The organism is Limnospira fusiformis SAG 85.79, assembly GCF_012516315.1.
GTDB classification, from domain to species: Bacteria; Cyanobacteriota; Cyanobacteriia; order Cyanobacteriales; family Microcoleaceae; genus Limnospira; species Limnospira fusiformis.
On record NZ_CP051185.1, the window covers coordinates 5,589,543 to 5,820,228 of the forward strand.

The 230,686-nt window shown below is 44.5% G+C and carries 224 protein-coding genes, 2 tRNA genes and 12 pseudogenes (1 of these 238 running past the window's edge); 137 read left to right on the forward strand and 101 right to left on the reverse strand.

Going from position 1 to position 230,686, the window contains the following annotated elements:
• Window positions 1-881: the 5' end (the start) of a DNA polymerase I gene (polA, locus tag HFV01_RS25970; RefSeq protein ID WP_046321847.1), read on the reverse strand. 2,002 nt of this gene lie to the left of the window's left edge; only the first 881 of its 2,883 coding nucleotides appear in the window; it begins with the start codon at window positions 879-881; the stop codon falls past the left edge of the window.
• Between the two features lie 146 nt (window positions 882-1,027).
• Between polA and HFV01_RS25975 the strand changes: the two genes are divergently transcribed.
• On the forward strand, window positions 1,028-1,804 hold the full coding sequence (locus HFV01_RS25975; protein ID WP_006622140.1) for a DUF1350 family protein: 777 nt from the start codon (window positions 1,028-1,030) through the stop codon (window positions 1,802-1,804).
• Here the strand turns inward: HFV01_RS25975 and HFV01_RS25980 are convergent.
• Window positions 1,782-2,330, reverse strand: coding sequence for an ATP-binding protein (locus HFV01_RS25980; protein ID WP_006622141.1), 549 nt, complete (start codon window positions 2,328-2,330; stop codon window positions 1,782-1,784). The two genes, HFV01_RS25975 and HFV01_RS25980, sit on opposite strands and share 23 nt — an antisense overlap.
• An 83-nt stretch (window positions 2,331-2,413) precedes the next feature.
• Between HFV01_RS25980 and HFV01_RS25985 the strand changes: the two genes are divergently transcribed.
• The gene (locus HFV01_RS25985; RefSeq protein WP_008051781.1) at window positions 2,414-3,550 is read left to right on the forward strand and encodes a PP2C family protein-serine/threonine phosphatase; all 1,137 of its coding nucleotides are present in this window, start codon (window positions 2,414-2,416) and stop codon (window positions 3,548-3,550) included.
• A 177-nt stretch (window positions 3,551-3,727) separates the two neighbouring features.
• Here HFV01_RS25985 and HFV01_RS25990 read toward each other — a convergent pair whose 3' ends face one another.
• From HFV01_RS25990 to HFV01_RS26015, 6 genes and pseudogenes are all read right to left on the reverse strand, one after another.
• Window positions 3,728-4,078 (reverse strand): STAS domain-containing protein, encoded by a 351-nt coding sequence (locus tag HFV01_RS25990; protein ID WP_006668629.1) that lies wholly within the window; start codon window positions 4,076-4,078, stop codon window positions 3,728-3,730.
• Window positions 4,079-4,213: 135 nt separating this feature from the next.
• Complete coding sequence (locus HFV01_RS25995; RefSeq protein WP_260378496.1) at window positions 4,214-5,281, reverse strand: RNA-guided endonuclease InsQ/TnpB family protein; 1,068 nt, start codon at window positions 5,279-5,281, stop codon at window positions 4,214-4,216.
• A gap of 37 nt (window positions 5,282-5,318) precedes the next feature.
• Window positions 5,319-5,894 (reverse strand): annotated as a pseudogene (locus HFV01_RS32255) (IS607 family transposase); the annotation flags it as partial.
• Between the two features lie 119 nt (window positions 5,895-6,013).
• Window positions 6,014-6,634 (reverse strand): nucleotide exchange factor GrpE, encoded by a 621-nt coding sequence (gene grpE / locus HFV01_RS26005; protein ID WP_006622145.1) that lies wholly within the window; start codon window positions 6,632-6,634, stop codon window positions 6,014-6,016.
• A gap of 844 nt (window positions 6,635-7,478) precedes the next feature.
• A complete protein-coding gene (gene dps / locus HFV01_RS26010) occupies window positions 7,479-8,009 on the reverse strand; it encodes a DNA starvation/stationary phase protection protein Dps (protein WP_006622146.1) in 531 nt (176 codons plus the stop codon).
• Window positions 8,010-8,028: 19 nt separating this feature from the next.
• Window positions 8,029-8,421, reverse strand: a pseudogene (locus tag HFV01_RS26015) (zinc ribbon domain-containing protein); the annotation flags it as partial.
• A gap of 546 nt (window positions 8,422-8,967) precedes the next feature.
• On the opposite strand from HFV01_RS26015, the pseudogene HFV01_RS26020 reads away from it, so the two are divergent.
• The 8 genes and pseudogenes from HFV01_RS26020 to HFV01_RS26055 all read left to right on the forward strand — a co-directional run.
• Window positions 8,968-9,341: pseudogene (locus HFV01_RS26020) on the forward strand (zinc ribbon domain-containing protein); the annotation flags it as partial.
• A gap of 359 nt (window positions 9,342-9,700) precedes the next feature.
• Window positions 9,701-10,828: a 30S ribosomal protein S1 gene (locus tag HFV01_RS26025; RefSeq protein ID WP_008055852.1), complete on the forward strand. Its 1,128-nt coding sequence runs from the start codon at window positions 9,701-9,703 to the stop codon at window positions 10,826-10,828.
• A 105-nt stretch (window positions 10,829-10,933) separates the two neighbouring features.
• The gene (locus HFV01_RS26030; protein ID WP_006622149.1) at window positions 10,934-11,707 is read left to right on the forward strand and encodes an HAD family hydrolase; all 774 of its coding nucleotides are present in this window, start codon (window positions 10,934-10,936) and stop codon (window positions 11,705-11,707) included.
• Window positions 11,708-11,835: 128 nt separating this feature from the next.
• Window positions 11,836-13,092 (forward strand): methionine adenosyltransferase, encoded by a 1,257-nt coding sequence (gene metK, locus HFV01_RS26035; RefSeq protein ID WP_006668625.1) that lies wholly within the window; start codon window positions 11,836-11,838, stop codon window positions 13,090-13,092.
• A gap of 169 nt (window positions 13,093-13,261) precedes the next feature.
• The gene (locus HFV01_RS26040) at window positions 13,262-14,092 is read left to right on the forward strand and encodes a thiazole synthase (protein WP_006622151.1); all 831 of its coding nucleotides are present in this window, start codon (window positions 13,262-13,264) and stop codon (window positions 14,090-14,092) included.
• 412 nt (window positions 14,093-14,504) lie between these two features.
• Window positions 14,505-14,675 carry a photosystem II assembly protein Psb34 gene (gene psb34 / locus HFV01_RS26045; protein ID WP_006622152.1) on the forward strand — a complete coding sequence of 57 codons (171 nt, stop codon included), beginning with the start codon at window positions 14,505-14,507 and terminating at the stop codon, window positions 14,673-14,675.
• Between the two features lie 86 nt (window positions 14,676-14,761).
• Window positions 14,762-16,789, forward strand: a complete 2,028-nt coding sequence (locus HFV01_RS26050; RefSeq protein ID WP_231296448.1) for a tetratricopeptide repeat protein — start codon at window positions 14,762-14,764, stop codon at window positions 16,787-16,789.
• A gap of 84 nt (window positions 16,790-16,873) precedes the next feature.
• Window positions 16,874-17,584: a response regulator transcription factor gene (locus tag HFV01_RS26055; RefSeq protein ID WP_006668624.1), complete on the forward strand. Its 711-nt coding sequence runs from the start codon at window positions 16,874-16,876 to the stop codon at window positions 17,582-17,584.
• Between the two features lie 251 nt (window positions 17,585-17,835).
• Here HFV01_RS26055 and hemG read toward each other — a convergent pair whose 3' ends face one another.
• The 3 genes from hemG to HFV01_RS31870 form a co-directional block, all read right to left on the reverse strand.
• Complete coding sequence (hemG, locus tag HFV01_RS26060; RefSeq protein ID WP_006622155.1) at window positions 17,836-19,290, reverse strand: protoporphyrinogen oxidase; 1,455 nt, start codon at window positions 19,288-19,290, stop codon at window positions 17,836-17,838.
• Window positions 19,291-19,458: 168 nt separating this feature from the next.
• Entirely contained in the window at window positions 19,459-19,683 is a 225-nt protein-coding gene (locus tag HFV01_RS26065) for a DUF2811 domain-containing protein (RefSeq protein ID WP_006622156.1), read from the reverse strand.
• Window positions 19,684-20,149: 466 nt separating this feature from the next.
• Complete coding sequence (locus HFV01_RS31870; protein ID WP_108615257.1) at window positions 20,150-20,290, reverse strand: DNA cytosine methyltransferase; 141 nt, start codon at window positions 20,288-20,290, stop codon at window positions 20,150-20,152.
• Between the two features lie 231 nt (window positions 20,291-20,521).
• Here HFV01_RS31870 and HFV01_RS26075 point away from each other — a divergent pair, with 231 nt between their 5' ends.
• Window positions 20,522-22,972: an endonuclease MutS2 gene (locus tag HFV01_RS26075; protein WP_006622159.1), complete on the forward strand. Its 2,451-nt coding sequence runs from the start codon at window positions 20,522-20,524 to the stop codon at window positions 22,970-22,972.
• A 24-nt stretch (window positions 22,973-22,996) separates the two neighbouring features.
• On the opposite strand, the gene HFV01_RS26080 is transcribed toward HFV01_RS26075, so the two are convergent.
• Window positions 22,997-23,650, reverse strand: a complete 654-nt coding sequence (locus tag HFV01_RS26080; RefSeq protein ID WP_193520520.1) for a hypothetical protein — start codon at window positions 23,648-23,650, stop codon at window positions 22,997-22,999.
• Window positions 23,651-23,850: 200 nt separating this feature from the next.
• Here HFV01_RS26080 and HFV01_RS26085 point away from each other — a divergent pair, with 200 nt between their 5' ends.
• Both HFV01_RS26085 and HFV01_RS26090 read left to right on the forward strand, forming a co-directional pair.
• Window positions 23,851-24,411: a DUF3038 domain-containing protein gene (locus HFV01_RS26085; protein ID WP_006622160.1), complete on the forward strand. Its 561-nt coding sequence runs from the start codon at window positions 23,851-23,853 to the stop codon at window positions 24,409-24,411.
• A gap of 13 nt (window positions 24,412-24,424) precedes the next feature.
• Complete coding sequence (locus tag HFV01_RS26090; protein ID WP_008051771.1) at window positions 24,425-25,840, forward strand: DUF4335 domain-containing protein; 1,416 nt, start codon at window positions 24,425-24,427, stop codon at window positions 25,838-25,840.
• Here the strand turns inward: HFV01_RS26090 and HFV01_RS26095 are convergent.
• Entirely contained in the window at window positions 25,837-26,244 is a 408-nt protein-coding gene (locus tag HFV01_RS26095; RefSeq protein WP_006668621.1) for a thiol-disulfide oxidoreductase DCC family protein, read from the reverse strand. The genes HFV01_RS26090 and HFV01_RS26095 overlap by 4 nt on opposite strands.
• A 66-nt stretch (window positions 26,245-26,310) precedes the next feature.
• Window positions 26,311-27,156 (reverse strand): arginyl-tRNA synthetase, encoded by an 846-nt coding sequence (locus HFV01_RS26100; RefSeq protein WP_046321835.1) that lies wholly within the window; start codon window positions 27,154-27,156, stop codon window positions 26,311-26,313.
• Between the two features lie 21 nt (window positions 27,157-27,177).
• On the opposite strand from HFV01_RS26100, the gene HFV01_RS26105 reads away from it, so the two are divergent.
• Entirely contained in the window at window positions 27,178-27,933 is a 756-nt protein-coding gene (locus HFV01_RS26105; RefSeq protein WP_193520521.1) for a DsbA family protein, read from the forward strand.
• A 78-nt stretch (window positions 27,934-28,011) separates the two neighbouring features.
• On the opposite strand, the gene HFV01_RS26110 is transcribed toward HFV01_RS26105, so the two are convergent.
• Complete coding sequence (locus tag HFV01_RS26110; protein ID WP_193520522.1) at window positions 28,012-29,382, reverse strand: helix-turn-helix domain-containing protein; 1,371 nt, start codon at window positions 29,380-29,382, stop codon at window positions 28,012-28,014.
• Window positions 29,383-29,910: 528 nt separating this feature from the next.
• Here HFV01_RS26110 and HFV01_RS26115 point away from each other — a divergent pair.
• The 5 genes from HFV01_RS26115 (at window position 29,911) to HFV01_RS26135 (ending at window position 35,566) form a co-directional block, all read left to right on the forward strand.
• The gene (locus tag HFV01_RS26115; RefSeq protein ID WP_193520523.1) at window positions 29,911-31,185 is read left to right on the forward strand and encodes a radical SAM/SPASM domain-containing protein; all 1,275 of its coding nucleotides are present in this window, start codon (window positions 29,911-29,913) and stop codon (window positions 31,183-31,185) included.
• Window positions 31,186-31,538: 353 nt separating this feature from the next.
• Window positions 31,539-32,852, forward strand: a complete 1,314-nt coding sequence (gene aspS, locus HFV01_RS26120; protein ID WP_193520524.1) for an aspartate--tRNA(Asn) ligase — start codon at window positions 31,539-31,541, stop codon at window positions 32,850-32,852.
• A 423-nt stretch (window positions 32,853-33,275) separates the two neighbouring features.
• A complete protein-coding gene (locus tag HFV01_RS26125; protein ID WP_006622170.1) occupies window positions 33,276-33,914 on the forward strand; it encodes a lysophospholipid acyltransferase family protein in 639 nt (212 codons plus the stop codon).
• A 160-nt stretch (window positions 33,915-34,074) separates the two neighbouring features.
• Window positions 34,075-35,202: an RNA-guided endonuclease InsQ/TnpB family protein gene (locus HFV01_RS26130; protein ID WP_193520525.1), complete on the forward strand. Its 1,128-nt coding sequence runs from the start codon at window positions 34,075-34,077 to the stop codon at window positions 35,200-35,202.
• Between the two features lie 76 nt (window positions 35,203-35,278).
• Window positions 35,279-35,566, forward strand: coding sequence for a DUF2288 domain-containing protein (locus HFV01_RS26135; RefSeq protein WP_006622172.1), 288 nt, complete (start codon window positions 35,279-35,281; stop codon window positions 35,564-35,566).
• Between the two features lie 63 nt (window positions 35,567-35,629).
• Here HFV01_RS26135 and HFV01_RS26140 read toward each other — a convergent pair whose 3' ends face one another.
• A complete protein-coding gene (locus HFV01_RS26140) occupies window positions 35,630-36,016 on the reverse strand; it encodes a hypothetical protein (protein WP_006622173.1) in 387 nt (128 codons plus the stop codon).
• 35 nt (window positions 36,017-36,051) lie between these two features.
• Here HFV01_RS26140 and HFV01_RS26145 point away from each other — a divergent pair, with 35 nt between their 5' ends.
• Complete coding sequence (locus HFV01_RS26145) at window positions 36,052-36,276, forward strand: hypothetical protein (protein WP_193520526.1); 225 nt, start codon at window positions 36,052-36,054, stop codon at window positions 36,274-36,276.
• A 35-nt stretch (window positions 36,277-36,311) separates the two neighbouring features.
• On the opposite strand, the gene HFV01_RS26150 is transcribed toward HFV01_RS26145, so the two are convergent.
• The 14 genes from HFV01_RS26150 to HFV01_RS26215 form a co-directional block, all read right to left on the reverse strand.
• Window positions 36,312-39,041 (reverse strand): eCIS core domain-containing protein, encoded by a 2,730-nt coding sequence (locus HFV01_RS26150; protein ID WP_318285976.1) that lies wholly within the window; start codon window positions 39,039-39,041, stop codon window positions 36,312-36,314.
• A 324-nt stretch (window positions 39,042-39,365) separates the two neighbouring features.
• Window positions 39,366-40,208, reverse strand: a complete 843-nt coding sequence (locus tag HFV01_RS26155) for an AAR2 splicing factor family protein (protein WP_006668616.1) — start codon at window positions 40,206-40,208, stop codon at window positions 39,366-39,368.
• A gap of 17 nt (window positions 40,209-40,225) precedes the next feature.
• Window positions 40,226-42,892, reverse strand: coding sequence for an eCIS core domain-containing protein (locus tag HFV01_RS26160; RefSeq protein WP_193520527.1), 2,667 nt, complete (start codon window positions 42,890-42,892; stop codon window positions 40,226-40,228).
• Window positions 42,893-42,997: 105 nt separating this feature from the next.
• Window positions 42,998-43,462: a YbjN domain-containing protein gene (locus HFV01_RS26165; RefSeq protein WP_006622177.1), complete on the reverse strand. Its 465-nt coding sequence runs from the start codon at window positions 43,460-43,462 to the stop codon at window positions 42,998-43,000.
• A 19-nt stretch (window positions 43,463-43,481) separates the two neighbouring features.
• Entirely contained in the window at window positions 43,482-46,148 is a 2,667-nt protein-coding gene (locus tag HFV01_RS26170; protein ID WP_193520528.1) for an eCIS core domain-containing protein, read from the reverse strand.
• Between the two features lie 198 nt (window positions 46,149-46,346).
• Window positions 46,347-46,505, reverse strand: a complete 159-nt coding sequence (locus HFV01_RS26175) for a DUF6760 family protein (RefSeq protein ID WP_006622179.1) — start codon at window positions 46,503-46,505, stop codon at window positions 46,347-46,349.
• The gene (locus tag HFV01_RS26180; protein ID WP_318285978.1) at window positions 46,487-46,831 is read right to left on the reverse strand and encodes a hypothetical protein; all 345 of its coding nucleotides are present in this window, start codon (window positions 46,829-46,831) and stop codon (window positions 46,487-46,489) included. The genes HFV01_RS26175 and HFV01_RS26180 overlap by 19 nt, the downstream gene beginning before the upstream one ends.
• A gap of 112 nt (window positions 46,832-46,943) precedes the next feature.
• Window positions 46,944-47,246, reverse strand: coding sequence for a hypothetical protein (locus HFV01_RS26185; RefSeq protein WP_006622181.1), 303 nt, complete (start codon window positions 47,244-47,246; stop codon window positions 46,944-46,946).
• Between the two features lie 14 nt (window positions 47,247-47,260).
• A complete protein-coding gene (locus HFV01_RS26190) occupies window positions 47,261-47,776 on the reverse strand; it encodes a phage tail protein (protein WP_318285980.1) in 516 nt (171 codons plus the stop codon).
• Window positions 47,777-47,778: 2 nt separating this feature from the next.
• Complete coding sequence (locus tag HFV01_RS26195) at window positions 47,779-48,003, reverse strand: phage tail protein (RefSeq protein WP_006668614.1); 225 nt, start codon at window positions 48,001-48,003, stop codon at window positions 47,779-47,781.
• Entirely contained in the window at window positions 48,000-48,503 is a 504-nt protein-coding gene (locus HFV01_RS26200) for a phage tail protein (protein ID WP_006668613.1), read from the reverse strand. The genes HFV01_RS26195 and HFV01_RS26200 overlap by 4 nt, the downstream gene beginning before the upstream one ends.
• Window positions 48,504-48,627: 124 nt before the next feature.
• Window positions 48,628-48,831: a hypothetical protein gene (locus HFV01_RS26205; RefSeq protein ID WP_150105308.1), complete on the reverse strand. Its 204-nt coding sequence runs from the start codon at window positions 48,829-48,831 to the stop codon at window positions 48,628-48,630.
• 165 nt (window positions 48,832-48,996) lie between these two features.
• Complete coding sequence (locus HFV01_RS26210) at window positions 48,997-49,554, reverse strand: phage tail protein (RefSeq protein ID WP_006622185.1); 558 nt, start codon at window positions 49,552-49,554, stop codon at window positions 48,997-48,999.
• A 92-nt stretch (window positions 49,555-49,646) separates the two neighbouring features.
• Window positions 49,647-51,374 carry a phage tail sheath family protein gene (locus HFV01_RS26215; RefSeq protein ID WP_108615125.1) on the reverse strand — a complete coding sequence of 576 codons (1,728 nt, stop codon included), beginning with the start codon at window positions 51,372-51,374 and terminating at the stop codon, window positions 49,647-49,649.
• Window positions 51,375-51,903: 529 nt separating this feature from the next.
• Between HFV01_RS26215 and HFV01_RS26220 the strand changes: the two genes are divergently transcribed.
• The 16 genes from HFV01_RS26220 (at window position 51,904) to HFV01_RS26300 (ending at window position 75,419) form a co-directional block, all read left to right on the forward strand.
• Window positions 51,904-53,235: a Pvc16 family protein gene (locus HFV01_RS26220; protein ID WP_193520529.1), complete on the forward strand. Its 1,332-nt coding sequence runs from the start codon at window positions 51,904-51,906 to the stop codon at window positions 53,233-53,235.
• Window positions 53,236-53,259: 24 nt separating this feature from the next.
• A complete protein-coding gene (locus HFV01_RS26225) occupies window positions 53,260-55,194 on the forward strand; it encodes an ATP-binding protein (protein WP_006622189.1) in 1,935 nt (644 codons plus the stop codon).
• A gap of 43 nt (window positions 55,195-55,237) precedes the next feature.
• Complete coding sequence (locus HFV01_RS26230) at window positions 55,238-56,296, forward strand: type III secretion system chaperone family protein (protein WP_006622190.1); 1,059 nt, start codon at window positions 55,238-55,240, stop codon at window positions 56,294-56,296.
• A gap of 63 nt (window positions 56,297-56,359) precedes the next feature.
• Complete coding sequence (locus HFV01_RS26235) at window positions 56,360-58,804, forward strand: substrate-binding domain-containing protein (RefSeq protein ID WP_006622191.1); 2,445 nt, start codon at window positions 56,360-56,362, stop codon at window positions 58,802-58,804.
• 10 nt (window positions 58,805-58,814) lie between these two features.
• The gene (locus tag HFV01_RS26240) at window positions 58,815-59,039 is read left to right on the forward strand and encodes a hypothetical protein (protein ID WP_006622192.1); all 225 of its coding nucleotides are present in this window, start codon (window positions 58,815-58,817) and stop codon (window positions 59,037-59,039) included.
• Between the two features lie 79 nt (window positions 59,040-59,118).
• Window positions 59,119-59,604 carry a phage tail protein gene (locus HFV01_RS26245; RefSeq protein ID WP_006622193.1) on the forward strand — a complete coding sequence of 162 codons (486 nt, stop codon included), beginning with the start codon at window positions 59,119-59,121 and terminating at the stop codon, window positions 59,602-59,604.
• 1,286 nt (window positions 59,605-60,890) lie between these two features.
• Window positions 60,891-66,551 carry a hypothetical protein gene (locus HFV01_RS26255; protein WP_438861254.1) on the forward strand — a complete coding sequence of 1,887 codons (5,661 nt, stop codon included), beginning with the start codon at window positions 60,891-60,893 and terminating at the stop codon, window positions 66,549-66,551.
• Entirely contained in the window at window positions 66,542-67,735 is a 1,194-nt protein-coding gene (locus HFV01_RS26260; RefSeq protein WP_193520530.1) for a hypothetical protein, read from the forward strand. The genes HFV01_RS26255 and HFV01_RS26260 overlap by 10 nt, the downstream gene beginning before the upstream one ends.
• Entirely contained in the window at window positions 67,719-68,081 is a 363-nt protein-coding gene (locus tag HFV01_RS26265) for a hypothetical protein (protein WP_193520531.1), read from the forward strand. The genes HFV01_RS26260 and HFV01_RS26265 overlap by 17 nt, the downstream gene beginning before the upstream one ends.
• A gap of 3 nt (window positions 68,082-68,084) precedes the next feature.
• Window positions 68,085-68,330, forward strand: coding sequence for a hypothetical protein (locus tag HFV01_RS26270; RefSeq protein WP_193520532.1), 246 nt, complete (start codon window positions 68,085-68,087; stop codon window positions 68,328-68,330).
• A 75-nt stretch (window positions 68,331-68,405) separates the two neighbouring features.
• Window positions 68,406-68,921, forward strand: coding sequence for a hypothetical protein (locus HFV01_RS26275; RefSeq protein ID WP_193520533.1), 516 nt, complete (start codon window positions 68,406-68,408; stop codon window positions 68,919-68,921).
• On the forward strand, window positions 68,866-69,231 hold the full coding sequence (locus tag HFV01_RS26280; RefSeq protein WP_193520534.1) for a hypothetical protein: 366 nt from the start codon (window positions 68,866-68,868) through the stop codon (window positions 69,229-69,231). The genes HFV01_RS26275 and HFV01_RS26280 overlap by 56 nt, the downstream gene beginning before the upstream one ends.
• Window positions 69,161-71,299 carry a hypothetical protein gene (locus HFV01_RS31380; protein ID WP_318285986.1) on the forward strand — a complete coding sequence of 713 codons (2,139 nt, stop codon included), beginning with the start codon at window positions 69,161-69,163 and terminating at the stop codon, window positions 71,297-71,299. The genes HFV01_RS26280 and HFV01_RS31380 overlap by 71 nt, the downstream gene beginning before the upstream one ends.
• Window positions 71,300-71,458: 159 nt before the next feature.
• Complete coding sequence (locus HFV01_RS26290; protein ID WP_187758282.1) at window positions 71,459-72,301, forward strand: CIS tube protein; 843 nt, start codon at window positions 71,459-71,461, stop codon at window positions 72,299-72,301.
• 19 nt (window positions 72,302-72,320) lie between these two features.
• Window positions 72,321-74,366, forward strand: coding sequence for a VgrG-related protein (locus HFV01_RS26295; protein ID WP_006668602.1), 2,046 nt, complete (start codon window positions 72,321-72,323; stop codon window positions 74,364-74,366).
• A 273-nt stretch (window positions 74,367-74,639) separates the two neighbouring features.
• Window positions 74,640-75,419 (forward strand): TrmH family RNA methyltransferase, encoded by a 780-nt coding sequence (locus HFV01_RS26300; RefSeq protein WP_008051736.1) that lies wholly within the window; start codon window positions 74,640-74,642, stop codon window positions 75,417-75,419.
• A gap of 12 nt (window positions 75,420-75,431) precedes the next feature.
• Here the strand turns inward: HFV01_RS26300 and HFV01_RS26305 are convergent, their stop codons facing one another.
• Window positions 75,432-75,722, reverse strand: coding sequence for a hypothetical protein (locus tag HFV01_RS26305; protein WP_006622201.1), 291 nt, complete (start codon window positions 75,720-75,722; stop codon window positions 75,432-75,434).
• A gap of 269 nt (window positions 75,723-75,991) precedes the next feature.
• On the opposite strand from HFV01_RS26305, the gene lpxD reads away from it, so the two are divergent.
• The 7 genes and pseudogenes from lpxD (at window position 75,992) to HFV01_RS26340 (ending at window position 83,562) form a co-directional block, all read left to right on the forward strand.
• Window positions 75,992-77,041, forward strand: a complete 1,050-nt coding sequence (gene lpxD / locus HFV01_RS26310) for a UDP-3-O-(3-hydroxymyristoyl)glucosamine N-acyltransferase (protein WP_006622202.1) — start codon at window positions 75,992-75,994, stop codon at window positions 77,039-77,041.
• A gap of 573 nt (window positions 77,042-77,614) precedes the next feature.
• Window positions 77,615-78,019, forward strand: coding sequence for an AbrB family transcriptional regulator (locus HFV01_RS26315; protein ID WP_006622204.1), 405 nt, complete (start codon window positions 77,615-77,617; stop codon window positions 78,017-78,019).
• A 69-nt stretch (window positions 78,020-78,088) separates the two neighbouring features.
• Window positions 78,089-78,910, forward strand: coding sequence for a radical SAM protein (locus HFV01_RS26320; RefSeq protein ID WP_006622205.1), 822 nt, complete (start codon window positions 78,089-78,091; stop codon window positions 78,908-78,910).
• A gap of 291 nt (window positions 78,911-79,201) precedes the next feature.
• Window positions 79,202-79,576 (forward strand): annotated as a pseudogene (locus HFV01_RS26325) (zinc ribbon domain-containing protein); the annotation flags it as partial.
• Window positions 79,577-79,851: 275 nt separating this feature from the next.
• On the forward strand, window positions 79,852-80,523 hold the full coding sequence (locus HFV01_RS26330; RefSeq protein ID WP_035759958.1) for a DUF3318 domain-containing protein: 672 nt from the start codon (window positions 79,852-79,854) through the stop codon (window positions 80,521-80,523).
• A gap of 527 nt (window positions 80,524-81,050) precedes the next feature.
• A complete protein-coding gene (locus HFV01_RS26335) occupies window positions 81,051-83,081 on the forward strand; it encodes a DUF3769 domain-containing protein (protein ID WP_231296451.1) in 2,031 nt (676 codons plus the stop codon).
• Window positions 83,074-83,562 carry a hypothetical protein gene (locus HFV01_RS26340; protein ID WP_006668598.1) on the forward strand — a complete coding sequence of 163 codons (489 nt, stop codon included), beginning with the start codon at window positions 83,074-83,076 and terminating at the stop codon, window positions 83,560-83,562. Before HFV01_RS26335 ends, HFV01_RS26340 begins: the two co-directional genes overlap by 8 nt.
• Window positions 83,563-83,812: 250 nt before the next feature.
• Here the strand turns inward: HFV01_RS26340 and HFV01_RS26345 are convergent, their stop codons facing one another.
• Window positions 83,813-84,331 (reverse strand): phycobiliprotein lyase, encoded by a 519-nt coding sequence (locus tag HFV01_RS26345; protein ID WP_006622212.1) that lies wholly within the window; start codon window positions 84,329-84,331, stop codon window positions 83,813-83,815.
• Between the two features lie 129 nt (window positions 84,332-84,460).
• Between HFV01_RS26345 and petP the strand changes: the two genes are divergently transcribed.
• The gene (petP, locus tag HFV01_RS26350; RefSeq protein ID WP_006622213.1) at window positions 84,461-84,664 is read left to right on the forward strand and encodes a cytochrome b6f subunit PetP; all 204 of its coding nucleotides are present in this window, start codon (window positions 84,461-84,463) and stop codon (window positions 84,662-84,664) included.
• Between the two features lie 161 nt (window positions 84,665-84,825).
• Window positions 84,826-85,917, forward strand: coding sequence for a Get3/ArsA fold putative tail anchor-mediating ATPase NosAFP (locus HFV01_RS26355; protein WP_006622214.1), 1,092 nt, complete (start codon window positions 84,826-84,828; stop codon window positions 85,915-85,917).
• Between the two features lie 128 nt (window positions 85,918-86,045).
• On the opposite strand, the gene HFV01_RS26360 is transcribed toward HFV01_RS26355, so the two are convergent.
• From HFV01_RS26360 to stpA, 7 genes and pseudogenes are all read right to left on the reverse strand, one after another.
• Window positions 86,046-87,161, reverse strand: a complete 1,116-nt coding sequence (locus HFV01_RS26360) for an RNA-guided endonuclease InsQ/TnpB family protein (RefSeq protein WP_318286306.1) — start codon at window positions 87,159-87,161, stop codon at window positions 86,046-86,048.
• Window positions 87,118-87,723: pseudogene (locus tag HFV01_RS26365) on the reverse strand (IS607 family transposase). Before HFV01_RS26365 ends, HFV01_RS26360 begins: the two are co-directional and overlap by 44 nt.
• A 155-nt stretch (window positions 87,724-87,878) precedes the next feature.
• Window positions 87,879-88,442, reverse strand: a complete 564-nt coding sequence (mreD, locus tag HFV01_RS26370) for a rod shape-determining protein MreD (protein WP_006622216.1) — start codon at window positions 88,440-88,442, stop codon at window positions 87,879-87,881.
• A 69-nt stretch (window positions 88,443-88,511) separates the two neighbouring features.
• The gene (gene mreC / locus HFV01_RS26375) at window positions 88,512-89,306 is read right to left on the reverse strand and encodes a rod shape-determining protein MreC (protein WP_008051723.1); all 795 of its coding nucleotides are present in this window, start codon (window positions 89,304-89,306) and stop codon (window positions 88,512-88,514) included.
• 60 nt (window positions 89,307-89,366) lie between these two features.
• Window positions 89,367-90,495: pseudogene (locus HFV01_RS26380) on the reverse strand (RNA-guided endonuclease InsQ/TnpB family protein).
• 196 nt (window positions 90,496-90,691) lie between these two features.
• Window positions 90,692-91,702 (reverse strand): rod shape-determining protein, encoded by a 1,011-nt coding sequence (locus HFV01_RS26385; protein WP_006622219.1) that lies wholly within the window; start codon window positions 91,700-91,702, stop codon window positions 90,692-90,694.
• A 790-nt stretch (window positions 91,703-92,492) separates the two neighbouring features.
• On the reverse strand, window positions 92,493-93,776 hold the full coding sequence (gene stpA / locus HFV01_RS26390) for a glucosylglycerol 3-phosphatase (RefSeq protein WP_006670180.1): 1,284 nt from the start codon (window positions 93,774-93,776) through the stop codon (window positions 92,493-92,495).
• Window positions 93,777-93,959: 183 nt separating this feature from the next.
• Here stpA and HFV01_RS26395 point away from each other — a divergent pair, with 183 nt between their 5' ends.
• From HFV01_RS26395 to HFV01_RS26410, 4 genes are all read left to right on the forward strand, one after another.
• Window positions 93,960-96,299 (forward strand): tetratricopeptide repeat protein, encoded by a 2,340-nt coding sequence (locus HFV01_RS26395; protein ID WP_006622222.1) that lies wholly within the window; start codon window positions 93,960-93,962, stop codon window positions 96,297-96,299.
• Window positions 96,300-96,567: 268 nt separating this feature from the next.
• The gene (locus HFV01_RS26400; protein WP_006622223.1) at window positions 96,568-98,790 is read left to right on the forward strand and encodes a pentapeptide repeat-containing protein; all 2,223 of its coding nucleotides are present in this window, start codon (window positions 96,568-96,570) and stop codon (window positions 98,788-98,790) included.
• A 35-nt stretch (window positions 98,791-98,825) separates the two neighbouring features.
• Window positions 98,826-99,209: a DNA sulfur modification protein DndE gene (gene dndE / locus HFV01_RS26405; RefSeq protein WP_006622224.1), complete on the forward strand. Its 384-nt coding sequence runs from the start codon at window positions 98,826-98,828 to the stop codon at window positions 99,207-99,209.
• Between the two features lie 158 nt (window positions 99,210-99,367).
• On the forward strand, window positions 99,368-99,778 hold the full coding sequence (locus HFV01_RS26410) for a late competence development ComFB family protein (RefSeq protein ID WP_231296453.1): 411 nt from the start codon (window positions 99,368-99,370) through the stop codon (window positions 99,776-99,778).
• On the opposite strand, the gene HFV01_RS26415 is transcribed toward HFV01_RS26410, so the two are convergent.
• The 3 genes from HFV01_RS26415 to HFV01_RS26425 all read right to left on the reverse strand — a co-directional run bounded on the left by HFV01_RS26415 (window position 99,775) and on the right by HFV01_RS26425 (window position 106,218).
• Window positions 99,775-100,923, reverse strand: coding sequence for a helix-turn-helix domain-containing protein (locus tag HFV01_RS26415; RefSeq protein ID WP_006622226.1), 1,149 nt, complete (start codon window positions 100,921-100,923; stop codon window positions 99,775-99,777). The genes HFV01_RS26410 and HFV01_RS26415 overlap by 4 nt on opposite strands.
• 175 nt (window positions 100,924-101,098) lie before the next feature.
• Entirely contained in the window at window positions 101,099-104,212 is a 3,114-nt protein-coding gene (locus tag HFV01_RS26420; protein ID WP_006670179.1) for a CHAT domain-containing protein, read from the reverse strand.
• A gap of 227 nt (window positions 104,213-104,439) precedes the next feature.
• The gene (locus tag HFV01_RS26425) at window positions 104,440-106,218 is read right to left on the reverse strand and encodes an ABC transporter ATP-binding protein (RefSeq protein ID WP_006670178.1); all 1,779 of its coding nucleotides are present in this window, start codon (window positions 106,216-106,218) and stop codon (window positions 104,440-104,442) included.
• A 121-nt stretch (window positions 106,219-106,339) separates the two neighbouring features.
• Here HFV01_RS26425 and HFV01_RS26430 point away from each other — a divergent pair, with 121 nt between their 5' ends.
• From HFV01_RS26430 to HFV01_RS26445, 4 genes are read left to right on the forward strand one after another with little or no spacing between them, the layout of a single operon-like run.
• Window positions 106,340-106,972, forward strand: a complete 633-nt coding sequence (locus HFV01_RS26430) for a hypothetical protein (protein WP_006622230.1) — start codon at window positions 106,340-106,342, stop codon at window positions 106,970-106,972.
• A 26-nt stretch (window positions 106,973-106,998) separates the two neighbouring features.
• Entirely contained in the window at window positions 106,999-108,240 is a 1,242-nt protein-coding gene (locus HFV01_RS26435; protein ID WP_193520537.1) for a diaminopimelate decarboxylase family protein, read from the forward strand.
• 46 nt (window positions 108,241-108,286) lie between these two features.
• On the forward strand, window positions 108,287-109,564 hold the full coding sequence (locus HFV01_RS26440) for a hypothetical protein (RefSeq protein ID WP_006622232.1): 1,278 nt from the start codon (window positions 108,287-108,289) through the stop codon (window positions 109,562-109,564).
• Window positions 109,565-109,579: 15 nt separating this feature from the next.
• Complete coding sequence (locus tag HFV01_RS26445; RefSeq protein WP_008051707.1) at window positions 109,580-110,860, forward strand: glycoside hydrolase family 10-like protein; 1,281 nt, start codon at window positions 109,580-109,582, stop codon at window positions 110,858-110,860.
• Between the two features lie 3 nt (window positions 110,861-110,863).
• On the opposite strand, the gene HFV01_RS26450 is transcribed toward HFV01_RS26445, so the two are convergent.
• Window positions 110,864-112,216, reverse strand: a complete 1,353-nt coding sequence (locus HFV01_RS26450; protein WP_006622235.1) for a hypothetical protein — start codon at window positions 112,214-112,216, stop codon at window positions 110,864-110,866.
• Window positions 112,217-112,425: 209 nt separating this feature from the next.
• Here HFV01_RS26450 and HFV01_RS26455 point away from each other — a divergent pair, with 209 nt between their 5' ends.
• Window positions 112,426-113,295 (forward strand): NAD(P)-dependent oxidoreductase, encoded by an 870-nt coding sequence (locus HFV01_RS26455; RefSeq protein ID WP_081587658.1) that lies wholly within the window; start codon window positions 112,426-112,428, stop codon window positions 113,293-113,295.
• A 60-nt stretch (window positions 113,296-113,355) separates the two neighbouring features.
• On the opposite strand, the gene HFV01_RS26460 is transcribed toward HFV01_RS26455, so the two are convergent.
• Window positions 113,356-113,907: an SWIM zinc finger family protein gene (locus HFV01_RS26460; RefSeq protein ID WP_006622237.1), complete on the reverse strand. Its 552-nt coding sequence runs from the start codon at window positions 113,905-113,907 to the stop codon at window positions 113,356-113,358.
• A 545-nt stretch (window positions 113,908-114,452) separates the two neighbouring features.
• On the opposite strand from HFV01_RS26460, the gene HFV01_RS26465 reads away from it, so the two are divergent.
• The 5 genes from HFV01_RS26465 to HFV01_RS26485 all read left to right on the forward strand — a co-directional run bounded on the left by HFV01_RS26465 (window position 114,453) and on the right by HFV01_RS26485 (window position 119,927).
• Window positions 114,453-114,614, forward strand: coding sequence for a hypothetical protein (locus HFV01_RS26465; RefSeq protein ID WP_193520538.1), 162 nt, complete (start codon window positions 114,453-114,455; stop codon window positions 114,612-114,614).
• Between the two features lie 461 nt (window positions 114,615-115,075).
• Window positions 115,076-116,485, forward strand: coding sequence for a 3-isopropylmalate dehydratase large subunit (leuC, locus tag HFV01_RS26470; protein WP_006622238.1), 1,410 nt, complete (start codon window positions 115,076-115,078; stop codon window positions 116,483-116,485).
• 95 nt (window positions 116,486-116,580) lie between these two features.
• On the forward strand, window positions 116,581-117,186 hold the full coding sequence (gene leuD / locus HFV01_RS26475; protein WP_006622239.1) for a 3-isopropylmalate dehydratase small subunit: 606 nt from the start codon (window positions 116,581-116,583) through the stop codon (window positions 117,184-117,186).
• A 123-nt stretch (window positions 117,187-117,309) separates the two neighbouring features.
• Window positions 117,310-117,972 (forward strand): phosphoribosylglycinamide formyltransferase, encoded by a 663-nt coding sequence (gene purN, locus HFV01_RS26480; RefSeq protein WP_006622240.1) that lies wholly within the window; start codon window positions 117,310-117,312, stop codon window positions 117,970-117,972.
• Window positions 117,973-118,223: 251 nt separating this feature from the next.
• Window positions 118,224-119,927 carry an asparagine synthetase B family protein gene (locus HFV01_RS26485; RefSeq protein WP_006670174.1) on the forward strand — a complete coding sequence of 568 codons (1,704 nt, stop codon included), beginning with the start codon at window positions 118,224-118,226 and terminating at the stop codon, window positions 119,925-119,927.
• Here HFV01_RS26485 and dndD read toward each other — a convergent pair.
• The 3 genes from dndD to HFV01_RS26500 form a co-directional block, all read right to left on the reverse strand.
• Window positions 119,924-121,909: a DNA sulfur modification protein DndD gene (gene dndD, locus HFV01_RS26490; RefSeq protein WP_006670173.1), complete on the reverse strand. Its 1,986-nt coding sequence runs from the start codon at window positions 121,907-121,909 to the stop codon at window positions 119,924-119,926. The genes HFV01_RS26485 and dndD overlap by 4 nt on opposite strands.
• A gap of 192 nt (window positions 121,910-122,101) precedes the next feature.
• The gene (dndC, locus tag HFV01_RS26495; RefSeq protein WP_193521312.1) at window positions 122,102-123,688 is read right to left on the reverse strand and encodes a DNA phosphorothioation system sulfurtransferase DndC; all 1,587 of its coding nucleotides are present in this window, start codon (window positions 123,686-123,688) and stop codon (window positions 122,102-122,104) included.
• Between the two features lie 22 nt (window positions 123,689-123,710).
• A complete protein-coding gene (locus tag HFV01_RS26500; RefSeq protein WP_187758802.1) occupies window positions 123,711-124,607 on the reverse strand; it encodes an HNH endonuclease in 897 nt (298 codons plus the stop codon).
• Window positions 124,608-124,770: 163 nt separating this feature from the next.
• Here HFV01_RS26500 and HFV01_RS26505 point away from each other — a divergent pair, with 163 nt between their 5' ends.
• From HFV01_RS26505 to HFV01_RS26515, 3 genes are read left to right on the forward strand one after another with little or no spacing between them, the layout of a single operon-like run.
• Window positions 124,771-126,351, forward strand: a complete 1,581-nt coding sequence (locus HFV01_RS26505; protein ID WP_193520539.1) for a DGQHR domain-containing protein — start codon at window positions 124,771-124,773, stop codon at window positions 126,349-126,351.
• 38 nt (window positions 126,352-126,389) lie between these two features.
• On the forward strand, window positions 126,390-127,571 hold the full coding sequence (locus HFV01_RS26510) for a DNA sulfur modification protein DndB (RefSeq protein WP_193520540.1): 1,182 nt from the start codon (window positions 126,390-126,392) through the stop codon (window positions 127,569-127,571).
• A 25-nt stretch (window positions 127,572-127,596) separates the two neighbouring features.
• The gene (locus HFV01_RS26515; RefSeq protein WP_083806317.1) at window positions 127,597-128,295 is read left to right on the forward strand and encodes an HAD hydrolase-like protein; all 699 of its coding nucleotides are present in this window, start codon (window positions 127,597-127,599) and stop codon (window positions 128,293-128,295) included.
• Here the strand turns inward: HFV01_RS26515 and HFV01_RS26520 are convergent.
• A complete protein-coding gene (locus tag HFV01_RS26520; RefSeq protein WP_006622248.1) occupies window positions 128,292-129,113 on the reverse strand; it encodes an SWIM zinc finger family protein in 822 nt (273 codons plus the stop codon). The genes HFV01_RS26515 and HFV01_RS26520 overlap by 4 nt on opposite strands.
• Before the next feature lie 379 nt (window positions 129,114-129,492).
• Here HFV01_RS26520 and HFV01_RS26525 point away from each other — a divergent pair, with 379 nt between their 5' ends.
• Both HFV01_RS26525 and HFV01_RS26530 read left to right on the forward strand, forming a co-directional pair.
• Window positions 129,493-129,657, forward strand: coding sequence for a hypothetical protein (locus tag HFV01_RS26525; RefSeq protein ID WP_006622250.1), 165 nt, complete (start codon window positions 129,493-129,495; stop codon window positions 129,655-129,657).
• Between the two features lie 128 nt (window positions 129,658-129,785).
• Window positions 129,786-130,712, forward strand: a complete 927-nt coding sequence (locus HFV01_RS26530) for an SGNH/GDSL hydrolase family protein (protein ID WP_006622251.1) — start codon at window positions 129,786-129,788, stop codon at window positions 130,710-130,712.
• 274 nt (window positions 130,713-130,986) lie between these two features.
• On the opposite strand, the gene HFV01_RS26535 is transcribed toward HFV01_RS26530, so the two are convergent.
• Together HFV01_RS26535 and HFV01_RS26540 are read right to left on the reverse strand one after the other, a co-directional pair.
• Window positions 130,987-131,184, reverse strand: coding sequence for a type II toxin-antitoxin system HicA family toxin (locus HFV01_RS26535; protein WP_231296454.1), 198 nt, complete (start codon window positions 131,182-131,184; stop codon window positions 130,987-130,989).
• An 11-nt stretch (window positions 131,185-131,195) separates the two neighbouring features.
• Window positions 131,196-131,387 carry a type II toxin-antitoxin system HicB family antitoxin gene (locus tag HFV01_RS26540; protein WP_228116437.1) on the reverse strand — a complete coding sequence of 64 codons (192 nt, stop codon included), beginning with the start codon at window positions 131,385-131,387 and terminating at the stop codon, window positions 131,196-131,198.
• Between the two features lie 622 nt (window positions 131,388-132,009).
• Between HFV01_RS26540 and HFV01_RS26545 the strand changes: the two genes are divergently transcribed.
• From HFV01_RS26545 to HFV01_RS26595, 12 genes are all read left to right on the forward strand, one after another.
• Window positions 132,010-132,264: a type II toxin-antitoxin system HicB family antitoxin gene (locus HFV01_RS26545; protein WP_006622254.1), complete on the forward strand. Its 255-nt coding sequence runs from the start codon at window positions 132,010-132,012 to the stop codon at window positions 132,262-132,264.
• 34 nt (window positions 132,265-132,298) lie between these two features.
• On the forward strand, window positions 132,299-132,448 hold the full coding sequence (locus tag HFV01_RS31385; RefSeq protein ID WP_315640117.1) for a hypothetical protein: 150 nt from the start codon (window positions 132,299-132,301) through the stop codon (window positions 132,446-132,448).
• Window positions 132,449-132,472: 24 nt separating this feature from the next.
• Complete coding sequence (locus tag HFV01_RS31390; RefSeq protein WP_315640118.1) at window positions 132,473-132,781, forward strand: PIN domain-containing protein; 309 nt, start codon at window positions 132,473-132,475, stop codon at window positions 132,779-132,781.
• Window positions 132,768-132,962, forward strand: a complete 195-nt coding sequence (locus HFV01_RS26555) for a hypothetical protein (protein ID WP_006622257.1) — start codon at window positions 132,768-132,770, stop codon at window positions 132,960-132,962. The genes HFV01_RS31390 and HFV01_RS26555 overlap by 14 nt, the downstream gene beginning before the upstream one ends.
• 510 nt (window positions 132,963-133,472) lie before the next feature.
• Window positions 133,473-134,117: a hypothetical protein gene (locus HFV01_RS26560; protein ID WP_228116436.1), complete on the forward strand. Its 645-nt coding sequence runs from the start codon at window positions 133,473-133,475 to the stop codon at window positions 134,115-134,117.
• Between the two features lie 115 nt (window positions 134,118-134,232).
• Window positions 134,233-134,481 (forward strand): hypothetical protein, encoded by a 249-nt coding sequence (locus HFV01_RS26565; protein ID WP_155839106.1) that lies wholly within the window; start codon window positions 134,233-134,235, stop codon window positions 134,479-134,481.
• A gap of 30 nt (window positions 134,482-134,511) precedes the next feature.
• A complete protein-coding gene (locus tag HFV01_RS26570; protein WP_193520541.1) occupies window positions 134,512-134,652 on the forward strand; it encodes a hypothetical protein in 141 nt (46 codons plus the stop codon).
• Between the two features lie 143 nt (window positions 134,653-134,795).
• Window positions 134,796-135,125: a hypothetical protein gene (locus HFV01_RS26575; protein ID WP_006622262.1), complete on the forward strand. Its 330-nt coding sequence runs from the start codon at window positions 134,796-134,798 to the stop codon at window positions 135,123-135,125.
• Window positions 135,118-135,651 carry a PIN domain-containing protein gene (locus HFV01_RS26580; protein ID WP_006670163.1) on the forward strand — a complete coding sequence of 178 codons (534 nt, stop codon included), beginning with the start codon at window positions 135,118-135,120 and terminating at the stop codon, window positions 135,649-135,651. The genes HFV01_RS26575 and HFV01_RS26580 overlap by 8 nt, the downstream gene beginning before the upstream one ends.
• Window positions 135,652-135,835: 184 nt before the next feature.
• Window positions 135,836-136,294, forward strand: coding sequence for a Rossmann-fold NAD(P)-binding domain-containing protein (locus tag HFV01_RS26585; RefSeq protein WP_318285994.1), 459 nt, complete (start codon window positions 135,836-135,838; stop codon window positions 136,292-136,294).
• A 54-nt stretch (window positions 136,295-136,348) separates the two neighbouring features.
• The gene (locus HFV01_RS26590) at window positions 136,349-136,918 is read left to right on the forward strand and encodes a Uma2 family endonuclease (RefSeq protein ID WP_006670161.1); all 570 of its coding nucleotides are present in this window, start codon (window positions 136,349-136,351) and stop codon (window positions 136,916-136,918) included.
• Between the two features lie 107 nt (window positions 136,919-137,025).
• The gene (locus HFV01_RS26595; RefSeq protein WP_157234402.1) at window positions 137,026-137,166 is read left to right on the forward strand and encodes a hypothetical protein; all 141 of its coding nucleotides are present in this window, start codon (window positions 137,026-137,028) and stop codon (window positions 137,164-137,166) included.
• Here HFV01_RS26595 and HFV01_RS31395 read toward each other — a convergent pair.
• The 6 genes from HFV01_RS31395 to HFV01_RS26615 all read right to left on the reverse strand — a co-directional run bounded on the left by HFV01_RS31395 (window position 137,141) and on the right by HFV01_RS26615 (window position 139,250).
• The gene (locus HFV01_RS31395) at window positions 137,141-137,269 is read right to left on the reverse strand and encodes a hypothetical protein (protein ID WP_318285995.1); all 129 of its coding nucleotides are present in this window, start codon (window positions 137,267-137,269) and stop codon (window positions 137,141-137,143) included. The genes HFV01_RS26595 and HFV01_RS31395 overlap by 26 nt on opposite strands.
• Window positions 137,270-137,474: 205 nt before the next feature.
• Window positions 137,475-137,765: a PIN domain-containing protein gene (locus HFV01_RS26600; protein WP_006622270.1), complete on the reverse strand. Its 291-nt coding sequence runs from the start codon at window positions 137,763-137,765 to the stop codon at window positions 137,475-137,477.
• Window positions 137,752-137,877: a hypothetical protein gene (locus tag HFV01_RS31400; protein WP_260378521.1), complete on the reverse strand. Its 126-nt coding sequence runs from the start codon at window positions 137,875-137,877 to the stop codon at window positions 137,752-137,754. The genes HFV01_RS26600 and HFV01_RS31400 overlap by 14 nt, the downstream gene beginning before the upstream one ends.
• A gap of 6 nt (window positions 137,878-137,883) precedes the next feature.
• A complete protein-coding gene (locus HFV01_RS26605) occupies window positions 137,884-138,159 on the reverse strand; it encodes a hypothetical protein (protein WP_006670159.1) in 276 nt (91 codons plus the stop codon).
• 301 nt (window positions 138,160-138,460) lie between these two features.
• Complete coding sequence (locus HFV01_RS26610) at window positions 138,461-138,622, reverse strand: hypothetical protein (RefSeq protein WP_155839100.1); 162 nt, start codon at window positions 138,620-138,622, stop codon at window positions 138,461-138,463.
• Window positions 138,591-139,250: a hypothetical protein gene (locus tag HFV01_RS26615; RefSeq protein ID WP_193520543.1), complete on the reverse strand. Its 660-nt coding sequence runs from the start codon at window positions 139,248-139,250 to the stop codon at window positions 138,591-138,593. The genes HFV01_RS26610 and HFV01_RS26615 overlap by 32 nt, the downstream gene beginning before the upstream one ends.
• Between HFV01_RS26615 and HFV01_RS26620 the strand changes: the two genes are divergently transcribed.
• Both HFV01_RS26620 and HFV01_RS26625 read left to right on the forward strand, forming a co-directional pair.
• Window positions 139,249-139,551 carry a hypothetical protein gene (locus HFV01_RS26620; RefSeq protein ID WP_035758892.1) on the forward strand — a complete coding sequence of 101 codons (303 nt, stop codon included), beginning with the start codon at window positions 139,249-139,251 and terminating at the stop codon, window positions 139,549-139,551. The two genes, HFV01_RS26615 and HFV01_RS26620, sit on opposite strands and share 2 nt — an antisense overlap.
• 45 nt (window positions 139,552-139,596) lie before the next feature.
• The gene (locus HFV01_RS26625) at window positions 139,597-140,043 is read left to right on the forward strand and encodes a DUF29 domain-containing protein (protein WP_108615132.1); all 447 of its coding nucleotides are present in this window, start codon (window positions 139,597-139,599) and stop codon (window positions 140,041-140,043) included.
• A gap of 1 nt (window position 140,044) precedes the next feature.
• On the opposite strand, the gene HFV01_RS26630 is transcribed toward HFV01_RS26625, so the two are convergent.
• Together HFV01_RS26630 and HFV01_RS26635 are read right to left on the reverse strand one after the other, a co-directional pair.
• The gene (locus HFV01_RS26630) at window positions 140,045-140,215 is read right to left on the reverse strand and encodes a hypothetical protein (protein WP_006622275.1); all 171 of its coding nucleotides are present in this window, start codon (window positions 140,213-140,215) and stop codon (window positions 140,045-140,047) included.
• Window positions 140,216-140,232: 17 nt separating this feature from the next.
• Window positions 140,233-140,436 (reverse strand): hypothetical protein, encoded by a 204-nt coding sequence (locus tag HFV01_RS26635; RefSeq protein ID WP_152344072.1) that lies wholly within the window; start codon window positions 140,434-140,436, stop codon window positions 140,233-140,235.
• 245 nt (window positions 140,437-140,681) lie between these two features.
• On the opposite strand from HFV01_RS26635, the gene HFV01_RS26640 reads away from it, so the two are divergent.
• From HFV01_RS26640 to HFV01_RS26660, 6 genes are all read left to right on the forward strand, one after another.
• Window positions 140,682-141,329 (forward strand): Uma2 family endonuclease, encoded by a 648-nt coding sequence (locus tag HFV01_RS26640; RefSeq protein WP_046321596.1) that lies wholly within the window; start codon window positions 140,682-140,684, stop codon window positions 141,327-141,329.
• A gap of 129 nt (window positions 141,330-141,458) precedes the next feature.
• On the forward strand, window positions 141,459-141,695 hold the full coding sequence (locus HFV01_RS26645) for a type II toxin-antitoxin system HicB family antitoxin (RefSeq protein ID WP_006622279.1): 237 nt from the start codon (window positions 141,459-141,461) through the stop codon (window positions 141,693-141,695).
• Between the two features lie 8 nt (window positions 141,696-141,703).
• Window positions 141,704-141,886 carry a type II toxin-antitoxin system HicA family toxin gene (locus HFV01_RS26650; RefSeq protein WP_006622280.1) on the forward strand — a complete coding sequence of 61 codons (183 nt, stop codon included), beginning with the start codon at window positions 141,704-141,706 and terminating at the stop codon, window positions 141,884-141,886.
• Between the two features lie 81 nt (window positions 141,887-141,967).
• Window positions 141,968-142,141, forward strand: coding sequence for a hypothetical protein (locus tag HFV01_RS26655; protein WP_193520544.1), 174 nt, complete (start codon window positions 141,968-141,970; stop codon window positions 142,139-142,141).
• Window positions 142,142-142,402: 261 nt separating this feature from the next.
• Complete coding sequence (locus tag HFV01_RS31405; RefSeq protein WP_318285996.1) at window positions 142,403-142,531, forward strand: hypothetical protein; 129 nt, start codon at window positions 142,403-142,405, stop codon at window positions 142,529-142,531.
• Window position 142,532: 1 nt separating this feature from the next.
• Window positions 142,533-142,640 carry a tetratricopeptide repeat protein gene (locus HFV01_RS26660; protein WP_233497939.1) on the forward strand — a complete coding sequence of 36 codons (108 nt, stop codon included), beginning with the start codon at window positions 142,533-142,535 and terminating at the stop codon, window positions 142,638-142,640.
• On the opposite strand, the gene HFV01_RS26665 is transcribed toward HFV01_RS26660, so the two are convergent.
• The 3 genes from HFV01_RS26665 to HFV01_RS26675 form a co-directional block, all read right to left on the reverse strand.
• Window positions 142,635-145,250 carry a DUF268 domain-containing protein gene (locus HFV01_RS26665; RefSeq protein WP_318285997.1) on the reverse strand — a complete coding sequence of 872 codons (2,616 nt, stop codon included), beginning with the start codon at window positions 145,248-145,250 and terminating at the stop codon, window positions 142,635-142,637. The two genes, HFV01_RS26660 and HFV01_RS26665, sit on opposite strands and share 6 nt — an antisense overlap.
• Before the next feature lie 110 nt (window positions 145,251-145,360).
• Complete coding sequence (locus tag HFV01_RS31410) at window positions 145,361-146,866, reverse strand: discoidin domain-containing protein (protein ID WP_318285998.1); 1,506 nt, start codon at window positions 146,864-146,866, stop codon at window positions 145,361-145,363.
• 100 nt (window positions 146,867-146,966) lie between these two features.
• Entirely contained in the window at window positions 146,967-149,153 is a 2,187-nt protein-coding gene (locus tag HFV01_RS26675) for a tetratricopeptide repeat protein (protein WP_193520545.1), read from the reverse strand.
• Window positions 149,154-149,232: 79 nt separating this feature from the next.
• On the opposite strand from HFV01_RS26675, the gene HFV01_RS26680 reads away from it, so the two are divergent.
• Complete coding sequence (locus tag HFV01_RS26680) at window positions 149,233-149,400, forward strand: hypothetical protein (RefSeq protein ID WP_193521347.1); 168 nt, start codon at window positions 149,233-149,235, stop codon at window positions 149,398-149,400.
• 543 nt (window positions 149,401-149,943) lie between these two features.
• Here the strand turns inward: HFV01_RS26680 and HFV01_RS26685 are convergent.
• From HFV01_RS26685 to HFV01_RS26695, 3 genes are all read right to left on the reverse strand, one after another.
• Window positions 149,944-150,156, reverse strand: coding sequence for a type II toxin-antitoxin system HicB family antitoxin (locus tag HFV01_RS26685; RefSeq protein WP_006622285.1), 213 nt, complete (start codon window positions 150,154-150,156; stop codon window positions 149,944-149,946).
• A gap of 113 nt (window positions 150,157-150,269) precedes the next feature.
• Complete coding sequence (locus HFV01_RS31415) at window positions 150,270-150,632, reverse strand: hypothetical protein (RefSeq protein ID WP_318285999.1); 363 nt, start codon at window positions 150,630-150,632, stop codon at window positions 150,270-150,272.
• A 3-nt stretch (window positions 150,633-150,635) separates the two neighbouring features.
• Window positions 150,636-150,911 carry a hypothetical protein gene (locus HFV01_RS26695; protein WP_006622291.1) on the reverse strand — a complete coding sequence of 92 codons (276 nt, stop codon included), beginning with the start codon at window positions 150,909-150,911 and terminating at the stop codon, window positions 150,636-150,638.
• Window positions 150,912-150,967: 56 nt separating this feature from the next.
• Between HFV01_RS26695 and HFV01_RS26700 the strand changes: the two genes are divergently transcribed.
• From HFV01_RS26700 to HFV01_RS26715, 4 genes are all read left to right on the forward strand, one after another.
• Window positions 150,968-151,108 carry a hypothetical protein gene (locus HFV01_RS26700; RefSeq protein WP_193520546.1) on the forward strand — a complete coding sequence of 47 codons (141 nt, stop codon included), beginning with the start codon at window positions 150,968-150,970 and terminating at the stop codon, window positions 151,106-151,108.
• A gap of 824 nt (window positions 151,109-151,932) precedes the next feature.
• Window positions 151,933-152,205 carry a hypothetical protein gene (locus HFV01_RS26705; protein ID WP_006622294.1) on the forward strand — a complete coding sequence of 91 codons (273 nt, stop codon included), beginning with the start codon at window positions 151,933-151,935 and terminating at the stop codon, window positions 152,203-152,205.
• Between the two features lie 77 nt (window positions 152,206-152,282).
• Entirely contained in the window at window positions 152,283-152,630 is a 348-nt protein-coding gene (locus HFV01_RS26710) for a hypothetical protein (protein ID WP_006670237.1), read from the forward strand.
• The gene (locus HFV01_RS26715; protein ID WP_006622296.1) at window positions 152,618-152,908 is read left to right on the forward strand and encodes a type II toxin-antitoxin system RelE/ParE family toxin; all 291 of its coding nucleotides are present in this window, start codon (window positions 152,618-152,620) and stop codon (window positions 152,906-152,908) included. Before HFV01_RS26710 ends, HFV01_RS26715 begins: the two co-directional genes overlap by 13 nt.
• Window positions 152,909-152,978: 70 nt before the next feature.
• On the opposite strand, the pseudogene HFV01_RS26720 reads toward HFV01_RS26715, so the two are convergent.
• The 4 genes and pseudogenes from HFV01_RS26720 to argS form a co-directional block, all read right to left on the reverse strand.
• A pseudogene (locus HFV01_RS26720) lies at window positions 152,979-153,290 on the reverse strand (hypothetical protein); the annotation flags it as partial.
• Between the two features lie 171 nt (window positions 153,291-153,461).
• On the reverse strand, window positions 153,462-154,274 hold the full coding sequence (locus tag HFV01_RS26725) for a hypothetical protein (protein WP_006670239.1): 813 nt from the start codon (window positions 154,272-154,274) through the stop codon (window positions 153,462-153,464).
• A 170-nt stretch (window positions 154,275-154,444) separates the two neighbouring features.
• The gene (locus tag HFV01_RS26730; protein WP_193520548.1) at window positions 154,445-155,170 is read right to left on the reverse strand and encodes a hypothetical protein; all 726 of its coding nucleotides are present in this window, start codon (window positions 155,168-155,170) and stop codon (window positions 154,445-154,447) included.
• Window positions 155,171-155,340: 170 nt separating this feature from the next.
• A complete protein-coding gene (argS, locus tag HFV01_RS26735; protein WP_193520549.1) occupies window positions 155,341-156,033 on the reverse strand; it encodes an arginine--tRNA ligase domain-containing protein in 693 nt (230 codons plus the stop codon).
• A gap of 170 nt (window positions 156,034-156,203) precedes the next feature.
• Here argS and HFV01_RS31425 point away from each other — a divergent pair, with 170 nt between their 5' ends.
• From HFV01_RS31425 to HFV01_RS26755, 4 genes are all read left to right on the forward strand, one after another.
• Window positions 156,204-156,326 carry a hypothetical protein gene (locus tag HFV01_RS31425; protein WP_318286001.1) on the forward strand — a complete coding sequence of 41 codons (123 nt, stop codon included), beginning with the start codon at window positions 156,204-156,206 and terminating at the stop codon, window positions 156,324-156,326.
• A 145-nt stretch (window positions 156,327-156,471) separates the two neighbouring features.
• Window positions 156,472-156,651 (forward strand): hypothetical protein, encoded by a 180-nt coding sequence (locus tag HFV01_RS26745; RefSeq protein ID WP_008051632.1) that lies wholly within the window; start codon window positions 156,472-156,474, stop codon window positions 156,649-156,651.
• Between the two features lie 16 nt (window positions 156,652-156,667).
• On the forward strand, window positions 156,668-157,021 hold the full coding sequence (locus HFV01_RS26750; protein WP_008051630.1) for a hypothetical protein: 354 nt from the start codon (window positions 156,668-156,670) through the stop codon (window positions 157,019-157,021).
• Between the two features lie 51 nt (window positions 157,022-157,072).
• Entirely contained in the window at window positions 157,073-157,219 is a 147-nt protein-coding gene (locus tag HFV01_RS26755) for a hypothetical protein (RefSeq protein WP_157234404.1), read from the forward strand.
• A 195-nt stretch (window positions 157,220-157,414) separates the two neighbouring features.
• On the opposite strand, the gene HFV01_RS26760 is transcribed toward HFV01_RS26755, so the two are convergent.
• Window positions 157,415-157,768 (reverse strand): XisI protein, encoded by a 354-nt coding sequence (locus HFV01_RS26760; RefSeq protein ID WP_006670241.1) that lies wholly within the window; start codon window positions 157,766-157,768, stop codon window positions 157,415-157,417.
• Window positions 157,756-158,172: pseudogene (locus HFV01_RS26765) on the reverse strand (element excision factor XisH family protein). The gene HFV01_RS26760 and the pseudogene HFV01_RS26765 overlap by 13 nt, the downstream one beginning before the upstream one ends.
• Window positions 158,173-158,356: 184 nt before the next feature.
• Between HFV01_RS26765 and HFV01_RS26770 the strand changes: the two are divergent.
• The 6 genes from HFV01_RS26770 (at window position 158,357) to HFV01_RS26795 (ending at window position 160,645) form a co-directional block, all read left to right on the forward strand.
• On the forward strand, window positions 158,357-158,635 hold the full coding sequence (locus tag HFV01_RS26770) for a UPF0175 family protein (protein WP_193520550.1): 279 nt from the start codon (window positions 158,357-158,359) through the stop codon (window positions 158,633-158,635).
• Window positions 158,632-159,102, forward strand: coding sequence for a PIN domain-containing protein (locus HFV01_RS26775; protein WP_193520551.1), 471 nt, complete (start codon window positions 158,632-158,634; stop codon window positions 159,100-159,102). Before HFV01_RS26770 ends, HFV01_RS26775 begins: the two co-directional genes overlap by 4 nt.
• Before the next feature lie 168 nt (window positions 159,103-159,270).
• Window positions 159,271-159,519: a hypothetical protein gene (locus tag HFV01_RS26780; protein ID WP_193520552.1), complete on the forward strand. Its 249-nt coding sequence runs from the start codon at window positions 159,271-159,273 to the stop codon at window positions 159,517-159,519.
• A gap of 30 nt (window positions 159,520-159,549) precedes the next feature.
• Entirely contained in the window at window positions 159,550-159,690 is a 141-nt protein-coding gene (locus HFV01_RS26785) for a hypothetical protein (RefSeq protein ID WP_193520553.1), read from the forward strand.
• Window positions 159,691-160,059: 369 nt separating this feature from the next.
• A complete protein-coding gene (locus tag HFV01_RS26790; RefSeq protein ID WP_193520554.1) occupies window positions 160,060-160,350 on the forward strand; it encodes a hypothetical protein in 291 nt (96 codons plus the stop codon).
• A gap of 154 nt (window positions 160,351-160,504) precedes the next feature.
• Window positions 160,505-160,645, forward strand: coding sequence for a hypothetical protein (locus HFV01_RS26795; RefSeq protein WP_192808272.1), 141 nt, complete (start codon window positions 160,505-160,507; stop codon window positions 160,643-160,645).
• On the opposite strand, the gene HFV01_RS26800 is transcribed toward HFV01_RS26795, so the two are convergent.
• Window positions 160,620-160,763 carry a hypothetical protein gene (locus HFV01_RS26800; protein WP_193520555.1) on the reverse strand — a complete coding sequence of 48 codons (144 nt, stop codon included), beginning with the start codon at window positions 160,761-160,763 and terminating at the stop codon, window positions 160,620-160,622. The genes HFV01_RS26795 and HFV01_RS26800 overlap by 26 nt on opposite strands.
• A gap of 329 nt (window positions 160,764-161,092) precedes the next feature.
• On the opposite strand from HFV01_RS26800, the gene rfbF reads away from it, so the two are divergent.
• On the forward strand, window positions 161,093-161,869 hold the full coding sequence (gene rfbF / locus HFV01_RS26805) for a glucose-1-phosphate cytidylyltransferase (protein WP_193520556.1): 777 nt from the start codon (window positions 161,093-161,095) through the stop codon (window positions 161,867-161,869).
• Window positions 161,870-161,881: 12 nt separating this feature from the next.
• Window positions 161,882-162,865: a GDP-mannose 4,6-dehydratase gene (locus HFV01_RS26810; protein ID WP_193521313.1), complete on the forward strand. Its 984-nt coding sequence runs from the start codon at window positions 161,882-161,884 to the stop codon at window positions 162,863-162,865.
• A gap of 8 nt (window positions 162,866-162,873) precedes the next feature.
• Here HFV01_RS26810 and HFV01_RS31430 read toward each other — a convergent pair whose 3' ends face one another.
• A complete protein-coding gene (locus tag HFV01_RS31430) occupies window positions 162,874-163,056 on the reverse strand; it encodes a group II intron maturase-specific domain-containing protein (RefSeq protein ID WP_318286003.1) in 183 nt (60 codons plus the stop codon).
• 30 nt (window positions 163,057-163,086) lie between these two features.
• Here HFV01_RS31430 and HFV01_RS26820 point away from each other — a divergent pair.
• The 4 genes and pseudogenes from HFV01_RS26820 to HFV01_RS31875 form a co-directional block, all read left to right on the forward strand.
• A pseudogene (locus HFV01_RS26820) lies at window positions 163,087-163,353 on the forward strand (hypothetical protein); the annotation flags it as partial.
• 127 nt (window positions 163,354-163,480) lie between these two features.
• Window positions 163,481-164,395 carry an NAD-dependent epimerase/dehydratase family protein gene (locus tag HFV01_RS26825; protein WP_193520557.1) on the forward strand — a complete coding sequence of 305 codons (915 nt, stop codon included), beginning with the start codon at window positions 163,481-163,483 and terminating at the stop codon, window positions 164,393-164,395.
• A 34-nt stretch (window positions 164,396-164,429) separates the two neighbouring features.
• Window positions 164,430-165,383: an NAD-dependent epimerase/dehydratase family protein gene (locus HFV01_RS26830; protein WP_193520558.1), complete on the forward strand. Its 954-nt coding sequence runs from the start codon at window positions 164,430-164,432 to the stop codon at window positions 165,381-165,383.
• 56 nt (window positions 165,384-165,439) lie between these two features.
• Window positions 165,440-165,595: pseudogene (locus HFV01_RS31875) on the forward strand (hypothetical protein); the annotation flags it as partial.
• On the opposite strand, the gene HFV01_RS31435 reads toward HFV01_RS31875, so the two are convergent.
• Entirely contained in the window at window positions 165,552-165,695 is a 144-nt protein-coding gene (locus tag HFV01_RS31435) for a hypothetical protein (protein WP_318286005.1), read from the reverse strand. The pseudogene HFV01_RS31875 and the gene HFV01_RS31435 overlap by 44 nt on opposite strands.
• A 32-nt stretch (window positions 165,696-165,727) precedes the next feature.
• Between HFV01_RS31435 and HFV01_RS26835 the strand changes: the two genes are divergently transcribed.
• The 7 genes and pseudogenes from HFV01_RS26835 (at window position 165,728) to HFV01_RS26865 (ending at window position 171,630) form a co-directional block, all read left to right on the forward strand.
• On the forward strand, window positions 165,728-166,675 hold the full coding sequence (locus HFV01_RS26835; protein ID WP_318286006.1) for a class I SAM-dependent methyltransferase: 948 nt from the start codon (window positions 165,728-165,730) through the stop codon (window positions 166,673-166,675).
• A gap of 17 nt (window positions 166,676-166,692) precedes the next feature.
• The gene (locus HFV01_RS26840) at window positions 166,693-167,259 is read left to right on the forward strand and encodes a dTDP-4-dehydrorhamnose 3,5-epimerase family protein (RefSeq protein WP_193520560.1); all 567 of its coding nucleotides are present in this window, start codon (window positions 166,693-166,695) and stop codon (window positions 167,257-167,259) included.
• A gap of 24 nt (window positions 167,260-167,283) precedes the next feature.
• Window positions 167,284-168,417: a DegT/DnrJ/EryC1/StrS family aminotransferase gene (locus HFV01_RS26845; protein WP_318286007.1), complete on the forward strand. Its 1,134-nt coding sequence runs from the start codon at window positions 167,284-167,286 to the stop codon at window positions 168,415-168,417.
• Between the two features lie 45 nt (window positions 168,418-168,462).
• Window positions 168,463-168,918, forward strand: coding sequence for a dTDP-4-dehydrorhamnose 3,5-epimerase (gene rfbC, locus HFV01_RS26850; protein ID WP_193520561.1), 456 nt, complete (start codon window positions 168,463-168,465; stop codon window positions 168,916-168,918).
• A gap of 45 nt (window positions 168,919-168,963) precedes the next feature.
• On the forward strand, window positions 168,964-169,731 hold the full coding sequence (locus tag HFV01_RS26855) for a formyltransferase family protein (RefSeq protein ID WP_193520562.1): 768 nt from the start codon (window positions 168,964-168,966) through the stop codon (window positions 169,729-169,731).
• A gap of 85 nt (window positions 169,732-169,816) precedes the next feature.
• Window positions 169,817-170,503, forward strand: a pseudogene (locus HFV01_RS26860) (cephalosporin hydroxylase family protein).
• Window positions 170,488-171,630 (forward strand): DegT/DnrJ/EryC1/StrS family aminotransferase, encoded by a 1,143-nt coding sequence (locus HFV01_RS26865; protein WP_193520563.1) that lies wholly within the window; start codon window positions 170,488-170,490, stop codon window positions 171,628-171,630. Before HFV01_RS26860 ends, HFV01_RS26865 begins: the two are co-directional and overlap by 16 nt.
• A 32-nt stretch (window positions 171,631-171,662) precedes the next feature.
• On the opposite strand, the gene HFV01_RS31440 is transcribed toward HFV01_RS26865, so the two are convergent.
• Complete coding sequence (locus tag HFV01_RS31440; RefSeq protein WP_369076546.1) at window positions 171,663-173,894, reverse strand: tetratricopeptide repeat protein; 2,232 nt, start codon at window positions 173,892-173,894, stop codon at window positions 171,663-171,665.
• Between the two features lie 155 nt (window positions 173,895-174,049).
• Here HFV01_RS31440 and HFV01_RS26875 point away from each other — a divergent pair, with 155 nt between their 5' ends.
• From HFV01_RS26875 to HFV01_RS26890, 4 genes are all read left to right on the forward strand, one after another.
• Complete coding sequence (locus HFV01_RS26875; RefSeq protein ID WP_318286009.1) at window positions 174,050-175,561, forward strand: tetratricopeptide repeat protein; 1,512 nt, start codon at window positions 174,050-174,052, stop codon at window positions 175,559-175,561.
• 27 nt (window positions 175,562-175,588) lie between these two features.
• Window positions 175,589-176,710, forward strand: a complete 1,122-nt coding sequence (wecB, locus tag HFV01_RS26880) for a non-hydrolyzing UDP-N-acetylglucosamine 2-epimerase (RefSeq protein WP_193520564.1) — start codon at window positions 175,589-175,591, stop codon at window positions 176,708-176,710.
• Window positions 176,711-176,721: 11 nt separating this feature from the next.
• Window positions 176,722-180,177, forward strand: a complete 3,456-nt coding sequence (locus tag HFV01_RS26885) for a glycosyltransferase family protein (protein ID WP_193520565.1) — start codon at window positions 176,722-176,724, stop codon at window positions 180,175-180,177.
• Between the two features lie 152 nt (window positions 180,178-180,329).
• A complete protein-coding gene (locus HFV01_RS26890; RefSeq protein ID WP_193520566.1) occupies window positions 180,330-181,139 on the forward strand; it encodes a glycosyltransferase in 810 nt (269 codons plus the stop codon).
• A 152-nt stretch (window positions 181,140-181,291) separates the two neighbouring features.
• Here HFV01_RS26890 and HFV01_RS31445 read toward each other — a convergent pair.
• The 6 genes and pseudogenes from HFV01_RS31445 to HFV01_RS26915 form a co-directional block, all read right to left on the reverse strand.
• A pseudogene (locus HFV01_RS31445) lies at window positions 181,292-181,426 on the reverse strand (sugar phosphate nucleotidyltransferase); the annotation flags it as partial.
• A 144-nt stretch (window positions 181,427-181,570) separates the two neighbouring features.
• Entirely contained in the window at window positions 181,571-181,981 is a 411-nt protein-coding gene (locus HFV01_RS26895; protein WP_193520567.1) for a UDP binding domain-containing protein, read from the reverse strand.
• Between the two features lie 66 nt (window positions 181,982-182,047).
• Window positions 182,048-183,322: a hypothetical protein gene (locus tag HFV01_RS26900; RefSeq protein WP_193520568.1), complete on the reverse strand. Its 1,275-nt coding sequence runs from the start codon at window positions 183,320-183,322 to the stop codon at window positions 182,048-182,050.
• A 58-nt stretch (window positions 183,323-183,380) separates the two neighbouring features.
• Window positions 183,381-185,012 carry a carbamoyltransferase family protein gene (locus HFV01_RS26905; RefSeq protein WP_193520569.1) on the reverse strand — a complete coding sequence of 544 codons (1,632 nt, stop codon included), beginning with the start codon at window positions 185,010-185,012 and terminating at the stop codon, window positions 183,381-183,383.
• Window positions 185,013-185,059: 47 nt separating this feature from the next.
• Window positions 185,060-186,307: a UDP-N-acetyl-D-mannosamine dehydrogenase gene (wecC, locus tag HFV01_RS26910; RefSeq protein WP_193520570.1), complete on the reverse strand. Its 1,248-nt coding sequence runs from the start codon at window positions 186,305-186,307 to the stop codon at window positions 185,060-185,062.
• Window positions 186,308-186,316: 9 nt separating this feature from the next.
• Complete coding sequence (locus HFV01_RS26915) at window positions 186,317-192,931, reverse strand: glycosyltransferase (RefSeq protein WP_193520571.1); 6,615 nt, start codon at window positions 192,929-192,931, stop codon at window positions 186,317-186,319.
• A 50-nt stretch (window positions 192,932-192,981) separates the two neighbouring features.
• Between HFV01_RS26915 and HFV01_RS26920 the strand changes: the two genes are divergently transcribed.
• From HFV01_RS26920 to HFV01_RS26970, 12 genes are all read left to right on the forward strand, one after another.
• Window positions 192,982-193,227, forward strand: a complete 246-nt coding sequence (locus HFV01_RS26920) for a hypothetical protein (protein ID WP_108615137.1) — start codon at window positions 192,982-192,984, stop codon at window positions 193,225-193,227.
• Between the two features lie 270 nt (window positions 193,228-193,497).
• Window positions 193,498-193,749, forward strand: coding sequence for a hypothetical protein (locus tag HFV01_RS26925; protein ID WP_318286010.1), 252 nt, complete (start codon window positions 193,498-193,500; stop codon window positions 193,747-193,749).
• Window positions 193,750-194,176: 427 nt separating this feature from the next.
• Window positions 194,177-194,434 carry a hypothetical protein gene (locus tag HFV01_RS26930; RefSeq protein ID WP_318286011.1) on the forward strand — a complete coding sequence of 86 codons (258 nt, stop codon included), beginning with the start codon at window positions 194,177-194,179 and terminating at the stop codon, window positions 194,432-194,434.
• A gap of 397 nt (window positions 194,435-194,831) precedes the next feature.
• Window positions 194,832-194,999 carry a hypothetical protein gene (locus tag HFV01_RS26935; RefSeq protein WP_193521348.1) on the forward strand — a complete coding sequence of 56 codons (168 nt, stop codon included), beginning with the start codon at window positions 194,832-194,834 and terminating at the stop codon, window positions 194,997-194,999.
• A 160-nt stretch (window positions 195,000-195,159) separates the two neighbouring features.
• Window positions 195,160-195,657 carry a hypothetical protein gene (locus HFV01_RS26940; RefSeq protein WP_046321520.1) on the forward strand — a complete coding sequence of 166 codons (498 nt, stop codon included), beginning with the start codon at window positions 195,160-195,162 and terminating at the stop codon, window positions 195,655-195,657.
• Window positions 195,617-196,198, forward strand: coding sequence for a hypothetical protein (locus HFV01_RS26945; RefSeq protein ID WP_315642545.1), 582 nt, complete (start codon window positions 195,617-195,619; stop codon window positions 196,196-196,198). The genes HFV01_RS26940 and HFV01_RS26945 overlap by 41 nt, the downstream gene beginning before the upstream one ends.
• 331 nt (window positions 196,199-196,529) lie before the next feature.
• Window positions 196,530-196,874: a hypothetical protein gene (locus tag HFV01_RS26950; RefSeq protein WP_193520572.1), complete on the forward strand. Its 345-nt coding sequence runs from the start codon at window positions 196,530-196,532 to the stop codon at window positions 196,872-196,874.
• 38 nt (window positions 196,875-196,912) lie between these two features.
• Window positions 196,913-197,104 (forward strand): hypothetical protein, encoded by a 192-nt coding sequence (locus tag HFV01_RS31450; protein WP_318286012.1) that lies wholly within the window; start codon window positions 196,913-196,915, stop codon window positions 197,102-197,104.
• Window positions 197,101-197,409, forward strand: a complete 309-nt coding sequence (locus HFV01_RS31455) for a hypothetical protein (RefSeq protein ID WP_318286013.1) — start codon at window positions 197,101-197,103, stop codon at window positions 197,407-197,409. Before HFV01_RS31450 ends, HFV01_RS31455 begins: the two co-directional genes overlap by 4 nt.
• On the forward strand, window positions 197,369-197,950 hold the full coding sequence (locus HFV01_RS26960) for a hypothetical protein (RefSeq protein ID WP_315642545.1): 582 nt from the start codon (window positions 197,369-197,371) through the stop codon (window positions 197,948-197,950). The genes HFV01_RS31455 and HFV01_RS26960 overlap by 41 nt, the downstream gene beginning before the upstream one ends.
• Before the next feature lie 331 nt (window positions 197,951-198,281).
• Window positions 198,282-198,623 (forward strand): hypothetical protein, encoded by a 342-nt coding sequence (locus HFV01_RS26965; protein WP_193520573.1) that lies wholly within the window; start codon window positions 198,282-198,284, stop codon window positions 198,621-198,623.
• Window positions 198,578-198,961 (forward strand): hypothetical protein, encoded by a 384-nt coding sequence (locus HFV01_RS26970; RefSeq protein WP_193520574.1) that lies wholly within the window; start codon window positions 198,578-198,580, stop codon window positions 198,959-198,961. Before HFV01_RS26965 ends, HFV01_RS26970 begins: the two co-directional genes overlap by 46 nt.
• Before the next feature lie 23 nt (window positions 198,962-198,984).
• Here the strand turns inward: HFV01_RS26970 and HFV01_RS26975 are convergent, their stop codons facing one another.
• The 16 genes from HFV01_RS26975 to HFV01_RS27050 form a co-directional block, all read right to left on the reverse strand.
• Window positions 198,985-199,818, reverse strand: coding sequence for a DUF2887 domain-containing protein (locus tag HFV01_RS26975; protein WP_193520575.1), 834 nt, complete (start codon window positions 199,816-199,818; stop codon window positions 198,985-198,987).
• A 131-nt stretch (window positions 199,819-199,949) separates the two neighbouring features.
• On the reverse strand, window positions 199,950-200,879 hold the full coding sequence (locus HFV01_RS26980; protein WP_193520576.1) for a DUF2887 domain-containing protein: 930 nt from the start codon (window positions 200,877-200,879) through the stop codon (window positions 199,950-199,952).
• A gap of 131 nt (window positions 200,880-201,010) precedes the next feature.
• Window positions 201,011-201,868, reverse strand: coding sequence for a DUF2887 domain-containing protein (locus HFV01_RS26985; RefSeq protein WP_193520577.1), 858 nt, complete (start codon window positions 201,866-201,868; stop codon window positions 201,011-201,013).
• 100 nt (window positions 201,869-201,968) lie between these two features.
• Window positions 201,969-202,370 carry a hypothetical protein gene (locus HFV01_RS26990; RefSeq protein WP_193520578.1) on the reverse strand — a complete coding sequence of 134 codons (402 nt, stop codon included), beginning with the start codon at window positions 202,368-202,370 and terminating at the stop codon, window positions 201,969-201,971.
• 18 nt (window positions 202,371-202,388) lie between these two features.
• A complete protein-coding gene (locus HFV01_RS26995; RefSeq protein ID WP_193520579.1) occupies window positions 202,389-203,282 on the reverse strand; it encodes a DUF2887 domain-containing protein in 894 nt (297 codons plus the stop codon).
• 25 nt (window positions 203,283-203,307) lie between these two features.
• Window positions 203,308-203,595: a hypothetical protein gene (locus tag HFV01_RS27000; protein ID WP_187758846.1), complete on the reverse strand. Its 288-nt coding sequence runs from the start codon at window positions 203,593-203,595 to the stop codon at window positions 203,308-203,310.
• The gene (locus HFV01_RS27005) at window positions 203,585-204,418 is read right to left on the reverse strand and encodes a DUF2887 domain-containing protein (protein ID WP_193520580.1); all 834 of its coding nucleotides are present in this window, start codon (window positions 204,416-204,418) and stop codon (window positions 203,585-203,587) included. The genes HFV01_RS27000 and HFV01_RS27005 overlap by 11 nt, the downstream gene beginning before the upstream one ends.
• A 131-nt stretch (window positions 204,419-204,549) precedes the next feature.
• The gene (locus HFV01_RS27010) at window positions 204,550-205,467 is read right to left on the reverse strand and encodes a DUF2887 domain-containing protein (RefSeq protein WP_193520581.1); all 918 of its coding nucleotides are present in this window, start codon (window positions 205,465-205,467) and stop codon (window positions 204,550-204,552) included.
• 131 nt (window positions 205,468-205,598) lie between these two features.
• Window positions 205,599-206,540 (reverse strand): DUF2887 domain-containing protein, encoded by a 942-nt coding sequence (locus tag HFV01_RS27015; protein ID WP_193520582.1) that lies wholly within the window; start codon window positions 206,538-206,540, stop codon window positions 205,599-205,601.
• A gap of 131 nt (window positions 206,541-206,671) precedes the next feature.
• Complete coding sequence (locus HFV01_RS27020) at window positions 206,672-207,565, reverse strand: DUF2887 domain-containing protein (protein WP_193520583.1); 894 nt, start codon at window positions 207,563-207,565, stop codon at window positions 206,672-206,674.
• Between the two features lie 131 nt (window positions 207,566-207,696).
• Window positions 207,697-208,638, reverse strand: a complete 942-nt coding sequence (locus tag HFV01_RS27025) for a DUF2887 domain-containing protein (protein WP_193520584.1) — start codon at window positions 208,636-208,638, stop codon at window positions 207,697-207,699.
• Window positions 208,639-208,663: 25 nt separating this feature from the next.
• A complete protein-coding gene (locus tag HFV01_RS27030; RefSeq protein WP_187758846.1) occupies window positions 208,664-208,951 on the reverse strand; it encodes a hypothetical protein in 288 nt (95 codons plus the stop codon).
• A complete protein-coding gene (locus tag HFV01_RS27035) occupies window positions 208,941-209,786 on the reverse strand; it encodes a DUF2887 domain-containing protein (RefSeq protein WP_193520585.1) in 846 nt (281 codons plus the stop codon). The genes HFV01_RS27030 and HFV01_RS27035 overlap by 11 nt, the downstream gene beginning before the upstream one ends.
• 131 nt (window positions 209,787-209,917) lie before the next feature.
• Complete coding sequence (locus tag HFV01_RS27040) at window positions 209,918-210,775, reverse strand: DUF2887 domain-containing protein (protein WP_193521318.1); 858 nt, start codon at window positions 210,773-210,775, stop codon at window positions 209,918-209,920.
• A gap of 131 nt (window positions 210,776-210,906) precedes the next feature.
• A complete protein-coding gene (locus HFV01_RS27045) occupies window positions 210,907-211,788 on the reverse strand; it encodes a DUF2887 domain-containing protein (RefSeq protein WP_193521319.1) in 882 nt (293 codons plus the stop codon).
• A gap of 131 nt (window positions 211,789-211,919) precedes the next feature.
• Entirely contained in the window at window positions 211,920-212,801 is an 882-nt protein-coding gene (locus HFV01_RS27050; protein ID WP_035759979.1) for a DUF2887 domain-containing protein, read from the reverse strand.
• Window positions 212,802-212,907: 106 nt separating this feature from the next.
• Between HFV01_RS27050 and HFV01_RS27055 the strand changes: the two genes are divergently transcribed.
• Window positions 212,908-214,761, forward strand: coding sequence for a putative capsular polysaccharide synthesis family protein (locus tag HFV01_RS27055; RefSeq protein ID WP_006622337.1), 1,854 nt, complete (start codon window positions 212,908-212,910; stop codon window positions 214,759-214,761).
• Here HFV01_RS27055 and HFV01_RS27060 read toward each other — a convergent pair.
• Both HFV01_RS27060 and HFV01_RS27065 read right to left on the reverse strand, forming a co-directional pair.
• The gene (locus HFV01_RS27060; protein ID WP_071533543.1) at window positions 214,749-215,003 is read right to left on the reverse strand and encodes a DUF268 domain-containing protein; all 255 of its coding nucleotides are present in this window, start codon (window positions 215,001-215,003) and stop codon (window positions 214,749-214,751) included. The genes HFV01_RS27055 and HFV01_RS27060 overlap by 13 nt on opposite strands.
• A 113-nt stretch (window positions 215,004-215,116) precedes the next feature.
• Window positions 215,117-217,270, reverse strand: a complete 2,154-nt coding sequence (locus HFV01_RS27065) for a glycosyltransferase 61 family protein (protein WP_318286308.1) — start codon at window positions 217,268-217,270, stop codon at window positions 215,117-215,119.
• Between the two features lie 183 nt (window positions 217,271-217,453).
• On the opposite strand from HFV01_RS27065, the gene HFV01_RS27070 reads away from it, so the two are divergent.
• A complete protein-coding gene (locus tag HFV01_RS27070; RefSeq protein WP_193520587.1) occupies window positions 217,454-217,768 on the forward strand; it encodes a hypothetical protein in 315 nt (104 codons plus the stop codon).
• Here HFV01_RS27070 and HFV01_RS31460 read toward each other — a convergent pair.
• Window positions 217,761-222,419, reverse strand: coding sequence for a LamG-like jellyroll fold domain-containing protein (locus HFV01_RS31460; protein ID WP_318286015.1), 4,659 nt, complete (start codon window positions 222,417-222,419; stop codon window positions 217,761-217,763). The genes HFV01_RS27070 and HFV01_RS31460 overlap by 8 nt on opposite strands.
• A 187-nt stretch (window positions 222,420-222,606) precedes the next feature.
• Between HFV01_RS31460 and HFV01_RS27090 the strand changes: the two genes are divergently transcribed.
• The 7 genes from HFV01_RS27090 (at window position 222,607) to hpsN (ending at window position 228,469) form a co-directional block, all read left to right on the forward strand.
• Window positions 222,607-223,350, forward strand: coding sequence for an SDR family NAD(P)-dependent oxidoreductase (locus tag HFV01_RS27090; protein WP_006622345.1), 744 nt, complete (start codon window positions 222,607-222,609; stop codon window positions 223,348-223,350).
• Window positions 223,351-223,471: 121 nt separating this feature from the next.
• On the forward strand, window positions 223,472-224,611 hold the full coding sequence (locus HFV01_RS27095) for a hemolysin family protein (protein ID WP_008056506.1): 1,140 nt from the start codon (window positions 223,472-223,474) through the stop codon (window positions 224,609-224,611).
• Between the two features lie 163 nt (window positions 224,612-224,774).
• Window positions 224,775-224,856, forward strand: a tRNA-Tyr gene (locus tag HFV01_RS27100).
• A gap of 3 nt (window positions 224,857-224,859) precedes the next feature.
• A tRNA-Thr gene (locus tag HFV01_RS27105) sits at window positions 224,860-224,931 on the forward strand.
• A gap of 130 nt (window positions 224,932-225,061) precedes the next feature.
• The gene (locus HFV01_RS27110) at window positions 225,062-226,195 is read left to right on the forward strand and encodes a glycosyltransferase family 4 protein (protein ID WP_006670492.1); all 1,134 of its coding nucleotides are present in this window, start codon (window positions 225,062-225,064) and stop codon (window positions 226,193-226,195) included.
• Window positions 226,196-226,234: 39 nt separating this feature from the next.
• Window positions 226,235-227,419, forward strand: coding sequence for a glycosyltransferase (locus HFV01_RS27115; protein WP_193520588.1), 1,185 nt, complete (start codon window positions 226,235-226,237; stop codon window positions 227,417-227,419).
• A 57-nt stretch (window positions 227,420-227,476) separates the two neighbouring features.
• Window positions 227,477-228,469: a hormogonium polysaccharide biosynthesis glycosyltransferase HpsN gene (gene hpsN, locus HFV01_RS27120; protein ID WP_006670493.1), complete on the forward strand. Its 993-nt coding sequence runs from the start codon at window positions 227,477-227,479 to the stop codon at window positions 228,467-228,469.
• 6 nt (window positions 228,470-228,475) lie between these two features.
• Here the strand turns inward: hpsN and trmB are convergent, their stop codons facing one another.
• The gene (gene trmB / locus HFV01_RS27125; RefSeq protein ID WP_006622352.1) at window positions 228,476-229,108 is read right to left on the reverse strand and encodes a tRNA (guanosine(46)-N7)-methyltransferase TrmB; all 633 of its coding nucleotides are present in this window, start codon (window positions 229,106-229,108) and stop codon (window positions 228,476-228,478) included.
• A gap of 25 nt (window positions 229,109-229,133) precedes the next feature.
• A complete protein-coding gene (gene csaB, locus HFV01_RS27130; protein WP_006622353.1) occupies window positions 229,134-230,177 on the reverse strand; it encodes a polysaccharide pyruvyl transferase CsaB in 1,044 nt (347 codons plus the stop codon).
• Between the last annotated feature and the right edge of the window lie 509 nt (window positions 230,178-230,686).

Below are 230,686 nucleotides of genomic sequence, written 5' to 3' on the forward strand. Positions count from 1 at the left end.
TTATCAATAAATACTTGAAACTCTAACTGCTGTAGTAAAGGGATAATTTCCTGGCTATCAAACCCCTGTAGTTGGCAATCTTCCCAGTTAATATCTAGGGGGACATCACAGATAATCGTCGCCATGTTTTGAGAATGATAAGCCAATTCTTGACCCTGTTTAAGTTTATTGGCGATCGCCCCTTTGATTTGATTGACTGATTCATAAATACTATCTAAGGAACCATATTCCGCCAATAATTTAACCGCCGTTTTTTCCCCAATCCCTCGGACCCCCGGAATACAATCAGACTGATCGCCACACAGTGCTTTATAATCAACCACCTGTTCTGGTTTAATACTTAATTTTTCATAAACCTGGGGGGCGGCAAATTCCTGGGGACTGCTACCCTTCCCATGGCTTAAATGTAAAACCGTAATCTGTTTTTGCTCATCAATTAGTTGAAATAAGTCTTGATCACCAGATAAAATTTTGACCTGATATCCGGCGGCGCTTCCCCGATTTGCCAAAGTTCCCAAAACATCATCAGCCTCGTAGCCAGCCACCGAAAAAATCGGTATACGGAAGGCTTCTAATAATTGTTGGAGGTTATTGATATCCTGAATAAAATCTGCCGGGGTTTCGGCGCGATCCGCCTTATAGTTAGCATCAGCTTCATGGCGAAAAGTGGGTTCAGCCCGGTCAAAAGCGATCGCCACTAATTCCGGTTTATAGATGTCGATAACTTCCAGTAGAGATTGAAGAAAGCCAAAACAGACACTGGTAGGAATTCCTGTAGAAGTTCGCAGTCCCCCGCTGCGACTTTTCCCGAAAGCATAGTAAGCGCGAAAAGCCAAGGAATGGCCGTCAATGAGGATTAAAACCGGAGAGTTAGAAGACACGGGCAAGCCTTTGTGTAACAATATTTTGGTAGATATTTATAATACCAGGGGCGGGTTAATCAAAAAAAACACGGGTCAATCCGAAATCGCCATTAACCAGACCCCCAGATTTGATTATAATTGACAGCGGTAGGAAAAGGTAACTCATGGACTGGCTGGAATTTTCCGATAATTGGGTGTTAATTCCCCCAAAACCCAAAGCGATCGTACATTTTCTCGGTGGGGCGTTTGTAGCATCAGCCCCCCATATCACCTATCGTTGGTTATTAGAACAACTAGGGTTGCAGGGATATGCCATCATCGCTACACCATTTATTAATACCCTTGATCATGGAAATATGGCGCGTGAGGTATTATGGACCTTTGAGGACGGCTTAGAAGACCTATTTGCAGCCCAGAAACTGCGGCGGCGGGGGTTGCCAATTTATGGCATTGGTCATAGTATGGGGTGCAAGCTGCATCTACTGATCGGGTCCTTGTTTGAAGTCGAAAGGGCGGGAAATATTTTGATCTCTTTTAATAACTATACCGCCCGACAGTCAATTCCTTTGGTAGAACAGTTATCATCCGTGATTGATGTGGAATTTACCCCGACCCCACAGCAGACCAATTCCCTAGTTGGCGATCGCTATCAAGTCCGGCGTAACCTGTTGATCCAATTCAGTAAAGATAACATCGACCAAAGTAGCGGACTCTATCAAATTCTCAACCACAGATTTCCTGGACTGGTGACACTTCAGCAGTTGCGAGGCGATCATCAGACCCCCCTAGCCCAGGATATCAGTTGGCCACGAGGAGAATCATTTAGCCCCCTAGACGCGATCGGACAATGGTTTAAACACGAAGTCTATAAAGACCTATACCAACTTAGACGGGAAGTCCTACAATGGCTTAACCCTCTCAGTCCGGTGAAAAATATTTGATGATCACTAAAGAGTTTCTGTGAGGATCACACCGCCGATAACTAAACTTGTCCGCAATATCTCGCATTAGCATCAACCCCCGCCCTCCCGGTGAACCTTGATGGGTTTTCGATGACATCTCTAGCAGTTTTTTATCTAAATCAAACGGTTGACCGTGATCAAAAATGCAGATTTCAATACTATTGTTAAACAGACTGACCTCGATCTCAATAGGAACATCTACAGCCAGTCCCTTGTGCGCGTGTCGCACAGCATTGGTAAATCCTTCTGCTAATGCCAGTTGACAGCGCAGCCAGACTGACTTAGGAATTGATGGTGGCTGTAATTTGCCAAACCATGTTAAAACATCTGCCAACATATCCAAACTGGTTTCCGTTTGCAGGCAGAATGTAGAAGGGATAGGTTGGGAACCTTCAGATTTAATCACTTTTCGATAGGTGCGATCGTCGAGCCATCTTGTAATTAGACTATACTCTATCTTGAATGTTCTGTATAGGATTAGTTCATTGTCATCTAATATAGCCATCCCCGGTGAGATGCTCTGGGTGATCCTAATGGTTAATGATAACTTTGCTTGACCGTCCCTCTAATTGTTTAAACTCAGCGCCCATGTTTAAAATTTTAGTGATTGATGATGATACCATAATTCGAGAACTGCTCAAAAGAACACTCAAAAAGCAGGGTTATGATGTGGTGGTAGCTAGTAATGGCGAGGAAGGCATAGAAAAGGCTAAAGAATTGCGTCCGGCTTTGATGATTTGTGATTGGATTATGCCTCGGCTGACCGGAATTGAAGTATGCCGACAAGTTAAGGCTATGCCGGAATTATCAACTACTCAGTTTTTTTTACTTACTTCTCTGACCGCTGTTGATGATCGCGTTAAGGGTTTAGATGCCGGGGCTGATGATTTTCTGTCTAAACCTATTGAGATGAATGAGTTATATGCTAGGGTGAGAGCCGGTCTGCGACTTCATCAACTTAGCCAAGATTTACAAACTCAAAAACAGTTATTGGAAACTGAGTTATCCGAAGCCGCCGAATATGTGCGATCGCTACTTCCTGAACCCCTGGAAGAACCTGTGCGTATTGAGGCAAAATTTATCCCCTCTCGGCAATTGGGGGGAGACTGTTTTGATTATTGTTGGCTCGATGCCGACCATTTATCTATCTATTTATTAGATACTTCTGGTCATGGACTTAGGGCGGCATTGCCCTCGGTTTCCGTGTTGAATTTATTGCGATCCCGTGCTATCCCTAATATTAACTATTATCAGCCTAGTGACGTATTGCGATCGCTTAATACTACCTTCCAAATGACCTATCAAAATGATAAATATTTCACCATTTGGTATGGCGTTTATAACCGCATTTCCCGACAATTAACTTACTCTAGCGCTGGGCATCCTCCCGCCATTCTACTATCTGGAAAAAACCCCAATAATCTACAATTTCAACAATTAAAAACCCCCGGAATGCCTGTAGGTATGTTCCTAGAAGCTGCCTATATTGACGCTTCTTGTCACGTCGAAAAAAACAGCAACCTTTATATTTTTAGTGATGGAGTCTATGAAATTCATCAACCCGGTGGTAATATTTGGGGAATGGATGCCTTTATTAAACTTTTAATGAGAAACAATAACTTTCAATCCGGGAGTTTAAATAACATCTTAGAAGCCGTCAAAACCATCAATTTTGACCATCCCTTTGAGGATGATTTCTCCCTTATAAAAGTTAGTTTACCCTAAAAAATATGTGATTATTTGGCATGAAAAAATATCATATTTTGATGGTTATAAATTTTGATAAAAACCGTTGAGCCTGCATAATATCAACATCAATTACACAGACCCAAATATCTATCCCAAAACCAGTTTTTTATTTCCCAAAACCCCGATTAAAAATTCAGAGGATGATTGGCATAACTAGCCGAGGTAACTTTGTTTTTTCTCAAACTCCTGTCGATTTTCAAAAATTGGTTGAAACACTCGATCCATACTGGTTAGTTCAAACAGAATTCTAATCTGTTCATTAATCGAACAAATTACCAATTTACTATCTGCCGCTCGAACCGTTTTCAGAGCCAGTACCAGAGCCCCCAGACCAGAGCTATCCATAAATGTGACATCCTGAAAATCAATCAAGATGGTTTTAGCTCCCTTTTCAACTAACCTAGAAATATCCTGACGGAATTGGCTAGCTTTAGTACCGTCTAAAATACCTTGGGGCTGTAGGATTTGAACATCAGAACTCATATTCTTTTGAGATTGAAGCATAGAAATGACTCGCCATATTCCGCTAGTATAGCCTGTGAATGCGTCCTCAAGCCAAACTCTCCTACCCAAACAACAATTATAGAGGCTTACAGCCCAATTAAGGCTCTCAGAGACAGAATTTCACATCTGATACATTTACGCGACATTTATCCGGCTATTGCCTGACAATGCGACGATAGCACTATTACCCGTTAAGGTAACAGAGGCGGTATCCCGCAAAGCTTTTAGAAAGATTCCAAAAGCACCGTTCCAGTCCCTGGGTAGAGTGAACCCACACTCCAGACATCGGAACACTTTTGAGCCACCTAGCTGGGAATGGACATGACCACAGTGAGTACAGGTTTTGCTGGTGTATTCTTCCGTCACATCTACAACTGTGGTTCCAGTTATCTCGGCTTGATGTCTCAGGGTTAGTTTGAATCGATAATGCGCCCATGTCAGCATGGCGCGGGCAGTCTTGGATTTGATTTTCCGCTTGGCTTTGGCAACCATGTTGGAAGTCTCGAAGGTCGGCAGAAAAATTAGGCTGTAGTTGTGAGTCAAGTAGTGAGCAATTTGTTTGTGGGCTTCATCAACTAGATTGCGGATTTTGGTTCTCATTCGTTGAGCCGCTTGCCTCATCCGTCGCCTCCTTGAACGACAGGGTTCCTTGGCGATTCGGCTCATCAAATCATCCAAATGTTGACATAACCGAGTGATGCGTCCTATATCTCCGGAGCCCAATTCCAGAAACCGAGAGCCATCAAACCCGGTCATAAAAGTTCGCACACCCGGGTCTAATGCAATTACGCCATTCGCTTCAGTTGGGGTAACGGCAACTGGTTCAGGGAAAATCGCCAACCATCGACCTTTGGTAAACACCAACTGAGTCCCTTGCCCGCAAGTTTTAGGGATGGGTTCGGAAACCATGAAAGTTAATCCTTTCGTTAGTCTTGGATACCAACTCCCTGAAGAGAAATTAGTATTATTGAACTTAATCGCTTGAGAACTATCCCGACAGCTCCTAAACCTTGCGCCAGGACTGGCTGAAAAGGCGAGATAGGCATCAAAGATAGCATTCTGCCGAATATGGCCGGGTGTTTCTTTGACCCATGCAGGCAAGTCGCTCTGCATCACTTCGTTGCGTAATTTCAGTTTGCTTAGTCGTTTACCACTCCTAGATAATGCAATTGCTTGGTTGTAGCAATACCGACAAGCGGCCAACCATTTGCGCCAGACTTGATTTAGCTCGGGGCTGGGGTAAATCCGGATCTTCTTTGACCTGAGTTTTGTATTTACTCCGTCCGTATAATCGGGAACTGAAGCAGTGGAGGATGGCGAGGATGTCCTCAACCATTTGTCGTTCTGGACTGAGACTTGTCTGGTTGAGAACCATGAGTGAGCACCTGTTTTGCTCACAGAGCCATCGAAACAAGTCAAATCCAAACCTTGCCAGTCGGTCTTTATGGGCAATGACAACCATGCGGACATCTCCTGACAAATGATGTCCCAGTAAGGCCAGCATTTTCTTTCCCTTGAAGTTGAGCCCGCCTCCGATTTCTGAGACGACTTCTGCTTCGGGGTAGAGGTTGGACAGTGCGGCCACCTGTCGGTTGAGGTCGGACTGCTGGGCGCAGCTACTAACTCTGGCATAGATAACGACTTTGCGTTTGTCACTGCCTGATTTGGCAGCAGTATATCACTCAACGTTGTATCGTCGTTGCCCAGCGGGGGTTCTGATGGTCTCGATTGAGCCATTTTCGTTCCATCTGCGGAGTGTTCTTTCATGGACTCCAAGGATTTGGGCGGCTTCCTTGGGTTTGACATATCTGGCAATAGGTTTATCCTCAACTCTTCTCGCTTCTTATACCATATTGCCCTAAAATATTAACCTAATTTGAGATTAAATCATGCTCCTAAATCAGACACAAAGGGTAGTCCATCATGTGGGTTTCCCTAACCTCCCTGAATCCTCAAATTATCATCGGTTGGGACTTTTACCTGGGCGCGCCAGAGAAGACGATCGCCCTTTCGGTAGCCAGCAGAAGTGACAGTCACCCTATCTCCCGGCTGTGCAGTTCCCTGGACTAACTGGTGTAGATGCGGATTGTAGGGAACCTCAGAGGCGATCGGTGCAATTATCTCCACTCCCCATTGTTGCACAAGTCGCTCCACTGGTTTCACCAAAGGCAATATATTTTTGGCAGGAATTTGGGGATTTTCCTCAACTTTTTCGGTAACTTTGGGCCAATTCAACAACCAAGATTCCAAAATATCTAAACTAGCTTGTTCAAATTCCCGACCTACAGACTCCCGCAATTGTTCCATCTCAGCTTGTAGCCGTTCATATTCCTGACGGAAAGCCGAATTAAACCCCGAATAGGCGAAGCTACTCTCCTCCGGGGCGAAAATGCTCAACAGTTCCATCAGAGAAATTCCCAGCCCCTCCGCAATTTTCATTAAAACATCCACCCGGGTCTGCATGACCAAACCCTGACATAGCCGAAAGAACTGTCTCTCCTCGACCCCTGAATATCGGCTTAACTCTCGTATACTGGAAAACCCCGCCCGCCGCATAAGTTTTTGTAACTGCGGGGTATAGTCAGATGATGATGGCGACCCGTTCATGGCTAGACAACCTTGCTGTTGACACTCCTCGTCCTGAAGTCCGAGGATTCTTGGGCCCAATCCTGCCTCCACTAACCTAAGTTAGTTTTGGTCTTACAGTTTCATGTCGTATCCGACTACACCTTTTACAGCAAGCACTCGCTATGGACTACTCCCCAAGCGTAAATTCGGGTATGCCCTACCCTATTTTAAGTTCTATTTTCACCCACAGAAGCCATATTCTTTGTTAGAGAGCAGTGAGGTATTGGGGCAACCTAATGGAAGGTTGGTGACACTAGCCTTTTGACAACGGTCAGTTCGCGTGCCACGACTACACATCTGATTTTCCGCTTCTTTGAGTTTTAGCACAAAGTCGCCCTGAAGTGCAAGGTTTTAAACCCATTTCTCTGATAAATGTAGCCTAGCCCAGATGGTGGTTATCAGCAAGTCTATAACCTGGTAATGACCGGAAAACTCAGGAAAATTTATACAACCGGATGAGTGGGACTTAACGGTTGCCCCAGTGTGTCAACCACAAAAACGTAATTTGGGTAATTTGGTATTTAAGCTATCTCCCAGATGGGGTAATGTTTGCCTCGGTCATGTTAAAGGGGCTTTTTACGTCTAGCTCACTGGAGCTTACAAATCCACTCATCTCGTTCCTTAAAGATAGACGACAGAGCAACAGGCTGGCGCTCACCTGTAGGTGTCATCACCCCCTTAACGTAGGTCTAATCCTGGACCTGCATCGATCATCTCCTTTGAGGAGTAATTTCGGGATCGAGCCGGAAATTATCGGATTTTATGCAAGAGTCTAGTGGCTGGCTAATGGCTGATTAGCATTACCCTGTAGGTGGGCTTCTAAGAACCACAGGCGCATATCAGCAGTGCGGGAAATTTCTGTATATAGGTCTGCTGTGTCTGCATCACCCAGATTATCAGTTTTGTCGATCGCCTCTCGCAGGGACTTAGCATACACACCAAAGCGATCGGCCAAAGCCACAATATGATCTGTGCCATTATCAATATTTAGTGGATATTCTGGTAAAATCGATTCAGACGCTGCCCGACGAGCCGTTCCCATCGCATAACCTCCCAGGGCGGTAACTCGTTCAGCAATCATATCCACATATCCCTCTAATTCCCCTGCTAGTTCATCAAACAACAGATGTAGGGAGTAGAAGTTCAGCCCTTTAACATTCCAATGAGCCTGCTTAACCTGGGTTTTCAGGTCGAGAGTAGTTGCTAAACTTTGATTGAGGATTGTGATAATTTGAGACCGGGTGTCTTCCGGTAAATCTATACGGCTTGAGTACAGTCTAGTTTTGGTAGTGGTGCTAGTCATAAATTAATTACTGATACATTTACGCGACATTTATCCGGCTATTGCCTGACAATGCGATGATAGCACTATTACCCGTTAAGGTAACAGAGGCGGTATCCCGCAAAGCTTTTAGAAAGATTCCAAAAGCACCGTTCCAGTCCCGTGGTAGAGTGAACCCGCACTCCGGACATCGGAACACTTTTGAGCCACCTAGCTGGGAATGCACATGACCACAGTGAGTACAGGTTTTGCTGGTGTATTCTTCGGTCACATCTACAACTGTTCAGTTATTTCCGCGCTTATGTCTCAGGGTTAGTTTGAATCGATAATGCGCCCATGTCAGCATGGCTCGGGCAGTCTTAGACCTGATTAGACGCTTCACCTGACTGGCCATATTGGCAGTCTCGAAGGTGGGCAAAAAAATCCGGCTGTGTTATGGGATGGTCAGGGATGCGACCCAATCAACCAAGGGGTTGAAGTCCTCACCGGGTAGTTATTTCGCCCATTTCAGCTCTATTTCATACCCGAAGGTCTCGCACCCATACTTGGTATTGTAGCGCATCGCCCTAATTGGTTCAACTAATCTGCGATTAAATTAAGCTCTCCCACCGTTTGATGGAGGTGGGTACTTCTACCAGTCTCAGCCCCTTGACAATCTCGGTACTGAAAATGCTAGGATAAAAATTTGCTAAACTTTTGCTAAAGTATGGCATAATGGATAGGCTCTGAGTTAAACTAAAAATATTTTTAACGAATCCGAGCCAGCGGTCCGGCTCTGTTGCCCTTTGGTAAGAGCATGATTTAATCTCAAATTAGGTTAACATTTTACGGCAATACGGTATAATACCAAGTATGGTGCGAGACCTTCGGGTATGAAATCGAGCTGAAATGGGCGTGGGGACTACCCGGTGAGGACTTCAACCCCTTGGTTGATTAGGTCGCATCCCTGACCATCCCATAACACAGCCGGATTTTTTAGCCCACCTTCGAGACTTCCAATATGGTTGCCAAGGTGAAGCGTCTAATCAGGTCTAAGACTGCCCGAACCATGCTGACATGGGCGCATTATCGATTCAAACTAACCCTGAGACATCAAGGGGAAATAACTGAACAGTTGTAGATGTGACCGAAGAATACACCAGCAAAACCTGTACTCACTGTGGTCATGTCCATTCCCAGCTAGGTGGCTCAAAAGTGTTCCGATGTCCTGAGTGCGGGTTCACTCTACCCAGGGACTGGAACGGTGCTTTTGGAATCTTTCTAAAAGCTTTGCGGGATACCGCCTCTGTTACCTTAACGGGTAATAGTGCTATCGTCGCATTGTCCGGGAACAACCGGAAAAATGTCGCGTAAATGTATCAGTCAGGATCAAAGCTAGGTCAGAGTCCTGGTCTTAACTTAAAGACTAAGGCATAGACCAGCGGGCAATATGGATACATACTTAGAGATGGCAGCTACTAGGCATGGAGCCAAGGGTATTGATACCATTGTGTGACAACTGCTGAAAATTGCCCGTAATTAAATTCGGGTGAGTAGTCAACCAGGTTATAACCAGAGGCCACCGATTGAGGTAAAATGCACCTAACTGGGGTCCCAATTAACAAATTTGGGTCACTAGAATAGAGCAGATCCACCCCCCCGGAAACCCAAAACCGCTGCCCTCTGTCCAATGTAAACACAATTAAGGGGAGAAATTCTAGGAAACGACTCGCATGATCAATCAGACACTAACAAGTAGAGATGTGGGCTTTACCCACGAAGATTTTGCCGCCCTGTTGGATAAGTATGATTATCACTTCAGCCCCGGAGATGTGGTGCCGGGCACAGTTTTCAGTTTAGAACCCCGGGGCGCTCTGATTGATATTGGTGCTAAGACAGCAGCATACATTCCGCTACAGGAAATGTCGATCAACCGGGTGGAGAGCCCGGAAGAAGTATTGCAGTCCAATGAAACCAGGGAATTTTTTATTCTCACGGATGAAAACGAGGATGGACAACTTACATTGTCAATCCGTCGCATAGAATACATGAGGGCTTGGGAGCGAGTTCGCCAACTGCAAGCAGAAGATGCTACAGTTCGTTCTCAGGTTTTTGCCACTAACCGAGGTGGGGCTTTAGTCCGCATTGAGGGATTGCGTGGTTTTATTCCTGGTTCCCATATCAGCACCCGGAAACCTAAAGAAGAATTGGTAGCGGAAGAACTACCACTGAAATTTTTAGAAGTTGATGAAGACCGCAACCGTTTGGTTCTCAGCCACCGTCGCGCCTTAGTTGAGCGTAAGATGAACCGCCTAGAAGTAGGTGAAGTGGTCATCGGTACGGTGCGAGGAATTAAACCTTACGGTGCATTCATTGATATCGGTGGTGTCAGCGGTTTGCTGCACATCTCAGAAATATCTCATGATCATATTGATACCCCCCACAGCGTCTTCAATGTTAATGATGAAGTGAAAGTCATGATTATTGATCTTGATGCTGATCGGGGTCGGATTTCACTGTCTACTAAGCAGTTAGAACCGGAACCGGGGGCGATGGTGAAAAATCCTGAGATGGTTTATGAGAAAGCTGAGGAAATGGCTGCTAAGTTCCGGGAAAAAATGCAGGCTGAACAGCAAGGTATCCCGGTAGTTGAAACGGCAGCAGAGACAGCAGAGACAGCGGAGGTAGCAGAATCTACGGCTGATATCCCACCGGCTACTGATGTGGAAACGGAAGCGCAATTGGCTGATCAGACTGAGGAGCAACCGATTTCAGAATCAGAGGCGATCACAGAACCGGTAGCCGAAACAGAGGCTGTAGAAGATTCAGAAGAAGAGATTCCCATAGCAACGGAATCCTAATTGCTGAACAATCAGGGAAAAAAGAGGGATAACCCTCTTTTTTTTTCGTATTTGGTAGGGTATAGATTTAAAACGGAAGGTGCTAGAAAATATGAGGTCTGAACCTTGCCCAGTATTCGAGTTAATAACATTACATTCGATCGCATAGAAGCTATCATTTTCGATAAAGATGGCACTCTCGAAGACTCCCAGGAATTCTTGCGAAAATTGGGACAGGTGCGATCGCGTTTAGTTGATGCCCAAATTCCCGGCATTGGCGAACCCCTACTGATGGCTTTTGGTATAGAAAACGATACCCTAGACCCTACAGGTTTAATGGCAACAGGAACACGCCAAGAAAATGAAATTGCCACCGCCGCCTATATCGCGGAAACCGGACGGGGATGGATAGAGTCGAAAAACATTGCTCAGAAAGCCTTTATAGAAGCCGACAACAGCTTTAAAAACCATCCGCCATCACCCCTATTCGTAGGCGGCTTAGATGTGCTGAAATCGCTATATGACGGGGGTATTAAACTAGGGATTTTGTCGGCAGCTACGACGGAACAGGTGCAAGCATTTGTCACCCGCCATAAGTTAGATCCATATATACAACTACAGAAGGGGGCTAGTGAAAATTTAGCGAAACCTAACCCAGCCCTATTTGTTCAGAGTTGCCAGGAACTAGGGGTAGAACCAGGGAAAACCTTAATGGTGGGAGACTCTGCTGGGGATATGCAAATGGCGAAACAAGCCGGAGCGGCTGGGGCGATCGGTATTTGCTGGCAACCATCAAGCCATGATTTACAAATGGCTGATGTGGTAATCTCGGCACTTGATGCGATCGCAATTATTACCGGGGGAGCCTCCAATCAGCCTCTATCTCCATCAAATTCGTGATAACCAACCCATTAGAACCCCATTGAGTCCTCAAACTTTCATGATCCGTTGTAGGGAGCAGCAGTTTGGTATATTGGACGGGATAGTGCGTACTGGGAACAAATCAATCATCCAACAGGAGAAAAGCCTTGTCTAATCGTCAATATCTGTTTACCTCTGAATCAGTCACAGAGGGTCATCCTGATAAAATCTGCGACCAAATTTCTGATGCCATTTTAGATGCTCTCTTGGCTCAAGATCCTAAAAGTCGGGTCGCTGCCGAAGTAGTTGTCAACACAGGCTTAGTTCTAATTACCGGGGAGATTACCACTAAAGCCCAAGTTAATTATATCGAACTAGCCCGTAAAAAAATTGCCGAAATTGGCTATATACACGCCGAAAATGGCTTTTCAGCAGATAGCTGTTCAGTATTAGTTGCCCTTGATGAACAGTCCCCAGATATTGCCCAAGGTGTTGACCAAGCCCAGGAAAATCGGGAAAAACTGAGTGAAGCTGCCCTAGACTCTATCGGTGCTGGTGATCAGGGATTGATGTTCGGTTTTGCTTGCAATGAAACCCCGGAACTGATGCCTATGCCCATCAGTTTAGCTCACCGGATGTCTAGGCAGTTGACCGCTGTTCGCAAAGATGGGACTTTGCCTTACTTGCGACCTGATGGCAAAACTCAAGTTACTATTGCTTACGAAAACGATCGCCCGGTCAGAATAGACACCATTTTGATCTCAACCCAACATACAGCAACTATTGGCGATATTACTGACCCCCAAGCCGTCCAAGATCGCATCAAAGAAGATTTGTTGGCTAAGGTGATCACTCCAGCTTTGGAAGGCATTGATATTAAACCTGACGAAAATACTCGCTTTTTAGTTAACCCTACTGGTAAATTCGTCGTCGGTGGACCTCAAGGGGATTCGGGTTTAACCGGTCGTAAGATTATTATTGATACCTATGGCGGTTATTCCAGACATGGCGGCGGCGCTTTTTCTGGGAAAGACCCCACCAAAGTAGACCGCAGTGCTGCTTATGCTTGCCGCTATATTGCTAAAAATATTGTGGCTGCTGGTTTAGCCGATAAGTGCGAAGTTCAAGTAAGTTATGCGATCGGGGTAGCTCGTCCTGTTAGTCTATTTATTGAGACTTTTGGCACCGGTAAGGTAGATGAGCAACAACTGCTGAAAGTGGTGCAAGAAAACTTTGAGTTGCGTCCGGCGGGTATGATTCAAGAGTTTAACCTGCGGGATTTACCAGCCCTACGGGGAGGCCGTTTCTTCCAAGATGTGGCAGCCTATGGTCACATGGGACGCACGGATCTCGATCTACCTTGGGAAAAAACTGATAAAGTAGAATTACTCAAGCGGGAATTACTGCAAACGGCAACGGTCTGATACCTGGGTTTTGATAGCCTTCTGTAACTAGCACTTCCCGCCTGTAGTGATTATCGGTGCGGCGGGAAGCCGGATAATGATGGCCCAGGTATTTGATGTCCCGCCAGGGTAGGGATAAGATCTGTCTTGTCTGTACTATCCCCTTTGTGTCAAGTTCAAGGATGATGCTATGCAAACTGTTGAAAAACCAGTATCACAACCTGTTGATTCTCCGCTAACGATCGCTGGTAGGTCATTTACATCGCGTTTGATGACCGGAACTGGTAAATATCGCAGTTTAGAACAAATGCAGGAAAGTATTGTTTCTAGTGGCTGTGAAATAGTGACCGTCGCGGTTAGACGGGTGCAAACTCAGGCTCCTGGACATGAGGGGCTGGCGGAGGCGATCGACTGGTCAAAAATTTGGATGTTACCTAATACTGCTGGCTGTCAAACGGCGGAAGATGCTGTGCGGGTGGCGCGTCTGGGTCGGGAAATGGCTAAGTTATTGGGTCAGGAAGACAATAATTTTGTCAAGTTAGAGGTGATTCCTGATTCTAAATATTTACTACCTGACCCCATAGGAACTCTGAAGGCGGCGGAACAATTGGTAAAAGAAGGGTTTGCGGTTTTGCCTTATATTAATGCTGATCCTCTGTTAGCCAAACATTTGGAAGAGGCGGGTTGTGCGACGGTCATGCCTTTGGGATCTCCTATCGGGTCTGGTCAAGGGATTAGAAATGCAGCCAATATTCAGATTATTATTGATAATGCTAAGGTTCCGGTGGTGGTAGATGCCGGAATTGGTACTCCCAGTGAGGCGGCTATGGCTATGGAAATGGGGGCTGATGCTTTGCTGATTAATTCGGCGATCGCTTTGGCGAGTAAACCATCTATGATGGCGGATGCTATGGGAATGGCGGCGAAAGCCGGACGTATGGCTTATTTGGCGGGACGTATTCCGGTTAAGGATTATGCGATCGCTTCTTCCCCTCTCACCGGTACAATCACATCTGTCTAATTTCTGTAGGCAAAAGTCTCACTGGCCAATCTTTTTCTGCCATAGTCCGCACCCATGTGCTACAATGATCCTGTCAGTGCGAGACGTTCAGGCACGAAATAAGGCTGCAATGCCCGAAATAACCCCCTGGTGGGGACTCCAGCCCATTGGTTGATTGGGTCGCATCCCTGACCATCCCATAACACAGCCTAATTTTTGGGCTCATCTTTGAGACTTCCAACATGGTTGCCAAGGTGAAGCGAAAAATTAGGTCTAAGGCTACCAAGGTAAACAGTGCTTTGGGATCATCTTTCTAAAAGCTTTGCGGGATACCGCCTCCATTACCTTAACAGGTAATGGTGCTATCGTTGCATTATCCGGAACCGGAAAAATGTCGCGTAAATGTATCATATGATATTAGGACTATATACGAATGCCTTATACAACCGAAGAAGATGGACTCATCAATAACTTTGCTGTAGAACCAAAAGTTTATACAGCCGAACCTCCCAATAAAACTCAGAAGCGTAACTACATAATTTGGGGAGTGCTTGCTGTGGTTTTGGTGGGTGGTGTGTTAGCTATTGCGGTAGCTGCATCTTAAAATCAGTCCAGAAATTCCTGTAGTGATGGTGCTGGCTTGAATGAAATAGTATCAAGTCAGTATCAATGTTATCTGTTCTGCATGGAATGACCGCAACTAATACAACCTTCTCTAGTAGTTACGCCACAAATAAGCAGCTTTATACTCAGTTGAAGCGCGCTTTAAGATTAGGTTTGGGACAACAGGTTTTTATTGCAGTATGTGATCACCTGAGTCTGTTGCATCAAATGGCGAGTAGTTTGGAAACGGAACTAGGTTCTGAGGATATTCTGAGTACAGTTGGCGCGCGGTCTGGTAATGAACATATCACAACCCCAAACCAGGTTAGTTCTAAGTTGGTGACGCTGCATTTGGAATTGACTGACCCAAACCCTATTGCTCAAATGTGCCGCTGGAAAAGTCAAAATGCTGACTCTCCCCTAGCTTTCCAGATTTTAGGGGTTGAACAGTTGACTAGACAACCTGCTGCAATTCAATGGTCATTTTTGAACTATTTGCGGGAAGCTGAATCTAAGTTAATTGAATTTGAGTTAAGTGTGCTGCTGTGGATATCATCACCTTGGCTGTGTTGTATTCAACAGTCAGCCCCGGAATTTTGGCGCTTGCATAGGGGTATATTTAAATTTGTGGGCGACCCTACTCCGGTATATGCTCCACCTTTATCAGGGCAAAATTCGCCGGGGATACATAAATCCTCAAGGGTGATCTCGTCTGTAGATGAACCACTAGGTCAAACCATCGAGCCACATTTGCTAATAGATGGTTCACCATCGACGGTGGTATATTCACAGGAATATCTACAGACCTGTTTAAAACGGGCTTATATGTATCGCGATCGCATATCTAAGGGTCCCCCCACGGTGCCACTACTTCAAGATGCCATAGAAGCCTATAACCAGGTGTTGGAGCAATTAAATGAGTGGGAAATGCTGTTAGAGTCAAATAGTGCTTTACGGAAAGATTTAGATCCGGTTAATATCTATAACGATCTTGGTACTTTCCACTGGATGCTGTTTCAGCAGACCCGAAAATCTATCAATCAGGGTAGCCAGGCGTTGGTTAATCTGGAGATCAGTATCATCTGTTATCAAACGGGGTTAATGAAAGTTGACCCCACATCGAGAGGCTATATTTATGTTAGACTGCTGAAGAACCTGGGTGCAGCTTATACAGATTTAGGGACAATTAGAGAGCCATTAGAGAATTTACAACAGTCGATTACTGTTTATGAAGAGGCTATCAACTATCTTAAATCTGTTAGGGACCAGGGCGGTCTAGGTGGGGGCAGGTTCTGTAATCAGCCTCTATCTCCAGCAGATTCTTTAGAACCCGCCCGCATAGCGCTAGATTATCGGGCAATCCAAAATAATTTAGGAACGGCTTACTGGACACGCGCCCAACATATTGAACCAGTTGTTAATTTAAAGGCGGCGATCGCAGCTTATCGGGAGGCGTTGCGGGGCTATTCCGAGAATAAGGAGCCTCAGCACTATGCTATGATTCAGGCTAACCTGGGAACAGCTTACTGGAATCTGGCACAGCATCAGCCTTCAAAAAGGTGGCTGCAAAAGGCGATTTATAGCTACCGAGAAGCATTAAAATATCGCACATCCAAAGCCGCCCCCCTTGCCTGTGCAACTACTCAAAACAACCTGGGGACAGCCTGTTGGCATTTAGCAATGTATCAGGAAGAACCAGCAGACCGCAGTAAATTATTGAATGAGGCGATCGCAGCTTATGAAAAAACCTTAGCCCTAGCCCAACAACTCAGTCCCACGCAGTTGACATTCGATACCTTGGCAACTCACAATAACTTAGGACTTGCTCATTATCGTTTGGCAACAGATAAAGCACTCTGTCTGAGTGGAGAACAAAGGGTTTCTCACCTAGAGAAAGCACTGGACCATCACCTGATGGCAGGTTGTGAAGAACAACCATGTTCTCAGGAAGGAAGTGCCAACGCCCTAGAGTCAGAACGTCATCGTTTGGCGTTCAATCATCTAGTCCGAACCTTACGCGCTTTGTACCAGGAATCTGGTTGGCAAGGTCAAAACCAAGCCCTATCTAAGATTCCCGGTCATCTCCTCCCGGAAATATGGCGTTGCTTATCTTGAAACCAATAAAAAAATCAAGACTCCCCCTATATTGGCAAGGCTAGGCTTGTATTTTTGCCCCATGCTCACGATCTTCTTGTGGTTATGGCCTCTCAAAAGATTCTTGTCGTTGATGACGACCCGGCAATCCGCAATTTAATTTCTCGGTATCTGACTCAACAAAACTATGAGGTTGAGTCGGCAAAAGATGGTGAGACGGCGCTGCAATTGTTTGACGAATTTAATCCCGATCTGGTGATTCTCGACGTTAACCTACCTGATACCACTGGTTTTGCCCTGTGCCAAGAAATGCAGGACCGGACGCGAGTATTTGTTTTGCTTCTCACCAGTTTGACTGGAGAGGCTGATAAGATTAAGGGTTTCGAGCTGGGGGCTGATGACTATATTACTAAGCCCTTTGGTTTGGCGGAACTAGGCGCTCGTGTGCGCGCCATTTTGAAGCGACAGCGTTCTGTAGAGGATACGGAAATGCGGAGCTTGACCTATGGGGATCTGGTGATAGATCCGGTCCGCCGTGAGGTCTATATTAGCGATCGCCAAATCTCCCTCAGCGCCCTAGAGTTTGATCTACTGTACTGTTTAGCCAAAAAGCCTGGTAGGGCTTGGCGACGTTCAGAACTGCTACAGGAGGTCTGGGATTATGAATATGAGGGTGAACAGCGGGTGGTTGATGTTCATATTGGTCAAATTCGTAAAAAGATTGAGCCGGACACAGATAAACCTGTGTTGATTAAAACCATTCGCGGGGTGGGATATATGTTCGATCGCCGTGGTCATGAGGAACCCAGGGACTAAACTTACACATTTTAAGGGTTGGGGGTTGACAGGCGACTGGGAATAATGGTAATATTTTGACATCTTAATTAAAATTAAGACTTTGACTATATAAATAATTTTGCACATATTCCCATTATCTAAAATTGTACCAGAAGCGCCACCAAAAAGCAAGGAACCTCCCCCAGAAAAAATTTTTCGCAACAATTCTTAACATTTCGTTACAAAAGTTAACATAAACTAGAGGGAGGGCCAAGACTCCCTACTGGTGATTAGTTGGCTGTTTGGCAGTCATGAAGGTGGGACTGAATTTTAGATGCCCATTGCTGGCCGCGCCTCACACAGTCTCCGACGGAAACCCCATCAATATAGTTACTACACAGATAAAGTCCGGGAAGCGATCGCAATCCAGCATCGATGCAATTTAGGCGGTTCTGATGACCGAGAGTATATTGTGGGATAGCGCGCCGCCAAAGATGAACAGCTAAGACCTTGGGGGGGACATCTTCAGCCAGCAGAATTTGGCGTAGGTCTTGATGAACGGCGGCGACAATTTGATCATCATCCATTTCGCCAATTTCCGGGTCTGTTGCACCCCCAATATAATTGCTGAGGACTTGCCAAGATTCTGGGGCGCGACCGGGAAATAAACTTGAGGTCCAAATAGTGCCAAGGGTACGGATTCCTTGATGGCGGGGAATTAAATTACCAAAGCCTTTGAGTTGTTGTTTTAAGGCTGATTTGGGATAGGCGAGGACTACACAAGCGACGGGGGGATAGGGAATTTGGCTTAATGCGGTAGCGATGGGAGAGTGTAGGGGTTGCAACAGGCGAGCGCTAACATGGGCGGGGGTCATTAAGGCAAGGGTTCGGGCTTCTACTTGCTGAGGACCGTCTGGGGTGGAAAATTCAGCAATATAGGTTTGATGATCGGTGGGATAAAAACGGTCGATAGTCCAATTTAACTTAACTCGATCGCCTAATTTGCTGGCTAAGGTTTCTGGTAGAGTTTGCAGACCATAACGGAAGGACCCTAATTCACCGGGGCGAGTTTTGGGAATGTTGGGGTCGGGGGTAGAGACGGGGGCTTTTTTATTCAGACGCGATCGCACAAATCCAGGTAGTAGCCCCCCCCCAGCCTCCTCAGCGGCTACTATGCGACTAAAAGCGGAACGGACTGCTAACTGTTGAGGGTCGCCAGCATAAACCCCTGAAACGAAGGGCTGGACGAGACGTTCTAGGACTTCTGAACCTAAATGGCGATCGAAAAACTGGGTGATAGTTTCTTCTCCTCCCTGTTGAGAGAGGTGAGCGCCTACTGGGGGTGGCACAAATCCTATGGCTCCTAATGCGGCGCGGAGTTTACCTCTGGCGCTGATGAGTTCGGAGGAGAGTAGGGCGGGGGGGTTCATGGGTACTGGATGTAACATTAGGTTCCAGTACACATAACGGGGTAGTTTGCGATCGGCAAAAATCAATTCTTCTTTGAGCCCTAAATCTACGGCTAGTCCGAGTAATTCAGGGGTGGGGGCAAAACTGTTAGGGCCTTCTTCCCATAAAAAATCATCAGCCCGTCCGGTTGTAATATTTCCCCCGACTCGGTTCTGGCTTTCTGTAACCAAAACCTTTAGAGGTTCGCGCACACTTTTTTCACGGTTAAGACTATAGGCTAAACTCAGCCCACTAATACCAGCACCAACAATAAGGCTATCAACTAGGTTTGTCATTGTGGAAATTACAAAGCAGATTAGAGTGATTGTACTGTTGATTGCTGTCGAGTCTCAAGTCTCAAGTGGAGTCTCAGGTTGGGAAGGTGTCCCGCATCAGAAGATTTATCGTATCTATGGAAATTATCAGCATGCGGGGCACCCTACTCTGTTATTCTCACGCTTCACCTATGTATTGGACTGAAACAGAGTTTCTAGGTATACTCTGGCGGCTACTCTACAGCTATCGAGGGCTTCTGGTGTGTTGTTTTTGCCATTTTGTAACAAAAACAGGGACAGGGCGGCGGAAAACACGCGATCGTGATCCCAGTCGGGGTGAGTTTCCAGGTAGCCCTGAAGGGACTCGTGCAGTGTTTCGGGAATTTCGGTCAGAATACTAACACTTGTGTTCATATAAACCTCACAGGAGTTGAGATGGAGCCATTTTTTAGGCGGCTAGGCCAAACGACTGAGCCAATTCTGCTTGAAGGGAAAAGGGTATCTTATTTATTGTGTGCTATGGGGGGGGAGGGTTGTCAATGTTGCTAAATGTTACAACCTCGGTCTGGGTGATGGGGACTTGACGACATAATCAGGGTTTCAAGCCATTTTTTTTACATAACTTTACAACAATCTGGGTAGTTAAGGCTGTCGATACTAGGCTTGCCAAAATCCCCAATTAAACGCCAGACTATCATTCTGGGAGTGGTTGGCTGTGGAAAAATCTGATAAATCTGTGGAAAAACTCGCCTTACCCTGTGGAAAGTTTGTGGAATCTCTGGGGAAAATTTGGTGAAAAGATAAGAATGTTGAAGGGACAAAATTGGGGCGATCTGTGGACAATGGATAATGAAAGTCAAAATATTGCCAAGAGGGATTCTCAAATACTAAAAGGCTGACAGGGAAAACCAGGGGTGATTAGATTAACTTTGGGAAGGCTAGTGAAATAAACTTGAGGGATATCTGCTTCTGGGTAGTCCCCAAAATTCTGAAAGTATGCTTGGCGACAATACTGATTAATTTAGAACGCATAAATACATTTTAATCCAGTTGGTTATAGCCCGATTATAAATCCTCCAATACCATGGAAGATATCGGCATAAGTCAAACCTTTGACAACTCCCCAGCCTAAAGCGATAAGTTGAAAACATTTGACTTACCAAAATTTCCCAAATTCAAGGCGATCGCTGGTAAAAATCAAAAAATATGATACCATGAAGAATAAACATTTGTATTATCAAAACTTGAGGCTTTGATTCAAGCAGAAACGCTGGAACTACTGGAATGGCATCGGCTGTGTAAACATCTGGCAACCTTTACAGCCACTAAGTTGGGTGCTTTCGCGGCCCGTCAGTTGGCTATTCCAGAGACGAAAGAAGAAACCGATCGCCTGTTAGCACAAACGAAAGAGGCTTATCAACTGGAACTGAAGCTGGTTCAGGGTTTGTCTCTTGATGGTATTCAGGATATTGGGGCTTCTCTGGAAAGGGCCGATCGCCAAGGTATTTTATTTGGTGAGGAGTTATTAGCGATCGCCACTACGTTAGCGGGGGCGAGACAACTGCGCCGGGTAATTGATGACCAGGAAGATGTACCGGTATTAACTAGCTTAGTGGAAGAACTACGCACCTATCCGGAACTAGAACAGGAAATTCATCGGTGTATTGATGAACGGGGAGAGGTAACCGATCGCGCCAGTGTGAAAATGGGGGAAATTCGCGCCCGGCTGCAATCAACCCGCGATCGCATTTATCAAGTTCTACAAGGCATCCTGCAACGGAAAGCCCAAGCAGTGCAACAACAAATCATCACCCAACGAGAGGGTAGGTTTGTGATTCCAGTGAAAGCTCCCCAAAAAGATGCGATTCCGGGTATCGTCCATGATGCTTCGACTACAGGGGCGACAGTCTATGTGGAACCTCACTCTATTGTAGTACTAAACAACCAACTGCGACAAATTCAGCGGGCTGAACAAACGGAAGCGGAAGCGATCCGCCGTAGTCTCACGGAACAGGTGGCGGCGGTAGTACCGGATCTGGAAAAACTTTTAGCGATCGTGACAACTATCGATCTAGCCCTGGCTAAAGCCCGTTATAGCTACTGGCTACAAGCGAACCCACCTAGGTTTATTGACCCTGGGGATACGTCAGAAACTATCAATCTGCGACAACTGCGCCATCCCCTCCTAATATGGCAACAAGAGTATGAACAGGGACCGGAGGTGGTTCCGATTGATATCACGATTAACCCTCAGATCCGGGTGGTAGCAATTACCGGACCGAATACAGGGGGTAAAACTGTGACGCTAAAAACTATTGGTTTGGCGGCGATCATGGCTAAGGTGGGGCTATTTATTCCGGCGCGGGAACCTGTGGAAATGCCTTGGTTTGGACAGGTGTTAGCAGACATTGGGGATGAACAGTCTATTGAGCAGAGTTTGTCTACGTTCTCTGGTCATATTCGCCGCATTACTCGCATTCTACAGGCTATTGGGGAACCGATGAGGGTAACGGAGGCGGGGGAGTCCGATCGCATCTGTCCATCTCTAGTATTGTTAGATGAAATAGGGGCGGGGACTGACCCGACGGAGGGGACGGCTTTGGCGATCGCCCTATTGCAAAAGTTCGCGGACCTCACCCGTCTTACGGTGGCGACTACCCACTTTGGCGACCTGAAAGCGTTAAAATACAAAGACACTCGGTTTGAAAATGCTTCGGTGGAGTTTGATGATGCTTCCCTGCAACCTACCTATCGCCTATTGTGGGGGATTCCTGGGCGTTCTAATGCTCTGAAAATTGCGGAACGGTTGGGGTTAGATCATGATATAGTGAAACTGGCGGGGTCCTATGTTGGTGGCGGTGATGAGGATGTTAACCAGGTGATCGAGGGGTTGGAAGCACAGCGACGACAGCAGGAAACTAAGGCGATCGCTGCTAGTCAACTACTCCAAGAGACTGAACGCCTACACGGAGAATTGGCGGAAAGGGCTATATCTCTTCAGGAAAGAGAAAGGCAGCTTAAACAAGCCCAGGAACAGGAAATTAAGGAAACTTTACTACAGGCTAAGGCGGAAATAGCTAAGGTGATCCGTCGCCTACAACAGGGGAAAGCTACGGCGGCTGACGCACAAAAGGCTACGGCTAGGTTAGATGCGATCGCTGAAAATTATCTACCATCTCGGCAGGCTACACCAGTGCGATCGCCTAATTTTATGCCGAAAGTAGGCGATCGGATTCGTATTCCTCGCATTGGTCAAACAGCAGAGATACTCAGCGGACCTGATGATAATAATCAACTAACAGTCCGGTTTGGGATTATGAAAATGACTGTAGGATTAGGGGAAATTGAGTCCTTAGATGGTCAAAAGGTAGAACTTCCTAAAACTTCCCCAACTCCCAAGGCTGACAAGACTCCTAAACCCATTACGAATAAACCGGAACCCTCCCAACTTCCGAGGGTTCGCACGGATAAAAATACGCTAGATTTGAGGGGGAAAAGGGTATCAGAAGCGGAAACAGAAATCGATCGCACTTTGGGGCAAATTCTCGACTTTGGGGCGCTGTGGATTATTCACGGTAAGGGAACCGGACAACTGCGGCGAGGGGTTCACGAGTTACTCAAAGAACATCCCCAAGTTGAAAGGTTTGAACTGGCATCAAATCCAGATGGTGGGGCGGGGGTGACTATTGCTTATTTGAAGTAATAATTAATAATTAATAATTAATAATTAATAATTAATAATTAATAATTGTCGGGAAACCACCCTTTCGGCTGAGAAACCCGGTTTCTTTGAGAAACCGGGTTTCTTTGAGATATGTGGGAGAAACCCGGCTATAATTAATAATTGTCGGGAAACCACCCTTTCGGCTGAGAAACCCGGTTTCTTTGAGATATGTGGGAGAAACCCGGCTATAATTAATAATTGTCGGGAAACCACCCTTTCGGCTGAGAAACCGGGTTTCTTTGAGATATGTGGGAGAAACCCGGCTATAATTAATAATTGTCGGGAAACCACCCTTTCGGCTGAGAAACCGGGTTTCTTTGAGATATGTGGGAGAAACCCGGCTATAATTAATAATTGTCGGGAAACCACCCTTTCGGCTGAGAAACCCGGTTTCTTTGAGAAACCCGGTTTCTTTGAGATATGTGGGAGAAACCCGGCTATAATTAATAATTGTCGGGAAACCACCCTTTCGGCTGAGAAACCCGGTTTCTTTGAGAAACCGGGTTTCTTTGAGATATGTGGGAGAAACCCGGCTATAATTAATAATTGTCGGGAAACCACCCTTTCGGCTGAGAAACCCGGTTTCTTTGAGAAACCCGGTTTCTTTGAGATATGTGGGAGAAACCTGGCTATAATTAATAGTTGTCGGGAAACCACCCTTTCGGCTGAGAAACCCGGTTTCTTTGAGAAACCGGGTTTCTTGAAATATGTGGGAGAAACCTGGCTATAATTAATAGTTGTAGGGGCTGGTTATGCTGTCAATTATCAATTCTCGACGAGGATATTCATAAACCCGCCCCACCATTTACCCGCCCTACCCCACCTGAAACGGGGAATTTTAACTATATATTAACTCTATGTCCGATCGCATTCCTTCCCATTGGCATTCACCTAAAACGCCGGAATTAACAGCCACACAACTAGACCGTATGGCTGTGGAATTGCGTCTAGTTATATTAGCTTTAGAGTCTTTGGCTGAAGTGACACCAGAGACTTTAAGAAAGGCGGCACAAACCCTGAGTTTAGATGTGGAATATATCCAAAAATGGCAATCCCAAAAATTGACGGTAGAAGGGGGGCGATCGCTAGTTTTAGTTATCTCCTATCTAGCTAGACAAAATCAAGCCCTGCTGCGTCGCGCCATTGCTTTGATTGAACAATTAGAAGCACAAAATCAGGATATCCGAGAGATTTCTTTGATGCGGGACTACCTGGATAAATTCATCCAAGGCTATGATCAGCAGTTTCCGGTTAACCGACCCATTCCGGAAGAAGATATCATCCCCTTCGCGAAAAAACTGCTAATTGATTTACTATTTTATAGCAGTCCTGATGGTTTCGGGAGGTTTTGGTCAACCCTGCTAATGCGATCGCAAGCTAGACAACGCGGTTATAATATTAATAGAAGCCAGCCCTAAAATCCCGGAGATTATGTTAGTAACCCGACAATATACCCCCCCTACCTGTACACTAGAGGTTAGCGCCAATACTTCTTTTTTCAGTCGCTGGAAACATGAGAGTTGGGATAACTTTCGGTTCAAACTTTCCTTTGATGACCCCCGTCTTTCTGAATATAAATATATCGCAATAGAAGGCGATCGCCATAACTTAACCAACCTCTATGAAAGCATCAACAGGTATATTAACGACTTTCTGACCGCTTCCCCCTTGTCGGAAATTGACCCCATTTCCGAAGAGTCTCCCGACGCGGAAAATTCCTTAACCACCTGTTCAGACTTCCAGATAAAGCCTGATGGTTTATTGTACCATGATTTATTTTTGGGAAACTTAGCGCCTAGTCCTTCGGAATCATTCGTTCATTTAAGCGCGTTACAGTTATTTGATGTCGCCGCCGCCTTGCGGAATTGCATCACCGAAATAGAACCTTTTTTGACCTCAGAAAGCCAGCCGAAACGCACCTCTCCCGCGTGGCTACGAACTCTGATGATTATTATTACTACCACGGGACTATTTAGCGGAATTATCAATTTAAGCAATTATTATCGTCGCGATCGCCATTTAATTTCTACCCCAGAAACTCCCCAAATTTCCACTTCTACAACCCCCCCCGAACCGCCACCACTCCCAGAGTTTCCCATGGATGAACCCCCAGCGCCGCCTCAAATAGAAATACAAGTAGCGCCAGACCTTCCCCTAGTTGATACAGTACCTTTAACTGTTCCCCCACCCCTATTTGATCAACCTCCCCCTTCCCCTGAATTAATCCCTAATATAGCACCGGAAACAGATGGGATAATTATCATTCCCACAGAACCCGTTAATAGAACCCCTGTTAATGGGACGGTTAACCGCACAGAAACTCCTCCCCCTCCCACACCTTTAGCGCCGCCTCCCACTCCCCTATTTGATATAGGAACAGTACCAGAAAATATTAGCCTTCCCCCCCTGCAAAATGCTAGAGTTCCCGAAACGGATACCCCGGAAAATTATGCAGTTCAGGATATCCCAGAAGACAGCGAAAATGCCGAACCAATTGCACAGCTAACTAAACGAGAACCTCGGATAGTCTCTATTCGTTCCCTGAATAATACGGTATTTGATGAAATTCCCCAGGTGGCGGAAGTACGGAGTTATTTTGTAAAAAATTGGCATCCTCACAAGAATTTAAACAGAATATTGCAGTATCGTTTACAACTCAATTCCCAGGGCGCGATTGACAGTATTACTCCCTTGGGGTCAGCCTCGGTTAACTGGTTACCACAGATTAAATTCCCATCAGCAAATCAGCCGTTTGTCTCACCTATGGAAGATGGGAAGACGGCGAAAATTAGGGTGGTTTTAGACCCCAGCGGTCGGGTTCAGACTTTCTTGGAATCTCATGATTAGCATTGGTTATTCCCGAAACAACTGGGATAATTAGATTCATAGGTTTGGTCGCGTTTTCCAAACAATTGATAGCGGTTATCCCGCACCTGTTCATAAATGCGATCGCCTGCCCATTTCAGCCCTGGCATTGCTCGATAAGCCTTGACAAATAGCTCCCCACCTGGTAAAATGTTACCGATTTCTTCGGCGGCATCACTACCTTGCCATCGTCGTTGTGGCTGGTTTACGTCAATCAAAATCATTCCCATTAAACAGTCTTCGGGAGTAATATTTAACTGTGCTAATTTTGCCTCATCCTGCATAGGAATATAGCTAAAACGTTCACCGCGATCGAGATTTTCCAACAGTTGCACCAAGTTACTGCACAGGTTACAGTTCCCATCGTAAATTACATGATATAGCATCAATTTATCACAGTGGAGGACAGTTAACAACTATAGCATATTTCCTGAGAGATGACCAGGGAATCTTTATAACTCCATAGGTGCAATGATACCCAACTTTTCTTGAAGTGCAAATCGCAAAATAGACTGTGTGACGATAATTAATCCTAGTCTAGCTTGGGATAATTGGGGGTGATGAAGTTTGACCTCTCCCCAAATCGGACATTGGCGCAGAAAGCGATCGCATTGTTCAGTTATTTTCATCGCCACCTTTTTATCATCAATCTTCCGAGGTGGATAATGCCAGAAATCGACCCCATCAATTAACTCGCCAATCAGCATTTTTTCGGCATCATGAACTAACCGCAAATTCCCGGAATCATCTAACCAAGGCAAATCCCTAGGGGTGGCTAACCTCCACAGAAAAGGGGTAAAAATTGGTTCTGTTTCCACCAGAGAAATTAAGCGATCGCGATGAGCCATTCGCAATAAGGAACAGCAACGAGCATGGATATATTGAACCGGAAATAAACCGGAATCCAAACTCTGATTATCGGGAGAATTGGCAGTTATGGGCAAACCATGGAGCCGGATATTTTCCAACCACTTGACCACGCCAAAATCAGTAATATCAAATTGAATCATTCCCGATGGTAGCACGGTGGTAATTATACCATCATCCACCATTTTATCAGCTTGATTAGCGACAATTAAAGTAGCAATTTCGGCGGGAGATTGAGAATTGATAGCCGCCAATTTCATAGCGATCGCCGATATATAACGAATCCGGCTACCATTAGGAACACGAGTCACAGGAATATCAACCGAACCGATAAAATCAGGATCTAGCCCCCTTAATCCAGAGCCGAGGGACTTGATTAAACTTTGCTTAATTACCATATTTTCCATAAAACTTGCTATAATAGACACCATTAAAACAGCACAACTTGACTCATGATCAACTCTTTTCAACGCCGATTACCTACCCTGATGGTGACTATGTTATGCACCCTAGGAATTTTAGTAAACGGCTGTTCATCCACCCCATCTTCAGATTTTGAACAACAGGTTTTACAAGTAATTCGCAATAATCCCGAAGTGATATTAGAGTCGGTACAAGCCTATCAGGAACAGCAACAAAACCAACTCAGCCAGGCGCGATCATCTTTTTTACAACAAATGAGAAGCCAACCACGGGCGATTATTGGTGATTCTCCCACGTTGGGCGCAGCGGATGCTGAAATTGTTTTGGTAGAGTTTTCCGATTTTCAGTGTCCCTTCTGTCGTCGCGTCCAGGGAACGATTAGAGAGTTTATGAACAGACACCAAGACCAAGTTACTCTAGTGTTTAAGCATCTCCCCCTCAGTCAAATTCACTCGGAAGCGTTACCGGCGGCGAAAGCGTCCTGGGCGGCGCAACAACAAGGTAAATTCTGGGAATATCAAAACGCCCTTTTTGAAGGTCAGGATGACTTAGGAGAGGCGCTATATGAAGCGATCGCCATTTCCCTAGGTTTAGATTTAGAACAATTTAACCGCGATCGCAACAGTGATGGAGCGATCGCAGCCATTGAACAGGATCTGCAATTAGCGAGGGTTCTAGGGATTTCTGGGACCCCGTTTTTTATCATGAATGGGGAAACCCTATCTGGGGCTGTAGACCTGTCAACGCTGGAAGAAACCCTCGCAGAGGTCATCGCTCGCGAATAACTCCCAGGCTAGAGACCTCTTTCAAATAGCGATCGGGCTATAGAAAAATCATCCCCCTTTTTGGGGGCGCTTAACCACCTATTTTGAGCCACAATATCTCACATATTGCCTCACCACTTTAGACACATTAAACAACATAGTTTTTTCGTCTGTTATTTGAATTAAATGCCGTCTATTTAAAGATTGCAAACCGTTAATTAAATCGGTTAATGATAGTGATAAACTTTGTTTTAAATCATTTCGTGAACGGGGTTGATCAGTTTGACTCAACTGCATTAAAATCTGTTGCTCTATCACCGATAAACGTTGCAACATAACGGCTAAGTTCCGGTTTATTTCTACTGTTAGTATTATCTCTGGTTCCGCCAAAAAATCGGAGACTTTCCCCGCAAATATATCCTTGATTAGTTGGGCGATATCTTTTAAATAACCGGGATGTCCTTCATAAAGATGGATTAACTTTGACCAAGACTCCTTATCTTTTAAGCCGCGATCGCTCAAAAAATTAATACTCTTTAATCCTTGGAGTTGTAAAAATTTGGCGATCGCAAAATCATCATTATACCCCAACATATCTGGGGACGATTCCTGACTCAGCAAAATGAAATGACTTTGATGGCTGGTTTCGGCGATGCGTCTAAATAGATCTTGATACCCTTGATGTTCAGTTTTGTATTGTCCAGAAAATACACCCAGATTAAATATTTCTTGAACGTCGTCCAGAATGATTAAGCACTTTTTAGCACGTAAGATTGAGGAATTGAGCAACTGACATAAAGGCGTTTCATTTTCACTTAAATTGGGGTTGACATAACCCATTTTAGTTAATATACTGGTGATATTATGGTCTAAAGCAGGTTGAATTTTCAGACTTTTCCAGATGACCGCATCAAACTTATCTATATTCAGATCAATAAATCGTTTAACTAGGCTGGTTTTACCGATACCGGGTAATCCTAAAACTGAGATGAGGGGGATGTTTTCATTTAACACCCAATTAGACAGGGTTTTGAGTTCCTCAGTGCGATCGCAAAACTTGACAATTTTAGGCGCTAAGTGTAAATCGTGATAATTCGTTTCAATATCGCCGTTTAGCTGACTCGAACCCGATAAATTAACATCATCTAAGGTATGAGGATTACACCAAGTAATATTACTGTTAAATAAACCTACTACATTAAACTGACGTGAAGTGACTACCCTTTCAATTGTCCAGCAGAAATTATATTTATTAATATCTTCTTCTAATTCTTGAGATAAAATTTTAAATAACTGACGGCTGACATCGCCCACATGATTTTGATGATAGCCGCATTCCTCAGCAATTTCGCTATAGGTTTGACCCGACCAGAGACCTTTAATCACCACTTTTTCAAAATCATTAAGGTGCTTTCCCCTTTGCTTCTCCACCAAGCGATCGACAGCCTTTAAGAGTTCTGTAATAGTCATAGTTAATCGTCATCTACTTGAGATATGGTAAAAGTTTCCGAGATTATAGCCTAACTCTCCACCAGATCATGTTTTTTCTGGTTTTGCTTAACATTTTGTTACAAAACTCCCCATGAAATCTTGTTTTTTCTGGTTGCAGAGTTTAAGTTCTAAGTTTTAGAATAGGAGTCAAACCCAGTAGAGTTATAGAGGTAATACTAATGGATGAAGCTATTATTTTGATCATCGATGTAGCGATTCCCGAAGAGATCGCATGTCGAGGGAAACACGAGGATGCCAAAATTCTCGATAATCTGACATGTGATGACTAACAGATGAGATAAGCGAGAACGTTTACCAGTTCTCGCTCCTGCTGTTTTATGGTTTGTGACAATATAGAAAAGACCGCTCATGTATTAACACTAAAAAAATAAGGAGCAGGGAATAGGGGAGCTAATGAGCAATTGTAAATTATCCATTTTACTAAAACCCTTACCAGCGGTTTGTTAACGCACCAGCGCTCCGCGCTATAAATCAAGGATTTGCGACATGAACAATGACACAACACTGACTGATGATACAAGACTTTTAGCTGGCTTTCCCGCGGTATATACTCATGGTTATTGGGCAATCTTTCTGCCACACCGCTTGCAGATCATACGTGTGGATGGCGAGCATCTCAACGATGAGCTGATCAGGGACTTCATAATAACACACGGTCTATCACTTCCCAATTGTGCGCATAGATGCGGAAGTGTAGGGGTCAATCTAACACTCGTCACGACGCGAGCCTGCAATCTACGTTGCAAATACTGTTTTCTCGGTGAATCTAAGACTGAAACTATGTCGCACACGCTGGGTCTAGCAGCAGTAGAATATGCGATAGAGCAGGCTATAGACCGTGGTCAGAACGTCAATGTTAGTTACTTTGGTGGTGAGCCAACTTTGAACTGGTCTCTAATCGAGACTACAGCAGAGCTGCTGGCTTCGTCCCGTGTACAATCGAACCTTCATGTGACTACCAACGGCATTATTAGTCAAGATATGTGCAGTTTCTTTCGGGATTTGAACTTCAGCGTAACCGTTTCCAACGATGGGATACCGGAGTACAACGACAAGGTGCGGGTATTTGCAAATGGAGCCGGCACGTCAGGTCAAGTCCAGCAAACCCTTGCCAACTTGGTCAGACTTGGAGTTAGTTTCAAAGTTAGAATGACTGTAACAGCAGGTAATGTCGAAACTTTGCCAAATGCCGTTGCCTACTATGCAGACTTGGGAGTAAGATTCCTTCACATTGAACCCATGAACTCATCGCAGATGCAAAATGACCGTACCCTTGCTCAACCTAAAGTCGCGGACTTCATTCGTTACCTGACTCATGCGTTTGATGTGGCGAGAGAAAAAGGAGTTGAAATAATCAACTCTGCTTTCATAAGGCTTGTTGAGCCAAGAGAGTGCTATTGTGATGCGGCAAGTGGAAATCGTCTGATTATCCTTCCAGATGGGACTATTTCCCGCTGCTTTGAAGTGCAGAGTTCTTGCCATCCCGAGTGGGACTTATATGCAGTAGGACGGTTTGACACGAGGGCTAAAAGACCTCTGATGTTTTCTGATGCGATGAGTCTGCCTGTTCGTCCTCATGAATGCGAGTTTTGCTTCTCTCGGTACATCTGTGCTGGTGGTTGTCCTGTGAGAAATTCATACAATCAGGCAAATTACTTCTGCCAGATCAGACGAGCGCTATTGCGCGATGTGATAATCAGGATGGATGCTGACGGCAATTCTGTCAGATCGGAGGTTAACAATTCCATACACCGGGGGTAGACAAGCTGCGATAGTAATGCGTAGTGTTTGGCGACAAATCCTAGGCAATAAGATACCTGAAATACATATACGAGCTTCTTTGTCAATGTCAATTGATACTTAGTAATTGATAAAATCATGACTTACGCACCTACTGTACTTGTAGAGGTAGGAACCAGGGCGCTACCCCTACAGATAGTTTTTAGTGATTTAATCTGCGTAAGTCCTAAAAATATCAGACGCTTGTAAAGAAGGCAGACAATTTGATATCGAACTGAACGAGTCATACAACGAAGAATTTAGCAGTTACAGCACTGCAATAAAGCATGAGTTGGATATGATGAAAAATTATTAATCTGATTGAGTGAAACAAAATGCCTTTTAAGATCAATCTACTCTCTCAAAGCCTGCACAATAATGTTGGTAAGATTGTTATAGTACACGGATGGGTTCATTCGTATAGAAAGATGGGTGGCATTGCTTTCTTAGTTGTTAGAGATGGCTTTGGCACGATTCAAGCTGTGGTTGACTCCACTCCAACTTTAGAGATATGTGAGAGCCTGACACGGGAATCGGTGGTGACGGTGACCGGTCTTCTGGTAGCACAAAAAAATGTTGCTCAAGGTGCAGAGATTCAAGCACAATCGATAGAATGTATCGTTGCTGCCGAACCGCCACCTATTGAAATCGATAGAGAAAAGACTTTTAGGAAAATTGATTTAGATATTCTTCTCAAGAATCGAGCTATGAGTCTTCGCAACTTAAATGTAAGGGCAATATTTAAGATTCAGACAGCAATTTGTAAATTGTTTAGGGATTTTTTGGATTCTCAAGGTTTTACGGAAATCCACTCTCCAAAAATTGTAAAAATGGGGGCGGAAGGAGGTTCTGAGGTCTTTAAAATAAAGTATTTTGATGATTTAGCTTATCTTACACAAAGTCCCCAACTTTACAAGCAAATCATGATTGGTGTTTTTGAGAAAGTTTATGAGGTTGGGCACGTCTATAGAGCTGAAGAACACAATACTTCTCGTCATCTTAATGAATACGTTAGCCTTGATGCCGAGTTTGGATTTATTGAATCTGAACAAGATATTATTGTATTACATCAAGAATTACTGAAATACATTTTTGATGGTCTTCAGGAGAGATGTAAGTTTGAATTGGAGCTATTGAGGGTAGAACTACCCCGGTTTACCGAGTTACCCCAAATCAAATTATATGATGCAATTTCTATTGTCAATAATGAATTTAATTACGTTTGCACAAAGCCCGGAGATCTTGATCCTGAAGCTGAACGTCTTATTTGCAAATATGCCAAAAAAAGATATGGGGTAGAACTTGTATACATAACAAGATATCCGGTCAATAAACGACCTTTTTATACAATGCCTGTTAGTCTGGAAGATAGTCAATTGACTAGAAGTTTTGATGTCCTGTTTAGAGGACTAGAAATCACCACTGGAGGGCAGAGAATTCATGACTATCAGCAGATCAAGAATAACATTACAAAATTTGGCTACAGTGAGGATGATTTTCAGGGATATCTAGACTGTTTCAGATTTGGGATGCCTCCTCACGGTGGATTTGGCATGGGACTAGAAAGACTAACAAAGCAAATTTGCCAGTTAGATAATATTCGTTCAGCTACACTATTTCCTCGAGATAGAAATAGAATAGTACCGTAATTTTTACTTCCCAATTACTGAGATAGCATTATTAATCCTTACAGGATGGGGCTTTCAGTAGTTCTTGCAGCGTGCCGTCAGGCTGATCCCATTTCACTCATCATTTCGATAGACAAAAAAGGCGATCGCGCCCTCTGAACACAAACAAACTGCGATCGCCCTTTCTTCTCAAAATCAAGTCGCCACGCCATTATATTTTTTGCCAAGCTGAGAGAGAATTGGCCTCACCATCTCTTCCAAAGACAGCGCCTGTCGCGCATCATAAACACACTTTTCCGATACCGAACAACAATTGTGCCTCTGTCCCATCCAGTTGGTTTTAGGTAGCAGTCCCGTAATGGCTCGCGAATAACTTTTAACCCCACTGCTGCCAAAACCTGATAGGCTAGATCACAGTTTCCACCCTTACCAACTCAAGTTTCCGTGGTCAAAAACCGTGAACCACTCGAAAGTTTAGTCCTCTACCACCTGTTTAAGTGGTCTGTGGTTAGCCCCATGCTCCATGTCTATTTTCGTGGTCGCATTTATAATGCTGAACGGATGCCCCAAACCGGACCCATTGTGGTAGTTAGTAATCATGCTAGTGATTTTGACCCCCCAATGCTGTCCAACTGCGTCAAGCGACCCGTAGCATTTATGGCTAAAGAGGAACTCTTTAAGGTTCCCGTCCTGAAACAGGCGATTTCCCTATATGGCGCTTATCCAGTTAAACGGGGTGCTGGCGATCGCAATGCGATCCGAGCCGCTCTCAATTCCCTAGAACAAGGTTGGGCCACTGGTGTATTTTTGCAGGGAACTCGCACCCCCGACGGTCGCATCACAGACCCGAAATTGGGCGCGTCATTAATTGCAGCCAAAGCACAGGTTCCCCTAATTCCTGTGTGTCTGTGGGGAACTCATGCTATTTTTAACAAAGGCTCTGCTATACCCAGACCAGTTCCCGTCACCGTCAGAATTGGTGAACCTATGGACCCCCCCAAGTCCAGTAAGCGGGAGGAACTAGAGGCGATCGCTCATAATTGCGCCGAAATCATTAATGCTATGCACGATTTAGGGCGGTGAGCCAGAATTTAATCCAAGATTTGCTTTACATCTTAGGACAATAAGGTACAATACCCCCAAAGATTCGCAACTCAATAATGAGTATACGGTCAAACCCCAGACCATGCCAAATTTCCCTGACGACATACTCATCAAGTCGGATTCATGGTAAAATCCAATCATGCCTTACAAAGCTTTCCGGACAAAACTAAAACTCAATGACCGTCAAGCTACCTTGATGGCCAAACACGCGGGGTATGCTCGATTTGTGTTCAATTGGGGATTACACTTATGGATGTCAGCTTATGAAGAGGGACTCAAGCCTAACGTCAACTCCATCAAAAAGGTTTTTACGAATTATGTGAAACCTCAATATCCTTGGATGTCCGAATTGTCTTCTAGAGTTTATCAATATGCCTTCATTAATTTAGGGGATGCCTTTAAGCGCTTCTTCAAAGGAATAAGCAGTTATCCTAAATTTAAGAAGAAAGGCCACCATGATAGCTTTACCCTTGACAATGGCGGCAAACCATTCAAGTTGTCAGGAACTTGCCATAAGCTGCCTTTTGTGGGCTGGGTTTCTACATTTGAGGGTCTACCCGAAAGTTGGGTTAAGAAAGTCACCCTAACGCGCCAAGCAGGGGACTGGTATATGAGCTTTTTCGTAGAAATCACGCCAGAAATTACACCGAAATATCGAGAGAGAATCGGGGTAGACCTAGGAATTAACAATTGGGCGACTTGCTCCGATGGGACCCAATTCTCTAATCCCAAGGCTTATAAAGCAGCGACCAAAAAAATAGCCAGATTACAACGCCATTTAAGTCGCAAAGTCAAAGGCTCGAAAAATTGGGTCAAATGTCTCTTAAAAGTTCAAAAGCTACATCAAAGAGTAGCAAACATTCGGCGGGACACCATTCATAAAATAACTACTTTCTTGGCTAAGAACCACAGCCAAGTCGTCATTGAAGATTTGAATGTGTCAGGTATGCTGAAAAATCATGGTTTGGCGGGTTCTATCGCTGATGCTTCATTTTATGAGTTCCGTCGTCAACTCGGTTACAAGGCAGAACGTTATGGTTCAAAGTTGATTATTGCCGATAGATTTTATCCATCCAGTCAACTGTGTTCTAATTGCGGTTATCGTCAAAAAATGCCCCTAGTCCGTCGGACTTTTGAATGTCAGAACTGTGGCCTGAAGATTGATAGAGATTTGAACGCCAGTAGAAATTTAGAAAAATCGCCTGGTTCAGACGATTACACTTGTGGACGGGGTGCTGCCGACAGTCCCGGACGAAGCCAGAAATAAACATCAATATCCGGCTATGTCCGGTTTTGTTTAAGTTTTATAGAGCAGTTTTGGCAGTACAACAATTAATCAAATCATGGAAGAATTAAAAGCACAATTAGCCTCTAACATTGATCAAGCCGAGTGGGAATGGTTAATTCCCCATGTACAAAGGGATGCAGTCGTCGTAGTCGATCGCCAATTAGATTTATTAGATGTCGGTGTCGCTATTAGCGAGGATCATGTGACTGACGTTCAGCGCTGGATCAGTGAACAACAGATTTATAAACCCTCTCCCCAGCAAATCTCCGATTGGAATGGCGATCAGACTAAACGATTTAATGCCCTAATTATCCAACCTTTTGTTTTGGTACAGGAAGCCTAAAATCATTTATACCCTCGCCATCCCACGACTACCTTAAATTTATGGGTTTTCGGGAACACTGCTCTAATTCTCCCTTATCGCGGATGATCTTTTTCTGATATCAAACAAAGCCTCGCGAACTTCTGGCTTGGACTCGTCAACAAGTTGTCCAGGTTCTACACCTCTTGCGATCGCTGTTTCAAACATACCAACAATATCAGCTTGAGACTCAAATCCTGATAGATCGACTCTCATCCCACCAATTTCACTCCCTATTCTCGCCGCTTTACCCGTCCCAGTTGGGGAAAATTCTGCACTCGTACCGGAGGCATTATGTAGCTTTCCAAAAACATCTCGTTTACCCATCTCAGAGGTTTCACCTCCAATCAAAACGGCTCCTTTTAACCTAGCGGTAAAACAATATTCACCCTGCCTCCGTGAGACAGAGACACCGCCGCTTGCTTCGTCCACTTGCTTCAATCCCTTGCATACATCGGTTTTTCTTTTTGCCCTTCTCCTGGGGCATTTTTATCACCGGAAAATCCGCGAAAACCACGCGATCGCAAATCGGATCTGCCAAAGGTCAATCCCGCAAACCGGCGGGCGCGAAGAAATCCCAGAAACCCAACGCCTCCCAACTGCCGGAACTCGACATCACCACGAAAGTGCGGCCGATCAGTTCCAACAGTATCGACGTGATGGTTCGAGCCAATCCGGACTCGGACAATTAATCAGGGGAGGACATATCGAATTGAGATGAAACGTTTTAGCCCCAATGCAATCGAGTTGCCCGAATATAACGAGGAGGGTCACTATTTTTAATTCGATACCATATTTCCCCATTCTTCTCTGACTTGTGCTCTGTTTGATTATCACTAATTTCGACTACAGCACCAGGCATATATTCTTCTTTCTTATTATTATTGTCATCTCTGGCATGAGCTTTATGCTTGACTATATATTTTTTCATCTCTTGGGGTTTGTCAATTGACTCTCCAAATAATGATTTTCGGCCTTCTTCATTTAATTTTTTTCCCAACAATTCTTTAGATGTAATGATACCTTTCTGCACATTTTCTTCCGCTGTCTTAAGCTGTTTTAACCAATCGGGATCTTTAACTCTTAGATTCTTCCCATCCGTAGTCAGTGTCGTATAGTCAACGACCCGACCGCCAAATTCCGCACCGATCCTTCCGGCTTTACTGGTCCCGGTAGGAGACACCTCAGCCGGAGCGCTCCTCTGATCGTGATACATACCAAACACATCTGTATGAGCCATTCTGGAGGTTTCAGCACCAACTAGTACGCTGCCAGGTTTTTCCCTGCTTGGAGGTCTGTAGTAGATGTACATATGACCGTGTCGGCCATCTGGTAGTATGACATCACCCGCCATATCTTCATTGCCCAGTCCACCCAACGGTATATCCATTCCATAATGTTTGATGGTACTCGTGGCTCCGACTGCACCCTTGAAATCAAAAGTGTTACTCTTGAGTTCCTTCAATGAATTTTGAGTAACCTCTACGTCGTGACTAGAAACAATTCGAGTATCGACCTTTGCTTTGTAATAGTCACTGGATTGATCCGCACCCCTGTGATCATGTGATTTCGGTTTATGTTCTTGGACTTGGGCTGATGAACCACCCAGCAGCCAATAAATAAACTCATGCTCTTTGTCGTTGCCTTGAAGAGGGGGCAAATTGATCATGACGCGACCGCCGTGGGAGAGTGCCACTGCAACGTTCTCTTGCCATTCCTCAAACTTGGGTGTGTGTTGGTCATCACGGTACATTAATCCATGCTGAAGAACAATAAAAACTCGTTTCAGAATGGCAATGGCTGAATCCGTTTGTTCCTGATATTTTTTGGCGATCTCTTGATTTGACTCTGGTATAGTTGTTAAATCATTATTGAGAGCCTTTTCCCACATTTCAGTATCTTTATCATAGATCTCTTTCTTCAAGCCTTCATATTTTTCCTTTTTCTTCTTGGTATCTGCACTAGTGATATCCTCTGCGGCAGCTTCTTCGTACTCTTTTTTAAGTTTCTTCATATTGTGCGCTTCATAACGCAAATATCCGGGGGTTTGACGAAATTCTGCATTATTCTCTCCTAACTCTTTCTGATATGTCGCAATTTGCATACGGTGAATTGGACTCAATACTGCATTTCCACGAACATCAGGCACAATTTTCCTACTCAGTGAGACAAAGTCATGTTCTTCATATCTTTCCCAATCTCCGATCACTCGTTTTTCTTTTGCCACCTTTTCTAACTCTTCCTGGGTAAGAAAACCATTTTGAGATAAGTAGGTTTTTCCTTTGGGAATTTGACTCAACTCTTTGATCGCTTTAACGATCTCATCTGTCAGAAAACCTCTGCCTAAGTCGATTTGCTCGGCAAGATTCATTTTCTTCGATTCTGTTTCACCTTTTTTGTTTTTATAGTCTCGCTTTTCAATTTTTGTCAATTCGTTTATTTGTTTGATATTATCTTTTTGTGATTCTAAAGCCTTATCATTGCTATTGACTCGTTTCTTGTCAGAGATATAAGTTCCATACAACTGCAATCGAGTTGCCCGAATATAACGAGGAGGTTGACTATCTTTAATTCGATACCATCTATTGTTGCCAGCCGGATCGATCTTGTGCTGAGTTTCATCATCACTAATTTCGACCAAATCCCCAGGATTATATTTTTCTCTACTCTTATCATTTTCATCTCTGGCATTATCTGTACCTTTTACTGTATATGTTTTCCTCTGTAGCGTGAGTAAGCCCCCAGTAGCGACGGTTGAATTGTCGTCTTTTTTCGACTGAATTTGACTCCCACCCTGCTGCACCACATGGGTCAACTCGTGGGCGATGAGCTTTTGTCCGCCCCGACTCTCCGGCTGATACTCTCCCTGTTTAAAAAAGATGTCTTTGCCCGTCGTAAATGCCTTGGCTTGGATTGATTGATTCAGTTGATTGGCTGGGGAATTATGATGAATCCGCACCCCGCTCAAATCTGCCCCCATTGCCCGCCCCATTTGGGACTGCAAGTTTTCATCCAACGGCTGTCCGCCGCCCTTTTCTCGCCGAAGGGACGACTCGAAATCGGCAGACACTTCTCCCCCGGCTTCGGCGGTCTGAGGCTTCATCTGTACATCATCATTATCATCATCAAATTCCTCTTCCTCCGACTCTCGCTGTAGGGTATTTGATAACTCTTCTTTTTTCTGCAACTGAGAAATCGTCGGCGGAGTCGATAATTGGGGTTTTTGTTGCAGTGTTTCTTCTTCCTGTTTCTGAACCTCTGTCGTCGCGGGGGGAGATTGGATGCGATCGACAACTACATCCGCCACCCTGTCCGCTTCCTGTTCGTATTTATCCCCGACCGCACCCACAGTCAATTTAGCTTGAATCGGCTGCTGTGGTGTCGAATTTTTCGGGTTATCTCTTTGGGCTAAAGTCTGAAATCTCCCGTGCAGGGGCGATTTTGATTCTGCCTGCATCTGCACGTCTTCTTCTTCCCTGCGCTGGATGGGCTGGGTTGGCATACTATTACCATTGCTAAAAAGGGGAATGCTGCCCAAATCGAACCCGGACGCTTCCCCCTGAAATTCGCGTTCCGGCGGGGGGGCTTGTTTGTCCGGGGGGGCAAAGTTGGCATCCTGAAACGGCCGGGACTGAAATTGTGCCTACACAGGGGCTGCTGGGCTTTCGTTTTGGCGTTTTTTCCGGCGTTGTATTTTCATTTATCGGGACTCCTTATTTGAATTTCATTGAGTTTTTAAATTCTATGTAAACCTGATATATAGGAATACAATATATCGTATTTATTCTGAATAAAAAATAGTTTTTGAAAGATGGCGATTTATTAGAGCCTCTTTTCGTTTTGTGATATAATTCAATAAAATTCTTGCTTTCTTTTTTAAATTGATATTTGCGCTGTCATTCATATCTTCAATGAAATCATCTAAATGAGTACAAACAATGCTATCTTGGGTGAACGCTTCTGAGGGCAGTTGCTCCAACTGTGGTAAGAGAGCATCTACAAATTGACCGAACAGGTCTGGATCAGATGCGATCGCAAACTCCCCCGCATTATACATTCCATTCAGTAACGAAGACCATCTTTGTTGAGCCACAAGATTAACCTCCCCTTTTAAAGACATCAACCAACACAAAAAAGCAAATTGCAATTCTTCCAAGAAATTTGCTATATTTCCATGATGAGTTTCCCGGAAATTTTGTTCAAACCGAGATGGATGATTGGGGGCGAATTCACTCGAAAAATCTGATACAGCGTTTTTATGTAATATGGGTGAATCGGTGGTAATATATTGAGTAAGAGAGTGCCAACCTGGCCACTGATTGGCTGGGTAGGGAACTAATGCCATATCCAGTGCATTTTGATGGGCGAGCTGAGAATATTGAGCCGTCTGTTCCGGGGTATCATCAACCAACTGTTGTTGGTCCAGATCAAATCTTTTCACCAATACCGTTTCAGGTGAAAGATAGCACCAAAAATTTCTCCATTCTCCCCGGTCTAAAATTGCCCCATAATGGAAACCTGGGGGAACTTCTCGAAAGCCTCGGAAACCGCCTTGGATTTGATGCACCAGGAGGTCAAGTTGAACGGACTGCTTGGGAATGTCGCGCAAGATAATATAACTCATCGCTCATTTGGGTGGAATTACATTGGATTTTTGTTTTGGTTATTTTCTCGTTGCTTCTTACGAAAATCGATCTCGACTTGTTTGCCAACTTTAATCACCGTTTCCCGGAGTTGGGCAACCGTTTTAAAACGAGTTTGAACGTATTCAGGAAATTGACTATCATGGAGTTTAACCGTATTTTGTAAATCTGATAATTCTTTCTTCTCTTTCTCATCTAATCCTTTGTCACTCGATTTATCCCTCAATTCTTCTACTTTGGTTTTGTCCGATTTAAGCTTGGCAGCTTCCGCTCCAATCTCCGCCAATTTTTGATAACCAACAGGCTGATTTTTATCCATGATTGGGATCGCAGATTTTGCCATGCGATCGATATATTTTCCGGCTTTCATGGCAGCCTTTATTATCTGATTATCTTGGTAATTACTCAAAACTTTCAATGTATCTCCCACTTGCTCTCGGAAAGAATGAAGATGCTCCTCTTCAGACATAATTAAAGTAGACTCTCCTTTGCCAATTTGTTGTCCGATGACCGAAAAATGAACAGCCCCTTGGGTGAAATAAGCTTCATTTGAATAAATAATAGCTTCAGAGAGGGCGTTTTTTATCTTTATCCCAACTGCTTTTATCGCCGACTCCTTGACATTTTCCGATGATTTTAATTCTTGCAACTCTTGCCGTAATTGACTTACTTTTTGTAATTTTTCTTCATAAATTAAATTGGCAGCCATCATTTTTTTCGACTCTTCTGACTGGTGTTTTGAAAGGTGATTTTTCCCTTGATCCAACATCGCCCGCATTTTTTTATAAACTTCATATCCGCTCTTTTCAATCTCCATAATTTTATCTTGTAAATTATTTGTGTAGTCTTGATAATATTTCTCTGCATCTTGAATTTGAGCTTCAATTTGCAATTGACGAGCGATCGCGTCAGAGGAATCATTTCCTTGAGGGTTTTGTAACATTTCTTGCTTATAGTTATTCCACTCACTCTCGCTCATATAAATTCGCATTTTCAACATTGACCAAACATCTTGGTTTAAAGAAAATGCCTCAAAACCCAACGATTCTCGTGCCTGGGATGAATTTAATTCTTGAATTTCTTGAACGGGCGTTATGGTATTTTGCTCTTGATTCTTATCAAAGGGTTTACCTTTGGGGCTGGGAGTCATAAAATCTTGAGCATAAACATTTACATCATAAACCGTTCCGGGATCTAATGCCCAATTTAACTTCGTTTTGAAATATTTATTAAATAAACTCACTGCTTGAATTGAACCCGCTCCTTTCAGGTTATAATCAATATCAGAAGTTAAAGATGTGCTGCCTGCTGAACCCCAATCCAAAACTCGTTGAGGCTCCAGCTTTTGAAATTGATTTTGTTTCCGTAATTCTTTTTGAATATCTTCTAAAAGTTGATTTGTTTCTTCTTTGCGTAATTTTATAAAAATCTTCATCAGCTTTTTGAAATTATCTAACTTAGCTTTTGCTTCTTTTTTTTCTTTTCCTTGTTTGACCCATTTACTTGTATCCAACAGGTACTCTTGTGCCAGAAACCAGTTAGAATGAAAAGCAGTCTCAAGAATTTTTCTCGCCCCTGGTAAATCCACATTGCCCAAATTATCGGCTTTAGCCCACACAGATTCAAGGCTGTAAAGCAAAGGTAAATCCCTGGCCTTACGAATTGCGTTGGCGTGTTCAATTTGCTTTGGACTCAACTCGCGTTGAATCATCGGATGAATGAAATCGGCTTGAACAGCGCGATTATTTGATGCCCCACCCTGCTGCACCACATGGGTCAACTCGTGGGCGATGAGCTTTTGTCCGTCCCGACTTTCCGGCTGATACTCTCCCTGTTTAAAAAAGATGTCTTTGCCCGTCGTAAATGCCTTGGCTTGGATTGATTGATTCAGTTGATTGGCTGGGGAATTATGATGAATCCGCACCCCGCTCAAATCTGCCCCCATTGCCCGCCCCATTTGGGACTGCAAGTTTTCATCCAACGGCTGTCCGCCGCCCTTTTCTCGCCGAAGGGACGACTCGAAATCGGCAGACACTTCTCCCCCGGCTTCGGCGGTCTGAGGCTTCATCTGTACATCATCATTATCATCATCAAATTCCTCTTCCTCCGACTCTCGCTGTAGGGTATTTGATAACTCTTCTTTTTTCTGCAACTGAGAAATCGTCGGCGGAGTCGATAACTGGGGTTTTTGTTGCAGTGTTTCTTCTTCCTGTTTCTGAACCTCTGTCGTCGCGGGGGGAGATTGGATGCGATCGACAACTACATCCGCCACCCTGTCCGCTTCCTGTTCGTATTTATCCCCCACCGCACCCACAGTCAGTTTAGCTTGAATCGGCTGCTGCGGTGTCCAATTTTTCGGGTTATCCCTTTGGGCTAAAGCCTGAAATCTCCCGTGCAGGGGCGATTTTGATTCTGCCTGCATCTGCACGTCTTCTTCTTCGCTGCGCTGGATGGGCTGGGTTGGCGTACTATTACCATTGCTAAAAAGGGGAATGCTGCCCAAATCGAACCCGGACGCTTCCCCCTGAAATTCGCGTTCCGGCGGGGGGGCTTGTTTGTCCGGGGGGGCAAAGTTGGCATCCTGAAACGGCCGGGACTGAAATTGTGCCTGCACAGGGGCTGCTGGGCTTTCGTTTTGGCGTTTTTTCCGGCGTTGTATTTTCATCAGGATCCCCCCCTAATTTGGCATCGATCACACTCCCACGACAATTCTACCACCAAATAGGTGGATTAACCGGGGTGCGATCGCTCCTCAAAACTAAAATTTCCCTTAAACTTCCGACGGTAATCTTTCTCCCTTCGCCACTGCCTGAATTGTGTCAGCAAAGGACTCCACCAAATAAAACACCAGCCACATAGATTGTATAATCGCGATTTCCGCACTGGGTTTTTCTTCTTGAGGTATCACTAAAACATAGCGAAAATAGAGCAATTCCTGCTGTTCTTGAATCCCAAAACTACCAATAGGCATAGTAGTATTTAGCCTCAAAATAAATGCTCTGAGTTCAGACATCGCCTCCGCTACCACCCCTCCTGGTAGACCTACATAAAATTGCAGCAAATGCACATTCTCCACCTCTTCCTCTACCGGAATAAATAGCAACTCCGCCAGAAGTTGTTTCTCTTCACTCAGCAAAACCAAGAGCCTATCCATTGGATGTTCTGGTGTCGCTGGTTCCCAAGAAGTCGTGAAATTCTCACCATCTATAATCGACTGAATACTCTGTAAATTCATGTAACTTCCTCAAATTTAACTAGCGTTTTTTCAGAGCTTTTTTGACTAACTCCAGTTTCTCTTCCCCGCTCATTCCCTCCATTTGTTTTTCAGGTAAATTCACTAACTTCAGCATGATACCTGGTTCAGCATCATTCATTTTGATTAAGGTTTTAGCCGTGGTTTCGTAACGCTGGTCTTTAGCATCCGTACTCTTGGTTTTATCCGCTTTCATTTTCTTCTTAAACCAAGCCTTAAATTTGGAGAAACCTCCTTTACTTTTAGCTTGCTCATATTGTTGATCTTCCCGTTCTTGTCGGGCTAAAAATACATTATTGATTTGTTCTTCACTCAGCCCCGCCGTCTCCATATCAGCTTGCCATTGCTTATCTTTTCGATCCGCCTTATCTCGGCGATTCTGTTTAATTTTGTTGAATGCAAAGCGTCCCAACTTCGCGATACCACCGATCGCCGCCAGACCCGCACCAACTACCGCCCCGGCTCCAGTTAAATCCAAAGCCCCTGCCGTCACCGCCAGCGCACCTTCAGCCATCCCTAAGCCGCCGCGTTTTTGCTTTTTGGTCTGAATTTCCTTGAGATGTTCCAGAGCAGCATTACGCTCCGACTCACTCACACTACTAAACTGTTTATTTCCCTGTTGTAAGCCTTTAATTAAACCCTTACGCTCCGTAGCTTTAAACGCCTTGAAACCGCCACTGGCAAGATCCATCGCCCCCGTAGCAATTCCCAAACCCCCTGATGCAGCCGCCAAATTAGCTAAGGGTGCGATCGCTCCTTGGGAACCCAACTTGAGGGCATCAGCACCAATTTTGCCTCCCTCAGCCCCAAATTGGGCAATCAATTTACCAACCCCCAAGGTCGTTGTCACCCCGGCTTGACCCAAATTAGCAGCACTTTTAACCCCCCTTCCCAGCGAACGTAAATAGGCACCGCTACCTTTACCCCCCGATTTAGTATCGCCGTAGATACCTTTCTTCCTCTCGTTTAGCCAACTCTTAAAGTCTTTAACTCCCCCTACCGCCTGAGCCGCAAAACCCAAACCACCAGAAACCGCACCAATCCCATCGCCAACAAACTTCCAACTATCACTGGTATTAAGATCCTTGGAAATCCAACTTGGATCTAAGTTAGCAGCACCACCATCTTTCTGAGTCAGATAACCACCCCCAAATTTAGCCACATTTGATGCTAAACCCGCGAGACTTGATCCTCCTTGTAATACTGCTTTACTGCGATCATAATTGTCCTCAGCCTGTCTTAAATCATTCAAAGCTTGGAAGCCCCCCAATATATTGCCAACACCACCCGCTACAGCCCCCGCCATATCACTGCGTCCGCTCAGTACATTTTGATCAGCATCCGACATATTGGCACCAGCTTTTTCAAAATATTTCTGAAAAATCCCAGTTTCCGTATCCCCCGAATTTCCCAAACCTTTAGTAGCTATTTCCCCAGTAATGCTTGTTAACCCCTCAATCACACTGGCTGTATTACCCGTCACATCTGCAGTATCGCTATTCACCCAATTATCCAGTTTATCTACAGGTTTGTTCCCGGTATTATTATCATTAATCGCATTACTTCTCGGTCTTTCTCCTCCCCATCTGTCCATATTTTTTGAGGTAGCAGGCAACTTGAGATTAGCCGAGAAATCCTTAAACTCTTGGGTCATTTTATCTCTGCCTTTCGCCTTTTGTTCAGACAAAAGAATCTGGAGATGCTTTCGTTCTTCTTTACTACTGTTAAAACGCTGAACAGAACCACTATTATTGACACCACCTTGCTGCACCACATGGGTCAACTCGTGGGCGATGAGCTTTTGTCCGCCCCGACTCTCCGGCTGATACTCTCCCTGTTTAAAAAAGATGTCTTTGCCCGTCGTAAAAGCCTTGGCTTGGATGGACTGATTCAGTTGATTGGCTGGGGAATTCTGATGAATCCGCACCCCGCCAAAATCTGCCCCCATTGCCCGCCCCATTTGGGACTGCAAGTTTTCATCCAACGGCTGTCCGCCGCCCTTTTCTCGCCGAAGGGACGACTCGAAATCGGCAGACACTTCTCCCCCGGCTTCGGCGGTCTGAGGCTTCATCTGTACATCATCATTATCATCATCAAATTCCTCTTCCTCCGACTCTCGCTGTAGGGTATTTGATAACTCTTCTTTTTTCTGCAACTGAGAAATCGTCGGCGGAGTCGATAACTGGGGTTTTTGTTGCAGTGTTTCTTCTTCCTGTTTCTGAACCTCTGTCGTCGCGGGGGGAGATTGGATGCGATCGACAACTACATCCGCCACCCTGTCCGCTTCCTGTTCGTATTTATCCCCCACCGCACCCACAGTCAGTTTAGCTTGAATCGGCTGCTGCGGTGTCCAATTTTTCGGGTTATCCCTTTGGGCTAAAGCCTGAAATCTCCCGTGCAGGGGCGATTTTGATTCTGCCTGCATCTGCACGTCTTCTTCTTCGCTGCGCTGGATGGGCTGGGTTGGCGTACTATTACCATTGCTAAAAAGGGGAATGCTGCCCAAATTGAACCCCGACCCTTCCCCCTGAAATTCGCGTTCCGGCGGGGCGGCTTGTTTGTCCGGGGGGGCAAAGTTGGCATCCTGAAACGGCCGGGACTGAAACTGTGCCTGCACGGCGGCTGCTGGACTTTCGTTTTGGCGTTTTTTACGGCGTTGTATTTTCATCAGGATAGCCTCCTAACCATAGTAATGAGCGAATCGCGTATTTGCACGGGGGAATCGTCGGTGCGTTCCCACCGTCACTCACCGAGTTGAATGATAAGGCATGAGTGCGTGCGTGCGATCGCACCCTACACAACCCTCAATTGATAACGGTCGGAACGAAAAGTTATAACCTCACCTTAATTTTAAATCAAAACGGAATTATTCTCCCAATTCTCCCCGAACCAAATCGGCAATTTCCCCGATCCAGTGTTGTCGTTCTCCATGTTCGAGATTCAGAATATCAGCCCGAGACCAGTGGAAATAAAAAGCAATAAAGGCTACCTCCCGATACAAATCCTCTAGGGGGTAGCCCGCCACTCCCCCGTCCGAGAAATCCTTGCTTCTGGTGGATTGATCTGATTATATACCGCCTGTAAATAGTCGAGATCTGGTAAAAACAATCCCTCCAATACATCTGGCGTGACTGGAGAAATCTCCCCCAAGCGGACAATTGCCCGGGACAGCATGACTAAAATCCCGTAGGCGGGATTGTCCAAAACCCGCAGATCCCTTTCCCGGAACAGTTCATCCCACCCTGTCAGCGATCGCATGATTCCCTCTCGATGCCAAGTTCCCTCCTCGTCAAACAATCCGACGGGGAGGGTAAAGGGAAATTGTCTCAAAGGTAAGTTTTCGGGTGACATTAGATGGGGGAGTAGGGAGTAGGGAGTTTGAGAAACCCTGTTTCTAAGAGGGTCTGGAATTCCCATCCGACATCAGATAGAAACCCGGTTTCTTAGGTTCGACTTTTGATTTTCAATCCGACTCGGACTTGACCAAGCCGTTAATTTCGCGGTAGAAGTCCTGGAGATAGGCTAAGTCTACGGCAAACATATTTTCAATGACCGCCGGCGACACTTCCTCCAAACTACCCAGTTCAGTAATCACCCTGGCCAGGATAATCACAGTTGCATAGGCGGGATTCATCTGTACGCGAGGATCGCGGAGGGGGACAATCTCATCGATCGCCCGCGACAGCCGCATCACCCCCCGCTGGTGCAAGTTGCCATCGGGATCTAAATAGCCTTTGGGTAAGGTAAACTCAAACTCCGTTTGCATGGTTTAATCGCCACCTACAAGACTCGTTCAAACCCTTCACAAGCAATTTCCAACTCCTCAAGCGCCAAATCGCTTCCCGATGCCATATTATCGGTGATGCTATAACTAACCGGCCAGCCTCCGCTAAAAGCAAACCGCGCCCCTTCGGAACTATCCTGACGGTAAATGGTCAAAAAACCATTTTTAAACTTAGATGACCAACCGCCATCATGGACGTTGGCGATCCAATCCCACAGTGTAGTTGAAGCCGTTAGTCCCCGACGCAGAGAAAAATTATCAACATTTTCGTTACCCGGAAGTTTAGTGCAAATCACCTGACCTCGAGTCGCCTTTCCCCACCTTTTCGGGAATACCTCATGGTGGGTAATGACGGTCTGGGAATATTTGAACCCTCGGCACTCCATAAAGTAGCCATCCACATCATCCCGGCCGCCGTCTAAATGCAAAGCCACATAAAAACGGCAGGCGGTCAGAACTTCATAGAGATCACGTTTTTGGTTGATTAAATCACCAATCATAGCTGATACCACAACTAAATAGTTGTTCCTAAAGTTGGGACTTTCTGCAACCCCGAATGGCTGATTTCAATGGTTTCCTTAAACAGATCTGTTGCATCTGAACTAGCTTGGGTGGTCGTATACTTGGCGGGGAGACAGTCCCTCAAATTCCAACGAGCCCCCTCGGAGCCATCCTGTTTGTAAAGTACCAAGGAAGCATCACTCACCTTGGCGATCGCGTCAGTTTTACCACCAATCATCGCCGGGGGATGACAATAGTTGTTCCTAAAGTTGGGACTTTCTGCAACCCCGAATGGCTGATTTCAATGGTTTCCTTAAACAGATCTGTTGCATCTGAACTAGCTTGGGTGGTCGTATACTTGGCGGGGAGACAGTCCCTCAAATTCCAACGAGCCCCCTCGGAGCCATCCTGTTTGTAAAGTACCAAGGAAGCATCACTCACCTTGGCGATCGCGTCAGTTTTACCACCAATCATCGCCGGGGGATGACAGTCGAGATACCATTTTACCAGGGCATCATTTTCAGCGGTAGTCACAAACTCCAGAGTCATATTTTCAAAGGTTACGGATGCGGGCGTAATTTGAGTTTCACTTTTCACGTTTTTTCCCGAACCGATCGACTGCCCCTCTGCGGCTGGGTCAATACTAATAGAAATCCCACTCACTTTGGAAATTAGCAAACGAGTATTATTGCCAAATTCAAAGTAAAACCGCGCAGAAGTCAAATATTCATAGGCCATAATTTAAATCTCTCCTAACCTAACCGATAAGCGCCCTGAAGGCTTTGTAGGGGCGGGTGCTAGTAGGGGCGGGTGCTAGATCCGCCACGGGAAAACCAGCCAACTACCTGCACCCGCCCTTCTTTCAGGGGACGGGAAAACCAGCCAATTCTGCACCCGCCCTTCTTTGAGGGGACGGGAAAACCAGCCAATTCTGCACCCGCCCTTCTTTGAGGGGACGGGAAAACCAGCCAATTCTGCACCCGCCCTTCTTTGAGGGGACGGGAAAACCAGCCAATTCTGCACCCGCCCTTCTTTCAGGGGACGGGAAAACTAGCCAATTCTGCACCCGCCCTTCTTTGAGGGGACGGGAAAACCAGCCAATTCTGCACCCGCCCTTCTTTCAGGGGACGGGAAAACCAGCCAATTCTGCACCCGCCCTTCTTTCAGGGGACGGGAAAACCAGCCAATTCTGCACCCGCGCCCGATACTGATGCACCCACCTACCCATAAATTAAACCGCAGCCCCACTCCTCATACTGGCAACTTGACCGCCCAGAGCCACCTCTTTGGTAATCATTTCAGCAACGATTTCGTAGGTTTCAACCGCCAAATCTCCCGAGGTCGAGTCCATATCAGCAATGGAATATTTTTTCGGCCAAGCACGTTCCAGGTTCCAGCGTAAAACCTCTTCTCCGTCAGGAGAATACAGCACCACAGAACCACTAGCCCGGTACTGAGACCATTTCCCTTCTCCTCCCTCTTCGGGTGGTAGACAGGCTTTGAACCAAGCAAATAGCTGGCGACTGGCATCGTTGGGGTCGTCGCTGATGTAGGTTTCGATCGTCATTGATGGGTTGCTTTCATAACCGGCGATCGTACTTTGGCGAACCCGGCGACCTTTGCGACCAGAACCCAAGGCTTTATCACCTCCGGCTACTTTTCCCTCGTAGGTCAGGGCTGCCATACTTTTGATATAAGCATTTTGGACAATATTCCCGACAGTATCATTGCGAAAATCAATTTGATACCGGGTGGCGGTAGTGGTAAAAACCGGAGCAGCACTACTCATGATTCGATTCCCTTGTTTAAGTGTAAATATCAAAAAAATCTCGACTGCCTCCAATGGGTTGGTTTTGGAGGCAGAGATTTAAGAGAGTTGGCTTATTCGCCGTCACCCTCAGCGGTCCACTGACTGATGCGGAACACCACAAATTCAGCCGGACGCACTGGACAAACACCCACTTCCACAAACAGGCGACCGGCCATCATGCTTTGGGGGCTATTTAGTTCAGCATCGCACTTGACATAAAAAGCCTCGCTGGGACTGCCACCCGTCAGCGCTCCCGATCGCCATAATTCAGTCAGGAAGCTGCTAATAGTGCGTTTGACCCGCTGCCATAGGTCTTCGTCGTTGGGTTCAAACACCACCCACTGGGTACCGTTTTCGATGGACTTCTCGATGTAGCTCATCAGACGGCGAACGTTGATATAGCGCCATTCGGTTTTGTCGGGTTCGACCAAGGTACGAGCGCCCCAGATCCTGATACCCCGGTTATCAAAGGGCCGGATACAGTTGATGCCAATAGGGTTCAGCAGTTCCTGTTCTCGGAAGTTGCACGGGTGAGTCAGACCGATCACACCTCTTGGTACTTCGTTAGCAGGTGCTTTGTAAACCCCCCGGGTTTCGTCCACCCGCGCCCATACTCCTGCCATGTGGCCGCTGGGGGGAATAGCTATGGGCCGTCCGGCGTTGCGGGGGTTCGGAACTAAAATCCACGGGTAGTACAGGGCGGCAAATTGCGATCGCCGGTTAAATTCTTGGCTTAACCAACGGCTGATATCCTGCGGTTTCACCCGATCAGGCGGCGGGTCAAGGATGATCATCCGGTTGGGGGCGTTGGGGATGTCTCCGTCTGCGGCTCCCTCGCACATACTCACCATCAAGTCCATTAGTCCGTGGAGTTGATCTTGATCAATCAATCCCTGTTCGTAGACTTTCATTAAGTCGGGACAACAGACGATAGTTATTTCGTCAATTTCAAATAGGCCGCGAATCCCGGTGCGATCCTCCCTCACGCCTTCCACATGGCGCGCTAAGTTGTCGGTTTCTGCTATAATTGCCGGAGGGCTGACTTCATAAATGCCGTTAGACGGGCGGCGAGCCAGGGGACTACCACTGATAGCTAAATCTGTGGCTAGAATGTACTGGGATTCTTCGAGGGCGCTAACCACATAATCGGCTACTGCTGTTTCGATGTCTGGATTCATACTCAGGTGCGGGAACCGTTCGAGTTCCTCACTTCCCTGGCGGATCACTATGGTGAAAAATTCCCCTGTATTAGCAGTAACGATCGCTTCTGATGCTTCCGTTTCTTCGCTGGGGGGTTTCGGATACCCTTCGGTAATTTGCACCCGGATAGAGCGATCGCTCACAGCCAGGAACCCGTTTTGCGAACTGTCGGCTAGGGAACTTTCCGAAGCACCATCTTGGGAACTCTCACGGATCGAAAATCTTAACGAAGGACGATTAGCGCGGTTGACAATTTCGGTTCCCGTTTCCGTCACTTCCGGCTTAGGAGAACCGGGGAGTCCTGTTCCCATGCTAGTAATCCAGCACCGACCGCCGCCGTTGAGAAACCAACCGTAAACTGAAAAGGGAAGATAGGCTCCGAAGTCGGTGAAACCGTCCGAGTTGGTTCGACCGAAGTATTCCAGATACTGCTTCCAACTGGTGACTAACATCGGCTTAAAAGGTTCAGCCCCACCTCGGATATCTTCCGTGAAACCGACAAATCCGGCTACAGCGGTGGGAACACCCTGAAGAGGTCGAGAGCCGCGATCGACCTCCTCAATGTAAACGCCAGGTGCAAAATAGTCAAGCCTAGCCATAAAAATCTTTCTCCCTGAGAGTGGGCAGTTTGGACACTCCCCAGCCTAAATGCGTGGGGACTCTGGGGCTGAATCCTGCCTCCACTAACGCTCGTTAGTTTTGGTCTTACAGTTTCATGTCTAGAGGGACGAGGTTTTAAACCCATTTTTTCTGATCAACCGGATGGATAAATTTTGAAAATCAGCATAGCGTGGATAATCCACAACCTGCTCATGCTGGGTCTTTTACCTATTTATCATTTCTAGGATGTGCTTTATCCATCCAAGCTTACGCAATAATTTGGAGTTGTTCAAAATACTACACCGAAATCTCGACCAAATATACTTATTTTGATAACGTTTTTTTGAGTTAATTATACTTATGTGAATATATATGAAGTAATTGTTAATATATATAATCTGCCGTTCATAATGATCGCTATAGACTCAAAGTGGTATTAAATAGTGGAGGAGCATCAGAGATGAACATCAAAGTTCCCCAGAAACCCCTCCTCACCATTGCCACCCCTTATAACTGGCCCAGTCAGCCATGAGTAATCATCTAGCCGTCGCCACCGCCACCGCGACCTTACAGCGCATCCTACAGCGAGCCGTTCAAAGAGACGTAGACGGAGCGCGAGTCACCACGGTGCGCCCAGACGGTTCTAGCGGGTCAATTCCCGAAACAGGTGTGAACCTATACCTGTATCATATCAAACGCAACCCGGCCCTCACCAACCAAGACACCCCCAACTTCCAACGGCGCGGGGACATGACCCGTCGTAGACAAGCGGCGATCGACCTATTCTATGTGGTATCCTTCTACGGCAACGATGGCGATCTCGAACCCCAGCGCCTACTGGGTAGCGTCGTCCAAACCCTGGAAGACCAGTTAGTATTGAGTGCGGACACCATCCGCGCCACGATCGCCGACCCCACCTTTACCTACCTCGCGGACTCCGACCTAGCGGAACAAGTGGAACAAATCCGCTCGGAATTTATCTCTGTCTCGACGGACGAACTCTCCAAAATCTGGTCTGTGTTCTTCCAAACCCCCTACGCCCTGTCCCTGGTGTACAAAGTGACTGTCATCATCATCGAAAGCGACATGGCGGGACGTTCCGCCCTACCTGTGCGCGATCGCATTTTAGGCAGTACAGTCTTTCCCAAACAACCCATCATCACCCAAGTGGTGGCGGTGGGAGGTAAAAATCAACCCATTTTCAGTAACAGCATCCTCTCGATTCGTGGCCAGCATCTCTCTGGTGTCTTAACCCAAATCCGCATCGGTCAACTAGAAATCACCCCCCAAGTCATCAACAACGGAGAACTACGGCTCCCCTTGAGCCTAATTGAAACAGACCAACTACGGGCTGGGGTTCAAAGCCTACAGGTAATTCACCTACAAGCCCCACCCGTACCCCCCCGTAACGGGTCCCGATCTAGCAGAAGGGGGAGTACAGCCACCACTAACGGTAGCACTCCTGCTCGTGTTCCCCAAGTGGAATCTAACGTCGCCCCCTTCGTCTTGCGGCCTACTATTGATGCAGTGACAGTCCTAGACTTAGATGGATTTGACGAGGAGCCACGGTCGGGAACCCTCAGCATTAGCCTTAACTTGGCGATCGCTCCAGGTCAGCGAATTGTGGTGATGATGAACGAATGCAACCCCAATAGCAATAATCCCATCGGCTACCTATTCACCGCCCCACCCATTACTCGCGCCACGGCTACCGTCTCCATCCCCATTCGGGAAGTCAAACCGGGAGAATACCTGGTGCGAGTCCAAATTGATGGGGCAGAAAGTATCCTGAGTGTAGACGACAACCCCGACAGTCCAACTTTTGAGCAATACATTCAACCCAAAGTAGCGATAAATTAAACAGCACGCGACTCTCCATTCCCCATGACTGACTCAAACTGGCATTCACTACCGAATCAACAAACTCTCATACTCGCCTTAACCCGGATTAAGGATGCCCTCCGGGCGGCATCCAATGGGCAAACCAGATCCGAAACAACCGAGCCATTCATCGTCCCCCCTGTCCTAGAGCAACTGTGCGAGACCTTTGGGCTGTCTAGCTTTGAACAAGATTTGCTGCTGTTGTGCGCGGGAATGGAACTCGATGGGGAATTTCCCCTACTCTGCGCGGAAGCCCACGGCGACCCCCAAAAGCCTTATCCTACCTTTAGCCTCGCCCTTAATATCCTCGATCGCCCCCATTGGAGCGCCCTAACACCCAATGCTCCCCTACGTCGCTGGCGTTTACTCGAAGTGGGAGGCGGTGCGGTTTTGACCCTCAGTCCCATTCGCATTGACGAACGTATCCTCCACTATCTCATCGGTATACAGCATCTCGATGAACGCTTATTCGGCATTGTGGAATCCCTTGGGGAAGCCTCCCTGTTAGTCCCCTCCCATCAACAACTCGCCCTAAAAATTGCCCAAACCTGGTCGAGCTTTAGCGAACAGTCTCAGTTACCGGTTGTCCAGCTTTCCGGGGAAGATATGGCGACTCGACAAGCTATCGCACAGGTCGCCTGTCAACAGTTAGACCTGGAACTCTATCATAGTGATGGCGATCGCATCCCCTCGACCACCGCAGAATTTAACCTTATGTTAAAACTATGGGAGCGCGAGTCCGTTTTAGGAGGCTATGCGCTCCTCCTCGACTGTGAACAGGTGGAAATGAGTCGCCACGGAGACGGTATCTGGCAACTGATTGAGCGCATCGGTAGCCCCCTGATCATTACCGTCCGCGATCGCCTTCCTCAACGAACCCGACCCCTCCTCAACTTCGAGGTTACCCGCCCCAGCGCTGCGGAACAGTACCAGTATTGGGAAGAACACCTGGGAGATGTTACACACCTTAACGGCCACCTACAACGAGTTACCGCCCAATTTAACCTCCCCTCCCCCGCCATTCTCTCCGTTTGTACAACCACCGCCAGCCAGGGAATTTCCCCCCACGATACCGAAACCTTTATTGACCATCTTTGGGATACTTGTCGCGTCCTTGCTCGCCCCCGCATGGAAGATATGGCCCAGCGCATCGAAGTTAAAGCGACTTGGGCGGATTTGGTTCTCCCAGAAGCTCAAATGCAAGTTCTGGAAACCATGGCGGCTCACCTCCGCCAACGTTCCCAAGTTTATGAAAATTGGGGTTTCAGTCAAAAAAGCGATCGGGGTTTAGGTATCAGCGCCCTATTCGCTGGACCCAGTGGGACGGGGAAAACCACGGCGGCGGAAGTTTTAGCCCAAGCCTTGCGACTCGATTTATACAAAATTGACCTCAGTTCCGTGATTAGCAAATATATCGGCGAAACCGAGAAAAACCTTCGCCGGGTCTTTGATGCTGCCGAAAGTGGGGGCGCAATTTTGCTATTCGATGAGGCTGATGCGCTATTTGGTAAGCGCAGCGAGGTCAAAGACTCCCACGATCGCCATGCTAACATCGAGGTTAGTTATCTTCTGCAACGCATGGAGGCCTACCGAGGTTTAGCTATTCTTACCACCAACATGAAGGGGGCGCTCGACCCCGCTTTTCTCCGTCGCATCCGTTTTGTGGTCCAGTTCCCCTTTCCCGATGCTAAACAACGCGCCGAAATCTGGCGGCGTATCTTCCCCTCGGAAACTCCCACTGATGGGCTCACGGTTGAGAAATTGGCGCGCTTGAGTGTTTCTGGGGGTAATATCCGCAATATCGCCCTTAATGCGGCTTTTCTGGCTGCTGATGCCGGGGAACCGGTAATGATGAAACATCTACTCGCTGCCGCCCAAAGTGAATATATGAAATTGGAAAAACCTTTGATGGATAGTGAAGTTAAAGGCTGGGTTTAATAATTAATAATTAATAATTAATAATTAATAATTAATAATTAACATGAAAAAAGAGATTTCCTTGAAGCAAATATTGACCTTTGTTTTGCCCTCAAAATTAACCATTGAAATGCTTGCTTTAAATGGTATTTTTAGAGAGAATGATGGTAAGGATATTGATTTTTGTCTCACCCTAGAAGTATCCTTTGATACCTATCAATTGATTGAACAGGAACAATTGTTTAACTTGAAACCAGAGGTTTGTAGTCCCTTAATCGATCGCCAATTTGACCCTTGCACCAATTTAACGTTAGAATTGATGCTGAAACCGGGTTTGCTGCCTCAACTCACCCAGGACGGAACCACGACGGCTACTCTCATCAACCACCTACAACAACTACCCGGACCAGAACCCCTACCTCACCAATTTACGGAAAACTGGTTTTGTTTGGGAGTGCGACAAGAACAATTAGACAAAACGATCGCCTATCGTACCCTTTGGGATTGGGCAAATCCTGACCAACTCCGTCAACTGGTTGCTACGGGAAAAGACGCTTTTCAGCAGTTAGGGACGCAAATTCAAACGGCTTTGTTACACGGAACCCAAGCCATCGAAGAAATTAGCCGGGAATTGGGCGCGCCGCCAACTGGAGACTCGGAATCCCCAATTTCTGCCCCCATTTCCCAAATCATGGCTGCCTTTTTTAACCAAGATGATTGGGACTACGTTAGCTTAGAGGAGGGGGCTACCCTAGAAATGGCATTTATTGGCGACAATGGCCGTTGGAGTTGTTCCGCACAGGCGAGAGACGAAGAACAACAATTCCTGTTTTACTCGATTTGTCCCCTGACAATTCCTGCGGAAAAGCGATCGGCTATTGCTGAATTATTAACAAAAGCTAATTCTGGTTTGATTCTGGGCAACTTCGAGTTAGACTATTCTGATGGGGAGGTTTGTTATAAAACCAGTATCGATGTAGAAGGCGATCGCCTCACCCCGACTTTAATAGAATCCCTCGTTTATACCAACGTGACCATGATGGATCAATACCTCCCAGGTATTATTGCTGTACTCAATGGGACATCCCCCGATGATGCGATCGCCCAAGTTGAGGCTGAATAAATATCCTATTTTCTCACCCCCTAATTGACTACCTAACACCTGCTTCTTGGGAGCCTTTATGTAATGGTAAGACCCCCTCAACGCCCAATTCCGAAAACCCGAACCGCAAAAGCCATCAGAGAAAGCACCATTGCTACCGCCCAACACCGCGTCCGACGGGTAGGTTATAATGCCTTCGCTCCAGTCTATCGATTTCTCCCCCTGTGGGTAGTTCGGCTTTTACCCTTCATTCGCGAAGATGTCCGAGATCTCCTCCGACGGCGGAAACGAGGCGAAGAAATTCCCCAAGACACAGACGACATCGAAACCCTCGATACCCCTCCACAACTTGCGGAAGTCAGCCCCGGTGTCCTCAACCCCTATCCTAAATATCGCTGTACCCACGGCAACCCCCTATTCTGCCCCCTGGCTAACTCATCCCCCACGGCGGCAGAACCACAGGCTTTAACCTGTCTACAATGCGGATTTCCCGCGATACTCCCCACCAAATCGGAAATTATCGGCAACCAAGGCCGATATCGCATCGTCAATTTCATCGGCAGTCGGGGTCTGGGTCGCCTTTATCAAGCAGTGCAAACCAACAACAATAAAACAGTCATTATTAAAGAATATCTGCTCCCCCAACGCCACTTTAACCCCCAGGAAGAACAGCAGACCAAAACAGTATTTGAAAATGTGGCAGGATTAGTCCCCGCTGATGGTCGGGTGCAGGACTTTCGGCTGCTGGTCCCCTCAGAAGCGATCGCCGACCGCCACCAACCCCGCTGCTACACGGTCACCCACACCCTCTCCAACAGCTATCCCAGCGTGCGAAGCTACCTCCGCCAATTTGGTGCCATGACTCCCCACCAAGTGCGGCACTTCCTTGATCAGGTTTTGCAAAGCCTCGAACCCCTCCACACCCAGAAATACCGCCTCCCCTCGGGTCAAATTCACTCACTTGTAGCCCACGGGAACCTCAGCCTGGACACGATTCTGATTTTACCCATCGAACAGCATCAGTTTCACCGCCCCCAATTTCTCGTCTACATAGCCGATTTGACCCTGACAGAAAAGCCATTTCAGCCCGGGTTAACCACGGTTAGCCAGGCTGATCCTAGCCTCGATTTAAGGGCTTTAGGTGCGATCGCCTTTGACCTTTTAAAAGGAAATTGGCAACATAATTTAACCTCCCCCGTTGATACCCGAGGGCAAACCTTCCGTTACCAATTCCCCGAAGATTGGCCAGAAACCTATCCCCCCCTGCAACAGTTTATATTGCGACTCCTGGGATTCAATATACCCTTTGAAAACGCCAAAGCCGCCCGGGAAGCACTCCCCCAAATACCGGAAATTGACCACAATTATCAAGCGATCGCATTAGAAAAAGAAGACACAAAACGCCCTTTTCCCCGGTTATGGATTCTGCTGCTGCTTCTACTGGCTTTTTTAGGAGTAATTGGTATCTGGCGGTTATTATATCGCCCATCTATAGTCCTAGCTGACCACCGTTTTTTACCCTGTTGCATCAAAGATATTGCTGCTATTCCCAAAGGAAGATTTAGCTACACCGCTAATGAAAATGGGGTTTGGAATTATGCAATCCGACAGCGCAACTTAGTAGAAAAAGGTAAAACATTAGAGGAGGAATTACAACAGCGCATTCCCCAGATGAAATTGGTTTATAAACCCCAACCGACAACGGAAAAAACACTGGCTAAAGTTCGCAACCAAGAGGTAGATTTTGCCATTACCAGCTTAATCCAAGACTTAGACAGAGATTTAAATGCTATTCCCTTTGCGTATGATGGTTTAGCCGTGTTTGTCGCCTTTAGTTACCAGCGCCGCCAGAATTCCTTACCTCACAATTTAAACGGACAAATATCAATTAAGCAATTGCGACAACTATACACCGGAGAAATTAACAACTGGAAACAGTTAGGAGGGCCAGATTTACCGGTGCAACTGTACATCCCCACCGATGCAGAAGCGATCCGCATTTTTGAAGAACGAGTCCTACAAACCGAGCGAGCGATCGACCAATTTCGGCGACTGTGGCAAAGCTCTCCCTCAGACAATTTTATCACAACTGAAACCAATGTCAATAGAATTCGCCAAATCCCCACTTTTCAAGCCATGAGAAGAGTTCTTCAGGATTTTGAAGAACGGGAAATTGGCAGCCTATCTTTTGGCCCCCTCAGTCAAGTTTTTCAGCAGTGTTCGGTCTACCCTCTGGCGATCGCAGAAGGGTTGAGACCAGCGGTACAACCCCTAAGTCAACATAACAATCAACCTATTACACCCGCGACCGATTTGTGCAATGATAAAGGTAGTTACCATCCATCTGTTGAGAAATTTCAAACCGGACAATATCCTTTAGCCTATTCTCTGGCTGTTGTTTATTCCTTTGATAACAGCTTATCCCCAGTCGGGCAGAAATTCGCCGAAATTATGAAAACCGAAGAAGCACAAAATCTGCTGATCAAAACCGGATTAGTTCCTTTACAAAATCTCAACCCAAATCCTTAATCACTGAATCATGAAACCTAACCATCAACCCCCAATACCACACCCGCCACCCGGACAACCTAGCCACCCCATTGGCTTAGTCGCACCCACGAAAATACAGTGCGATAATCCCGGAGATTTGATGTATAAAATCGCCCAAAAAGTTCGCGCTGACCCGATGCTCAAAAAACAAGTTGAACAACGAGTTTACGAAATGTTAATTTCTGACCTCAATTTAATCCGTGAGCGACATTAATTTTCGGTTTCAATTTTGTTGTGAATAAATATCCAGGCAAATCATGCTGATCATACATCCTAGGAATACCTTATAATCCATGTATAATTATATCACAACCAATCGCTTTTATGTAGAAATGGAAAGTACCATTTCCGCATCATTTTCCGAATGTTCTGGCTTCGGAGTAACCTTACAAAAAGAAGCATATTTAGAAGGTGGAGTCAATGACCAACAGCGAGTATTTATTGGTCATGCAGAGTTTGACGACATCACCTTAAAGCGGGGAATGACGAATAGCACAATTTTCTGGGATTGGATGCTAACTACCATCAGTAATCCCATATATAATCGTCGGAATATCAATATTTTGATGTTCAATCAAGCGGGGGAAATTATGCAAGCATGGACTTTGATTGGTGCTATTCCTATTTCCTGGAAAGCACCAGGATTTCAAGCTGAAGGAAGTTCAGTAGCGATCGAAGAATTAACCCTAGCTTATGAAGGGTTAAAAGTGACCATAACACCTCGAGGCGCAGGAGGTGCAGCCATTAATAGAAGGCGGGATAATGATGGATACTTTTAAAACCACAATTATCAAATATTATAGTAAGTCATAAATTTACTTAATTTGTATGTCTAAAAACCCAGATAACGTGACATCAACTAATACAAATTCACCATCATATTTAGGCGTAAAAAATCCTTTAATGTCTCCTACGCCATTAGGTCAAAAATTTTTACAGCCTCTGGGTGCGCGTTCCATATCAGTTTTAGATTTATCTTTATTCGCGGGTGAAGGAGTACAATTACAAAGTTTTGATGAGTGGGATAGTCCTTTTTTATTAGAGTCAAAGCCTAACTTTAGTAATCAAAACATCATCCAAGAAAAGCCACTTAACTCTGTCGATTTTACCCCAAATGCAGAGACAACATCGATTCCGCAATCCACAGAAACATCTGCTATTTTTACATCAGAAACACCTGAAATTAGCCGGGAATTAGATTCACCATCTGAGGAATTAGACAATCTTAATCAAGACCAAACAAAAGTTAATTATCAAAAATCAACACCATCAAAGTCAACCATATTTAGAAGCATATTAGGAGATAATATATCTCCAAAATCTAACAAATTTTATCCTCCCAAACACCCCAAAATAACAGAAGAATCGAAATCCCCTAATCCTGAGTCCATACAAAGACAATACAAATCTTCAACTTCTGAACCTATTTCCGACATATCCCTAATTCAGAGACTCCCAGAAACTTCGGATTCGGTGGGTGTAAATAATGCGATCGCTTCTCATGACTCCACAATTCAGAGACTCCCAGAAACTTCGGATTCGGTGGATGTAAATAATGCGATCGCTTCTGGTAATTCCCCTTCCATTCAACGGAAATCGGACACCTCGGATTCGGTGGAAGATATAAGTAATGCGATCGCTTCTCATGACTCCACAATTCAGAGACTCCCAGAAACTTCGGATTCGGTGGATGTAAATAATGCGATCGCTTCTCATGACTCCCCTTCCATTCAACGACTCTCGGAAACCTCGGATTCGGTGGAAGATATAAGTAATGCGATCGCTTCTCATGACTCCACAATTCAGAGACTCCCAGAAACTTCCGATTCATCTCCAATTCAGAGACTCCCAGAAACTTCCGATTCGGTGGATGTCAATGCGATCGCTTTTCATGACTCCTCAATTCAGAGACTCCCAGAAACTTCCGATTCATCTCCAATTCAAAGACTCCCAGAAACTTCCGATTCGGTGGATGTTAATAATGCGATCGCTTCTCATGACTCCACAATTCAGAGACTCCCAGAAACTTCGGATTCGGTGGATGTAAATAATGCGATCGCTTTTCATGACTCCTCAATTCAGAGACTCCCAGAAACTTCCGATTCATCTCCAATTCAAAGACTCCCAGAAACTTCCGATTCGGTGGATGTCAATGCGATCGCTTCTCATGACTCCCCAATTCAGAGACTCCCAGAAACTTCCGATTCATCTCCAATTCAGAGACTCCCAGAAACTTCCGATTCGGTGGATGTCAAATGCGATCGCTTCTCATGACTCCCCTTCCATTCAACGACTCTCGGAAACCTCGGATTCGGTGGAAGATATAAGTAATGCGATCGCTTCTCATGACTCCACAATTCAGAGACTCCCAGAAACTTCCGATTCATCTCCAATTCAGAGACTCCCAGAAACTTCCGATTCGGTGGATGTAAATGCGATCGCTTCTCATGACTCCCCAATTCAGAGACTCCCAGAAACTTCCGATTCATCTCCAATTCAGAGACTCCCAGAAACTTCCGATTCGGTGGATGTAAATGCGATCGCTTCTCATGACTCCCCAATTCAGAGACTCCCAGAAACTTTGGATTCATCTCCAATTCAGAGACTCTCGGAAACCTCGGATTCAGTAGAAGATATAAGTAATGCGATTGCTTCTCATGACTCCCCAATTCAAAGACTCTCGGAAACCTCGGATTCGGGAGATGTCAATAATGCGATCGCTTCTCATGACTCCCCTTCCATTCAACGACTCTCGGAAACCTCGGATTCGGGAGATGTCAATAATGCGATCGCTTCTCATGACTCCACAATTCAGAGACTCCCAGAAACTTCGGATTCGGTGGATGTAAATAATGCGATCGCTTCTCATGACTCCCCAATTCAGAGACTCCCAGAAACTTCGGATTCGGTGGATGTAAATAATGCGATCGCTTCTGGTGATTCCACAATTCAGAGACTCTCGGAAACCTCCGATTCATCTCCAATTCAGAGACTCCCAGAAACTTCGGATTCGGTGGATGTAAATAATGCGATCGCTTCTCATGACTCCCCAATTCAGAGACTCCCAAAAACTTCGGATTCGGTGGGTGTAAATAATGCGATCGCTTCTCATGACTCCACAATTCAGAGACTCTCGGAAACTTATGATTCATCTCCAATTCAGAGACTCTCGGAAACCTCGGATTCGGTGGAAGATATAAGTAATGCGATCGCTTCTCATGACTCCCCTTCCATTCAACGACTCTCGGAAACCTCGGATTCGGGAGATGTCAATAATGCGATCGCTTCTGATGACTCCCCAATTCAGAGACTCCCAGAAACTTCGGATTCGGTGGGTGTAAATAATGCGATCGCTTCTCATGACTCTCCTTCCATTCAACGAGTCTCGGAAACCTCGGATTCGGTGGAAGATATAAGTAATGCGATCGCTTCTCATGACTCCCCAATTCAGAGACTCCCAGAAACCTCGGATTCGGGAGATGTCAATAATGCGATCGCTTCTCATGACTCCACAATTCAGAGACTCTCGGAAACTTCGGATTCATCTCCAATTCAGAGACTCTCGGAAACCTCGGATTCGGTGGAAGATATAAGTAATGCGATCGCTTCTCATGACTCTCCTTCCATTCAACGAGTCTCGGAAACCTCGGATTCGGTGGAAGATATAAGTAATGCGATCGCTTCTGATGATTCCTCAATTCAGAGACTTCCAGAAACTTCGGATTCGGTGGGTGTAAATAATGCGATCGCTTCTCATGACTCCACAATTCAGAGACTCCCAGAAACCTCGGATTCGGGAGATGTCAATAATGCGATCGCTTCTCATGACTCCACAATTCAGAGACTCTCGGAAACTTCGGATTCATCTCCAATTCAGAGACTCTCGGAAACCTCGGATTCGGTGGAAGATATAAGTAATGCGATCGCTTCTGATGATTCCTCAATTCAGAGACTTCCAGAAACTTCGGATTCGGTGGGTGTAAATAATGCGATCGCTTCTCATGACTCCACAATTCAGAGACTCCCAGAAACTTCCGATTCATCTCCAATTCAGAGACTCCCAGAAACTTCCGATTCGGTGGATGTAAATGCGATCGCTTCTCATGACTCCTCAATTCAGAGACTCCCAAAAACTTCCGATTCATCTCCAATTCAAAGACTCCCAGAAACTTCCGATTCGGTGGATGTAAATGCGATCGCTTCTCATGACTCCCCAATTCAGAGACTCCCAGAAACTTCCGATTCATCTCCAATTCAGAGACTCCCAGAAACTTCCGATTCGGTGGATGTAAATGCGATCGCTTCTCATGACTCCCCAATTCAGAGACTCCCAGAAACTTTGGATTCATCTCCAATTCAGAGACTCTCGGAAACCTCGGATTCAGTAGAAGATATAAGTAATGCGATTGCTTCTCATGACTCCCCAATTCAAAGACTCTCGGAAACCTCGGATTCGGGAGATGTCAATAATGCGATCGCTTCTCATGACTCCCCTTCCATTCAACGACTCTCGGAAACCTCGGATTCGGGAGATGTCAATAATGCGATCGCTTCTCATGACTCCTCAATTCAGAGACTCCCAAAAACTTCCGATTCATCTCCAATTCAAAGACTCCCAGAAACTTCCGATTCGGTGGATGTAAATGCGATCGCTTCTCATGACTCCCCAATTCAGAGACTCCCAGAAACTTCGGATTCGGTGGATGTAAATAATGCGATCGCTTCTCATGACTCCTCAATTCAGAGACTCCCAAAAACTTCCGATTCATCTCCAATTCAGAGACTCCCAGAAACTTCGGATTCGGTGGATGTAAATAATGCGATCGCTTCTCATGACTCCCCAATTCAGAGACTCCCAAAAACTTCGGATTCGGTGGGTGTAAATAATGCGATCGCTTCTCATGACTCCACAATTCAGAGACTCTCGGAAACTTATGATTCATCTCCAATTCAGAGACTCTCGGAAACCTCGGATTCGGTGGAAGATATAAGTAATGCGATCGCTTCTCATGACTCCCCTTCCATTCAACGACTCTCGGAAACCTCGGATTCGGGAGATGTCAATAATGCGATCGCTTCTCATGACTCTCCTTCCATTCAACGAGTCTCGGAAACCTCGGATTCGGTGGAAGATATAAGTAATGCGATCGCTTCTCATGACTCCCCAATTCAGAGACTCCCAGAAACTTCCGATTCATCTCCAATTCAGAGACTCCCAGAAACTTCCGATTCGGTGGATGTAAATGCGATCGCTTCTGATGACTCCCCAATTCAGAGACTCCCAGAAACTTCGGATTCGGTGGGTGTAAATAATGCGATCGCTTCTCATGACTCTCCTTCCATTCAACGAGTCTCGGAAACCTCGGATTCGGTGGAAGATATAAGTAATGCGATCACTTCTGATGACTCCCCAATTCAGAGACTCCCAGAAACTTCGGATTCGGTGGGTGTAAATAATGCGATCGCTTCTCATAACTCTCCTTCCATTCAACGAAAATCGGACACCTCAGATTCGGGAGATGTCAATAATGCGATCACTTCTCATGACTCCACAATTCAGAGACTCTCGGAAACTTATGATTCATCTCCAATTCAGAGACTCTCGGAAACCTCGGATTCGGTGGAAGATATAAGTAATGCGATCGCTTCTCATGACTCCCCTTCCATTCAACGACTCTCGGAAACCTCGGATTCGGGAGATGTCAATAATGCGATCGCTTCTGATGATTCCTCAATTCAGAGACTTCCAGAAACTTCGGATTCGGTGGGTGTAAATAATGCGATCGCTTCTCATGACTCCACAATTCAGAGACTCCCAGAAACCTCGGATTCGGGAGATGTCAATAATGCGATCGCTTCTCATGACTCTCCTTCCATTCAACGAGTCTCGGAAACCTCGGATTCGGTGGAAGATATAAGTAATGCGATCGCTTCTCATGACTCCCCAATTCAGAGACTCCCAGAAACCTCGGATTCGGGAGATGTCAATAATGCGATCGCTTCTGATGACTCCCCAATTCAGAGACTCTCGGAAACTTCGGATTCATCTCCAATTCAGAGACTCTCGGAAACCTCGGATTCGGTGGAAGATATAAGTAATGCGATCGCTTCTGATGATTCCTCAATTCAGAGACTTCCAGAAACTTCGGATTCGGTGGGTGTAAATAATGCGATCGCTTCTCATGACTCTCCTTCCATTCAACGAGTCTCGGAAACCTCGGATTCGGTGGAAGATATAAGTAATGCGATCGCTTCTCATGACTCCCCAATTCAGAGACTCCCAGAAACTTCCGATTCATCTCCAATTCAGAGACTCCCAGAAACTTCCGATTCGGTGGATGTAAATGCGATCGCTTCTGATGACTCCCCAATTCAGAGACTCCCAGAAACTTCGGATTCGGTGGAAGATATAAGTAATGCGATCGCTTCTGATGACTCCCCAATTCAGAGACTCCCAGAAACTTCGGATTCGGTGGATGTAAATAATGCGATCGCTTCTCATGACTCTCCTTCCATTCAACGAGTCTCGGAAACCTCGGATTCGGTGGAAGATATAAGTAATGCGATCGCTTCTCATGACTCCCCAATTCAGAGACTCCCAGAAACCTCGGATTCGGGAGATGTCAATAATGCGATCGCTTCTCATGACTCCACAATTCAGAGACTCTCGGAAACTTCGGATTCATCTCCAATTCAGAGACTCTCGGAAACCTCGGATTCGGTGGAAGATATAAGTAATGCGATCGCTTCTCATGACTCTCCTTCCATTCAACGAGTCTCGGAAACCTCGGATTCGGTGGAAGATATAAGTAATGCGATCGCTTCTCATGACTCCCCAATTCAGAGACTCCCAGAAACCTCGGATTCGGGAGATGTCAATAATGCGATCGCTTCTGATGACTCCCCAATTCAGAGACTCCCAGAAACTTCGGATTCGGTGGGTGTAAATAATGCGATCGCTTCTCATGACTCTCCTTCCATTCAACGAGTCTCGGAAACCTCGGATTCGGTGGAAGATATAAGTAATGCGATCGCTTCTCATGACTCCCCAATTCAGAGACTCCCAGAAACCTCGGATTCGGGAGATGTCAATAATGCGATCGCTTCTCATGACTCTCCTTCCATTCAACGAGTCTCGGAAACCTCGGATTCGGTGGAAGATATAAGTAATGCGATCACTTCTGATGACTCCCCAATTCAGAGACTCCCAGAAACTTCGGATTCGGTGGGTGTAAATAATGCGATCGCTTCTGATGATTCCTCAATTCAGAGACTTCCAGAAACTTCGGATTCGGTGGGTGTAAATAATGCGATCGCTTCTCATGACTCCACAATTCAGAGACTCCCAGAAACCTCGGATTCGGGAGATGTCAATAATGCGATCGCTTCTGATGACTCCCCAATTCAGAGACTCTCGGAAACTTATGATTCATCTCCAATTCAGAGACTCCCAGAAACTTCCGATTCGGTGGATGTAAATGTGATCGCTTCTGATGACTCCCCAATTCAGAGACTCCCAGAAACTTCGGATTCGGTGGATGTAAATAATGCGATCGCTTCTCATGACTCTCCTTCCATTCAACGAGTCTCGGAAACCTCGGATTCGGTGGAAGATATAAGTAATGCGATCGCTTCTCATGACTCCCCAATTCAGAGACTCCCAGAAACTTCCGAATTTCATCTCCAATTCAGAGACTCCCAGAAACTTCCGATTCGGTGGATGTAAATGCGATCACTTTTCATGACTCCTCAATTCAGAGACTCCCAGAAACTTCCGATTCATCTCCAATTCAAAGACTCCCAGAAACTTCCGATTCGGTGGATGTAAATGCGATCACTTCTCATGACTCCCCTTCCATTCAACGACTCTCGGAAACCTCGGATTCGGGAGATGTCAATAATGCGATCGCTTCTCATGACTCCTCAATTCAGAGACTCCCAAAAACTTCGGATTCGGTGGGTGTAAATAATGCGATCGCTTCTCATGACTCTCCTTCCATTCAACGAGTCTCGGAAACCTCGGATTCGGTGGAAGATATAAGTAATGCGATCGCTTCTCATGACTCCCCAATTCAGAGACTCCCAGAAACTTCCGATTCATCTCCAATTCAGAGACTCCCAGAAACTTCCGATTCGGTGGAAGATATAAGTAATGCGATCGCTTCTGATGATTCCTCAATTCAGAGATTTCCAGAAACTTCGGATTCGGTGGGTGTAAATAATGCGATCGCTTCTCATGACTCCCCTTCCATTCAACGACTCTCGGAAACCTCGGATTCGGGAGATGTCAATAATGCGATCGCTTCTCATGACTCCTCAATTCAGAGACTCCCAAAAACTTCCGATTCATCTCCAATTCAAAGACTCCCAGAAACTTCCGATTCGGTGGATGTAAATGCGATCGCTTCTCATGACTCCCCAATTCAGAGACTCCCAGAAACTTCCGATTCGGTGGATGTCAATGCGATCGCTTCTCATGACTCCACAATTCAGAGACTCCCAGAAACTTCCGATTCATCTCCAATTCAGAGACTCCCAGAAACTTCCGATTCGGTGGATGTAAATGCGATCGCTTCTCATGACTCCCCAATTCAGAGACTCCCAGAAACTTCGGATTCGGTGGATGTAAATAATGCGATCGCTTTTCATGACTCCTCAATTCAGAGACTCCCAGAAACTTCCGATTCATCTCCAATTCAAAGACTCCCAGAAACTTCCGATTCGGTGGATGTTAATAATGCGATCGCCTTGTATGACTCCCCAATTCAGAGACTCCCAGAAACTCGTCACTCCAATTCAAGACTCCAGAACTTCGGATTCGGTGGATGTAAAATGCGATCGCTTCTCATGACTCCCTCCTTCCATTCAACGACTCTCGGAAACCTCGGATTCGGTGGAAGATATAAGTAATGCGATCGCTTCTCATGACTCCCCAATTCAGAGACTCCCAGAAACTTCCGATTCATCTCCAATTCAGAGACTCCCAGAAACTTCCGATTCGGTGGATGTAAATGCGATCGCTTCTCATGACTCCACAATTCAGAGACTCCCAGAAACTTTGGATTCATCCCCAATTCAGAGACTCCCAGAAACTTCCGATTCATCTCCAATTCAGAGACTCCCAGAAACTTCCGATTCGGTGGATGTAAATGCGATCGCTTCTCATGACTCCCCAATTCAGAGACTCCCAGAAACTTTGGATTCATCTCCAATTCAGAGACTCTCGGAAACCTCGGATTCAGGTAGGAAGATATAAGTAATGCGATTGCTTCTCATGACTCCCCAATTCAAAGAGCTCCCAGAAACCTCGGATTCGGGGAGATTGTCAAATAATGCGATCGCTTCTCATGACTCCCCTTCCATTCAACGACTCTCGGAAACCTCGGATTCGGGTGAGATGTCAATAATGCGATCGCTTCTCATGACTCCACAATTCAGAGACTCCCAGAAACTTCGATTCATCTCCAATTCAAAGACTCCCAGAAACTTCCGATTCGGTGGATAGTAAATGCGATCGCTTCTCATGACTCCCCAATTCAGAGACTCCCAGAAAAACTTCGGATTCGGTGAGATGTAAATAATGCGATCGCTTCTCATGACTCCCCAATTCAGAGACTCTCGGAAAACCTCGGATTCAGGTGAGATGTCAATAAATGCGATCGCTTCTCATGACTCTCCTTCCATTCAACGAGTCTCGGAAACCTCGGATTCGGTGGAAGATATAAGTGCAATGCGATCGCTTCTCATGACTCCCAATTCAGAGACTTCTCGGAAACCTCGGATTCGGTGGAAGATAGTAAGTAATGCGATCGCTTCTCATGACTCCCATTATTTCAGAGACTCCCAGAAACCTTCGGATTCGGTGGAAGATGTCAATAATGCGATCGCTTCTCATGACTCTCCTTCCATTCAACGACTCTCGGAAACCTCGGATTCGGTGGAAGATATAAGTAATGCGATCGCTTCTCATGACTCCCCAATTCAGAGACTCCCAGAAACTTCGGATTCGGTGGAAGATATAAATAATGCGATCGCTTCTCATGACTCCCCAATTCAGAGACTCTCCAGAAACTTCGGATTCGGGAGATGTCAATAATGCGATCGCTTCTCATGACTCCCCAATTCAGAGACTCTCGGAAACCTCGGATTCGGTGGAAGATATAAGTAATGCGATCGCTTCTCATGACTCCCCAATTCAGAGACTCCCAGAAACTTCGGATTCGGGAGATGTAAATGCGATCGCTTTTCATGACTCCTCAATTCAGAGACTCCCAGAAACTTCCGATTCATCTCCAATTCAAAGACTCCCAGAAACTTCCGATTCGGTGGATGTAAATGCGATCGCTTCTCATGACTCCCTCAATTCAACGAGACTCGGAAACCTCGGATTCGGTGGGTGTAAATAATGCGATCGCTTCTCATGACTCTCCTTCCATTCAACGAGTCTCGGAAACCTCGGATTCGGTGGAAGATATAAGTAATGCGATCGCTTCTCATGACTCCCCAATTCAGAGACTCCCAGAAACCTCGGATTCGGGAGATGTCAATAATGCGATCGCTTCTCATGACTCCACAATTCAGAGACTCTCGGAAACTTCGGATTCATCTCCAATTCAGAGACTCTCGGAAACCTCGGATTCGGGAGATGTCAATAATGCGATCGCTTCTGATGACTCCCCAATTCAGAGACTCCCAGAAACTTCGGATTCGGTGGGTGTAAATAATGCGATCGCTTCTCATGACTCTCCTTCCATTCAACGAGTCTCGGAAACCTCGGATTCGGTGGAAGATATAAGTAATGCGATCGCTTCTCATGACTCCCCAATTCAGAGACTCCCAGAAACTTCCGATTCATCTCCAATTCAGAGACTCCCAGAAACTTCCGATTCGGTGGATGTAAATGCGATCGCTTCTGATGACTCCCCAATTCAGAGACTCCCAGAAACTTCGGATTCGGTGGGTGTAAATAATGCGATCGCTTCTCATGACTCCCCTTCCATTCAACGACTCTCGGAAACCTCGGATTCGGTGGAAGATATAAGTAATGCGATCGCTTTTCATGACTCCTCAATTCAGAGACTCCCAGAAACTTCCGATTCATCTCCAATTCAAAGACTCCCAGAAACTTCCGATTCGGTGGATGTAAATGCGATCGCTTCTCATGACTCCTCAATTCAACGAGTCTCGGAAACTTCCGATTCATCTCCAATTCAAAGACTCCCAGAAACTTCCGATTCGGTGGATGTAAATGCGATCGCTTCTCATGACTCCTCAATTCAACGAGTCTCGGAAACCTCGGATTCGGTGGATGTAAATAATGCGATCGCTTCTCATGACTCCCCAATTCAGAGACTCCCAGAAACTTCCGATTCATCTCCAATTCAAAGACTCCCAGAAACTTCCGATTCGGTGGATGTAAATGCGATCGCTTCTCATGACTCCTCAATTCAACGAGTCTCGGAAACCTCGGATTCGGTGGATGTAAATGCGATCGCTTCTCATGACTCCCCAATTCAGAGACTCCCAGAAACCTCGGATTCGGGAGATGTCAATAATGCGATCGCTTCTCATGATTCCACAATTCAGAGACTCTCGGAAACTTCTGATTCATCTCCAATTCCGAGACTCTCGGAAACCTCGGATTCGGGAGATGTTAATAATGCGATCGCTTCTCATGATTCCACAATTCAACCACAATCGGAAACTTCCAATTCGGGAGATATAACGGATGGTATATCTGATACTAATTCATTATTTTTTCAACCTAAATCAGATATAAACCCTGGTTTATCTGATAGTAATAAAACGGTTAAAGAAATGCTTATCAATGGAGGAATCCCTGAGATTCAAAGGTTTATTAAAAACATAAATAAGCCAGGATTTATTACAAAAAATAACCAGAAAAAATATGATAAAAATAAACCTTTAAATAAACAAAAATTAATGAAAAATAACCGACATAATGTTGATTTTCAACCGCGTGGTGTAGTACCACAGTCTCCGGATAATCATCAAGAATTGATGAAAAATCAGGAAAAATTAGGATTAAACCAATCAAGACTGAAAAGTTTGGTAGTACCTAAAAATAAATATATTCCAGATAATGTTCAGGTGAGTACCAAGGGTGATATTTTGTCTTCTGATTTTTACAATAAGCCATCTTCTGTTAAAGAAATGATGCAAAAAACTATTCAAGATAGAGCAAAATTAAAGCAACAAGTATCATCACAAAGGTCTCATAAAGTTGAACCATTAAACCAGCAAGATATTTATGAATTAGATGAAAATATTAAAGCCCAATATAACAGGAATTACAATGAACAGGAAAAAGCCGAATCTAAACAACAAGAAGTCGTCACATCTGAACATCTCGAAGCACTAGCTAGAGAAATATATGGCTTTATTTGTCAGCGATTTCAAGTGGAACGAGAACGTTATGGTTCCCATAGGTCTTCTGGACGTTTTCCTTGGTAAGTAAACATATTCAAAGTTTGGTTGAAATATAAAGAAAAGTTAAATTGTTATCGTATTTATCAAAAAGTATGGTATAATCATAAATAATTGACTATAAAAAGTCCGAATTTTAATTATGTATCATCTTGATTGTTGTTAAATTTTACAAGTGGCTTAATTATGACAAAAGAGAATTCATGGCTCAGTAATTTGGCTAAGGATGTCGCGACAAGTACAGCCGATATTGCCTTGCTTCAAGGAGCAGCTAGATATGACAAAATTCGAGATCAGCAGTATTTAGCTCTAGAGACAAGGAAAGAGTCTGCCGCCAGTTCTCTTTATCAAAGATCTGGGTTAAAAAGTGGTAAATTGGTCAAAGCTGCTCTGATTCCTAGAAGTGGAGAAGGCGCTAAAATTATCAGGTTCCAGTTTAACCCTACAGACTTGCAGTTAAGTAGGTCTGTTTCGATTGAAGATATCAAGGGAGCGCGGACAAGTAGAGGTTTACCGAAGGTGAACTTTGGTTTTGTAGAACCCTACCAATTGACGTTAACTGATCTGGTGTTTGATACCTATGAAACCGGCGAAAATGTATTGAATAAAATCCAGCCTATTCTGGATACTGTAGACTTCAGTTCTTTTAAAGATCCATTTAGTAAAGAAGGCGGCTACAGTGAAAGATTGGTCAAAGCTAGTGTTACTAATACTGTAATTCAATCGGCTGTATCTAGCCTGTCTAGTAACTTGTTAGGGGTGAATGCGAATGCCATGGAGGTGGCTGAATATGGTGGGGGAGATATTGACACACAAGCCCTAGAGCTGCGACGACCCCCGGTTTACTACTTAATGTGGGGGGATAAAAATTATATGCGTTGTATGGTGGAAAGTTTAGATTATAAATTGACGATGTTTAAACCAGATGGTACACCAGTACGCGCCCGAGTGACGATTAAGCTGAAAGAAGTGGATCTGGGGGTTGCCGATCGCAGTTTTAGTGAGCGTCGTAAAATTATCAGTAAATAATTAACATATCATTGTAGCCATGGCAAGCGATCGCAGTCTGTATGTTTCCAGTCCTCTGTTGCAAATTGAAGGAGCCGACCAATCATCCCTGTCGGCTTTAATGAATGATTTGCTGCAAATTTCGGTAGAAGAGAGTTTGCACCTACCTGGGATGTTCACACTGGCTATCAATAATCCCTACGTTCCGGTAGATGACGAAAGCCAAACATGGCAACACGATCCCCTCCTACAAATTGGCAAAAAAGTCAAGATTGGTTTTCAAGGTAGCACAACGGAGTCCCCAGAATTCAACCAAGAACAAAAAGACTACATTATCGAAGGCGAAATTACCGCGATTGAAACCCACTTTACCAGCGACACCCAAGCACCGATTATAGTTCGGGGTTATGACATTTCCCATCGTCTGCACCGAGGGCGTTATAACCGTTCTTTCCAGGACTATACCGATAGTGATATAGTTGTCAAAATCGCGAGAGAAGTGGGAATTGAGCAAGGGAGAATCGATCCGAGCGGAGATAAACAAGCCTACGTTTTTCAGGAAAACCAGACCAATATGGAATTCCTGCGGGACAGAGCGGCTAGAATTGGATTTGAATTATTTGTTCAAGATGGGAAACTATTTTTCCGTCGCCCCCAGGGAGGGGATATTTTGAGACTGAAATGGCTAAAAGACTTTGAAAGTTTTCGAGTCCGAGTCACCAGTGCGGAACAGGTTGACTCAGTGGAAGTGCGAAGCTGGGATTATACTAGAAAACAGCCGATTGTCTCGGTAGCCGATCGCTCGGAAAAAATCACTCAAATCGAGGGTAATTCCCAGGAGGGGTGGTCGAGTCAGTTTCAACGGAGGTCATCAGGTGGCGCTCCCTTAACCACGGGACTTTTTGGCAGCAACTTCCCGCCGCCGAAAATGATTGTTGTAGATCAGCCTGTTTCCAGTCCCAAAGCGGCGGACTTGATGGCTCAAGCCCTCTATAACGAACTCGAGGGAGAATTTGTGCAAGCCGACTCCCATGCTCCGGGAAACCCGAATATTCGGGTAGGGAAAGTGGTGGAATTAACTGGAATGGGGCGTTATAGCGGTAGATATTACATTACCGAAACCCGCCACCTGTATCAAGAAGGGAGATACAGCACGGAATTTAGTGTGAGGGGGTTACGGGGCGGTTCAATTTTGACAACCCTTTCCCCCAAAATAGGTTTGAAACCGGGGCAAACCCATCTAGTGGGTATTGTTACTCATAACTATGACCCAGAGGGTCTTGGGCGTGTGCGAGTGAAATTTCCGACCCTGACCCCAGAAGGGGACGGGAGCGCCCACGCCAGCGCCTGGGCTAGGGTTGTGGGTCTTGGTGCTGGACGAAACCGAGGCTTTTACTGTCTCCCAGAAATTAATGATGAGGTGCTAGTGGCTTTTGAACATGGAGATATCCACCGTCCATACTGCATTGGTGGGGTATGGAACGGCAAGGATAGTCCCCCAGACCCGGTTGAGGAGACTATTTCTAATCGGGGGAAAGTGCGGCTGCGAAGTTTCACTACTCCCAGCGGCCATAAAATCCAGTTTGTGGAGGAGGATCTAAGTCGGACTAGCCAGGATGGGGTGTATATTCAAACCAGTGGCGGTCATCAAATTAGGCTTAATGATAGCGATCGCAGTATAGAGATAGTGACATCTGGCCATCAGCGCATCCGCATTGATGATCGTACCCGCAAAATTGACATTCAAACTGCTAACGTCAACGTGACCGGAGCTGTAACAGCCGCGGCTTTAATGGTCGGCGGGACGGGGGGGATGAATGTGGCCGATGCGATCGCTAATTTGGCGGCGCAGCAACAACAGCAACAACAGCAGTTTCAGGATTATGTTAGAACCCAAGAGGCGCGCGACCGCAGCCAAAACCAAACCACCGCCGCCCTCAACAACCAGCTTCAGCAACAGCAGCAGAACTTCCAGAACTTCCTCAACCAACAAAACCAGCTAGACCAACAGGAAAACATAACCACAGAGGAACTCAGACGACAAGTACAGGAGGCGCAAGCACAGGCTAGGAATATGAGGTTTTGATATAGCAATGGGCGATCGCCTATTAACCAGGGAACCGCATCGCTGGAAAGAGCTTGACAGAGTAGGCGATTTCCTGGTATTTTGTCGGCATAAACCCAATAATTGAGTATTCAAAAACATAATTTTTGTCCCCATCCGATCAGATCAAAGTGGTTTTTCAGTTTCCGAAAAGGGGAGACCATCAAGGCAGAAGAAAACATCAAACCAGCCAAAAGTTTGTCTGAGTAAATGAGACGATGCCCAAATCCAATTTGCGCCCCCACGTCAAGTTAAATGCTAACCAGCCTACAAAACCCCTTAGTTAAGCAAATTCGCCAGTTACATACAGCCAAAGCCAGACGAGAGGAGGGACTATTCATCCTAGAAGGAACCCACCTAATAGAGGCGGCTTGTGCTGTGAATTGGGAGATCATCACCCTTTGCTGTACCCCCCAATGGCAGGAACGTCACCCGGAACTGTGGGAATTGGCAGTAAAAACGGCAGATCGCACTGAACAGGTGAGCGATCGCCTGATAGTAGCCATGACCACCACAGTCAACCCTGACGGAGTAGTAGCGATCGCCCGCCGCCAAGACCAAACCCCAGTTCCCATCACCAGTTTAGGCCTAGTCCTAGAAACCGTGCAAGATCCTGGCAACCTAGGAACCATGATCCGTACAGCCACAGCCGCCGGAGTTGAGGGATTATGGTTAAGTAGTGATAGCGTTGACCCAACCCATCCCAAAGTCCTCCGCGCCTCTGCTGGTGCTTGGTTTGAGGTTCCCATAGCCGTCCATTCCGACCTGATCACCCAACTAAGCAATAGTCAGAAACAGGGTATACAAGTTGTAGCCACCCGCGCGGACGCTTCCCTAAGCTACTGGGAAATTGACTTGCGCCAACCTACAGCGATCGTCTTGGGAAATGAGGGTTCTGGCTTATCCCCAGATTTAAACAGCCTCGCTGACTATCATATTAGGGTCCCTCTGTTGGGGAATGTTGAATCTCTGAATGTGGCTATTTGTGCAGCCTTGATATTATATGAAGCGCAGCGTCAACGACTCGACACTTAACCCGCCTTCCAGTTAATCTTCCTCTGATTTTGTTTCCCGGAGAGTCTCTGAACTAGAAGGGTGTTCCTGTCGGCTTTCCAAAAACTGCTCAATGTCCGAAATAGCCTCCTCAAGTTCCGACAGACTAATAGGACTCGAAGGATAATGATCTCTCCGGCGTTCCACGGGGGAATGATCGAGAGAGAGGGCTTCCTCCGATGACTCATTTTCTTGTTGGAATGCCTCAAGTAACTCCTGTTGAAAGGATTTAACGAACTCTTCGGCAGCATGACGACGCATATCGCGCTGGTGTTTATCCGTCATGATCAACTCCTATTAGGGGTGGAGATAGGTTTTAGCAGCCTACCCCTGCCATTCCAAACTGTGCCATAGCACAGCATCCCCACACTATACCGCAAAACTGACTCATGGCGCTAGGTTATCGCTATCACATCAACAACAACCCAAAAGCTATTGGTTTCCCCTGTCGTCGGGCTTGAAGTCGGTTAGCTTTGGGGAAAACCAGCCCCGGAATGTCCCGTGACGCACACAGATTGGCTATTCTCTAAAGGTTACTATAACTTTGATGAGCGATGAAATTTAGTGATCTCCTACAGCAATTAAAAGATGGAGTAGTTAGCGACAGTCTCGAATTGAGCGATCGCACAGATCCCGTTATTCATGGTGTAGCAGCCATTGATGAGGCTCAGGCTGGTACTCTCAGTTATATCGAAGGACAAAAGTTTGCCCATTATTTGGCTACCACGAAAGCTGATGCGGTGATTTTGCCTGTTGATGAGGCTTTACAAGCTCAAGCGATCGCAAAAGGACTAGCTTGGATGTCCACAGAATCCCCACGTTTACTATTTGCGAGGGCGATCGCCTTATTTTATCAACCCTATCATCCTAGGCCGGAAATTCACCCCATAGCAACCATTGCACCTGATGTTAAACTCGGTTCCCGTGTGCATATTGGTCCCCATGTAGTGATTCGGTCTGGGGCGAAAATCGGCGATGATGTCTGTATTCATCCCAATGTGGTCATTTATCCCCAAGTTAAAATTGGCGATCGCACAATACTCCATGCTAACTGTACTATCCACGAACGTACTGAGATTGGCGCAGATTGCACTATTCATAGTGGCGCAGTCATTGGCGCTGAAGGTTTTGGCTTTGTCCCCACCCCAGACGGTTGGCTAAAAATGGAACAATCAGGAATTACGGTACTTGAAAATGGCGTGAGTGTAGGTTGTAACAGCACCATAGACCGTCCAGCCGTCGGAGAAACTCGTATCGGGAGCCAGACCAAATTAGATAATTTAGTCCATATTGGTCATGGCTGTAAGATTGGTTCTGGTTGTGCTTTCGCCGCGCAAGTCGGGTTAGCTGGTGGTGTCACTGTTGGCGATCGCGTTATTCTCGCCGGTCAGGTGGGAATTGCTAATCAAGCTAAAATTGGTAATGGTGCGATCGCTACCGCGCAAGCTGGTATTCACAGCGATGTTAAACCAGGCGCTATTGTCTCAGACTCCCCAGCCATTGACAATAAACTTTATCTGAAAAATTCCGCCATTCGTAAACGACTCCCCGAAATTTATCAAACCCTCAAACATATTCAGCGCCACCTCGGCTTGGATCAATAAAATAGGGGGTTTCATACCATAATGACTCTCCCGGCGGGAACTTCAGTATAGTTAGATCGGGCTGCTATACTGTTTTCCCTCCCCCATCTCCCTTGGATATCTGCTAATTTGTAACAGGCTTTTTTAGAACTTGGATAACTGTAACAGGCTTTTTTAGAACTTGGATAACTGTAACAGGCTTTTTTAGAACTTGGATTAGACCATAATTGCCGAATATTGTGCAACTGTCTTCAGTGCCACAATTGATGCTAAACAGCTAAGATTGAATGATTGACGTATTAAAAAAGATTTCTAGCCCAATAGATATCCCCAGATAAGGCTCACAGATACCGATAATCTAACTGTGTTTGTCAAAATGATTGTTTTAAAGATATTATGGTGTTTGATGCGGGTAAAAACTGCATCAGGCATCCTTAGTTAACTCGGAATCACCCAAAAATATCTGTCATGTTACCATTACCGGACTAAGGAAATGGTTAGCTGAACTTGAGAAGGTTTACTGATTCATAGATAATTAAGGAATGCTACAGAGTAAGTTTATTAATACTTCCGAGTTATAAAAGGTATTTCGCAATGTCACAAGCAGCAACAACCCCGTTAGTCGGAAAGGATTTGCTTCAAAAAGTCAAAGAACTTTCAGATATTCCCCGGCGAGAAACCGCCAGACTGTGCGGGTATTACACCATAAAAGATGGTGAAGTCAGGGTGAATCTCACGGATTTTTATGATGCTTTACTGGAAGCGCGGGGAATTCCCTTTAATTCAGAGACTCCCAAAGACGGTAGGGGTCGGGATGCTACCTATACGGTCAGTGTTCACAAAAATGGTCAAATTGTGATCGGCTCGACTTATACTAAGGAAATGGGATTGGGAACAGGTGATGAGTTTGAGATTAAACTAGGATATAAACACATCCATCTGATTCAGGTCCAAGAAAACGGTAAAGTAACCAGTTGGGCTGAATCAGAGGAAGAATAGTAATCAAGAGAGTTCCCACCGGATGGTTAGTGGGACTCTTGCTGATACCGGTTTCGGGGGAAATTTCTGATGATTGATTCGACAATTGCATTACACCCATCATTCACCCCGGTCTATGGTCCGGTGTCCTCCTGGCGTTATGGGCGATCGCTAGGAATTGACCCAATTGGGGTAGTTTCTAGCTGTTCATTTAACTGCGTTTACTGTCAGCTTGGGGAAATTGAACAGAAAACGAGCGATCGCATGATTTATGTACCATGCGCCGAGATTTTGACCAGCCTAGAAAATTTTGCCCCCTGGTCGGTAGATGTGATTACCCTCAGCGGTAGTGGTGAACCGACATTGGCGGCGAATTTGGGAGAAATTTTAACAGGAATTAAGACCTTGACCGCGCGCCCTACTCTAGTTCTGACTAATGGTACTACCTTAAATGACCCCCAGGTGCGATCGGATTTGGCGATCGCAGATAAAGTATCTATCAAACTAGATGGGGTATCATCAGACCAACTCAGACGGGTGAACCGACCTGTCCCCGGTATAGACTTCGACCACATTATCGCCGGACTACTGGAATTTCGCCAGCACTATCAGGGAGAAATAGGGATTCAAACCATGCTGCTTTCTCCTTGGGACGAGTCTACCAGAAGAGAGTATATTAGGTTAATAACTGCTGTTGCACCTAGGGAAATCCAATTAAACACCCCTACCCGTCCTAAACCAGTACAACGACAACTCGATGGTCGTGAAAACCATACATCAAGCGCCAATCGTCCTTATCAAGTGCGCGCGCTGCGTTGCGTAGTTCCCGAAATTCTGCACCACTTCGCCCAAGAAATTGAGCAAAAAACAGGTATTATGGTCAGAACCGCGCCAATTCCTGCCACAGTTTAAGTTGAGAATTGTCGCTAATTGGCGGGTGTTGGTGATTAGAGGCGGATTCACTGGTTCCGAACCAGATATTTCGGGAAATATTTTTCTAGGTATGGTAGTCTATGGAGCATGATTTAATCTCAAATTAGGTTAACATTTGACGGCAATACGGTATAATACCAAGTATGGTGCGAGACCTTCGGGTATGAAATCGAGCTGAAATGGGCGTGGGGACTACCCGGTGAGGACTTCAACCCCTTGGTTAATTGGGTCGCATCCCTGGCTATCCCATAACACAGCCTGATTTTTTAGCCCACCTTCGAGACTTCCAATATGGCCAGTCAGGTGAAGCGTCTAATCAGGTTTAAGACTGCCCGTGCCATGCTGACATGGGCGCATTATCGATTCAAACTAACCCTGAGACATAAGCGCGGAAATAACTGAACAGTTGTAGATGTGACCCAAGAATACACCAGCAAAACCTGTACTCACTGTGGTCATGTCCATTCCCAGCTAGGTGGCTCAAAAGTGTTCCGATGTCCGGAGTGCGGGTTCAATCTACCACGGGACTGGAACGGTGCTTTTGGAATCTTTCTAAAAGCTTTGCGGGATACCGCCTCTGTTACCTTAACGGGTAATAGTGCTATCGTCGCATTGTCCGGGAACAACCGGAAAAATGTCGCGTAAATGTATCAGTTAAGCCATAACCAAAGGTGGTTTGCCGAACTATCAAGTAGCTGACTATAGCTATATTGCAGTCAGCAGTTGAATAGGCCACCAGAATGGACTCAACAATAGCGCTTTTAACCTAAGTGTTAAAGGCTCAATGAGTGACACATCATCTGGCGTGATTACTTCACTTCAGATGGTGCCATACTCAGAAACTTCCCGCCCTTGGCAGGATTTTTCTGGGTTGAATGTATCTGTGTCAGAATAGATATAAACTGCATAGAGCGGGAACCATGACATCATACGCAACCTCGACCGCCAAATCTGAAATGAGCGAACTCCGGCGACTGAAAAGTTTGCTACCCCCTGAATTACAGAGTTGGGTAACTGTGGAGAAAACCATTGAGGTTAACCCGCTATTGATTCGCTCAGAAGAAATTGGCAAAGATCAAGTAGAGATTCAAATTGATTTAGTTCGCTGGGAACAACTAGCCCTAGACCAGCGTAACCTGTTATTTTGGCACGAAGTCGCCCGCATTCAAAATGATACTATCCCCAGAGATGGCTGGGAAATGGCAGCCCTGGCTATTGGTTTAGGGGGTGCGGTGGGAGAACTGTGGGTACAGGATGGACTGCTGTTATTGCTGGCTCTGGCTCTGTGTGGAGTTTCTGGCTATCGCTTGTATCAGAAAAATAATGGGGAGCGAACCCTTATCGAAGCGATCGAAGCTGATGAAAAGGCGATCGCGATCGCATCTCGTTTTGGTTATACACTCCCCAACGCCTACAAGAGCCTTGGTAGTGCCTTAAAGACGTTAATTGAACAAACACCCAAAAAGCGACAAAGAGCCCGTTATGAAGCACGTTTACAGGCTCTCAAGCGCAGTGCGGCTAAAGCTAAAGCCAGGGTGAAAGGTAGTAGTCCAGATTCTTCATCCTCCAGTTCCGAGAGCATTTACGGATAATGGATGATCATGTAGGGGCGGGTTCCAATGTTCAGCCTATCTGGAGGCGAGAAGATTGATAAACCCGCCCTCTGTCTCGGCTCTGTGGGTTCGACAGTGGCGACTATCTGGGGGCGAGAAGATTGATAAACCCGTCCTCTGTCTCGGCTCTGTGGGTTCCACGGCGGCGACTATCTGGGGGCGAGAAGATTGATAAACCCGCCGTTTGGGGTGACGGAAGAGATCCGGCGAGGATAAGTAGATATACTGCGTGAAGCGGACTTGATATGATGCGAATATGTTAGAACCGAGTTTGTCAGTAAACTATGCCCTATCCGGTCCCGCCTCCTGAACCACCAGCGATTATCGAAACCCTTGTTAACCCAAGCCCCAATCAACCGCCCTCATATCAGAGCTGGAATCAACCGGAGTCTGGTTCAAAAGGATATATACAGCATAATCAAACGATCTCCTACGTTCTACCATCATCCTACGTTCTACCATCAAGCCCAAGCTCGGAAATAAAGCGCGAATCATCAGCAGCCCTTTTGGGTGAGCCCATTACCCGTAACTGGTCAGATATTTACGGGAACACGGGATTGTATCTAATTCCGAACACTGGACAAAGGGAATTAGAATTTCCCCAAAATGCGATCGCCTCCTCATCGAGTTACGGGATTAATAGCAGCCAAAAATTTACACATTTCGATCCCCATCGTCCCCTATACCTAGCCCAAACAGAACCTACCCCGTCAGAGGAGATTGAGATACCAGTAATTCCCCCCACAGACTTAGTAGAAGTCACAGCCGCCGAACAGGAATTTGACCAACAGCGACAAATCATCACGGCTAGAGGGAATGTCAGAATCAGATTTAGAGAAACCCTGATCGAAGCAGACCAAGCCCAAGTCAACCTTAGCACCCGTCAAACCGCCGCCAGGGGAAATGTCGCCCTACAAAGGGGGGAACAACTGGTTCAGGGGAGCCAGATGGAATATAACTTTGTGCGTAGTACCGGAGTCATCTACGAAGCGAGAGGAGTAGTTGTCACCCAATCGACCGCCTCTGACTTTGACATAGAACAACCAACCAACCTGACCCCTGCGCCCATTTTTTCCGGGTCTCTGTCAGATACCCTGACGGAAGCGCAACCAGTGACGGAAGTTACCACCACCGGAGAGACTCAAATCCAGGTAACTGGTGCTGCTTTCCCACAAGTTGGGGGGACTGTAAATCGTTTAAGGTTTGAAGCCGAACGCATCGATATTCAACCTAACGGAGAATGGGAGGCTACTAATATCCGCATTACTAATGACCCTTTTTCGCCCCCGGAATTGGAACTTAGGGCGGATAATGCTCAATTAAGGCGGATCTCTCCCCTACAAGATGAACTGCTGACAAGTCGATCGCGTCTAGTGTTCGACCAACGTTTCTCGATACCGCTATTTCGCGATCGCACTATTATTGACCGTCGCCAAAGGGAACCGAGTCCCCTAGAATTTGGCTATGACCTGAGAGACCTCGATGGTTATTTCGTCCAGTGGAACCTAACCCCCATTGAAGTAGGACCGTTAGAATTAAAAGTGGCTCCCCAGGTGTTAGTACAGCGGGCTATTTCGGAAAGTTTATCGCCACTTGACCCTCGATTTTATGGCTTGAACACCCGCTTATCTGGTCGCATTACCCCGACTACCTCTATAGAGGGACAGTTGAAAATTAGTAACTTTGAAGACTTCCCCCTACTAGGGGAAAACGCCTATAGGGGGAGATTAAGGGTTCGCCAATCATTAGAAGATTACACGCTCACCGGGGAATATAGCTATCGGGAACGGATATTTAACGGAACTCTGGGGTCACAAACGGTACACCGTAGTTTTGGCGCGGTTCTGACAGTACCTAATATCTTGATCGGACCATCAGGAGGATATGTTAATTTTCAAACCGGCTACCAAGCCATAGAAGCGAATACCGATCGCTTTGACCTTCTGGAGGCGGAACGCGAAAACGATCGCATCAGTCGCCAACGCTTTCAAACTGTTGGTACTCTGATCTATCCAATTCCCCTGTGGAATGGTTCGGCTCTCCCTGCTACGGCTTCCGAGGGACTCAGATACACTCCCAGACCTGTCATCCCCTTTGTGCGTCTGGTGGGAATTGCTAGAGGAGTGGCTAGTCTGTATTCTGAGGATGAATCCCAATTCTATCTTAGTAGTAGTGTGGGTATTCAAGGACAGCTAGGGCATTTTTCCCGCAGCTATCTGGACTATACGGGTTTCAGTGTATTCTATACTCAAGTGGCGATCGATGGTGCATCTCCCTTTTTATTCGATCGCATGGTAGATCAAAGAATCCTCACTTTGGGATTAGTTCAGCAAATTTATGGAGGGTTAAGGGGTGGTGTAGAATCAGCCATTAATTTAGATAGCGGTTTAGCCTTAAATTATGAATTTACCTTAGAATACAGTCGGCGCACCCATGGTGTCATCCTCAGAATTAATCCTGTCCAAAGACTGGGAAGTTTCAGTCTTAGGATTAGTGATTTTAACTGGACTGGGGATTCACCCCCTTTTGATGATTAGCCGTATGAGCCTATCACCCGCAGAACAAGCCGAAGTCCTGCTTAATCATTACAGTTTTGATCTAGAGGGAAAAACCTCAAGTCAAATTATTATAAATTGGTCGGAAATATATGATGTGAATTGGCTGCATCTTGCTGTCATCGAAGCTCTCTATTTGGGGCGTTATAAATCTATTTCAGTCCAGCAAATACTAGAGCTATGGAAACGCCGCAATCAGCCAATATATCACTTTAATTCAGAGTTTGAGCGCTTAATTTGCAATAAATTACCCCATGCTTTTAAGGATTATAAAATTGTTGAAAATTCCATACAAGAAATCAAAGGGAAGGAAAATCCACCTGTAAACGAAATACCAGCTCCGGAAAAACCAGTTATTGAATCTCTCCCAGTGAGTGAGATCACCCCGACTCTGACGCTCCACTATTCAGACTTTTGTGCCAAATTGCAAGCTATTATCGAAAATAGTCAAACTGATGAATAATAGATACAGTTTGTTCGGAAGTCGCTTCAAAAATTACCCTGACCCTAAAGCCCTCTCCCCGGGGGGAGAGGCACTTAGACAAGTAAGCCATGATGACTGAAAGGGCTGTATTTCAAAGCAGAGACAAGTGGTAGCTTGTCTCTACGACGGGGAGCCATTTAGCTGGGGTAATTATCAATTATCAATTGTCAATTGTCAATTATGATGTAGGGGCTGATTACCCAGGGAATATTAAAGGGGTTATGTTTTTTTACTTTAAACCCATGCGAATTTCCGAGCAAAAAGAAGCCAAAGCCAATCCATTACTATAATGAACAATACTGGTTCGCAGGCGTAGATTAGGAATCAAATACCAGATCCTCTCCTCAGCTTTAAACTGATCAGACTCAAGCCATAAAGTCAAAACATCATCCTTACCCATGAGATAACGACCCATTAATTGAGTCTGGCGATCGCCCCCCTGCTGCAAAAGTTTTCCTTGTAGGGGACTGTCGCTGACGACTAGGGGAACCAAAACCGCCGAACCTCGTTGCTGATCAGGATTTGATTCTATAGTCCCTTCCCAAGTCAACTTTAAACCCTTAGCTACCAATGCCGTGTCAACGCCATGATGGGAGCAGATGTCTATAACAATAGCATCATCAGGGGAAAGGGCTTCCATGACCAAATTAGATTTACCCGCCTCCAGGCTACCGGAAGTCAAATTGTGTACAGTCCGCTGAGAAAACCACTTTCCCGCACTCAACTCAAAAAATTCGACAATATCCATGATTTTCGTCCATTGCAATTAACCAACAAATAGCTTAAACACTTTGGTTATTCAACACAACTGCTAAAAAGGCGGACCGGATAACTGATAAACTGTGGATTGGTTCAATACCCAAGGAGAACACTGGAAGTGGCAATCGAAATCGGTCAACGAGTCAAAGTCCGGCGCATTAGAGATCGCATACCGGGAAATATCGTTACTCAACTCAAGCAAAATCCATTTGGAACTGTCAAAGGCTTTAAAATGGTCGATGGCAGTGGTATTGGTTTTGTCGTCCAATTTGAAAATAGTCTATCGACTTGGTTTTTTGAAGATGAGCTAGAAAATGCTTAATGACAATCCATTATCCGCGATCAGCGGCTCAGGTGCGGTTCCTGGGATAGGATAAATAACTAATCCATGAGCGATCGCGTAAGGCTTAGGTAGCATATATCGCCTCTCATGGGGGGGTTTTACCTAGACTGCGCGATCGCCAACCATATAGGAAATCATTGATGGCTGTGATTCTGACATTTTTGGGTAAGGGTGGTACAGGTAGAACTACAATGGCGATCGCCACCGCTAAAGGACTCGCCGCCCAAGGTAAAAGGGTTTTACTGGCCACCTCCGACAGCGGGCCAGGACCATCCCTGCTACTGGGAACTCCTTTGACTACGACACCCACCCCTGTAGAAACTAACCTAAAAGCAGTACAATTCCAGTGCGCTGCTTTACTGGAAAGCAGTTGGGAACAACTCAAGACACTAGAGGCGCAATACCTACGCACTCCCTTTTTTAAAAACGTCTACGGTCAGGAATTGGGGGTATTACCAGGAATGGATAGCGCCCTAGCCCTCAATGCCCTGAGAGAATATGATCATAGTGGCGATTATGATGCGATCGTCTATGATGGCAATAACAGCCAGGAAACATTAAGGATGCTGGGAATGCCAGAAATTCTCAGTTGGTACATCCGAAGATTTCGGCAGGTATTTCTGGACTCGGACTTAGGAAAAGCACTATCTCCATTTGTGCAACCCATTGCTAGTACGGTGTTAAGTGTGGATATCTCTGGGGATACCTTCGCCGGACCTACTAAAGAAATGAGCAATGTTCTGGAACAGGGAAAATCCGCAGTATCAGACCCTAACCGAGTTAGTGCTTATCTGGTGACTACGGAAGATGAAGTGGCGCGGGCTACGGCTAGTTACCTATGGGGAAGCGCTCAACAGGTAGGCTTAACTGTGGGTGGTATTCTCCTCAACCAGAGCCAACAAACCAGCTATTTGGCTGACAGCTTCGCCCCCCTGACGGTTACAGCCATTCCAGAAGCTGCTTCCAACTGGGAAACTTTAATCAAAGCCCTACCGGACTTTAGCCAAGCCACCAGCGCCCCGCGTTCCATCTCTATTGATGTCGCGCGCCGTCATGTCACCCTATTTTTACCAGGATTTGATAAAAAACAGATCAAACTCACCCAATATGGTCCTGAACTGACTATTGAGGCTGGAGATCAACGCCGTAATATTTTGCTACCTCCTTCCCTGACTGGTCAACCTGTAACTGGGGCTAAATTTCAAAATGGCTATCTGATTGTTTCTCTTTGACCTCATGGTAGGGTGCGTCAGAAAAATTTCTAATAATTAATACCAGAAAAATCTGACCTGACGCACCACAAATGCGACTGCTGAATCGACCCCTACGGCGATCAGCCCAACTAACTTGTCTGATACATTTACGCGACATTTTTCCGGTTGTTCCCGGACAATGCGACGATAGCACTATTACCGGTTAAGGTAACAGAGGCGGTATCCCGCAAAGCTTTTAGAAAGATTCCAAAAGCACCGTTCCAGTCCCTGGGTAGAGTGAACCCACACTCAGGACATCGGAACACTTTTGAGCCACCTAGCTGGGAATGCACATGACCACAGTGAGTACAGGTTTTGCTGGTGTATTCTTCCGTCACATCTACAACTGTGGTTCCAGTTATCTCGGCTTGATGTCTCAGGGTTAGTTTGAATCGATAATGCGCCCATGTCAGCATGGCGCGGGCAGTCTTAGACCTGATTAGACGCTTCACCTTGACAACCATATCGGAAGTCTCGAAGGTCGGCAAAAAAATTAGGCTGTAGTTGTGAGTCAAGTAGTGAGCAATTTGTTTGTGGGCTTCATCAACTAGATTGCGGATTTTGGTTCTCATTCGTTGAGCCGCTTGCCTCATCCGTCGCCTTCTTGAACGACAGGGTTCCTTGGCGATTCGGCTCATCAAATCATCCAAATGTTGACATAGCCTAGTAATGCCTCCAATATCCCCGGAGCCCAATTCCAGAAACCGAGAGCCATCAAACCCGGTCATAAAAGTTCGGACGCCCGGGTCTAATGCAATCACGCCAGTAGCGTCAGTTGGGGTAACGGCAACTGGTTCAGGGAAAATCGCCAACCATCGACCTTTGGTAAACACCAACTGAGTCCCTTGCCCGCAAGCTTTAGGGATGGGTTCGGAAACCATGAAAATTAATCCTTTCGTTAGTCTTGGATACCAACTCCCTGAAGAGAAATTAGCATCGTTAAACTTGATGGCTTGAGAACTAGCCCGACAGCTCCTAAACCTTGCGCCAGGACTGGCGCTCAAAGCCTGATAGGCATCAAAGATGGCATTTTGCCGAATGTGGCAGGGTGTTTCTTTGACCCATTCGGGTAAGTCACTCTGCATCACTTGATTGCGTAACTTTAACTTGCTTAGTCGTTTACCACTCCGGGATAATGCAATTGCTTGGTTGTAGCAATACCGACAAGCAGCCAGCCATTTACGCCAGACTTGATTTAGCTCGGGGCTGGGGTAAATCCGGATCTTCTTTGACCTGAGTTTTGTATTTACTCCGTCCGTATAATCTGGAGCTAAAGCAGTGGAGGAGGGCGAGGATGTCCTCAACCATTTCTGGTTCTGGACTGAGACTTGTCTCGTTGAGAACCATGAGTGAGCAACTGTTTTGCTCACAGAGCCATCGAAACAAGTCAAATCCCCATATTGCCAATCAGTCTGGGTGGGCAACGACAACCATGCGGACATCTCCTGACAATTGATGTCCCAGTAAGGCCAGCATTTTCTTTCCCTTGAAGTTGAGCCCGCCTCGGATTTCTGAGACGACTTCTGCTTCGGGGTAGAGGTTGGACAGTGCGGCTACCTGTCGGTTGAGGTCTGACTGCTGGGCGCGGCTACTAACTCTGGCATAGATAACGACTTTGCGTTTGTCACTGCCTGATTTGGCAGTATATGACTCAACGTTGTATCGTCGTTGCCCAGCGGGGGTTCTGATGGTCTCGATTGAGCCATTGTCGTCCCATATGCGGAGTGTTCTTTCATGGACTCCAAGGATTTGGGCGGCTTCCTTGGGTTTGACATATCTGGCAATAGGTTTATCCTCAACTCTTCTCGCTTATTAGACCCTATTGCCCTAAAATATTAACCTAATTTGAGATTAAATCATGCTCCAAATAGCTTTTATTGCGATCGAGAGGGGTTTGGTTTGAGTTGGGCAATTAGGACTTGCTGCATTGGGGATTAGCTTTAACGGTTTCTCAGAGATGGGATTTGATGATATTTTTGGTGGAATTTCCACCAACGACTGAGGGGAAAGTAGACTACAGGAGCCAATAAACTACTGAGTATGGCTGAACTGATGGCAATTTTTTGGCGATCGCTCCAAATGTCTGCCAAATCATTTGTAATGGTTCCTAAGCCCCATTGGCTAAATTGTAAGGCTCTGATCATCTCGACAATGATCGCCATGCCAAATACAATCATAGCCACGGAGATAAAATCTTCTTGGATATTCTTGAGCACCAATTTAGAAAGTACGAAGGTGATGACAGCAGCAATGACTAATGGAACCGCATGGCTTGGCTGTGGGGCGCTGATGCTATCACTTAGGAAACCCATAACTAAACCAGCAATAATAGCTTGTGGAAGCGATCGCCTGAGACTCCAAGCTACTAACCAGATGACCGGCCAATTAGGACCAATACCAAACATATCAACACCAGGGACTTCAACCAGCATCAATAAAATACAGGCGATCGCAGAACCCACATTAATCAGAGCATTGAGTAATTGGCCAGTTGTGATATACATTTAAATCTTAAAAATTGGATTATCCAAATCATTTGTATGGGGGGGTTCACCAATCATCTGAACTCGCCCCTACTCTGGGGGTGATGGGTTATTCAAGGCTGAAGACTGTTGCTCATTTTGGTAAACCACCACCCACTCTAAGGAATCAAGGGGAGCAAAAAATGCGATCGCCGCCTCTGGTCCTGTGGCTTTATTAATATCGACAGATACCACCTTACCCACTGGCCAACCCGGTGGTAAGATTTGGCTAAATACCGAAGTTGTCACCACATCTCCCGGTTGAACATCAGGAACAGTATTAAAAAACGCCAGAACTCCCTGATTGTTATTGAGACCCTGCAAATAACCCATCTGGCGACTGCGGGCCACCGCCACACCAATACGACTGGTAGGGTCAGTCACCAGCAGAACTTTACTGGTGTTGGGGGTGACACTAATAATGCGTCCCACTAAACCACCTGGTCCCATAACTAAGGCATTTTCTTTAATACCCGCTTGACTTCCCCGCCCCAAAGTTATCTGTTGCCACCAATGGTCAGGACTACGAGCAATCACCGGAGCCACCACACCTTTAAAATTAGGTCTAGTAGAAACATAGTCCACCAGTTCTCCTAACCTTTTGTTTTGCTGTTCCAATTCTTCAACTCTAGCTTCAAGTCCTTGGATAATAGGATTAAGGGACTCAGCTTGTTGTTGTTGTTCCAATCTTTGTTCAGATTGAAGTTGAAACGGGCGAGTTATCCAATAATAGACCTCAAACAGTGCTGCACCTTGGGTTTGTCTTACCCATAATGCTGTGAAAACTGCTAAACTCAGCAGTGCTAATTGTGAACCGTATCGATTCCACCAGGTGCGTGTACCCATCTATTCCTGCTGCTGCTCTATAAAACTTAAACAAAACCGGATATAGCCGGATATTGATGTTTATTTCTTGCTTCGTCCGGGACTGTCGGCAGCACCCCGTCCACAAGTGTAATCGTCGGAAAGAAAGCGATTTTTCTAAATTTATACTGGCGTTCAAATCTCTATCAATCTTCAAGCCACAGTTTGGACATTCAAAAGTCCGACGGACTAGGGGCATTTTTTGACGATAACCGCAATTAGAACACAGTTGACTGGATGGATAAAATCTATCGGCAATAATCAACTTTGAACCATAACGTTCTGCCTTGTAACCTAGTTGCCGACGGAACTCATAAAATGAAGCATCAGCGATAGAACCCGCCAAACCATGATTTTTCAGCATACCTGACACATTCAAATCTTCAATGACTACTTGGCTGTGGTTCTTAGCCAAAAAAGTAGTGATTTTATGAATGGTGTCCCGCCGAATGTTTGCTACTCTTTGATGTAGCTTTTGAACTTTTAAGAGACATTTGGCCCAATTTTTCGAGCCTTTGACTTTGCGACTTAAATGACGTTGTAATCTGGCTAGTTTTTTGGTGGCTGCTTTATAAGCCTTGGGATTAGAGAATTGGGTCCCATCGGAGCAAGTCGCCCAATTGTTAATTCCTAGGTCTACCCCGATTCTCTCTCGATATTTCGGTGTAATTTCTGGCGTGATTTCTACAAAAAAGCTCATATACCAGTCCCCTGCTTGGCGCGTTAGGGTGACTTTCTTAACCCAACTTTCGGGTAGAGCCTCAAATGTAGAAACCCAGCCCACAAAAGGCAGCTTATGGCGAGTTCCTGACAGATTGAATGGCTTTCCAGAATTGTCAAGCGTAAAACTATCATGGTGGCCTTTCTTCTTAAATTTAGGATAACTGCTTATTCCCTTGAAGAAGCGCTTAAAGGCATCCCCTAGATTAATGAAGGCATATTGATCAACTTTAGAAGACAATTCAGACATCCAAGGATATTGAGGTTTTACATAATGAGTAAAAACCTTTTTGATGGAGTTGACGTTAGGCTTGAGTCCCTCTTCATAAGCTGACATCCATAAGTGTAATCCCCAATTGAACACAAATCGAGCATACCCCGCGTGTTTGGCCATCAAGGTGGCTTGACGGTCATTGAGTTTTAGTTTGGTTCGGAAAGCTTTGTAAGGCATGATTTGATTGTACCATGAATCCGACTTTATGAGTATGTCGTCAGGGAAATTTGGCATGGTCTGGGGTTTGACCGTATATTCATTATTGAGTTGCGAATCTTTTGGGGTATTGTACCTTATTGTCCTAAGATTTTAAGCAAATCTTGGATTAAATTCTGGCTCCGCAGCAGCCTACAAAAATCATTCAACAAAACAGCTACGGATTTTGCAGTTGCCGTGTAAATACCCGTTCAAACTGTTCCATATTCTCTAGTACCCGTCCAGTTCCCAATACTACACAGGAAAGGGGATCTGTAGCCACATGGGTGACAATACCAGTTTCGTGACTAATCAGAGCATCTAAGCCTCTCATCAAAGCTCCTCCCCCGGTTAACATAATTCCTCGATCTATAATATCGGCCGCTAGTTCTGGGGGGGTTCGCTCTAGGGTGCGTTTAATGGCTGTAATAATGTCTGATAGTGGTTCTAGCATACTCTCGCGGATTTCTGCGGCTTTAATGGTCACAGTCCTAGGTAATCCTGAGAGCAAATGAATCCCCCTAACTTCCATAATAGATTGTTCTTCGCCATCAATAGGATAAGCTGAACCTAGATTTATTTTAATCTCTTCGGCGGTTTGATCCCCGATTACTAAATTATGGACTTTTTTCATATATTGGATGATCGCCTCGTTTAGGTCATCCCCGGCGACTCTGAGGGACTCACTCAGGACGTTTCCTTCTAAGCTGAGTACAGCTACTTCTGTGGTTCCGCCACCAATATCAACAATCATATTTCCTGTGGGGTCTACCACGGGAAGACCAGCGCCAATAGCTGCAGCGATCGATTGATCCAGCAGTTTGACATCTCCGGCTCCGGCTTGGGTTGCGGCTTCAATTACGGCCCGTCGTTCTAACCCAGTCACACCACTGGGAACGCCAATTATAATCCGAGGAGCAAAAAGAGGTTTTTTTCCGTCATTAACTTCCCGGATAAATAGTCTCAGCATCTGTTCTGCTGCTTCTACATCTGCAACCACCCCATTACGCAGAGGACGCACAACACGGACGTTTTTAGGGGTGCGACCTAACATTTTTTTGGCCGATTCTCCTACTGCTAATGGTGTTTTGTCGTCTTGGTTAATGGCAACTACGGATGGTTTTTGCAGAACTATTCCCTTTCCTGATACATAAATGAGGGTGTTGGCGGTTCCTAGGTCTATGCCCATGTCCCGTGATAAGGAAAAGCGATTAAAAAAGCCCACTGGTGTTTACGTCCCCAATTTAATTAATTCTTTGTTCAAGGCTATCTTGGCTATGTTGATAGGATACAACCTGCCAGAGGCTGTAGTTTAGACTATGCACCAACAGCACTGCCTAACTCGGTTGATTGGAATACGAGAAAGCGGTTGCTAAGATGACCCCCTAGCAGTTTGCCATATTTTTTTTCTCAAACACCAAATTTTACTGGAAGTTATAACCAGTTTTCTGGTTTGAGTCAATCCTCGTGAACCGATGTGGATTGTAGTATGTTTTGGTCTCAGAGTCTAGTCTTTTGTGAAGACTTGACTACGTGCTGCTATACATATCCGTTAACTTGGTCAGCCCTAATGTAAGGGTTCGGTAGACAAGGCAAGGTTTCAGGACTATCTTATACCAAATCATCCGCTAACCAACTGCCCACTTCACAGAAAGAACTCCCCTGGTTGACTGAGGTAGCCAGTCCAGTCCTTTCCCTGGGAAGGCTACACCAACAAGAGTCTTTGAAGCATTTAGATAAGGCCTTCAGTAACTTTTTTCTGGAATAGCACGCCATCCCAGGTTCAAGTCTCAAAACGGAAAGCAATCAGCGACTTATCCTCAAGGCTTCCCAGTCAATGAATTAAGGAGTCAACTTCCCAAGTTAGGATAGGTGAAAGCCAATGAGCGTTCCCCCGGGTTGGCGATGATTATTGGGGAGAATTATAAGCTGTTTGGATGTGGAAACGGGACAGGTTAACGGTTGATGCGGCTGATCTATTAATTGGATCTACCTTGGGCGACTTTTTGGAAAAAGTCAATATATTGGAGATGTCCTTGAGGAAATGCGACATTGAGGGTGAGGGGATCTTCTGTGTCTAGGGGGTCGCCGGGTCCAGCAACTACTTCTAGTATTCCATCCTCATTGGTTCCTAATGTAAGAGGCTGGCGATTTTTTACTTCTCCCTGGGAACTATCTACATAGATAATAATATTTCCGGTATGGAATGCTTTGCCGATTTCCTGAATTAATAATAAAAAGTTGCGATCGCTACCACCACGCCGGATTTCTAATTTACCATCTACTTGTTGAAATTGGCTATTTACGGTATCACCTACGCCGACGATTAAAGGCATTTGTTGGGGGTCAAAATTAGCTTTGACTAACTCTAATAAATCAGCGATCGCCTGTGGACACTGGCGGACATGAAAATCTGCGCCGAGGGGATAACTTCCGGTGCGTTGAAAATAGTAACGATTCAACAACGCTAAGACCCCGGCTTCCTTAATTGCACCCCTAATCATAAACTGAAAATCGGTAGTACCAGAGTCTCCTAACCGCGCGGGACGTAGAATTTCTGTACCCTGTGCATCTCGGCCTAAATTGGGGGCATAGTGAACAAAAAATGAGTCTTCTAAGCCTTGCGCCCTGGCTTTTTCTAGTAAATCCATCATTAACTGATGAATGTCCTGTTGTAAGTCGGCATAGACTTGATGGTGATTATGGAGGCGATCGTAAAATGAGTTTAAGTTAGCGGTTGGTGATGCTTGATTATCCAAAACGGAAGCATCAATACATTTTTCTATATCTTCAGGGGACAAAATATCCTGATGTGTCTGACAAAATCTTTGTAGTCGGGCGCGAAGAGCACGGGGAACGATCGCCAAAAATTCCAACTCAGCATCAGTAACCCCAGGATGATATACTTGTCCTTGGCGATTTTGCCATTGCACGCCGCCCCCAGCTAAACCGGGAAGATAAAGCCCTTGTGTGGCTACTAAGTTGGGATCACCGATGGCTCGTTCAATGATACCATTTACCCCACGAGTGCCGATGTGTTCTCCATTGGTCAAAACGTAAAAATGACCATCTAAAAGGGAAGCGGCGCGCACATAATCTAAACTAATCTGGCGCTGAAGGGGATCTTTGACCAATCCCATACAAACCCCATCCAAATCCTGAATAATCAAGAGGTTTGGAGTCTGAACCAAAACCTGAGTGAGGGTCTGATGGTCAAGGGACAGAGACTGCTGGTGCAATGGGATTGGGGATAATGGTGTCATGGTGGTGCAAAAATTGACCGCGCGATCGCCACTATACCATGTGGCTGGTATTTTCCCAAGCCATCTCTGGCAGAATGAGGCAGGCTGTGGCAAAATCGCGATAGAGTAGAATGATAATTTAAGATACAAGCAGGGCAGTTCCGGCTGTTCTCGACTGACTCTGATTTTAAGGAAGGAATTGTAATGCAGCGCCAGAATCCAGCCGTTTTAGCATTAATGTCCGTAAGTAGTATTATGATCTCAGCCTTTGTGCTGTCGGTTGATGTAGCCCGTAGTCAGTCTAACCCCGTCGAGGTCAGTCCGGCGGAGGTGGAACGATTACAGAATGAACTGCGACTACAGGAGGCGGTACAGGCGGAAGCGAACCAAATTTTTAGCCGGACAATGGCTTTGTTTAATTTGCTGCTGTTGTTGTTGGCTTTGCTGTTGGCGGCGGCGATCGCTGCTTTGTGGATTTTACGGCGATCGGTAATTCATGAAGTTACTGGAATTGTGGAAACCCATCTAAACGAACTGGGGGACTTGGAAAATAAAATCACCAGCGGGAATGAACAGGTACAAACTTTGATGAAAAGTACCCAAGTGTTAGCTGGTCAATTGAATCAGCAAGCTGAGGGTTTTGAGCAAGATCTGGGAACTCGGCGAGAAGAAATGAACGCTATGCAATCGGAGTTCGTCAAGTCCAGGGAACAGGCGCTATTAAAGTTTGAAGAGCAGATTCAGGAACTACGGGAAACCCGAGAACATTTACAACGGGAATTAACTGCCCGTATGGGAGAACTGAAACAACAGGTGGATGAACGGGGAGAGTTGGCTCAACAGGATTTACAGAGGTTGGTGGATACTCTGGAAAATGAATTTTCTCAGGTTCATAATGATTTGGGAAATCGGCGAGAGGTATTGTGGGAGCAGTTGCAAGAGTCGGCTGGTCAATTTTCTACAGAATTAGCACAATTGCAAGATCAGACCAAACAGGAACAAAAGTTAATTGTTGATAATTTGAAACAGCTTGGGGAAGTATCAACGCGGGATATTTCGACGGTGCCAGATGATGTTAATGAACAAAAACAAGCGGTATTGTCTCTGTTAAAGGGTGCAGAAAGGGAGTTTTCTACTCAACTGGCACAGTGGCAACAGGAAGTGAGAAAACAACGAGATTTAGTGTTGGAAAATATCAGCCAAATGGCGGCGGAGTTTTCGCCTCAATTGTCAAATATTCGTGAGCAAGCGGAATTGGAAGCTCAGAAAAAGGTGGAAGTTGCTTTATCAGATTTGGAGAGGTTAGGGGAGACTCTGGCGACTCAAATTGCTGATGCTCAGTTGAAAATTCAAGATCGGATTCGGGATAAGTTTCAGTCTCTTAAACAATTGGAAAGTGAGTTTGTCGCTCAGGTTACGGAGGCGCAAACGGGTATCCAAGGTCAGAAACAGCGGGTTTTACAAGAGCTGGAAATGTTGCAAACTGATGTGGGAAATCAGTTGAATGGTTTAAAAACGGAAATTCGCGATCGCAAAGATGGTACTTTCCAGAAATTAGATAAGTTTGAAAGTACATTATCTGAACAGTTAGAGGTGATGCAGTCTGATGCGGAAGGAGAGAAACAGCGGATTATTAAACAGTTGGGAACGGTTTATTCGGAAGCACAGAATCAAAAGGATGAAATCTTGGCGAAATTGGTGATGCTGCAAGAGTCTGCGACTACTGAGAAACAGCGCATTTTGCAGGATTTGGCTGAGATTTCGCCGACTTTTATCGCTGAGTCTGCTTTGTCAGAAATTTTGCAGAAGTTAGCAGCAGTTAATGAGGATATGGCTAAGATTAAGGCGGCAAATCCTGAAATGTTTATGACTGCGGAAGATTATGTGCATCAGGGTAATTCCTATTTTGCTAAGGGTCAGTTTGAGGCGGCTTTAGAAATGTTTAATCAGGTGGTGACGCGGAAACCTGATGATTATCGAGCTTGGTTAAATCAGGGTATGACTTTAAGCCGTTTGAGACGGTTAGAGGAGGCGATCGCTTGCTATGATCGAGCTTTAGAATTGAAACCGGATTACCATCAGGCTTGGGTCGATCGTGGTGTCGCTCTTGGAAAGTTACAGCGCCATGAGGAAGCGTTTGAGTCTTTCGACCGAGCGGTGAAGGTGCATCAAGATGATGGGGTGGCTTGGTTAAATCGGGGTATGGCTTTGGATGTGTTAGAACGTTATGAGGAGGCGGTTAAGTCTTTTGATGTGGCGACCCACTGTGATCCGAGTTTGGCCAAAGCCTGGAATTATCGGGGTTATACTTTGCTAAAATTGGAGCAAGATGCGATCGCGATGGATAGCTTTAAACGGGCCTTAGAGGTGCAACCAGATTATGCTGATGCTTGCTATAATTTGGCTATGGCTTATGCCATAAATAGTCAGGTTGATTTGGCGACTGAACATCTGGAACAGGCTATTAACTTAAATCCCCGATATGGGAAAGAGGCTCGCACTGATCCTAATTTGGAACCGATCGCTCGTCGGCTGCGTTCTTAGGCTTCATGTTGAGGAATATCAAGTTAGTTCATGTTTTCCATACCATAGACACAGCCAGTCTAACCCCTGCCTAGCTATTTTGACAATGGTATAACTGCTAGGGAAGTGCTGGCTGTAGCCGAGGGAATCCCCAAATTTGATCAAATTTTGACAGTGACTTTACACCTGCAATTAGACTAAATAACCTTAATCACAAAGGCTAAATATTTGTGGAAGGGTTGATTTAGGTCAGTTATCGGAAATATAGGGCAATTAAAGGGGTCTATCAATGGCAAGTTTGGAGAAACCTAGTGGAAATTATGACCCCGGGGAAAAATCCTCGGCATTACATTATACTCAGTCCGACACTGAGATAGTGCAGGAGAAAATTTATCAGTATTTTATCGAGAGGGTAAAACAGGAAAAACCCGATGAAGTTTTGGCTAAATTTGAAGCACTATTTCTGAAATTTGCTGGCCCGATTGACAGGGAAATTAAACAAAGTTTTCAGTATCTGATTGCTAAAAATCAACAGCAAAAATTTCAAGAATTAATCAAGCGCACTTGTTATATTTTAATCAATAACTGGTATGTAGGGAGATATTCTGAGTGTGTACAAAAACTAATTACCAAGCTGAATGAAGTTAGAGAGCAGGAGTTTGGGGGTGATGAAGAACATATTTGTTTACATAATTGGTTAATTCAATTTTTAGATAGTTCTGATTATCAAGATATTAAGGCTGTCACCCAGGTAACGGTTAGTCAGAATTGGAGCGATCGCTATAAAACCTATTTATTAGTTTCTCAATATGCTAACCCTGAAAACTCTTGGGAACATCGAGAAGTAGCGAGAAATTTATCACAAAAACTCCGGGACACATACAAGTTTGAATTAGCTATGTATTTATCCCGTTCTGAGTCTTCCAATTATCCCCAGAATGATTTAAAAAATCCTACCCATCTTGGTTCGGAAGTTATTACTTTAATTAAAAAGGCAATTTCTACTCAAAGTGTCTCGAAAAGCAAAATCAAAGCCGACCAATTGTTACAAGAGGTAGAAGCCTTAAAATACCGAGAATTTAAACATAAGTTTTATGATTATTTGATTTTAAATTTTGACTCCAAACATCCCTTTAATGTGATTAGTTCCCGCCTAGATAAAATGCTAAATGATTTAGGCAACCAATGGAGCGATCGTCATATTAATGGCAATATGATCCAGATAGTTTGTAATCAGACACTGGAATTTTTGACAATTGGGAGTAATGGTAATCCTTCCCCTAATTTCACTTTGTCAATGAAGCACGCCACTCATTTGACATTAGCAATTATTTTAATGAAAGTAGTTTTAATTTCGGCCAACAGTCGAGAGCATCTGGATTTGTGTATTTCTCGGATTATTAATTATTATCAAAATTCCGATGAACAGCAATGTAAAATTGTCATCAATTTTTTAGAGGTTTTCAACTTAGTATCTACTTTGTTCACCGAAAATATACAGTATAATTTAGTCTCGATTAAATCTGATGATGGCACATTACCAGCCCCGACCGATCTAGAAACATCTCGGCTATTTTCTCAGTTCCAAGGACAAGACCTGCGCCAGAAAAACTTGAAAGGAGTGAACCTCAAAACCATAGATTTTAAAGGTGCAGATATGCGCGAAAAAAACCTCAAAGGAATGAGTTTAATTAAACTAGATTTGCGACTGGTAAATTTAGCCAAAGCGAACCTGAGCCATGCTATTCTCAACGGTTCTAAATTAGCTGTTGCTAATCTGAAGGGAGCTAATATGCAAGAGGCGAGTTTGGTAAAAACAGACCTAAGACGTGCGGATCTTGAAGATGTGAATCTGAGTTATGCGAGTCTAACAACTGCTCAGTTACAACGAGCGAATTTGCGATCGGCTTGTTTAATTAAGGCTAATTTAATGGCAGCCAGTTTAGAAGGCTGTGACCTACAGGGTGCCGATCTAAGTAATGGTAATTTAGAATCAGCTAAGTTAAACCAGGCTAATTTAGCTCATGCTAATCTACGGGGAGTTAATTTACGCAATGCGAACCTACGAGGCGGTAATTTAGAAGGCGCACATTTAGAAGGTGCTGATCTCAGGGGTGCAGACTTACAGGGTGCTAATTTCAAGGGTGCTAACTTACACAGAGCTAACTTTTATCAAGCTAATATTACAGAAGGTAATTTTAATGGAGCAAACCTGAGACGAGTTAATTTTAACCGCAGCGATTTACGGGATGCTGAGTTAATCAGAGTTGACCTAAGTAAAAGTCGTTTACGCAGTGCTTGCTTACAGGGTGCTAATCTAAGTCAGAGTAATTTAAAGGGTACTGATTTTACTCGTGCTGATTTAAGTAATGCTAAATTTAACGGTGCTGATTTGAGTTTTACTTTAATTCGTCATGCTAATTTAAGTGGGGCTGATTTAACCAATGCTAAACTTGAAAAGGCGAATTTATTTGGTAGCAATACTGTAGGTTGCATCAGAAATGATGTATAAATTTTAACAGAAACTGTTAGAGAGTTACTGAGATTATGGAACCACCAGTTGAGCGTTTTCGCCTATCGGAAACGGCTAAAGACCAATTGATTAAACTCAAACGAATCACTAAAATTGACCAATGGAATATTTTATGTCGCTGGGGTTTCTGTCGTTCTCTGGGGGAGTCGAGCCCTCCTTCTCCGGTGCCGATCGCTAATTATAGTAATGTGGAACTAACCTGGCGGGTGTTTGCGGGTGATATGTCTAATATTTTAACAATTGCTCTCAAGCAACGCTGTTATGAGGATGGCTTGGGAACTTCGCCGGAAACCCTCGAACAACAATTTCGGCTACATTTACACCGAGGTATTGGCTATTTGGCGGGGGATAGTGAACTGCAAACCCTGGAGGACTTAACAGATTTAGTGTTAAAATAAGAGTATTCGTGATCTGGACGTTTAGCGATCAAAGTGCTGTAATGGTTAATAATAGACTGTGAAAGTATTGGATAGGCGACTTTGCTTATGTAACCAATATTGAGCCCGGTGGAGTTATGGCTAATCCGGGTTTTTGTAGATTTTGGGGGATTGAGATTATGGAAACCATTAAATCCAGAAAATACCATAATGTTATGGAAGATCTGGTGTCTGAGGAAGTCCGACGACAGTTAGTTTCGATGTCTCCTCGGCTAACTCAATATATTAAACGGGTGGAGGTAGAAACCTATGCTTTAAACCGTTTACCACCTCTTTATGCTTGTAGTAGAGAAGGATGGCTACATCAAAAGCGGCGGGGGACTGATGACTGTTATGAGCAGGTGAAAATAGCAGTGCGTCAGGCTTTGGCTGCTGTTCAACGGGATTTGTTGAGAAGTTCGACTCCCTTGGTAGGGGATGAGGAGGAACACAAAACTGCGACGACAGCTACTCATCCCGTGACGAAGGGATCTAAAGACCCTGAGCAATATCAATATTTGCGTAAAAGTCACTCTTATTACAACCGTTAGGGGTTATTCATAAAGTTGCTTAACTCCATGCTAATTAATTCCTGTGGGATTAATTCTGGGGAGATTGTTTCTGGTGGGGCGATATCTGCTCCTAAAACAATGCCTTGCTGATGGTTTTTTAAACCTGGTACGGCGGATTTGGCTTCGGATTCAGATTTACTATCGGGTTTAGTCTCAGGTAGCTCCGGCGGTAATTCAGTTTCTGGGAGGGGTTGATCGGCTATCCAAGCAATGCCACCGAGGGAAGCTGCTAAAATGGCGGTATAACCTAAATATAGGTGAACCGAATTCAGATAAAACCTAGAGTCTAATTCAATTTTTGACCAAGAACGAACTAGGGTAGGGTCAGGACTGGGAGTGGGTAGGGCTCCGGCTAAAGCACTGCCGTTCAGTCCGAAAGCATTACCTAAACGACATATAAACCCTCTCAAATAGATATCTTCGGGTAGGCGATCGATTTGACCTTTTTCGATCGCTTGTATAACTTTAACTGGGATGAGAGTATAATGATGAACTTGCTGTAAGGTGATGCCATGCTCGGCGCGAGTTTTTTGTAATTTTTTGCCGATTTGACACAGGCAAATTTCCCGCCTTTTTTGGGATTTTTCGGCCTGTTGTGCGGGGGTGAGTTTTTTGGGTTTTTTCTTCTTGGTTGTGGGGGTCTTGGGTTTGGGGGTGGAATGTTTTTGAGGGGTTTTTAGTTGGCTATGGGAGTTGTCGTGATCCTCTGGTGAGGATAAGGGAGAATTATCTGTTGGCGGTTTGGGTTTTTCAGTAGATACTTCTACGGTTGATGGGGATGAGGGGGTTTCAGATGTGGTCTCAGGTGTTGGAGAATAGACCGGAGGCTGTGGGGGTGGAACAAGGACGGTTTGATCAGCACTGACCAACATCATTCTCTGCTGTCGGATTAACTGTTTAACAGAAAGCTGGATCGCCTCTCTACCAACTGCTTTGATGACTATTTCAGCTTTAGTGGCGACTTCCCCTAACATTTTTTGGAGGCTTTGCAGAGCAATCTGATAAACCTCGCTTTTGTGAAGTTCTGCCTCAATCTTATATAAAAGCGATCGCATATCCTCTGAGGAAATCTCGGCCGCCATCCCGGTGGCGCTGAAGTTAACTGTGGGATTAATATCGTGCATTATCGGTCTCCCCTAATCCAAGTGCTATAATTCATTTTTCTATGGGTTGATTCTCAGTCCGGATGAGGATCAAAAGAATCTTGATTGTGTCCTGTGTCGGTAAAGTCGGCTAGATAGCTGAATTAGAGGAGGGTTTCAGGGAAGGTCGGCTATATCTTATAATTAGGTATTTATATTACCCCAACCCAGCTAAGGTAAATGCAGCCCAGTAGTAGGGGTTAGCAAAAGGAAAATCTTGTAAGTTGAAGCTGGCTAAAATGGTTTTTTGGTCATTAATTTGTTTGAGGTTTTCCTGAGATGTTATCTGTTCAAAATAGCTCTCTAATTCGGGCTGGTAAGTTGCCATTAACTCGGTTTTGGTTAAACTTCTGAGTCTAATTTGAGCCTGTTTGAGGGCTTCTAGGGGGCTTAATTCTTGACGATATTGATAGTAGAATTGGCTAAAGAGGGTGGTGGGAATTTCTCCGGCTGACCATAGGGGATAAATAACTGTTGTGGCTCCCATACCCAAAAAGGCACTACTAAAGTTGATGAATTGTTGATCTATTGGGGAAGGGTTGCGGTTTGGGTCGGAAGCTGTTGTACAGGTCCGACAGCGGGAAATGAATACTTCTAGGAGTTGGGGCGATCGCATATTGAACAAGTCTTGTAGAGATATGGATTCTGTGCCTAAATTGAGTTGAGAGGATAGGGGATTGTTGGTATTAAAGGTAATGGGATTTCCGATATATAAAACTTGGGCAGATTTCAGTAACTTTTGATACTGATTCAGATTAATCTGGTCATTTAGCAACTGTTCTGAGGGGATAGAATAGCGTTGGGCTAAGGCTGCACATTCATAAGTTGCTAGTAGTGAGGTAGGTTGAGAATTGCCAATTAATCCCCATGGGGTTGAGGTGTTTAATGCTGTTATCTGAGAATGAGGCTGAGACTGGCGGGTTTCTCTAACTTGACTGGATAAATTGAGAATATGGCTACTGGGGGCGATTCTGACCCGGAAGCGATCGCCTAAAAATTCCTCGCCGCCAGCAATTGGTAAAGCCACAAAGGAACAGCGATGTAAGACTAAATTCGGAATAATTAGCAGTTCGTCAACTTCCACAAGATGTTCACTAATTAGGCGGTCAATATCCAGACGTTGAGCCAATTCTGCTAACATCCCTTTCATGCGATCGCGGCTATTTGTTGGGCTGTCTATATCCAATTTTAGCCAGTAATTAGTCAACCAAGTTTCTAAGTTTTCCCCTGATTGATCAGGACATATATGCAGGGCAATCTCTAGGGTGTTTGTCGATGACCAAGCATCATCATTACTTCCCTGTTTTACTATAAAAATATAGGCACATTTGTCGGATGTATAGAAACTCAATAAAGCCGTTCGAGAATGTATGAAATTCTGTAGGATTTCTTGACTCCACGGTTCAACTCGCAGCAGACCAGCCAGGAAGGGGTCTAGGGAGCGTATCTGATTAATCAATTGGTCAGTTTGAGTATCCAAACCATTGAGTGTAGCTGTTTCCGCCCGGAATATAGCAATACTATTCATCCTAATTCCTGCTGCTGCAAACTGTTTCATTTCATCAGACTGACGGCGAAAATGGAGAGTGTCAATTTGCTGATGAAGCCGTTGATATTTTTCGACAAGTTCGGTTAATTGTTGATCTATTCCGGCATAATTATTGGACAGCAAGCGGACTAAATGTTGAATGCGGAAACGTTCCCCATATTCAAAAGCTAACTGTTGCTGATCAGCATTAATACAGGTCTGCACCATGCGACTATATAACCCGGCGACTTCCCTAGTAACTTCCTGGCGATGAGTGGTGGGAATAATATTTGTGTAACTGGTTTCTACAGTTTCAATAGCGCGACTATAACCTGCTATAGCCAAGGACCAGTTTTGCTGCGAAAATCCGATATCCCCCAGATGTCTGGCTGCTAGTAAACAGTGCATAGGAAGGGTCAAGGGGGTGGTTTTTTCTAAACTTTGTTCAAAGGCTTGAATCGCATTATCAAAGTCTTTAATAGCTTGGTATGTCTGACCTAAATTATTAAGTGCTTTGACTTCTTGGCGCAAATCTCCGGTTTCTCTGGCGATCGCTAAGGCTTGTTGATAGTTGTCAATGGCATTCTGTCCTTCTCCTTGGCGATAATAGGTGTCGCCTAAATTGAGTAAAGCGATTATTTGTCCTTGGGTTGACTGAATTTTTTGGGTTAACTCTAGGTGCTGTTTATGGTAGGCGATCGCCTGCTCTAAATCTCCTTTAATTTGATAGGTCATCCCGATATTACTCAGACTATTCGCCACCCCAAAACTATAATTAATACTGCGGGCAATTTTGAGGGCTTGATGGTGGGTTGCGGTGGCGTTATCATACTGTTTTATGGCAGTATATGCACTCCCCAAACTAGCTAAAAAGCTGGTTTCTCCGAATTTATAACCTAGTTCCTCGGCTTTTTCAGCGGCTTGTTTGGTATGGGCGATCGCTTCTTCGTAGCGCCCTAAAGTTGAGTATAATTGACCCAAAGAACCCAGCACATTTACCTCGCCGAAACGATAGTTAATTTTTTGGGTTATTTCTAAAGCCTGCTGATAGCCAAACAAGGCTTGATCATGTTGACCAATAGCATAGCAAACATGGGCGAGACTGCTGTAGGCGTTGGCTTCTCCCTGGGGATATTGAGTTTTTCTGGCTACAGCTAAACACTGTTGATGGGCGGATATAGCTTGTTCATATTGCCCTAAAGAATGATAGATATTACCTAATTTGCCTAAACAATTAATCGCCCCACGATGGTTATTGACTTCCTGATAAAGAATTAGGGCTTCTTGCCAAGATTTAAAGGCTGCTTGGAAGTCATTATTTTGGAACTGTTGAACTCCCTGTTTGAAAAGTTCCTCAGCTTGGGATTGTTTAGCTGTAATTTGTTCAGGAGTTAGGGCTGGTAATTCGGCTTTTGGTTGTTCAGAAACTTGGGGGGATGCTGTGCTGGCGACTGCTGGTACAGGTTTAGCTACTTCCTGGGGTGGAGGCGCTGGCATTTTCTGCTGAATGAGGGTGGAGACATTGCCAAACTCTTGAATTTGAGTGGCTATTTCTGTTAATCGTTGGGCATCTTCTTCACAATTGCGATCTGCCAGAACTTGGCAAACTTCCTGTACAAATGGCACAAAATCCTCGTCAATTACAGCCATATTGGCTTGGAGGACTTGCAGAGATTTCTCTGGAGAGTAGACAAGCAAACTGTAAACAATTTCGTAGTAGGCTTGCTGAAGATTTTCATCCATTGCGATCGCGATTAATTGTTTAGGTCGGTAGGCTTTGCGCCTGGGGTACAGAGCCAGAGATTATGGGAAAAGTCCCGACAATGCCTCCCGCTCAAATTTTATCAAGATTAATAGCTATTTACCACAGACTTGATCTAATTTCCGTTAATTGTTGCTATTCTCCATGGGGATGGTTGCATAGCGCGAGAATGGCGGAGATGAGTCTAGGGGTAGTGTTCGGTAATTGTCTAACTGCTAAATTGCTGGGAATAGAAATAAGCATAACGACCACCAAGTGCTAATAATTCAGTATGAGTCCCGGATTCGGTAATTGTACCATGTTCCACTACTAAAATGCGATCGGATCGGCGGACGGTGGCTAATCGGTGGGCGATAATAAAAACCGTTCGCCCCCGCATGAGTCTTTCTAAGGCTTGTTGAATTAGGGTTTCTGATTCGGAATCTAGGGATGATGTCGCTTCATCTAAAATTAGGATTCTGGGGTTTAATAAGACTGCTCTGGCTATGGCAATTCGTTGTCTTTGTCCACCGGATAAGTTAACTCCCCGTTCCCCTACTATGGTTTGATAACCTTCGGCAAATTGGCTGATAAAATCATGGGCGTTAGCGATTTTGGCGGCGGATTTTACCTGTTCAATATCATAATCAGTTTGACCAAAGGCAATGTTTTGGGCAATATTACCAGAAAATAATGTGACTTCCTGGGGTACTATGCCAATTTGTCTACGGAGACTGGGAAGGGTGACATTTTGGATATCTATATCGTCAATCATAATTTGACCCTGTTGGCGATCGTAAAATCTAGGTAGGAGGCTGACAATTGTGCTTTTTCCGGCTCCTGACGCGCCGACTAAGGCTACCATTTGCCCGGGTTCTACTAAGAGATTAAAATCGACGAGAACGGGCTGATTAGGGGCAGAATCTTGGCGGTGATTATGGCTGTTTTGGCTCAAGGTGGGATAGGTAAAGCTGACATGACGATATTCAACTTTTCCTTTGACGTGGGGAAGGGCGATCGCATCAGGTTTTTCTATGACATTGGGCTGAATGGCGAACAGTTCAAAAATGCGATCGCAGGAGGCTTCTCCCTGTTTGAAGTCACTATAATTACTGGTGGTTAAAGAAATGGGGTCAATCAATAAAGCTACGGCTGTAACATAACTGATAAAACCTGTTCCCGTTAGCTGACCTTGGGAGATTTGCCAGCCTCCTAGGAAAAATAAAAACACTACACTCATCGCTTCCAAAAAGCCGACTACTACGAACTGTAATGCCTTAATTCTTTCCGCCAAAAATTTCGCCTGTCGGTTGTGTTCTGCTTCTAGGGAAAATCGAGAGATTTCGTAATCTTCGGCGGCGAAGGCTTGCACTAAACGGATGCCGCTAAATACCTCCGTCAATAGGGCAGAAAGGTTAGAAATACGGGATTGACTTTGGCGGGTAAAGGTTAGCAGTTTTTCCCCAAACCAGCCAATTAATAGCGCCATCAGAGGGGCAATAATTAGGGTGGCTAGGGTAAGTTTCCAGTTCAGGTAAAGCATATAGCCTAGGACGACTATTAACTGCAAAATGCAGGGGATAAATTGATGAAATAATTTGTTAATGACTTCGCCAATTTTATCTATATCTTCCGTGAGACGATAGGATAAATCTCCCGTTTTGGCGGTTTCAAAGTAACCAACATTTAGCCGATGAAGATGAGTATATACTTGTTTTCGCAGGTCTAGGGCGATGCTTAGGGCTGCTTTAGCCATCAGGGTATCCTGACCGTATTGGACAGTTCCCCGAATTAGAAATATAATGGCAGCAACCCCAGCAATTTGGGCGATCGCTTCTACATCCCCCCGACCAATATATCCGGCTATTTGACCCATTAGCCAAGCTAATAGCGGCCAAAATGCGGTAAAAACTAGGGTACAGGTTAGGGCCTTGGCGATGGTTCGCGACTGGGGACGAACATAGGGCAATAGTTGCCAGTAACTTGATGATTGTTTCAAGGATGCCACAGATATTAATACTATTTGTTTAGGATATCAGTTGTTAAGTCTCTGGAATTTGCTAATTGTCAATTGAAGTTGTAATCAGATATGAATTTTCGATTGTTTGAGCTGAATTTTACCCGACAACATGAATAATAAACTTACTCAACAACAGTTAGATCAGGTGATTGCTGAAGTTGAACGCCTATCCCAAATTCAGGAAACTGAACTCGATCGCCAACAAGTCCAAGAAATTCTGGAGGAATTAAATTTACCTACTGAAAATCTTGATCAGGCGCTGATGCAAGTTCGCCGTCGGGAAGTCTTGGCGGCGGAAACCAAGCGAAACCGAATCTTAATGGTAGGATTGGGATTAGCTGCTGTGGCTATTGTCGGCGGCGGTTCCCTATGGTTTGATCAACAACAACAGGCGATCGCCCAAGTTTATGCTAACCCAAATCAAAGTCGTTTGACTTTAGAACGATTCGACCGGGTTAGTCATTTTGACATCATAGACCGCCAGAACTCCCCCACAGTTTACTACCAAGTTAGGTTACAACAAACTCCCAAGGGTCGTCAACTAGAATTAGGATGTAATTGGATTAATCCTAATGGTCAACTTGCCCATCAAAATCGCTATCAAACTCGTACAATTGATAGTGATGTCTGGAATACCCGCTGTCGGCATCAGTTGGGTCCCACTTCACCACCAGGAAATTGGCAGGTGGAAATGTTTTTAGGCGATCGCATTTTAAGCCAATCAGAATTTACCGTTAAATAACAGCAGTTAAATAACATTAACAATTCATGAATATCACTGAAGCCAAAACCATCAATCCTAAACTGTCTCAAAAGTTGCCATTTTCTACCGACTTGGCGAAAAAATTACTAGATATATATGGCTCCCCTCTGTATGTGTATAATGCTGATATTCTCCAGGATACAATTAACCATATTGGTGGGGCGGTTAACTATCCTAAAACTCGCTTTAAATTCGCTAGTGTCACTAATGGCAATATTGCCTTACTCAAGATTTTTCAACAGGCTAACTGGGGACTCCATGCCAATACACCAGGAGACGCATTTTTAGGACTCAAGGCTGGCTTTCATCCCCAGCAAATAGTGTATAGTGGCAGTAATTTAAATCACCGGGAGTTTCAATTATTATTAAACTGGGGAATCACTACCTATAATTTAGACAGTCTCGACCAACTCCAGCTATTTGGGGAAGTTTTCCAACAACTAAAAATCGATTTTTTACCTAAGTTAGGATTTCGGCTAAATCTGCCGGAAATTAATGGCGATAGTCGCATTGGTGTTAATCCCCAGGAATTTCCAGAAGCCATCAAAATAGCCGCATCCGCTGGCTTAAAAATTACCGGACTCCATTTTTATCGCGGCACTGGCACTAATGCAACTTCCTCTTTTACTCAGGTGATTAAACCCCTGTTAGCTATCGGTCAACAGTTACCAGATTGGCAATATCTGGACTTTGGCGGTGGTTTTGGCTACCCCTATCAACACCAAAAATCAGCCTTTGATTGGCATTTTTTCGGACAACAAATCACGGCAGAACTTACTCAAATTAACCGAGAAATTAACCGAGAAATTGATTTAATTATTGAACCGGGAAGGTCGGCGATCGCCTCCTGTGGAACCCTATTAACTCAAGTAGTCTCAACTAAATGGCAACCCCCAAAACAGATAGTGGGAGTTGATACCACAGTGGCTAATTTATCCGTCCCCTCAGTCTATGGAAATTATCGAGAAATTGTATCATTTTCTGATACACCCAACCATTATATTACTGATGTTTGTGGAAATACAACCTACTCCCGCGACTACCTGGGAAAAAATCGCCAACTTCCTCAACTTAAACGGGGAGATATCCTAGCTATTTTAGACTGTGGCGCTTATGGTTACGCCATGTCATCTCACTTTCTGCACCGACCTCGACCAGCGGAGGTCCTACTACAACAGGGAAAACATCAGTTAATTCGCCAACGGGAAGATTATAATATTCTCTTAACCCAGCAGGTCGATATTTAAGCTAAAATCAATTGGCTGCAAGTTTTAATCATCAACAAATTAGATTATGAAGTGTATCAATTGCGGTATCGAAAATAACTTTAAAGAACGCACCGCCTATGGTGGCAGATGTAAAAGTTGCGGACATCAATTTGTATTTGAACCTAAAACAGGTTCTCCCTTTAGTGATCCCGGCTTTCAGAAATCTATTGAATCAGTTTCAGGTCCGGAGAATCTTTTATTCACCAAAAAACAATTAATCTACTTTTTTGAACGCAAATTAGGCAAAAAAAATAAGTTTGCTATCTATCCATACGCCATACTATTCCTGATTATATATTTTTGGGTAACTATTTTATTTTCTGTGCCACTTCTAGTTTCGTTCATAACTTTGATGATATTGTCGGCACAAATCAAGTCAGAAAATCAACCCGTATCATTGCGTAAACAACAGGCGAGATTTTTGCAATTTATCGGTTTATTTGAGATATTTGCATCAGTAATATTGCTGATGATCAATCCCAACAATATCAGATTTATAATTTTCCTACTGAGTGTAGGTCTGGGTTTATTTATGATATATGTAGGAGAGAGTCGTCGTCAAATGCTTAGTCATGCTATTGACAAATTTCCGCTCGCATCAACACAATTAGATAGTTGGTTAAATAGCTGGAGTGCAGTTAATGGTCCTATATTTAAACTCTTACCATCTCCCAAACAATCAGAGAGTAATGCTATGCTTCGTCCTGACATTACCTCCTATAGTTTCGATCGCCTTATGGTCTGTGATAATTCGGCGATCGCTCAATTTTTAATTGCCAATAACTTTCACTTCAACCATAGTTGTGCAATTGTCAGTATTACCGGATATCCTCAAAGCATTTTTTCCACCATCTTAGAAATGGCTAAACGCAATCCCGAATTAGTAGTTTATGCCGTCCATGATGCTACCACTCGGGGTGTCTCATTAACCCATCATTTGCGGAATACCCCTCAATGGTTTCAAAACACTACTATACCTATTTATGACGTAGGTTTAACACCCCAACAGGTGTTAAATAGTAAAGGTTTCTTTATCCGTCATTCTGACACATCAGAGACACAATCACCAGCCATATCCCCAGAAATTCGCACCACCCTATCACCGGAAGAAATAGCATGGTTAGAAGCCGGAAATTTTGTCGAATTAGAATCATTACCCCCAGCCAAACTCTTACAAATTCTCAGCCGACAATTTAACTTAAACTCTACCAAGTGGTCAGATGACACCACCAGTAGTGATAGCACAATTGATAGCAGAACATCTACAGATATCGCTATCTTTGCTTCTTCAAGTTTCGGTTAAATCACCACCCCTTGAATGCCTAAAATTATCAAATCTGTGAAACCCCTAAATTTGTCTAAATCTTTAATCCGGGTAATCCTGATAATTTTAATAACCTGTGGATTAACCATAGCCGCAATTCCGCCTGTCACCATACACCAAACAGCCGTTAGTGCGGAACAGGAAATTCGGGGAGTATGGATAACCAATGTTAGCAGCGGAGTCCTGTTTGTTCCCTGGGGAATTAACCGCGCACTCGACCAACTATCTGCTCTGAATTTTAACACAGTTTACCCAGTAATTTGGAACCGAGGCACGACATTTTTTCAGAGTGCTGTCAGTCGCAGAGTCACCGGAAAATCACAAGATTCTCTACTACATATCAGCCGACTAGGACGAGATATTCTGTCGGAAATTGTCATCGAAGGACATAATCGGGGTTTACGAGTAATTCCCTGGTTAGAATATGGTTTTATGGCTCCCATCAATTCTCAGTTAGTTAAGAGACATCCCGAATGGGTAACAACCACCAAAGATGGTAGGCTAATACTTCCTAGATATACCACGGAACCAGAGTCGGTTAATGCCAGATTATTTAATCTAATTCGGAGGCTGTTGCTATTAAGTCCGATTCGCAATGTTTGGCTAAATCCTTTACATCCAGGAGTGCAGAGATTTCTGGAAGATTTAATCATAGAAGTGGTGATGAAATACAATATAGATGGTATTCAACTTGATGATCATTTCGGTATTCCGGTTGAGTTTGGTTATGACCCCTATACGGTCAGCCTCTACAGACAGGAACATCAGGGAAAATCTCCCCCTGATAATCCCCAGGACCCGGAATGGCGGCGGTGGCGTTCTAACAAAATTACTGACTTTATTGAACATTTAGTTAAAACTATTAAAGCCACGAAACCTGATTGTATTGTTTCCCTATCTCCTAATCCCTACGAATTTACCTATAATGTCTATTTACAAGATTGGTTAACTTGGGTAAATCGTGGCTGGATAGATGAAGTGGTCTTACAAGTTTATCGCAATAGCTTAGAAGGATTTATCCAAGAACTTGAACACCATTCGCTGATTACGACTCAACAAAAAGTCCCCCTGATTATCGGTATTTTAAGCGGTACTCTCCATAATCCTGTGGAGATTAAGGAGATTGAAGCACAGGTGCAAGAAGTACGCGATCGCCATTTAGATGGTGTCTCCTTTTTTTACTGGGAAACACTCTGGAGTTACCTAACACCTGATGCACCAAGAAAACGTCGTCAGGCATTTGAGATCATGTTTTCGGAATCTATTTTAAACTAGAGTTTAGCTTAATTTACCATCAGATTGATTCAGACGTTTCTGCCATTCCTCATCAATTTTATCAGCGTTAGCAGCTTCTTGGTCAAGCATATCGGTTTCTGTGGTATAAGCCAAATCTTGATTGCTAATGACGGTTTCGGCGGCGAATTTACGCGCATATTTTAACTTTTGTTGAACGGTATCATCAGCTTGATTTAAGGCGATCGCATGAGACTGGCGGTATTCATTACGCACAGCCATTTTACCATTGCGCCACTGTACCCAAAAATATCTGATTAAAGGTACAATCAGAAAACCCGCACCATAGGCAAAAAGTAGGGGATAAATCATCTCCACAAATGCGACTAAGCCACCCATTTGCGCTGCCATTGCGCCATCTTCTAGTAAATGACCTAAAATCAATGCGCCGACGAAATTAACCGCACCTAAACCCGCTGCTAACATTAACTGATTAGAAGTAGCATTGCTAAACTTCCAATTATTTTCTTTGAGGTAGGTGGGGACGGGTTGGGGTCGATATTGAGTTGCAGTGGTTTGTAATTCGGGAAAATGATATACTAACTGTCCTTCGGGACTCACTTCTGGCTGTCCGTTAAACCTAGTTAAAACTGGCAGCATATAGTCCTCAAATTCCTGGGAATAGGCGTTACCCAAATTATCCAAATAAGGGGCAATTTGTTCAGCTACTACTGCACCTTGATTGTTCCGAATTACTGTGGCGATCGCCTGCCAACGCTGTGCTTCTAAATTATAGTTAGGGTTGCCATCTCCAAACAGGAAAGAAAACACGACTTCAAAGAAGTTCATTTTCTCTTTTTTCAGTTTATTGGCAATCTTCTGTTGGCGACGATAATAATTGCCATTATCCCAACTCAGAAATGAGAGGGAGTTAGGGTGAAACCAAAAGTGGGGAATAAAAATCAGGCCGCGACCACGGGAACCGCCACCGCCACCACCGCCGCCACCGCTACGGTTAGAATCGCCAAAAAATACAATCGCTGCAATGGTTATAAAAATTAGGACTATGGACACCAATAACATAATCCCAAAGGAAATGCGAATTAGATAAAATAGTATTCGCCAAACTTTTTGCCACCATTCATAAACTCTTAACCGCCAATATCGATTTCGCATGACAGCGCGAAAATTCTGGGGAAATAGGAAGGCAATATCCCCAGACTCAGATACTTGTAGATGTCCTCCGGCTTCTGATGCTAAGGCTAAAAGTTGCTGTTGGGCCAGGTTAACTTCAAGTCCAGCTTGAATGGCGACATCAGCACTACTGACGCGATATCCCAGCTTTTCGACAGCTTCAATAATAGCGGGGGAACTAGCAGAATTAAATAGGTTAGACATGATTAAATCTTGACCATTTTCCTCGTGAGTTCTATTTGCCTATTTATATGATAATTATGGGTTAGGGGTGATCATTGGCAAAATCTGCTTTCAGCACTTACCAATATTCTAGTCTATAATCCCAGAGTTTTCCCAAGGTTATTGGTTAATGTCTGATTGGAATAATTGGGCAATCATTAAGATATACAATAACTGCAAATAAGTTATTGATGCTCATGAAAGTTGGATTAATTGGAACTGGACTTATGGGAGAGGCGATCGCCCTGCGACTATTGGAGGCGGGGTTAGATGTGGTAGCCTATAACCGCACTGCGGCTAAATTACAGCCTCTTGAGGATAGGGGAGTAGCGATCGCCTCATCGGTAAAAGATGCGATCGCCCCTTGTGATTGCACTATTTTGATGTTAGCAGATGCGCCCGCCATTGAAAACATAGTACTATCCGCTGATATTCTTCCACACTGGCAGGGTCGCGCGGCCATCCAAATGGGTACTATTGGCCCACGGGAAAGCCAAGCCATCAGAGACAAAATCGTTGCTGTGGGGGGGGAGTATATGGAGGCTCCGGTTTTGGGTAGCATTCCCCAGGTCAAATCCGGTACACTTCAGATCATGGTGGGGGGGACTGGCGAACAGTTGCAACGGTGCGAAAAAGTCCTTGCACCCCTGGGGGAGGCGATGCTAATTGGGGAGGTCGGTGCGGCGGCTGCGGTGAAATTAGCCCTAAATCAACTAATTGCCTCCCTCACGGCAGCCTTTGGCTTGAGTCTCAGCTTTATTCAGCGTCAGGGTGCAGATGTTGAAATTTTTATGAAAATTCTCCGGGATAGTGCGTTATATGCGCCGACGTTTGATAAAAAGCTACAACGTATGATTGATGGGAATTATGCCGATCCCAATTTTCCGACTAAGCACTTGTTAAAGGATACTAACTTGTTTATAAATGAGGCGATCGCCTCTCAGTTAAATGTCGCCGGATTATCGGGGGTGCAAGAAATAATTGCACAGGCAATCACCAATTTAGATTTGAGCGACCTGGATTATTCGGCATTAGTAGAAAGCATCCGAAACCCCAGTTAATTATATCATAAAAAATCCCCCAATAGTCATTTTTGGAACTTCTGGGGGATATTAATTTAATTAATTAGATGGCATCTGACACAATTGGGCAGCAATTTTATGTTTACAAATGGTTTGCCGATACCGCCAATCTTCACAGGTACATCCTCCCGATTTTACTAAGGATAGGGTATGATGATCGGGGTTCCAAACTACTGCACCTTGGGGAATTAGGCGCACTTGTAGAGGTTCTAGGGCTACTCGATTATAGCGAGATAGGAACATTTTAGCCTGGTTTTTATCGACGGCAACCGTGCCTTGATTGGTCTGGATAATTAAGCTGTGGTCGGTGATGTTAATCTCCAAAATCCGGGAATGTTTTACGCCTCGAATTGACAGAAAACAAGACCAAATCCTAGCAAAATCAGCTTTAGATACGAGACGACTGCAACGACCCGCAGAAGTTTGATAAACCAGTCGCGGGGTATTGCCGGGGCCGATAGTATCAATATTTTCGAGTTTGATGGATTGAGAAATGAGAGGGGAAATTTTTGGGGTTTCTGGCTCTACCAAAGGGGAAGAATAAAACCCCAACCCGCTGTTAGCAGCGGTGGCGATCGCACTTTTACTCATTGTGGTATTATACCCTTGTGATCAAAATATTGGGGACTGAGCGCTCTATCCAGAATCAAGGGGGGAGGGCGCTCTTTTGTTATGGTCGAAGGGAAAGTCACCTTTCCCAACTCCAATTCAAAACCGTGCTTGCGAGTTTCCCAGCACACGGCTCCTGATGTGGATACCCTCTTTGTCAAAGGAACAAGGTTACGACCCCCTGCTTTATGACTTCAACTTTGGGAGCTATATGCTTGCGTTAGTCTTTAAACTCGCTTTCGCCATTAAACTCTTACTTATCGCAGTCTCTATATCCACACCGTGACTAGTGGGCATATCCCAACCATTACAGTTAGGCATTGGCTTTCAGTCACATCCCTTCCCCTTATGAGCTTGCGCTTACACTTTTCACTACTCTACGAGATGTACTCGTAGAGAGCCCAACAGGGGTTTCAACGTTCCGTATATATGGGCATTCCATCTTTAGATTTGTCTTATCCACCGGGGTACATTTTAAAAGTCTGTGTAGGTGTTGATAACAGTACCCTACTTTTCCCCTTACTCTTTTGAGCGTAGCGTGTCAACCTATTTCGCTACTTAATACTTACGGTGGTTCAAGCCAGACATTTGGTTTCCCTAATCATGGATGGTTGGCAGTGGTCGGATTGGGAATAGGTTTCCCTTACGCCTTCCGTTCCCCGCTTCAATCCCAGATTTGTGATTTCTGAAACTGGGGGTGGCTATCGCCTTTACTCTTTCCCAAATCACCCCAAGTGGGTTAAATACTCCTCCTTATAGTATACTTGGAGGATAAATAGTGTATTCTGTGATTTCTTATATGGGATTGACCTTGAGTTCCCTGCCTTGCTTAGTCTATGCTTATTCTATACTCTAAGCACTCTAAGCGTCGGGACATATATACAGTTAAGGGGTTAGACTGGTTGAAGGTCTAATTGCCCTCTAGGAGGTTATTTCAGGCATTGCAGCCTTATTTGACTCCTAAACGTCTCGCACGTTATCTCTATTATAGCAAATCGGAAAAGTGATCGGGGGCTAAAACCTAAGATAGTTGGGAAATTAGGGCATTTGAGGGGGTCGATCCGTCGCCCCGCTTTACCACAGTTCCCAAACAGGTTAAAATAGGGCAGATATATCAGCGCGTTCGATACGCCGATTAACCGATGGTTTTATGAGCAAAGGAACACTATTTGATAAAGTTTGGGACCTCCATACAGTGGGAACCCTACCATCCGGTGAGACTCAACTCTTCATTGGTCTACACCTGATCCATGAGGTGACAAGTCCCCAGGCTTTCGCGATGTTACGCGATCGCCAATTGAAAGTCCTATTTCCAGAACGCACCGTGGCTACGGTGGATCATATCGTCCCCACGGAAAATCAAGCTCGTCCCTTCGTGGATGTCCTGGCTGAGGAGATGATGCGAGCCTTAGAAAAAAGCTGTGCGGAACACAAGATCCGATTTTATAACATCGGTTCGGGTAATCAAGGCATTGTCCATGTGATCGCACCGGAACAAGGCCTAACTCAACCGGGAATGACGATCGCCTGTGGAGACTCCCACACCTCCACCCATGGCGCTTTTGGGGCGATCGCTTTTGGTATCGGTACTTCCCAAGTTCGGGATGTTCTCGCTTCCCAAACCCTAGCCTTATCAAAACTCAAAGTTCGCCGCATTGAAATTAACGGCCAACTCCCCCCAGGTGTCTACGCCAAAGATGTCACCCTCCATGTGATTCGACAATTGGGAGTTAAAGGCGGCGTGGGTTATGCTTACGAATACGCCGGAACCACCATTGAAGCCATGTCAATGGAAGAACGGATGACTGTTTGTAATATGTCTATTGAAGGTGGCGCGCGTTGTGGTTATGTTAACCCCGATCAAGTCACTTTTGACTATCTCAAAGACCGCGATTTTGCCCCCAAAGGCGAAAATTGGGATAAAGCGATCGCCTGGTGGCAACAAATTCGCAGTGATGCCGATGCCGTTTATGATGATGTGGTAACTTTTGATGCTGCTGATATTCCCCCGACGGTCACTTGGGGAATTACTCCCGGACAGGGTATTGGCGTTGATGAGGTCATCCCTAAACCGGAAAATCTCCCCCCAAGCGATCAGGCGATCGCATCAGAAGCATACCGCTATATGGAGTTTACCCCCGGAACTCCCATTGAGGGAACCAAAGTTGATGTTTGCTTTATCGGAAGTTGCACCAACGGACGCTTAACCGACCTACGGGAGGCGGCTAAATTTGCCCAAGGTCGCAAAGTCGCCCCAGGGGTGAAAGCCTTTGTAGTTCCCGGTTCCGAAAGAGTTAAACAAGCCGCTGAAGCTGAAGGACTAGATCAAATCTTCCGAGAAGCAGGTTTTGAGTGGCGAGAAGCCGGGTGTTCTATGTGTTTGGCTATGAACCCTGACAAGTTACAGGGAAACCAAATTAGTGCATCTTCTTCTAACCGCAATTTTAAAGGCCGTCAAGGTTCCTCTACCGGACGCACATTATTAATGAGTCCCGCCATGGTCGTCGCGGCGGCGGTTAACGGAAAAGTTGCCGATGTTCGTAAGTTAATCGAAGCCTAGTTAATTAGTACCCCCATTACCTGATGCAACCGGGTAGGGGGGAACTCTCCTTATTTCCTCTTGTTAACTAATCCGAATCTTCCTAGTCAAAAATCATGAGTAAAATTCACAAGGTGTCAGGACGCGGTATCCCCTTAGTTGGTGGTGATATTGACACCGATCGCATCATTCCCGCCCGGTTTTTACGCTGTGTAACCTTTGATGGTTTGGGACAACAAGTATTTGCTGATGACCGTCAACAATTAAACGGAAATCATCCCTTTGACCTCCCACAATATCAAGGTGCTAATATCTTGGTGGTTAATGAAAATTTTGGCTGTGGTTCCTCCCGAGAACACGCTCCCCAAGCTATAGCCAAATGGGGTATTCAAGCTATTGTCGGGGAAAGTTTCGCCGAAATCTTTTTTGGTAATTGCGTGGCGATCGGAGTTCCCTGTGTCACCGCTACACCAGAGGCGGTCACACAATTACAACAGTTATTACAGCAAAATCCCCAAGTTGAAATTATCATGGATCTGGGGATGCTGAAAGTTCACGGCGGCGACTTAACTATTGATGTGAACATGAATGAAGGCTCCCGACAGTCCTTTATTAATGGTAGTTGGGATAATTGCGGTCAGTTGATTGCTAATCATGACCAGATCCGCACTACTGCTGCTAAGTTGCCCTATTGGCAATGGGATAATTCGGCGATCGCATAATCTTACCCCAGTTTTGGTAGTAGGTTGGGTTGAACATTTCGCCTAACCTATTCCCCTTTCGCGTATACTTACTCAAGTGCCGGAATTATTCTAGCCACAGCAGCGATATCATTGCTTAAATCCATGATTCCCTATCAAAACCCCATTGATTCTACACCCTATCTAATTTATCCCCCCTTACCTGACCCCCTATTTATTCCCGGAAAACCCATCAAATTAGGGGTTTTGGCTTCCGGTAGTGGCAGTAATTTTGAAGTAATTGCCCAAAAAATACGCGATGGACAACTTAACGCCCAAATACAGGTTTTAGTTTACAATAACCCCAAGGCTAAGGTTAAACAACGCGCCGAAAAGTTTGATATCCCCACTATTCTGGTTAATCACCGCGACTACCCCACTAGAGAAAGTTTTGATCAGCAGGTTGTTGATACCCTCAATCAATATGATCTCGATTTGGTTGTATTTGCGGGATGGATGCGAATTGCTACCCAGGTTTTGGTAGCCGCTTTTCCTCACCAAATTATTAACCTACACCCCGCTATATTGCCCAGTTTTCCCGGTATTCGTGGCGTTGAACAAGCCTTGGAATCGGGAGTTAAAATTACAGGATGTACCGTCCATCTTGTCGAGTTGGCTGTTGATAGCGGTCCGATTTTGATGCAAGCCGCTGTCCCCGTTTTACCCCAGGATACTCCCGAAACTCTCCATCAGCGCATTCAAGTATGTGAACATCAGATTATGCTTGGGGCGATCGCTTTGATGAACCAAAAATTGCTATTAACCTGATTTTGTGAAGTTTTGTAAAGAAAAGTTAAGAAATGTTAAAAAAATCGCCTTTTTTCTGGGGGGGGTAGCTTTTGGGGCTGACTTGTGCTATACTTTTTAGATAATGGGAATATTGGCATTTTTTTAGCAAACCGTTAGAGTTCGATTATGAAGCATTACACTTAAATAATCCCACAAATTGCACCAATTTGTCAACCCCTGCGAAGGAATTTCGGCTAAAATGCAACTTGGAGCAGTACCTATCCCTGAATATGTCTTTTTTATCATCCTGGCAGCTTTTGAAACCTCGTCATCGTCAAAGATTACCAGAGCCAGAAATCCGGCCAAATTGGTGGGTAAGTTTAGGTAATGATATCACTCCATCGAATGAAATAACTTGGCAAGAGGAGACAATTGCGATTTACCAAACCCAGCCAATTATCAGCTTAAAGCAGCGATTTGTCATAGTAGGGGAGAGTAGTTTAATTAATGGGGATATTGACCAATTATTAGACGATTTAGATCACAGGGATAATATTCCCGAAGTCCTGTCGCAGTTACAAGGAATATTTGCCCTAGTGATTTGGGACAGAAGCCAAAGGCGACTGTGGTTAGCACGAGATGCTGTAGGTGGGAGAAACCTATACTATACAATTAATCAAGGTATTTTGCGGGTAGCACCTCGTCTGAGAAGCCTAGGGAAATTTCATCCCCAAAAATTAGATTATCTAGCTTTACGAGACTATCTTTCTTGCGCGTTTATTCCGGGAGAACAAACCATCTGGGAAGGGGTAAAAGAAGTACGTCCGGGGACAATACACGAATGGTCATACCCTGGGAAATCTCGGAAAATACAAGTTTATTGGCAACCGGAAGAACAAATAGGCGATCGCGATCAACCCCTAGAATATTACAGCCAAAAATTGCGATCGCTTCTTAATCAAGTAGTGGCAGAATCCCTACCTATTGGGGAACCTGTCGGCGCTTATTTATCAGGGGGATTAGACTCTAGTGCGATTACAGCTTTAGCCAGTAAATTTCATCAGCAGGAAGTCCATACTTATTCAATCCATTTTGGGGCTGAATATCCCAACGAATTAGAATTTGCCAATTTAGTAGCGGAACATTGCCAAACTCAGCATCATATTCTGGAAATCCAGCCAGAAACTGTATGGGATAATCTAGCAATTACTATGGCAAATTTAGACGATCCTATTGGTGATCCTCTGACAGTTCCTAACTATTTATTGGGACAGGTAGCCAAACAGGATGTCGGAGTTATTTTAAACGGGGAAGGAGGCGACCCTTGTTTTGGCGGTCCGAAAAATAAGCCGATGTTACTCTATGAACTGTATGGGAATATTTACAACCATTTTCCTAATCGTCTGACCACCTATTTAGAGTCTTTTAAAAAATGCTATCCCCATTTACCGGAACTTCTGAAACCGGAAATTTGGCAGCAGGTAAAAGATGCGCCGTCAGTATTTGAACCCGACTTAAATTCCGCCCAAGAATATTTAAATCGATTGATGCTAATTAATATTAAATTTAAGGGGGCAGACCATATTTTAACCAAAGTGAGTAATATGACATCGGCGGCGGGTTTAGAAGGGCGATCGCCATTATTTGATCAGCGAGTTGTTGACCTAAGTTTACAAGTTCCACCGGTGTATAAACTCTCTGCTGCTAATGAGAAAGCCGTGTTAAAAGCAGCGGTTACTGATGTATTACCAGCCTCGATTATTTATCGCCCAAAAAGTGGGATGCGGGTTCCTGTAGGTTCGTGGTTTTACCACCATTGGCAACAACGCACCCAGGCATTATTGTTCAATAAAAATGCGGCGATCGCCCCTTATATTAACCAAAAGTTTATTAAGGAACTTTTCAACCCCCAAAGTCCGGCTTATCAAAAATTTGGGATTAAACTCTGGTTATTAGTGAGTTTAGAAATTTGGCTACAAACCCAGAAAAATTAACTGTTGATAAAATAACCAGGTACAATAGTTGTGTGTCCTTGTTTGGGGTCATATTTAAGTAAATATTCACGGGCGATCGCCTCTTGTTGTCGGAGGCTTTTTAATTCGGGTTCGCCAATTTCTGTATCTGTAGATAGCAAAATTACCTGATGGCTGGCGGAGGGAAAATATCGTTCAATTAGGTTATAGCGGTGAGAGGAGTCTAGCCTTCCCAGGGGGGTATCAATAGCAATAGGAAGCTGGCGACCAGAAACCCGCGCCAGACCCCACAAAAAAGCGATCGCCAATAGTTGTTTTTCCCCGGCAGATAAGCGATGTTTGGGGACGGGTTGACCTTGGGGGTCATACAGAGACAAACTAAAATCTTGGGTAGCAATAACGACTCGATGAACTAGGTCTGATTTATGGAGAAGATAGCGGAAGCATTCAGTCACTTCTATTTCCAGCTTATTAAGTTTTCGGAGGGTCAACTTTTCCCGAAATTGTACTAAAGTTTTTTGTACCCTTTCGGAAGTTTGGATAATGTGGTTGGCATTTTTGCGATCGATAGTCACCTGGCTATATTCGGACAATTCTTTCTTAGTTTTTTCCACCATAGCCTCATAGCGATCGCGCTTAATTATAGCTTGATCATAATCCCTTTTCACCTTCGCCACATCCGCCCCCGCATCAGAAACCGCCTGTAAAAGTTCTTCGTAAACCTCCGGGGGTGCCGCCACATTTAGCTGTCTTTCCTTAGCTACAATCGTCTCCTGAATGCCTATCAGTTCATTTTTAAAAGACTTGGTTTGGCTAATTTGATTAGGGAGTTGATGTTCGAGAACACTGGTAAGCTGTCCGAGAGTAATTTCATCCATATCTAACCAAAAATCCTGTAAAGAATCATCGGAACTGGTGGAACTCTCCGACTCCAAAAAACTCCGAACCTTATCCAAACTAATATCGCCCAAATCCAGAGTTTTCAAATACTCCAATAATCGGCGATCGCGTTCCGCCACCACCTCCCGCGCAATTCTGGCTTTTTTCTCCCTAATTTCCTTTTCCCCCTGCACTTTTCCCCGCTCTAACAGAGGCTGAATTAATGCCAAAGGTAGCCAAGCAGCCGCCATTTCTCGCAAGCGATCGCGCTTTTCATTTAACCTCTCTTGTTCCTCCCGTAATTGTCTTTCAATTTGGTCTCTTTCCTGGGCTACCTTACCCCCTTCAGTCCGAAACTTATCACGAGTTTGTCTTTCTCGTTTATGGGCTTTTTGTAACTCCGTATCAAGTCGCACAACCTGCAACTTTGCCTCTTCCCAATCTGCTATTTGTTCATTTAACTTTGACTCAATTGCTTCCAAAGTAGCCAACTCAGAGACCTCAGCCAACTCCTTGCGTTTCCGACTCACCAAAATATTCAAATCCACCGATAAACGTTCCGCCAACTCCAACCCCAAAAGGGACTGAATAGCCTGGATAACCGTACTCGGAGGACTGTCTAATTCCGCCAATTCCTTGACCTGTTCCCCATCAAATAGAAACAGATTAGAAATTCCCAAAGGAAAGAAATCTTCGACTCGTTCATCCCAAGTTTCCACCAAACCCTTATCCGGCCAATCATCAATCAAAATACCCAACGTATCCTTACCATTTTTTAGATGTCTATTCCAGCGTCTTTGGATGCGAAATTCCACCTGTTTATTTTCTAAAATATGTTCAAATAATAGTTCCACGCAGGTCATTTCATGGGGTGGGGTATGTTTATTAATCGCCTGTTTGAGGAAATCAGGATAGGCAATATTTCCCCTAGTCGAACATTGGGCGCGCGCACCATAAAACACCAAGCGCATAGCATCCATTAGCGTAGTTTTTCCGCCTCCATTCATCCCCCCAAGTAGGACAATAGGACTGACCGTTTCACCAGTCATTTGCGGACGCAGGTTAATAACTTGTTTACCGCGATAGGGGCCGAAGTTTTGCAGAGTCAATTCCAGGAAAATCACAGAATAGCAGTTTCCGTAAAGGTTAATAGAGTGGAGCCAGAAATCAACAACTTATGGAGTTAGGATATAGCCCCCTTGAGTTGCACCAAATCAAGGCATCAATTTTCATCCTAGGGGGTTAATTAATCCAACTTGTGACCAATCACAAATCACGGGATAACTAACCCCCAGAAGCATCTTAATACATGACGCTTAACTAAATTTGAGACTCGCCCAGTTTAGCTGTTGGGGAGGTTCCGGTTTTTCACCATTGACAATTTTTTTGATATCTTCAACTTTTCCTTCCTTAGCGGCTTGTTTCAGGTCTCGCTGATAGTGTGCATTTGCGATCGCTTCTGATTGCGATCGAGAACTCGTTTCAAAGCATCTTTCTAAGGTATCATAGATTCCGGTACGCCGCGACATAGTTTTATACTGTCGTTCAGTATCCAGGAGTCTGGTCATCAGTTCTAAATACATCGGATCACCTTCGCTAAGTTCCTCCAAAATCTGCCATTCATCCACACCCAACATAGCATTACCACCACCATGGCGAGGGTCTTCAAAAGGTTCTCCTGTCACCTCTTGATAAATTCTCGGCAAACTATCATCAAATTCGTGTCTTTCCTCCAACCATATCCGCCGAATTTCGCTAAGTTCCTCGGGTTGAATTAAGGTTATATCCCGCATATCAGGCGGTGCATTTTTACGAACCTGTTGTTGAGCTTCTAATACCCGCCTTAACCAATATTCCCGCCATTCTCGTTTATAGGGTCCTGGTATCGGTTCGACTGACGTTTCTCCGTCAACATTCCTTTCAAACAATTGCACTGTCCCAAATATCCGCCGGAAGTCTCTTTTATCGCGATCATTTTTTACATCTAATTCCTTACGAATATCCAACAGAGGCTGCATCCACTCTTTAGCTTCATCATTTAGGATCATGGCTTCCATTGATTTATCTTGACTCACCAATGTACAAACCCAACAGCCAAATCGAGAATCTCCACAGCTAGGGGTTGAGGTATCAATAACTAAGGGACATTCATTGTCTGCTGTAGCGCCTCGATACATTGTAAATAAGTCTTTATTACTGTAATTCCAAGGGTTTTCAAACTGCATCAAATACAGCCATACTTCGTCATTTGTCCAGGTTTCAATAGGAGTATAAAGCAAAGAACTAGGTAAATGAGGATGAGGACATAGATGTTCTCTCACACGCTTTAATTCTCGCTTTTCCATAATTGCTGCTCGATTAGCACTTTCTGTTTTACGGGTTCCCAAGACTACAATTGTTTCACCACTTGATCGGACAACATTACGGATAAAACGATTAGATGGATCTACCTTTAAACGCACAGTACACCACCGGAATTTATGTCGAGGTGCTGGATATCCTTTTCCAATTAAACTTACCCAGTATGTCTGTGCTATCTCAGGGACTAGCAAATGAGGTTGGACGGGCATATTTTGTATCTTAGCAGCCTCTTGCATTTTTTCTAAAGATTTTTTGACCCACGCTGAAACTACTGGATTTTCAACTAGAGTATCTGTTGTGATTACATGAATTGTCTTATGGCGTTTTTCTGGGGGTAGTTGCGCGATCGCATTCCAAATTAGTTGTAATGTGGCTGTGCTATCTTTACCGCCAGAATAACCTATCACCCAAGGAATATGATCCAAGCAGTAGAGTTCTTGAATTTCTTGGGTTAACAATTCTAGTGATTTTACAAATTCTTCAATTTTGGTATTTGGCGTATTTTGACTATCTGGAAATAAACTAATTTGTTCAGCATTCATTTGATAATACTCCTGTAAATAATCAAGCTCTGAAAACATGGTAACGATGCCATTGTAGCGACTCAAGACTAGGATAGTATTTTTCCTGAGATGGCAAAAATATTCGCTCTCCGTGAAATTCTTTAATCTGTTTCCCCATAGATTGAGTTTCTTTTAAATTACTGCCAATTACAATTCTGTATCTGCTATCTATAGAAAACCAGCCCATATCAAATGCCCAGTGATGATTTTTGCAAAATGAAATACCATTATTGATTTGATTGTTATGGAATTGAGAAAAGGGCTTAATATGTGCGCCATCTACAATATTTTGACTACAATTTTTGCTGATATTTAAGCCGCAAAAAGCACATTTATAATCATAAATATGTACAACAACTTTTCTAAAAAATGCCTGCCTTATCCATGATTTTTTCATGTGATAAGTAGGCGTTTCTGAAGTAGGCTTTTGTTCATGGTCAAGCATGGCTAACTTTTCATTAAGATTCACCAAGGATTCTATGTCTTCATGGTTATTTGAAAACCACGTTGCAATTAGTATGTTAGTCAACTCTTGTCTAGTTTTTTCATTTTTAAGAAAGTCAAAAAGCTCATCGTCTACCTTAACATAATTGACTGCTTGTTTAAGTTTTCCTAAACTCTTAGGCTGAAAACCATCAAATTCCTCATGAAATTGTATGTGCCAAAAATTATCTCGTTTTAGATGGAAAAAAGGGTAATGTAGTCCGCCTGAGTAAGATGGATTACCTAAAATTTTCCAATATTTGTTAAATGCACTAACTAAATCATCAGATACAGTGATTTCATTCTCCGTAATTAATCCCTCGGATATCAGATCTATAACTGATAAAAGTAAAATAGGCTTATAGGGAGCCTGTCCCTTTTGACGGGTATTGCTGACTTTAAGCTTGGCAAACATATCACAGTAGTCTACCAAGTTTCGGCTATGTTTGTCTGGTCTGGTGTTTGTCACTGTCCCTCCTAACAGATAGAATAGCCTTGCCGAAATGCCCCATATAGGATAGTATGCGATTGGGGACAGAAGTTTTTAAAAACCATATCAGTATAGTAGTACAATAGCTATGACGATCGCAAGGAACCCAAAAACCGAGGGACAGCCAGGGGAACTAGGACAACTGCTAACCGAGTTGTTAAATAATAGCGATCGCATTTTAGTTCAACCGACATCAATGGGAGTCACCCAAGGATATATAGGCGCAGTCAGCCTAGAATGGGCTGCCAGTCACATTGGTTATGCTTCCGAATTACCCCTATTTAAAAGCCACATTGACCCCGAAACCCAAAATATAGAAAGAGGCGCAGAAACCATTGATGCTATACTCCAGCGACCCCTAGACTGGTCACGTCAAGCCATCTTGGTACAATACCTGATTACCCACAATTGGGATCGGAAATTTCCCCCCCTCGTCGTCGTTATTAGTCCCCACTGGGTAGATAACCCGCAAGCACCACAATGGGATAAAAACGGACAAGCTACCTGTTCAGCCGCCCAATATATCCCCTTAGATGAACATGGAAAAATCGGCATCTTAGATTTATCATCTTCCGTCTCTGTCTTTGCTTTAGATGGACAGCATAGACTCATGGGGATTCAGGGAGTCATAGAATTATTAAAAACCCGGAAAATACAACCCTATAGCAAACTCAAAAAGCCTGTCGGTGAACCCATCACTTGGGATAAATTGCCTATAGTAAATATGCACCCACAAGATAAACTAGCCGCCTTAAACCACGAAACCATTGGCATTGAATTTATCCCCGCCGTCTTGGCTGGAGAGACTAGACAGCAAGCACAAAGGCGAATTAGGTCTATTTTTGTACACCTTAATCAAATGGCAGTTAAACTCAGTAAAGGACAGTTAGCCGCCTTAGATGAAAATGATGGCTTTTCTATTGTTTGTCGCCAAGTAGCTGTTAATCATCCCCTACTCAAAGATGAACCCGGACGTAAGCCTCGGATTAACTGGGATAGCGCCACAGTTGCCACCAAATCAACAGTATTAACTACCTTACAAGCCTTACGAGATATGGCGGAATTATATCTAGGTTGTTACCCTAAATTTCGAGGTTGGAAAGCGCCACAACCCGGTTTGGTTCCCTACCGTCCCGAACCCGAAGAGTTGGCATTAGGTACTCAGGAATTAATGAGTTTATTTGATGGTTTGGCGAGTTTACCCAGTTATCAAAAACTTACACAAGGAATGGAAACTCCTGATTTGCGAAGGTTTGGATTTGAACGCCCCCCAGGATTAGGAAATATTTTATTTAGACCCGTGGGACAAATAGCGATCGCTCATGGTATTGGTAAGGTGGTATTTCACTATCAACAACCCTTGGAAACCGTATTTAAAAAGTTAGTTAAATTTGATGCCGAGGGTGGTTTTAATCATATAGAATACCCTCAATCTATATGGTATGGCGTATTATATGATCCCAATAAACGCCGAGTCCGAGTAGCTGGTCGGTCTTTGGCTACTGATTTAATTGTTTATTTACTAGGAGAAATCACCGAATTAATGGATGAGGCAATGATACGCAAACAACTGGCTGAGGCGCGGACTTTTGAAAAACGGGCGATTAATTTTGAGGGTCGGATAGTTAAACCCAGGGAAGTAGGATTACCTGACCCTATAGATTTATGATATCATCTAGCCATATATCTATATCCACTAATTAAACCATGGTTAATGATGAACCTACCAATAAAATAGACCATTTGGTGGCACCTCTTGATAATCAATACTACCGCGAGAGGTGTTATTTGGGGTTGATGTGTCACCAGGGAGGGCGACAAATGATTCAAATTAATGTCCCAGCCCAAGATTTACCAACTCTCCTACAGGCGCGACCCTCCCAGGGAAATGACCCGGACTCTGGCAAAAATCGACCCGAGATTAAAGGTCATGCTGAGGAAATTAAAGACTATATTATCCAGCGTGTTCATAAAAATAAACCCTGGATTTTGGGAACACTGACAGCTAATGTTAATCCTGAAGATATCCAAATTCTTGACTTGGGTAGAGGCGTGTGTTTTGTGATAATTCCCCGTGGTCATAAGTTAGATATCACTGATGGACAACACCGCAAAACCGCCATTCATCAATTAATTGAAAGTGATTTAGGAAAGTTAATCGGTGAGGATGATTTTCCGATTACTTTGGTTTTGGAGGAGAATTTTAATCAGTGTCAGACCGACTTTAGGGATATGGCGCAAGCCAGACAATTAGATAAATCTTTGCTGGTTTCTTTTGGGGAACATTCCGGTCGCATTGGGATTACCAAAAATTTGGTCAATCGCGTTTCCATGTTTTATGGGAAAACTGAGAAGGTGAAAAAAAGCCCTTCCACTAAGCAGAAGTTGATTTATACTAATGCTTATATTGTGAATTTGGTCAGTTGTGCTTTTACTAATCAGCCGGATAATGACTTAGAAGATTATGATGTAGAAATGGCATCCCATGAATTAACTCAATGTCTGAATCAGTTTTTTTCGGAATGTCCGGTCACATCACATATTGCTAATCAGAGTGTGGATGAATTAACGGTTGAAGAAGTGGCTAATTTTAAGGAAAAATATTTATTAGGTTTTCGGGTGGGTTTGGAAATACTGGGGCGACTGTTATATATGACCTATGACGGTCAGCAAAATGAGTTTAATCGAAGTAAAATATCTCAGTTGGCGCAACTGGACTGGTCGCGGGAGAGTCGTCTATGGGAAAATAATGTGGTCACGATAGATCCTAACCCCAAAAACCCCCATAAACCCTATAAAATTTCCATGGGGGCTAGTCAGGTGAGAATTGCGGTTAATATAGTTAAAGCCTATTTGGGCTGGGGTTCATCTCATCCCTATCTGAGTTAAATGTTATGGTGGGGGTAGTATACTGGTGATAGCCATTTTTAAAGATATCTTAAACCTTATGGTCGATCGCCATGAAAAACATGAAAAAATTATCATATTTGACTTTGATGGGACTTTAGCTGATACCTTGGAAGTGGTGATTAGCATTACCAATGACCTGGCGGCAGATTTTGGATATTCCCCCACCACAGCCACTGATTTACAGCAATTACAAAATCTCAATTCTTGGCAAATTATTAAGCTGTCTAATATCTCCCTATTCAAAATTCCTAAACTCCTGCGCCGAGTCCAGCAGGAATTACAAAATAATCTCGGATCTATTTCTCTATTTCCGGGTATTCCTGAAGCCTTAAACGACCTGAAAAACCAAGGCTGTCAACTATCTATTATCACGTCTAACTCACCAAGTAATGTGGAATTTGTGTTAAACCGACATGGTGTTTTAGCACTTTTTGATAATCTGAATTCCGAGTCAACACTCTTTGGGAAACACCGAATTATTAACCGCCTACTAAAACAGCAAAATATCCCCAAACATCAAGCGGTTTATGTGGGAGATGAAACCAGAGATATCACCGCAGCCCACAAATCGAAAATTAAGAGTATCGCGGTAACTTGGGGGTTTAATTCGGCTAATGTACTGGCTAAATATAAGCCGGATTTTATGATGAATCAACCCCAAGACTTACCCCCAACGATCGCATCTATTTTCCCGATAAATTAGCCTTCCGACTCTCGATTGAATCCCCTCAAAACGGCGCGATCGCTGACATTTTTATAAATGGTTTCTAAATACTGCATAACCACATCCGCCGCCGTGGCTGTAGTCCCCAGAGGAATTGGACCTAACACATCCAAAACTGTCTCGCTTCCTGGAGGTGGTGAAATCACGACTAAAGAAGATTCCAACTGTTGTTTATACTGCCAATATTCACTCACCACAGGAGGTTCATAACCCTTGACAGAGGGGGATACTTTGGAGGTTTTTCTGTCTTTTTTCCCCCCACCAGAACCCCGTATATTTCGCAATTTAGCGATAATCTCTTCTTTCAAGCGTCCCCGCAGTTGAAATAAGACAAATGGATCTTCACTAAAGCGATCGCCTAACATATAATAAACTGCACCAATATGCTTACAGGGGTTAGCCGGATCTGGACAACTACACCGAGAGTGTACTTCATCCAAATTAAAAGGAAATAGCCGCAAGCCATTTTTAGCAAATACATCCTCAATATTATAAGGCATTTCCCCCGCTAACAACTTCGCCGAAAAAATCGCCTGCTGGGATAATGTTTCAATCACATATCCCCATTCTTCCTCCGTAAAAGCATCTAACCACAATTCCACCTGATAAGGTTCCGCTTGCGTCCCTTGAACTTGCGCCAGAACCCGCTGACCAGTAAATTCAATATTGAGAACATTACCCTGTCTCGCATAATTTCTCGCCCTTTCCAATCGTTTCTTAAACCGATAGCGATTCAGAATGTCTAACCATTGCTGGGTCCACCATTCCTGATTATTTTCTATATGGTAATCTGCCATAATTGGGAACCCCAAAAAATATCGTTTTATTCATTATAGACAACCAGTGAGGGTTGACAACAGCCGGGAACTCATGATAAGATATTGACATATCGTTTCATAATAAGAATATATGCAGCAACCAAAAAAATGCAACTATTTCCATTATCTAAAGTATAGCGCAGACCCCCCAAAAAGGCAACCCCACCCCCCCAAAAAAAATTTTTTCGCAACATTTCTTAATTTTTTGTTACAAAAGTTAACATAATGACCTAGTGATGGCGATAATGCGATCGCGGTAGATGGGAGGATGCGGTAGATGGGAGGATTCTGTATTCGGGGAATATTTTGGCTGAGAATTTGCGTAAATTGTTTGACGGAAATTGATAAATAATTATATTTGCCGACGAAACTTTCCCAGGCGGTGCTAGAGGGAGAAACGGAGGAGTTGGAGCGGACTCTGGACAGTAACTACGGACTGTTCGGGTTAGTAGTCACGAACTGCGAAAGTGCGATCGCCGATTGTCCAGAGCCGGAAATTCATGTCTATATTGGTCAAATCTGACTATATATGACTAGATTCTTGTTGAGACTTTACAATGCTTGGTAACTTTTGTGGATTCGCTATATCCTTGTGATACTGAAAGAATTGACCAAGCAAATTCTGCACGCGGGGACTAATTTGAGGCTGAGATGGTCAAAATTCTGGTGATAGTGATAGTTGGGGTTCTGGGAGCGATCGCTCTTTTGGAACTAGGGTTACGGGTTTTTTTTGGTTTTGGCAATCCTTTGATTTATGTATCTGATGAGGAGATCGGCTATTTATTGGCTGGTGATCAGAGTAGCAGACGATTTGGCAACCGGATTGAGATTAATCAATATTCTATGCGTTCTCATGCGATCGCCCCTACACCAGAAGATAACACTCTCCGGATCATGTTGTTAGGAGATTCTATTGCTAATGGTGGATGGTGGACTGATCAGGATGACACGATTTCTGCCATGATGACACAACAGCTTCAATCCCAACTACCAGTCAAACAGGTGGAGGTTCTCAATGTTTCTGCTAATTCCTGGGGACCCCCGAATCAATTGGCTTATGTTCAGAAGTTCGGTTTATTTGGTTCTCAGATCTTAGTTTTGCTACTCAATACCGATGATTTGTTTGCTAGAATCCCTAATCCTCACATTGTCGGACGCGATCGCAACTATCCAGACCAAAAACCTCCTTTAGCCTTGTTGGAACTGTTTAACCGCTATTTAGGACGCGATCAGCCTATCCCTCCACCTTCTCGCCCACGTCCCCAGGATGTGGTGGCTTATAACCTAGATATGATTAGAGAGCTAAATGCGATCGCTCTTCAACAGGGGGCTCAATTCCTACTGCTGATGACTCCCCTACTACGAGAAATCGGTGAGCCAGGACCAAAGGACTACGAACTTAAAGCACGCTCACGTCTGCAATCGCTTACCCAACAGGAAAATATTAAATTTATCGATTTTCTCCCACCCTTCAACAGCCACCCCGACTCCCCGAGTCTCTACCGTGACCACATCCATCTGAGTCCCCAAGGTAATCAACTCGTAAATGAATTATTACTTGAGCAACTTAATTTATAGTTAAGAGTGCGATCGCCGCTGTTCGTCGATGGGGGTTGCTCTCAGGTTTCTGCATCATCCTCATTTGAGCGGACGATACGTCGGACTCCGACGCGCGCGATACGTGGCACTCCGACGCTGGCGATCGCTTGTTTCGAGAAACCCGGTTTTTTGAAAAAACCGGGTCATCAGCAAATTGGGTTATCAATTACACCGACAGAAAGGAAGTCATGGGATTTATAAATTGAGGGGTCGATGAAGGTTGTTGTCAATGCGAGGCGATGAATTGCTTTAATTAAGTGTTGTTGAAAACATCCCAATCAATTCCCAGTTGTCGCAGTGCAGACCGTAGAGTTCCAATTTTGAGATCGCGACTTCCCCAATCCGGTAACACCGAAGCTTGCCCTGTGTTGGGATTCAACCACTTTCGGTGAGAGCCACCCCCGCGCCGGGGCAATTCTTGACAACCCAATGCTTTCAGTTTTCGGGCCACTTCGCGATACTTCATGAACTCACGACTAAAGTTTCTAGCCACACAGAATGATCGGCATCGGCAACACATAAATTTGGGGGTAAAGTTCGACCCAAATCCTCATAAATCTCGACCACGGCAGCCAGGGCATCCTGAACGTTGGCGAGGGCTTCCTCGGCGGTGTCGCCCTCGGTCAGAAGTTCTGGCAAGAGTGGGGACGTCACAGTAAATCCCCCTTCGGGTTGGGGGGAGAGCAGCAAAGGAACTTTATAAAGCATTGTTTGGAGATTCTCCTTTTGGGTTGAGTTGTATCGAATATTTTCCAGTTTTTATAACGCCTAATTTTAGCACTTGTAGCTGCTTTTAGTCAATGCTTTGAATGAGTGGCGATCGGGGCAAACGAGATAGGTGCGATCGCTCTTCGCGTAGCACAGGCATCTTGCCTGTAGTGGACCGACACGGCTAAAAATGTGCTTTCGTGTAGGGTGGGTTAGGCGGCTGAAACCCAGGCGGTGATGGCAATCTAGCAATCCGCCGTAACCCACCGTTTAAGGTGTGTCGGTTCAGTATAATCGAGAGCGTCGCTCCCATCGTGTCAACCCCCAGCCCTCATGGCTCCATCGGAATTGCTGACGACAGCGGTTGTGGCGATCGCATTCCGGCGTCCGGACACGACTCGGAAGGTGTTTGATGTGATGCCGCGAGTCAAGCCGTCCGAAGGGCGGGCAATGCTTTGGAAGCTCGAAATTCGTGTTATAATAGATAGCCGTCGAAATTTTAGAGGTGAGTTGATGCGGTCAATCAAGGGAATTTTTAAAGGCGGGTTCTAGATTTTAGGAGTGGTGTATGAATGCAAAGTCCATGTCTACTTCGGAAACAAAAATTTATAATTACACGGTGATTTGTGAAAAAGAATCAGAGGGGGGTTATCATGCTTTTTGTCCGGTTTTGAAAGGGTGTTACAGCCAGGGAGATAATTTTGAGGAAGCCTTGGTAAATATCACCGAAGCAATGGAATTATATATTGATAGTTTGCTTGAGGATAAAGAACCGATACCTGAAGAGAATCTGATCATCAAGCCTGTCCAGATCCCCCGATGAGTAATTTTCCGACAGTTAAGGCGAAAGATTTTAGATGGTTGAATGTAAAATTTACCTTGATGTTTGTTGTTTGAACCGCCCCTTTGATGATTGGAGTCAAGAACGGATTCGCATAGAAGGAGAAGCTGTCCTCAACATTCTCCATCGAATTAATGCCCAAGGTTGGCAGTTGATTATGAGTTAAACAATTGCAGCAGAACTGGAAAAAATGAGCGATTTAGAAAAATTAGAAAATATCAGAGAAATTTTGAACTTGGCTACGACGGTTGTTGAAATTGACGATGCAATCAATATTCGTTCACAAGAGTTGGAACTATTGGGATTTGGACTGTACGACGCTTTTCATGTTGCCAGCGCTGAAAGGATCAAAGCAGATGTTTTGTTGACGACAGACGATCGCCTGCTGAAAAAGGCAAGTAACAATCAAGATGGATTGCGGGTTAAAGTGAGCAATCCGGTTAATTGGTTGATGACGATTTTTCAACAAGAAGGAGGAATGACTGATGACACCTATTGAATTGAGAAGACAAGGTTATCAAGTTTTAGTTGAGAATCTGGGTCAAATTAATGCGATTCGCTTTTTACAACAGGTGGGATGGGGACATGGCGATTACACGAAAGAACGAGAAAATCTGCTGAAGTCGGTGACGCGAGATGAGTTTTGGCAAGATATTCAGAAAATTAGAAATCGCCGATAGATTGGCTTTTGCTGGTGGATTCCCGCCGCCGATTTTTGAGTCAGAATATAGGGTCAATTTATTATGGTCTTCGCACACGCTACGCGATCGCTCTTCGCGTAGCACAGGCATCTTGCCTGTAGTGGACCGACACGGCTAAAAATGTGCTTTCGCGTAGGGTGGGTTAGGCGGCTCAAACCCATGCTGTGAAAGCCATATATCAATCCGCCGTAACCCACCGTTTAAGGTGTGTCGGTTCAGTAGGGTGGGTTAGGCGGCTCAAACCCATGCTGTGAAAGCCATATATCAATCCGCCGTAACCCACCGTTTAAGGTGTGTCGGTTCAGTATAATCGGGAGCGTCGCTCCCATCGTGTCAACCCCCAGCCCTCATGGCTCCATCGGAATTGCTGACGACAGCCGTTGTGGCGATCGCATTCCCGCACCCGGACACGACGCGGAAGGTGTTTGATGTGATGCGCCGGGTGCAGCCGTCCCCACAGAAGCGCGATCGCGTTAAGCTGGAGAGCAGTTGAAGTGGGAAAAGCGATCGCTCATGTCCAATTTGGCAGTACCGGCAAATCGAAGAAAAGTTTATCTCGAAATGGCTTTGCGTCGATGCCGTCCGGGTCGGGGTAGTAGTCTAGCATTTCTCCAATCGCGAACTTGGAATCATCCCGTGACTGATCTCAGAACAATTATTCAAACGCCTTTTGTTATCGTGGGAGGAATTGCCACTCGGCTTTATATGCCCGAACGCATGACCGATGATTTAGATATTTTAATTTGGGCAGAAAATTCTGACCGCATTTATGGAGAATTAGAACAGGCGGGAAGTCAAAGGGTGGGAGCGTTAAATATTGGCGGGAGTACCTGGCAGTTATCGGATGGAACGATTCTAGACGTGCTGGAATTCGAGCAAGCATGGATTGCCGATGCGATCGCTTATCCCAACTTTTCCCCGGATGGGTTGCCGGTCATTGCATTGCCCTATTTAGTATTGATGAAGTTGCAAGCCAGCCGTTCTCAAGATCTGGCGGATATTAGCCGGATGTTGGGGGGGGCGGATGAAGAGATGTTAAATTCGGTGCGATCAGTTATCGGGATTTATCTTTCGGATGCTTTAGAGGATCTGGAAAGTTTGATCGCCCTGGGTCAATTGGAGATGGGGAATTGAATCCAATGCTTCGGAAATGCAGTATGTGCACACACGCCTTCCGATCGCTCCTTTTCCGGGCATCTTGCCTGTATAATCGGGAGCGTCGCACCCATCCCGTCAACCCCCAGCGCTCATGACCCCATCGGAATTGCTGACCACAGCCGTTGTCGCGATCGCATTCCCGTACCCGGACACGACGCGGAAGGTGTTTGATGTGATGTGGCGGGTGCAGCCGTCCCCACAGAAGCGCGATCGCTCTACCCACAGACTAGGCGATCGCTCGTTTTCCCGGCATCTTGCCTGTATAATTGGCAGGGTCGCAATCCTTGGCGGAACCGGAGTTATACCGATTGAGGACTGGGGCGATCGCCACTTCTGCTAATATACCCGCTTATGGGGGGAGTAAGGGGGGATGTCGGCTGGGAGTCGGCGGTTGGCGATCGCTTTGGCGGGTGATATAATTCGGGTTGATGCCTCAATAAATTCTTTCACCGCAGGGGGAGGTGGCAAGGTGCGATCGCATTACATCACAGCCAGCCTACCACTACCCTAGCAGGATTACTGAAATCCAGGGAAATGAGGATGGCGATCGCACAGATTTTAAATATAGACAATGTAAAAATGTTAAATATTATGCGAGATATTTTGGGGCTATCTTAAAAGTTCAATTCCACAGTCATTGTTACCCCGCTTGTCATGGAAAATCTGCCGGTTAACCTAGATAATGAAACTTTAAGACAAATCGATGTTTTATCCAAAAAACAGAATTTGTCTCCTTCTCAAATTGCTAAATTAGCGATCGAATTTTGCTCCCTGCTGCCACCTGCTGTATGGTTAGCCGGTAACGTCGTTTCCGGTGCCGAAAAAGTTGAGATGGCTAATATTGTCGCCCGGGCTATTTTGGAAAGTCAGTACCATGAAGCTATACAAAAAATTCAACCGCAGCTAAATAAGGAGTGGTTAGATTCTTTGGTAACTGAAGACGATATCCTTGATGCTGCAGTTAAGCTAACTCAAGATGACTGAGACTTTAAGGTTGTGCTTGGATCTGAATATTTGGTGTGCGGCTCTGTTAGCTTCGGTGAAGGGAAGAGAGGGAACTTCTTGTCAAACTTTGGTGGACATAGTTCGACAGGGCAACTGTTTGGTTGGAAAAGTCGAGATCGTCATCTCTTGGGGAATGTTGAATAGGTTGCAAGAGGTTCTGGAAAATCGACCGGAACTTCAAGTTTTGCGGGATGATGCGGTTTTTTATGTTGAGTTAATACGCAGTTATGCTCAATTAAGCCCGCAATTAACTTTGGGAGGAACGGGAATTATACCGATTCAGGACTGGGACGATCGCCACGTTTTAGAAACTTCTATTGCGGGTGATGCAACTGCTTTGGTGACGGGAAATTTTAGGGATTTTCTGGTTAAGGATTTAACGGTAATTATTCCACAACGTCATGGCATTTATAGGTCTGCAAATCGCTCTTTTCATTTGGTTCATCCTTACTTGATGATGAATTGGATTAATCGGGGTCGGGTTCCTTCGGTTTCTGATTTTTAACTGAGGTTAGTCAAATAGCTAATGTGTGGTTGGAAAGATTATTGCGTAGGTCTGGTTTTGGGGATGGAGATAACTACTGAATAGGATTAATTCAATGACTAAATTAGTGGTTTTAATTACCGGAGTTTGAGGCGGTATTGGCAAGGCAACTGCCCAGTTTGTTCACCCCCAAGTTTGGTATGTGGTGGGGGTTCAGCCAGGCAATATGTCCGCTCCTGTAGCGGAAATGGATAGGTTTTTTCAAGCTGATGTCCCGGATGTTTCTGCCTGGGAGGAGATGGCTCAAAAGTGGCGAGGTGAGGTGGCTAGGGTGGATGCGTTGGTCAATAATGCGGCCGTCATGGTTGGTCAGCCTGGTAGTGGAAACGACACGCCAGCAGTGGGAGGGGGTGTAGTGGGTGAATTGCCTCGCTCTATTTTGCCGTGTGTCAGTTGGCCGCGTGGGGGTGCGGTGGTGAATGTCAGTCCTGTTCATGCGATCGCCACTTCTGCTAATATACCCGCTTATGGGGGGAGTAACGGGGGGATGTCGGCTGGGAGTCGGCGGTTGGCGATCGCTTTGGCGGGTGATATAATTCCGGTTGATGCCTCGATAAATTCTTTCACAGCAGGGGGAGGTTGGATGAGGCGATCGCGAGATTGAGTACCCAGTAAAAAGGAATCTCCACATTAATCCCACATTGTTAGGAGGTCAAACGTGGTTGCAGTGAATCCAGCGGTCACAAAAGTTTCCTTAGAGGATTTTTTAAAACTTCCTGAAACCAAACCTTATTCTGAATATCTCGATGGAGAGATAGCACAAAAACCCATGCCGCAGGGAGAACATAGTATTATCCAAACCTATCTATCTGCCAGAATCAATGACATTGGCAAAGCGAACAAGGGGGCTTTAGCATTCACAGAGTTAAGGTGTACTTTTGGCGGACGTTCTCTGGTGCCTGACATTTCTGTTTTCGCTTGGGAACGCATCCCTAAGACGGAACAAGGAAGAATTCAAAATCGCTTTGAAGTTTGTCCGGATTGGGTGATTGAAATTTTATCTCCTGAGCCATCGGCAAACCAGGTAATTAAAAAGATTATTTTTAGTCTGAAGCAGGGAACAGAGTTGGGATGGTTAATCGACCCCAAAGATGAATCAGTGATGATATTTCAACTCAATCAATTGCCAGATATCCCCTCAAAACAGGAATTTTTGCCGGTTTTAGAGAGTGTTAAAGAGATGCAGTTATCGACTACGGAAATTTTTAATTGGCTGAAAATTGAGTGACGGAATTCAATGTGATGGCGGCGTGGGGGTGCGGTGGTGAATGTCAGTCCTGTTGAAGCGATCGCCACTTCTGCTAATATACCCGCTTATGGGGGGAGTAAGGGGGGATGTCGGCTGGGAGTCGGCGGTTGGCGATCGCTTTGAGGGGTGATATAATTCGGGTTGATGCCTCCATAAATTCTTTCACCGCAGGGGGAGGTGGCAAGGTGCGATCGCATTACATCACAGCCGGCCTACCACTACCCTAGCACGATTACTGAAATCCAGGGAAATGGGGATGGCGATCGCTTTTTGAAAACCATCCACAGCCTCTTCTAGCTTACCGCTCCGCAGCAGTTGATTACCCCTCACTAAATCCCTGACTCCCCAGAATCAAGTCTATATAGACCGGTTGGATTCACCCAGGGATTATACCATCATCAGGATATTCTTGCCAAGGATTTTAATCGACCCACAATCAACTACACTTGTCAAGTACGGATAACCGAATGCTTTATTCCGGCAAACCGAATGCCGCTGGCTCTAGGTAATGCGATCGCGGCCCTCGGTATGGGAGCTACACTTCCCAATCTTCTATTCTCAACTCCGAGACTCGCTCAAATTCTCTTGTATTATGAGTGACCAATATTAAATGATTGACAATGGCTCGCGCCGCCATCAGCAAATCATAGGGGCCGATTCGCGTTCCCAAACTTGCCAAGTTGTTTCTGATTTCTCCCGCCTTTTTGGCGGCTCTATCATCCCCAGGTAAGGAGACAAAAAAATCTAAAAATTCTTGTTGCCTTGCCAAGTTTTGCGGCGGATTTCCACTCCGCATCGCCCCATAAAATAACTCAAATTTCACCACGGAACAAACGGCGATATCTGTCGGATCGATCGCTTCTAATTTGTTCGGTGAGAAGTTGCGATCGCCGATTCAAATAGATGGCGACAACGTTGGTATCTAGTAAATACAGCACTTGAATTTATCGAGTTGCGAACAGTTCTTCGGGCGGATCGTCCAATTCCGCAGAGACTCCTTCTTCATCGATGATGATGGGAGCATCCGCACAACTGCCCCAAGTTTTTTCAAAGAAATCTGACAGCCATTTGGGGTGTTTGGTTGCTTTCTCTTGCCGTGGGGGTGTCGTCGCTTGGAATAGGACCAAGACCTCGAGTTCGGTGTTCTTGACTTCGGAGGGCATCTGCACTTTTAAGATGCCATCTTCTCCGATATGGGTCGCCAAACGAATGTTTTGCATGGGGGGCGATCGGCATTTGATGGGCTATGATGCTTTGATTGTATCACCAACGCTTGTAGCACAGGCATCTTGCCTGTATAATCGGGAGCGTCGCTCCCATCCCGTCAACCCCCAGCGCTTATGACCCCATCGGAATTGCTGACGACACCTGTTGTTGCGATCGCATTCCCGTACCCCGACACGACGCGGAAGGTGTTTGATGTGATGTGGCGGGTGCAGCGGTCCCCACAGAAGCGCGATCGCACCGGATATTGACTCCTGTAACTCAGTCGGCGCTCTTATACATATTTTGAAAAAATTGTCAAGTGCGGATAACCGAATACTTTGTTCCGGCAAACCGAATGGCGATTTGTGCTATGCGATCGCTCTTCGTGTAGTCCGGGCATCTTGCCTGTATAATCGGGAGTGCGATCGCCAACTCTGGCTCTAATTTACCATTGGCGGGGACGGAATTTATCATCATTTAAAATTACTACACTATCTCCCGACTGTGCCAATACAAATAACCCCCGACGATAGCCATAGCTGGCGACTTCTTCGGGAACCACCATTCCGGCTACGGCTCCCATGGCATGAAAATCACGATAAGCGGGCATTAACCGCTTGAATTTTTCCAGTCTTTCCAGGTGTTCGTTGATGTCGGTTTCGGTGAGTTTACTTTTGACTTCCACTAATATGGCTTGGTCAGTGTTGACCACCAGCAAATCAATTTCTATGGCTTCTCCAAAGCGTTTAACGGAGATATTAGGGTGGAATTCATTAACCGCAATTCCTCGTCGCTGAAACAGTTGGACGACGGCGGGGCGGACTTGCCATTCGACAAATTCTCCGAGGCGGTTACCCAGTTCTCCTAATTGCCGGTTGAGTTGTTGGTTTTGTTGTTGAATGAGTCGTTCGGTTTCTCGGAAGCGGCGATCGCTTTCTTCGGACTGTCGCTGGAGGAGTTGCTTGGTTTCCTCGAAGCGGCGATCGGTTTCCCGGAAGCGGCGTTCGGTTTCTTGGGACTCTTCTTTGATGACTCGTTCAGTTTCCTTTTGGGCTTCTATGAGTTCCGCCAGCAGTCTCCAAACATCATCAGCATTGGTGGTCATGGGGGTTGTCCTTGGTGGTGTTTTAATTCTCCATTTTAGCAGGTCACCACTGCGCGATACGTCGCACTCCGACTGCGCGATCGCTTGTTTCGAGAAACCCGGTTTTTTCAAAAAACCGGGTTTCTTAAATTCTGGCGCAGCCGACAATGGTTGTTTGGGGAAAGTAGGGCGGGTTTATATAGCTGCTGGTGAAGAAGAATATAGGCTGTTGAACCCGCCCCTACAGGAATATGTGACCCCTGGGTGGTTGGGAAAGGCGATCGCTCATAGTGTGGTCCGGGCATCTTGCCTGTATAGTTGAGGGAGGGACAAAACTTTATTTTTGTTGACAATGGGAGGTAATCCGATGAATAATGATGTTTCAGATCTTTATGAACAAGATTATTATCTTTGGCTTCAAGAAACCTATCAAACACTTGAGAAAAAAGAGATAAATCGACTTGATTTTCCGCATCTAATGGAGGAAATTTTAAGTTTGGGAAACGAACAAAGACGAAAAGTATCTAGCTATTTAAGACAACTGTTGATTCATTTATTGCTTTACCAGTATTGGGAATCGGAAAGGCGGCTTTGCGGTAAGGGCTGGCAAAATGAAATTGATAATTTTCGGTTTGAACTGGAGTTATTGCTAAAGTCTCGAACTTTGTATAATTATTTCTTGCAGGAGATTGAAGAAATTTATGTCAAAGCCAGAAAGCAAGCCATTAAAAAAAGTGAATTACCCCTGGAGATTTTTCCGGAAAGGTGTCCTTTTACTGCCGAGAATTTGCTGGACTCTGAATTTCTGCCCTAAATCAACCATTTGAGCTGACCACAGCCGTTGTCGCGATCGCATTCCCGTCCCGCTTATGGGGGGAGTAACGGGGGATGTCGGCTGGGAGTCGGCGGTTGGCGATCGCTTTGGCGGGTGATATAATTCGGGTTGATGCCTCAATAAATTCTTTCGCCGCAGGGGGAGGTGGCAAGGTGCGATCGCATTACATCACAGCCAGCCTACCACTACGGTAGCAGGATTACTGAAATCCTGGGAAATGGGGATGGCGATCGCTTTTTGAAAACCATCCACGGCTTCTTCTAGCTTACGGCTCGGCAGCAGTTGATTACCTCTCACTAAATCGCTGACTTCCCAGACTAAACTGATGCGGAAACCCTCCCCCATTGTACCACAGCCATAGAAATTTGTCAAGTTGCGTAAGTATCTTGATATGGTAAAATACTGGGGTATGTGAATGTAAAATCTACTTTGATGTTTGTTGTTTAAACCGCCCCTTTGATGACGGCAGTCAAGAAGGGTTCAGGCTGGTTGGCGAAGCTGTTATCAACATTCTCTATGGAATTCATGCTCAAGGTTGGCAGTTGATGATATGTTGAGAGGGAGCCAGAACCGAGTTGTTTGATGGGGGGAATCAGTCATAAAATCGGAGGAGCGATATGTTAAGTCAGGAAACTGTTAAGACTAATCCGACGGAAGAACAGAAAATTTCATTGACTTTAGAGGAGTTTCTGGATTGGTATCCGGATGGTTATGAGGGTCGATTTGAATTGCATGATGGGGAGATTGTTAAAATGCAGCCGACTGGAACTCACGAAAAAGTGGCAGGTTTTCTGGCATCCAAAATATCAATTTACATTGATAGTTTAAATTTGCCATTTTTTATCCCTCGCCAAGGACTAATTAAAGCCATAGATTCTGATAAGTCGGCTTATATTCCCGACGTTATGGTATTAGATGATAATGCCCTAGAAAAGGAGCCTCTGTGGACAAAGCGATCGACTATTACTCAATCGGTGAGTATTAAGTTGGTTATAGAAGTCGTCAGTACCAATTGGCGGGATGATTATTTGATGAAGCTGGCAGAATATGAAAAATTAGGGATAGGCGAATATTGGATAGTTGATTATTTGGGGTTGGGAGGTCGGCGTTATATTGGAGACCCCAAAAAACCGACTATTTCGGTTTATCATTTAGTTGAAGGAGAGTACGAACTCCATTTATTTAGAGGTGAAAATGTGGTGACTTCGCCAACTTTTCCAGAACTCAATTTGACCGCCGAACAAATATTTAAGGCAAGGCAGTAGCTGAGGATAACGGTTATGACAATAAGTAATACAAGAAAGACCATGCCCCAGATAGTTGGGCTTTGCTAGTATCAATAATTACAAGAATTCCCAAACTTTTGGACTTGCTTAGATTCTCAAGTGTCAATTATGGAAAAATTGCTGCAACTGCATATTGAAAAATTACCTGAAGGTGTTTATTTAGCAACCAGCGATGCTTTGCCTGGTTTAGTTGCTCAGGGAGAAACTCTGGCTGAAGCTTTGGAAATAGCTCGTGATGTAGCCGTTAAGTTAATAGAAGCTCGTCGTGAAAGACAACTTATGAATTGGGAAGGTTTACAAACTCTTGCCGAAAAGTTTGATTATCCATTGATTATTAATGAATAATTTGTTTGATGGGAAGATTGTCAGGATTTCGCTATCGAGAAATTGTGAAAAAGTTGAAGACTTTTGGGTTTGTTTTTGACCGCCAAGCTGCTGGTAGTCACGAAATTTGGTACAACCCAGCTCGGAATTTATATACCACGATTCCTAACCATTCGGGAGATATGCCAGAGGGGACTTTGCGGGCAATTTGAAAGCAAGCTGAAATCCGTCCAGAAGATTTTTTAAATGCTTGATTTAAATGAAAAATGGGGATAAGACTGAGGATGATATTGGTGCTAATTTATTTACAAAATGGGGGAGGGGGGATGTGGGCTGGGAGTCGGCGGTTGGCGATCGCTTTGGCGGGTGATATAATTCGGGTTGAGGGGTCAATAAATTCTTTCACCGCAGGGGGAGGTGGCAAGGTGCGATCGCATTACATCACAGCCCGCCTACCACTACCCTAGCAGGATTACTGAAATCCTGGGAAATGGGGATGGCGATCGCTTTTTGAAAACCATCCACCGCCTCTTCTAGTTACGGCTCGGCAGCAGTTGATTACCCCTCACTAAATCCCTGACTCCCCAGAATCAAGTCTATATAGACCGGTTGGATTCACCCAGGGATTATACCATCATCAGGATATGCTGGCGAAGGATTTTAATCAACCCACAATCAACTACACTTGTCAAGTACGGATAACCGAATGCTTTATTCCGGCAAACCGAATGCCGCTCGCTCTAGGTAATGCGATCGCTTGTTTGCATAAACGGGGTTTTTTGAAAAAATGGGGTTTCTTAATTTCCTTTTCTGGTAGGATGGGATGGGGCGATCGCACTTTATCATCAGGTAATTGACATTAACCCCCATTTCGCTTGGGCATATTCTAATTTGGGGGATGCTTTGGCTAAACAGGGGAATTTAGATGAGGCTATGGCTTGGTGGGGTCAAGTCATTGATTTATAGATTCTTGAGAACCAAAACAGGTTGTTGAAAACGTCCCAAGTCTTGATTTATCATCAAAGACTCATAAAATCCGAAACTGTCTAGTATTTCCCAACCATCCAACATCATTGGTAAACGGATTTTGCCATAAATTCGATGAGCATTCCAAACAACGCAATCTTGTCCTATCGGAACAGAGAAGAATAAAAGTCCATCTTTCTTAATCAACTTTTTAGCTAATTTCATCGCCTCTAAGTCTCCATTAGGGTTAATGGGGTCTCCATAACGACCCAAACCGTCATGTTCAAAGGATGAGATGGAAATACCAACATCTGCTTGAATATTGCTACTGATATAATCCTGATAAGACAAGACCTGAACTTGTGGATGCTCAGAAACAGGCAGATTATAATCAATCACATATACATTTCCAGCTCCTTTCCAAAGAGATATAGCATCACAGTTAATACCAGCCAAACCAAAAATCAGAACACTCTTATTGAGAACGCTATATTTATTCAACGCATTTAATAAATCATGTAATGTCCGACCATAGTATTTGAAGGAACCATTTTCCAGTTTATAAAAAGCATTATCGTAATCCTGCATACTAATATGTACAGGAGAGGTGCGAGTATTATTATAATAAGAATAAATAACTGGAATGCGATCGCCAAGAGTAAAATCAACCTTCAATTCTGTGGGGATTTGTTTGGGAGGGGGAGAAGGAGGTAGGCAGGCGTGACGATAAAAGTTGGCAGATAAAGTTGGTTCATCTTGATTAGAGTCTAACTTTAAGCTTTCAGAGCTGGGTAAAGGATCGCCATATATTTCAACTTCATCAAGATGAAAATACTCATTTTCTCGCAATTGTAACCGCACAAACCGTGCGACTTGATGTTGCATATTTACTTTCAAGGGCTTTCCGTCAATCCCACCAAATGGATTTTCCTGATGATTTGAGTAGCATAATTTCCAATTCAGTGCATCCTGAGACAATAAGATATTTAAAGTCGAGGCGCGTTCTTTAAAATTCATCCGATTAAAAATTTTGATCTCAGAAAGCTGATAGTTTTTTTGCAAATCAATCTGCCACCAAGGTTGGTTTTCTAGGGCAGTATGAAATCCGAATCCGCCAGTTTTATTACCATTGCAGGCACCGTGAGGATCGTATTTTTGATGATCGTAAATAGAACTTTGAGCTGTGGGTTTGTTGAAAGCCAAGTTAGCACAAGAATCGGTATCATCATTACAGATACCAAATACCTTGATGGCAGAAAAGTGTAAAGCTGTGTCTTCGGGTGAGAATATGGTTATATACCGTCCTTTTGCTTTTTTAAGGATTGTGTTACATTCTAAGTCATCTCCTTTCCAAAAAGACTCATTTATGTTAAGCGGTAAACCGAAAGACAGATCGGGTTTAAGGCTATTGTGTACTGTGTAAAACAAGCAACGAGCGCGTTCTTTACATACATCGACTCTATTGGCGATCGCAAGGGAAGTCAATATGTGTTCTTTCCCCAAATCAATAGTAATGTACTGATTAGAGCCAAATCCGGTATGGAAAAAGAAAGGGTTTTTCGGCTTTACCAAGCCTTGTTTCGGATAGTTCTTGTAGCCACTACTAAGATAATAATTTTTCCCTTCAGCCACATCAGTAATATCTTTGGAGTCGATGTTTATATCTTCTTCCAATAAAAGACTTTTAGTAATTGATTGTGTCAGTTGATACAACCGTAGTAAAACCGAATCTTTATTGGGATTTGGTTCTTTGTTAGCAAGGCTTGACATATACATATAATAGTTCAGCTTATCTTCAAGCAATTTAATGGTTGAAGCATGATTGCGAGGAACTTGAGTGGGTGATTCTTCACTTAAAAATATAGGAGGTTTTCTGTCTACATTCCTCTTAATGTCTAGGGGATGTGGCATCATGGGTTCATGCCAAGAGGAGAGATTCTTCTCATTGAAGCGATCGCGTCTTAAAAAGGTTAACTCATAAACATTGGGCAGATTGATGTGGGTTCCCGGAATCATAAAGTCACCACAGCAATTGTTTGGGTGTGTATGAACACAGATAAAGTGCTGGTCAAGTTTTCTGAGAAATGGACCGAGATTCACCTCAAACTGTTCAGGATTTCGGGCTACCCCTAGACTATGAACTTCAACGAGAATTATTCTAAACCTTTTCAAAACTTGCTCTGAGGTTTGTAGTATATTGCGGTATTCTGCTCCTTCAATGTCCATTTGCAGCATCAGATCATCTTTTTGATCAGGTGCAAGTTCTTCAACCCAAGCATCTAAGGAAATGCTATCCGTTTCACCATTCACATCTAGCCACTTCTTCTTAAATGTTTGCATTCCTTCTTTGAGGGGGGTTTGGAATTTATCTATATCACTAGACTTGTCACACATATGGCATTGAATACCATAGGTATCTGTTAATTCATCTTCAAAATTCTTACGGTTGGCGACACCCGGAGAAAAACAGGCTTTAATATTATCAAGGTCGTCAGGTATTAAATACGCTCCATCTCTTTCCCCTCCGATTCTAATCAGTGGAACTGGTGAAGGCTTGGGTTTCATTATAAGTATTGTTGAGAGCATATTATAGATACTATTGGCAGACATTTTGGAACTCCTTAAATGATTGTTTTTATCGATGTTAACAATAGGTATAACCTTAGAAATCTTGGACTTATCTATATCAAAATCCAAATAACTGAGGGGATACGATAGCATCAGTTGGCGCTGTGCTTCGGTGTTTTTCCAGTTTCCTTCAATACTTTAGATTTGTAAGTACCCTTTTTATCAATGACTCTTACGCAGGAAACATTGGGGTTATCCAAGGAAAATACACTGAAGGATCCTTCAAAATAATACACTGTTTCTAAATTTTTTGAAATTGTTGCAATTGCAGGGCAAAAACTGCCCCGACTAGCCACCAAAGTTTTGGCTCTGAGCAAATACTCTATATCTGCTCTCAAATCATTACTCATTTGCCGCACCACTGTACATTGGGATTGGCAAAAATCAATTAGTGGTTCAATAATATGATTTAATTTGTCTTCAAAAACTAAATTGATTGAATGCCAGCTTTGATGCTGTATTATTTTCTGATAGAAGGAAAGAGGCGGTTGACCATAGTTTAAATGCGGATTTTTAAAAATATCACCAGAGCGTATATGGATCACAAGATCCTGTTGGTTTAAGGGTTGAGAATGTTTAAGATTAAATGCCTCGCCTAAATCAATCATGTTTAAATAAGTGTTAGGGGGACTTATTGATTTAGGGGCAAGTTTAGACCAAACTTGATAATCAAAAAACATCCCTTCTAATACTATTTTTTCGTGATAAAAATCCGGTGTATTGACATTAATAATCTCAAATCCTGACTGGGTATTTGTTGTGCCACTTTTAATATACCAAAAATTAGGCAAATATATTTTATATACCCCTATTGATTTAGCAACTTGATAAGCATTTGATAATTGTATTATACTGTTGCCAAATCTTCCAGGTTTTTCAATAAAAACGGCAGTAATATCACTGATGATATGATTTTCATCTAACTGTTCAAATTTGACAAACTGACTCAATTTTAAGGTGTCTGTTTTTTTAATTTCTTTGAACATTGGATTAAAAAATTGGCTTCTCATCAACGATAAGCTAATTCCATTCTGTTCTGCAAAACGCTTTTCTAACTCTAGGTTGTCTCGTAATTCACGATAAAAGTTAGATGCTAGAGTTGATTCATCTTGATTAGATTTTAATTGAGGATTCTCATGTAAGGCATGAACACCATAGATTTCCACTTCATCCAGATGCAGTGACTCAATTTCTCGCAATTGTAACCGGACAAACCGTGCGACTTTATACGCTATATCCACGATGAGTGGTTTTCCATTAATTCCTCCAAACAAATTGTCAGGATTATTTGAATAGAATAATTCCCAATTTAGTGCATCTTCTGAGAGTAAGATGTTTAACGTTGAAGCCCGTTCTTCAAAATTAATCCGGTTATAAATTCTAATCTGAGTAAGCTGATAGATGGCTTGTAAGTCAATTTGCCACCACGGTTGATTTTCTTGACAAGTATGAAAACCAAATTTTCCAGTTTTTTTGCCGTTACAGGCTCCTTGAGGATCATAACCATAAATTTCCGGCTGATAAACAGAACTTTGAACGGTAGGTTTATTTAAAGCTAAGTTGATATCAAAATTTTGATTAAGCTTTATCTTATTCATAACTCTTTGTTTTTTTACATATTAGCAGGAGTATCCAGCAGGTGTCAAGAGATATGCAATATTCGTTTTGACATCCTCAATATAAAAGTTAGAAATTGCCTTATCTCTGAGCATATTTACTAATAAAAAGATAAACCAAGCTTTTTCTTTCATCTGTCATTTCATTATCATTTTCATCAATATATTCGATTAATTCATCTGCCATATTGTTCCAATCTGTATTCTCCCAATCTGCTATAGGTTTACAGCGATAGGTATTACTAACAAATTCTGCACAAGTCGAAAAAGTGCTACCCAAAGATGTCAATATCTTAGCACCATCAGACATAATAATTAGGTCATAAGCAGCAGCTTGAGTTTCACTCAATGATTGGGTGAATTCAGATGTTATATAACAATTTATCTGATGGTTTTTTTGCTTAACTTGATCGACTAATCTTAGAGTCGCTTTATTACATTCAGAACATACAACAACATCTTTAAATCCAGATTCACAGACAAAACTAACGGCTGTTTTAATAGGTAAAAATCGACGAAATATAGTTGGCATATCTTTATTTAGAGTTGGAATATTATCATATAAAAGCCTCTGAATAATATCTCCTCTCCGAATATGAACAACTAGATAAGGTCTGAAATTAATTTGATTTTTAAATTTTTGAATTTGAGCAATGATTTGATGATGCCAATTGATTTTTTTCCAGTAATCCTTAACTTTTAAAGATACCCGTTGTAGTGTGTCTCCATAGGGAACGATAGCCCAAGGCTGATCCCAGACAAGAAATTGACACTGGGAAATAGTTTCGATTTGCTTCTTATTTAAAACAAAAAAACACCCTTTTCTCTTAAAACCTGTGTTCAGGTTGCTTAAGGATTTTGTATTTAGTTTAGAAAGCCCTTCTTCATTTATCCAAGGAACATCAATATCTTGGAATACTTTGCCACCTTCAAAAATCTCTGAGCAACTATTAATGTTAAGGATATTTGATGAGTAATATCTGCTGACTATGCGAGGCCAAGAAGCATATAAATTACAACCTAAGTATTCACAGGCATATCTAGCTGATAAAATAGACATCAACCTCGTACCTAGCCCATCATTCCTGCGGGCAACAATTCCCTGAATAATAGGAATGGGGGATGGGAAGTTATCTTCACCATAAAAGCTCGTGTATAGAGTGTTTTCATCTGGATTATAATTCAGATGAGAACTATCAAGTTCCACAGGAATACCATATATTTCAACCTCATCTAAATGGAGAGTACCTATTTCTCGCAATTGTAACCGGACAAACCGTGTCACTTGGCCTTGCAGATATACGATCAGGGGTTTTCCCTCAATTCCACCAAATATATTTTCTGAATCATTTGAGTAACATAATTCCCAATTTAGTGCATCCTGAGATAATAAAATATTTAAGGCTGAAGCCCGTTTTTCAAAACTAATGCGATTATAAATTTTAATCTGAGTAAGCTGATATATGGATTGTAAGTCAATTTGCCACCACGGTTGATTTTCTTGACAAGTATGAAAACCAAATTTTCCAGTTTTTTTGCCGTTACAGGCTCCTTGATAATCATAACCATAGACTTCTGGCTGATAAACAGAACTTTGAGCTGTGGGCTTATTTAAGGCTAAATTTACATCAAGATTGATGCCATCATGACGGGTTAGTCTAGGTTCAATAGCAAATGCCAAACTGGATTGAAGTTGCACTGAGTTATGATTGATGTCAATTCCTTTTTGATAGTTAGTGATTGCCTTTTCCCGAACGCCTTTTTGAACCAAAATGTTTCTTAACTCCTGATAATATTTATAGTCAGCGGGCTTTAATTTTAAGCCGGTATTGAAGACGGTAATGGCTAATTCTACTTGTCCACTCTGAACCAATCTCATTCCCAATTGGTAGTTAAACCAGCTACACTTTGAATTTAGTTTGATGGCTTGGCGATAAGCGATGATGGCTTCCTCATCATCCCCCAACTGTTCATAGGCTTCTGCCAATTTGTAATGAAACCAATGGAAATCGGGATGAAGTGCGATCGCTTTCTGATAAGCAGCTACAGCATTTGTCCAATTCTCTGATTGTTCATAGGCTTCTCCCAGCTTGAAGTGAGACCAATGGAAATCGGGATGATGTGCGATCGCTTTCTGATAAGCATCCACGGCTTCTTCTAGCTTACCGCTCCGCAGCAGTTGATTACCCCTCACTAAATCGCTGACCAATTCGCTGACTCCCCAGACTAAAGCAATGCCGAAACTGTCCCCCCATTGTACCACAGCCATAGAAATTTGTCAATTTGGGTAAGTATCGTGATATGATGCTGGTGTATGTCAGGGGTGGGTGTGGATTGGGAAGTTAGTTATGAGGAGTAGTCAAGGAATGAGTGCGGGTGAGTTACTGAGACAGGCGAATCAGTTGAAACGGTCTGGGAAGTTGGAAGAGGCGATCGTATTACATCACAGCCGGCCTACCACTACCCTAGCAGGATTACTGAAATCCTGGGAAATGGGGATGGCGATCGCTTTTTGAAAACCATCCACCGCCTCTTCTAGCTTACCGCTCGGCAGCAGTTGATTACCCCTAACTAAATCCCTGACTCCCCAGAATCAAGTCTATATAGACCGGTTGGATTAACCCAGGGATTATACCATCATCAGGATATGCTGGCGAAGGATTTTAATCAACCCACAATCAACTACACTTGTCAAGTACGGATAACCGAATGCTTTATTCCGGCAAACCGAATGCCGCTCGCTCTAGGTAATGCGATCGCCCGAGTTGTGGGGATATCTAAACTCAAATGAGGGTGACTTACAATGTATTGATAATGTCAGTTTTAGCAACTCCTTTGTGTCGGGAAATTGCTCGTAAAATACTATTGAGAGTTCCCAGTCGCAAAGGGTTATGATTGGGAATGCTAATCCTTTGATGGTGGGGCAACTCTGTTTATAAAATAATGTGGCTCCCCTGTTAGTGAACCACCTCATAATCCCATTGGCGACAGAGAATGTCTGCCAAATGAGTCCCTTTCATATCTCTGGGGATTTTCATCGATAATTTGGATCGATCTACTTACTGGATGACTAAGATTTCTTCTTTGACTAGATGTAGCTTGACATTGGGACAGCTAGGTTGGTCGAAATAATAGCCTTTGATGGCTTCATTGACATGGACTCGTAACGCTTCCCAATCATCACCCTGAGTGAAGATATCCTCGGTCAAACATTCGGCTACAAATCCGCCATCTTCTTCCTGATACACTTCAAAAATGATGACTGAATTCATTTTTATCATCCTCGTTCATGGGTGACATCAATCCTAAAAAATGGTCGCTATTTTCATTCAAACTTTGACCCAGAAGGAGCTTGTTCGGTTCCGATCATACCACAAGCTGATCGTTAAAGTGTGCGACGATCGCATTTCGATCGCACCCATCCTGTCAACCCCCAGCCCTCATGGCCCCATCGGAATTGCTGACGACACCTGTTGTTGCGATCGCATTCCGGCGCCTGGATATGACACGGAGGGTGTTTGACGTGATGCGGGGGGTGAAGCTGTCCCCACAGAAGCGCGATCGCACCGGATATTGACTCCTGTAACTCAGTCGGCGCTCTTATACATATTTTGAAAAAATTGTCAAGTGCGGATAACCGAATACTGTCAGCCGTTTCTATCTCCTCGATTAGGTTTTCAGCAAGGGCGAAACGACCCGACTGGGGGTTGTGCCAGCGTATCCAAATGTGAGTATCAAGTAATAGCATGGCTCAGGAGGATTCCCAATCGGAGTCCGGGGTGGTGGGTGCGATGAGATCGTCAAGTAAGTGAACTGTACCCGCCAGTTTTTCAGAAGGTCGGCGACGCGGTGGAGTTGTCACCGATTCCTGGGAGCTGATGGGGAGAACGATCACTTCATATTGTTGGTCGCCGGTCAGTGACGGGGGGAGATCGATAATCAGTTGCCGATTGACGGGTTGGGTGATGATTCGCAGAGCTTCCATTACGGCTTTCAACTCAGTTTGAATGGGTTTAAATTTTAGCACTTAATTGTCCCGACTGTTTGTTATCAACTCCGAAAAGTTGGCAGAAACCAGATACGATGCGATGGGTGCTTCGCACAGGCTGCGCGATCGCACCCATCCTGTCAACCCCCAGCCCTCATGGCCCCATCGGAATTGCTGACGACACCTGTTGTTGCGATCGCATTCCGGCACCCGGACACGACGCGGAAGGTGTTTGATGTGATGCCGCCGGTGCAGCCGTCCCCACAGAAGCGCGATCGCACCGGATATTGACTCCTGTAACTCAGTCGGCGCTCTTATACATATTTTTAAAAAATTGTCAAGTGCGGATAACCGAATACTTTGTTCCGGCAAACCGAATGGCGATTCGTGCTATGCGATCGCTCTTCGTGTAGCACGGGCATCTTGCCTGTATAATCGAGAGCGTCGCACCCATCCTGTCAACCCCCAGCGCTCATGGCCCCATCGGAATTGCTGACGACACCTGTTGTTGCGATCGTCTTCCGGCGCCCGGACACGACGCGGAAGGTGTTTGACGTGATTCGGCGGGTGAAGCCCTCCCAACTGCCGAGGACGGGCAATGCTTTGGAAGCTCGAAATTCGTGTTACAATAGACATCCGTCGAAATTTGAGAAGTCAGCACCCCCGGCTGAAGCACGGGGGCTTCGTGCCCTCCCCTTCAGGTAGCTGACCAGCTATAGCCTTAACTGGCTACGTTCAGAGCAAGAGTTAAAGTTCCTACCCGGGAATGCGTGCTAGTTCCCGGCTCATGAACCGAATCGTTAAACAGTCCTAAGGGGTTAAGACAGTGCGATTGGGAAAGTACCGACTCTGAACATTAGCGTTCGCGCAGCGTGCGCGTTAGCGCAAGCGCAAACATTACCCCGCAAGGGAGTCGGAGCCAACCATAGCTCCATGGAGGGGCAACCATACCCCTCCACCCCGCAAGGGGGTGCTGGCGGCGGTCATCCGCTTGAGTCGGTTTTCCTCTCCGCGATCAATCACGGAGCTTCCAACCCTCCCAGGAGTTTTACGTGAGTTGATGCGGTCAATCAAGGGAATTTTTAAAGACGGGGTTATTCATCCAAGCGAACCGATTTCTTATCCCGAATTGAATCCGGTTATTATTACTTTTCTGGATGCGTCAACCACTGCTCCGGCTCCGGGAGTTTCTTCGGAACCGTCTGAATCTGGGTGGGATGGATTTTTATCGGTGATAGAAGCGTGTCAAATGGAAACGGGAATCTCTGATTTGGCACATCGACGCGATCGTTATTTATATGGTACGCCCAAGCATGATGAGCAAGAGACGTAAAGTTTTTGTGGTTACATCGGCTTGGATGTCTTTGATGAACAACGGCGACTTACATAAGGGGCAAAACGTTAAATGTTATGACCGAAAATAACATCAGACAAAAAATTTTGGAACGACTCGAACCTTTGTCGGGATCACAAGTCAAACATCTGCTTTCGGAATGGCTCATTGGTGCATCCGATCGCTTGGAAGATTTTGAGGAATTGCTCAGGAAGGAATCCGATCCCGGAACTGAAGAATTGTTTGAGTATGGGGAAATCGACTCGGGATTAAACTTTCGCGGTCTGACCGAAGCGGAAATGGTTCGGCAAAGTCAATTGGCTCTCGAAACTTATCATCGTCAAGGTGTCTCAGTACCCCATGACCGCGTGCGCGAATGGGCCGATCGCTTGGGAACGGATCGGGAAGGCCCATGCCCCAGATAGTTTGGACTGAAGGCGCAGTAGACGATCTCAATCGTCATTACGATTTTTTAAAAATTAACAATGCTGACGCTGCCGCCCGGGCGGTACGAGGGATTGTCTCTTCTGCCGAAAGTTTACAGGATAATCCCCGCAGAGGTACGGCGATCGGTCAAAGTCCGGGATTGCGTAAACTCTTCGTTTCTATTGGTAAATATGGTTATGTCATTCATTACACTCTTCTGGGAGACGATGTGATTGTTTTGCGAGTCTATCACGGGCGAGAAAACCGACCTTATTAAAATTAGTAACTCATTGAGAACGGGGCTTAAATTGATCGCCCAGCGTCTCGGAACGACGTTCGCCCAGCGTCTCGGAACGACGTTCGCCCAGCGTCTCGGAACGAGAATCGCTTTCTTCGGACTGTCGCTGGAGGAGTTGCTTGGTTTCCTCGAAGCGGCGATCGCTTTCCTCGGATTGTTCCCGGAAGCGGCGATCGCTTTCTTCGGACTGTCGCTGGAGGAGTTGCTTGGTTTCCTCGAAGCGGCGATCGCTTTCCTCGGATTGTTCCCGGAAGCGGCGATCGGTTTCTTGGGACTCTTCTTTGATGACTCGTTCAGTTTCCTTTTGGGCTTCTATGAGTTCCGCCAGCAGTCTCCAAACATCATCAGCATTGGTCGTCATGGGGGTTGTCCTTGGTGGTGTTTGAATTCTCCATTTTAGCAGGTCACCACTGCGCGATACGTGGCACTCCGACGCGCGCGATCGCCTGTTTCCAGAAACCCGGTTTTTTCAAAAAACCGGGTTTCTTAACGTGGCACTCCGACACGCGCCCATGCTAACTCTGGCTCTAATTTACCATTGGCGGGGACGGAATTTATCATCATTTAAAATTACTACACTATCTCCCGACTGTGCCAATACAAATAACCCCCGACGATAGCCATAGCTGGCGACTTCTTCGGGAACCACCATTCCGGCTACGGCTCCCATGGCTTTGACATCACTATAACGGGGCATTAACCGCTTGAATTTTTCCAGTCTTTCTAGGTGTTCGTTGATGTCGGTTTGGGTGAGTTTACTTTTGACTTCCACTAATATGGCTTGGTCAGTGTTGACCACCAGCAAATCAATTTCTATGGCTTCTCCAAAGCGTTTAACGGAGATATTAGCGCAGAATTCATTAACCGCAATTCCTCGTCGCTGAAACAGTTGGACGACGGCGGGGCGGACTTGCCATTCGACAAATTCTCCGAGGCGGTTACCCAGTTTGCCTAATTCCTGGTTCAGTTTTTCATTCTGTTGTTTGATGATTCGTTCGGTTTCCTCGGACTGTCGCTGGAGGAGTTGCTTGGTTTCCTCGAAGCGACGATCACTTTCCTCGGACTGTCGCTGGAGGAGTTGTCGGGTTTCCTCGAAACGGCGATCGCTTTCTTCGGATTGTTCCCGGAAGCGGCGATCGCTTTCTTCGGATTGTTCCCGGAAGCGACGATCGCTTTCTTCGGACTGTCGCTGGAGGAGTTGCTTGGTTTCCTCGAAGCGGCGATCGGTTTCCCGGAAGCGGCGTTCGGTTTCTTGGGACTCTTCTTTGATGACTCGTTCAGTTTCCTTTTGGGCTTCTATGAGTTCCGCCAGCAGTCTCCAAACATCATCAGCATTGGTGGTCATGGGGGTTGTCCTTGGTGGTGTTTGAATTCTCCATTTTAGCAGGTCACCACTGCGCGATACGTGGCACTCCGACTGCGCGATCGCCTGTTTCCAGAAACCCGGTTTTTTCAAAAAACCGGGTTTCTTAACGTGGCACTCCGACACGCGCCCATGCTAACTCTGGCTCTAATTTACCATTGGCGGGGACGGAATTTATCATCATTTAAAATCACTACACTATCTCCCGACTGTGCCAATACAAATAACCCCCGACGATAGCCATAGCTGGCGACTTCTTCGGGAACCACCATTCCGGCTACGGCTCCCATGGCTTTGACATCACTATAACGGGGCATTAACCGCTTGAATTTTTCCAGTCTTTCCAGGTGTTCGTCGATGTCGGTTTCGGTGAGTTTACTTTTGACTTCCACTAATATGGCTTGGTCAGTGTTGACCACCAGCAAATCAATTTCTATGGCTTCTCCAAAGCGTTTAACGGAGATATTAGCGCAGAATTCATTAACCGCAATTCCTCGTCGCTGAAACAGTTGGACGACGGCGGGGCGGACTTGCCATTCGACAAATTCTCCGAGGCGGTTACCCAGTTTGCCTAATTCCTGGTTCAGTTTTTCATTCTGTTGTTTGATGATTCGTTCGGTTTCCTCGGACTGTCGCTGGAGGAGTTGCTTGGTTTCCTCGAAGCGACGATCACTTTCCTCGGACTGTCGCTGGAGGAGTTGTCGGGTTTCCTCGAAACGGCGATCGCTTTCTTCGGATTGTTCCCGGAAGCGGCGATCGGTTTCCCGGAAGCAACGTTCGGTTTCTTGGGACTCTTCTTTGATGACTCGTTCAGTTTCCTTTTGGGCTTCTATGAGTTCCGCCAGCAGTCTCCAAACATCATCAGCATTGGTGGTCATGGGGGTTGTCCTTGGTGGTGTTTTAATTCTACATTTTAGCAGGTCACCACTGCGCGATACGTGGCACTCCGACTGCGCGATCGCCTGTTTCCAGAAACCCGGTTTTTTCAAAAAACCGGGTTTCTTAACGTGGCACTCCGACACGCGCCCATGCTAACTCTGGCTCTAATTTACCATTGGCGGGGACGGAATTTATCATCATTTAAAATCACTACACTATCTCCCGACTGTGCCAATACAAATAACCCCCGACGATAGCCATAGCTGGCGACTTCTTCGGGAACCACCATTCCGGCTACGGCTCCCATGGCATGAAAATCACGATAAGCGGGCATTAACCGCTTGAATTTTTCCAGTCTTTCCAGGTGTTTGTTGATGTCGGTTTCGGTGAGTTTACTTTTGACTTCCACTAATATGGCTTGGTCAGTGTTGACCACCAGCAAATCAATTTCTATGGCTTCTCCAAAGCGTTTAACGGAGATATTAGGGTGGAATTCATTAACGGAAATTCCTCGTCGCTGAAACAGTTGGACGACGGCGGGGCGGACTTGCCATTCGACAAATTCTCCGAGGCGGTTACCCAGTTCTCCTAATTGCCGGTTGAGTTGTTGGTTTTGTTGTTGGATGATTCGTTCGGTTTCTCGGAAGCGGCGATCGCTTTCTTCGGACTGTCGCTGGAGGAGTTGCTTGGTTTCCTCGAAGCGGCGATCGGTTTCTTCGGATTGTTCCCGGAAGCGGCGATCGGTTTCCCGGAAGCAACGTTCGGTTTCTTGGGACTCTTCTTTGATGACTCGTTCAGTTTCCTTTTGGGCTTCTATGAGTTCCGCCAGCAGTCTCCAAACATCATCAGCATTGGTGGTCATGGGGGTTGTCCTTGGTGGTGTTTTAATTCTACATTTTAGCAGGTCACCACTGCGCGATACGTGGCACTCCGACTGCGCGATCGCCTGTTTCTGGAAACTTCGAGAAACCCGGTTTTTTCAAAAAACGGGGGCGGGTTTATATAGCTGCTGGTGAAGAAGAATATAGGCTGTTGAACCCGCCCCTACAGGAATATGTGACCCCTGGGTGGCTGGGGAAAGCGATCGCTTGTTTCCAGAAACCCGGTTTTTTCAAAAAACGGGGGCGGGTTTATATAGCTGCTGGTGAAGAATAATATAGGCTGTTGAACCCGCCCCTACAGGAATATGTGACCCCTGGGTGGTTGGGAAAAGCGATCGCTTGTTTCTGGAAACTTCCAGAAACCCGGTTTTTTCAAAAAACCGGGTTTCTTAAATTCTGGCGCAGCCGACAATGGTTGTTTGGGGAAAGTAGGGCGGGTTTATATAGCTGCTGGTGAAGAAGAATATAGGCTGTTGAACCCGCCCCTACAGGAATATGTGACCCCTGGGTGGTTGGGAAAAGCGATCGCTTGTTTCTGGAAACTTCCAGAAACCCGGTTTTTTCAAAAAACGGGGGCGGGTTTATATAGCTGCTGGTGAAGAAGAATATAGGCTGTTGAACCCGCCCCTACAGGAATATGTGACCCCTGGGTGGTTGGGAAAAGCGATCGCTTGTTTCCAGAAACCCGGTTTTTTCAAAAAACCGGGTTTCTTAAATTCTGGCGCAGCCGACAATGGTTGTTTGGGGAAAGTAGGGCGGGTTTATATAGCTGCTGGTGAAGAAGAATATAGGCTGTTGAACCCGCCCCTACAGGAATATGTGACCCCTGGGTGGTTGGGAAAGGCGATCGCCTGTTTCTGGAAACTTCGAGAAACCCGGTTTTTTCAAAAAACCGGGTTTCTTAAATTCTGGCGCAGCCGACAATGGTTGTTTGGGGAAAGTAGGGCGGGTTTATATAGCTGCTGGTGAAGAAGAATATAGGCTGTTGAACCCGCCCCTACAGGAATATGTGACCCCTGGGTGGTTGGGAAAGGCGATCGCTTGTTTCTGGAAACTTCGAGAAACCTGGCGATCGCATTCCCGTACCCGGACACGACGCGGAAGGTGTTTGATGTGATGCCGCCGGTGCAGCCGTCCCCACAGAAGCGCGATCGCACCGGATATTGACTCCTGTAACTCAGCCGGCACTCTGTTACAGATTTTTAAAAAATTGTCAAGTGCGGATAACCGAATACTTTGTTCCGTCAAACCGAATGGCGATTCGTGCTATGCGATCGCCCGAGTTGTGGGGATATCTAAACTCAAATGAGGGTGACTTACAATGTATTGTTGACACTCCGGGTCTCTTCAGAGCGGGGAGTGTCAATTCTGACAACTGACGCTGGGTATCCCAAACCCCGTATATTGTCTGACTTCTGGTTCGTGGAACCCCAAGATGATATCTTCTTTGGGAATACCAGCTTGCACCAATTCATCAGCAATTCCATCTTCGGTTTGGTCCCACTGAATCCAAACGCGATCGTCGATAATTTCCACATGAAGGAGACAGCTATGAAAGTGTTGTTGCTCTATCCATCCTTCGGATAGAATCAAATACTGACCATTTTCACCGTCAAAAGCGGCGCGATTTTTGACCGGAATATTGGCGTAATTAATCCGGGCGTAAGGCTTCATAACTTCGCAGATGATTGGGTGGTATTTGTTTAATTTATCCATCGAGTAATTTCCTCCAAGTTCGGATCGAAAACAATCAGTTTTAAATTCTGGTCTGACAGGATAATTTGACCGATTGTTTCGGCTGATAATCGTTGAAAAACTGCCTTTCTGATGGCAATATAAAGATTTTTGTCCGAGTTCAAGTATTTGAGTATTTTGTCGTATAGATAATATTGACCCAGGGCATTTTTTAGATCTTCGATTTCAGATTTTCCGACAAAGCTTTTAACTTATACTGCAATTTTTACTCCCTGTTTTTCGGCGACCAAAAGTTTCTCGGCTGCCAAATCTATGAAAATATCTTTTTGACCAACTTTGAGACTGAGAGGGTCATCTGTAATTGTCCATCCATCTTTGAGCAGTGCTATTTTGACACAGTTATGATAAATATCTTTTGCCGGCATCTCATTCAACCCCACCTCATGGGTTCAGATTTTAGCACTTAGTTCGACTGTTTGTTATCAACTCCGAAAAGTTGGCAGAAACCAGATACAATGCGATCGCTCTTCGTGTAGCACAGGCATCTTGCCTGTATAATCGGGAGTGCGATCGCCTAAATTGACCGAGTATTGCATCGGGTTCGGTGAAATGAGCATTTTCGTTGAATTTCCAGAACAGTTGTTGGTGGCTTGTCGGGAAGAACCCGAAGGGTTTAAGCGACGGGTGATGATTTTGACTTTGGGTCAACTCTATGAAGAGGGTAAAATTTCTTCGGGGGTGGCGGCGGAGATTTTGGGATGCAGCCGTTTGGAGTTTTATCGTTTGATTGGCGAACGGGGATTTGCCGCGATCGACTACACCGAAGCTGAGTTTGAAGAGGAGGCGAAAACCAGTCGAGAATTAGCCGAGAAATTCAGGGATCGATGAAGGTTGTTGTCAATGGGACGCCATTAATTGCTTTGAGTCTCATCGATCGCTTGCAACTGTTACCCCGGTTATTTGATGAGATTTTTATCCCGCCCACCGTATATCGAGAGGTGGCTATTCAGGGGGGCGATCGCCCGGGTCGCGAAGCGATTTTAACTCGAACGGGGGCGATCGTGCAAGCTCCGGCAGGGACTTCCAGTATTGAACCGTTACTTTTGGGACTCGATGCCGGAGAATTTGAAGTCATTTTGTTGAGTCGGGAACTCCAAGGGGATTGGGTCTTGATTGATGAGCGTTTGGGACGGCGGGTCGCTTTGAGTTTGGGTTTACCTGTGAAGGGAAGTTTGGGGCTTTTACTGGCTGCTGTCGGTGCAGATTTAATGACTCGGCAGGAAGCCAGGGAATCGGTTTCGGAGTTGCTTAAAAAATGGCATTCGTTTGAGTTCGCAACTGATTCGGATGTTTGAATCGGAGTTGGAACGGCTGTGAATGAGTCGGGGTCGCTCCGTTTGTCGTCTCGGCATCAGACTTGGGAAATGCGATATGTGTACCCACGCTGCGCGATCGCTCCTTTTCCGGGCATCTTGCCTGTATAATCGAGAGCGTCGCTCCCATCCCGTCAACCCCCAGCCCTCATGGCTCCATCGGAATTGCTGACCACAGCCGTTGTCGCGATCGCATTCCGGCACCCGGACACGACGCGGAAGGTGTTTGATGTGATGTGGCGGGTGCAGCCGTCCCCACAGAAGCGCGATCGCTCTACCCACAGACTAGGCGATCGCTCCTTTTCCGGGCATCTTGCCTGTATAATTGGCAGGGTCGCAATCCTTGGCGGAACCGGAGTTATACCGATTGAGGACTGGGGCGATCGCCACTTCTGCTAATATACCCGCTTATGGGGGGAGTAAGGGGGGATGTGGGCTGGGAGTCGGCGGTTGGCGATCGCTTTGAGGGGTGATATAATTCCGGTTGATGCCTCGATAAATTCTTTCACCGCAGGGGGAGGTGGCAAGGTGCGATCGTATTACATCACAGCCCGCCTACCACTACCCTAGCAGGATTACTGAAATCCTGGGAAATGGGGATGGCGATCGCTTTTTGAAAACCATCCACCGCCTCTTCTAGCTTACCGCTCGGCAGCAGTTGATTACCCCTAACTAAATCCCTGACTCCCCAGAATCAAGTCTATATAGACCGGTTGGATTCACCCAGGGATTATACCATCATCAGGATATTCTGGCGAAGGATTTTAATCAACCCACAATCAACTACACTTGTCAAGTACGGATAACCGAATGCTTTATTCCGGCAAACCGAATGCTGCTGGCTCTAGGTAATGCGATCGCCGCCCTCGGTATGGGAGCTACACTTCCCCATCTTCTCTTCTCAACTCGGATACCCGCTCAAATTCTCTGGTATTGTGAGTGACCAATATTAAATTATTGACCATGGCTCGCGCCGCCATCAGCCAATCATCAGGGTCGATTGGGGTTCGGCAACTCGCCAAGTTGTTTGGGATTTCTCGGGCATTTTTGGCGGCTCTATCATCCCCAGGTAAGGAGACCAAAAAATCTCAAAATTCTGGTGGCATTGCCAAGTTTGGCGGCGGATTTTCACTCTCGCTTCGCCCCATAAAATCACTCAAATTTCACGGTGGTCAAAGGAATGTTTGGCATGGTGGGCGATCGCCATTTGATGGGTGGTTGAGGCTTTGATTTGCTCACCAATTATGGCTCGTTTTCGGGGCATCTTGCCTGTATAATTGGCAGGGTCGCACCCATCCTTGGCGGAAGGGGAGTTATACGGATTGAGGACTGGGGCGATGGCGACTTCTGCTAATATAGGGGGTTATGGGGGGAGTAAGGGGGGATGTCGGCTGGGAGTCGGCGGTTGGCGATCGCTTTGAGGGGTGATATAATTCCGGTTGATGCCTCGATAAATTCTTTCACCGCAGGGGGAGGTGGCAAGGTGCGATCGCATTACATCACAGCCCGCCTACCACTACCCTAGCAGGATTACTGAAATCCTGGGAAATGGGGATGGCGATCGCTTTTTGAAAACCATCCACCGCCTCTTCTAGCTTACCGCTCGGCAGCAGTTGATTACCCCTCACTAAATCGCTGACCAATTTTCTGACTCCCCAGACTCAAGCACAGACTATGCAGAAACCAACCCCTATTATACCACAGCCATAGAAATTTGTCAATTTGGGTAAGTATCGTGATATGGTATAATCTCCGTTATGTCAGGGGTGGGTGTGGATTGGGAAGTTAGTTATGAGGAGTAGTCAAGGAATGAGTGCGGGTGAGTTACTGAGACAGGCTAATCAGTTGAAACGGTATGGGAGGTTGGAAGAGAGGGTTCTCGTGCCGAGACCTTACGCGATCGCCCATGGGATAACATTGACAATATAGATGGTCTGAACATATAATCGTTTATTCTTACTTACCAAATTCCATGAAAGTAGTGATACTAGCGGGTGGCATGGGTACTCGCTTGAGAGAAGAAACCGAATATCGCCCTAAGCCTTTGGTAGAAGTGGGGGGGAAGCCGATTATTTGGCACATCATGAAGCTTTATGCTCACTATGGTTTTTTAGATTTTATTGTTTGTTTGGGATATAAAGGAAATTTAATTAAAGAGTATTTTTTGAATTATGAAGCCATGAATAATGACTTCACTATCAATTTAGGTCGTTCTCATCAAATTACTTATCATAATACCCACTCTGAGACTGATTTTTCAGTAACTTTAGTTAATACTGGTTTGGATACTTTGACTGGAGGTAGGGTGGCTCAAGTCAAGCCATATATTAATGAAGATTTGTTTATGGTGACTTATGGAGATGGTCTGGCTGATCTGAATATTAAAGACTTAGTGGATTTTCATAAGAACCATGGTAAAATAGCCACAGTTACTACAGTACAGCCCTTGTCTCGCTATGGAGTGGTGAATGTTGATAAAGAAGCCAGGGTGTTAAATTTTGGCGAAAAAATTAGGGAGGACAAAATGATAAGTGCCGGTTTCTTTGTGTTTGATCGCCGGATTTTTGATTATTTATGGGATGGAGATTGTGTATTAGAAAAAGAACCCCTGGAAAAGTTGGCAGCCGCAGGGCAATTAATGAGCTATCATCATGAAGGCTTCTTTTATGCCATGGACACTTTCAAAGATTATCAAGAGTTAAATGTGCGGTGGAACTCAGGTCAAACACCGTGGAAGGTTTGGGAGTAAAATGAGATGATAATTAATGATTTTTGGCGCGATCGCTCTGTTTTTATGACAGGTTGCACGGGGTTACTGGGTGGTTGGATGGTTACTGAATTAGTCCAACGAGGTGCGAAGGTGACAGGTTTAGTGCGGGACTCCGTGCCACAGTCTCGTTTGTACACCGACAACTGGAGCGATAAAATTAATATAGTCCGTGGCTGTGTTGAAGATTTGCCGACTATCGAAAGAGCGATCGCAGAATACCAAGTAGACACAGTGTTTCATCTAGGCGCTCAAACTCTTGTGGGAGTAGCAAATCAAAACCCATTAGGAACTTTTGAAGCCAATATCAAAGGAACCTGGAATGTACTAGAAGCCTGTCGTCGAGTTGGCGGTGTTAGTCGCATTCTAATTGCCTCCAGCGATAAAGCCTATGGAGACCAAGAAATTCTACCATACAACGAAACCGCACCATTACAAGGACAACATCCCTATGATGTGTCTAAAAGTTGTGCCGATTTAATTAGTCGGACATATTACGTTTCCTATGGTTTGCCAGTTTGTGTAACCCGATGCGGTAATTTTTACGGTGGTGGCGACTTAAACTTTAATCGCATTGTCCCCGATACCATTAGGTCAGCTTTACGAGAACAGCCAGTTACTCTCCGCAGCGACGGCAGTTATATTCGGGACTATTTCTATGTCAAAGATGGCGTATTAGCTTATCTGCATTTAGCCGAACAGATGGAGAGAAAAGAGATTTGGGGTGAGGCTTTTAATTTTAGTAATGAACTGCAAATTACCGTCTTAGAATTAGTGCAGAAAATCCTAGCGGTGATGAATAAGAATCATTTGCAACCCGTCATATTAAATCAGGCGAAAAATGAGATTAAACATCAGTATCTATCGGCTGAAAAAGCCCGCCAAATGTTGAGTTGGCAACCTCAATATAGCTTAGAGTCTGGCCTAAAAGAAACCATTGATTGGTATCAAAAATTTTTACATACACATACACAGTGAGGTAAAAATTAAATGATGACCAGAAAATGGGATGCTTTCGCTGAAAGGGCGAGAACGGCATAGGAGACTACCCCTGAGTAGTATCTTGCCCATCCTGTGATGATGGGATTGAGTCTTTTAATCAGGGCGGCTTGAGGCGCATTTTTGTGTTTCTTAATCACCTCTTTAACCTTGTGAGACTTGTTCTCCATTTACCTCAATTTCGTCAAGTGTGTGGCTGACCAGACGGCGACCAGATTGTCAGCAAAACCTACATGACTTAGGTCTAAGGACAAAACACACGGCTGAGGCATTATCTGGCTGGGTTAGGCCGAAGGACATTGTGTTATTCCAAGTGCGTGACTATGCTGAAACACTCTATCCGGTTGTTACTGCACTACCTCAAGTTTGGAGAGGTGCCCGTCCCGGCAATAGATTCATACTCCTATTCTGCAACGCCCTGCAACGCCAAAATTAGCCCTTGCCAATTGGCGTTAGAGTTGCTATAATCTCATTGATGGTACTAAAGGGTCAAATACCGGACGTTTTGGTTGACTTCATATTCTACCTTTTATGGCTCCCTACCCTTGCCCCGAACCTTAAAGTTAGCCCTTGTCAATTGGCGAAGGTATTGAAATGAACAAAGCAATCATAACTGGATCAACTGGACTGGTCGGTCGGGCGGTGGTTAAGCATCTATCCGATCATGAAATCGATGTGATCTGTTTGGGACGTCGTTCTCTGAGCCCAGTGGACATCCTGAATATTTTTGGCAGAAAAGTGCACTATCTGAACATATCCATGAAGGAAATCCTGACTCTTCCCGCCATGATTAAATCGATAGGGTGGACTGCAGAGGGCGGCTGTGTTTTTTATAATTTCGCCTGGGGTGGTAGTGAAAGACTTACCGATGGAAGTTTTGGTGAGCAGTTGAGTAATGCGATTTACGCTGCGAATGCAGTAAAGGCTGCAAAACAGCTCGGATGCAGCAAGTTCGTGAATGCGGGAACGATTGAAGAGACCTACGTTGAAAAGTATATCGAGAAGAATGATAATGAACCTTATCAGTCTACCCAAATCGATTATAGTCTAGCCAAAATCGCTAGCAGAGATATGTGCAAAATAGTAGCATATTTAGAAAAAATAGATTACATTCACACACGACTTTCAGTACCTTTGGATCCCGAATTCTCCATGGGTTCTTATATCGCATCGACCCTCAGAAAAATTATGAAAGGAGAGCCTTACGATGCGCCAGTCAATAAAAAGTTGTTTGATATAATTTCAACTAATGAAGTGGCTAGGGCATACCGATTGATTGGGGAGGTTGGAAAAAACAAATCAGATTATTTCATTGGAACGGCTCATCCCATAACACTTGGTCAATTTTTTAAGGACTTTGCGGAACTGATAAGTGGCGCAAAAAAAAATGTCCCGGAGACTGTGACCGCTGTAGATTCCCATTTATTTTCAATTGAAAAACTCGCCTCTGATACCGGGTTCGTCCCCGTAGGTTTTTTTCAGGATTTTCAGAAAGTTCACAACATCTAAGTAATAGCATCCAGGCTTAAGAAGAAATCAACCAATGAAAAAGGCAATTGTTACCGGATCAACAGGTTTTATCGGCGCGGTATTTGTTGAGTATTTGATAAAAAATAATGTCTCTGTTTTGGCCTTAGGCCGAAAGGATTTTGCCGCCCTCTCTGATACACGCAAAACCAAGCTCAAAGGTGCAGATTATTTAAAAATCGACATGAGGCACATTGGAGCTTTGAAAACAGAAATTAACCGAATAGCCTGGGAAGTAGGGAATGATTGTATTTTCTTCAATTTAGCCTGGGGTGGTGTAAGCAGGCTGTCTGACCTAAATGTTGAAGCGCAGATGCAAAATGTGGTTTGGTCTGTTAATGCCCTTCAATCTGCCGTTGAGATAGGGTGTAAGAAATTCATCCATGTAGGCACTATGGAGGAGGCGTTCACATATAAATATTTTGAGCTTGACCATAATATCCATAAGCAATATAATCGGCATGTGGTTTATTCTGCAGCGAAAATTGCGGCAAAGTATGCCCTAAAAATAAAGGCTTCCGAATTGGGAATGGATTTTGTCTATGTGCTTCACTCGCATGTTATGGCTCCCGACGACGGTAAAGATTCATTTCTGCAAGTTACACTCAAAAAATTGATCAACAGAGAGGAGTTGATTTTCTCTAGCGGTGAGCAGCTTTTTGATGTTGTGTCAGCCAAGGATTGCGCGTTGGGTTATTTTTTGATCTGTCAGAAAGGTTTGCCTGGCGCTGAGTATTGGGTTGGCTCGGGTGAGCCCAGGCAACTTAGAGAATACGTTGAACGCATGTATAGCCTTTACCCATCGGGTCAACCAATGCAATTCGGAAAACTTCCGTACAACGATATAGTGCTTACCGAAGAGGATTTTTCAATCGCAAGTCTCGTTGCAGATACCGGATACAAACCGACCATGACTTATGAGCAGACCGTACAAGAACTACACGGTAGTTTTGTTCAGTCGAATTTTTAAGCCTTGCTCCTTCCGATTTCAAATATTGGCTCTCAGTTGTCCCAAATATGTCTACTATGATCAAACTGATATCATCGAGAGGAAGTTCCGTCTGCCGAGCTTGCGGCTCAAGTCGGTTGCGAGACGTACTAAACTTGGGTTCGCAACCCTTGCCCGCTGAGTATGGTTTTACGCCAGAGGATGTACTTGAAACTTTTCCCCTTCACCTGTGCATTTGCCAAGATTGTGGGCTTGGTCAGTTGGGCGAGTATGTTCTACCTGAGCGAATTTTTCATAAAAATTATCCATACCTATCCTCGGCGAGTTCGACATGGGTTACTCATGCTCGGAAATATGCAGGTGCCATGAAAGATGCCCTTGGCCTGAACTCAAAAAGTCTTGTTATTGAACTGGCAAGCAATGACGGATACCTGCTTTCTGAATTCCAGAAACTTCAGATTCCTGTTCTCGGTGTGGAACCGGCAGGTAATGTGGCTTCGATTGCGGTGAAAGCGGGTGTACCGACGCTGACCGAATTCTTTAGTGCTAACCTGGCAGAGAAAATTCTTGCCCAGTATGGTCATCCGCGCCTTATTGCCGCCAACAACGTCTTTGCGCACATTCCTGATATGCATGATTTCACAAAGGGTATGGCAATACTCGCCGATGACGACACCGTCATTACCATTGAAAATCCTTCGTTCTGTGCGCTACTGAAAAATACCCTGTTCGATACGATTTATCATGAGCATTATTCCTATTTGTCGGCGCACGCTGTCAGAACCGTTGCCCGGTCGCACGGACTCGAACTTGTTCATGTGGATCAATTGCCAACACACGGCGGTTCCAACCGCTATTGGTTAAGCCGTTCGTTACCGGTTGATGAAACGGTTGCCGCCACTCTCCAAGCCGAGATTAAGGATGGGTTGTTTGACGCTGATCAATGGGATGCTTTCGCTGAAAGGGCGAGAACGGCAATCGACGGACTTCGTCAATGGTTCCATGAACGCAAGCAGGCGGGGGATATCGTTGCCGGCTACGGGGCTGCCCACAAGGGCAATACATTCCTGAATGCCGTAGGTGAAGCATCAAAAACCCTTATTTATGTTGTTGATGCGAGTGTAGAAAAACAAGGAAAGTTCCTGCCCGGTTCACAAGTACCCGTTCTGGCACCTGAACAACTTGCTTCCGGTAACCCCACGGATGTTTTGATTCTGCCGTGGAATATCGCTTCTGAACTCAGCGAACGGATAAGAACGCTGGCACCAAAGGCTCGTATTTGGGTCGCTCAACCGGAATTACATCAACTTTAAGGATTACATCAAGAAGCATGAAACTAGATTCCACGCCTGTAAAAGATTTGTTTGTTATTCACCGACCGATTCGGCGGGATGAGCGCGGCAGCTTCACCCGCCTTTTCGGAGCCGATGAAATTGCAGCAGCAGGTCGGCCCACAAATGCAGTTCATGTCAACACGTCCACTTCCGCCGAAGTTGGCACGCTGCGTGGCATTCATTTTCAATACCCTCCCTATGCGGAAGCAAAGATTGTTGCCTGTACGGCGGGTGCCATTTGGGATGTAGGAGTTGATCTGCGACCAGGTTCACCGACAAGGTTTCAATGGTTTGGCACACTTTTGACGCCTGAAAACGGCCTCAGCATGGTCATCCCTGAGGGGTTTGGTCATGCCTTTATCACTATGGAGCCCAATTCCACAGCGGTATATGTCGTTTCCGCTGTCTACGCTCCTCAACTTGAATCCGGTCTTCGATTTGATGATCCCGGGTTAGCCATCCAATGGCCGTTAACTCCGAACGTCATCTCCGAGAAGGATCGTGGGTGGGGTTTGCTTGAACATCGTATCCCTGAACTCGACAAAGGTTTTGAGCAACTGTGAAAGTGAACTAAACTGTACTTGGTGATGAAAAGTCAGATTTACATGAGCGACTCCAAGAAAAAATCAATTCCGTACTCCAAGCCTTCCATTACCGAACTGGAAGTGCGCTACGCCACTGACGCAGCCATCAACGGCTGGGGCGACCAGTCCTACTTCTACATCAACCGTTTTGAAGATCTATTCAAACAGTATCTGGGAGTTAATTATGCCATCGCCACCTCCAGTTGCACCGGCGCTCTCCATATGGGGATGTCGGCTTTAGGAATTGGCCCGGGTGATGAAGTGATTTTAGCTGACACAAATTGGATTGCCACGGCTGCTCCTATAGTCCATTTAGGGGCCAAACCAGTCTTGGTTGATATTTTGCCAGATAGCTGGTGTATTGATCCAATTTTGGTAGAAGCGGCGATCACACCTCAGACTAAGGCTATTGTGGCGACCCATCTCTACGGCAATCTGTGCGAGATGAAGGAACTGTTGGCTATCGGGCATCGCCACGGCATTCCCATCATTGAAGACGCGGCCGAGGCGATCGGCTCGGTCTATCACGGCCAGCGGGTGGCTTCGATGGGCCGCTTTGGTGCCTTCTCCTTTCATGGTAGCAAGACTATCACGACGGGTGAGGGTGGCATATTCGTCACCAACGATGTCGATCTCTATGAAACCGTGTTAACCCTTTCTAATCATGGACGAGCCAGAGGACAAACAAAGCAATTTTGGGCAGATATGGTCGGGTTCAAGTATAAAATGTCTAACATTCAGGCGGCGATCGGCTGCGCGCAACTGGAACGAATTGAGGAACTGACCTGCCGTAAGCGGGAGATATTGGCGGCTTACCGCGAAGCTCTGGCGGGGCTGTCCGGGGTGAGCATGAACCCAGAACCGGAGGGCACTGTGAATGGTGCTTGGATGCCGACGGTGGTTTTCGCGCCGGAAACCGGCATCACCCGGGAAATGCTACAGGCGGCATACGCTGCGGAGAATGTCGATGCACGGGTGTTTTTCTGGCCTTTGTCGGGTTTACCCATGTTTGAGGTTGTGCCATCGAACACCATTGCTTGGTCAATTCCTGGTCGGGCGATCAATTTACCGAGCTACCATGACATTGGTTCCGATGATATTGAAGTTGTAAGCAGAATCATCAAGAGACTATATTAATAGAGGAGGCCCAGGTCCAACCTGACCAGTTCCAATACGGCACGGATGCAGCCTTCCTGGTGTCAAAAAGAATTTTCGGAACGGGGGTTGAATTCTAACCTAGTTCAGTGTAATATTTCCTTTAACCGACATAAGGGAACTTTGAGAGGAATGCACTACCAGGCCAAACCTCACGAAGAAGCTAAGTTAGTTCGATGTACAATGGGGGCAATTTATGATGTAATTATTGATATTCGTCCCGATTCCCCAACTTTTAAGCAATGGGTAGCTGTTGAACTAACGGCTGAAAATCGTCGAATGCTTTACATTCCTGAAGGGATGGCTCATGGATTTCAAACTTTGACGGACAATACAGAAGTTTTTTACCAGATGTCAGAGTTTTATCATCCCGAGTCAGCTAGGGGAATCAGGTGGGATGAACCAATATTTGGCATTACGTGGGTTTTTCATAGTCCCGTAATATCACTTAGGGATAGGAGCTATGATCATTGGATAATGTAATACAAATTTAATTGTTGGAATATCAATAACAGAATTAAGATATATATGAACATAGCTTTGTTTGCGACTGATGTAGTGGGTTATGAAATAGCGAAAGTGTTTGGAGAAGCGCACCAACCACTGTCTTTTCTCATTTTAGACTCTAAGGATAAAAAAAGGAGGAATAGTGATATCATTAAGGTTTCTGGTATTAATGATGCTAATAAAATAATTTACAGCGATTTGATTAACAATCGTGAAACCTTGGAAAGACTGAATAGAATGAACTTAGACCTAGGAATATTAGCATGGTGGCCTTACATCATTAAAGGTGATCTACTGCATATACCAAGTATTGGGTATCTGAACTTTCATCCCAGCTATCTTCCTTACAATAGAGGTAAAGATCCAAATTTTTGGTCAATTGTTGAAGATACTCCTTTTGGTGTTACACTGCATTTTGTCAATGCCGAAATAGATAAAGGTGATATCGCATTTCAGAAAATAATAGAAAAGTCTTGGGAGGATAATGGGTTAAGCTTGTACAATAAGGCGATAACAGAAATTGTTCAGCTTTTTAAAGATAATTTTGATTTAATTATGACTGGTAGTATTCCCAGAAAAAAGCAAAATTATCAGTCAGGTAGCTTTCACAGACGTTCTGAGCTTGATAGTGCATCAAAAATAGATTTAGAAGCCAACTATAAAGCTCGGGACATTTTAAATATACTTAGAGCAAGAACTTTTCCACCTCACCCAGCAGCATATTTTTTTGAAGATGATTATCAATACGAAGTTAGAATAGAAATCAAACAGGTAAAGAGTAAAAATTAAAAGGGACATTCAGGATAAATTGGAGGTCAATAAAATGGATGATTCACTAGAATTTGCAGAAAAAAATTATGCTACAATCAAAAAAATGTCTCAAAGCCATTTATTAAAAGATTTAACGCATGACTGGTTTGTTGAATCCTCTAAATACGAATACTCATATCATTTTTCATGGTGTGGAATACCAATCATTCAATTTCCACAAGATATAATTGCTGTGCAAGAAATAATTTGGCAAATTCAGCCGGATTTAATTGTTGAAACCGGAATTGCTCGTGGTGGTTCTCTCATTTTTTATACCTGAATGTTGGAATTAATTGGTGGGGATGGTCAAGTGTTAGGAATTGATGTAGATATCCGCCAACATAATCGGGTATAAATTGAAAGGCATCCCATGTTTAAGCGGATTACTATGATTGAAGGTTCTTCTATTGATGATGAAATTGTCAAACAAGTTTACGATTTTGCTCAAGATCAGGGTACAGTGCTAGTTGCATTAGATTCTAATCATACCCATGACCATGTTTTGAAAGAATTGGAACTTTACTCTCCCCTGGTCACTAAAGATAGTTATCTAGTGGTTTTCGATACCGTTGTAGAGGATATGCCTGAAGACTTTTTCCCCGATCGCCCTTGGGGGAAAGGCAACAATCCTAAAACCGCTGTCTGGGAATTTCTCCAAACCAATAAGCGTTTTCAAATTGACAAAAGTATAGATTCTAAGTTACTGATTACTGTGGCTCCTGATGGTTATTTAAAATGTATTCAGGAGTAGAAATACTGGACAAGCGTATTCCGATATCTGGGCCTTCGATTACTCAAAAGGAAATTGACTATGTAACTGATGCTGTTACTAATGCTTGGTATGATAATGCGGGTTTATACTATCAAAAGTTGGAAACGGCTTTTGCCAATTACGTTGGCACTAAATATGCCGTTTCTTTGCCTTCCTGTACCTCTGCCATTCATCTCTCTTTGTTGGCTTTGGGAGTCGGTTCTGGGGATGAGGTAATTGTTCCCGATGTGACTTGGATAGGTTCTGCAGCGCCGATTAGTTATGTCGGAGCTACTCCCGTTTTTGCAGACATTGACCCTCAAACTTGGTGTATATCTCCACAGGCTTTTGAATCCTGTATTACCTCAAAAACAAAGGCTGTAATTCCTGTAGATTTGTATGGGGGAATGCCAGAGATGGATGCCATTTTAGAAATAGCCCGACAGCACAATATTAGTGTGATTGAGGATGCAGCAGAAGCTGTGGGTTCGGAATACAAGGGAAAACGAGCTGGTAGTTTAGGAGATACGGGTGTTTTCAGTTTTCATGCCTCCAAAACTATGGCTACAGGGGAAGGAGGAATGTTAGTAACAGATAGGGAAGATATTTATCAGCGTGTTTTGTTTTTGCGAGATCATGGTCGTCCTCCCGGAGATAAAATGTTTTATAATACGGAGGTGGCTTATAAATACAAAATGAGTAGTATGCAAGCTGCTTTAGGTTTGGCGCAGTTAGAGCGAATTGATGAATTAGTGAATCGCAAACGTCAAATTTTTGCTTGGTATGAGCAAGAGTTAGGTAGTACCAAAGGACTTGTACTCAATTTTGAGCCAGAGAATGTTAAAAACACTTACTGGATGGTTACTGTTGTCCTTGATGAAAAGTTGGGCATCAAAAAAGAGAGTCTGATGGAGCGACTGGGGGAAAGAAATATTGATTCTCGCCCTTTCTTTTATCCTTTAAGTTCTCTTCCTGCCTATCAAAACATGAATACAGCTCGACTCGCTTCCCGAAACAACTCGGTGAGTTATGGAATTAGTCCTCGTGGCATCAACCTTCCTTGCGGGATGAATATGACTGAGGAATTGGTGAAATATGTTTGTGATTCATTAAAAGCCATTCTTTAAATTTACTTTCATGCTTGTATTAAGCGCAGATTTTATGCTTTCTGATTTAAGGCATTTAACAGTTTAACAATTTCATGATAAATTCCTTCCCAATTACAGTAGTAATTTCTGCCATGAAAATGCACTTCCGGTTGGTCTTCTGTAATATTTTCTATGGGTACTACTGACATATCTACCAAGCCTGGATGATATGCTTTCATTTGTTTCTCTATTGACTCTACAGGATACCAACCTGTGTTGGCATGAATTACTGATGGTTTATTAGCTATTGATGCAAAAATAAGACCTGAACCGTATGTGACAATATGAATATCAGCAGCCCCCGCCCAAGCAATTTTTTCATATATTTTATGACCAACAATTGCCAAGGTGGGAATATTAGGATCAATCAAACCCTGACTTTCTTGAACAACCTGTTGATCTTTTTCAATCCACATATTATCAGAACTATTGTCGCTATCAAGGCAAGACCAACCAGCAAAAATAATAGCTAAATTTGGATAATCAGAATATAATCGATTGGCAATTTTTGCCATTCCTTCTGCTTGATTTAACCAGGTGCGATGCCTGGGTTTGATTTCAAACCACAAAACCGGAAAATATTTTTTAGCCACTTCAATTTCCTGCAAGCAAGTTTCCGAGGAACTTTTGACTGAAGCAGAACAGATTCTTTTAGCTAGACCTCGATTCAGGTTATAACCTCCATTCGTTGGGCGAATGATAAAATAATTGTTTTTGATAGCGTACTCAAACATTTGCAAACAACTATTACGCTCTGGCTTTCTAATTAAATTATCTTGATTCACTTCAGGAAACAATTTATCAAAAGGTATAAATTCATGAGCACCTGCAACCATATACTTTTTAAAGTTAATGAGTAAATTCTTTTCAGATAGTTCATGATAGCTTGAATACTCATTAAGTACAGTATGACCAAAATGACCCATGACTCCTGTAATACCAACTAAATCTTTGGAGTTTTTATCTGACAAATAATTGATTACATCGCGCCATCTCGAAACAACATAAGATTTGAAGGTATTACAAACACCAGTAAATCCGGTATTAATAAAATAAATAATTAATTCTACACTAGGAAAATATAATCCTATTTTATGACCACCATATAGTCCCACAATTAAGTAAAATACTTGATGTCCAATGAAGCGATAGAATAACCAGCAGCTATAATTATTAATTAGAAAGGATTGATTAGACTTCAAAATTTCCCCCGACCAAGGGCAAACGGACTCCAAGTAACCATTTTTGATAGCATTAAGTTTAAAATCATGTATATACTGATTGCTTTTAGCTTGATACTGACGACACTTGTGAATATTCTCCAGAAACTGGACACAATTTTCGATTTCTAACGATTTCAACCATGGATACATTTCTCTAGAATCCATGGATTCTAGTTTCACTTCCTGGTATTTCGTAGTTTCATTAAAATAAGTATTGGCTATTATTTGATGATCGATATTTTCCGATTCATAATGAGTATCTTGTGTGCTATCATTATTGTCCAAATTGATGAAAGACTGATTGAATAAGTTCCAAATTTGATCATATACACCACCAAGCTCATAACAATTTACAATTTCCAACTGTGATTCTAAATACACTGGAGCATCTGTAGTTCTCCAGGTGCGAAAACCACCTTTAATATAACAAGTATTAGGGAGTGTTTTAATATTTATCAAAAACTCTGACATTGTTGGGCTACTAATAGGAATATATTTAAAGTACCCAGCAGATGGTGAGAGAGGAAAACCTTCATAAGGTCCTTCTATGATATTTTTATCCCCATCTAAAAGTTGCAATTGAAACAAAGCCAGGTTATAGCCTAATGAGTCCGAACTTATTTTACCTTTCAACTGATATATTTGTTCACCATGCACCTCGAATGTCATCCAAACATAATTGGGTTCTAATTTGATAGTTGATTGCTCATCTGATAGTTTAAATATTGCTTTTATTGCTTTTTTACCAAGATTCGATGAATTAATGTCTGAGTTTTCGATACTATTAACCGACTCTAACTCGGGCGCTAATTTATCCAAACTGGGATTCAAATCCGTTGCTTTCTGATAAGCTACTCTCGCTTCTTCTAAACGCCCCAACTGTTCCAAAGCTTCTCCCAGCTTGTAGTGAGACCAATGGAAATGGGGATGATGTGCGATCGCTTTTTGAAAAGCATCCACAGCCTCTTCTAGCTTACCGCTCCGCAGCAGTTGATTACCCCTCACTAAATCGCTGACCAATTTTCTGACTCCCCAGAAGACTACTAAAGCACAGACAACGCCCAAACTCCCCCCCATTGTACCAAAGCAATATAAATTTGTCAAGTTCGGTAAGTATCGTGATATGGTATAATCCTCGGTTATGTCAGGGGTGGGTGTGGACTGGGAAGTTAGTTATGAGGAGTAGTCAAGAAATGAGTGCGGGGGAGTTACTGAGACAGGCGAATCAGTTGAAACGGTCTGGGAGGTTGGATGAAGCGATCGCTCTTTATCATCAGGTAATCGATATTAACCCCCATTTTGCTTGGGCTTATCATGGCTTAGGGGATGCTTTAGCTAAACAGGGGAGTTTAGATCTGGCGGTTACTCAGTATCAAAAGGCAATTAAAATTAATCCTAATTCTGCTTGGTTTTATATCAATTTGGGGCGGGTTTTGATTCAGCAAGATTGTTTAGAGCAAGCGATTCATTATTGGAGACAAGGGATTCAGATTAAGCCCGATTTATTATATGAGTTCCAGGGTAAGTATAAGCCTTTATTTTATACTCTTAAGCCACGATTTTATCTTTCCGAGAATGAAGATTTTATCGAATTAACTGAACAGCCGATATGGGTGACTGTACCTGTTCAACCCTTAACAAGTTATTCCATAACCGGTCAAAGTGCTTCCGAACAGCCTCCTACGCATAATCAAGCCTTAATAAAAGTTGAGTTTTTGGATAAAAATCAAAAAATTATACCCAGTCCATACTCTGCTATTCCCCATTCTCAAACACTGGGTCCATATTTTTATATTTCCACGTCAGGAAAAAACTTGTCTGAGTTTATAACTAATGTATTTAATACTACTCCTGAAACTTATTATTTGCGTTTGGGTTTTAGAACTTGGCACAACAAAAAACCAATTATTTTGGGTTCTAGGTTGAACCTGGAGTTAGATTTATTGGTGGCTTCACTAGAAAAACTCAGTCCTCATCGTAATAGTGAGCCTTTGTCGCCAGTTGGGGTTAATTCAGGTGATTTGAAGAATGTCGATGAAGCTATAGAATTGCTAGATAAGGTGAATCATATTCTGCCTAATTGTTATGGGGTTTATGATACTTTGGGTGATATTTTTCTAGCACGGGGAGAGTTGAGTAAAGCCATCAGTGCTTACCGCCAGTGTAGTTTTATTAATTCTAATTACTCTTTTCCTTACGAGAAGTTGAGACAACTGTATAATGTTGATAATCTGAATGGTTGGGCTATTTCCGAGGATTTATTTCTTTACATTATAGAAACTTTGCCTATGGGTTCAACTATTTTAGAGTTGGGTAGTGGTACGGGAACGTTGGAACTATCAAAATATTATAAGATGGTGTCTATCGAGCATAATCAGGACTGGTTGAATAAATACAATTCCCATTATATTTATGCGCCTTTGGTTGATGATATGTGGTATAATGGAGATGTCTTGGGTCGGAAGTTGCGGAATATCGATTATCAGCTAATTTTAGTCGATGGACCACCACAGCATCGGCGTAAGGGGATTCTCAATTATTTGGATTTGTTTAATTGGAATGTGCCAGTCATTGTTGACGATATTAATCGCCAGTATGATATGGATGTTGCGATCGCTTTAGCTAAACACTTGGGGAAGATTCCGACGGTTTACAAAGATAATAAATATTTTGCTGTAATAGCGTAAAATTCCTGAAAAACCGAACATGAAGCTATGATACTAAACTCCCTCACCCCCATCTGTATCACCCTGGGGACACGACCAGAAGCCATTAAACTCGCTCCCGTTATCCAACAGTTCCAAAAATCCCCTCAGTTCACTACCCAGGTAGTCCTGACGGGGCAACATAAAGAAATGGTAACTCAGGTGATGGAACTTTTCAACCTCAAGGCTGACTTGGATTTAGATATCATGCAGCCACGCCAGACCTTAACAGATATTACCTGTCGCAGTTTGCAGGGGTTGGAGGCACTTTTTGGCAAGTTACAACCGCAATTGGTTTTAGTCCAGGGGGACACCACTACCGCTTTTGCTGCTGCCCTAGCTGCATTCTATCAGAAAATCCCCGTCGGTCATGTGGAGGCCGGACTCAGAACCAATGACCTGTTCAACCCCTACCCGGAGGAAGCCAACCGCCGCTTGATTTCCCAAATCGCTCAACTGCATTTTGCTCCCACTGACCAGGCGGTTAAACATTTGCGGGGTTCGGGGGTGGTCGGAGAAGTCCACCAAACGGGGAATACCGTGATTGATGCCTTATTGGCTGTGGCTAGGGAAAATCCGGTTTGTGAGATTCCGGGTTTGGACTGGGACTCCCATCGGGTGATTTTGGCGACAGTCCACCGCCGGGAAAACTGGGATAACCTGGAGGATATTGCCAGGGGATTTCTCCAGATTCTAGATCGGTTTTCGGATGTTGCCCTACTGTTACCCCTGCATCGCAATCCCACGGTTCGGGAGCCTTTGACGGCTTTACTGGGAAATCATCCTCGGATATTCTTGGTAGAACCGTTGGATTATGGTAAACTGGTGGGGGCTATAGGCGGTTGTTACTTGGTAATGACCGATTCTGGAGGATTGCAGGAGGAGGCTCCGAGTTTGGGTAAGCCTGTGTTAGTATTACGAGAGACGACGGAGAGACCGGAGGCTGTTGATGCTGGGACGGCTCAACTGGTGGGAACGAATCCTGAGCTAATGCTGTCTGTGGCTTCGGTGTTATTGAGCGATCGCTCTGCTTATGAGAGGATGGCTACGGCTATTAATCCCTTTGGGGACGGTCAGGCGGCGCAAAGAATTGTCAAGGTTGTGAGTAATTATTTCGGATTAGCTGAGTAGGGGGAAGTTAAATGGCAAACTATGAGCGTTATCAGTCTTTGGTAAAAGAAGCGTGGCAACATTATTCTCAGGGCGATCGGGCTGGGATGGCTAGGTCGTTAGAGCAGTCTTTGGAGTACACCCCCTATTTGAAATCAGAAACTATCTCGGATTGGGTGACAAATTTTGAGGCTTTATCAAGTGACAATGATGATAGCTTTGATATCGATAGTTTAACCGAATTGAATAATTGGAATAAACTGATATTACATACACTTGAATTGCCACAATTGTTACGCATTGCTTGTGTTATGGATGATTTTACTTATCATTCTTATAAGCCAGAATGTCAACTGTTTCAACTTACACCTGAAAATATTTTATGTGAACTGGAATTGTTTCAGCCTCAACTCTTGTTTGTTGAGTCAGCATGGCGTGGAAAAAATGGGCTGTGGAATCGAAAGATTAGTACACCTAGTCAAGAGTTGATCAAGGCTATAAAATGGTGTCAGAAACGTCAAATACCTACAGTTTTTTGGAATAAGGAAGACCCCATACATTTTGAAACTTTTCTGACTACAGCACACCAGTTTGATTATGTTTTCACTACAGATATTGATTGCATTAATCGCTACAAAGCCGAGCTAGGCCATGACCGTATTTATTTACTACCTTTTGCGTGTCAAACAGCTATTCATAATCCCATAGAATTGTATGAACGTAAAGATATGTTTAGCTTTGCGGGTGCGTATTATGTTCGTTATCCCGAGCGGATCAAGGATCTGGAAAATTTTGTAACTGAGCTACCTAAATTTCGTCCTTTAGAAATATATGATCGAAACTTAAATCAAGATGACCAGAATTATCAATTTCCCCCTGAATATAAATCATTTATTGTTGGTTCACTACCTTTTCATGAGATTAATAAAGCCTATAAAGGTTATCATTATGCTATCAATTTAAACTCAATTAAACAGTCTCAGACCATGTTTGCTCGTCGTGTTTATGAATTACTAGCTTCAAATACGCTCACTATCAGCAACTTCTCTCGTGGGTTGCGACTGATGTTTGGCGATTTGGTCATTAGCGCCGACAGTGGTAGTGAAATAGTCAGACGACTAGAACAACTGGTAGAGCATGAAGAAAAAAGAGACAAGTTTCGTTTAGCAGGGTTACGCAAAGTAATGTTAGAGCATACTTATACCCATCGCCTAGCATATATTGCCAATAAAGCTTTAAAACAGCCGATGGTTGATAGCCTACCAGCCATACTTGTCATTGGGTTAATCAAGGAACCAGATGAATATGATGTTTTAGTTAGACAATTTAAACGGCAGTCTCATACCAAAAAACGTTTGGTTTTGGTGTTCAGTAAAAATCTTAATATTAATGATTTTAAATTGTCAGTTAATGACGAAGATATATCACTTATAGACTATCTGACTGCTAGTAAAATTAAATTTATAGATATTGTGAAAATCGGAGAATGGGTAGCACCTATATCGGCGATGGATTACTACGGTCCAAACTATTTGCTTGATTTGGTAATTGCCACCCGCTATAGCAAGGTCAATATCGTGGGTAAGGTTGCACATTATGAGGCTAATAACAGTGGTATACAGTTAGACGAAAAGCAGTTAGCCTATAGGGAGGTTAACCAACTTCCGGCAAGGGCTAGTATAGTAAAGGGAGAGGTGCTACAGAATAACCATGTTGCAGGTTTTATAGACAATTTATCTGGATTGCAGCTTGACTACCAGGCTGGTTTATCGATTGATCCATTTAACTATTGTAAAAATGGTCAGATAGTAGCACTATCGGAAACCTTGGTAGAGCGAGTAGATGATTTGAAACTAAATACTGGTATCTCAAGTAAAGATTTGTTAGAAATAGCAGAAGGGATTCCAGCAATGGATATCGGCAAAATAAGTGCCGATCAAATTAAGGCATCTGAGTTAGCTAAGTATTTTGGAGCATTTGAAAATCGTGATGTGAACTCAGAGATAATTATGGGTAATTGGCGCATTACCTCTCAACTGCCTGATGGCAAACATCAATATTTTTATGCCCAGCAAAAAATCAGAACATCAGAACTCAAAATATCTCAAAATACGCTGAAAACTTATTTTGATGTTTCACCAGGTTTGAATTTACAGCTCACTATTTTATTTTTTAATAAAAAACAAGAAAGAATTGGTCATGTTAACCTAATAACAAATCGAAATAACTCGACTGAACTTCCCCCTGATACGGTCTGGATTCAGTTAGGGTTGAGGGTATATGCCAGTGGTAAAGCAGATATCAAAGGTTTACAGTGGAGTCATCGCCAACTTGAACTAGCTACTATTTTGGGTCAAAGTGAATATTTATTACTTACTAACAATTATCCTCAGTATAATGATTTATATCGTAATGGTTTTGTGCATAGCAGGGTACGAGCTTATCGGGAATCTAATTTGCGAGTAGATGTCTTCCGTTTGCGAAAAAATGAGAGAGTTAATTATCATGAATTTCAAGATGTGGATGTGATTACGGGAACTCAGGGAACCTTGGATAAATTATTATCTACTGGTCGTTACAAATGTATTTTAGTCCACTTCTTAGATATAAATATGTGGGAAGTTTTACAAAAATATGTGGACAAAATTAGAGTAATAGTCTGGGTGCATGGTTCAGAGGTACAACCTTGGTATCGGCGTGATTTTAATTATACTAATGATCATGAGCGAGAGGTAGCTAAAAAACATAGTGAACTAAGAATTAATTTTTGGCGAAGTTTATTAGGAAACTTACCGAAAAATATTAAATTTGTTTTTGTGTCAAATTATTTAGCAGAGCAGGTGATGGAGGATGTCGGTATTCGTATTCCTGGAAATCAATATTCTATTATTCATAATCCAATTGATACTGATATTTTCACCTATTATGCTAAATCTATGGAGAAAAGAAAAAAAATTCTTTCAATCCGTCCTTATGCTTCCAGAGTATATGCTAATGATTTAAGTGTGCAGGCTATTATTGAACTTTCAAAAAAACCTTACTTTAATGAACTTGAGTTTATGATGGTTGGTGATGGTAAACTTTTTGAAGAAACACTTGAGCCTTTACGTTGTTTTAAAAACGTAACATTGCACCGTTGTTTTCTCAAACATCAGGAAATTGCAAATTTACATCGTGAATATGGAGTTTTTCTTTGCCCTACAAGATCAGATACTCAAGGTGTATCTAGGGATGAAGCGATGTCTTCAGGTTTAGTTGTAGTCACTAATAATGTTGCTGCTATACCTGAATTTGTCGATAAAAGTTGTGGTATTCTATGTGGAGAGGAAGATAGTCATGGATTGGCAGAAGGAATTTCTTTACTGTATGAAAATCCTGAGGTTTTCATACAGTTATCAGAAAATGGAGCTAGAAAAGTACGTCAACAAAGTGGTAAAAAAATTATAATTTCTAAAGAACTTGTTTTAATAATTGACGAACAGCTATGATTATATCCTTCTTTCATCACTTTCAAAAGTGTACCTGATTACAGACAACCAAAAATTAAGATTTTAATCCTCAGGGATAGAACAGAAGTATTGTTTTTTTCATCAAAATAGTTTATAATGTTTTTATTACTCATTTAGACAGATTTTTCATTATGGAACTGAGAGTTAAAGATATTTTAAGTAAATCTGAATATGCTTGTCCTGACGTAATGTATTATGTTGCCACTAGATTTAATTTGTGGAGTCCTAATAGAGGTAGAAAATTAGGTGATGCTAATTGGCAAAAAAAATATGAGGATTGGTGCGTTGACAGAATGGAAGAATTAAAAAATATATGTTTTCCTTCTTTAATAAAACAAAAAATTATGCCTCACAAATGGTTAATATTATTCGATGAAGTCCCAGTCAAAAAAATACATGAACAAATTTTAAGGTTGGAAGATAAATACGATTTTATTAAAATAGTTTTTGTTAGTCGTCCTTACGGTTTTGAAAACTTTCAGCCTATCTTGTCTCAAGAACTTAAACTTATTACTCCTAAAGACAAGTTAATATGTACAACTAGATTAGACAGTGATGATTCTTTAAACACTTATTATTTTTCTTTACTAGATGAAGTAATTAGTATTTTAAGAAAAGACAATAGTTCAATTAGTTTACCAATATGTATTAATTTCTTATTTGGTTTTTTAAGAAATCTCATAAATAATGAATGTGTCGTTTTTTTGAACGAATGTAATCCTATGTACTCTTTATTAGAGGAGAATAATTCGACTTTGATGACTCCTTATTATGGAATACATAAAAAAATTGATCGAATTGTTAAGACAATCAATATATCTACTGATAGACCAATGTGGCTACAGAATAATACAGAAAATAATATCACAACTAGAGGCTACAGTCATCTCATCAAAGTGGACAATTTTGATAATTATAAAAATTTATTTGGTTTTAGATAGTTTTATTTATTAAGTCTCTTGATTTTTTGGTAACTCTAATTAAAGATATTGGCATAATAATATGTTCGTTAAAATTAGTAATATATTAAGACATAAGGTATATTAAGAATTGTACTACCATTGAATTTGTTTTTTCTTCCTGATTTATAAATTCCATAGTGAGCATAAAGCTTCATGATGTGCAAAATAATTGGCTTACCCCCCACTTCTACCAAAGGCTTAGGGCGATATTCGGTTTCTTCGCGGAGTCGAGTTCCTTGTCACCCTGCCAAAATTACGACTTTCATAACAAAATTCCAATTATTAATAAATAGCCAATTCAAGTTTCAACTATCTAACCATACCCAAAGTATCACATTTTTTTCTATAAAATTAGAATTTTATCAGTATCTTATCAAGAAAGATCACCCGCTCTATTTAGTATCAAGGTTTCATACCATGTTCAACAAAATTTTTTGCGGAATTAAATTAACGTCGAACTGTAAAAACTTTCGATGATTAACAAGTCGCACAATTATGTTACATTTAGACAAAGCATCATCTAAATCAACTATGGCTACGTTGTCCTGATTTTCTAAAGATTTTGGAATTTTCTTGAGATGCGGTTCAACGACAAAAATTTGCCCAACCTGAGATGTAACTAAATTCTCAACTATTTTCAAAGCAGGACTCTCCCGCAAATCATCAATATCAGCCTTATAACTCAACCCCAAACAAGCAATCTTGGGATTTTCAAACTTAGCAGCAGCCTCCTTAACCTTAGCAACTACAAAATCAATTTTACTATCATTAACCTCCCGTGCCGTTCTAATCAACCTTGCCTCCTGGGGTGCAGCATCCACAATAAACCAAGGGTCAATCGAATCTATTCATGGTAAAATTTCCCACCAATCTAATATTTTTTTCCTTTAAATAACCTCTGAGTATTGCTCGAATAACTTGATTGCTTGAGCAGCAGAACGAATAATATAATGCCCTGCTTTCGGCTCCACGAAAAGCTCAAAATTACATCCGAAGTCTACCAATTTATGAATCAGATGAAGGCAATGCTCCTTAAAATAAAGATTTTCCCCAGGACTATCAAATCTGGTTTGCGATATAAAAAACACGGGTTTTTTTTCGGGATTATCCCTATTTAGAAGAAGTGTCGCATCAGAATATATCAGTTCTAGGTTTTCTCCTTTTCCTTTTGCTAATGATTGTAAAACCTCTTCATAGGAAAAAGAGGATAACTCAGTGCCAAAAATACTTTCTAGCATCTTTTTTGTTGACTCATTACGCCTCAGATAGTGAGTCCCAATCAATCTAACTTGCGGTACATTAACAGCGATCGCCTTTACATTAAGTCTCAATCCATGAATTAAAGCACCGAAACCACCCATACTTGAGCCATATGTAAATAAATCTCCTACTAAACCAAATTCTTCTCTAATATCTTCCAGCATTTTATCTATCAAGGGTAAAACAAAAAAGTCACCGTTTTCACCGAGCCACCAAGAACCATTTTTTCTATAGCCAAAACGATCTAAAGGTTTAACTAGGTTCCAAAAATCATAAGACGAACTACCTAACCCGCCATTGTTCCCACCCCAACCGTGAAAACATATTAATATAGGAGATTCTTGTGGATTATTCAAAGCAAGTCTAACGTCATAATAAAGCTTGCGTCCTTCTTTATCGGATACAAATTTTAAATCTTGACTTGCATAAGTTTCATGATTGACAACAATTGAAGAAGAGACATTTAACTTTTCTTCTTGTTTCACAAATTTAATTTCTGAAGCCAAGAATACTGGAGCTTTTGGAGTTCCCCAACTACGAAAGCCACACCTTAAATAATGAGCTTCAGGAGGGGTTGTCATCTTAATCTCAAAAACTGACAGACTTTTACTGTTAGTGGGAATATATCGGTAGTAGCCAATACCTTGAGCCATTGATAAAACAAAACCTTCGTAAGGTTTTTCTATGACATTTTGATCAAAATCTAAAAACTGTATTGAGCATAGAGCAGAGTTATGACTTAAAATATCGGAAGCTATTTTACCTTCTAATAGGTATGTGGTCTGAGGAGCAACATTTGCCGTTATCAATATCTGATTTCGTGTCAATTCAACAGTTTCTTGATTTTCTGATAGTTTAAATAACATAATGTATTTAACCTGTATTTTTTCAATAAACCACAATATCTATTATGACTAATACGATTAATCCTTTGGGATATATCTATCTATTATCAACACTTTACTTTTTAATTAACCAGTTTCCCATTATTAAAGCATCCATCCCGGTTTTTAAAAAGCATTGAATAGCATCCTTTGGAGTTTCCACTATCGGTTCTCCACTATCATTAAAACTTGTATTAATAACAACAGGAACACCTGTAATGTCATTAAATTTACTAATTAAGCTGTGGTAGAGAGGATTATTAGCTGAACTAACAGACTGCACCCTGGCGGTGTCATCTTGATGAGTAACAGCCGGAATAAGACCTTTCTTATCATCGACCACTTTCACTGTCATTGTCATATAAGGTAAATCTACATTTGTGACAAAATAATCCTTGGTTTTTTCACTCAAAACACTAGGTGCAAACGGTCTAAAATATTCTCGATGTTTTACTTTAAGGTTTAGTATATCTTTATTCTCTGTCGATCTCGGATCTGCCAAAATAGACCTATTCCCTAAAGCTCTTGCCCCCAGTTCTGAGCGCCCTTGAAACCAACCTAATATTTTGCCACCCGCAATTAATTCTGCTCCTACTTGGCAAGGATCATCTAACTTTTCTCCAGATATCCCAAAGTCTTTCAAATTGTTTTCTATCTCTTCATTTGAAAACTCCTGACCACCATAAATTATTGGTTCTTTGAGAGGGGTATGAATGTGCATTGTATTAGTTATAAAATAAAGAGCAGCGCCTAAAGCATTACCCCTGTCTGAAGCTGACGGATGAGCATAAACACCTTCAAATAAATTGCTTTCTAAAAGCTTTCCATTCATTGTTGAATTAAGAGCAACTCCTCCTGTAGTTACCAATTTAGACGTTTTAGTCGCTGACTTTAGAGTAGCACTGCAGTGTAGTCCAATAGTATCCAAAACTTGCTGAATAGAGGCAGCCATATCTATATGTTCTTGTTTTAAAGGATTTTCCTTGAACCGTCTCTCTATTCTATCTAGAATAAAATCATTAAACAAAGACTTTTCCTGAATGTAATGCTCTCCTTCTAAATAGCTCTCCATGTTCTTAAGCTGTTCGGAAAGTAAAAAACCACCATCATCAGTAAGCTCTATTTCATTCATATAGTCATCAAAAAACTTTGGAGTACCATAAGCTGCCAACCCCTGAGTCTTACCTTCCGAACCAAAAGAACCCAAACCTATCTGAAACGTCACCCGCAAATACTCAAGACCAATAGAGTTTTCTAATTCTATATATTTAATAGGCTGAATTTCATTTTTATTACCGTAAGCTAATAAACCACTTTTATTGTCTCCAAACCCATCCAAGCAAAGAATTGCTGCATCATCATAACCACTTGAATAAAAAGCTGCTGCTGCATGACACAAGTGATGACCAACATGATGAAATTCAGCATTGGGGAACAAGCTTACTAAAAAACTTTTGAGAGGGTGAACTTCCTTATCAGAAAGAATAACATAATCAACCTGCTCAAAACTTGCTTCAATTTTTGACAGACAGTGTTTGATACAATCATAAGATGTTGATTTTGCTCCCATAATTGAATGATGCTTTTTGCGAGAAAACCTTTCCTCTTCTGCCGTGACAACTAAAGGTGCATTAAGACTATCTGCAATTTTTATAGCTGCCGCATTAAAATCATGAAAAAAACCACCGACACCAACAATAATAGTCATTTGAAAATCCTTTATTTATATGTTGCCATTAACAATCATTAAGTTCATTAATGAACTTTCAAAGTTCCTACCAAGTCCAGTAATGTTTTTTCTTTGTCCAGTAATATTTTTTCTTTAAAAATGCCAGACTTTATACTGCCAAATTCTCTATGCTTTACAAGCAATAAAATAACATCGCACTTAGACAAGGCATCATCCAAATTTAGCATTTCTAATCCTTCCTGATTAGCCAAAGACATTGGCAACTGTGAAACATGAGGCTCCACAACAAAAATCTCCCCCACTTTATCCGACAACAACTTCTCCATCACCTTAACTGCTGGACTCTCCCGCAAATCATCAATATCAGCCTTATAACTCAACCCCAAACAAGCAATCTTGGGATTTTCAAACTTAGCAGCAGCCTCCTTAACCTTAGCAACGACAAAATCAATTTTACTATCATTCACCTCCCGTGCGGTTCTAATCAACCTCGCCTCCTGGGGTGCAGCATCCACAATAAACCAAGGGTCAACGGCAATACAATGCCCCCCAACACCCGGCCCCGGTTGCAGAATATTCACCCGAGGATGACGATTCGCTAATTCTATCAGTTCCCAAACATTAATGTCAAGCCGATCGCAAATCATCGACAACTCATTAGCAAAAGCGATATTAACATCCCGAAACGAATTTTCCGCCAACTTCGCCAACTCTGCCGTCCGCGCATTGGTGCAAACAATCTCCCCGGTCACAAACTGGCGATAAAATTGAGCAGCCTTGTCAGCCGAAACCGAATTAAGACCCCCAATCACCCGGTCATTCACCACCAACTCCTTCAACGTCTGACCCGGCAAAACTCGTTCAGGACAATGAGCCATATAAACCGACCCCTGAACATCCAACTCAGGACGCAACTCCTGCAACCAACCCGCCATCTTTTCCGTCGTCCCCACCGGACTGGTAGACTCCAAAATCACCAAATTCCCCGATTCCACATAGGGAGCCAGTGCCTTGGTAGCCGCCTCAATATAAGAGATATCCGGCACATGACTATCCTTAAACGGAGTCGGAACCGCCACCATAAACACATCCGCAGACTTCGGTTCCAACCCTACCGTCAAATTACCACTATTAACCGCACCCCTCACTAACACATCCAAATCTGGCTCAGTAATATGCACTTCCCCCTGGCTAATCAACTCCACAACCGAGGGGTTAATATCCACCCCATGAACCTTAAATCCTCGGTTCGCCAACAAACTCGCCGTTGGTAAACCCACATAACCCAAACCCATCACACAAACACTTTCCATAACCCACTCCTACCGTGAACGAACTGCAAATAAACTCTCATAAACCCCCAAATATCGTTGAGAGACCTCATCCCAACTCCGGTAACGCTCCACCCAACTTCGCGCTTCCCTACCCAAAACTCTCCTCAATCCTTCATCCCGATAAACCCGCAAAATCTGCTCCCTTAAACTGTCCACATCACCACAGCGACAAACCAAACCCGTTTTTTCATTCTCCACCATTTCCACCAGTGGCGGCAAATTAGAGACAATAACAGGCTTCGCCATGGCCATCGGTTCTAAAACCTTCAGGGGCGGTACATAGCGACACACATCATCATTCCGACGCGGAAAAACACACAAGTCGCAAACAGAATAATAGTCTAACATTTGGGAAAAGGGAACCCGACCCGTAAAAATAATATTCTCCTTTCCAGAACCCGACAAACCTAGAGCCTGTAAATCCTTCAGAGCCAAGCCACCCCCCACCACCATCAACGTCATTTCGTATCCCTGTTCAACCAGTCCCTTCACCGCCTCGATTAAAACATCAACCCCCTCATAACCATTCAAAGAACCCAGAAAGCCAATCACAAACTTCCCAGCCAACCCAAACTGCTCCTGCAAATCCGAATCAGCTTCCCTGGGGTAAAACTCCTTCAAATTCACCGCATTCGGGACTACAGTGATTTTATCTGAACTAACCCCCCAACTCATCACCCTTTCTTTCAAAACCTCAGAAATGACCACCACAGCATCCGCCTGTCGCGCCGCGTTCTCCTCCATCATTTGCTGATAAGCATACTCATAAGAGTTGCGAAACTCCGGTTCCCGCGCCACCCGTGATAGATGCCATAAACCGCGAATCTCATAAACCGACTTCACTCCCAGCCTCCGCGCCGCCAACACAGCAGCCACCCCATTAACAAAAGTAGAACAGCCATGAATGACCATAGCCTTGTGGGAAGCCGCCAACTCTACCAAACCCTCGGCATACTTTTCTATCCAGTTGTAGTTCCGGTTATCCGAGCTAGAGTCACTTTCCGATATTCCCAAACGAAAATATCTCACCCCCTCCAACTCATCCCAAGCCGGAATTGAACGACTACGATGCTCTGGTAAATTTTTCGGATATCCCCAGCGGGTAGCAGCCAAAACATTCAAACCATGACCACGCAGTGATTTTAAAATATGTTGAGAACGAACCGCATAACCCGTCCCCTCATAAGGCAAGGAAAGATGTAAAGCAAACAGCACAGTTTTATTAAACCCAGTCCCGACCGAATCAATATCAGAACGACTATCATTTCCCGGATTACCATATCCACGTTCTAGGACTTGTCGATAAAGCTCAATCGCCTCTTGATGTTTACCCTGGCTTTCCCAAATACCTGCTAACTGTTTAATCACAAAGTAGTTACCAGGGCTAATAATAAATGCTTTTTGATAACACAAAACCGCCTCATCCAAACGATTCAGCTTTTCTAAAGCCAGTGCTAAATTGAGATTAACCTCAAAAGACATCGGCTGCAATTCCTGAGCTTTTGTCAAATATACTAACGCCCTATCAAACTTATTTTGTAATAATAGAACCTTGCCAATTTGCAGATTTAACTCATAGTTATTAGGATTAATTTTCAAGCCTAATTTATAAAAAACAAGCCCATGGTCTAACAAATTTTGATGAAATAACGCATTTCCTAATCGCCAATATAACCAGTAATTATCTGGATTTTTATCTATTTTTAAATACCAATGATAAAGAGGATTGAATAATTCACTAATCTCCCCAGGAGAAAAATCTTGCTTTTCTCGCCATAAAACAGATTGTTTATCAATATCCACCCTCCCGCGATGTCCATTCTCCTGAACATCATTAGCTTCATTAGCTTCTTTTCTCTCAATTTCAGCTTGGGTTAAAATGCCTCTTTCGATATATTCTTTTGAATGTTTCAGAAATACACGATTTACATTTTTATCGAGGGGTTCTGAAAATGTAATATTGTTTAGACTTTTTTCTTCCAGAAAATACTCAACAGTTACTAGGGGAACTAAAACACATCTACCATCTGCAGTGTATCTAATAATTAGTTCCCAATCAACTAACCGTGTTAGGGTTTCATCAAATCCTCCATGAAGCTTATACATTTCTATTCTGTGTATAAAAGAATTTAAGTCAATAAAATTGGAACGGAGCATTTGTTCTCTATCATATTTTTTACAAAGAACTTTGTAATATGATTTAGTTATATTTTTAACATTCGTTGCCGAGTAAACACTTGTTGCATTCTGTTTATACAAAGCTGCTGTTGTATATAGTAGATGATCCTGATGCCAATAATTATCACTATCAAGATATGCAATTAAATTTCCTTTCGCATTCTGTAAACCTATATTTCTAGCCTTGGAAACTCCCTGATGATTGCTTTGAATAATCCGTAGTTTTTTTTGTAATATTTCAGTGGCAAAATATTTTTGCAATAAAGTTATTGTGTTGTCTGTACTACCATCATCTATAACAATTACTTCAAAGGGTTGAATTGTCTGCTGAAAAGCAGACTTAATCGCTCTTAAAATTATTGAACCTCTATTCCAAGTAGGAATAATAACACTAATGTCAGGTTTTGCCTGTTCAACAATTGTTTGAGCTTGTTTTCTTACATTGTCATTTATCCAGGCTGGCAACAATGGTTTGGTGCTGTGTAATATGTCTTCAAAGCTATTAACAGTATCAAATTTTTTTTGAGATAGAATGGGACTAACTATTATCCTTTGGTTAGTCACTAATATTTTAGTATCATGACTCCAGTTCAGTTTAAAAACTTGATGGTTATTCTCCCTAACCTCACGACGCTGTGGCTGATTCCCCTTCTGGCGAGTCGCCCCCTCTTGGTGCTGCAAACTCACCTGATTAATGCAGTAACACTTCTTCTGTAAATCCCGCCCCAAACGCAAACAAAAATCAATATCCTCCAAACCATAATCATAATCCAGAGAAAAGCCGCCGACCCTTTCCAAATCACCCTTCCGACACAACAAAAACGCCCCCGTCACCGCCGGAAAGAAATCACCCTCAGCCGTAGCATTCGCCAAATAATCCTTCAGACTGCCATGGCGAATTTGTTCCGGCTGGAAATAACCTCGCTTTTCGTTCCAAACAAACTCAATACCCGTATGGTGTACCCCCGGTTCTTTCCCTTTCGGTAACGACGAAGGCTCATCATCCAAACGCACCCCCACCGCCCCAATGGTCGCATCATCCAACCGACTCACCGCCAAAGGCAACACATCCGAACTAAAAACAATATCATTATTCAGAAACAGCAAATAAGGATACTTCGCCAAACCCGCCCCATAATTACAAGAATTGGAAAAGGAAAAATTAGCACCTCGGTTAATATAACGAACATCCCCCTTAATCGCCTGCTGACGAACCACCTCAGCCGTGTTATCTTCCGAACCGTGGTCAATAATAATGAACTCAACCGGAAAATAAGTATTCGTGGCAAAAAAACTAGACAGAAGCCGCCGTAGCAAACCCGCCCCATTCCAACTGAGGACAATAATAGAAACTCCCTGACCCACCGGGCGCAATCTCCGAGTTTCTAACACACCCTCTCCCCAGTGTTGCCAAACCCACCCCACAGCAGGGAACCCCGCCAATAACAAATTCAACTCATCGGAGAGGACCCCAACCCCGCTGCGAACCTCATCCATAACCTCCGCTAACCGAGACCCATTCACCCCAAACCCAAACTCCGCCGCCAATAACTCCCGACCGCGAACCCGGAATTTATTACATTCCGCCTCATCTGATAATACCCTATCCAAAACCGCAGGCAAATCCCCCTCAGCCACGGGAACCACAGCCCCCGACTCAATCACATCAGCCACCGCCGCCGTTTCCGACAACAGCACCACCAACCCCATTCCCAAAGCATCCGACAACTTCGCCGGAATTTGGAACTGCGACACCCGAAAGTCCGCATCCTGCAACAGGACACAAATATCACCCACCGCCACCACATCCGGGATAGACTCAAACGGCTGATTCCCCACAAACACATAGTCCACCCCAGGGATACCCTGCAACTCCTCTTTTAACTTCCCATCCTCGAAATCCCCAATAATCGCAAATACCACATCCTTGCGCCCCAAACTCGCCAAAGCACGAGCCGTGGTCACCAAACCCTTATGCTTCCTTGGCGTACCAAAAAACAGCACCACCTTTTTATCCTGAGCAATACCAAAGCGTTCCCGACTGCCGCGCTTCAGGTCAGCCGAAGGCACAAACCGCCCCTCATCCCGTGCATGACGAATCACCACCCCGCCATAACGCTCCTGCAAAGCCCGATTCGAGACCGTCACCCCATCAAACTCCCGCACCAAACCCACTGCGATGCGAGTCCACTCCTTACCCTGCAAATGCTTCCATTTTGGCAAACCTTCCCCAGACTCCAACAACTCCCGCAAATCCACAGGTTCTGATGCCCTAACAAAAATCAACTCCTCATCATCAATATCGACAATCACCCGCGCACCCCAGACCAGCTTATATAAAAGCCCAAAAATAATATTCGGCATCCGAGGCTTCGACAAATGCACCACCTCATAGGGATGCGCCAAAACCAGACCCAAAGCCTGCTCAATAAACCGTCCCTCATCCTCAACCCGTATCGTATGACAACGAATCTCGCCCCCCCGAATCGGCTCCCACACCTGCCCCCCGTACTTAGGAAACAGACAGCCAATCAACTCCACCTCAGCAAAACCCCCATACAACTGCGCCAAAGTATAGGCACGTCCGGCAGCATTATGGGACAACTCCCAACCGCACACCCCCACCCGAGGACGCTCCTTCCCAGCATCCGCTGCCATTACCAATCTGCCGTGATGATGACCCACGGCATCCACCAAAACCCCCTCGTCCGACTCATCCCCATGCCAAAGCCCCACCAGCCCCGGTTCTTCCCCGGTCAGACCTTCACACATTCCCTCGCGAATCTCATCCCCACTCCTAGCCCGATTCCACAGGCGCACCTCCGACAACTTGCCATCCTGAAACCGCTGCCATTGCGGACTTCCCATCAACCGCACCGGAGCCTCAGTCCCCACAGCCTCCGACTCCCGGCTCCAATCCTTCTCTCGCCGGAGAACCCCATTAAAATAAATGCGCCCATACTCCCCCACCTTCCGCACGCAAGCCACATGAACCCACTCGTTTAACTTAATCTCCTTTTCGGGAAACCACTTGACATCCCAGGTAACCTTTCCCGTTTCCCCGTTGCCGTAATACCACTGTCCCACCGTCTCATCCTTCAACCGAAAGCAGAACTCATTTTGCTCGTCGTTGACATACTTAGAGATAATATCTGTCCAATTATCCGGCCAATCTCTCAAATACAGCCAAAACTCGACCGTCAAATCCCCGGTAATACTCAACTCCTGACTGTGGTCAATTTCCCCATGAGTCTTCTTCTGGGGTCGAAAATCCACCACCCGACCCCGACCCGACCCCGGAGCCACCCGCCAATATTCTCCCCATTGCGCCGCAGCTTCTGTCCAGCGACCCAATCCCATCAAAGCCAAAGCCAACCGCCGCCGCCAATCTACCGCCCCCGGATAGCGCTCCAGCAGCCACTTCCAATGCTCCACCACCTCTGACCAGCGACCCAACTCCACCAAAGTCTCAGCCAAAAGCCGATGCACCTCGGGCGCTTCCACCCCCAATTTCACCGCCCGTCGCCACTCCACCACGGCTTCAACGGGACGTTCCAACTCCGCCAAAGCCCGTCCCAAACCCAAGGAAGCCGGACCGCACTCCCCAAACTCCAGGACGACTTGGCGATACTGGTCTACGGCATCAGTCCAGCGCCCCAACTTCTCCAAAACTGCAGCCACAGCCAAGGCAGAGTCAACCCCCGGACTCAACTCCCCACAGCGACGATAGAACCCCAAAGCCTCCTGAAGCTGGTCTCGTCCCTGGCACAATTTCCCCAGATAAAAATAGGCTTCCCCCTGGTCAGGTTGCAACTCCAGAGTCCGCCGCAAACAACCCTCCGCCCGGTCGAGGTCTGTTCCCCCCTCCACCAAAGCCACGCCCAAAGCCAACTGCAATTGGGGGTCATCACCCTGAAAATCCACCGCACGCTGCAAATAACCCGCAGCCTCCTGAAATCGTCGGTGGCGGCGCAACAGGTAGCCCAACTGTAAGTTAAATTCTGCCACCCCCGGCTTCAAAGCTACCGCTTTCCGATAGGCTTCCATAGCGGGTTCCCAATGCTGTTGGTGAACCAAAGCTTGACCCAAGGGCAAATAAAACTTATAATAATCTGGCTTTAATTCCAGGCCCTGATTTAATACTTCTATAGCCTCATCCCAACGTTCGGACTTGACCAAAGCGACACCGAGGCGATAGTAGCAGAGATAATTGGAACCGAGAGAAATAGCTTGTCGATATGCGGACACAGCCCCTTCCCAGTCCTCCAACTGAGTGAGAGCCTCTCCCAAATAGTAGTGATGCCAGGAGAGGTCTGGCGTTAACTCAATACCCCGGCGATACTCAGCTACGGCTTCTTGAATTTTCCCTTGTTGGAGGAGTTTATTGGCGATTTCGAGGCTAGAGTTATCGACAGTGCTGGTCATAGGGGGACACGAAATTAATTACCAAACCATCTGCGATTATATCATAGGGTTTGGCGATTGGCAAGAAATTTACAGATGATTTTAGGCGAGGTTTGGGAAGGCGATCGCTTGTTTCTGGAAACGGGGTTTTGTCAAAAAAACGGGGGCGGGTTTATATAGCTGCTGGTGAAGAAGAATATAGGCTGTTGAACCCGCCCCTACAGGAATATGTGACCCCTGGGTGGTTGGGAAAGGCGATCGCTTGTTTCGCGGGGTTTTGTCAAAAAACGGGGGCGGGTTTATATAGCTGCTGGTGAAGAAGAATATAGGCTGTTGAACCCGCCCCTACAGGAATATGTGACCCCTGGGTGGTTGGGAAAGGCGATCGCTTGTTTCGCGGGGTTTTGTCAAAAAACGGGGGCGGGTTTATATAGCTGCTGGTGAAGAAGAATATAGGCTGTTGAACCCGCCCCTACAGGAATATGTGACCCCTGGGTGGTTGGGGAAAGCGATCGCTTGTTTCGCGGGGTTTTTTCAAAAAACGGGGGCGGGTTTATATAGCTGCTGGTGAAGAAGAATATAGGCTGTTGAACCCGCCCCTACAGGAATATGTGACCCCTGGGTGGTTGGGAAAGCGATCGCTTGTTTCTGGAAACTTCGAGAAACGGGGTTTTTTCAAAAAACGGGGGCGGGTTTATATAGCTGCTGGTGAAGAAGAATATAGGCTGTTGAACCCGCCCCTACAGGAATATGTGACCCCTGGGTGGTTGGGAAAGGCGATCGCTTGTTTCGCGGGGTTTTGTCAAAAAACGGGGGCGGGTTTATATAGCTGCTGGTGAAGAAGAATATAGGCTGTTGAACCCGCCCCTACAGGAATATGTGACCCCTGGGTGGTTGGGAAAAGCGATCGCTTGTTTCTGGAAACTTCGAGAAACCCGGTTTTGTCAAAAAACGGGGGCGGGTTTATATAGCTGCTGGTGAAGAAGAATATAGGCTGTTGAACCCGCCCCTACAGGAATATGTGACCCCTGGGTGGTTGGGAAAAGCGATCGCTTGTTTCTGGAAACTTCGAGAAACCCGGTTTTTTCAAAAAACGGGGGCGGGTTTATATAGCTGCTGGTGAAGAATAATATAGGCTGTTGAACCCGCCCCTACAGGAATATGTGACCCCTGGGTGGTTGGGAAAAGCGATCGCTTGTTTCGCGGGGTTTTGTCAAAAAACGGGGGCGGGTTTATATAGCTGCTGGTGAAGAAGAATATAGGCTGTTGAACCCGCCCCTACAGGAATATGTGACCCCTGGGTGGTTGGGGAAAGCGATCGCTTGTTTCCAGAAACCCGGTTTTTTCAAAAAACGGGGGCGGGTTTATATAGCTGCTGGTGAAGAAGAATATAGGCTGTTGAACCCGCCCCTACAGGAATATGTGACCCCTGGGTGGTTGGGAAAAGCGATCGCTTGTTTCTGGAAACTTCGAGAAACCCGGTTTTTTCAAAAAACGGGGGCGGGTTTATATAGCTGCTGGTGAAGAATAATATAGGCTGTTGAACCCGCCCCTACAGGAATATGTGACCCCTGGGTGGTTGGGGAAAGCGATCGCTTGTTTCGCGGGGTTTTGTCAAAAAACGGGGGCGGGTTTATATAGCTGCTGGTGAAGAAGAATATAGGCTGTTGAACCCGCCCCTACAGGAATATGTGACCCCTGGGTGGTTGGGGAAAGCGATCGCTTGTTTCGCGGGGTTTTGTCAAAAAACGGGGGCGGGTTTATATAGCTGCTGGTGAAGAAGAATATAGGCTGTTGAACCCGCCCCTACAGGAATATGTGACCCCTGGGTGGTTGGGGAAAGCGATCGCTTGTTTCGCGGGGTTTTGTCAAAAAACGGGGGCGGGTTTATATAGCTGCTGGTGAAGAAGAATATAGGCTGTTGAACCCGCCCCTACAGGAATATGTGACCCCTGGGTGGTTGGGAAAGCGATCGCTTGTTTCTGGAAACTTCGAGAAACCCGGTTTTTTCAAAAAACCGGGTTTCTTAAATTCTGGCGCAGCCGACAATGGTTGTTTGGGGAAGGCGATCGCCATTATGGTCAATTGACGGGTAGATTATGAGTAGGGTAATTTTGTCAAGTACGGATAACCGAATGCTTTATTCCGGGAAACCGATATAAGTGTCGGGTAGAGTGGGGAAGTGGAGGTGGTTGCGATCGGGTTAGATAGTTGATTATAATTATGGGAGCCGGGATTGTTGGGTTAATATGAACTATTCCTCTGCATTAGCTGTAATTCAAGAAAAATACCCCCATGTGGCAGTGATTGAGGTGTGGGCAAATGTCCTGTTTTTACGAATGAGTAAGGGGCGTTGTGTTTTCTACCCGAAAAAGGGGACGATTTGGGCGCACCTGGAAACGGGAACTTGGGTATTAGCCGCAGATAATCAAGTGGCGGCGAGAAAGTTATATAAACAAATGGCAATTAAACTGCATCCTGATAAGCAGTCGGGGAGTCATGAGAAGTTTATTAAGCTGACCAATGGGTACGAAAATTATGAAGCAATTAGAATTAGATTTGGGGCTGAATTTGACGACGACTACCCCGAAGACCCCAAATACTCCAAATACCACTACTACACCGCCAGACAATACAACGAGTGGTTCAGAGAAACCTACAGCAGTTATCAAGCCTGGGTCAAAAGACGCAAGGAACAAGACGAGTATGCCAGACGACAAGTGGAAAAGTGGGGGTGTCCTTTTTGATGAAACCAGTCGCCGGGTGTTGGCTAGAAGACCTCGGTTTGAGAAGGATTATCAAAAGGATTTGACGTTTTATCTGGCTAAGGCTTGCGAATATTTGCCCTGGCGTTTTTATGTGGAGTTCGAGGTGAATTGTCGGGGAAAGCAGCGTTTTATTGACCTGGTGTTGAAAACCCCAAGCCCTCAACATATTTTGATGGAGTTGAAAAAAGGGACGATAACTATTGATATTATTAATGAGGTTTTGGAGAGGGACTATTTGCAGGGGTATAAGCAACGCACGAAGAATGGTAAATATCCGATACTTTATATCATTGGTTATCAATTTGAACCGGAGGCTGAAGATTACGCAGATAGGCTGAACGAGGAATGGAATTGGCAGTTGAAAAGGTATAAATATAAGCCTCAAGTTATGGTGAGGAATTATGCACAATTAATGGGTTTTTTGGACTCTCGGTTAACTCAAACTGATATCGGTGGTTTTGAGTTAGACCGGGTGAGGCGGGATGTTCCTTTGTTGTATGAGTTGCCCATGGGGGACTGATTACCACAAAAAGTGATATTTGTCAAGAACAAATAAGCGATCGCTTTATTCCGGCAAACCGAATCTGCGGCGATACGTCGCCCGACGACGCGGGCGATACGTGGCACTCCGACTGCGCGATCGCTTGTTTCGCGGGGTTTTGTCAAAAAACGGGGGCGGGTTTATATAGCTGCTGGTGAAGAAGAATATAGGCTGTTGAACCCGCCCCTACAGGAATATGTGACCCCTGGGTGGTTGGGAAAAGCGATCGCTTGTTTCTGGAAACTTCGAGAAACCCGGTTTTTTCAAAAAACCGGGTTTCTTAAATTCTGGCGCAGCCGACAATGGTTGTTTGGGGAAAGTAGGGCAGGTTTATATAGCTGCTGGTGAAGAAGAATATAGGCTGTTGAACCCGCCCCTACAGGAATATGTGACCCCTGGGTGGTTGGGAAAAGCGATCGCTTGTTTCTGGAAACTTCGAGAAACCCGGTTTTTTCAAAAAACCGGGTTTCTTAAATTCTGGCGCAGCCGACAATGGTTGTTTGGGGAAGGCGATCGCCATTATGGTCAATTGACGGGTAGATTATGGTTAGGGCAATTTTGTCAAGTACGGATAACCGAATGCTTTATTCCGGGAAACCGATATAAGTGTCGGGTAGAGTGGGGAAGTGGAGGTGGTTGCGATCGGGTTAGATAGTTGATTATAATTATGGGAGCCGGGATTGTTGGGTTAATATGAACTATTCCTCTGCATTAGCTGTAATTCAAGAAAAATACCCCCATGTGGCAGTGATTGAGGTGTGGGCAAATGTCCTGTTTTTACGAATGAGTAAGGGGCGTTGTGTTTTCTACCCGAAAAAGGGGACGATTTGGGCGCACCTGGAAACGGGAACTTGGGTATTAGCCGCAGATAATCAAGTGGCATGAGAAAGTTATATAAACAAATGGCAATTAAACTGCATCCTGATAAGCAGTCGGGGAGTCATGAGAAGTTTATTAAGCTGACCAATGGGTACGAAAATTATGAAGCAATTAGAATTAGATTTGGGGCTGAATTTGACGACGACTACCCCGAAGACCCCAAATACTCCAAATACCACTACTACACCGCCAGACAATACAACGAGTGGTTCAGAGAAACCTACAGCAGTTATCAAGCCTGGGTCAAAAGACGCAAGGAACAAGACGAGTATGCCAGACGACAAGTGGAAAAGTGGGGGTGTCCTTTTTGATGAAACCAGTCGCCGGGTGTTGGCTAGAAGACCTCGGTTTGAGAAGGATTATCAAAAGGATTTGACGTTTTATCTGGCTAAGGCTTGCGAATATTTGCCCTGGCGTTTTTATGTGGAGTTCGAGGTGAATTGTCGGGGAAAGCAGCGTTTTATTGACCTGGTGTTGAAAACCCCAAGCCCTCAACATATTTTGATGGAGTTGAAAAAAGGGACGATAACTATTGATATTATTAATGAGGTTTTGGAGAGGGACTATTTGCAGGGGTATAAGCAACGCACGAAGAATGGTAAATATCCGATACTTTATATCATTGGTTATCAATTTGAACCGGAGGCTGAAGATTACGCAGATAGGCTGAACGAGGAATGGAATTGGCAGTTGAAAAGGTATAAATATAAGCCTCAAGTTATGGTGAGGAATTATGCACAATTAATGGGTTTTTTGGACTCTCGGTTAACTCAAACTGATATCGGTGGTTTTGAGTTAGACCGGGTGAGGCGGGATGTTCCTTTGTTGTATGAGTTGCCCATGGGGGACTGATTACCACAAAAAGTGATATTTGTCAAGAACAAATAAGCGATCGCTTTATTCCGGCAAACCGAATCTGCGGCGATACGTCGCCCGACGACGCGGGCGATACGTGGCACTCCGACTGCGCGATCGCTTGTTTCGCGGGGTTTTGTCAAAAAACGGGGGCGGGTTTATATAGCTGCTGGTGAAGAAGAATATAGGCTGTTGAACCCGCCCCTACAGGAATATGTGACCCCTGGGTGGTTGGGAAAAGCGATCGCTTGTTTCTGGAAACTTCGAGAAACCCGGTTTTTTCAAAAAACCGGGTTTCTTAAATTCTGGCGCAGCCGACAATGGTTGTTTGGGGAAAGTAGGGCAGGTTTATATAGCTGCTGGTGAAGAAGAATATAGGCTGTTGAACCCGCCCCTACAGGAATATGTGACCCCTGGGTGGTTGGGAAAAGCGATCGCTTGTTTCTGGAAACTTCGAGAAACCCGGTTTTTTCAAAAAACCGGGTTTCTTAAATTCTGGCGCAGCCGACAATGGTTGTTTGGGGAAGGCGATCGCCATTATGGTCAATTGACGGGTAGATTATGGTTAGGGCAATTTTGTCAAGTACGGATAACCGAATGCTTTATTCCGGGAAACCGATATAAGTGTCGGGTAGAGTGGGGAAGTGGAGGTGGTTGCGATCGCCTTTAAGAGTTTGGGGGAAGCCGTGGGAGAGTTTTGGGAAGGCGTGGGAGAGTTTTGGGGAAGCCTTTGAGAGGGAAGGGGAAAGCGATCGCCTGGGAGAGGGAAGGGGAAAGCGATCGCCTGGGAGAGGGAAGGGGAAAGCGATCGCCTTTGAGAGGGAAGGGGAAAGCGATCGCCTGGGAGAGGGAAGGGGAAAGCGATCGCCTGGGAGAGGGAAGGGGAAAGCGATCGCCTGGGAGAGGGAAGGGGAAAGCGATCGCCTGGGAGAGGGAAGGGGAAAGCGATCGCTATTGTGGTGCGTCAACCGAGAATATTCGGTTAGTATGAAAATTCCCCGGTTCTGACGCACCCTACAATGTGGGTTTTGTCAGTTGTCATCTGTCTGCAACCAGCGCACTAAATCCTCCATCCCCCCAAAATCTAACAAAGCCTCCGCCAACTCATCCCTTTGACCCGAGGTGAGAGATATAACCTGTTGCCGTTGCATATCCGACAACTCACCACAGCGACGGGTTAACTGTCGTAACAGCATCTGGGTCTGTGCTTCTTCGCGACCCTTCTGCAACACATCCCGATAAAACCGGGTATCCTCAAGCTTAACCTGGGTAATATCCAACATTTCCCGTATCTCCTCCAAACTCAACTCTGGAAACTTACTCGCCATTATACTTTCTACCAAATCCAACCGTCGCTGAAATACCTCCTCACTCGCCTCCACATTCAACAAATTACGAGCGCTTTCTGGGGTTTCCGACTCCGGCAATACCAACAACCGCAACAACGCCAAATTCGGACTCAAATCCGACCTAGGAATCAGATCTTCGAGATAAAGCCTTTCCACCAAATTATCCAATAGCAGGCGATAGGGAGTCTCCACCCCAAACCCCTGACCGCGACTGGAGAAAATCAATAGCCCCCGCCAAGGTCGGCTCACCTCGTATTGTCTCAGATACATGAACACTTCCTGAAAAAAGCGACCATAGAATCCCTTATCAGCCTGCATTTGTGCTTCCACGAACACCAAGGGCAAATCTGGGTCATCCCCCACGGGGGTAAATAAGCCATCAATGCGCTGTTCCTGTTCTTTGACCACCGGAGCGCTATAATCAAATTGGCAGTCCGTGGGAATGCCGGGAACTAACTCAGCAATCAGTTCCGGCTGCCATAGAAAAATGCGATAAAATAGTTTGTCAGTTTTCATCTTTTGAGACGGGGCTGGTACTGAGTTAAATTTGATTAAGGCTTTGATTAAGGCGCGCACCTGTTTCCAGAAACCCGGTTTTTTCAAAAAACCGGGTTTCTTAAATTCTGAGTTGGTTTGGGATAAGTTTGTCAGTTTTCATCTGTCTGCAACCAGCGCACTAAATCCTCCATCCCCCGAAAATCTAACAAAGCCTCCGCCAACTCATCCCTTTGACCCGAGTTGAGAGATATCACCTGTTGCCGTTGCATATCCGACAACTCACCACAGCGACGGGTTAACAGTCGTAACAGCATCTCCGTCTGTGCTTCTTCGCGACCTTCCTGGCGACCTTCCTGGCGACCTTCCTGGCGACCTTCCTGGCGACCTTCCTGGCGACCTTCCTGGCGACCTTCCTGGCGACCTTCCTGGCGACCCTTCTGCAACACATCCCGATAAAACCGGGTATCCTCAAGCCTAACCTGGGTAATATCCAACATTTCCCGTATCTCCTCCAAGCTCAACTCTGGAAACTTACTCGCCATTATACTTTCTACCAAGTCCAACCGTCGCTGAAATACCTCCTCACTCGCCTCCACATTCAACAAATTACGAGCGCTTTCTGGGGTTTCCGACTCCGGTAATACCAACAACCGCAACAACGCCAAATTCGGACTCAAATCCGACCTAGGAATCAGATCTTCGAGATAAAGCCTTTCCACCAAATTATCCAATAGCAGGCGATAGGGAGTCTCCACCCCCAACCCCTGACCGCGACTGGAGAAAATCAATAGCCCCCGCCAAGGTCGGCTCACCTCATATTGTCTCAGATACATGAACACTTCCTGAAAAAAGCGACCATAGAATCCCCTATCCGCCTGCATTTGCGCTTCCACGAACACCAAGGGCAAATCTGGGTCATCCCCCACGGGGGTAAATAAGCCATCAATGCGCTGTTCCTGTTCTTTGACCACCGGAGCGCTATAATCAAATTGGCAGTCCATGGGAATGCCGGGAACCAACTCAGCAATCAGTTCCGGCTGCCATAGAAAAATGCGATAAAATAGTTTGTCAGTTTTCATCTTTTGAGACGGGGCTGTTACTGAGTTAAATTTGATTAAGGCTTTGATTAAGGCGCGCACCTGTTTCCAGAAACCCGGTTTTTTCAAAAAACCGGGTTTCTTAAATTCTGAGTTGGTTTGGGATAAGTTTGTCAGTTTTCATCTGTCTGCAACCAGCGCACTAAATCCTCCATCCCCCGAAAATCTAACAAAGCCTCCGCCAACTCATCCCTTTGACCCGAGTTGAGAGAGATAACCTGTTGCCGTTGCATATCCGACAACTCACCACAGCGACGGGTTAACTGTCGTAACAGCATCTGGGTCTGTGCTTCTTCGCGACCTTCCTGGCGACCTTCCTGGCGACCCTTCTGCAACACATCCCGATAAAACCGGGTATCCTCAAGCCTAACCTGGGTAATATCCAACATTTCCCGTATCTCCTCCAAGCTCAACTCTGGAAACTTACTCGCCATTATACTTTCTACCAAGTCCAACCGTCGCTGAAATACCTCCTCACTCGCCTCCACATTCAACAAATTACGAGCGCTTTCTGGGGTTTCCGACTCCGGCAATACCAACAACCGCAACAACGCCAAATTCGGACTCAAATCCGACCTAGGAATCAGATCTTCGAGATAAAGCCTTTCCACCAAATTATCCAATAGCAGGCGATAGGGAGTCTCCACCCCAAACCCCTGACCGCGACTGGAGAAAATCAATAGCCCCCGCCAAGGTCGGCTCACCTCATATTGTCTCAGATACATGAACACTTCCTGAAAAAAGCGACCATAGAATCCCCTATCCGCCTGCATTTGCGCTTCCACGAACACCAAGGGCAAATCTGGGTCATCCCCCACGGGGGTAAATAAGCCATCAATGCGCTGTTCCTGTTCTTTGACTACCGGAGCGCTATAATCAAATTGGCAGTCCATGGGAATGCCGGGAACCAACTCAGCAATCAGTTCCGGTTGCCATAGAAAAATGCGATAAAATAGTTTGTCAGTTTTCATCTTTTGAGACGGGGCTGGTACTGAGTTAAATTTGATTAAGGCTTTGATTAAGGCGCGCACCTGTTTCCAGAAACCCGGTTTTTTGAAAAAACCGGGTTTCTTAAATTCTGACGACCCGACAATGTTTTTGGGGAAGGCGATCGCCTTTGAGAGTTTGGGGGAAAGCGTGGGAGAGTTTTGGGGAAACCTGGGAGAGGGAAGGGGAAAGCGATCGCCTGGGAGAGGGAAGGGGAAAGCGATCGCCTTTGAGAGTTTGGGGGAAAGCGTGGGAGAGTTTTGGGGAAGCCTTTGAGAGTTTGGGGGAAAGCGATCGCCTTTGAGAGTTTGGGGGAAAGCGTGGGAGAGTTTTGGGGAAGCCTTTGAGAGTTTGGGGGAAAGCGATCGCCTGGGAGAGGGAAGGGGAAAGCGATCGCCTGGGAGAGGGAAGGGGAAAGCGATCGCTATTGTGGTGCGTCAACCGAGAATATTCGGTTAGTATGAAAATTCCCCGGTTCTGACGCACCCTACAATGTGGGTTTTGTCAGTTGTCATCTGTCTGCAACCAGCGCACTAAATCCTCCATCCCCCCAAAATCTAACAAAGCCTCCGCCAACTCATCCCTTTGACCCGAGTTGAGAGATATCACCTGTTGCCGTTGCATATCCGACAACTGACCACAGCGACGGGTTAACAGTCGTAACAGCATCTCCGTCTGTGCTTCTTCGCGACCTTCCTGGCGACCTTCCTGGCGACCTTCCTGGCGACCTTCCTGGCGACCTTCCTGGCGACCCTTCTGCAACACATCCCGATAAAACCGGGTATCCTCAAGCCTAACCTGGGTAATATCCAACATTTCCCGTATCTCCTCCAAACTCAACTCTGGAAACTTACTCGCCATTATACTTTCTACCAAGTCCAACCGTCGCTGAAATACCTCCTCACTCGCCTCCACATTCAACAAATTACGAGCGCTTTCTGGGGTTTCCGACTCCGGTAATACCAACAACCGCAACAACGCCAAATTCGGACTCAAATCCGACCGAGGAATCAGATCTTCGAGATAAAGCCTTTCCACCAAATTATCTAATAGCAGGCGATAGGGAGTCTCCACCCCAAACCCCTGACCGCGACTGGAGAAAATCAATAGCCCCCGCCAAGGTCGGCTCACCTCGTATTGTCTCAGATACATGAACACTTCCTGAAAAAAGCGACCATAGAATCCCTTATCAGCCTGCATTTGTGCTTCCACGAACACCAAGGGCAAATCTGGGTCATCCCCCACGGGGGTAAATAAGCCATCAATGCGCTGTTCTTGTTCTTTGACCACCGGAGCGCTATAATCAAATTGGCAGTCCGTGGGAATGCCGGGAACCAATTCAGCAATCAGTTCCGGCTGCCATAGAAAAATGCGATAAAATAGTTTGTCAGTTTTCATCTTTTGAGACGGGGCTGGTACTGAGTTAAATTTGATTAAGGCTTTGATTAAGGCGCGCTTGTTTCCAGAAACCCGGTTTTTTCAAAAAACCGGGTTTCTTAAATTCTGACGACCCGACAATGTTTTTGGGGAAGGCGATCGCCTTTGAGAGTTTGGGGGAAAGCGTGGGAGAGTTTTGGGGAAGCCTTTGAGAGTTTGGGGGAAAGCGATCGCTATTGTGGTGCGTCAACCGAGAATATTCGGTTAGTATGAAAATTCCCCGGTTCTGACGCACCCTACAATGTGGGTTGGGGATAAGTTTGTCAGTTTTCATCTGTCTGCAACCAGCGCACTAAATCCTCCATCCCCCGAAAATCTAACAAAGCCTCCGCCAACTCATCCCTTTGACCCGAGTTGAGAGATATCACCTGTTGCCGTTGTATATCCGACAACTGACCACAGCGACGGGTTAACAGTCGTAACAGCATCTCCGTCTGTGCTTCTTCGCGACCCTTCTGCAACACATCCCGATAAAACCGGGTATCCTCAAGCTTAACCTGGGTAATATCCAACATTTCCCGTATCTCCTCCAAACTCAACTCTGGAAACTTACTCGCCATTATACTTTCTACCAAATCCAACCGTCGCTGAAATACCTCCTCACTCGCCTCCACATTCAACAAATTACGAGCGCTTTCTGGGGTTTCCGACTCCGGCAATACCAACAACCGCAACAACGCCAAATTCGGACTCAAATCCGACCTAGGAATCAGATCTTCGAGATAAAGCCTTTCCACCAAATTATCCAATAGCAGGCGATAGGGAGTCTCCACCCCCAACCCCTGGCTGCGACTAGAGAAAATCAATAGCCCCCGCCAAGGTCGGCTCACCTCATATTGTCTCAGATACATGAACACTTCCTGAAAAAAGCGACCATAGAATCCCCTATCCGCCTGCATTTGCGCTTCCACGAACACCAAGGGCAAATCTGGGTCATCCCCCACGGGGGTAAATAAGCCATCAATGCGCTGTTCCTGTTCTTTGACCACCGGAGCGCTATAATCAAATTGGCAGTCCATGGGAATGCCGGGAACCAATTCAGCAATCAGTTCCGGTTGCCATAGAAAAATGCGATAAAATAGTTTGTCAGTTTTCATCTTTTGAGACGGGGCTGTTACTGAGTTAAATTTGATTAAGGCTTTGATTAAGGCGATCGCTTGTTTCCAGAAACCCGGTTTTTTGAAAAAACCGGGTTTCTTAAATTCTGAGTTGGTTTGGGATAAGTTTGTCAGTTTTCATCTGTCTGCAACCAGCGCACTAAATCCTCCATCCCCCGAAAATCTAACAAAGCCTCCGCCAACTCATCCCTTTGACCCGAGTTGAGAGATATCACCTGTTGCCGTTGCATATCCGACAACTCACCACAGCGACGGGTTAACAGTCGTAACAGCATCTCCGTCTGTGCTTCTTCGCGACCTTCCTGGCGACCTTCCTGGCGACCTTCCTGGCGACCTTCCTGGCGACCTTCCTGGCGACCTTCCTGGCGACCTTCCTGGCGACCCTTCTGCAACACATCCCGATAAAACCGGGTATCCTCAAGCCTAACCTGGGTAATATCCAACATTTCCCGTATCTCCTCCAAGCTCAACTCTGGAAACTTACTCGCCATTATACTTTCTACCAAGTCCAACCGTCGCTGAAATACCTCCTCACTCGCCTCCACATTCAACAAATTACGAGCGCTTTCTGGGGTTTCCGACTCCGGCAATACCAACAACCGCAACAACGCCAAATTCGGACTCAAATCCGACCTAGGAATCAGATCTTCGAGATAAAGCCTTTCCACCAAATTATCCAATAGCAGGCGATAGGGAGTCTCCACCCCAAACCCCTGACCGCGACTGGAGAAAATCAATAGCCCCCGCCAAGGTCGGCTCACCTCATATTGTCTCAGATACATGAACACTTCCTGAAAAAAGCGACCATAGAATCCCCTATCCGCCTGCATTTGCGCTTCCACGAACACCAAGGGCAAATCTGGGTCATCCCCCACGGGGGTAAATAAGCCATCAATGCGCTGTTCCTGTTCTTTGACTACCGGAGCGCTATAATCAAATTGGCAGTCCATGGGAATGCCGGGAACCAACTCAGCAATCAGTTCCGGTTGCCATAGAAAAATGCGATAAAATAGTTTGTCAGTTTTCATCTTTTGAGACGGGGCTGGTACTGAGTTAAATTTGATTAAGGCTTTGATTAAGGCGCGCACCTGTTTCCAGAAACCCGGTTTTTTCAAAAAACCGGGTTTCTTAAATTCTGAGTTGGTTTGGGATAAGTTTGTCAGTTTTCATCTGTCTGCAACCAGCGCACTAAATCCTCCATCCCCCGAAAATCTAACAAAGCCTCCGCCAACTCATCCCTTTGACCCGAGTTGAGAGATATCACCTGTTGCCGTTGTATATCCGACAACTGACCACAGCGACGGGTTAACAGTCGTAACAGCATCTCCGTCTGTGCTTCTTCGCGACCTTCCTGGCGACCTTCTTCGCGACCTTCCTGGCGACCTTCCTGGCGACCTTCCTGGCGACCTTCCTGGCGACCTTCCTGGCGACCTTCCTGGAAACCTTCCTGGCGACCCTTCTGCAACACATCCCGATAAAACCGGGTATCCTCAAGCCTAACCTGGGTAATATCCAACATTTCCCGTATCTCCTCCAAGCTCAACTCTGGAAACTTACTCGCCATTATACTTTCTACCAAGTCCAACCGTCGCTGAAATACCTCCTCACTCGCCTCCACATTCAACAAATTACGAGCGCTTTCTGGGGTTTCCGACTCCGGCAATACCAACAACCGCAACAACGCCAAATTCGGACTCAAATCCGACCTAGGAATCAGATCTTCGAGATAAAGCCTTTCCACCAAATTATCCAATAGCAGGCGATAGGGAGTCTCCACCCCCAACCCCTGACCGCGACTGGAGAAAATCAATAGCCCCCGCCAAGGTCGGCTCACCTCATATTGTCTCAGATACATGAACACTTCCTGAAAAAAGCGACCATAGAATCCCCTATCCGCCTGCATTTGCGCTTCCACGAACACCAAGGGCAAATCTGGGTCATCCCCCACGGGGGTAAATAAGCCATCAATGCGCTGTTCCTGTTCTTTGACTACCGGAGCGCTATAATCAAATTGGCAGTCCATGGGAATGCCGGGAACTAACTCAGCAATCAGTTCCGGCTGCCATAGAAAAATGCGATAAAATAGTTTGTCAGTTTTCATCTTTTGAGACGGGGCTGGTACTGAGTTAAATTTGATTAAGGCTTTGATTAAGGCGCGCACCTGTTTCCAGAAACCCGGTTTTTTCAAAAAACCGGGTTTCTTAAATTCTGAGTTGGTTTGGGATAAGTTTGTCAGTTTTTATCTGTCTGCAACCAGCGCACTAAATCCTCCATCCCCCCAAAATCTAACAAAGCCTCCGCCAACTCATCCCTTTGACCCGAGTTGAGAGATATCACCTGTTGCCGTTGCATATCCGACAACTCACCACAGCGACGGGTTAACTGTCGTAACAGCATCTCCGTCTGTGCTTCTTCGCGACCTTCCTGGCGACCTTCCTGGCGACCTTCCTGGCGACCTTCCTGGCGACCTTCCTGGCGACCCTTCTGCAACACATCCCGATAAAACCGGGTATCCTCAAGCTTAACCTGGGTAATATCCAACATTTCCCGTATCTCCTCCAAGCTCAACTCTGGAAACTTACTCGCCATTATACTTTCTACCAAGTCCAACCGTCGCTGAAATACCTCCTCACTCGCCTCCACATTCAACAAATCACGAGCGCTTTCTGGGGTTTCCGACTCCGGCAATACCAACAACCGCAACAACGCCAAATTCGGACTCAAATCCGACCTAGGAATCAGATCTTCGAGATAAAGCCTTTCCACCAAATTATCCAATAGCAGGCGATAGGGAGTCTCCACCCCAAACCCCTGACCGCGACTGGAGAAAATCAATAGCCCCCGCCAAGGTCGGCTCACCTCATATTGTCTCAGATACATGAACACTTCCTGAAAAAAGCGGCCATAGAATCCCCTATCCGCCTGCATTTGCGCTTCCACGAACACCAAGGGCAAATCTGGGTCATCCCCCACGGGGGTAAATAAGCCATCAATGCGCTGTTCCTGTTCTTTGACTACCGGAGCGCTATAATCAAATTGGCAGTCCATGGGAATGCCGGGAACCAACTCAGCAATCAGTTCCGGTTGCCATAGAAAAATGCGATAAAATAGTTTGTCAGTTTTCATCTTTTGAGACGGGGCTGGTACTGAGTTAAATTTGATTAAGGCTTTGATTAAGGCGCGCACCTGTTTCCAGAAACCCGGTTTTTTCAAAAAACCGGGTTTCTTAAATTCTGAGTTGGTTTGGGATAAGTTTGTCAGTTTTCATCTGTCTGCAACCAGCGCACTAAATCCTCCATCCCCCGAAAATCTAACAAAGCCTCCGCCAACTCATCCCTTTGACCCGAGTTGAGAGATATCACCTGTTGCCGTTGTATATCCGACAACTGACCACAGCGACGGGTTAACAGTCGTAACAGCATCTCCGTCTGTGCTTCTTCGCGACCTTCCTGGCGACCTTCCTGGCGACCTTCCTGGCGACCTTCCTGGCGACCTTCCTGGCGACCTTCCTGGCGACCTTCCTGGCGACCTTCCTGGCGACCTTCCTGGCGACCCTTCTGCAAGACATCCCGATAAAACCGGGTATCCTCAAGCCTAACCTGGGTAATATCCAACATTTCCCGTATCTCCTCCAAGCTCAACTCTGGAAACTTACTCGCCATTATACTTTCTACCAAGTCCAACCGTCGCTGAAATACCTCCTCACTCGCCTCCACATTCAACAAATTACGAGCGCTTTCTGGGGTTTCCGACTCCGGTAATACCAACAACCGCAACAACGCCAAATTCGGACTCAAATCCGACCGAGGAATCAGATCTTCGAGATAAAGCCTTTCCACCAAATTATCTAATAGCAGGCGATAGGGAGTCTCCACCCCAAACCCCTGACCGCGACTGGAGAAAATCAATAGCCCCCGCCAAGGTCGGCTCACCTCGTATTGTCTCAGATACATGAACACTTCCTGAAAAAAGCGACCATAGAATCCCTTATCAGCCTGCATTTGTGCTTCCACGAACACCAAGGGCAAATCTGGGTCATCCCCCACGGGGGTAAATAAGCCATCAATGCGCTGTTCTTGTTCTTTGACCACCGGAGCGCTATAATCAAATTGGCAGTCCGTGGGAATGCCGGGAACCAATTCAGCAATCAGTTCCGGCTGCCATAGAAAAATGCGATAAAATAGTTTGTCAGTTTTCATCTTTTGAGACGGGGCTGGTACTGAGTTAAATTTGATTAAGGCTTTGATTAAGGCGCGCTTGTTTCCAGAAACCCGGTTTTTTCAAAAAACCGGGTTTCTTAAATTCTGACGACCCGACAATGTTTTTGGGGAAGGCGATCGCCTTTGAGAGTTTGGGGGAAAGCGTGGGAGAGTTTTGGGGAAGCCTTTGAGAGTTTGGGGGAAAGCGATCGCTATTGTGGTGCGTCAACCGAGAATATTCGGTTAGTATGAAAATTCCCCGGTTCTGACGCACCCTACAATGTGGGTTGGGGATAAGTTTGTCAGTTTTCATCTGTCTGCAACCAGCGCACTAAATCCTCCATCCCCCGAAAATCTAACAAAGCCTCCGCCAACTCATCCCTTTGACCCGAGTTAAGAGATATCACCTGTTGCCGTTGCATATCCGACAACTCACCACAGCGACGGGTTAACTGTCGTAACAGCATCTGGGTCTGTGCTTCCTGGAAACCTTCCTGGCGACCCTTCTGCAACACATCCCGATAAAACCGGGTATCCTCAAGCCTAACCTGGGTAATATCCAACATTTCCCGTATCTCCTCCAAGCTCAACTCTGGAAACTTACTCGCCATTATACTTTCTACCAAATCCAACCGTCGCTGAAATACCTCCTCACTCGCCTCCACATTCAACAAATTACGAGCGCTTTCTGGGGTTTCCGACTCCGGTAATACCAACAACCGCAACAACGCCAAATTCGGACTCAAATCCGACCTAGGAATCAGATCTTCGAGATAAAGCCTTTCCACCAAATTATCCAATAGCAGGCGATAGGGAGTCTCCACCCCAAAACCCTGACCGCGACTGGAGAAAATCAATAGCCCCCGCCAAGGTCGGCTCACCTCGTATTGTCTCAGATACATGAACACTTCCTGAAAAAAGCGACCATAGAATCCCCTATCCGCCTGCATTTGCGCTTCCACGAACACCAAGGGCAAATCTGGGTCATCCCCCACGGGGGTAAATAAGCCATCAATGCGCTGTTCCTGTTCTTTGACCACCGGAGCGCTATAATCAAATTGGCAGTCCATGGGAATGCCGGGAACCAACTCAGCAATCAGTTCCGGCTGCCATAGAAAAATGCGATAAAATAGTTTGTCAGTTTTCATCTTTTGAGACGGGGCTGGTACTGAGTTAAATTTGATTAAGGCTTTGATTAAGGCGCGCACCTGTTTCCAGAAACCCGGTTTTTTGAAAAAACCGGGTTTCTTAAATTCTGAGTTGGTTTGGGATAAGTTTGTCAGTTTTCATCTGTCTGCAACCAGCGCACTAAATCCTCCATCCCCCGAAAATCTAACAAAGCCTCCGCCAACTCATCCCTTTGACCCGAGTTGAGAGATATCACCTGTTGCCGTTGCATATCCGACAACTCACCACAGCGACGGGTTAACAGTCGTAACAGCATCTGGGTCTGTGCTTCTTCGCGACCTTCCTGGCGACCTTCCTGGCGACCCTTCTGCAACACATCCCGATAAAACCGGGTATCCTCAAGCCTAACCTGGGTAATATCCAACATTTCCCGTATTTCCTCCAAGCTCAACTCTGGAAACTTACTCGCCATTATACTTTCTACCAAGTCCAACCGTCGCTGAAATACCTCCTCACTCGCCTCCACATTCAACAAATTACGAGCGCTTTCTGGGGTTTCCGACTCCGGCAATACCAACAACCGCAACAACGCCAAATTCGGACTCAAATCCGACCTAGGAATCAGATCTTCGAGATAAAGCCTTTCCACCAAATTATCCAATAGCAGGCGATAGGGAGTCTCCACCCCCAACCCCTGACCGCGACTGGAGAAAATCAATAGCCCCCGCCAAGGTCGGCTCACCTCATATTGTCTCAGATACATGAACACTTCCTGAAAAAAGCGACCATAGAATCCCCTATCCGCCTGCATTTGCGCTTCCACGAACACCAAGGGCAAATCTGGGTCATCCCCCACGGGGGTAAATAAGCCATCAATGCGCTGTTCCTGTTCTTTGACTACCGGAGCGCTATAATCAAATTGGCAGTCCATGGGAATGCCGGGAACCAACTCAGCAATCAGTTCCGGTTGCCATAGAAAAATGCGATAAAATAGTTTGTCAGTTTTCATCTTTTGAGACGGGGCTGGTACTGAGTTAAATTTGATTAAGGCTTTGATTAAGGCGATCGCTTGTTTCCAGAAACCCGGTTTTTTCAAAAAACCGGGTTTCTTAAATTCTGAGTTGGTTTGGGATAAGTTTGTCAGTTTTTATCTGTCTGCAACCAGCGCACTAAATCCTCCATCCCCCCAAAATCTAACAAAGCCTCCGCCAACTCATCCCTTTGACCCGAGTTGAGAGATATCACCTGTTGCCGTTGCATATCCGACAACTGACCACAGCGACGGGTTAACTGTCGTAACAGCATCTCCGTCTGTGCTTCTTCGCGACCTTCCTGGCGACCTTCCTGGCGACCTTCCTGGCGACCTTCCTGGCGACCCTTCTGCAACACATCCCGATAAAACCGGGTATCCTCAAGCCTAACCTGGGTAATATCCAACATTTCCCGTATCTCCTCCAAGCTCAACTCTGGAAACTTACTCGCCATTATACTTTCTACCAAGTCCAACCGTCGCTGAAATACCTCCTCACTCGCCTCCACATTCAACAAATTACGAGCGCTTTCTGGGGTTTCCGACTCCGGCAATACCAACAACCGCAACAACGCCAAATTCGGACTCAAATCCGACCTAGGAATCAGATCTTCGAGATAAAGCCTTTCCACCAAATTATCCAATAGCAGGCGATAGGGAGTCTCCACCCCAAACCCCTGACCGCGACTGGAGAAAATCAATAGCCCCCGCCAAGGTCGGCTCACCTCGTATTGTCTCAGATACATGAACACTTCCTGAAAAAAGCGACCATAGAATCCCCTATCCGCCTGCATTTGCGCTTCCACGAACACCAAGGGCAAATCTGGGTCATCCCCCACGGGGGTAAATAAGCCATCAATGCGCTGTTCCTGTTCTTTGACCACCGGAGCGCTATAATCAAATTGGCAGTCCATGGGAATGCCGGGAACCAACTCAGCAATCAGTTCCGGCTGCCATAGAAAAATGCGATAAAATAGTTTGTCAGTTTTCATCTTTTGAGACGGGGCTGGTACTGAGTTAAATTTGATTAAGGCTTTGATTAAGGCGATCGCTTGTTTCCAGAAACCCGGTTTTTTCAAAAAACCGGGTTTCTTAAATTCTGAGTTGGTTGGGGATAAGTTTGTCAGTTTTTATCTGTCTGCAACCAGCGCACTAAATCCTCCATCCCCCCAAAATCTAACAAAGCCTCCGCCAACTCATCCCTTTGACCCGAGTTGAGAGATATCACCTGTTGCCGTTGCATATCCGACAACTCACCACAGCGACGGGTTAACTGTCGTAACAGCATCTGGGTCTGTGCTTCCTGGAAACCTTCCTGGCGACCTTCCTGGCGACCTTCCTGGCGACCTTCCTGGCGACCCTTCTGCAACACATCCCGATAAAACCGGGTATCCTCAAGCCTAACCTGGGTAATATCCAACATTTCCCGTATCTCCTCCAAACTCAACTCTGGAAACTTACTCGCCATTATACTTTCTACCAAGTCCAACCGTCGCTGAAATACCTCCTCACTCGCCTCCACATTCAACAAATTACGAGCGCTTTCTGGGGTTTCCGACTCCGGCAATACCAACAACCGCAACAACGCCAAATTCGGACTCAAATCCGACCTAGGAATCAGATCTTCGAGATAAAGCCTTTCCACCAAATTATCCAATAGCAGGCGATAGGGAGTCTCCACCCCCAACCCCTGACCGCGACTGGAGAAAATCAATAGCCCCCGCCAAGGTCGGCTCACCTCATATTGTCTCAGATACATGAACACTTCCTGAAAAAAGCGGCCATAGAATCCCCTATCCGCCTGCATTTGCGCTTCCACGAACACCAAGGGCAAATCTGGGTCATCCCCCACGGGGGTAAATAAGCCATCAATGCGCTGTTCTTGTTCTTTGACCACCGGAGCGCTATAATCAAATTGGCAGTCCGTGGGAATGCCGGGAACCAATTCAGCAATCAGTTCCGGCTGCCATAGAAAAATGCGATAAAATAGTTTGTCAGTTTTCATCTTTTGGGACGGGGCTGGTACTGAGTCCAATTTGATTACGGCTGAAAAGATTGTATCATATCGGAGCAGCCCATGCCACATAAAGAAACCTTGTCATCATTTATAAATGCCTGAAATTCAATCTTTCACCACCCCCGTCGTTTTACTCATTTTTAGGCGACCAGATACCACTCAAAAAGTGTTTGATGTGATTCGCCAAGTCAAACCTCAGCAGTTACTGGTGATTGCTGATGGTCCCGAACCCGGCAATGATTTAGAAGCCGAAAAATGCGCCCAAACTCGCGCCATTATTGATACGGTTGATTGGGATTGTCAAGTTTTAACCAACTACTCGGATTTTAACTTAGGTTGTAAACAGCGAGTCGCCAGTGGGCTCAATTGGGTGTTTAGTTTAGTGGAAGAAGCGATTATCTTAGAAGATGACTGTATCCCGGATATCAGCTTTTTTAAATTTTGCCAAGAGTTATTAATCCGCTATCGTCATGATCACCAAATTTTCCAAATTACCGGAGAAAATACCCACGGCTATCAATCGGCAAATTCCAGCTATTATTTTTCCCAGTATAGCTTTTATTGGGGATGGGCGACATGGCGGCGAGCTTGGCGGTTATTTGACCCGGATTTAAAGTCTTGGCTAACCAAGTGCGATCGCCATTGGTTAAGAGATTTATTGGGAAGTCAAGACCGCGCCGAATATTGGGCAGAAATCTTTGATTTAACCTACAATGGTTTTAATTCCTGGGGATGGGCTTGGACATTTACTTGTTTGGTGAATCGAGGTTTATGTATCATTCCCAATCAGAACTTAATTTCTAATGTTGGTTTTGGCGCAGATGCCGCCCATACCACCTGGGAAGTTGATGAAATCGCCAATTTACCTACCCAATCAATTAGCTTTCCGCTGAAACACCCCACCGCCATCACCATCAACATGGAAGCTGAAACCGTTATTGATAAAATGCGGTTTACGGGTCGCAAATATATCAGAACCATGCGCGAAACAGCGATGGATTTAAGCCAGCAAGGACAGCACCAAAAGGCTTTAGAGATTTGGGAACAATGTATTAAGTTGCGATCGGATTTAAGCGAGTTTTACTATCAAAAAGCCTGCTGCTTACAGAAAATAGGTAATTCTCAACAGGCGATACAATGCCTGCATCAGTTATTAAAATCTCATCCAGACCACCAACCCGCTAAATCATTATTAAATACCATCATCAAAAAATATCATAATTCGTCCCCGTTACCCACTCAAAATCAACAGCAGCGTTTTTTGGTTTACACCATGGGACAAGTCGGTTCAACTTCGATTTCCACATCTTTAAAAAACTACACTTCACAAGTCTATGATATTCATTTCTTAGATGAAACTTATCTCCAAAAAAATATGCACAAAGGGCATTGTGTGGATGGCTATTTTGTGTTCAAAAACTGGTTAGGAGAACCCTTAAAAATTATTTCCATGGTCAGAAATCCCATTGCTGTCAATGTTAGTGGCTTTTTTCAAAACCTCGATACATATTACCCCCATTTAAGCCAAGAAGAAATTCTACAGTTGAGTATTGAAGAACTGATTAATAAATTTTGCACATTAAACCCCAACTTTCCCCTACATTGGTTTGACATAGAATTCAATAAATGCTTAAATTTTGATATTTACAGCCAGCCTTTTTCGATGTTAGGATGGCAAACCTACTTACATGAATCTTACCATATTTTGATTATGCAAGCGGAACTAATGGATAGCCAAAAACAGGAGGTTATCCGAATGTTTACAGGTATCACCAACTGGCAACTAGAAAACCAAAATATGAGTTCCCAGAAGTGGTATAGTAACCGATTTCAAGAATTTAAGGAAAAACTGGTGCTTCCCAAAGACTATTTAGACAAGATGTTAAGTTCCAAGTTTACCCGGCATTTTTATAGCCAGTCACAAATTCAGGAATTTTATAAATTCTGAAGCACAAAAACAGGTTGTTCATAAGAAAAAGCTCCCAGGGGCTTATTGACTATCAAAGACTCGGAAAACCCGAAACTGTCCACCGTTTTCCAGCCTTCCAACATCATTGGCAAGCGGATCTTACCATAAATGCGATGAGCATTCCAAACCAGACAATCTTGACCCACAGGAACAGAGAAAAACAAGAGATTAAATCCAGCCAGGGAAATGGGGATGAAGTGCGATCGCTTTCTGAAAAGCATCCACGGCCTCTTCTAGCTTACGGCTCGGCAGCAGTTGATTACCCCTCACTAAATGGCTGACCAATTGGCTGACTCCCCAGATAAAGCATATGCAATGCCGAAACCATCGGCTATTATACCAAAACATGGGAGACAGCGTTAACGACAGCATCTACTGAAACACTACATTCTGTTTTATGGTAATGAAGATGCTTTTGCGCCTCATCTACTTCAGCTACAATATAAGCATATTTATGGTTCAAAACCTGGCTTAAACGCCAATAGCAAATGTTAATATAGTTTTCTGGAAATATCTCAATTACTGTGCAGTTAGAAGAAGCAAATACTATGTTAGTTAAGCCAGCTCCGTGTGGACTAACTATGACCTTGGCATTAGCAAAAGTCTGAATTTGTTGCTCATAGGAAAGACGACCAGGGGTAACTTTAACAAATCCTAATTTTTCAAGAGCGCTAAACACTTCATATTCATTCAATAACTTTCTGCGACTGGGTTGGTCTTCTCGACTAATAAATATCAATTCTGGTAAATCCTTGATGGGATTCTTAACATTTTCCCAATAATAATCTTTAACTGAATCAAACACTTTTTTTATCTGGGGGGGTAGTACAAAAGCTATGCCTGATAAGTATGACGAATAAACAAGAGATCGACATAAAAGCGTTTCATTACCTACCGGCTCTAGGGCTGATAAATCTATTCCAAGTAACTGCAAACTTCTTTTTTGCCAATTATTCAAGTCACGATAAATTACTCTAAATTTGCCTGAGTTAATTTTTGTTTTTAAATAATAAGCTACTGGTAATAAATTAATGTGCCAGTGATAATAGTTATTAGCGAAACCTGCCGCAAGTAGTATCGTTGGCTCATTAATAATCCGAGGTTTGATATCCTCCGTCAGCATCAGTATTCCTTTGTCGCTTTGATCAGATAAAGCCTGCCAGTTGACTAGATATAATGAATCCTGCCAATATTTTATCATCCGAGAAATTACCAAAGATGGGCTAGAAGGAAGTACCAAAGTCCAGGGGAAGCGAGCTAAATAAACAGGCTTGGGAGTATATATACTTTGAAACTTACTTGTTTTAACAGAAGAACCAAAACAAGCTTTTTGTATGATATTATCCACACCAAAATTGGTGACATTTTCATCTGAATTTGGCTTGTATATATAAACTTTTTCTTCTTCCGCAGCAAAGAGTAAATTTTCATTTTCAGCAATAACTATCTCTGAGCTATCTATAGCCATCGGTGAGAGCTTGATTTTGTTTTTATTAATGGATTGGGGTTCTAAAACCAGATTCAAACTCTTATGGTTGGCAAATTTACTCAACTGGTCATTTCTCAAGAGAATACATTTTCTTCCTTGCGTTATTATCCCCAAGTTCTTGCTTATGGCAAAATCACGAATAGCATTCCCTGTAGGAGGATGTGGAAAATCATCTCCAAATATAATCCCACCCTGACTCAGTAACGGATAAAAATTGTGCAGGTCGTTGGTCACAGATTCATAGTCATGGGCTGCATCAATATATATGAGATCGGCTTTGATTTCATTTCTATCAAAAAAAGCTGCTGCTGTTGCTGATACCATAGGAAATGGTATAATGTAGTCCTTTAATCCAGATCTAATAACATTGCTCAAAAATCTCTCGTACAAACTAGGATAACCATGTTTTAGATAAAGTTGATTACGCCATACTTCCTTTTCCCAGTGTTCTAGGCTACCCAGCCATGTATCCACGCAGAGTACACGAGAAGAATTAAGGTTTAAATCACGTAAATTTTGAGCCATTAAAATTGCTGAATGACCCTTCCAACTACCAACTTCAATAATTATCTGTGGCTTAATAGTTTCTATGAGAATTCTAAAGCAATCAACATCACTTAAAAAACTTTGGTTATCTACTGGCAACAAACTTGAAAAAGTTGAAGTTGGCAACTGCCCGTAAATTTTTTTAGCTAGTCGTTCAGATGAATTAATGTCTGAGTTTTCGATACTATTAACCGACTCTAACTCGGGCGCAAATTTATCCAAACTGGGATTCAAATCCGTTGCTTTCTGATAAGCTACTCTCGCTTCTTCTAAACGTCCCAACTGTTCTAAGGCTTCCCCTAGCTTGTAGTGAGACCAATGGAAATCGGGATGAAGTGCGATCGCTTTTTGATAAGCCGCTACAGCCTCTTCTAGCTTACCACTCCGCAGCAGTTGATTACCCCTATCTAAATCGCTGACCAATTGGCTGACTCCCCAGACTAAAGTATACATAAGGTAAAAGCCATTGGCTATTATACCAAAGCGGTAGATATTTGTCAAGTTTTCTAAGTATCGTGATCTGGTATGATGTGGGGTTGTTTATGGTATGATGCGGGGGTGTTTATGGTATGATGCGGGGGTGTTTACAGAAGGTGGATTCTCAACATACATCGCATCAGTACGAGAGGTAAAAATATGAGCAACAAAGTTATATCGCCCGAAACAGGTGACGATTTTGCGAAACTCATACATGAGGGTCATTTTGATTTCCTTGATTTTGGCTGTTCAAAAGGTGAATCTATTGGTTGGAGCCGAAAATTTTTGGGTGGCCGACGGGGCTTGGGTATTGACATTAACAAAAAGAAAGTGATAACCGCCCGTTCCGCCGGTTATGATGCGGTGATTTTCGATATCAACAATATTCCCCAAAAGAAATTAGTCAGATTTACAGTCATGTCTCACTTTCTAGAACACGTCCCAAGCCGGAGTGACGTTAAAAGCTTTAGCTGACATTGTAACTTTTCTCTTCAACCTTCAACCGCTGTATCGGCGAATTTATTTTGCCAAGTTTGAAATCTAGTTTTTGCCACGTTGATCCGTAGATTAATCCGTGATTAAATGACTGATTATCGATGAGTTTATTCCCCTCTCCGGAATCAAATTTCCAATACCCAACTAAACCCTTTTCATTTCCTTGAATCTCCCGATTCATTTGAGCAATAATTTCATGATGGCTTAAAGCTTTACACCATATCCGTAGGTCGCACATCTGAGCATTGATAAACTGTTGACGTTGCACGTTAGTCATTAATAATAGAGGAGCTTCTGTATCGGTTGCTTCTCTACCTGTGATGATGGCAGTCTCCCCAATCAATACTCCATTAATGTAGATTTTTAATGACTCGCCTATTTTACGGACACAGGCTACATGTGTCCAAGTCTTCAATTTGAGGACATTTTTGGGATTAAATTCTAACACCACAAGTTCATTGTCGAAACTGTAATAAAACTGACCTTTGTTAGCATTTTTGAGTCGGAGGCAGAACTCATTTCTGAAATCATCTAACTGCTTCGAGATTATGTGAGTCCATGTTTTTGGCCATCCCGCTAAATTTACCCAAAATTCAATCGTTAGATCGCCCGTCAATTTCAAACCTTTTTGATGTGGAATTTCAACATACGATCGATTATTAGCCCCAAACTTCAAAGCATATTTTTTAGTGGTCGTTACTAAATTAGGGTGTTCGGTAATATCAAAATATCGGTTTCTAACTTCTCTATGAACGCAGGTAATATTTGACCCAGTTTCAAATAATATATATGAAAGCCAAAGCTGATCTCGATAAGCGTTAAACGTTTTCATATAGTTCCACCACATATCTCCTATGATCCTAGATTTTTCCGTATTTTTTCTCAAAACAAAATTGGTTTCTTGAAGACCAAAATGTTTTGGAAAACCTTGACTTTCAAGCTGGTGCCGAACCCTATCGAGAATGGCTTGTCCAGTTTTAACTACCACTCTTGGTTGCTGCAACTCTTCATAAATACAGTCCCTCTTATAATGTTTTGTGGTAATAAAATCATCATCAGGTAGATTTTTGAGATATTCATTAAGATCTCTTTTGACGACAAAATTGCTATCAACCCAAAGTGTTACATCGTAATTGGGCAAATATAGATGTGGTCGAGCTTTGATATCTCTTGCACAGGCAACTTTCGAGTAATATTTAATTTCGTCAAAATTCACATAAATATGTTTCCATCCGGGACAATCAAAATTTGGGTCGTCTGAAAAGTAATAAGCATCCCAATCTTTCGCCAGGCCAGGATCGAGAGGAATCGGGCGATCATAGCCACCAATATTGGCTGTATAGATAGCTTTCCTTTTATCTTGTGCATGGGTGTAAAAAGAGGGGATTTCTCCCAAACTTTTGAATAATCTAATATACTCATCTACTACTGAATTTATCGATGTTTTTTCCTTGATGGACTTCATGATATTGACCGCATAATTCCACTCATATTTTTGGAAAGTTCTTTTAATTTTGTCAATGGTTTTTAAAATTGATTGCAGATCAAGATTTTCAATGTAATAAGGATAATCGGAGCCGAGCAACTCCACTTCATTTGTTTTGGATGATATAACAGGAGCATGAAAAACACTGGCTGTTGATATTTTAGTTAAAGCTGGAAATTCTTGTTGTTCTTCGATAGGTCTGACAATATATTGAACGTTATAGTTACTCATTTTACTTTTCAAGGCATCATCAAAATTGGTTGAAGTAACTTCATGAAAATCCACTCCAGGAATTTTACCATAAAGAAATCCCTTCGGCTCAACACCAAAATAGCCGATTTTGACTGAATCCAAATTATGATCTTTTTTGAATTTGTCTAACGTGATATCCCAATGATGATAAATTGTTTGGCACTTTTCTGGATGCTTAAATAATTTTTTATAAAATTCCATCGAATTTTTTGTTGCAAAAATGCCAAATTCTACGTCCTTAAAAATATGTTTTTGGGGATTTATATATTTTGAGTGACAATCTACCATGTCAAGATAGACTTTATTGTTATTTTTGATGATGGGAATCAGCAAATCATAGTTTCTGATTTTTAGGAAAAGCATATGTTTGTTGTGGAGATGGACTGCTTTTGAGTAAGGAACAATTTGTATATTCAAATATTGTTTCAATCGTTCATATATTTGCCATCCCCTCAATCTGGTAGTTCCCCAATCATGAAATTTGTCCATATAGACCATATAATATGGACTGTTATCAATGGAGTTTTGGTAATCTTTATATTCGTGCTTAGTCCATTTTACAAATGGATTTTTTCGCATCTGTTTGCCAATTGTTATGGAGTTAGGCTTAACGTCTAATAAGTGCAAACAATACATAAAGCTAAACTGATCTCTTTCGGCACCGGATACATATTCACTCCACCACAATTCGTTAAGTTCTTGAATTTGTGAATTATTTCTTCTGAAAATAAATCCATTTTCAAACAGACCATTTTGGCGGGGATAATTAATCGATTGATACTTGGCTCTCACTTTTGAGCAAGTGGCTGAATCTATATTTCTAATATCAGATTTCTCACAAAAGTCAATTTCATCATAAACACAGTTTCTCTCACTGTGTTTGTAAAGTGCAATATCACTGTCTCCCATGCACTGTTTGACCATGTTATATATGTCCGGCTCTTTGATGGTAAAAGTCGAATCAAGATAGACACTAATATCGTGATCTGGAAGGTACTTATGAGGTAATATTTTGGCTAATCTTGAGGCTCGTCTCGGATTTTCAGCCAATTCGTTAATGTAAACAACCTTCCAATTGCTTGATTCAATTTCTTTTCTATCAGTAAAGAGAATATACTCAACCCTGGGATCAACCGCCAGCGGTTCCTTAACTGACTCATAATTGCCGAAGTTACAAGTATAAACAATAATCTTTTTATCTTTAATAGTGCTTCCGATCTGTCCTCGCTCCGACACGACAGACGAAACGGAGGACAACCCATTCAACAACTGATTCAATTTTTCCGATAATTGCTCCTGGCCGCTCGATCGCACCATAACTGAGTCCATAACCGCAGCCAACCGAGGCCCATTCACCCCAAACCCAAACTCCGTGGCAAATAACTCCCGACCGCGAACCCTGAGCCGATCGCATTCCGCCTCATCTGATAATACCCTATCCAAAACCGCAGGCAAATCCCCCTCAGCCACCGGAACCACAGCCCCCGACTCAATCACATCAGCCACCGCGGCCGTTTCCGACAACAGCACCACCAACCCCATTCCCAAAGCATCGGACAACTTCGCCGGAATTTGGAACTGCGACACCCGAAAGTCCGCATCCTGCAACAGGACACAAATATCACCCACCGCCACCACATCCGGGATAGACTCAAAGGGCTGATTCCCCACAAACACATAATCCACCCCAGGGATACCCTGCAACTCCTCTTTTAACTTCCCATCCTCGAAATCCCCAATAATCGCAAATACCACATCCTTGCGCCCCAAACTCCCCAAAGCACGAGCCGTCGTCACCAAACCCTTATGCTTCCTTGGCGTACCAAAAAACAGCACCACCTTTTTATCCTGAGCAATACCAAAGCGTTCCCGACTGCGGCGCTTCAGGTCAGCCGAAGGCACAAACCTCGCCTCATCTCGCCCATGACGAATCACAACCCCGCCATAACGCTCCTGCAAAGCCGGATTCGAGACCGTCACCCCATCAAACTCCCGCACCAAACCCACTGCGATTCGAGTCCACTCCGTACCCGTCAGCTCTTTCAGATCGGGCAATCTACCCTGCTTTTTCAGATAATCATCCAACTCAATGGAACTTTCTGCACCCACAAAAGCCATTTCTTCATCATCAATATCCACAATCACCCGCGAATTCCAAAGGCTTTTGTAGAGCAAGCCAAACAGAATATTCGGCAACCGAGGTTTGGATAAATGAACAATATCATAAGGATGAGATCTCACCAGTTTAATAGCTTCGTCGATGAACTGACTCTCATCCTTGACAAAAAAATGATGGCACGGAATTTTAGTCTGACGGATCGGCTCCCAAACTTCTCGACCCCACTGAGGAAAAATGCTCCCAATAATCTCAACATCTGCAAAGGTCTGATAGAGTTGAGCCAAGGTATAAACTCGACCCGCAGCATTGTGGGATAACTCCCAACCGCAGACTCCCACCCGAGGACGCTTACCCTGCCACTCAGTTGGATTAACTGCTGTTGAAATATTCTCTTTTATGCCATACCCATTTTGCGAAAAATCAGCTAACTTAGGATCAATTCCAACCGCCTGTTCTTCAGCTTTTTCGGCTTCTTCAACCCGTCCCACCTGCCGCAAAACCCGGCTTAAATTCACATAAGACCACGCCGCCTCTGGCTTCAATTCTACCGCGCGCCGATAAGCAGCGATCGCCTCATCAAAACGTCCTAACTTCTCCAGCGCCTCCCCCAAATTTTGGTAAACCAAGTAAAAGTCCCGGTTTTGACCGATCGCTTTTTGATAAGCAGCGATCGCCTCCTCCAGTTGGCCATTACGGAGAAACTCATTACCTCGGCTAAAATCGCTTGCTGACATATCAAATAGGTATAAGAGACAGGGAACAGGTTTTGACACACTAGATTGTAATGTAGATCGGCGCACCTGAAAAGTTCCCGAACCGAAAAATTTTGTACACCCCCACCCCAAGTCACAAACCATATCCCTTGTGTAAGTCCCATAGCTGCTACCATTGAGCGTATAGATACCCCAGTCGCGTTTATTGAGAAAACAAGTTTGTCGATCGCTAAAAGGACTTAATTGATTGAATATTTTGATTGTTGGTGCTAGTGGTGGTATTGGCTATGGGTTTGTCGAGATCTTGTTACAAGACCCAGCAATTGACAGGGTTTATGGGACTTATCGGCGTTGGGAGTCCGCCCAAGACTTGTTAAACTTGGCCAGTCGGTATCCCCAGCGTCTCGTCTGTCTGTCCATGGATATTACCCAAGAATCTGATCTAGTCGTCGCTTTGGAAACCATTAGCCATCAAACCAGAGAATTAGACCTCGTGGTTAATTGTATCGGGATATTGCATCGTGTAGGGTTGCAACCCGAGAAGAGTTTGCGACAAATTAATAGCGATCGCCTCATCGAGTATTTCCAGGTTAATAGTATTGGCGCAGTATTGTTAGCCAAACATCTGTTACCCTTTTTCAGTAGCCCGCGCCGCCATGTTTTCGCCACAATTTCCGCCAAATTAGGCAGTATTGGCGATAATTATTTAGGTGGGTGGTATGGTTATCGCGCCTCCAAAGCCGCTTTAAATATGTTCATGCGAACCGTTGCGATCGAATATTCCCGCAAAAGTCCCCAAACCATTGTCGTCATGCTACACCCAGGGACCACAGACACACAGCTTTCCCAACCCTTTCAAAAAAATGTCGCACCCGAAAACCTATTTGCAGTTAATCGAACTGTACAACAACTCTTAGACGTGATTAACCGCCTAGAAATCAGTCATAGTGGTCAGTTTCTGTCCTGGGATGGGACAAATTTGCCCTGGTAGTAACTGAAAAACCTATAACAACTATGTTAAACTCGCTTAATTCCGTAGTGAAGTATTCATTCTATAATGAATCGATCTCACTCAACTTCAAAATAATAGTTTTAGAATTTGGTATCCCTCTGTGATTGGAATATCCCTCCCGGAATACCTGGCGACTACGGCTGCAGTTGCACCTTTGTTAGGAAATGTCTGGATAGATTTGCTGATTTTGCTGTTCATGTTGGTATTATCGGCATTTTTTGCTGGTTCAGAAACAGCTATCACAGCCTTAGATAATCTCAAGTTGCGGGCGCTAATTCGAGAACAAGGTGATCCAAATCGGATGTTTACCCTGGTTTTGGAGAAACGGGCGCGATTTATTACTACTCTTTTGGTCGGCAATAATTTAGTTAATAACTTCTCCGCAATTCTCACCAGTAATTTATTTGCTATTTGGTTAGGTAATGCCGGGTTGGGAATTGCTACCGCTGTCGTCACCTTTTTGCTGTTGGTCTTTGGAGAAATTACCCCAAAATCTTTGGCTATCATCAACGTTCTACCTATTTTTAAGGCAGTTATTCGTCCCATTTACTTGCTGTCTATTCTCCTGTCTCCCGTTATTTATCTGTTTGAAACGATCGCCCAAAGTATTATCCGGTTAGTCAACCGGGGCGCTGTACAACCCGGTTTGTCCGTCCAGGAACTACGGTTAATGATTGAGATTTTAGGGGGTCGCGGTCAACTCGACTGGCAAAAACATCAACTGTTAAATAAAACCCTGGTCATGGATTATCTCATGGCGCGGGAGGTCGTGAAACCCCGTATTGATATGCGGACTATTTCCCATCAGGCGACCGTCGTTCAGGTCATAGATTTGTGTTTGGAAACTGGTTATTCTCGTATTCCCGTCCAGGGAGAATCAAAAGATGAAATTGTCGGGATTGTGCATTTGAAGCGGGCGCTACAACTGATGCGCTCAATTAGTGCTGATAGCCCGCCGCCATCCGTCACAGAAGCCATGATTCCCCCGGTTTATGTACCGGAGACCAAAAGGGTGGGTAGCTTGCTTACAGAGATGTTACAGCAGCGCTTACACATGGCGATCGTTGTTGATGAATATGGGGGGACAGTTGGCTTGGTCACTTTGGAGGACATTTTAGAGGAGTTGGTCGGGGAAATTTACGACGAAAGTGATTTTCCCAGTCGGATGGCCCGCAATAAACCTATGAATTCTTCCCCCTCCCGTTCCGGGTCCTCTGGCTTACCCTGGATTAAACATTGACCAGTTATCTGGCCATTAATTCGGGTTTCAGGAAAGCGAAAGTTATTTTTGGTATTCGCTCAAACCCTTGACAGGTAAGGGTTTTGGGATTTTAAAAAAAAAGTTTTCCCAAACACTAGCTTTTTTTGAGATTTGTGATACAATTATAAATTGTTGAATAAATGGGTCGGTGCCCGAGTGGTTAATGGGGGCGGACTGTAAATCCGCTGGCTACGCCTACGCTGGTTCAAATCCAGCCCGGCCCACTTGCCCTTGTAGCTCAGTGGTAGAGCACACCCTTGGTAAGGGTGAGGTCACGAGTTCAATCCTCGTCAAGGGCTTATTATTGCTTAATATTTCCGTGGACGCAAGCCATACCTTGTCTATGCCATGGTAAAACTATGATACACTGGTCACGGGTGAATCTACAGAATTGGTATTGACAAGTATCCTGGGTTATAATTATAGTTAATGAAAATACTGTTGATTGGGAATTACCTACCAGATGCTCAACAAAGTATGCAGCGCTTTTCGGCTGTCATGGAGAGCGAGTTAAAAAAAGCAGGTCATGACGTGCGCTTACTGCGTCCCGAAGCCAAGTTAGGACAGCTTAAACCTGGCGGTAGTGGTGTAGGAAAATGGTTAGGATATATCGATAAGTTTATCATGTTTCCCCCTACATTAAAAGAACACTTAGCCTGGGCTGATGTTGCTCATATTTGCGACCATTCCAATGGATTTTATACCCGCTACTTACAAAAAATCCCCCATATTGTTACCTGTAATGATTTACTAGCCGTCCGGTCAGCTTTAGGAGAAATCCCCGAAAATCCCACCCGGTGGACAGGTCGGCAACTTCAACAAATCATTTTGAAAGGGTTAAATCAAGCTCAACGAGTAGCCTGTATTTCGGAAAAAACCAGAGAGGATTTACTGAGGATTAGCGAACTAGAACCCCAGGCGGCAACTACTATTTATATGGGGTTAAATTACCCTTATCGCCCCATGTCAGAAACTGAATATAAACCCAGGCTGGCAAAATTAAAAGTTCCCGAAAATAGTTCTTTTATTCTCCATGTAGGTGGTAATCAATGGTATAAAAATAGGTCAGGAGTTGTCAAAATCTTTGCCCATCTTCAACAAAAACTGGCCAAGGGCGATATTTATTTAGTGATGGCGGGAGCCCCCTTTACTGAAGAATTACAACAACTGATCACAAACTATGAATTAGAACCATTAGTTATTCCCTGTGTTAATATCGATAATGAAGACCTCCGCGCTTTATACTCGGCGGCGATCGCTTTACTATTTCCATCCCTTCAAGAAGGGTTTGGCTGGCCGATTATTGAAGCCCAAGCCTGTGGCTGTCCGGTGTTTACATCCCATATACCTCCTATGACGGAAGTGGGGGGAGAGGTAGCGATTTATATTGACCCTAAGAATCCCCAAGAATCAGCCACTAAAATTCTGGATTCCCTCAATATAATTAAGCCAGACCCCCAACCATTATTTGATAATGCCAAAAGATTTACTACGGAGAAAATGATTAATGAATATATAGGTTTGTATGAACAAGCGATCGCCGCTTCCGGAAAACTTGGGTAAAACTAATGTGGAAAAATTCACCAAATCACCTATAAAATTATGGCAAAAGTTTTACATATTATTCCTTCAGTGAGTCCCATTAGAGGCGGGACTAGCGTTGCTGTGATCGAGATTGTTCAGGCGCTAAGAAATTGTCAGGTAGAGGCGGAAATTCTCACCACTAATGATAGCGGTCCGGGAGTGTTAGAGATTCCCTGTGGTGAGTTTATAGATTATCAGGATGTACCAGTTTTATTTTTCCCGAGATGGTCTCCCTCCGTTCCAGCCTTGTCTGAATATGCGATTTCTCGGCAACTTATGCAGTGGCTAAATGCCTATATTAAGGGTTATGATTTAGTGCATATTCACTCCCTATTTTCCTATGTTTGTACATTTGGGGCGAGGAAGGCGCGACAGAAATCAATCCCCTATGTGATTAGTCCTCACGGTCATTTTTCCCCCTGGGTGATTAATCAAAAGCGGCTGAAAAAAAATATCTATAATTTCCTGTTGGAAAATGCCAACTTAAAAAAAGCGTCTCTGATTCATTGTACCACTAGGTTAGAACAAAAATATGTGGGTGATTTTGGTATTGATGCACCCACGGTTAATATACCTTTAGGAATTCATTTCCCGACGGCTTATCCTAACGCTAAAATAGCCCTGCGTGACAAATATAATATTTCGGTTGGTATCGAAACCCCGATTATTTTGTTTCTGTCCAGGATTCACCCCAAAAAACAACTTGATTTTTTGCTGAAAGTTTTGGCTAATATCCAGGGAGAAAATAACTTTCATTTGGTGATTGGAGGGAGTGGAGAACCTGCTTATTGTCAATATATTGAGGGAATAATCAGCAGCCTGGGATTAGGGGAAAAAGTGACATTTACAGGTTTTGTTAGCGGTGAGGATAAACAACTTTTACTCTATGGCTGTGATTTCTTAGCATTACCATCTTTGGGGGAAAACTTTGGTATTGCGGTGGCTGAAGCTATGGCGGCTGGATTACCTGTAGTGATTACCCCGGAAGTTGAGATCGCGGTAGATGTAATTGAAGAAAATGCTGGTTTGGTTGTACCGGGAACCCTAGACCAGTGGGAAAGTGCTTTAAAGCAGTTAATTAATACACCGGATATCAGGCGAGAAATGGGTAATAATGGACAAAACTTATCTCGACAGCGCTATAATTGGAATGTGATTGGTCCTCAGTTTGTGGAGGCTTACAATTCGATTTGTCAGCCCTAAAATCGGGAAGGCGATCGCTTTATACTTAATCAGTAACTATTGGATGTTATCAAAACTATGAATCTTCCTAAAGTCTCTGTAATTATTCCCACCTATGGACGCGAAGAATTATTGCGGAATAGTTTATCTGATGTGATGAATAATGATTACCCCGATTTAGAAATTTTGGTGGTTGACCAAACGAAAAACCATGAACCGGAAACTCAAGAGTATTTAGAAAAGTTTTCCAAATCCGGTAAAATTTCCTGGTTTAAACTGGACTGGGCTAGTTTACCGGGGGCGAGAAATTATGGGGTGCGACGCGCTACGGGAGATATTGTAATCTTTATTGATGATGATGTTACACTTGAGACGAGTTTCGTCATGTATCATGTTCGCAACTATCTTGATCATCCTGAAATTGGCGCGGTAGCGGGTCGGGTATTAACCCCAGAACATTTACAGGGAACCCACAAACAACCGACTTTTGATTATCTACCACCAGAGGCGAGTGATCCGGGTATTGCTTGGTATTATTTGGATGTGGTTAATACTATTAAACCTCAAAAAATTATTAGTGGTCGGGGGTGTAATATGTCTTTTAGGCGATCGCTTTTTACTGACCATGGAATTTGGTTTGATGAACGATTTAGGGGTAGCGCGGTTCGTGAGGAGTCGGATTTTTTCTTGGATATCCGAAAAACTGATTATCAGATTTGGTATGACCCAGAAGCTGTTTTAGTGCATATTGGGGAACCCACCGGAGGCTGTCATGATATTAGTACCCGGTCTTTAGAGTACCAAATTACCCATTATCATAATCATTTTTTGATGGCATTTAAGCATTTAACCTGGAAACAATCCCTGCATTTATATATCCGTTTATTTGACTGTCATGTTCTCGGACATCCCCCTTGTAACAAAAGTGGCGGGTTTACTAAGATTATAGCGAGGGGGATTTTCTATTTCTGGGGATTTTTTCGTGCCATTTGGACTCAAATACAAGGACTGTGGAATGATGGACAGATTTACACGCGCCAAGACCCCCAAGCTATGTCTGGGGTTAATTAAGAGTGATTAATTGGCTTGAAATTCAGTCCTATAAACGGGTTCACCACGGTTAAGGGTAGCGATTTCGCGCTCGGAAGCGACGGGTAGGGGGTTCTCTGTTAACCAATGTTCTGAGAGGAGATGAAAGCGGGGATTTTCCTTAAAGCGATCGCGCATTTCGAGCGCCACAGTTTCCACGTCCGAGGCTAACAATACCCAACCACCGGACACCATAAACTTGGCTAAATCTTCCACCAGTTGCGGTTGTACTACTCGCCGCCGTTGATGCTTGCTTTTAAACCAAGGGTCAGGAAATAAAATACTAACTGTTTTGATAGTTTCCGGGGGCAAAGATGCTAAAATTGAGGATAGGGAATAGTTAGCATTACCGAAAATATAGTGTAAATTAGTTAGCTGTTTTTGGTCACGCCAATGGTTGGCTTCTTCCACTAAAGGCTGACGTATTTCTATCCCCAAAAAATTCTGATATTCTTGGATTTGAGCCAGTTTCCATAAAAACCTACCCCTTCCGCATCCGATATCAATATGGAGAGGTTTGTTAATATCAGTATATATCTCCGACCAATTCGGGGTTTTAACAGAGAATTGAAATTTCCGCGCTAAAGGGTTAACGTGCTGACGAACCCGAACTCTTGCCAATGTTTACACCTCCAATTAAAAGCCATTAACTATTAATTAATGATTGTAATAGTTCCCCATGAACTTGGGCGCGATCGCTCAGAGATTCAATTTGCACAGGGTCAAGGCGATCGCCATTAGCATAATGTTCAATCCAGGCTTTACTAATGATATTGGCATCGTCGGGAATTTGGGAAAGTTCCCAACCGGGAAAGTCTAATTCTGCCATTAAATGACTCACTTTCGGATCGTAACTAATAGCAAAACAGCGACATTCCTGGGAAGCGGCCATAATTAAACTATGCAGTCGCATTGATATAGCCATTTCCACCCCCTGAAATAATCCCCGCAACATTTGAGGGTCTGTTAATTTCAGAATTTGGCTATGGTAAGGAATAGCCTTATGGATTAACTCAGCGATCACCAAATCTTGGGATAATTGAAACGGAACCAGTAAAATATAGGTATCCGTCGCCTGCTGAAAAGACACCAAAGCCCTAGTTAAAATCTCTAACCGTTTTGGGGTCAATAATGGATGCGATCGCCAGGTAACAGCCACTCTAGGCGCTGGCAAATCCCACAGCCCTGGTACAGGTTTTGGGTCGAGAGCCCACACGGGATCAGGAGCTAAGGTAAACGGAATTTGCCAATCTGTCAATAGGGCAGCCGAACCACTATCACGGACAGTAACTAGATTACACCCCGCAAAAGCCCTTTTTGCGATAGCGCGGGTAATCGGACGCTGGAGAGGACCAATACCTTGAGACCAAGCAATCGTCCTCAATCCCATCTGTTGAGCTAATCCCATCAATCCCGTATAATATAATGGGCTGATGGCGCTGGTGACATCTTGAATTAAACTCCCACCCCCCCAGATAAACCAATCAGCAGCCCGCAAAACTTTCAACACCTGAAAGGCATTTCGGCGATCGCAGGTTTTAACTCCGTATTGGGTCTGAGTTTGGCTAGGGTTTCCCGATAAAGCGATCGCTTCTACCGCATCGGGTAGCATCTGTAATAACGAAGCCAAAAGCGCCTCATCACCGCCATTCCCCTCCCCATAATAACCACAACAAATAGCCCTTACCATCTTGCTATTCAAACTTGAACTGTTCTTGTACCGTTAAATATACCGATATCCAATAATTCGTCAAATCTCATCAGGCAATAATTAGGGAAGACCCCCAGACTGCTGCTGGCTATGTCTGCTTGGTAGAATTCATAGCAATTGATAGCAGCATTTACATATCCCCCAACTCTCAGTATTGCACCCCAGTAGCTGTCAAAAGATATTAACAGACTCCATTATCATAACACTCAGAGGGTCGTCTTTGTTGAACCTCCGGTAGTGGTAACTCGTAGGGGGATGTATTTTCACTCCCCCAAAATATAGATTCTGTCTTCACCGGGAAAGATAAGACCTCAGACTGATTAAAAACGGCATTTGGGACCCCCGGGATGGCCAAAAACAGGGGAAATGCCATCATCAGCATTTGGGTTTGTGATTTAATGTTACTCATGATTTGAACCTCGCCTAAGCTGAACTTGATTAAAAATAGGCAAACCGTCGAGGGTTTTGTATCTTACTTGTTTCATTTT

Bases quoted from the DNA above. Each gene is read 5' to 3' on its own strand.
- HFV01_RS27050 (WP_035759979.1), bottom strand. From the start codon at position 212,801: ATGAAAACTGACAAACTATTTTATCGCATTTTTCTATGGCAGCCGGAA.
- HFV01_RS26455 (WP_081587658.1), top strand. From the start codon at position 112,426: ATGCTCATGAAAGTTGGATTAATTGGAACTGGACTTATGGGAGAGGCG.
- HFV01_RS26200 (WP_006668613.1), bottom strand. From the start codon at position 48,503: ATGGCCTATGAATATTTGACTTCTGCGCGGTTTTACTTTGAATTTGGC.
- HFV01_RS26185 (WP_006622181.1), bottom strand. From the start codon at position 47,246: ATGCAAACGGAGTTTGAGTTTACCTTACCCAAAGGCTATTTAGATCCC.
- HFV01_RS26770 (WP_193520550.1), top strand. From the start codon at position 158,357: ATGAGCATTTTCGTTGAATTTCCAGAACAGTTGTTGGTGGCTTGTCGG.
- HFV01_RS26210 (WP_006622185.1), bottom strand. From the start codon at position 49,554: ATGAGTAGTGCTGCTCCGGTTTTTACCACTACCGCCACCCGGTATCAA.
- HFV01_RS26485 (WP_006670174.1), top strand. From the start codon at position 118,224: ATGTCTTTTTTATCATCCTGGCAGCTTTTGAAACCTCGTCATCGTCAA.
- HFV01_RS26150 (WP_318285976.1), bottom strand. From the start codon at position 39,041: ATGCAGGCAGAATCAAAATCGCCCCTGCACGGGAGATTTCAGACTTTA.
- leuC (WP_006622238.1), top strand. From the start codon at position 115,076: ATGAGCAAAGGAACACTATTTGATAAAGTTTGGGACCTCCATACAGTG.
- HFV01_RS26320 (WP_006622205.1), top strand. From the start codon at position 78,089: ATGATTGATTCGACAATTGCATTACACCCATCATTCACCCCGGTCTAT.
- HFV01_RS26845 (WP_318286007.1), top strand. From the start codon at position 167,284: ATGAAAAGTCAGATTTACATGAGCGACTCCAAGAAAAAATCAATTCCG.
- HFV01_RS26280 (WP_193520534.1), top strand. From the start codon at position 68,866: ATGACTCCCCAATTCAGAGACTCTCCAGAAACTTCGGATTCGGGAGAT.
- HFV01_RS26040 (WP_006622151.1), top strand. From the start codon at position 13,262: ATGCAAACTGTTGAAAAACCAGTATCACAACCTGTTGATTCTCCGCTA.
- HFV01_RS26985 (WP_193520577.1), bottom strand. From the start codon at position 201,868: ATGAAAACTGACAAACTATTTTATCGCATTTTTCTATGGCAACCGGAA.
- HFV01_RS26775 (WP_193520551.1), top strand. From the start codon at position 158,632: ATGAAGGTTGTTGTCAATGGGACGCCATTAATTGCTTTGAGTCTCATC.
- HFV01_RS26215 (WP_108615125.1), bottom strand. From the start codon at position 51,374: ATGGCTAGGCTTGACTATTTTGCACCTGGCGTTTACATTGAGGAGGTC.
- HFV01_RS26835 (WP_318286006.1), top strand. From the start codon at position 165,728: ATGAAAGATGCCCTTGGCCTGAACTCAAAAAGTCTTGTTATTGAACTG.
- HFV01_RS26640 (WP_046321596.1), top strand. From the start codon at position 140,682: ATGTTAAGTCAGGAAACTGTTAAGACTAATCCGACGGAAGAACAGAAA.
- HFV01_RS26295 (WP_006668602.1), top strand. From the start codon at position 72,321: ATGGCAAGCGATCGCAGTCTGTATGTTTCCAGTCCTCTGTTGCAAATT.
- HFV01_RS26395 (WP_006622222.1), top strand. From the start codon at position 93,960: ATGCAGCGCCAGAATCCAGCCGTTTTAGCATTAATGTCCGTAAGTAGT.
- HFV01_RS26785 (WP_193520553.1), top strand. From the start codon at position 159,550: ATGTGGGCTGGGAGTCGGCGGTTGGCGATCGCTTTGAGGGGTGATATA.
- HFV01_RS26130 (WP_193520525.1), top strand. From the start codon at position 34,075: ATGCCTTACAAAGCTTTCCGGACAAAACTAAAACTCAATGACCGTCAA.
- HFV01_RS26825 (WP_193520557.1), top strand. From the start codon at position 163,481: ATGAACAAAGCAATCATAACTGGATCAACTGGACTGGTCGGTCGGGCG.
- HFV01_RS26675 (WP_193520545.1), bottom strand. From the start codon at position 149,153: ATGGCTGTGGTACAATGGGGGGACAGTTTCGGCATTGCTTTAGTCTGG.
- HFV01_RS26105 (WP_193520521.1), top strand. From the start codon at position 27,178: ATGATCAACTCTTTTCAACGCCGATTACCTACCCTGATGGTGACTATG.
- HFV01_RS27000 (WP_187758846.1), bottom strand. From the start codon at position 203,595: ATGAAAACTGACAAACTTATCCCCAACCCACATTGTAGGGTGCGTCAG.
- HFV01_RS26650 (WP_006622280.1), top strand. From the start codon at position 141,704: ATGGGAAGATTGTCAGGATTTCGCTATCGAGAAATTGTGAAAAAGTTG.
- HFV01_RS27020 (WP_193520583.1), bottom strand. From the start codon at position 207,565: ATGAAAACTGACAAACTATTTTATCGCATTTTTCTATGGCAACCGGAA.
- HFV01_RS26345 (WP_006622212.1), bottom strand. From the start codon at position 84,331: ATGGATATTGTCGAATTTTTTGAGTTGAGTGCGGGAAAGTGGTTTTCT.
- HFV01_RS26230 (WP_006622190.1), top strand. From the start codon at position 55,238: ATGAAAAAAGAGATTTCCTTGAAGCAAATATTGACCTTTGTTTTGCCC.
- HFV01_RS26420 (WP_006670179.1), bottom strand. From the start codon at position 104,212: ATGGATGAAAATCTTCAGCAAGCCTACTACGAAATTGTTTACAGTTTG.
- HFV01_RS26685 (WP_006622285.1), bottom strand. From the start codon at position 150,156: ATGAATTCAGTCATCATTTTTGAAGTGTATCAGGAAGAAGATGGCGGA.
- HFV01_RS26940 (WP_046321520.1), top strand. From the start codon at position 195,160: ATGAACTATTCCTCTGCATTAGCTGTAATTCAAGAAAAATACCCCCAT.
- HFV01_RS26115 (WP_193520523.1), top strand. From the start codon at position 29,911: ATGAACAATGACACAACACTGACTGATGATACAAGACTTTTAGCTGGC.
- HFV01_RS27010 (WP_193520581.1), bottom strand. From the start codon at position 205,467: ATGAAAACTGACAAACTATTTTATCGCATTTTTCTATGGCAACCGGAA.
- HFV01_RS25975 (WP_006622140.1), top strand. From the start codon at position 1,028: ATGGACTGGCTGGAATTTTCCGATAATTGGGTGTTAATTCCCCCAAAA.
- HFV01_RS26975 (WP_193520575.1), bottom strand. From the start codon at position 199,818: ATGAAAACTGACAAACTATTTTATCGCATTTTTCTATGGCAGCCGGAA.
- HFV01_RS26055 (WP_006668624.1), top strand. From the start codon at position 16,874: ATGGCCTCTCAAAAGATTCTTGTCGTTGATGACGACCCGGCAATCCGC.
- HFV01_RS26855 (WP_193520562.1), top strand. From the start codon at position 168,964: ATGAACATAGCTTTGTTTGCGACTGATGTAGTGGGTTATGAAATAGCG.
- HFV01_RS26725 (WP_006670239.1), bottom strand. From the start codon at position 154,274: ATGACCACCAATGCTGATGATGTTTGGAGACTGCTGGCGGAACTCATA.
- HFV01_RS27055 (WP_006622337.1), top strand. From the start codon at position 212,908: ATGCCTGAAATTCAATCTTTCACCACCCCCGTCGTTTTACTCATTTTT.
- HFV01_RS26795 (WP_192808272.1), top strand. From the start codon at position 160,505: ATGTCGGCTGGGAGTCGGCGGTTGGCGATCGCTTTGAGGGGTGATATA.
- HFV01_RS31410 (WP_318285998.1), bottom strand. From the start codon at position 146,866: ATGAATAAGATAAAGCTTAATCAAAATTTTGATATCAACTTAGCTTTA.
- grpE (WP_006622145.1), bottom strand. From the start codon at position 6,634: ATGCGGCGGGCGGGGTTTTCCAGTATACGAGAGTTAAGCCGATATTCA.
- HFV01_RS26830 (WP_193520558.1), top strand. From the start codon at position 164,430: ATGAAAAAGGCAATTGTTACCGGATCAACAGGTTTTATCGGCGCGGTA.
- HFV01_RS26530 (WP_006622251.1), top strand. From the start codon at position 129,786: ATGGTCAAAATTCTGGTGATAGTGATAGTTGGGGTTCTGGGAGCGATC.
- HFV01_RS26595 (WP_157234402.1), top strand. From the start codon at position 137,026: ATGTCGGCTGGGAGTCGGCGGTTGGCGATCGCTTTGAGGGGTGATATA.
- HFV01_RS26410 (WP_231296453.1), top strand. From the start codon at position 99,368: ATGGAAACCATTAAATCCAGAAAATACCATAATGTTATGGAAGATCTG.
- HFV01_RS26500 (WP_187758802.1), bottom strand. From the start codon at position 124,607: ATGTTTGCCAAGCTTAAAGTCAGCAATACCCGTCAAAAGGGACAGGCT.
- mreD (WP_006622216.1), bottom strand. From the start codon at position 88,442: ATGTATATCACAACTGGCCAATTACTCAATGCTCTGATTAATGTGGGT.
- HFV01_RS26450 (WP_006622235.1), bottom strand. From the start codon at position 112,216: ATGTCTAACCTATTTAATTCTGCTAGTTCCCCCGCTATTATTGAAGCT.
- hemG (WP_006622155.1), bottom strand. From the start codon at position 19,290: ATGACAAACCTAGTTGATAGCCTTATTGTTGGTGCTGGTATTAGTGGG.
- HFV01_RS26580 (WP_006670163.1), top strand. From the start codon at position 135,118: ATGACTGAGACTTTAAGGTTGTGCTTGGATCTGAATATTTGGTGTGCG.
- HFV01_RS26575 (WP_006622262.1), top strand. From the start codon at position 134,796: ATGGAAAATCTGCCGGTTAACCTAGATAATGAAACTTTAAGACAAATC.
- HFV01_RS26305 (WP_006622201.1), bottom strand. From the start codon at position 75,722: ATGACGGATAAACACCAGCGCGATATGCGTCGTCATGCTGCCGAAGAG.
- HFV01_RS26025 (WP_008055852.1), top strand. From the start codon at position 9,701: ATGATCAATCAGACACTAACAAGTAGAGATGTGGGCTTTACCCACGAA.
- HFV01_RS26050 (WP_231296448.1), top strand. From the start codon at position 14,762: ATGACCGCAACTAATACAACCTTCTCTAGTAGTTACGCCACAAATAAG.
- HFV01_RS31435 (WP_318286005.1), bottom strand. From the start codon at position 165,695: ATGTCGAACTCGCCGAGGATAGGTATGGATAATTTTTATGAAAAATTC.
- HFV01_RS27110 (WP_006670492.1), top strand. From the start codon at position 225,062: ATGAAAATACTGTTGATTGGGAATTACCTACCAGATGCTCAACAAAGT.
- HFV01_RS26645 (WP_006622279.1), top strand. From the start codon at position 141,459: ATGGAAAAATTGCTGCAACTGCATATTGAAAAATTACCTGAAGGTGTT.
- HFV01_RS27025 (WP_193520584.1), bottom strand. From the start codon at position 208,638: ATGAAAACTGACAAACTATTTTATCGCATTTTTCTATGGCAGCCGGAA.
- HFV01_RS31430 (WP_318286003.1), bottom strand. From the start codon at position 163,056: ATGGAGAACAAGTCTCACAAGGTTAAAGAGGTGATTAAGAAACACAAA.
- HFV01_RS26385 (WP_006622219.1), bottom strand. From the start codon at position 91,702: ATGGGCATAGACCTAGGAACCGCCAACACCCTCATTTATGTATCAGGA.
- HFV01_RS26155 (WP_006668616.1), bottom strand. From the start codon at position 40,208: ATGAGTTATATTATCTTGCGCGACATTCCCAAGCAGTCCGTTCAACTT.
- HFV01_RS26885 (WP_193520565.1), top strand. From the start codon at position 176,722: ATGGCAAACTATGAGCGTTATCAGTCTTTGGTAAAAGAAGCGTGGCAA.
- HFV01_RS26625 (WP_108615132.1), top strand. From the start codon at position 139,597: ATGAATAATGATGTTTCAGATCTTTATGAACAAGATTATTATCTTTGG.
- HFV01_RS26170 (WP_193520528.1), bottom strand. From the start codon at position 46,148: ATGAAAATACAACGCCGTAAAAAACGCCAAAACGAAAGTCCAGCAGCC.
- HFV01_RS26275 (WP_193520533.1), top strand. From the start codon at position 68,406: ATGCGATCGCTTCTCATGACTCCCCAATTCAGAGACTCTCGGAAAACC.
- HFV01_RS26680 (WP_193521347.1), top strand. From the start codon at position 149,233: ATGAGGAGTAGTCAAGGAATGAGTGCGGGTGAGTTACTGAGACAGGCG.
- HFV01_RS27035 (WP_193520585.1), bottom strand. From the start codon at position 209,786: ATGAAAACTGACAAACTATTTTATCGCATTTTTCTATGGCAGCCGGAA.
- HFV01_RS26100 (WP_046321835.1), bottom strand. From the start codon at position 27,156: ATGGTGTCTATTATAGCAAGTTTTATGGAAAATATGGTAATTAAGCAA.
- HFV01_RS26610 (WP_155839100.1), bottom strand. From the start codon at position 138,622: ATGATGATAAATTCCGTCCCCGCCAATGGTAAATTAGAGCCAGAGTTG.
- rfbF (WP_193520556.1), top strand. From the start codon at position 161,093: ATGAAAGTAGTGATACTAGCGGGTGGCATGGGTACTCGCTTGAGAGAA.
- hpsN (WP_006670493.1), top strand. From the start codon at position 227,477: ATGAATCTTCCTAAAGTCTCTGTAATTATTCCCACCTATGGACGCGAA.
- HFV01_RS26330 (WP_035759958.1), top strand. From the start codon at position 79,852: ATGACATCATACGCAACCTCGACCGCCAAATCTGAAATGAGCGAACTC.
- HFV01_RS26565 (WP_155839106.1), top strand. From the start codon at position 134,233: ATGACCCCATCGGAATTGCTGACCACAGCCGTTGTCGCGATCGCATTC.
- HFV01_RS26220 (WP_193520529.1), top strand. From the start codon at position 51,904: ATGAGTAATCATCTAGCCGTCGCCACCGCCACCGCGACCTTACAGCGC.
- HFV01_RS26615 (WP_193520543.1), bottom strand. From the start codon at position 139,250: ATGACCACCAATGCTGATGATGTTTGGAGACTGCTGGCGGAACTCATA.
- HFV01_RS26315 (WP_006622204.1), top strand. From the start codon at position 77,615: ATGTCACAAGCAGCAACAACCCCGTTAGTCGGAAAGGATTTGCTTCAA.
- wecC (WP_193520570.1), bottom strand. From the start codon at position 186,307: ATGGAAAGTGTTTGTGTGATGGGTTTGGGTTATGTGGGTTTACCAACG.
- stpA (WP_006670180.1), bottom strand. From the start codon at position 93,776: ATGACACCATTATCCCCAATCCCATTGCACCAGCAGTCTCTGTCCCTT.
- dndE (WP_006622224.1), top strand. From the start codon at position 98,826: ATGGAACCACCAGTTGAGCGTTTTCGCCTATCGGAAACGGCTAAAGAC.
- HFV01_RS31380 (WP_318285986.1), top strand. From the start codon at position 69,161: ATGCGATCGCTTCTCATGACTCCCTCAATTCAACGAGACTCGGAAACC.
- HFV01_RS27040 (WP_193521318.1), bottom strand. From the start codon at position 210,775: ATGAAAACTGACAAACTATTTTATCGCATTTTTCTATGGCAACCGGAA.
- HFV01_RS26340 (WP_006668598.1), top strand. From the start codon at position 83,074: ATGATTAGCCGTATGAGCCTATCACCCGCAGAACAAGCCGAAGTCCTG.
- HFV01_RS26225 (WP_006622189.1), top strand. From the start codon at position 53,260: ATGACTGACTCAAACTGGCATTCACTACCGAATCAACAAACTCTCATA.
- HFV01_RS26085 (WP_006622160.1), top strand. From the start codon at position 23,851: ATGTCCGATCGCATTCCTTCCCATTGGCATTCACCTAAAACGCCGGAA.
- HFV01_RS26715 (WP_006622296.1), top strand. From the start codon at position 152,618: ATGCCCCAGATAGTTTGGACTGAAGGCGCAGTAGACGATCTCAATCGT.
- HFV01_RS26255 (WP_438861254.1), top strand. From the start codon at position 60,891: ATGACTCCTCAATTCAGAGACTCCCAGAAACTTCCGATTCATCTCCAA.
- aspS (WP_193520524.1), top strand. From the start codon at position 31,539: ATGCCTTTTAAGATCAATCTACTCTCTCAAAGCCTGCACAATAATGTT.
- HFV01_RS26135 (WP_006622172.1), top strand. From the start codon at position 35,279: ATGGAAGAATTAAAAGCACAATTAGCCTCTAACATTGATCAAGCCGAG.
- HFV01_RS26300 (WP_008051736.1), top strand. From the start codon at position 74,640: ATGCTAACCAGCCTACAAAACCCCTTAGTTAAGCAAATTCGCCAGTTA.
- wecB (WP_193520564.1), top strand. From the start codon at position 175,589: ATGATACTAAACTCCCTCACCCCCATCTGTATCACCCTGGGGACACGA.
- HFV01_RS25985 (WP_008051781.1), top strand. From the start codon at position 2,414: ATGTTTAAAATTTTAGTGATTGATGATGATACCATAATTCGAGAACTG.
- HFV01_RS26570 (WP_193520541.1), top strand. From the start codon at position 134,512: ATGTCGGCTGGGAGTCGGCGGTTGGCGATCGCTTTGGCGGGTGATATA.
- HFV01_RS26160 (WP_193520527.1), bottom strand. From the start codon at position 42,892: ATGAAAATACAACGCCGGAAAAAACGCCAAAACGAAAGCCCAGCAGCC.
- HFV01_RS26445 (WP_008051707.1), top strand. From the start codon at position 109,580: ATGCCTAAAATTATCAAATCTGTGAAACCCCTAAATTTGTCTAAATCT.
- csaB (WP_006622353.1), bottom strand. From the start codon at position 230,177: ATGGTAAGGGCTATTTGTTGTGGTTATTATGGGGAGGGGAATGGCGGT.
- HFV01_RS31390 (WP_315640118.1), top strand. From the start codon at position 132,473: ATGAGCGATTTAGAAAAATTAGAAAATATCAGAGAAATTTTGAACTTG.
- HFV01_RS26545 (WP_006622254.1), top strand. From the start codon at position 132,010: ATGAATGCAAAGTCCATGTCTACTTCGGAAACAAAAATTTATAATTAC.
- HFV01_RS27115 (WP_193520588.1), top strand. From the start codon at position 226,235: ATGGCAAAAGTTTTACATATTATTCCTTCAGTGAGTCCCATTAGAGGC.
- HFV01_RS27060 (WP_071533543.1), bottom strand. From the start codon at position 215,003: ATGCTTTTCAGAAAGCGATCGCACTTCATCCCCATTTCCCTGGCTGGA.
- purN (WP_006622240.1), top strand. From the start codon at position 117,310: ATGATTCCCTATCAAAACCCCATTGATTCTACACCCTATCTAATTTAT.
- HFV01_RS26995 (WP_193520579.1), bottom strand. From the start codon at position 203,282: ATGAAAACTGACAAACTATTTTATCGCATTTTTCTATGGCAGCCGGAA.
- HFV01_RS31385 (WP_315640117.1), top strand. From the start codon at position 132,299: ATGGTTGAATGTAAAATTTACCTTGATGTTTGTTGTTTGAACCGCCCC.
- HFV01_RS26195 (WP_006668614.1), bottom strand. From the start codon at position 48,003: ATGATTGGTGGTAAAACTGACGCGATCGCCAAGGTGAGTGATGCTTCC.
- HFV01_RS26440 (WP_006622232.1), top strand. From the start codon at position 108,287: ATGAAGTGTATCAATTGCGGTATCGAAAATAACTTTAAAGAACGCACC.
- HFV01_RS26945 (WP_315642545.1), top strand. From the start codon at position 195,617: ATGCCAGACGACAAGTGGAAAAGTGGGGGTGTCCTTTTTGATGAAACC.
- HFV01_RS26710 (WP_006670237.1), top strand. From the start codon at position 152,283: ATGACCGAAAATAACATCAGACAAAAAATTTTGGAACGACTCGAACCT.
- HFV01_RS26430 (WP_006622230.1), top strand. From the start codon at position 106,340: ATGAATAATAAACTTACTCAACAACAGTTAGATCAGGTGATTGCTGAA.
- HFV01_RS26705 (WP_006622294.1), top strand. From the start codon at position 151,933: ATGCGGTCAATCAAGGGAATTTTTAAAGACGGGGTTATTCATCCAAGC.
- HFV01_RS26905 (WP_193520569.1), bottom strand. From the start codon at position 185,012: ATGACTATTATTGTTGGTGTCGGTGGTTTTTTTCATGATTTTAATGCG.
- HFV01_RS26510 (WP_193520540.1), top strand. From the start codon at position 126,390: ATGGTTAATGATGAACCTACCAATAAAATAGACCATTTGGTGGCACCT.
- HFV01_RS26290 (WP_187758282.1), top strand. From the start codon at position 71,459: ATGACAAAAGAGAATTCATGGCTCAGTAATTTGGCTAAGGATGTCGCG.
- HFV01_RS26400 (WP_006622223.1), top strand. From the start codon at position 96,568: ATGGCAAGTTTGGAGAAACCTAGTGGAAATTATGACCCCGGGGAAAAA.
- lpxD (WP_006622202.1), top strand. From the start codon at position 75,992: ATGAAATTTAGTGATCTCCTACAGCAATTAAAAGATGGAGTAGTTAGC.
- HFV01_RS26520 (WP_006622248.1), bottom strand. From the start codon at position 129,113: ATGGCAGATTACCATATAGAAAATAATCAGGAATGGTGGACCCAGCAA.
- HFV01_RS26875 (WP_318286009.1), top strand. From the start codon at position 174,050: ATGAGGAGTAGTCAAGAAATGAGTGCGGGGGAGTTACTGAGACAGGCG.
- leuD (WP_006622239.1), top strand. From the start codon at position 116,581: ATGAGTAAAATTCACAAGGTGTCAGGACGCGGTATCCCCTTAGTTGGT.
- HFV01_RS26110 (WP_193520522.1), bottom strand. From the start codon at position 29,382: ATGACTATTACAGAACTCTTAAAGGCTGTCGATCGCTTGGTGGAGAAG.
- HFV01_RS26165 (WP_006622177.1), bottom strand. From the start codon at position 43,462: ATGAATTTACAGAGTATTCAGTCGATTATAGATGGTGAGAATTTCACG.
- HFV01_RS26605 (WP_006670159.1), bottom strand. From the start codon at position 138,159: ATGCAAAACATTCGTTTGGCGACCCATATCGGAGAAGATGGCATCTTA.
- argS (WP_193520549.1), bottom strand. From the start codon at position 156,033: ATGACCACCAATGCTGATGATGTTTGGAGACTGCTGGCGGAACTCATA.
- HFV01_RS26415 (WP_006622226.1), bottom strand. From the start codon at position 100,923: ATGCACGATATTAATCCCACAGTTAACTTCAGCGCCACCGGGATGGCG.
- HFV01_RS31405 (WP_318285996.1), top strand. From the start codon at position 142,403: ATGCCGCTCGCTCTAGGTAATGCGATCGCTTGTTTGCATAAACGGGGT.
- dndC (WP_193521312.1), bottom strand. From the start codon at position 123,688: ATGAATGCTGAACAAATTAGTTTATTTCCAGATAGTCAAAATACGCCA.
- HFV01_RS26865 (WP_193520563.1), top strand. From the start codon at position 170,488: ATGTATTCAGGAGTAGAAATACTGGACAAGCGTATTCCGATATCTGGG.
- HFV01_RS27030 (WP_187758846.1), bottom strand. From the start codon at position 208,951: ATGAAAACTGACAAACTTATCCCCAACCCACATTGTAGGGTGCGTCAG.
- HFV01_RS26245 (WP_006622193.1), top strand. From the start codon at position 59,119: ATGTATAATTATATCACAACCAATCGCTTTTATGTAGAAATGGAAAGT.
- HFV01_RS27065 (WP_318286308.1), bottom strand. From the start codon at position 217,270: ATGTATACTTTAGTCTGGGGAGTCAGCCAATTGGTCAGCGATTTAGAT.
- rfbC (WP_193520561.1), top strand. From the start codon at position 168,463: ATGCAGCCTTCCTGGTGTCAAAAAGAATTTTCGGAACGGGGGTTGAAT.
- psb34 (WP_006622152.1), top strand. From the start codon at position 14,505: ATGCCTTATACAACCGAAGAAGATGGACTCATCAATAACTTTGCTGTA.
- HFV01_RS26270 (WP_193520532.1), top strand. From the start codon at position 68,085: ATGCGATTGCTTCTCATGACTCCCCAATTCAAAGAGCTCCCAGAAACC.
- HFV01_RS26505 (WP_193520539.1), top strand. From the start codon at position 124,771: ATGACGATCGCAAGGAACCCAAAAACCGAGGGACAGCCAGGGGAACTA.
- HFV01_RS27015 (WP_193520582.1), bottom strand. From the start codon at position 206,540: ATGAAAACTGACAAACTATTTTATCGCATTTTTCTATGGCAGCCGGAA.
- HFV01_RS26095 (WP_006668621.1), bottom strand. From the start codon at position 26,244: ATGCTATATCATGTAATTTACGATGGGAACTGTAACCTGTGCAGTAAC.
- HFV01_RS31415 (WP_318285999.1), bottom strand. From the start codon at position 150,632: ATGCTATTACTTGATACTCACATTTGGATACGCTGGCACAACCCCCAG.
- HFV01_RS31450 (WP_318286012.1), top strand. From the start codon at position 196,913: ATGAACTATTCCTCTGCATTAGCTGTAATTCAAGAAAAATACCCCCAT.
- HFV01_RS26665 (WP_318285997.1), bottom strand. From the start codon at position 145,250: ATGTCTGCCAATAGTATCTATAATATGCTCTCAACAATACTTATAATG.
- HFV01_RS26435 (WP_193520537.1), top strand. From the start codon at position 106,999: ATGAATATCACTGAAGCCAAAACCATCAATCCTAAACTGTCTCAAAAG.
- HFV01_RS26620 (WP_035758892.1), top strand. From the start codon at position 139,249: ATGGGGGTTGTCCTTGGTGGTGTTTTAATTCTCCATTTTAGCAGGTCA.
- HFV01_RS26235 (WP_006622191.1), top strand. From the start codon at position 56,360: ATGGTAAGACCCCCTCAACGCCCAATTCCGAAAACCCGAACCGCAAAA.
- HFV01_RS26840 (WP_193520560.1), top strand. From the start codon at position 166,693: ATGAAACTAGATTCCACGCCTGTAAAAGATTTGTTTGTTATTCACCGA.
- HFV01_RS31455 (WP_318286013.1), top strand. From the start codon at position 197,101: ATGAGAAAGTTATATAAACAAATGGCAATTAAACTGCATCCTGATAAG.
- HFV01_RS26960 (WP_315642545.1), top strand. From the start codon at position 197,369: ATGCCAGACGACAAGTGGAAAAGTGGGGGTGTCCTTTTTGATGAAACC.
- HFV01_RS27005 (WP_193520580.1), bottom strand. From the start codon at position 204,418: ATGAAAACTGACAAACTATTTTATCGCATTTTTCTATGGCAACCGGAA.
- HFV01_RS25980 (WP_006622141.1), bottom strand. From the start codon at position 2,330: ATGGCTATATTAGATGACAATGAACTAATCCTATACAGAACATTCAAG.
- HFV01_RS26065 (WP_006622156.1), bottom strand. From the start codon at position 19,683: ATGAACACAAGTGTTAGTATTCTGACCGAAATTCCCGAAACACTGCAC.
- HFV01_RS26890 (WP_193520566.1), top strand. From the start codon at position 180,330: ATGGAACTGAGAGTTAAAGATATTTTAAGTAAATCTGAATATGCTTGT.
- HFV01_RS26760 (WP_006670241.1), bottom strand. From the start codon at position 157,768: ATGGATAAATTAAACAAATACCACCCAATCATCTGCGAAGTTATGAAG.
- HFV01_RS26700 (WP_193520546.1), top strand. From the start codon at position 150,968: ATGCGATGGGTGCTTCGCACAGGCTGCGCGATCGCACCCATCCTGTCA.
- HFV01_RS26180 (WP_318285978.1), bottom strand. From the start codon at position 46,831: ATGTCACCCGAAAACTTACCTTTGAGACAATTTCCCTTTACCCTCCCC.
- HFV01_RS27070 (WP_193520587.1), top strand. From the start codon at position 217,454: ATGAGCAACAAAGTTATATCGCCCGAAACAGGTGACGATTTTGCGAAA.
- HFV01_RS26780 (WP_193520552.1), top strand. From the start codon at position 159,271: ATGGCTCCATCGGAATTGCTGACCACAGCCGTTGTCGCGATCGCATTC.
- HFV01_RS26980 (WP_193520576.1), bottom strand. From the start codon at position 200,879: ATGAAAACTGACAAACTATTTTATCGCATTTTTCTATGGCAGCCGGAA.
- HFV01_RS26240 (WP_006622192.1), top strand. From the start codon at position 58,815: ATGAAACCTAACCATCAACCCCCAATACCACACCCGCCACCCGGACAA.
- HFV01_RS26555 (WP_006622257.1), top strand. From the start codon at position 132,768: ATGACACCTATTGAATTGAGAAGACAAGGTTATCAAGTTTTAGTTGAG.
- HFV01_RS25990 (WP_006668629.1), bottom strand. From the start codon at position 4,078: ATGCTTCAATCTCAAAAGAATATGAGTTCTGATGTTCAAATCCTACAG.
- HFV01_RS27045 (WP_193521319.1), bottom strand. From the start codon at position 211,788: ATGAAAACTGACAAACTATTTTATCGCATTTTTCTATGGCAGCCGGAA.
- HFV01_RS26355 (WP_006622214.1), top strand. From the start codon at position 84,826: ATGGCTGTGATTCTGACATTTTTGGGTAAGGGTGGTACAGGTAGAACT.
- HFV01_RS26090 (WP_008051771.1), top strand. From the start codon at position 24,425: ATGTTAGTAACCCGACAATATACCCCCCCTACCTGTACACTAGAGGTT.
- mreC (WP_008051723.1), bottom strand. From the start codon at position 89,306: ATGGGTACACGCACCTGGTGGAATCGATACGGTTCACAATTAGCACTG.
- HFV01_RS26460 (WP_006622237.1), bottom strand. From the start codon at position 113,907: ATGAGTAAAAGTGCGATCGCCACCGCTGCTAACAGCGGGTTGGGGTTT.
- HFV01_RS26915 (WP_193520571.1), bottom strand. From the start codon at position 192,931: ATGACCAGCACTGTCGATAACTCTAGCCTCGAAATCGCCAATAAACTC.
- dps (WP_006622146.1), bottom strand. From the start codon at position 8,009: ATGACTAGCACCACTACCAAAACTAGACTGTACTCAAGCCGTATAGAT.
- HFV01_RS26730 (WP_193520548.1), bottom strand. From the start codon at position 155,170: ATGACCACCAATGCTGATGATGTTTGGAGACTGCTGGCGGAACTCATA.